Source organism: Scrofimicrobium canadense (assembly GCF_009696615.1).
In the GTDB taxonomy this organism is placed as follows: domain Bacteria; phylum Actinomycetota; class Actinomycetes; order Actinomycetales; family Actinomycetaceae; genus Scrofimicrobium; species Scrofimicrobium canadense.
On the sequence record NZ_VULO01000001.1, the window covers coordinates 1 to 226,662 of the forward strand.

Below are 226,662 nucleotides of genomic sequence, written 5' to 3' on the forward strand. Positions count from 1 at the left end.
CGGTGATCTGATTGGGGTGAACATCGAAGCGCTGCGCTAACTGTGCAGTCGTCTGCTCTTCCTTCAAGGCTTCCAGAGCCACTTTCGTTTTGAACTGGGCTGAGTGATTCCGACGCTTACGTTTAGGTGCCACAAGAACTGCTCTCCTTCAAGCTCTACAGAGCCATTATGCGGCAAGCACCCCACCTACAACACTGCCCAAAAAACAGGGTCCACTTCTGTCCACACTCCCAAACCTGCGTATGTCAGTGAAATGGCGGCTACCACAGCAATCACATGTCTATTTCGTTTCATGAGATTGATATTTCTCCTGCTATTTACCGCCACCGGCGTCATTACCGTTAGCGGAGTATTCAACGGGTACAAAGGCAACGAGAACGGTTCCGTTGCCACTTACATCCACTTGACCATCTTGGTCGGCAACAAAGGCTGAACTTCCAGTACGAAGAGTTAATTCCTCATGTCCCTCAAGGACTACTGTCCCCTCTATGCACAGGGCAATGCGGGGGCCTGACGCCACGAGTTTGTGCCGGGTTCCCGCCCTGACAGTGGCAACTTGAAGACCAAAATCTGGGACATTTGCAACTAGATAGTTGACCGTCGAATCGGAATCGATTTCCGGAGTGAGATAGTCGGTTAGTCGGGGAACAAAGTCAGTGATTGCTAGCACTGCTTGTTTGTCTATGTGTTTTTGAGTCAAAGCCGCCCGCAAAACATTGTCCGACGATGACATTACTTCCACAGCCATTCCCCGCAGATATGCGTGCAACGTTCCTGCTCCGGTAAAAACTACTTGTCCTGGGGCAAGGCGTTCGTAGTTGAGAATCAGTGGTGCGATAACACCGGGGTCTCCGGGATACTCTCTTGCCAACTGGGCTACTGCTCGCATCTCTGGCCGTGATCCGCGTTGACGATTCGCGCTTTGGTGCACTTCATCTACCCATGTTGATTCTCGACGCTGAGACAGCAGCCATTCAAAGGCCACCTTATGTGCGAGTCTGCCTCCGTGACGAAGCCGGTCCACTAGAGGCCCTAGCTCGTTCACTTCAAGAGATTCAATGAGTTTTGCGCTTTGTTCTGGTTCCCGCAGCCCACTCAGTAATTCGAAGTCCGTAAGTGGGTAGATAATTTCAGGTTTGTGACTGCGGTCCTTGTAGTTTCGAGTAGGGGAATTCAGGGGAATGCCTTCATTTTCTTCCGAAGTGAAACCGAGTAGAGCCTGAGTGCGGTCAGGATGGACCTGGAGGGATAGCCCACGGTCGGCCGCAAGGAGTTTCATTAGAAAGGGGAGCTGTGGGCCAAAATTCTGGTAGACGGCACATCCAAGTGTTTGCTTAGGGGCTCGTGTGATGAGGTCGTTGAGTGATTCTGCTCTGCCTGCGCTGATCGCAGTTGAAGGCAAGTCGGGATTCGCGCCGATCCATACTTCAGCGAGAGGATGTCCGTCTACGGGAAGATCCAAAAACTGCTGTATTTGCGTGGCCGATCCCCACGCATAGTCGCGGTGAGCGTTTTCAAGGAGATACATGAAGTCACCCTCTCTCTCTAGGTACAATCGCTTTGGTCACCTGCTCTAGGACTTGGTGGAGGACATCTGGTGACTGTGCCTCGACGTTTACCCGCAATAGCGATTCAGTGTTAGAAGGGCGTATATTCACCCACCATTGTGGTTCGGTGTCCCAATGAGAGATGGTGCAACCGTCGATGGTTTCTTCATCCAAGGTCTCCCCTCCCCACTTGTCTGCCAGGGCGTTCTTCACTTGGTCGATTGCTCGGGCACTCTTAGCAAGGTCAACCGAAATATTGACTTCTCCGCTACCGAAATAGGGGTCGTATTCGCTGCTGAGTTGAGAAAGGGTTTGCTGTGAAGAACCAAGTATCGCTATCACCCACAATGCCGCCAAGAGACCCGAGTCGGCGCCGAAAAAATCTCGGAAGTAAAAATGTCCGCTATGCTCGCCAGCAAAAACTGCCCGGTGTTCTTCCATTTCTTTCTTTATGAACGAGTGGCCTACGCGGGTTTTTACTGTCTTAATCCCCTGTGTAGCAAGGAAAATTGGTACGAAACGAGAAGTAATGACGTTGTGAAGTATGACTGCGTCAGGCTCTCGAACTGCAAGTCGACTGCCAATCAAGGCGATCAGGGCGGAGGGATTCACTCGCTCTCCCCGCTCATCAATGACGAAACATCTATCAGCATCCCCATCGAAAGCTAGCCCCAAATCTGCTCTTTCGGCTACGACGCGTTGTTGCAAGTCAGCGGTGTTGCTTGGTTCTAGGGGGTTAGCTTCATGAACAGGGAAGGATCCATCTAACTGAAAGTTCATGGCAACAAGTTCAATAGGTAAGCCGTCGAATACGGCGGGTACGGTGAGTCCCCCCATGCCGTTTCCCGCGTCAACCACGACTTTTAGTGGATTGATTCCGCCTAGATCTACTTGGTTGCGCAAATGATTTGCGTATCGATCTAGTACGTTTTCATGGCGCATGTCAGCAAGCAGAGAACCAGCATTGAAATGTGCGCGCACCAAGGAAATTGCTTGATCTCGGATCGCAAACAACCCTGTGTCGGCTCCGATCGGTTTTGCTCCAGGACGACAAAACTTGATCCCGTTATATTTCGCAGGATTATGGCTGGCAGTGAACATTGCCCCGTATGCGCCAAAGTATCCTGAAGCGAAGTAAAGTTCGTCTGTGGAGCAAAGACCGATGTCAATTACCGGTATGCCTCTTGCGCGAACTCCTTTTGCAAATGCTGAGGCAAGTTCTTCACCTGTATCGCGCATGTCGCGGCCAATCACAACAGCTTGTTCTTGCGAGGCGGTGTCAGCTGCGACTATTTCATCAACGAACGCGGCTCCAATAATTTCAGCAGTGTTGGGATTAATATCTTGTGGAACTACCCCGCGCACGTCGTATAGGTGAAAAGAACGTGCGATTTGGATTGCTGGAAAGGAGTTCAGAATGTCCCCGGTTGCCTCACTCATCTATACGCTCCAAAGTAGCAACGCCGATCTGTGAATCAGCCATTCCATAGAACACGTAATAGCGCCCATCAATCTTTTCGATAGCCGTTGGAAAAACAACGTTTCCTAGAGTGCCAGCCAGTTCTTCAGGAGTCTCTGGGGTAAGCAGCGGCTCAAGGGTCCTGCCCAGTTCTATCCAAGGCCGTTCTGCATCAAGTAGAATCGCGCCTGCTGTATAGCGAGCTCCGTATGCAAGTCCAAATCCTTTGGTTTCTGCACCAGTCACACCGTGGTGAATGAGTAGCCAACCTTCTGGGACGCGGATGGGGGCGGGCCCAGCACCGATTTTCGATTCTTCGTAGGGCATTTCGGGGGCGGCCAATAGACGCGAGTTTTCGATGTGAACGAGGTTCCTTAGGTCCTTGCGCACCGCTTCCGCGTCGACAAAACCGATCCAAATTGAGGGACGAGGGTCTTCAATCCCGGCAGGAAGGGGCGCACCCTCACCGGGACGCAACCAGTCCAGGTCCCACATTGGCCGGTGAAGAACAGCGTAGGACTCTTTTCCATCAGGGCTAGTGACGGCTTCGGGAAATACGACGATGTCCTTATTGGGGAACATGTTGAGGTCAGTACTTAGCTCGGGCTGGTACTCAAAATGAATCGGTCCGATTCTTTCCCATTCTTCGCCGTCGCGAGAAACAGCCATGGCAGGTTTTGGTCCCAATGGCCCGTAGGCAATGTAAGTCATGATGTAGACGTCAAGATCGTCGATTCGAGTGATTCGGGGGTCTTCGACGCCAGCATTGTTTGCACCGCGTTCCCAGGCTTCTTCGGGTTCAAGAACCACACCAAGCCTTGTGACGTCAACGGGAACTGAATCTGCTAGCTCAACTTTGCACCGTCCCACACGAGAAACGTTGCCCTCAGCAACTAACCTCGGATACAGAAAAAGCTCACCGGGTTCTTTTTGGATGGTTGCGGGGTTGAGTACTCCCTCGACTTCGAGAAGATTCCCTGGTTGGGGTTTCATTAGTACCCCAAGGCGCTCAAGTTTGTAGGGAATACGAGAGGTAACGGTATTCAATGCGTGGATTCCTAACTTACATTTGGTGGCTAATACTTTTAGCCTTTGATTGCGCTTCCTAGATTTGCCGAGGTGAAATGGCGTTGGAAGATAATGAATAGAATTACCGCGGGCAGGGCAAGAACACATGCGCCTGCCAGAACGGCGCCCATTGGATTTTCTTGGAACGTTGAATTTGCCTGCGAGAAATTTGCCAGTGTTACTGCAAGTGGTTGCAGCTCAGTATTCTTTGTGACTAGGAATGGCCAGAGGAATTCGTTCCACGGACCGATGAAGGTAACTAGCATCGCTGTGAGGATTGCCGGTCGAACTAGGGGAGCAGCAATGGAAACTAGGATGCGCACTTCACTGGCGCCGTCAACCCGCGCTGCATCAAAAATGTCTTTCGGGATCTGCAGGAAGTATTGACGAAAGATCAGTACTGCCACTGAGTTGATCGCAAATGGCAAAACCATTCCAAGGTAGCTGTCGGCCAGTCCGAAGTACCTGACGATCATCACGTACAGGGGAATCATCAAAAGTTGGAAAGGGATTGCCTGAACCAAGAGGACGAGTGCGAAAACTAGGCCTTGTCCTCGAAACTTGAGAACTGCAAGTGCGTAACCAACCAGGAGGCCAAAAACAACCGTGCATAGCATTACTGCCAGCGTGATTATGAGTGAGTTGGTCATTGAGCGACCAAGGTCAATCGTTTTGTTGACCCCAGCAAAGTTGTCAAGAGTCATATTTGACGCGTTGGGTAGCATTCCAACCAGTGAGGTGTCGCGTTTCTTTTGCAGCGCGCCCATCACCATCGTGTAGAAGGGAAAGAGCGCGGTTATCGAACCTAGAAGTAGTGCTAGGAAACGGATTGCTGCCCCGATTTTTCTTGGAGGTTTTGATGAATTAGTTTCTTTGCTTGTTGGCTGAGTAGGAATGGTCATCAGGACCTCTCAGTGATTCGACGAGAAATTACAGACAGAATCAACACCACGGTAACTAGGATCATCCCGATTGCGGCAGCAGTATCTGGGTGGCTTTGCTGTATGCCCTTTTGGTACATGAGTAACGCGGGCGTCATGGAAGCACCGTTGGGGCCGCCGCCGGTAAGCAAATAGGGTTCGGTGAAGATTTGTCCGGAGGTGATTATCGAAAGCAGAACCACTAGTGAAGTGACTGGGCGAACTGCTGGGAGTGTGACGGCCCTAAATACTTGCCATGAGCTAGCACCATCAACTTGGGCGGCTTCTTTTTGTTCGGCGGGCACGTTTTGCAGCGCTGCCAGGTAGAGAAGCACGTAGAAGCCGAGTTGTTTCCAGGTGACGTAGACGGCGATTAGGGGCATAATCAGGTTCTTGTTGGCTAGCCAGCTGGGATCTGGAGCCAAACTTCCCAACATGGAGTTGATAACCCCAGTGTCATTGAACATGAAGATCCAGACTGCCAGGGTCGCTACGGATGCTGTGACGTAGGGCAGATAGTAAGTGACTCTGAAGAAACCTTTCCAATGAACTACTGCGTTCAACCCGGTTGCAATTACCAATGAAAGAACAACCGTGAGAGGTATGTTAATTACGATGAAAGTTCCCAAGTTCGCGAATGCTTGGCGAACTGATGGGTCAGCGATGACTTCACGGAAGTTATCGAGGCCAACAAAAGGGGAATCAACTTTCATCCCAGGTGCTGTGAAGTAGAAATCGTGGAAGGCCATCCAACCCCCCACCCCGAAGGGGATAAGGAATATGACCGCAACGAAAAGGACGTAGGGAGCTGAGAGCACAATCCCGAGGGGATGCTCACCCAGAAATCTTTGCAGTGCTTGACGTATACGAACACTTAGGGGCTTCTTTTGCGTTGGTGGCGTCACCTTTGATGTAGGTGACGCCACCAACGGAAGTGAAGCCGATTTACGATCGGTTGTCACTTCCATCAGCCAAGGGCGTCGATTTTCTCGGCAGCTTCATTGAAAGTCGTGGAGATGTCACCGCTACCGGATTGGATCACTGAAGACCATGCGTCGCGGAAAATCTGCATCTTTTCTGCGAGTCCTTCAACTTCAGGAACGTCCACTGCCAGTGGAACCGCTTCAGCGAATGGGGTGTAGAAAGGGTTCTCGTCAAGGAAAGATGCAGCGAGTTCTGTTACGTTACTTCGATTTGGGAACTGACCGGTGATCTCAAGAAGAGAAAGATCATTTTCGTCATTTACTGAGTACTTTAGGAAGTCCCAAGCTGTTTGCAGATTTTCGCAAGAAGTGTACATACCGATGTTCTTTGAGTCTGCGAAAGTGTATGTTGCATCGGCGGCTTTTCCATCTTCGGTAGGAATGGTAGTGACGCCAAAGTTGACTTTTCCGTCGAACTGAGCTTTACCCCAGGGTCCTGCAACCCCCATTGCAGCGATTCCATCAGCAAATGGGCCAGCCCACATGTCACCGCTGTACGCCTCGGCAGAGGAGTATCCATCCGCATAGATCTGCTGCCAGAATTCTAGAGTCTGCATTCCTGCTTCGTCGGTGAAAGCTGCCTTCCCGTCGGAAATGAACTGGGTGCCACCTGAGTTAGCTAGGAAGAATGGGTAAAAATCGAAGTTTACGTTAGTGTAATCCGATGTAGACGGAGGATAAATGGCGTAGTCAGCCGCTCCGCTGTCTTTGATGGCTTTCGCTGCAGCGAGGAAATCAGCGTAGGTTTCTAGCTTTGGGTTTTCTGCATCGAGGCCGGCCTTGGTGAAGGCGTCCTTGTTGTAGTACAACATAAAGGGGTTGGTTTTCCAAGGAAGCTGATAGTAATCGCCATCTGCACTCTTGAAACCCTCCGCTGCGGAGCCGGAACGAGCCTGGATGAACTCGTTTCCGTCCTCAAAGGTGGTCGATAGGTTTACCAGTCCACCAGCTTTCTGAAAGTCAGGCACCGCGGAGGGTGCGGTGTTATAGACCAAACAAGGAGTGTTGCCTGCAGCAATCGAGGCACTGATTACATCTTCTGATGAGGAACCAGCTGGAATAGTCTGGGCCGTAACTTGCTCATCGGGGTGTTCAGCGTTCCACGCTTCGACAACCTTTTCTCCCCACTCAATTTCTTGCTCGTTGGTGGAGTACCAGATTTCGATTGGCCCCGATGTTAGTTCGGACGAAGATGTTGAACTTCCTTCACTAGTCGAGTCAGACCCACTTGCCGGGGTATTAGATCCACCGCAACCTGCTAATGCAGTTGCTGTTGCTCCAGCTACGAGCATTAACTTCATATAGTTACTGCGCTTCATCGCGTCAACTCCTATTCTTTGTGGCCCAAGGCCACGTTATTTGTGTCTTGCGACACGAGTATTTCGCTACGTTGTACCGCAACAACTGAATTAAACCGGTTTTGGTCACATTTGTCAACCTGATAGTTCTTGCCATCGATGGGAGTTTCTTTTGTCTAGTCCGTCAAGAAAGTGGATGACAGATGTCGCAGTTTCGTGAGAATCGAACTAAAAGACTAAACTAAATCAACTAAACCATATAGACTTCGGCTGTAATGACCGTGTTGGCAACGGGATGCCACTAATTCGAAGAGATAGTTGATGACTGATAGCTCAAAACCTTCTGGGCGACGAAATTCGAACAATGTGACAATTAACGACGTTGCCAGACATGCTGGAGTGTCGAAGACAGCCGTATCCTTCGTGTTTAACGGGCGGCCAGGAATCAGCGAGGAAGCTCAAAAAAGAACCCTAGACTCAGCAGAGAAACTCGGCTGGCGTCCCGACGCGAAAGCTAGAGCTTTATCGCTTCGCAAGTCACGGGCAATCGGGCTTGTCATTCGTAGAGAACCAGCGTTGTTGTCAACAGACCCATTCTTTCCGCAATTTGTAGCTGGAGCCGAGATCGGCATGAGTGCAAGTGGGTATGCCCTCGTGCTGCAAGTTGCTGACGACATTGAAACCGAGAATGAAGCCTATAGAACATTTGCTCGTGAGTCCCGTGTCGATGGCGTTTTTCTGACTGACCTGACTACCGACGATCAAAGACCAGCCATTCTTGAAGAACTAGGGGTCCCAGCAACACTGGTTTGCCCCCCCAAGTGCTATCTCTAAGGGTGCTCTTACTATTGAAATGAACGACGCGTCGGGGGTGCGGCGAGCTGTTCGTCACTTAGCCTCACTGGGTCACAGAAGAATTGGACACGTTTGCGGTACTCCAGAATATGTTCATACGGCTTCACGACTATCAGCTTGGGAAGATACCCTAGCAGAGCTTGGTTTAGAGCCAGGTCCCGTGATTGTCTCTGACTACACGGGTGTTGGGGGCGCAGGCCACCCACGAATTGCTTGACCTGCCTGAGGCTCCGACGGCGATCGTATACGGCAATGACCTAATGGCCATTGCTGGAATGGCTGCGGCTCGCGATCGCAGCCTACGTATCCCCCGAGACCTTTCTGTTGTTGGTTTTGATGACATCCCCATGGCCCCTTACACTGATCCGCCGTTGACAACGATCAGGCAGAATGCGGTCGAGTGGGGGCGTGCGGCCGCGGTAACGCTCATCGCAACCATAGAGGGAAGACCAGTTACTAAAGTTCCAATACCCCGGGTGGAGTTCTTAGTGCGTTCTTCCACCGGTCCAGTCACTTCGGGTAACTGATAACAGAGGAATGCGGAATATGAAAGGGACACTCTAGGTAAACGGGCTCTTGGGAGTTTGGTGGGGTGTGGTTGGTTTTTGAGGTGGGTCTTTGCTCTGAGACTTGCTGGCATAGAGTGTTCCTCACTGGTGAGTGCTTGGTTTTTACCGATTTGTGCGAAGGAAAACGGTAAAAAGCAGACACTCACAAAAGCACCCACGCACTTGAACGCTTTCTCGCACCGGGTGTGTGGCCAACTCTCACACAAACCTGGCATCCTATTCCCCCCCAGGGGGGGCTCCCAGTGCAACAGCATGGGCGAAGTAGTAGGTGCCGGGGCCGCATACAACCCTGTGAACAGTATTATGACCCCGTACGTGGGAAGGAGATAAGCGGAACCCCCGCCAAGTGGGTTGCACCTGCGGGGGCTGCTGCGCGCCTGAAGGGACTCGAACCCCCAACCTTCTGATCCGTAGTCAGATGCTCTATCCATTGAGCTACAGGCGCTTACCTTTCGGCGGGTTTTACTATACGCACGCATTGAGCCAACGCAAAATCGAGAGCCAAGATTGTCTTACAATGCACAACATGGCTAATCCAGTAGTTCCCGCCCGCGGTATGCGCGACATCCTTCCTTCCGAGAAGGAAAAACGTGATCAAATTCTCTCTACCATCGCCGATGTTTATCTGCGCGCTGGCTTTCTTCCCATTGAAACTCCAGCGGTTGAGCCACTTTCACGCTTGACCTCTGGGCAGGGAGGAGAAAATGAAAAGATGCTCTTCCAGATCATGAAACGCGGCTTACCTGCTGATGGGACTGTCGCAGTTCGTGACGCTGCTGATTTAGGTCTCCGCTATGACCTGACCGTTCCTCTTACGCGCTACTATGCGTCAAATATCGCGGATCTTCCTCGGGTATTTCGCGCATTTCAATCCGGCCCGGTATGGCGTGCGGAACGGCCCCAGAAGGGAAGATATCGCCAATTCATCCAATGTGACATAGATATCTTGGGTGATGAATCTATCACCGCTGAAGTCGATCTCGTCGTCACTACCCTTAGCGCACTTACCGCACTTGGATTGGGTGACCAAGTAAAGGTCCTAGTGAATGATCGACGTTTCCTCATCGGTATCTTGGCAGCCGCTGGAATCGGCGACGATAATGTTGACGCCGCTCTCATTGCTCTGGATAAGGCTGACAAGATTGGTCTGGGGGGAGTCCGGGCAGAACTGGTGGACAAAGGCATTGCCGATGCGCAGAGTGCTGATCGGCTTCTCGCGCTTGTGGCATCTCTTCAAGACGAACAGGTGTGTGAGACTGCTCTCAAAGATGGTCATGTGGTTGTGGGGGATCGCGAAGTCAGCTTGCAAGACCTCCCAGCGATAGTTGCCGCAGTGCGTGAGCTTATTCCGCAGGCTCGAATCGAATTTGATCCGACACTTGTGCGTGGAATGGGCTACTACACGGGGGCGATCTTTGAAGTGAAACACAAAGAGCGTGACTATTCGATTGCCGGTGGCGGCCGCTACGACAAGGTTGTCGGAAAATGGTTGGGACGCGACGTGCCAGCATGTGGGTTCTCCATAGGCTTCGAACGCATCGTTGACCTGGTAGCGGATACTGAAACTCAAGGTAAGAAGGTTGCCCTGCTGTACAAACCGGGCGGAAGCCCCGTTGATCTCTTGAGACTGCGCCAAGAACTGCTGGACCAGGGGGCGTCAGTGTCACTGGTTGTTCCACCTCGTCGACCTAATTCCCAGTTTTTTGATGGCCTTGCAGAGCAGGGTTACACCCACTCGCTCGATGCGCGAAGAGAAGCCTCGGCGGCGGACCTGCGTGAACTTAGTTTTTAACTGACGTAGGCTTCGAACTATGGATGAACTAATCCTCACCTTGTCGTGTCCCGATCAGCCGGGCATCGTCCATGCAGTGTCAGGGGCGATTGCCGCAGCTGGCGGGAATATTTTGGAATCGCAGCAGTACGGTGATCCTGTCTCGCACCGGTTCCATATGCGGGTACACGCTGCTGGTGTCAATGACCCTGAAGTGTTGCGTCAAAGCCTGACACGTGTCGCCGCAATCTTGGACCTTGACTGGAACCTAGAGTCTGCAGGTCACAAAGTGCGCACTCTCATCATGGCATCCAAAGAAGGTCACTGTCTTTCTGATTTGCTTTACCGCGCTCATGAGGGCACTTTGCCGATAGATGTTGTTGCCGTTGTAGCAAACCATGAGACTTTGCGTCCACTTGCCGATTTCTACAATGCTCCGTTCTACTGCATTCCCGTCACGCAACAGACGAAGGACAGCGCTGAAGAAGAACTTCTGGGGCTTATCGACGAAAAGGACGTTGAACTAGTTGTCTTAGCGCGCTACATGCAGATTCTTTCGGATAAGGTGTGCGAGGCGATGAAGGGGAGGATCATCAACATTCATCACTCGTTCCTCCCCTCATTCAAAGGAGCCAGACCTTATGCCCAGGCCCATGCGCGCGGTGTAAAGATTATCGGTGCCACCGCCCACTATGTCACTCCAGATCTTGACGAGGGACCCATCATCGAACAAGACACGATTCGAGTCACGCACGCTGACTCCGTTCCAGACTTTGTAGCGCAAGGACAAGACGTGGAACGTCGCGTCCTGTCACGCGCCGTCAGATGGCACGCTGAGCGCCGCGTGCTGCTCAATGGACATGCAACGGTGGTGTTTGATTAGTATGCGTTTTCTAGTTCGCCTTGTCGGCAATATGGTGGGTTTGTGGCTAGCGGCTGAGTGGATTCCTGGTGTCCAGGTCATTGAAGGGGAAGAAACCTGGCAAACTTGGGCTTATCTTGCGGTAATTGCTGCAATACTCACCGCGGTTGGATCCCTGGTGCGTCCCCTTATCAAGGTGATTGCTTTCCCCCTGTACATTCTCACCTTTGGGCTGTTTTCGCTGATTACCAACGTGATTGTTCTGCAGCTGGCTGCGTGGGCTTCTAGAACTGTGGGGGTCCCTATCTCTTTCGACTCGTGGGGCGCTACGTTCCTGGCGGCAACACTCGTGGCTATTATTTCTGCGATCATCGTAGGAATATTGGGACGGGCTACAAAGTAACTTTCCCTGTATTGAACAGGAAGAGGGTACTCACCTCCGTCTCATCAAGTTTCAATGCTTTGCTGCGCTGTTCTTGCCACGCGGCAGCTTCGTCCGACGACGATGTGACGCGCTGCGCAATGGAGGCATAGTTGTCCAATATGTGGGGCTCATGTTTTTCGGGAATGGACACATATGCAGTCAATCCATTTGGCAGTTGCCCAGCCAGTCCTGGAACTAAGTCGGCTGTATCTACCAGGTTCAGTGTTCCAGGATGAGGTTCCTCGATAGAGCCGGAGGGGGCACCAGCAGTGAGAACAGAACAAATCGTGTAGCGGTTCTGCACGTAGGGGTCTATTGCTACATGAGCAGCGACGGCGCCCCCTTGGGAGTGTCCGACTAGCTCTACCGGCTCGCCCGGAGCTATTCCAGCCAGCTCCATCGCACCGATAACCGCCGCCTGGGCTGGTGATTGAGAGTCGCCGACTTCCATCAAATTGCTAGCCATATCCTGACTGTTGTCGCTGAGAGGATTCCAATCTTTTGTGCCGGGAACCAGGACCGACCATGACTTTTCGCCTGCTGCATTTTCATGGCAAATGATTCTGACCTCCCCCTGGGGGTTTGGGTCCGCAAGGCCTTCTAGGGCCGCTTGCGCTGTGAAAGGCGTAGAAACTTGGCGTGGGTGGCCGGCTCGGGGGATAGCCGCTAGAGATACTCCAGAAAACTGAACAAACCGCCATGACCCATTACTGGGCCCATTTGTTAGTGCATTACTGAAACCGCGAACCCATACGCGTTGGTTTGCTGGCTCACCGTGCCGCCCCGCGGGATGGATGAGCCATGCTATCCCTGCCGCCACATAAGAAGGATTAGCCAGCCCAAGGTGATTGACCATCCGTGCTGACTGCGTAACTTCCTTCCCACTGGGCTTGAGTTTTCCTGTAGTAACAGCGGCAAGCCCAAGAATCCGAAAGATATTCGTATTGGGGAACACTAAACCAAGTAACGCGTTGGATACGGAACTCTCGGCTGCCTCGTACAACAATGCGGCTTGTTCTCGCCAAAAATACAGGTCTGCTGTTGCAGGGGTGACCAGTTGAACTGATGTAAAAGCTGTAGTCAGACAGGTGAGGGTTTCTTCCCACAGTAGCTGTGTGGTGGCCGACGAAGGGATGTTTGGCGGGGATGACAGCATTGCGTGGGCTGACGAAATCTCTTCGGTTACGGTTTCCCAACTGAGGTGGCTCAACCAGCAAATGGAGTTCGCCTCTCGCAATGCGCCGGTATCAACTTCTGTCCGGCTTCCCATTACCCATATGTCATTATTCATCGTCACCCCACCCTGCGGTGGATACATGGAGGAAAAGGGCTTCGGCAGCATCTAGTGCTGCGGAAAGAGCCACGATCGTGTCTTCCCCAGCGGCGCGTGCCTCTTGGCGTGCCTGTTCTTCGGCGATGGATGAGGGGCCGCTCCACCCCGTAGGTTTACTCGCGTCCAGTTGTGTCAGCGCAGTTTCTGCCGCTTCATGTGCTTGGTCGATTGCCTGTTTTACTGCTCCAGTAACTGATGTCATAGAGGCACAGTAATGGAATCGCTGGATCGGACATACTGAGTCCTGTGCAATCTGTGGAAAAGTGCCTCACTGTAGGCTGGGGATATGGAACCTGAGGCATTCACCAAGATCGAAAACTCCTCAACACCTGGGCATATAGCGTATGAAGTAGCAGGTTTGACATGGCTCACAGCAGCCCACGCCTGCCGTATTGTGAGGGTGCTACATGCTACGCCGATGTCTCTGACAGAAGAACGCCTAAATGAGGTTCGCCCCACCCTCGCGGCTGCCAGAGAGTTCGGCGCTAGCCTGGCGAGGCTGCACGCAGCTGGTGCAGGCGGATGGGGGTGTCCCCCAGAGGGCTATCACGGTTCTGGATGGATTGGGAAAGCCCCGCTCTCCCTACCTGATGAGACAGGCTCATGGGGCCGCTTCTATGCAGCCCACCGCATTGAACCCTATGTTGACTGGCATTGGCACAAAGCTCACGTATTACGTGACCTGTGTGAAGCCTTGCGCTCAGGAGTTTTGGATCATCCGCAGCCCACTTTGGTACGCAAATATGCGCGTATCCACGGAGACCTCTGGGCTGGAAACCTCATGTGGACTTCCGCGGGGGTGGTGCTCATCGATCCCGCCGCGCAAGGCGGACATGCTGAGGATGACATCGCCGCATTGGCGCTTTTTGGCACGCCTCACCTCGACCAGATAATCGCTGGATATCAGGAAGTTTCGAGTTTTTCCCCCGGTTGGCAAGACCGTATAGGGCTCCACCAGATGCACCTACTGGTAGTTCATGCGCACCTTTTCGGTGGCGGATATATAGGCCAAAGCGTGGAAGTGGCCGCGCAGATCCTGCGCCGTATCGGATAATCGAACCATGACACCAGCCTTTCCTTCTCAACTCATCGCCAACGAAGCACTTTCTCCTCTTGATGGGCGGTACCGCAGCCAAACCGCTCCGCTCACCGCCTATCTTTCTGAGGCAGCCCTCAACCGAGCGCGCCTCTTTGTAGAGGTGGAATGGCTGATTTACTCGATCGAACAGGGAATATACCCAGGTCTGCAACCTCTGGATTCACCGCATGCAACATATCTGCGTGAACTACCGCAGAACTTCTCTGAGCAGACCCGCCAGCGCCTCGCCCAGTTTGAAAAAGAAACACGCCACGACGTCAAGGCCGTTGAGTATCTGCTTCGAGAGCACCTTTCACAGGTGCGGCCGGACTTGCTAGAGCTAGTCCACGTCTTTTGTACCTCTGAAGACATCAACAACCTGTCATATGCGCTGTGTGTCAAAGCTGCGGTAGAAAAGGTGTGGCGTCCGGCAGCTGAGGGATTGGTGGGACGCCTAAAGACTATGGCCGCAGAATATGCACAGGTGCCTATGCTGTCGCGAACCCACGGCCAAACGGCTACCCCCACCACCTTGGGTAAAGAGATGGCAGTGTTTGCCCACAGGCTGGGACGTCAACTGGGTGCGCTGGATCGAATCGAGTATCTGGGGAAGTTTAATGGGGCTACCGGAACTTTTTCCGCCCATGTTGTGGCGCTACCTCACGTAGATTGGCCCCAGCTGTCCCGCGGTTTTGTTGAGCATCTTGGACTGACCTGGAACCCGCTTACCACTCAGATAGAATCCCACGACTGGATGGCAGAACTCTTTTCGGTCATCACGCATTTCAACCGCATCGCTCACAATCTGGCCACCGATGCGTGGACATACATTTCACTGGGGTATTTTCGGCAGATGCTCTCTGCGCAAGGCTCCACCGGGTCCTCCACAATGCCCCACAAAATTAATCCAATCCGCTTCGAAAATGCCGAAGCCAACTTGGAAATATCCAGTGCACTGCTGGACGCCTTGTGTGCAACATTAGTAACATCCCGGCTTCAACGTGACCTGACAGATTCAACCACCCAACGCAATATTGGTTCTGCTTTGGGGTATTCGTTATTAGCCCTGGACAATATCTGTGCCGGGCTTGACGGGGTGGCTGCAGACACCGAGGTGATCGCTGCTGATCTTGCGTCGCGATGGGAAGTCTTGTCCGAGGCGATACAACAGGTGCTTCGCGTCGAAACAGCCATAGGTCAGGCTAACGTTGATTCCCCCTATGAGAAACTTAAAGCGCTCACACGCGGAAAAGGATTCAGTGAAGAGTCATTACGTGAGTTTGTAGAATCTCTAGGGTTGCAGCCAGCGACCCAGGAGAGATTATTGCAGCTTCGCCCCGAAACCTACATTGGCGTTGCGCCTCGGCTGACTGAAGAATTCTTAGACTAGGGGCGCCAAGCGGGATCGGACGCGGGTGCACCGAAACGATCGTAAAGGTCCGCTGGTCGTCCGATCTCATCGTCGAACCCCAATGCTGTCATGTCAATAAGTACTCGATCAGCGCCATCGACGCCTCGTACAAGTATTCTTCCGCGCACTGCGGCGGGGACAATCTCGGGGTTATTCCAGATAGTTTCTACGGTGTTGTCGAGAAGGTCCTCAAGAAGCACGCCACTGTTATTCTGTTGCAAAGTGAGATGGTCATGAGGGTCTGAAAGGATGAGATCGACACTGACCAATGTCGGTTTTCCGAAAGCTTGACGAATGTCGACACTTGCATCAATTCCGTCTACTTGTTTGGCTAAGGCTGCCACGGATGGAGCTCGTAATGCCCGCAAAATATGAGCGCGAAAGCGGCCTTCCTGGCCAGGATATTCGGGAGTCCGTAGGTACTTACGTAACTTCTTCGTCAGTTTTGCACCCGCTCCTAATGCGGCAATGGTGAGTCGATTGTTGATCTGGGGAAGGCGACGGCTAGGGCCTTCTTCCCCTCCTTTATTGATCGGATGGGTCATGGCGGTTACCTGTCTTTGCCAGAATATCTGCGGGCGTGGGAATGTGCGGTAGCGTTTCTTCAACCTCGCCGCCAAAGGAGACGGGTTGCCAGTCGGGGCGTTCGATACTGAAGTACTGATCCCAGGTGCTTCGCTTCAGGGGAGTCAATAATTCTTGCCATGCATATCCGTGGAGAACACGCGTGGGTTCGCCCTCCTTTGGTAGAAATTGAGACAGCTGTGAGACAACGTCTCCAAGGCGCCCCCATGGTGCAACAAGACGGTGGCGTTCTGCTTGACGCAGTGTTTCCGTGTATGTTGATGATGAATGTGCGTAAAAGAGTGGGTTATGGCGGGGGCGAACCAGTCTGCGGCGGTAGACCACGCGGCCGTCAGCTTCCCGGCGGGGGGTTCCGTCAAGGGCTGGGATAATGTCTTGGTCGTTTTCCACAGCTAGGACGGCAACACCAGGGCGGACCTTGATGCGCCTCGCGGGAGAACCCAAAGTGATAACACCGTCAACAGTGAATCCCAGTTTCGTTGGGTCCATTGCGGCTAGTGCCACTGCAACCATGCCGCCCTGGGAATGCCCAACCAAGAGAACGCGTTCTTTGGAGCGTTCATCGCGCTCGATGCCGTCTGCGTGCATTGCCTTATTAATGAGGTGGAGCAGGCCGATGCGCATCGCTGAGGGAAGGTTGAGCTCTTCTCGGAAATTAGACTCTAGGTCTGCCACGTTGGGTTGCGAGGCCCAGTCGGGATGGTCAGTCCCGGGAATCGACACAATCCACCGGCGGTCCTTTCCTTCTCCAATACGGCTGATCTTGATGCTTTGCCCGTAGGCTTCGGCCCAGTACAGATCGTCAATGTCAGCGGCTGTGTCACCCAGCGATGTGGGCGCTTGGAATCTGCGGAGCCCTGGCCGCGGGTGGCCTTGAGGAAGCCCTAACTCACCGCGGGCAGAGTCCCACCACAAATGGGTGTGGACACGACCACCTCGGAAATATCCCAAAGCTGTACCGATCGCCAGCCCGGTGAGCATCAGTTGGTCGTATCCTTGCCGGGGAATGAGACGCATTGCCTGCCGAGCACGCCCATCCCGATCTGCACCTACCGCCATGCGCGTCCACAGGTAGATGCGTCCCGCGCGCGCGATTGATCGGCCAATTTTTGTCATTTCCCGCACGGTCAATGTGTCTAACCCTGGCTGATCAAAGAAACGACGCTGGGAGTCTTGCAGCACTTTTTCTGCGCGGCGTTGCGCCGATGCAATGAGTGCAGCACGCGCGTTACTTCGCCTGGGGATCGACTCGACGACAGCATTCCAGAGGGATGTCCCCACTCCCGCAGCCACTAGCGGTCCCACGCGTCGCCAAAAATAGGCAGACGAATATGCCTGGGGCACGCGTCGCAGTGGGTAATACCTGGCCATGCTGTTAAGCCTAGTCATCTTTCCCCCTTACGCATGACGGTGTGCTAATTCCCGTGGCAGTTAGATATTTGTCGCCGGGACACTGATTTATTTGGGGGGATAGAAAGACGCGGACTGTGCCTGAGAGATATCCACAGGTTCTAGAACCCCCTCTATCCCCAGATGAGGCACCGTACAAAAGTGGAACGAACGATGGTATGTAACTATCAGCTCATGATTGAGCCAGTGTATGGGATTTATGTGGGCCCATTTGAAGAAGCACCAGATGGGGGCCAGTGGGTAAAGATTCGTCGGGGAGTCTATCTGGACCAGGGATCTCTCCCCGACCTCCCATATTGGGAGATCAACCGGCACATAACTCGGGCAAGGATGGTCGGGGTAAGCCAAACTAGATTGGTTGATGAGTCGTTGCCAGTCTTTACCGGCGAATGTGCGCTGATTGCACAGGGGGTTAACACTTGGTTGGGGGCAGCTGATCTTACAGCTTGGCGGGCTGATGGAACATCCAAATATAGTGCCTGTCGCTTGCCTGAAATGGTGATAGATGACCATAAAGTGCCGCCTGTGACCTATTCCAGCCGTGACGGAAGAAGGGTGGGGCGTGAGAACGCCCAGTCGTTGCAGCTAGAGACGACCATGCCTACGGAAGCAATATTGGACCTTATTAGGGGAGGCCATCCTGTTCAGGTCTTTGCAGCAGCAGGCGACATCATGCGAAAGGTCAGCGGATACACCAATTCTCAACAGCAGCGTACGCGCCCATTGGCCGAGGCTTTTCGCGATGAGCTTATGGGTATGGTTGTCAACCTCCGGAAATTTAGAAAACGCGCAGTGGAATTGGTTAGTGCAATTGACCCCGGCGTTTATGGTCCGGGCGAGGCGTTCTTACGTTGGGTATTGTTATCTATCAGCGATCTGCAGCTAGTGCAGACACAGTTCCCGGTGCGAATACGCGGCCTTAGGTATTTTCTCGATGCCGCAATTCCTTCAAAGAAATGCTGTTTTGAGTTTGACGGTAGTTCGAAGTCGGGGACTCCAGAGTCTCAGGTGGAGTTCACCCGCCGCCAGCAAAACCTTACCAATGCTGGGTGGAAGATTTATCGTTTGACGTGGAGCTCTATCTATCAGTGGATGCGTACTGTACATGAGATTGCCGTGTTCTTGGCGGGAAATGGAGTTCCTGTCACTCGCCCACTTCGTCATACATGGGTTGCTCTACCCTCTGGGCTGTTGGTGCGCGAAAGGTGGTGATCTAGTCTGCAGACGCGTATCCCCCTGAATAAAACAGTGTCCCGGCGACAAATATCTAACTGCCACAGGAATTAGCACACTGTCATGCAACAAATGAGCGGTTGTCAATTATACCCCCAGGGGGTACAGTCGACCGTGAGGCAAGGAGAAGGTATGCGGGGCTATAGTCAAGACACCGACAAGTATCTCAACCGCTTGCGGCGCATAGAGGGACAAGTGCGCGGCGTGCAACGCATGGTCAGTGAAGATAAATACTGCATTGACGTTCTCACCCAAATTTCTGCAATCCAAAGTGCCCTTGATTCTGTGGCGCTTGGTCTGCTGGAAGACCACCTCGGTCACTGTGTCATGGCTGCTGGCAATGATCCTGAAGTACAAAAAGAAAAAATACATGAAGCCACAGCGGCAATTGCTCGCTTGGTGAAATCCTGAGAGGAAGCACAATGAATTACACCGGAAAAATTACTCTCGACGTCAATGGGCTCACCTGCGGTCATTGCGCTGCCAGCGTGCGTGAGGAACTGGAAGAAATTCCTGGCGTAGCTTCGGTAGAGGTGGATGTACACAAGGGAGCCACCTCGAAGGTGGCTGTTGATCTTGGCGGGGAAGTTACTGAGGCGGCAATTCGTGATGCGATCAGTGAGGCCGGATACGAACTGGTAGGAGTTAGCGCCACCTCATGACACAGACAAACGATTACTTCGACTCAGCACACGCGGTAGGGGAGGACGCCCGACTTCGGGCTATCTCGCTGCGCCGCAGATTCTTCATCACTCTACCGCTGGGAGCCATCATCATGCTCCTGTCGATGATTCCGGCACTGCAGTTTACCGGGTGGCAGTGGGTGGTGGCCGTGTTGGCTTTACCGGTGGTGACATGGGGTGCGTGGCCATTCCACAAAGCTGCATTCAAGGCGGCTAGACATGGTTCAACGACGATGGACACGTTGGTGAGTCTTGGAGTAATCGCTTCCTCGCTCTGGAGCTACTGGGCGCTTTTCTTCGGAGGAGCAGGCGACCTCGGCATGAAAATGTCTATGTCCCTCATCCCGCGCATGAATCACGGACATGCTGAGCTCTACTTCGAAGCTGCAACAATGATCGTGGTGTTCTTGCTGGGGGGTCGCTGGGCGGAATCTGCAAGTCGCTATCGGGCAGGTGACGCTTTGCGTGCGCTGCTCACTTTAGGGGCGAAAGAAGCCACACTGGTTACCCCTGAAGGTGACCAGGTCATTCCTGCATCCGATTTGCAGGAAGGGGATCTTTTCCGGGTGGCTCCTGGAGAAAAGATCGCCACGGACGGGGTGATCACTCAGGGCGAGTCGGCCCTCGATACGTCCCTTCTCACCGGAGAATCTTTGCCGGTTGACGTGGCTGTAGGCGATGCGGTCACCGGAGCAACGCTCAACACGTGGGGAACGCTGATTGTCGAAGCGACACGGGTGGGTGCCGACACCACACTGGCACAAATTGGCAGATTGGTAGAGCAGGCTCAGGCAACAAAAGCACCAGTCCAACGATTGGCTGATCGTGTGAGCGCGATCTTTGTTCCCGTCGTGATAGGGATTTCCCTCGTCACCTTGGCCGTGTGGTTGATATTGGGCTGGGATGCCCAGGCAGCCTTCACTGCAGCGGTAGCGGTATTGGTTGTAGCATGCCCGTGTGCTCTGGGTCTCGCGACACCGACTGCGCTGCTGGTTGGGTCAGGCCGCGCTTCACAGCTGGGGATCATCATCCAAAGCGCCGAGGTAATGGAGCACAGCCAGCAGGTCAACACCGCTGCGCTCGACAAGACTGGCACCATCACAACAGGGGTGCTTTCAGTCGAAGAGGTGATGGGTGATACTCAGACCCTTGAGGTAGCAGCGGCAGTTGAGCGACATTCAGAACATCCCCTTGCCAAAGCGGTTTTTGCGGCGGCTCCTGATGCGCCCGAAGCTAGTGCTTTTTCTAACCATGCGGGCAAAGGCGTCTCTGGGCTATTAGCTGGCGACCTCATCTTGGTTGGTGGGTCCCGGTGGCTGAGCCGTCACGGGGTATCGCTTCCCGCAGATTTGCAGGCGCGACAAGACCAAGCCGAAGCCTCAGGCGCGACAGTCGTGGCAGTTGTCAAAGTACCCGACTATCTGGACGAGGCAATGTCTGTGCCCTCCAGTATTGTTGAGGCCGCCCCCGGCTCAGTTCAGGTTCAGATGAAAGTGGGGGGGATGACGTGTGCTTCGTGCGTGAACCGGGTGGAGCGTAAGTTGAAGAAACTTCCTGGAGTCGATGCTCAGGTCAACTTGGCTACGGAGTCCGCCACGATCACACTTACTAGTGACCATGATGATGCTGAACTGGAAAAGACAGTTGAAGCTGCCGGCTACGAGCCCCACGTTGTGGGACGCACTGTAGTTGCTGAACGCGCAACAGTAACTTCAGCCGGGGGGCGCGCTCTTCCAGAGGCCTTCGACGATGCAGAAGTCTTAGGAGTCATCGTCTTGCGCGACACCATCAAGCCCACGTCAAAAGAGGCAATCGCGCAGCTGCGGACAATGGGCGTTGAGCCAGTATTGCTTTCCGGTGACAACTCTGCGGCAGCGCACCATATTGCTGACCAGGTTGGTATCACGACAGTTATTGCTGAGGTACTTCCTGATGAAAAACAGCAGGTGATAAAGGACCTGCAATCTGAGGATAAGCGTGTGGCGATGGTAGGTGATGGTGTCAATGATGCAGCTGCCCTGGCGCAAGCTCAGGTCGGGATAGCTATGGGTTCGGGCACCGATGCTGCTATTGCCGTGGCCGACATTACTCTGGTCAACTCGGAGCTCACGGGAGTCCCGCGCGCGTTGGGCTTAGCCAGGCGCATCTTTGGCGTCATTAAAGGCAACCTATTTTGGGCGTTCTTCTACAATGTGGCGGCTATCCCGCTGGCATTCTTAGGGCTGCTCAATCCGATGATTGCCGCCGCTGCAATGGCAATGTCCTCTGTTTTCGTTGTCATGAATTCTCTGCGTTTACGCAACGCCTGACCGAGAAGAACTGGAAGCCTTTGTCAGTGCGCTCCAGGCCGCTGGTGCTCAATAGGCGTTATTCAGCGTCGCTTGCGGGTTCCAAAGAGGGTCCTCGATATTTCTCTTCCTAATTGTGATCCTGCTGATCGCAACATGGAAGAGAAGAGATCGTCCACCCCGCCTCCGCCAGAAGAACGCTGTTTTGTCTGCGATTTCTGTAGTTTCTCTGCTTCTTTTCTCGCGGCTTCTGCTTCCTTTTCCAGTTGTGCCTGGCGCTCCGCTTCGGCCGCTGCCACTTGAGCTGCGCTTTGTCGTTCTTCCAAGGCCTCGAAAGCCGAATAATTGTCGACAGACGTCGCGTACTTCAAAGCTAAAGGTGATGATGCTAGTGCCGCAACCACATCAGCGGATGCTGCCCCCATGACTGATGCTGGCGCCCAGATTCTCGTAGGAGCAACGGGGGTGGGGCGGCCTTGAGGATCGAGTACGGTCACGATAGCTTCGCCAGTACCTAAGGTAGTGATGACCTCGGATAAGTCGAGCTCGCTCTTGGGGAATGTGGCGACGGTGGCCTTAAGTTTCTTTTGGTCATCGGGCGTTGCTGTACGCAAAACATGTTGAATGCGTGAACCGAGTTGAGCTAGAACATCGGAGGGAATGTCCTTGGGAGTTTGCGTGACAAAGACGACTCCGACACCCTTTGACCGAATAAGCCGAACCGTTTGCACAACCTGATTCAAGAACTCTTTGGAAGCTCCGTTGAATAGCAGGTGCGCCTCGTCAAAAAAGAACACCAACTTAGGTTTTTCAACATCCCCCACCTCGGGCAAATCTTCAAATAAATCTGCCAGCAACCACATGATCACAGTCGAGATAAGCGCAGGGCGCGAGAAGATATCTCCTACACCCAGCAGGCTGATCACTCCGCGGCCGCCTTCGGTGCGCAGCAACTCTCGAGTGTCAAATGCGGGTTCGCCAAAGAATTGTTCGCCGCCCTGTGATTCCAACGCGGATACTGCCCGCAAGATCACACCTGCAGTCGCCGAGGAAACACCTCCGATTCCCTTGAGGTGTTCTTTACCGTCATCCGAGGTGAGGAACTGGATTACAGCTCGCAAATCTTTAAGGTCGATGAGAGCAAGTCCCTGCTTGTCTGCCCAGCTGAAAACTAGTTGCAATGATTGCTCTTGAGTTGTGTTGAGGTCAAGTGCCCTAGCAAGCAGGATTGGACCAAAGTCGGTGACAGTAGTGCGGACTTGGGCGCCTGGAAACTGGGAAGCGTCCCCTAAGCGCAGTAGTTCCACCGGAAAGGCGGCGCCTTGCCATTCCTGGCCGTTAGCACGTGTGCGCTCAAGGAGCTTATCCGAGGCGGTATTAGCCTGAGCAAGTCCGGTTAGGTCGCCTTTTACGTCGCATAACACTACGGGCACATCGTTGGCGCTGAGCCCCTCAGCTAAAAGCTGCAGTGTTCTAGTTTTTCCGGATCCCGTAGCTCCTGCGACCAGCAGGTGCCGGTTGAACATCGAATAGGGCATCGGGATCTGGACTTCTGGACTGTCAATGAGGGCGCCGATAGTCAACCCTTCGAACTGGTAGCCCTGGCCAATAGTGCTTGAGAGAGCGGGCTCTGTGGCAGGTGAGACGGCACTATTGTCAGATTGCTTTCCGACTGTTCAGAACCGACATCTTGTGCCGGTTCATTTTTGGGGGAAGTGCCTGAGGAGGCTTCAACGGCAGCCAATCTGGCAGCGGCTGCCTGAGCCTGTGCTTTAGCGAGTTCGGCTTCAGCCAGCTTTGCCTTTGCTTCCGCTTCCGCCAGCTGGGCCCGAAGTTCTTCAATGCTGCTCATAGAAGTGACCCTAGATTGCAAAGCGGGGCTTTGCTCGCCGAATCAGGCTAGATTTTCAGAGGCCTAACAGCGACAGCATAATGGCAGTGGTGTTGTCGGAGGGGCAGCGTAGGGTAGAACCATGCTGAGTTTGAATCTCGATGCGATTGCTTCGTTGCGCACTGACCTTAGGGCCGCTGACTGGACTGTTGACCATGTGGAGGCTCTTATGGGGCCGATGGCGACGTCTGCGATGGGTAGAGAGCAATTCGTGCCAGCACATATTGCCTTGCAAGATCAAGAAAGTCCCGCTGCCTTACTGACGCGACTATTTTTACTGGCGGAAGAGCTCACGGATACTCAACTGGTGCTGGCATTTCCCACGTGCGATCCGGAAAAACTGGGGTTAGTGCGTGACGGGCGCGCACTAGTTGATGTGCGTCCCTACCATTGGCAAGGGAATAACTGGTGGATATGTTCCGATTTGGGGGAGAGCCAGACTAAGAAACCTCTCAAGCCGGAACATGTTTTGGGCATTGGCCAGGCTACGATTTCGCTTTTGCACATGACGGTTCGCAGCCATATGACGTCTGCGCTTGATCTGGGAACTGGTTGCGGGATTTTGGCATTATGTTTGTCTACCCATTGTGATCGGGTTGTTGCCACCGACCTCAGTGAGCGCGCATGTCATTTTGCACGATTCAATGCTGCACTCAACGGAGCTACGAATATCGATGTTCGTCAAGGTTCTCTTTTTGAACCCGTTGACGGGGAACGGTTCGATCTCATTACCTCGAATCCTCCCTTTGTGATTACTCCGCAATCAGTACGTGACACCAGGCACATGGACTATCGCGATGGCGGAATGGACAGGGATAACCTTATTGCGACCATCGTCCGTCAAGGCCCCAAGTACCTTGAGCCTCAAGGGATCTTGCAGATGCTAGCGAACTGGGAGATCCGCGGAGAAGACGATTGGCATATCAGGCCTCAAAGCTGGCTTTCCGATAGCGCGGATGCCTGGCTGGTGCAACGCGATCTTCTCGATCCTGCCCAGTATGTCGAGATGTGGCTACGAGATTCGGGGGAACAGGATACAGATGGGCTGTATCGGGCATGGCTCCAGGATTTCATTCATGCTGGTGTAGCCGGGATTGGCATGGGATTTATTGCCATGCGACGCCTTGAAGAGACACCTGCTGCTGCCCAGGCTATATCTGTCCATGATGAAGTCGAACAGGGGCATCTGCCCGATGGTGCTGCGATTGCGGCGGCACTGGAAAACCTTCAACTGCCATCTGATTGGAAAGAACGACGGATTAAGGTATCACCCGACGTCCGCGAGGTGCGCTACTTCATACCGGGCTATTCCGATCCATCCCAAATCCGCGTCACGCAAGGGGCTGGGATGGGAAGAGATATCCAGGTAAGCTCCCATATGGCTGCGCTTCTAGGCGTTGCGGACGGCGAACTTACCTGTGGGCAAATCATCCACGCGCTGGCTGCAATTACTGGTGATTCTGTCCCAAACATTGAAGAGCAGATTGCGACAGCCCTACCAGAGCTTGTACGGTTCCAGGTAGCGTCGTTGCTTGACCGAACCTAGCACATTCGGTATAAGGTCAGCTCTGGGGGTGCACCCGGTACATGCGAAGAAAGTAGAGATAGTGGCAGGAACGAAGCTGGTTATCGTCGAATCGCCGGCGAAGGCTCAAACCATCAAGAATTACCTTGGCGACGGTTTTGTGGTCGAAGCCTCTGTGGGGCACGTGCGTGATTTGCCGATTCCATCTGAGCTACCTGCCAGCATGAAGAAGGGGCCTTACGGGAAGTTTGCAGTCAATGTTGACGACGGATTCAAACCTTATTACCAGGTGAACCCCGACAAGAAGAAGAAGGTCACTGAGCTCAAGCGAGCACTCAAAGACGCAGACGAACTCTACCTGGCTACTGATGAGGACCGCGAAGGCGAGGCTATCGCATGGCATCTTTTGGAAGTTCTCAAGCCTAAAGTTCCTGTCAAACGCATGGTTTTCCACGAAATCACTAAAGAAGCGATTCAACGGGCCCTAGAGAACACTCGTGAAATAGACCAGAATCTGGTCGACGCTCAAGAGACTAGGCGGGTTCTGGATCGACTTTTTGGGTGGGAAGTTTCTCCTGTCTTGTGGAAGAAAGTAACTCGGGGGCTTTCAGCAGGCCGCGTTCAATCGGTTGCCACGCGACTAGTGGTTGACCGTGAACGCGAAAGAATGTCCCATGTTAGTGCCGCATACTGGTCAATAAAATGTGGGGCTACTGCAGGACAGAATGACTTCGAGGCGCGCGTCAGCGCTGTTGATGGTAAACCTGTGGCTACTGGATCGGACTTCGGGCCCGACGGCAAGCTGAAAAAGGACGCAGAAGTTCTCACGCAGACAAGTGCTCCCGAACTAGCCGCAGCTCTTGAGGGGATTGACGCGCTCGTTTCTTCTGTCACCCAAAAGCCCTACCGGCGCCGTCCGGCTGCACCTTTCACTACGTCGACGCTGCAACAAGAGGCTTCTCGTAAGCTCAAATGGAATGCGTCAACCACGATGCGAACGGCCCAGACTCTGTACGAATCTGGACATATCACCTACATGCGTACGGATTCCACGGCGTTGTCATCTCAGGCTCTCAAAGCAGCACGCGAACAGGTTTCCATGCAATTCGGTGCTGATGCATTGCCTGAAAAGCCACGTGTATATGGGAAGATGGCCAAGGGGGCGCAAGAGGCTCATGAGGCAATCCGACCTTCAGGTGAAAAATTTCAACATCCAAAGGCCCTTGAAGGTGTGTTAGCGCCGCAACAGCTAGCTCTTTATGAGCTCATTTGGAAGCGGACACTTGCCTCTCAGATGAATGATGCCGTTGGATATACCGCTACCGTCAAACTCCAGGCGAATGCTGCGGGACGTGAGGTCACAGCATCCACCTCGGGAACTGTGATTACCGATCCAGGGTTTAGGGCACTTTACCAGGAGAGCCGAGATGGAAAGCGCAAAGATGACGCGCAGGAACGAGAACTCCCCAACGTTGCTGAAGGGGACATTGTCCAGATAGCTTCGGCAGAAGCCGAAGGACACGAAACGCAGCCTCCAGGGCGCTACACAGAAGCGACATTGGTCAAAATGATGGAAGACCTGGGTATCGGGCGCCCGTCGACATATGCCTCAACTATCCAGACGATTTCTGATCGAGGCTACGTCACTCACCGTGGGCAGTACTTGGTGCCCACCTGGCTGGCGTTTTCTGTCACGCGTCTCTTAGTAGAAAATTTGTCGGATTTGGTGAACTACGATTTCACCGCCCAGATGGAAGAAGATCTGGACCGGATAGCACTTGGAGAAGAAGACGGATCCGCATGGCTTTCCGGCTTCTATTTTGGTGACAACGACTCTGAAGAAGCACACGCTGAAGCCGAAGAATTTGCCAAGCGTGGTCTACGTGACACAGTCGCCAACCTTGGAGATATTGATGCCCGTGAGGTGAACTCCATTCCGATTGCTGAAGGAGTCACCTTACGAATCGGACGTTACGGCCCATATTTGGAAACACCAGACGGCCAACGTGCCAATGTTCCGGCTGATATTGCCCCCGATGAGATGAACGTAAAAGTAGCTGAAGAACTATTGTCGGAGGCAGCCGCCGATGGGCGAGAGCTTGGCATAGATCCCCAATCAGGAAATGTCCTCATCGTCAAGACCGGTCGGTATGGCCCCTACGTGACCGAGCTGCTACCAGAGGATTCGAAAGATAAACCCCGAACCGCCTCACTTTTCAAAGACATGGATGTGAAAACCGTGAGCTTAGAAGAGGCCCTGTTGTTGCTTTCTCTTCCTCGTGAGGTTGGAACTGCTCCTGATGGCGAGGTGATTACCGCACAGAACGGTCCGTACGGGCCTTACTTGAAGAAGGGGAAAGACTCTCGCACCATCGGTTCTGAGCGTCAATTGCTAGAGATTACCTTGGAAGAGGCATTAGAGATTTATTCTCAGCCCAAGCAGCGAGGGCGTGGAACCGCCAAGCCGCCTCTTCGTGAGTTCGGTGAGGATCCGATTTCCGGGAAGAAAGTTGTTGTCAAGGACGGGCGTTTCGGTCCCTATATCACCGATGGGACAACGAATGTTACTGTGCCGCGTTCTGAATCTGTTGAGGCCCTCACCGAAGAAAGAGCTTTCACTCTTTTGGCAGATAAGCGTGCGAAGGGGCCAACCCCCAAGAAAGCGCCTGCACGCCGAAAGAGCACAGCTAAAGCGAAGAAGAAATGACCGCGGTTGACGCACTTAGTGCCGCTCTCAAGGACAGGCCTCGGGGGTTTTTCATCGCTTTTGAGGGAGGCGACGGATCGGGTAAATCCACTCAACTGGAACTTTTGCGCAGGCGCTTGGATGCACCGCTTGTATTTACTCGCGAACCGGGCGGCACCCCGCTTGGAAATCAAATCCGGAACTTAGTGATGCACGGTCCTGACAATATTGACGCTCGAACTGAGGCTCTACTGTATGCGGCTGACCGTGCATATCACGTGGCAACAACTATTCGACCTGCGCTCAGCAGTGGCAAGACGGTTATCACCGATCGCTATATCGACTCGTCAGTCGCATATCAAGGCCTTGGACGGGGCCTGGGAGTAGAAGCAATCAGAGACTTATCTTTATGGGCGGTTGATGGCTTAGAACCAGACCTTGTGGTTGTTTTTGACGTCCCCGTTGAGGTTGGTTTGCAACGAGCTGGAGCTGAGCCAGATCGGATAGAAAGAGCAGGAAAAGGTTTCCACGAGGAGGTTCGTGCCCAATATTTATCGGCGGCAGCTGCTAAGCCGCAGCAGTATCGTGTCATCGATTCAACTTTGCCTGTAGAAGAAGTATTCGCACTCACGATTGATGCTTTGCTAGAGTCCTGTTCATGAGTGTCTGGGACGTCCTTGTAGGACAAGAGGAAGCAACCCAGGTGCTGCGCAGCGCTGCGTCACATGGTGGGGAGTCCCACGCATGGCTCATCACCGGCCCTCCAGGTTCGGGACGTTCCGTGGCTGCACGGTGTTTCGCGGCTGCACTACAGTGCACCGGACCTGAGCCGGGATGCGGTGAATGCGAAGGCTGTCGGACCACCATGAGTGGGACGAACCTCGATGTCACGATTGTGGCAACGGATAAGGTCATCATCGACACCGAACAAGTAAAAGACATCCGCACTCAGGCTTACGCCTCGCCCATCATGGGTGGTTACCGTGTCATCATCATCGAAGACGCTGACCGAATTAACGACCAGACAGGGAACCGGCTACTCAAGGCCATTGAAGAGCCGCCAGAAAAGACTATATGGGTTTTATGTGCTCCGACCCCGCAAGACATGCTTGTCACCATACGGTCAAGATGTCGTGTATTAAATCTGGTGACTCCTGATGCGGGGGCGGTTGCCCAGCTCCTTCAAGCAACTGAAGGCGTACCCTACGACAAGGCTCTGGTAGCCGCGCAAATATCGCAGTCCCATATTGGTCTGGCTCGCGCCATGGTCAAGGACCCACATACCAGAGATTCCCGAGTTGAACTCATGCGATTGGCACTCAACCCTTCCAACACAGGCGAAGCCGTCATTGCCGCTGGGAAGCTTATGGCAGCCGCCAAAGATGTTGCAGAGAAGACTAGCGCGGACCTTGATCAAGAAGAAGTGAGTTCCTTGTTGTCGGCCTACGGTCTTACCGAAGATGAAGTGCTTCCACGTGACGTGGCCACGCAGTTACGCAATTTGCAGGCCGACCAAAAGCGTCGCAGTCGCAGGGCACTTACTGATGCGCTTGATCGGGTGTGTCTCGATCTCCTCAGTTTTTTCCGCGATGTCATGGTTCGCAGCGTTGGTGCTGATGTGCCTGTTGTCAATGCTGATATGGAAGAAGAACTGTCGGGGTGGCTAGGGCGAAACGCTGGAATAGCAGCAGACGCGGTTGACCTTGCACGAAGAAGACTCGGCAGCAATGCCGCACAGTTGCTTGTCATGGAGGCACTCCTTGTCAGCATTATGCGAACACCGAAGGGATAGTAATGAAGAGCAGACAATCTGCAGGCCTACTCTTAGCAGCGGGGTTCGTACTCACTGCATGCACTCCTTCGATTCCTGCCGCTGTTGAACAGTCCCGGCCTTCTGCTGTTGAACCGCTTACCGACCCCTTTGCGCAGACTATCTCTTGGGAGCCTTGCGAAGGACCCCAAGTGACAACATCGCCCTTGCCAGCACCTGAAGATCTTGAGAATTATCAGTGTGCAACCATTGCCGCACCGATGAACTGGAATGACCTCAACTCTGATCCGATTAATCTTGCGATTGCGCGCTACACTGGTGCGGGCGAGGACGCGCCACCACTATTCTTCAACCTGGGAGGTCCTGGCGGCGATGCCGTCAATTCTCTTTCGGTATTCGTAGAACAGATGCTGCCAGAAGAGATTTCGGAGCACTACCAAATTGTTGCAATGGATCCGCGAGGTGTCGGCGAATCGACTCCTATTCGTTGCCGTACGGATGAAGAACTTGATCAAGACCTCGCCGGTGATGACATTGACGATCCTGCAGATCTTCCCATAGATGAGCGCATGGCATTGTACCGACAAGAAATGGCCGATTTTGCTGCGCAATGCGAGGAACGAAACGGCGACATCGTGGGATTCGTTGACACTTTCTCTGCAGCACAAGACTTTGAAATGCTTCGTCAACTGATGGGGGCAGATTCCTTCGACTACGTGGGCTATTCATATGGCACAGCTCTGGGGGCAGTGTACGCCGACACTTTCCCCGACAAAGTGGGACGCATGGTTCTTGATGGTGCGCTGGATCCTGCAACCGATTCCAACACTTTGGTAGCTCTGCAGGCACGAGGAATGGAAGAGTCTCTTTATCACTGGATCGAGTGGTGTCACCAGCAGTCATCGTGCCCGCTAGATCCGGGTCTGGAACCCAGTAAGAAACAGATCAAAGAATTTCTGACTCAGCTTGATGAGGCTCCCCTCAAAACGAATGATCCAGAACGCCCACTTACAGCCAGCCTGGCCCGCACCGGGATCATTGGTTCCCTCTATTCCGCTGAGTCATACCCACTTTTGTTGCAGGGTATGCAAATGGCTTTGAACGGTAACGGCACTATTCTGCTTCTCCTTGCTGACTACTACAACGGACGAGAAGACGACGGGTCTTATAGCAATTCTCAGGATGCTTTTACTGTCATCAATGCCCTTGACATGGAACCCGTCGGAACTGTTGATGAATGGGGTGCCCAGGCAGAGCAGCTACGTGAAGAACTGCCCGTGCTAGGTGAAGATTTTGGCTTCTCTTCTGCCGGGTTAGAAGGATGGCCGATTCAGCCGCAACAGCGACGCACTCACGTAACAGCCCCAGGGTCAGCACCTATTGTTGTTGTTGGCACAACGCATGATCCAGCAACGCCTTATGTGATGGCAGAGTCTCTGGCTGAGAGCCTCGAAAATGCCGTCCTGATCACCGTGGATGATTGGAACCACGGTGCGTACACTCAGTCGGGTCAAGAATGTGTGCAAAAGGCGGTCAGTGCATACTTGCTTGAGGGAACAGTTCCCGCCCCCCTCACCTGCCCTGGCACATGACAGTGTGATAATTCCTGTGGCAGTTTGATATTTGTCACCGGGACAGTGTTTTATTCGGGTGGATAGAGCACGCTGGGTAAACTGAAGATCTAAATATAGATCTAAATCTGCTACATTTTTTCCATGCCAAATCCGCTGCGTGCTAATGACGCTATTTCTCCGTTACCCACCGTGACAGGGGGATTTTCTACCGTCTTAGCAGATCCGCCGTGGCAGTTCGCTAACCGTACCGGCAAAGTTGCGCCCGAGCATCGGCGTCTCGATCGATATTCGACGCTCCCCCTCGACCAGATCAAAGAACTGCCGGTTAGCGAGGTGACTGCTACGAATGCTCATCTCTATTTATGGGTTCCCAATGCTCTTTTACCCGATGGGCTCGATGTCATGCGTGAATGGGGATTTCGCTATGTCAGCAATCTAGTGTGGGCGAAACGCCGAAAAGATGGTGGTCCCGATGGCCGAGGAGTCGGATTCTACTTCCGTAACGTCACTGAACTGATTCTTTTCGGAGTCAAGGGGCGAATGCGAACTCTGCAACCTGGGAGATCACAGGTCAACATGATTGAGACACGCAAACGTGAACACTCTCGTAAACCTGACGAACAATATGACCTGATTGAGGCGTGCTCTCCAGGTCCGTTCCTTGAGCTCTTTGCACGTCACCAGCGCCCTGGTTGGACCGTATGGGGTGATGAATCTGATGGACATACGCGCGGACAGGTCCATAAGGGATATGCGGGAGGCGCTATTTTTCCTCCTCTCAAACCTAATGAAAGACTACCCACTGAAGTGCGTAGAGCCGTTGCCCAAGCGGTGGGCGATCTTTACTCCGAAAAAGCAAGCGTGCGTGCTGTAGCCGCCGAGACTGGATATTCCATCGCGAGGGTTAGGGCACTTCTCAACGAGGCTGGGGTACAACTTCGCAGCCAGGGCGGTCAGTCGGTCCCCAAATAGGCCTTCCCATTCCAGGTAGACTCTGACACTCCCATGACAAGTAAAGGGCATGTCCCCATAACGCCTCTGCGGATTCGGAGTTCTGCTTTCTCAAAATTCGTCGTTGTGGATGTGGCCATATCAATAGGGGGCTTGGTGACTTGTAGTTGAATGTCTCTCGCGTTGTTGTAGTCACCCCATAGGCGGTTAAGAAGCGATCGCAAAGACGCCTGATGCTTTGTGATAATCACTGCAGCCGTAATGGCTCCAGCCTCATGCCAGCTGCGGTAGGCCGTCATGTCTCTATCGAGATTTCCATCTATGGCGTTCCATTCGACGTCGAGCGCAACGCGGCCTTTGACATTGTCAACCAAGTAGCCCTCCTGGTACACCGGGTCAAAAGTAGTCTTAACCTGCCCTTTTCTATCCAGTAGAAAAGCATGCGTTTTTAGATCGAGACGTCTCTCTGCCCAGCCGCGTTCCTCGAAGGCAGAATCGATTTCTTTGGCCACATCACCGCGGTTGCCGCCAGCACGCATCCATGTTTGGGGATCAAGCTGGAACTGTTCTAGAACAGAAAGAATGTCAGCTCACTCCTCTCGGCAAGTGGTAGCCATGAGAGCGCAGGCTGAGCTGGTCTCCATAAATTCGAAGCGCTCCCGGATTTGTAGGGGAACAAATCTAGCGTCATCAAATGTGTGTGTATCGAACATAATTCAAGGATTACATAAATGAGTAGCGTTCAGTGACGATATGACTGGCTATTCCATGCCCAAGTGACTCTTCCATAAAGCAAGTGATCGCGAAGGGATAAGTCCCACATGCCCGAACAGACGCATAAATATGGGGAGGCGAACGGTGAGTGCTCCCTGATGGACGCCTTCGGTGGCTCGCAGCACTTGGCCGTCGGTGCCGTAGTTATACTCCCACGGATTGACCAGTTCTACCCAGTTGGCACCGACTGACGTCACCATGTACGCATGTGCTGCCCGGATACGAACACTAACGTCTCCTAATCCAGGGATTCTTGCAGGTGCTTCAGCATCGAAAGTCCGCTTGCGAATGTCGAATGCGTCAGTGAACTCTACAGGGTTGGACCCCACCGTCGACACAACGACAGGCAAGTCTGCAGATCGGGCTCGCCCTATGGCAGCCACATCGGTGTCTCTTAGCCCCAGGACCCGTCGTTTCTGCCACACCGCAACACCTGCAATTTCTCCCAAGGTGTCTCCAGAGAATCCCATGGTGGGTAGACGGCCCTGAAATTCCCATCGAAAGTGGGCGTACGCACTTTCGATCACCGCTGCAAGAGGTGTACGTGGTCCTCGTATTCTGCGAACTCCCGCCTCGAAAACACTGCGAACGCGAACCGGAATCCTGCGCAGTCCATCCCAAAACCATATGACTGCAAAATCGCGGTGTACTTCGACCATAGCCTCGATCTGCTTGCGTCCCACCTCGGTAGACATGAGTGCTTTGAGATCAGAAATGAGGTAACAATCATCCATGCTGCCTTGAGAAAATGCCCCCGGGTCTGGGGTAACTATCTGTCTTTTCAATGAGCGTAGGTCTGCGGAGGTGAGGGTTCGGCGCGCGTAGAGTTTCGGATTGTTGCGGTAGTTTAGTGCCTCGGTAAGGTTAGCTCCCCACCCGAGGAGACCTCCTTGTGGGAAAGTTGCGCGCACATCCATGTCCTTACCTTACTCGCAGTGCAACAGGTGCTGGATTTTTGCGCACTAAGCCAATGAATAACAGACATATAACACGCACCTGTGGGCGGGGGCCGACTGGTGCAATTGAGTGCAGGGCCAATGCACACCTAACGGCGGTCGTGCCAGGAAGAGGAAAGCGAAGAAGAGAACACGTAGAGTGGGGTTGCACTGTTGACATACTAGGAGGTTCAGTTGACTCGCACTCCCGCCAAGTTGATTCCTGAAGATTTTCCCGTGCTTCCAGGACTGGAAAAACTCGACGATCTTGAGGTTGTCCTTGACACCACTGATCAAGCACAAGCTATCGGATACCTGATTTTTGAAGACGCTCCGGTTCCAGAGGAGGCTGGCTTTTCAGCTGAACAACTCAAAGAACTTGGCTTCACACCGAAGACCGGTGAAGGACTTCTTCTTCCCAATCCTCATGGTGCGGATGTGATTGCACTAGGCGCAGGGAAGACACAAGACCTCGACGGCCCCGCGCTCCGTGATATTGCCGCGGCAGCAGTAAACGCAGCAAAGAACGCATCACGGGTTGGCATCGTCGGATCGATCAAAGTTCCCCATGCAGCGCGGTACCTGGTAGAAGGAGCTCTCTTAGCTCGGTACCGATACGAGGCGCTTAAATCCGAGCCGAAACACACCCATCTGGAAAAACTGCTACTTCAGGGCTGCGACTCTACTTCCGCTGACGTGGAGACAGGAAGAAACCTAGCACGCGCAACAGTCATTGCACGTGATCTCACCAACACGCCTCCCGGGTACCTCACCGCGCGCGACCTGGCGGAAGCAGCAGCGAATCTCGCTCAGCAGCATCAACTGGGCATCGAAATATTTGACAACGACGCCTTGATTGAGATGGGATGCGGCGGCCTCCTTGGAGTCAACCGGGGCTCCTACGAGCCTGCACGCCTCATCAAACTGCATTACAGCCCCAGTGACCCCGTGGCTCACATTGGGCTGGTGGGTAAAGGCATCACGTATGATTCGGGCGGGGTCAGCCTGAAGCCTTCAGACCAGTTCCACCAGGTCATGAAGATGGATATGGGCGGCGCCGCGGCAATCCTTGGCGCAATGAGCTCACTACCAGCCACTCAAGCGCAGGTTGAAGTGACTGCATGGCTGCTCTGCACAGACAATATGATTTCAGGGGACGCATACCGGCTGGGTGATGTTCTCACTGCAGCAGATGGTACTACTGTTGAGGTCAAGAACACTGATGCCGAAGGCCGCCTTGTGCTCATGGATGGCCTTTCTCTAGCGGCGCAGGAAGACCTCGACGCGATCATTGATGTTGCCACGCTCACCGGCGCGGCAATTGTGGCATTGGGACAGGACCTCGCCGCCACTTTCACCAACGATGACGCGCTTGCGGCTATCGTCACTGAGGCTTCTACGAACACGGGCGAGGAAACCTGGCGGCTTCCCCTTGAACAAAAATATCGGTCGCAACTGGATTCGCTTGTTGCGGACATATCGAATGTGGGGGGCACCCGCTTTGGTGGAGCGATCGTAGCGGCGCTTTTCCTGCAGCATTTTGTGGGGGATACTCCGTGGGTGCATGTCGATATTGCCGGCCCCATGAACCAAGAGAAACCAGAAGGCTGGCGCCCCGCCGGTGCTACCGGATTCGGGGCGCGCCTCCTTCTCGATGTTATTGAGAATTACGCGTCAGCAGATACTTCCAACTGAGCCCGGACGGTGGCCGTGGCCCGCACCAGGTTTTCCAGGGACGGAATTACTTCCTGGTAGGTGCGGGTCTTGAGGCCGCAGTCGGGATTGGACCAGAGCCGCTGGGCAGGCACTGCCTCAGCGGCCAATGCCAGTAGTTCAGTAATTTGTTCCTCGGTGGGGATCTGTGGCGAATGAATGTCATAGACGCCAGGTCCAATCCCACGATCGAAGCCGGTTGCCGCCAACTCTGGCAAAACTTCCATGTGTGAACGCGCTGCTTCGAGTGAGGTAACGTCGGCATTGAGGTCGTCAATGGCAGAAATGACATCGCCAAACTCTGAATAACACAGATGGGTATGAATTTGAGTATCTGGCCGCACCCCAGAGGTAGCCAGGCGGAACGAACCAATCGACCACTCGAGATATTCCTGCTGGTCCTCTAGGCGCAACGGCAGCAGCTCACGCAAAGCCGGCTCATCTACTTGGATGATTCCTATTCCAGCCGACTCCAAGTCGCCAACTTCCTCGCGCAAAGCCAGTCCTACCTGGTCTGCGACTTCACCCAGGGGCAGGTCTTCGCGTACGAAGGACCACGCCAGGATTGTCACCGGGCCGGTGAGCATACCTTTGACAGGTTTATCAGTAAGAGATTGCGCGAAAGTGGACCACGATACTGTGATAGGGGCAGAACGTGAGACATCGCCCCATAGTACAGAGGGCCTGGTGCAGCGGGAGCCATAGGATTGGACCCAGCCATGCTTGGTGGTAGTGAATCCCTCGAGATTTTCTGCGAAGTACTGGACCATATCATTGCGTTCGGGCTCGCCATGTACCAGAACATCGAGTCCCAGTTTTTCTTGCAACGCAATGACCGAGCGGATTTCGTCTTCCAAACGTGCGCGGTACTGATCCTCATTTAGCTCACCCTTGGCATGGAGTGCTCGGGCTTGCCGAATCTGCGGTGTCTGGGGGAAAGACCCAATTGTTGTGGTGGGGATAGCCGGAAGTGAAAAGCGTTGTGCTTGGGCATCAGCTCGCAGGGAGTACGGTGCGCGCTCTCGGTCGGCCTGAGTCACCGCGGCGGTAGCTTCCCGAATGGCCTTCACACTCACGCCGGGTGCCTCGTGGCGTCGTTTATGTGCCGCATCGGCGAGGGCAAGCTCAGCCGATACTGCATCGCGGCCCTCATCAAGTCCGCGGGCCAATGTGACAATTTCTGCAACCTTCTGATCGGCGAAAGCAGTCCACAGTGCTAGGTCTTCGCTTTCCCAGTTTTCACGTGAAGCGTCATAGGGAACATGCTGCAACGATGTGGACGAGGCAACGCTCACCTCGCCTGGAAGAGAAGCCAGCCTCGACAATGCGCCGGAAAGATCGGCGCGCCAAATATTGCGACCATTGACGATGCCGGCCACGAGAACCTTGTTGCCCCACGTTTGAGGCTGCGTTCCGTGGACAAGGTCGACATGAATAGCCTCCACATCGGTCTCACTTAGGGTCTCTATCGCCGAGACGGCCTCACCATAGGGTGTGGTGACCAGAATACTGGGCCGTTTGCCGCTGGTGAGGCGGCGGTATGCGTGCAGCAATACATTCTGAAGTTCTTCGGTTGTGATGCCTAGATTGTCGGAGGTGACGCCTGGCTCATCCAATTGCACCCAGGGAACACCGGCAGCGTAGAGCTGATGGAGTACCTCGGCGTATACATCGATGACATCATCAAGTCGGTCCAGAGGGTTGTAGCCGTCAATTCCTTTGGCGAGGAGAAGGTACGTTACCGGGCCAACAAGCGTCGGGCGAACCGTAATTCCCGCTTCTTTAGCTTCGCGATAGAGGTCCAGTGGAGCATTGTGAGTCAAAGAAATTGGGGTATGCGCATCGATCTCAGGTACTAGGTAGTGATAGTTCGTGTTGAACCATTTGGTCATTTCTAAGGCAGCCGCACCTTGGTGACCACGCGCAAGAGCAAAATACAGGTCCAACGGTTCGATGTCGAAATCGCGGAAACGCTCTGGAATCGCCCCAAGAAGGGCAGTCACGTCGAGAACCTGGTCGTAGTAGGAGAAGCTGGCAGGTATTGCCGCCTCGACAGTAGACAGTCCTAGATCGGATAGGCGTTCATAGGACTGCAGGCGCAGGCGCGCTGCTGCCGATTGGAGTTGGTCCCTTTCAGATTTTCCAGCCCAGTATGACTCGAGGGCACGTTTGAGCTCACGGTCGGGGCCGATCCGTGGATATCCGACAATTGTGGCTGAGGGAAAGGTTGACATGGTTTCTCCTAAATGGTTTCCGGCTTGATAAGGTTGGCGGCTGCTAAAACCTGCAGGGTGGGTTTAGCTTGGTTGAAAGTGTAAAGATGGACTCCGGGTGCCCCAGCAGCAAGAATTCGTTCTATCACCCGGCCGCTTTCGGCAATGCCGAGAGATGCAGGATCCGCTGCGTTTTCTAGAGCATCCATGAAGAGTGGGTCCGGCGCCACACCGGTGAGCTCGGCAACTCGGCGTAGACGCCGAGGATGGGTTGCTGGGAGTATGCCAGCCAAGATAGGGATGGTCACTCCGGCTTGGCGCGCTTCGTCCACGAAGTTCAGGTAGATGTCGGCATCGTAAAACAGCTGGGTGATGGCAAAGCTGGCACCCGCGGCCTGTTTGACGAGGAGGCGTTCTACTTCTTGGGTTGGTGTGGTTCCTGCTGCTGGGTTTCCTGCCGGAAACGTTGCAACGGAAACAATGAGTGGGGCAACTGCGGAACGCAAGGCGGCAGATGCGGATTCGGCACACCGCAGGGCTTCACGCGAACGCAAGAGAGCGATGAGCTCAATTGAGGATTTCAAAGCGTCTGGAGATGCCGCCCGGCCCTGGGGCTGGTCGCCTCGTAAAGCTAAGAATGAGCGAACTCCACTAGCAAGGTATGAATCGATAACCTCCGTGGTTTCCGTGCGCGAAGCGCCGACACATGTGAGGTGCGCTAGGGGGCGGATCGGAGCCTGCCGCACTAGGCGGGCCGTCACGGCATGTGCGGTGTCGCGATTATGCCCGCCAGCGCCATATGTGACAGAGACAAAGTCGGGGTGAACAGCAACTAAGTTGTCGACAGTCTCCCAGAAGGAGGGATCATCGCAAGAGGTGCGCGGAGGCATGAGTTCGAAAGAAATTGTGGGGGTTGACATGGGGGCTCCAAGTAAGAGGGGTGCCCTATTGGGCGTAGCTGGCTGAGGTCAGATTGAGCTACGCATTCGCATTCGCGCGCATACGACGCCCTGAGGCGCGGGGGATGCGGCATGCGATGTCATGGAGACAACCATGCCTGGTGCAGACCTACCTTGTCAGTGGTGTCTCATAAAATGGGACGGACGACTAGAGGGTGAGGGTTGCGAAGTAATCGTCGAGTGTTTCTGCGCGGCGAATTAACTGGGGTGTGCCGTCGGCGCGGATGAGAACTTCTGCGGCGCGGAGCTTGCCATTGTAGTTGTATCCCATGGATCGCCCGTGAGCCCCAGCGTCGTGGATGATGAGGATGTCGCCTGGAGAGACTTCCGGGAGCCTTCGGTCAATGGCAAATTTGTCATTGTTTTCGCATAGTGATCCCACGACATCGACGAGGGTGGTGCCATCTTCGTCTTCTCGCCCGGCTACGGTGATGTGGTGGTAGGCACCGTACATTGCCGGTCTCAGCAAGTCCGAGGCGCTGGCATCGACACCCACGTAGCGCTTGTAGCTGTCTTTAATGTGGCGCACGCGGGTGACTAATATGCCTGCTGGGCCAGCGATGTAGCGTCCCAATTCTGTAAAGAGCGCTGGCTCCAATCCAGCCGGAGAGAGGATGGCCGCATACACTTTCTGAACGCCCAAGCCAATAGCGTGAATGTCGAGTGGTTCTTCATCTTCGCGGTAGGGGATACCAACGCCTCCCCCGAAGTTCACGAACTCCAGTTCGATCCCAAGTCGATTCTTGATTTCTACTGCCAACGTAAATACTTCGCGCGCAAGTTCTGGATAGTAGGTGGGATTGAGGGAGTTTGAGCCTGCCATGCAATGGACACCGAAACGGCGCGCTCCACGCTGCTGGAGTGAGGCAAGGGCAGTGAAAATCTGCTCCCTAGTCATGCCAAACTTGGCTTCACGGGCGTGTCCCATGATGAGGTTTTGGGTCCCGATCTCGTGGTCAGGAGCGTAACGAACGCAGACAAGGTCAGGTATCCCGGCAGTCTCATCTAAAAAGTCCACTAAATTCAGCGCGTCGAGATTGATGATAGCCCCAAGTTTGCGTGCCAGGACAAATTCTTCAGCAGGGGTGTTGTTCGAGGTGAACATGAGGTCTTCGCCCGTCAGACCAATGCTATTGGCCATGATGAGTTCAGCTTCGGATGCACAGTCTGCTCCGCATCCTAACTGGCGAAGAACGTCCAGAACCGCAGGGTTGGGCAGTGCTTTCACAGCGAAGTATTCGCGAAAGCCCTTATTCCAACTGAAAGCCTCTTGGAGATCGCGAACTCGCTGGTGAAGAGTGCTCTCATCGTAGAGGTAGAAAGGTGTAGGAAACTGCGCCAGGGCAGCATCAAGCGCATCTGGACTACAAGGGGAGGCTTTCATGCCTCCTATTGTCCCCTATTGAGGTGAGTCAGTGCGATCAATAGTCTCAGTCCGGACTCCAAGGCCGCCTCGTCAAAGTCAAATGTTTGCGAGTGGAGCGCGTCAGGGCGTCCGGTTCCCACGAAAAAGAATACCCCAGGAGCTTCCCGCTGATAAAAGCTGAAATCTTCACCTGTCATGGGCGGCTCTTCAAGTACCGTAATGGGAATCCCCAACGAGGTTACCTGATCGAACAAGTCAGCGTCGTTGATGACGGCTGGGTATCCGGCCGTCAAAGAGATTTCGACTTCGCAGCCTGTTTCCTTCTCAACTTCTGCTGCTGTATCGGTGAGAAGCTGAATGAGTGCTTCGTGGTCATCGTCAGAAAAGGACCGGAGTGTGCCAGCAACGGTAGCGCTACCGGCAACGATATTGCCTACCGTTCCGGATTTGAGCAAACCGAAGCGCAGTAGTTGTAACGGGTCGTTGGGGACTCGATCGGCCAGGCGCGATACAAGAAGCGAACCGGCAAGAAGTGCATCGGCTCCCTCGTGTGCTTTGGCAATGTGAACTGATTTTCCGGTGATTTTTACGTGAACCTCGCAGCAGCGGGCCATGAGTGGTCCGGGTCGGCTGACAATCTGGCCAGCGGCGAAACCAGGCCACATGTGCAGGCCATATACCGATTGCACGTTGAACCGAGAGAAGATTCCCGATGCGCATATGGGTTCGGCACCGCCGGTGGTTTCTTCTGCTGGCTGGAAGATTACCAGTACGTTATGCGGCAGCGTATCGATGTGTTCGGACACGTAATCGCATAAGGCCAATGCCATTGCCATATGGCCGTCGTGGCCGCAAGCATGCATGCGGCCCTCATGCAAAGATCTTCCCACGCGTTCGGTGCTTTCGGTGGTGGGGAGGGCATCCATGTCGGCGCGAAACGCGACCGTGGATGCTGCCCCCGCGTCAAAGAATATGCAGACCGATGAAGGGGCTGGTTCAATGACGAGCCCCGGCAACGTGTGCAGATGATCTTTTACGTAGGCAAGAGTCTTGGGTAGGTCGAAACCGAGCTCAGGTATCTGATGCAGGTCGCGCCGATATTGGACAACAGGTGACGTCATAGGACTAGCTTACCCGTGGCATGTCATACTGAAGGGCGTGAGAATAATGCTGTGTGGATATGGCCAAATGGGGCGAATGCTGGCAGGACTGATCGAAGAATCAGATGACCTGGAACTGGCCAAAGTAATAGATGCTGATAATGTGGCAGATCTCGAGGGGGACGCCGACTATTCGGCGGATGTCATCATTGACTTTTCGTCCCCCGCGATTTTTGACGCCCTCGCAAAATACGTACGCCGAACCGGTACCGCCCTTGTTTCTGGAACGACCGGATATGAAGATCAGGGCGAAGCAATCAAAGCTTTAGGTGAGTATGCTCCTGTGATCTACACCGAAAACTATTCGGTGGGTATCAACGTGATGGCGCAGGCGGTAGCTCTCCTAGGAAAACTGTTGAGTCCCAGCTTCGACGTTGAAATATCTGAGACGCATCACCGCTACAAAAAAGATGCTCCCTCGGGAACTGCGCAGCTACTTCTCCGTGCGGTCGGCGGCGACGCCGATCTCACCTACGGTCGCAGCCCCAACGACGGGCCTCGACAGCCAGGTCAGGTTGGGATGCATTCGCTTCGTGGGGGCACAGTGCCAGGAGAACACACAGTGGCCTTCTTTGGTGAAGACGAGGTCGTGGAGATTACCCACCGCGCGTTTTCTCGTCGCATTTTTGCTCTGGGCGCCCTCACCGCCGCCCGTAGCCTGGTGGGCCACACGCCTGGCACCTATACTTTCGCACAACTACTAGAGGACAACTAAAGATCATGAGTATGAACGCCGAAGAAATCATTGCTTACATCTCTCAGGCAAAGAAAGTAACCCCGGTCAAGCTCTACGTGAAAACGTCTAAACCAATCGATTTTGGGAGTGCCAAGGTTTTTGGTGACGTCGTTTTTGGCGATTGGGCTGAACTAGCTCCGATACTGGAAGCCAATGCTGACGCGATCGACGACCTCGTAGTGGAAAATGATCGCCGCAATTCGGCCATCCCCCTGCTCGATATGAAACCTTTCGAGGCTCGCATTGAACCGGGCGCACTCATCCGTGAACAGGTAGAAATTGGGAAGAACGCCGTCATCATGATGGGCGCCATCATCAACATAGGGGCCGTGATTGGTGAGGGCACCATGATTGACATGGGAGCAATTTTGGGAGGCCGCGCCACCGTCGGCAAGAACTGTCACGTCGGTGCAGGTGCCGTATTAGCCGGTGTCATCGAGCCAGCTTCTGCCACCCCGGTCATCATTGAAGACGGGGTGATGATTGGTGCTAATGCTGTAGTGCTTGAGGGGTGCCGAGTCGGAGAGGGCTCCGTTGTGGCAGCTGGGGCCATCGTGGTCGAGGACGTTCCGGCGGGAGTCGTGGTGGCCGGAGCACCCGCGCGGGTCATCAAGAAAAAAGACGATAAAACGTCATCGAAGACAGGCCTTGTAGAAGAGTTGCGCACGCTCTAAGGTCTGGCACCATTGGTCTATGAGTGAAAAACATGAAGATCGAGCGGTTCGGCGTGTCGAGAAAAAAGTAGCGAAGAGCACTCGCCGCGCTGAAGACGCCACCCAAGAGTTAGCTGAGACCATGGTTCAGGCAGAGTCGAAAGTCGAAGTTGCATTCGCGCGGGCGGAAGAAAAACTAGAACGAGGCGAAGACGAAAAGAGGGTCAGCAAAGCCTTTACCCACGCGTACCAGGTTGAAGAGCGTGAAGAACGACGCGTAGAAAAGGCGACTCAGAAGGCCGCAGAGAAAATTACTCGATCTGCAGACAAAGCCTCTCAGGCCATTGAGAACTTAGGGCCGCGTGAGACCCAATAACTGAGGCAGACTGACCCCTTCAACCCCAGCCAACTGCAAGGCCTGGGTTCGGCACGAGTAGCCATCAGCCAAAAACATTGCATTTTCAGGCATCTCTCGCAAGGCCGGAAGCAATCCGTTTTCGGCCACGGCCACCGAAGTTTCGTAGTGTCCTTTTTCCATGCCAAAGTTTCCTGCAAGCCCGCAACAGCCAGAAAGCTGTTGAACATCCGCACCCAAACGGCGCAGTAGCGCAGCATCTGCGCCAAAACCCATCACCGAATGCTGATGGCAGTGCGGCTGGGCAATTATCGTGACACCGGACAGATCTGTTGCGGGCTTCCACTGGGGACCAGGGCCGAACTCAGGGTGGGTGAGGAGTTCTGCCAGCGTAAACACCTGAGATGCCACCGCATGTGAGCGAGGATCGTCGGGGAGAAGATCGACCAAATCATCACGTAAAACAGCTGTGCATGAGGGCTCAATGCCTACGATCGGAACACCTTCCTCAGCGGCCGGCCCCAGGACATCAAGAAGCCCACGTAAGCGTTTCTTAGCGCCGTCGAGCTGTCCTGTAGAGATCCATGTCAGCCCACAACACGCGGGGGATGACGGAATCCGAACTCGATATCCCGCCTCGACCAGAAGATCAACCATTGCTTTGGCTGAGGTGGGGTCCAAGTATTCGCTGAAAGAATCCGCCCAGACGATGACGTCTTGCCCTTGTTGAGTTGTGGAGGGCTTCTTCTTGAACCATCGACTAAAACGCTGAGTGGCAAAAGCCGTCATTGTGCGACGTGAATCGATCCCAGAAAGTGAAAAAACGGCCTTGCGAATAGGAGTTATGTTCATTGCAGCATTTCCAATAGCAGCTATTGGTGCAGCCATTGTTGCGAGCCGGGCCCAGCGGGGAAGCCACCCTAAAACATAGTGATTGGGAGGACGAAGCTTTCCCCGATATTTGCGGTAGGTCGCCTCGGACTTATAGCGGGCGATATCCACGCCAGCCGGACAATCATGACCACAAGCTTTACAGCTCAGACACAGATCCAAAGACTCAGCCAATGCTGGCGAGTCCCATCCACCCACCAGTGATCCGTTCGCTACCTCCTGCAACATTCGGGCGCGTGCCCGGGTCACATCCTTTTCGTCCTTAGAGGCCTGGTAGCTGGGGCACATGAAACCAGAATTCACGAAATTATTCGCGCGGCATTTACCGACACCCGTGCAGCGATGCACCGCCCGCGTCATGTCGCCGCCATCCTCTCGGAATGAAAAGCCTTGAGCTCCCAGGGTGCGGGCCGCTGGGCGCCGCAGGTCCTCAGTCAAAGGCTTCGGGTCGACGAGGACGCCTGGGTTCAGAAGATTCTTCGGATCGAAGAGTGCCTTGAAATTACCGAAAAGATCAAGGACTTCCTGGGAGTACATGCGAGGGAGTAGCGATGACCTGGCCCTCCCGTCGCCGTGCTCGCCGGAAAGAGAGCCGCCAAACTGTGACACCAGATCGGCCGCCTCTTCCATGAACGTACCGAAGGCGGGAATATCACCCGGGTTGTCCAGCGGCCAGTCGATGCGAATATGGATACAGCCATCACCAAAATGCCCATAAGGTAAACCGTAAACACCATGGGCATCCATGAGTACGTCAAATTCCCGCAAGTAGGTTCCCAAATGTTCGGGAGGAACGGCTGAATCTTCCCAACCAGGCCAGGCAGCTTTGCCCGATGGAGTACGCCCGGCCAGGCCCACACCATCGGCTCGGATTTGCCAAAGAGCTGCCGACTCGGACTTATCAGCAACAATGCGGGAATCCATACAAGCAGAAGTGCTGATGAGTTCGCGCGCCGCGTCAACCCCCTCTGTCTCACAGAAAAGCCAGCCAGCCCCACGCGGTAAATCGGGAACCGAACCGCGGTGACGACGCACCACCTCGACCAGGCGAGAATCCATCCCCTCTACTGCTAAAAGATTGAGACCCAAAAGGTTTGACACGTCGTCTGCAGCTGAGGGCATATCTGCGTAGCCTAGAACTACCAGAACAGGAGTTTGTGGCATGGGGCGTAGATTGACTGTCGCCTCGACCAAAGTCGCAACAGTGCCCTCAGTACCTACTAAAGCCTTGGCTAGGTGAGTGCCGTTTTCAGGGAGAAGATGTTCCAGTGAATAACCAGAAACCTGGCGTGTGAAACAACCCAAAACCGTCCGAATCAGCGCCAAATTCGACGAAACCAAGTGAGAAAGCCCGGGGACCACCGACAAGTCTGTTCCGGCAGTGAAACGTCTGCCAGTTCCATCAATGATCTCAAGAGAATCGACGTTATCCGCGGTTCTCCCAAAAGCAAGAGCATGAGGACCACACGCATTATTGCCGATCATCCCACCGATTGTCGCGCGATTCTTCGTTGAAGGATCCGGGCCAAACCACAGGCCGGTAGGCGAGGCTGCCTTCTGCAGGTCGGTCATGATGACGCCCGGCTGTACTCGCGCCAGGCCAGCTTCAGCATCAATATCGAGGATGCGATTCATGTGACGAGAAAAGTCAAGGACCAAGCCGGGGCCAATCGCATTTCCGGCAACAGAAGTTCCCGCGCCGCGTGAGGTAACAGGCACAGAAAGGTTGCGTGCCACCTCCAGGATTGCCGCAGTCTCATCGGCATCGTGGGGGAAAGCCACCGCGGCGGGCACAACTCGGTAATTTGAAGCGTCCGAAGAGTACTCGGCGCGCCTGCGTACGGCAGTGTCTATCTCAGTGATGGGGGCCAAATGTGCGACCAGCTCTTGAGTGATTTCTGCATCCACCCCTCTAGTGTGACACGGAAAAATGCGTCGCCTAGTGCATGTCCGCAACAGAAGGAGGATAATGGTGCAGGTAAAGATTAGTTAGGTTGAGAAGTTGTGAAAAAGCGTCTATTGACACGTCGTCCCGACCCCACCATGGGGGCCGCTCCAGAGGAATATCCGCGTCTCCTCGGAGCCGATGTTGACCTCCCCGAAGTTGAATATGACCCAGCCAGAGCTCTGCGCCAGTGGGAATCCTACGTTGAGGTATTTGCTAAGGCCGGTTGGGACATCGTCGAACTACCGGGCACGCCATCGGTTGTCACCTCGTGTTTTGTTGAAGACAGTGCGGTCACCTACCGAACTGTAGCTCTCATGACTCGAGGAGCCGTACGCCACAACGAAACCGATAGCGCAATCGTTCGGGAGCAACTCGAAGCCCTAGGTTATGCCATCGCCAATCCCCCACCAAAAGCCTACATTGGCGGGGGAGACGTACAGTATTTGATGGGAACCGTACACGTGGGACGGGGACAGGAAACCAATGCGCAGGGTGTGGCAGCCGTGCGGCGGCTCTTCACTGCTTTGGACTTACGCGTCGTTGCGGTTCCACTACGGGGTGCCCCATACCTGAGAAAAGCTGCGACGCTTTTGCCTGACGGTGCGACGATCGGAAATCCTGACCTCCTCTTGGATACGCGGGTATTCGATCGTTTTTTGCCTGCCCCAGAGCCTGCTGGCGCGTCGGTGGTTGCACTTTCTCCCGATGAAGTTGTGGTCTCGGCTTCGGCATCGGGGACAGCCGCCCTGCTGCAGAATTTAGGGTTTAAAGTTACTGCGGTTGACATATCTGAATTTGAGAAACTTGATGGCTGCATCACGTCACTGTCGATGCGTTTGCGGGATCGAGTATAGGAAGAAGGCAAGGAGAATCATGCTTGATGTTTATCCCCTATGTTTGGGAACCAATACCTTTGGGTGGACTTCTACTCCTAACGAGTCCTTTGCAGTGCTTGATGAGTATGTTGAAGCGGGAGGGAATTTTATTGATTCTGCTGATTCATATTCAGCGTGGGCATCAGGCAATTCCGGGGGAGAATCTGAGCTGATTATCGGGCAGTGGCTAGCAAAAGGTGCGGATCGTTCAAATATTGTGATTGCCACGAAGGTCGGAAAAGCTCCCGGCCGGACCGGGCTATCTGCTGGGACAATCAAAGGTGCGGCAGAAGACTCTCTGCGGAGGCTGGGCACTGATTATATTGATCTCTACTATGCGCATGCGGAGGACCTCGAAGTACCGGTGGAAGAATCAGTTGCCGCCTTTACTGAGTTGGTCGATGAAGGAAAAATTCGCTATGTCGGATTGTCGAACCACAGTCCTGAGCGGATCCGCCAGTGGATGGAAATAGCACCAGCTAAGGCAAAACCGGTTGCTCTGCAACCGCACTACAACCTGGTTTGCCGCCAGGATTTTGAGGAAAAACTGTTGCCTCTAGCCAAAGAATATGACCTCGCAGTTATGCCGTATTTTTCTCTCGCTGCAGGACTCCTCACAGGCAAGTATCAAGGAAAGGGCCTCGAAGGCGAGCGTGCCGGAATGGTTGGCGCGTATCAGGGAAATGGTGTCGCCAAGTCCGTTGACGCATTGATAGAAATCGCTCATTCGCACAATGTAGAGCCAGCTGCCATTGCTATTGCATGGCTGCTGGCACAGGACACCGTTACGGCCCCCATAGCATCCGCACGAGTCCCCAGTCAGCTGCCACCGTTATTGGAGGGAGTCACGATTGTTCTTTCTCCAGAGGAGAACACTCGTCTTGACGAGGTGTCGCGGGGCCTGTGAGCTCCCAGGAAGAGTAGAATAATCTTTCTATACATGCCGTCGTGATAGGTGAAATGTGAGGGAGGGATCATGGACGCTGTCTGGCACAACGTCGTCATTGTAGGTGGACACGGAAAGGTCGCCCAGCTACTCACCAAAGATTTGGTTGCACGCGGGGATCAGGTGACGTCGCTGATCCGTAACCAAACTCAGGTCGACTCGGTGGCAGCTCTTGGCGCTACTCCCTTAGTGTTCGATATTGAGACGATGGATGCGAGAGATTTGGCCCCATTTTTCAAAGGCGCCGATACCGTCGTCTTTGCTGCGGGCGCAGGTTATGGGTCAGGAGCGCTCCGTAAACGAACCGTAGACTACGGTGGATCTGTGTTGTCTCAGAGGGCTGCTCTCGATGCGGGGGTTCCTCGTTTTATCCAGATTTCTACCCTCAATGCGGAGCATCCGATTGACCCTGAGAGCGACCATGTGTGGAAAGAATACGTGCGCGCCAAACGGGACGCAGATCGGGCACTGCGTGAAACGGCGCTCGACTGGGTGATTGCCAGGCCAGGAATTCTCACCGATGATCCAGGTACGGGAAGTATTCGTGCTGCCCGACGCCTACCTGAGCTGGCAGTCGATTCTCTGTCAATTCCGCGGGCCGATGTGGCCGCTATTCTCGCGTACTGCGTTCATAACAGCCATCTATCCCGTCTCACATTCGACGCGGTGACGGGTTCAACCCCTATTGAAGAGGCGCTAGCGAACCTTTAGAGCCAGCCTGCTAGGTTGTCCCGGACAATGCGAGTGAGAGCTTCTACCCAGACATCACGGTCATTCCCCCAGGGGATGTAGTGGAACTCTTTTCCGCCTGCTTCAATAAAAGTCTCTCGGTTGAGGATATTAATTTCCTCGAGGGTCTCTAGACAATCGGAAACGAAACCAGGACAGACAACGTCGACTCGACGAGTTCCACGCACTCCCAAGGCCTTGACTGTGTCAATGGTGGCAGGCTTTAGCCAAGCGGCTGGACCAAATGTGGACTGGTATGTGTGGAGCATGTGACCATCAGCCAGTCCCAGCTGCTGCTGTATCAAAGCGGAGGTCAGTCGTGCTTCTTGCGGATACGGGTCTCCTGCATCGGCCATTGCCTGAGGAATACCGTGAAAACTCAAAATGAGTTTGTCGCCTGCGGCAAAATCAGGGCGTCCCTTTTCTGCCCACGTTGCTTCGATAGCTGCAACAACGGCAGCGATATATCCCGGATCTTTCGCAAATGCGCGCAGAATACGCAAGTCAAATTGGTTTCTTGCTTCCAGACCCCAGCGATACACTTCGTCGGCAACAGTGGCAGAGGTTGTCGCCGAATACTGTGGGTACAGGGGGACAACTAGCAACTGGCGATACCCTTCCGCCATGATTTGATCGAGGGCTTCGGGAATTGAGCGAGATCCGTAGCGCATGGCATAACGTACTTCGCTCTGCCCCGAAAGAGCTGCACCAACTCTTCTGGCCTGCTCGGCAGTAAAATGCAGCAGGGGAGATCCTGTCGGCCCCCATACGGAACGGTACTTTTTTGCTGAATCGGCGGGACGCACCCGCAGAATTCCTTCAAGAATGGGACGCCACACAGCGGGATGCATCTCCACTACTCGGCGATCAGACAGGAACTCTCTCAGATAAGGCCGCACCGCCTTTGCGGTGGGGGCATCGGGAGTCCCGAGATTGACTAGCAGTACACAGGGTCCTAATGTTCGCACCATTGAAGCATACCCGCCGGTACCATGAGTGTGTGAGTCTACAAGAGTATTTCTGGTTGTTTTTCCCCACCATATGTGTGGCACCGGTGACTGCAGTCATGGTGATACGAGACCCTAGGCGAATGCGCTGTGCGGTCTTCTTAGGTGCGACACTTGCGACCTTCGCAATATCGCTTTTCGCGTTGGCTGCAGGTAGCGTAAAAGACCAGGTTGCTACCTACTTTTTACTGGGATTCATAGCTTTGGGTGCATTGCTGGTGGTGGTGCTCGGTATTTTCTTAGTTGTTTCCGGAGTGATGCTCGTGCGACGTGAGGGAATGAGTCTTTCTCATTCGCTAAGCCTTGCACTGGGCGTCGCAGTCCTTGCCTATCCCGTCGCGATTGCCGTCACGGTTATTACTGAGCAGCAAAGGCTCCTCATGCTTTTAACACTATTGGTGTTTCCCCTCACCTATTTGGCTTTTGTCGTGGTGTCTTACGTGATTTACTCGGGACTATACGGTTTTATTGTGAAGCGGTTTTTCCGCAGTTACTCGACCATCGTGGTGTTGGGAGCAGGACTCATAGGGGGTGAACTCACACCGCTACTTCGTGCGCGAGTGGACCTGGGGATAGACCGTTACCAGAAAAAGCCCGGAGCGCTCTTGGTTTTCAGCGGTGGCCAGGGGCCTGATGAGACAACGTCAGAAGCATTTGCAATGGCAACGTACGCACATTCCCAAGGCGTCCCATCGGATTCAATCGCCGAGGAGAATAGCTCACGTACGACAAGTCAGAACATAGCTTACAGTTATGCTGCCTTGAAAGAGCGGCCAGGTAGGTGGGTGGCGGTCACCAGTGACTTCCACGCATTTCGGGCCGCAATGTACATGCGTCAGAAAGGTATGCCAGGGCAAGCAATTGGAGCGAAAACGCGTCGCTATTTTTGGTCATCTGCAATTTTGCGAGAGGTTGTTGCCGTTGTTCGAGAAAACCTCTGGCTGAACATCATCGTCCTGTTAGCTGCGTGTATACCGCTTATGGTGGCTTTGTGGGTGGTACTTGCAAAAGTCTGAAACTCTATAGATTCCTCTTGCGAAGAGTCTTTTGTAAGTCATCAAGTCCTTCACTCAGGGGGACTTGCGGATAGATCGATGTTCCAGTGACAAAGTCCTGCGGAAGCGCTACGTGAACTGAGGGCTTGATATTCGACGGAAGAGAAAAGGGCTCAATTCGAGATAGAAATGCATTGGTGGCTTCAACAGCGATGTGTTGTGGGGGATCGGCAGGAGAATCTGGTGGACGCTGGCCTTCTAATTCGCGGCGCAGGACAGGTACGATATCTTCCCCCAAATAATCAATTTGTCGTAGCACCATATCGACAGGGAGCCCTGCATGATCAATGAGAAACATCTGTCTCTGGTAGTTGCCGACGTATTCCCTGTAGCCGAGTATTTTGTCAATGACCTGCGATACAGAGCCGACAGCTAAAGGTGTGTCGTGAATGCATTGTTCCAGTGATTGGGCTGATCGGTATACTGCTGCGTTGTCAAAAAAGGGACGAAATTCTTCGAGTGCGGCTTGCGAACTGGTACCGACATAAACTTGCCCTCCTAATCCGACTATTGCTTCGGCAGGAGTGCCATGTCCATAATGAGAAAATCGTTCACGGAAAAGTTGAATGATATCTCGGGTGTGGTCAGCTGCTTGGAAAAGGTGACTGTGAAAGAAGCCGTCTCCATAAAAGGCGGCTTGCTCGGCAATTTGTGGTGATTGTACAGCTCCGTGCCAAATAAAAGGTGGCTGGTTATTCAGTGGCCGCGGAACTGCTGTGAAGTTTGCGAGGGGAGCCCGATGATGTCCTTCCCAATTGACATTTTCCGTGTCCCAAAGTTGACGTAATAGCGCATAGTTTTCCACGGCCAGAGAGATACTGTGCTCAATATTCTTTCCAAACCAGGGGTATACCTGTTCGGTATTGCCCCGACCAATCATTAAGTCCACTCGCCCACCTACTAAAAGCTGGAGGGTTGTGTATTCCTCAGCAATTCTTACGGGGTCGTTTGTTGTAATCAGAGCAGATGTAGTCGTGAGAAGGATCCGTGAGGTTTTCGCCCCAATATATGCCAGCGTGGTTGCAGGCGAAGAAGACACAAACGGAGGGTTGTGGTGTTCACCTAGTCCAAATATATCGAGCCCGGCCTGTTCAGCATGTCGTGCGATACGAATAATATCCTTCATTCGTTGCGCCTCAGAAATCTGCACGCCAGAAAGTGGATTAACAGTGATGTCAGAGACGGAGAATACTCCAAACTGCAAGATCGTTCCCTTCAGGCGCAAATTAATTTCTTGTCTCTATCTACCCGCGCTTTCCTCGAGATGTCAAGGGGTAAATGTGAACTTGGACGCATAATGAGAGTATTGTGCCCCTGCGCATTTGTGCAAATGTGTCGAAATAGGCCTCGTGGAGTTGGTAGAAGTATATAAAGCGCATATTCTCGTGTTTTACGAGCATTAGCTCTAAGCTGGTTGTGTTGGATTATAGAATTAGGGGAGTAAACAGATATGCGGCAAGCACGTTATGTTCTTATTGATGATATTGACAAGACTCCGGCTGCGGAAACGCTACATTTTTCAGTAGGAAAGCAGCAGTATGAGATTGATCTGAGTGATGAGCATTTAGCTGAGTTTCATAAAGATATGGAACGCTGGATTTCACATGCTCGTAAAGTGGCGAGGCGTGGTCGCGGAGGAGTCTCCGGCGTCGCAGGTGATGCAGCTGTGATTCGCGCATGGGCGCAAGAACAGGGTATTCCCATGAGTTCGCGTGGCAGAATTTCTGCTGCGCTACGTGATCGTTACTACCGTGAGAGTGGCCAGTCCAACTGATGGTTGCTCGTCCCAAAAGTGGGCAAAAAATGAGAGGATTAACCCTATGACATATACGCTTGTTTTGCTCCGCCATGGCGAGAGTCAATGGAATGCCAAGAACCTATTCACCGGTTGGGTAGACGTTCCTCTTTCAGAAAGAGGAGAGAAAGAAGCCGCTGCTGGGGGCGTTCTATTAAAAGAGGAAAACGTTCTTCCAGACCTTCTTTTCACCTCCCTATTGCGTCGCGCGATCACCACAGCGAATCTTGCACTTAATGAAGCGGATCGTCATTGGATTCCGGTTGAACGGAGCTGGCGTCTCAATGAGCGTCACTATGGCGCGTTGCAGGGGCTCGATAAGAAGGCCACTCGCGAAAAGTACGGTGAAGAGCAGTTCATGCAATGGCGTCGCTCGTACGACGTGCCGCCACCACCTATCGAAGCTGGATCAGAGTTCAGCCAAGATGGTGACCCCCGATATGCTGGCGACCCGGTTCCTAAGACCGAATGTTTAAAAGACGTTCTAGAACGGCTCATGCCGTACTGGGAAGGAACGATTGTTCCTGCTCTCCAAACTGGCAAGACAGTCATGATTGCGGCTCATGGCAATTCACTTCGGGCTATTGTCAAGCATCTCGATGGTATTTCGGATGATGATATCGCCGGCGTCAATATCCCGACCGGTATCCCACTGGTGTATGAACTTGACGAAGAAACCCTTAAGCCTATTACAAAGGGTGGGCGTTACCTTGATCCTGAAGCGCAGGCAAAAATTGATGCCGTTGCTAACCAGGGCAAGTAAAGACTAGGAGACTAATGGCTTTTAAAGTCGGTGAGACTGTTGTATATCCCCACCATGGAGCTGCTGAAATCGTAGAGATCAAGCAGCGTGAACTCGGTGGGGAAAAAGTGGAGTATCTTGTTCTCCACGTTGCCCAAAGTGACCTTGAAATTGAAGTCCCCTCAAAGAACGTGGATTTGGTTGGGGTCCGCGAGGTTGTTGACGACGCCGGGGTAGAACATGTTCTCGATGTGCTCCGGGCAGTAGATGTTGAGGAGCCCTCAAACTGGTCGCGCCGTTTTAAAGCCAACCAGGAGAAGATCGCGACTGGAAATATCGTCAGGGTATCTGAGGTTGTTCGGGATCTCTCACGCCGCGATGCAGATAAAGGACTTTCTGCGGGGGAAAAGCGCATGCTTACGAAAGCACGCCAGATCCTCGTGTCAGAACTCAAATTGGCTCGTGATGTGGATGAGGACGAAGCGACTGAAGAGCTAGATCAGGCTCTCGCTGACGGCATCGCCGCAGTGGAGGCGCAGGACTGACCTTGGCTGTTGCCATTGTGACGGCGGCCGGGGCGGGAACACGCCTCGGCGCCGACATTGCTAAGGCTCTGCTACCCATCGGGGGTCGCACTCTTGTTGAGTGGGCTCTCTACGGATTAGCCCAGTCCGGTTGTGTTTCGAGGGTCTGCGTGACCGCACCAAATGAGGCTCTGGAACAGTTCTCAGAAGTTCTAGAAAAAAGCAAGGTCTTTGCTGGTGAGGTGATTGTAGTTCCTGGCGGTGTCACCAGACAACAGTCCGTTTATGCGGGGTTGACTGCTCTCAAAGAATCGGGAATAGTGCTTGTTCACGATGCAGCTAGGCCCTTCGCGTCTCCTGGATTGATTCGCCGAGTAGCGCAGGCTGTGAATGATGAATGCCCGGCCGTTGTTCCAGGCCTTCCCGTATCGGACACGATCAAGGAAATCGGGGATGGATCGCCTGCTCCTGTTCTTAACACGTTGCCGCGTGCACGCCTTAGAGCAGTTCAAACTCCCCAGGGTTTCCTGGGAAGTGTCTTGATGGAGGCCCATGAGCGCTTCATTGATGAAGCTGCTGATGATGCGTCTGCTGCCACGGATGATGCAGTTTTAGTTGAGTGGATGGGGCTGCCTACTTTTGTGTGCGAGGGTGACCCATCAGCTTTTAAAATCACGACCGCCGATGATGTGCAACGTGCTGAGTCTTTTCTCTCCTCGTCAACTGCTGGTTATGTGTCTGTTATGGAAGGCTGATAGTCGCAAGAATCCAACACTTGAACACTGTGGCGTCTGTACGCGAACTTTCAGATTTTGAACTAGGCTAAATGCTGGTATTCGTCTCAAGAAAAGGCCTGGGGAATGACCAGCACAGTGCAGAAAAGTAAAGTAGCCGCTTGGGCTGCATGGGATTGGGGATCGGCTGCTTTTAACGCTGTCGCCACAACCTTCGTATTTTCCGTATATCTAACAAGCGACGGTCTCTTCACCGACGCAACTACTGCCAATTCGCATCTTTCGTGGGGAATGGCGCTGGCTGGAGTCGTCGTTGCAATTCTGGCTCCAGTATCGGGCCGTCGGGCTGACGATGCTGGTCGTGGCGTTAGGTCAGTAGGTATATTTTCGTTCCTTGTTTTCCTATGTCTTTTAGGAATGTTCTTTATCACCCCAGATTCATCGCTGGGCGGCACGACGATGTTACTTCTCGGTATCGCACTCCTGGGCTTGGGGAATATATTCTTTGAGTTTGCGTCGGTCAACTACAACGGAATGCTCAATTACGTCTCATCGCCCAAAAACCGCGGCACTATTTCTGGAATTGGCTGGGGTGCCGGATACTTGGGTGGTATTGTCCTCTTGCTAATCCTCTATTACGGGTTCATCAATCCTGAGGTTGGCCTGTTCGGTGTTACCAGTGAAAATGGCCTGGACGTACGTGTTTCCATGCTCATAGCAGCTCTTTGGTTCGGTGTCTTCTCACTGCCAGTACTTCTCAATCCGCCCGCTGGTTACGGCAAGAATAAAGACGGGAAATCAGCTCCTGTCTTAGAGACCTACCGCAGAGTATTCAGGTCGATTGCGGGGCTATGGCGCGACTCTCGGTCAGTGGTAACTTTCCTCCTTGCATCTGCGGTATTTCGTGATGGTCTGGCTGGCGTATTTACCTTCGGTGGAGTTATCGCGGCATCTGTCTTTGGTTTCAGTAATTCAGAGGTGATTCGCTTTGCAATTGCTGCCAACGTGGTCGCGGGAGTCTCCACGATCATCGTCGGAAAACTTGACGATGTTATGGGGCCAAAGAGCATTATCTCGATTTCGCTTCTCACAATGATTGCGGCAGCTTTAGGTGTTTTCTTTTTTTATGGCAACGGCAAGATTATCTTTTGGTCGTTGGGTTTGTTGCTCTGTGTCTTTGTGGGGCCAGCCCAATCAGCTTCACGGTCTATGCTGGCCCGAATGATCCCGCCGGGGCGTGAAGGAGAAATCTTTGGCCTGTACGCGACAACTGGAAGAGCGGTGTCATTCATGGCTCCTGCGTCTTATGCGGTGGCAATCATGGTGGGCGAGGCGATTTACGGGAAAGGAGTCCAGGCCACGGTCTGGGGTATCCTAGGAATCGCTCTGGTTCTTCTAGTCGGATTCCTCTTGCTTCTTCCAGTAAAAACATCTGACATGCGCGTTGACGGGCTAGATACATTCGATGATGACACTACTGTGCCGGGTGGTGCATTCCCCGGCTGATTGGGGATGGGAAAGTGCGTTGGGACGGAACGGTAGTTCTAGCGGACCGAGAGCACGAGGACTGGTCAGTTGTTTTTGATACCAAGATTACCTATGTTGGTCCAGCTTCCACTGCGCCAGAGTCACCAGGTGCTACGGGTGGCTACATTCTTCCGGGTCTAGTGGATGTGCACACGCATGGCGGCGGAGGTGAGTCTTTTCCTGATGCGGAGACTATAGAACAGGTTCGCATTGCTGCGGGTGAACATCTATCTCAAGGCACTACCACCATGCTCGCATCGACTGTTACGGCACCTATTCCGGTACTTGAGGAGCGCGCCCGTCTCCTCGCACAAGCCGCTGGCGAAGGAATCATCGCCGGCATCCACTTCGAAGGGCCGTTCTTGTCAGAGGCACGCTGCGGCGCCCAAGACCCACGGTACCTCATCCCCCCCAATCCACGTGCCATGCAAAGTCTTATGGACGCCGCGGGCAGGTGGGCAAAGTCGATGACTTTGGCTCCCGAATTCATCGACAGAGAGTCTTTGGATGTTCTGGTCGAGGCGGGAGCTATTCCCTCATGGGGCCACACGGATTCGAATGCTCTTGATGCGCGCAAAGCCATCGAAATGGGACAAGAAGTACTAGCTGCGCATAGACGAGCATCGGTGACACACTTGTTTAATGGCATGAAGCCCCTCCACCACAGAGACACTGGGCCGATCGGAGAGTTTTTGTCGGCAGCTGCCCGCGGTGCATTGGTCGTAGAAATGATTTGCGACGGCGTTCATGTTGATCCGCTACTCATTCGGTCCGTTGTGGAAACTGTCGGACGTGAGAACTGCGTGTTTGTCACCGACTCAATGGCTGCGGCTGGTTTGGGAGACGGCCTCTATTCGCTGGGGCCGCAAAAGGTTCGTGTGAGTGACGGCGTAGCGCGATTAGCCGAGGGGGACTCGATAGCCGGTGGGACCGCCCGCCTCATCGATTGTGTTCGTGTGGCAGTGCAGAAGGCTCATATTCCATTAGTTGACGCTGTGTGGATGGCATCGACACAGGGGGCCAACATGTTCGGCTGGGATGATCGTGGTCGCATTGAGAAGGGCTTGAGAGCCGATCTGGTCCGAGTGGACGCAAATTTGCGTCCACTCGACGTAGTGCGTGGTGGTACTCGGGTTTAGCCGTTGCGCTATTTTCCGTCAGGTGCTGGTTATGTGCCTGTTATTGCCGTCGATAACGCGCACATAACACGCACCTGACGGTGGAGAATGAGACACGCTATCAGAGGGCTCTCAATAAATGCTCTTTTCGCTACGAGTAGTGGTCTTTTACCGAAAGAACATAGACTGCGTCATCAATTACTGTATATATCAACCGGTTTGTAGTGTCGATTCTTCTTGACCATGCTCCCTGCAGTCCCCACTTTAGAGGCTCAGGTTTACCGATGCCTTCCATGGGATGATGCATGGTATCGGCAATAAGTTTGTTGATGCGTCGAAGGGTTTTTCTATCCTGCCCCTGCCAATAGAGATAGTCATCCCATGCGTCTTCGGTCCACAATAGTTTCACTGTTCACTGTGTCCGTCTGCGTCGATGAGGTCGCGTGCGGCTGCGTTTCCTTGCTGTGCCAGATCGAGGCCTCGCAGGACTTTACTGTGTAGGTAGGGATTTTGATAGATCCTAATTGTCTCCATCAGTGATTCGTAGTCTGCGGCGCTCATGACTACCACATTGTCGGCGGGGTCAGTGTTGGTGACAAGTAACATATCTGCGTCTTCGTTCACTTGGCGCATATGTGCTTTGAGGCTCTTACGGAAGTTGCTGTACGAGACTGCGGTAACCATTGCTAACTCCATCCAACGCTTGTACTAGATATTGTACATGCAGTACAGATGGTAGGAAAGTCCCATATCGATTTTATCCAGGAGTGTTTGTCTCTTTCGCCACCCCTTCCGCCAGGTGCTGGTTATGTGTCTGTTATTGCCGTCGATAACGCGCACATAACACGCACCTGGACGAGGGGTGAAAAGGACTAGTAGCAACGCCCACTAACTAACGCGTGAGAAGTGCAGTTGATAAACCGGCCAGGCCTTCCCCTCGCCCCAGGAAGCCTAAGTGGTCAGTGGTGGTGGCTGAGAAAGATACGGGTGCCCCCACGATCTCACTCAAAGTGGTCTCTGCTTCCAAGCGTCGCACAGCAATGCGAGGCTTTTGGCCGATCAATTGCACTGTTGCATTCGCCACGTTCCACCGGGCACCCCGCACCAGTCGGAGGGCTTCGTGAAGAAGGGTCTTACCGGAGGCTCCAGCCCACCGTGGATCATCGACGCCAAAGACCGAACCTAAGTCTCCTAATCCTGCTGCTGATAAAAGCGCATCGCACAATGCATGCGCGACGACATCGCCATCTGAGTGTCCCGCCAGTAGGGGTGAGTCCGACCACTCAAGGCAAGCTAGTTTGAGGGTCCCGATCTCTCCCGAGAACGCGTGAACGTCGACACCTTGCCCGATACGTATATCCATGCTTGCCATGGTATCGGGATACCATGGAGGAATGGAGTTACGCCTCTACGACACACTGACACAAAAGCAGAAGCCACTGGAACCCTTGCGGCCTGGACACGTGGGCATTTACCTGTGCGGTCCAACGGTGCAGGGTGACCCACACATTGGACATCTTCGTGCTGCTGTCTGTTTCGATGTGTTGATTCGGTGGCTCCAGCGCTGCACCATGCAGGTGACGTATATCCGCAATATCACCGATATTGATGACAAGATTCTCATCCGGTCAGCGGAGGAAGGAATTCCTTGGTGGCAGCTGGCGCAACATTTTGAACGCGCATTTGAGCGTTCGTATCAGCAGCTGGGATTGATTCCTCCCACGTATGAGCCACACGCGACTGCGCATATTCCAGAACAGATTGCTCTCACGGAACGCCTCATCAACCGGGGACATGCTTATGCAGACGGGCAAGGGAATGTGTACTTTGACGTGCACTCCGAGCCAACCTACGGGTCGTTGACGCACCAGGCCCTTGACGACATGCGGACCACCGAAGACGACAATGATCTCGATGCTGCGCGCGAACTGGGAAAGCGGGATCCCCGCGATTTTGCGTTGTGGAAAGCTGCTAAATCCGCGGAACCCGATAGTGCGGCATGGGATTCCCCCTGGGGTAGGGGACGTCCGGGGTGGCACCTGGAGTGCTCTGCCATGTCACGCAAATATCTAGGTGAGAGTTTTGATATTCATGGTGGTGGTATCGACTTGCGGTTCCCGCACCATGAAAATGAGGCGGCCCAGTCTCATGCGGCAGGCTGGGGTTTTGCGCAAATATGGGTTCATAATGCGTGGGTTACTCAAAAAGACGAAAAGATGTCCAAGTCACTGGGCAATACTCTTGCGTTAGACACTCTTTTGGAGGACTATCCGGCTGTTGTTGTGCGTTTTGCACTGTGCACTGTCCACTATCGTTCGATGATTGAATGGAGCGAAGAAACACTCCCGCGCGCTCAGGCTGCCTGGGAAAAGATTTCTGCCTATGTCGCGACATCGATCGATTATCTGGGAGAGGAGGGGAGCTCACAGCTTCCCACACATGACCTTCCCACGTCTTTCGTTGCTTCGCTGGACGATGACCTCAATGTGGCGGGGGCTCTTGCAGTGATCTATGAACGCATGAAAATAGGGAGAAAAGCGCTAATCGATCGCGACAGAGAAACAGTGTCGAGAGAGCTCTCAACGGTCCGGTCCATGCTGGACATTCTGGGATTGGACCCTGTTGCCTGGCAGGCACATGATGGCGACAGCAATAGTGCAATGACTGCCCTCGACAGCCTTGTGAGCTCTCTTATCGAGGCAAGAAACGTTGCACGCAGCGAAAAGAATTGGGCGCGCGCTGATGAGATACGCGATCAACTCAGCCAGGCTGGCGTAGTTATCGAAGATGGCGCGCAAGGATCGACATGGAGGCTTGCTTAATGGCGGGAGGAAATCAGGGCCGCAGGGGAGCTCAACGAAGGAAGCCAAGTGGGGCAGCTCCTAAAGGAAGCGGCGCTAAGCATCGTCGGACCCTATCTGGGCGAGGCGCAACTCCCAAAGCAGAAGAACGCACCTACCACGCGGCACACAGTAAAGCCAAGGCTGCTGAACGCAAACGCGCTAACGCTGAAGCTGCTGCGAAGGGACGCCTCAAGACTCGGGTGAAGGTACAGCCTGGCCGTGAGCTTATCGTGGGCCGGAATGCTGTGATTGAGGCAGCGCGTGCGGGTGTAGCTATCGAGAGGATCTTCCTTTCAGCAGATCCAGGAGATGGGCGCATGCGCGAGGTGGTCGATGCGCTGGCCCCTCTTGGCATTCCTTTTTTTGAAGTCACGCGTCGCGATCTGGATATAGCCTCCGATGGGGCCGCCCACCAAGGCGTGGGGGTGGAAATTGCTGAATATGAGTATGTCGACTTTGACGATTTGCTGGTAGACGCTCTTCAGGGCAATAGTTTGTTAGTCGCACTTGATCACATTACTGATCCACATAATGTGGGAGCAGTCTTGCGTTCATCTGCAGCTTTTGGTGTTGATGGTGTTTTCATGCCAGAAAGACGATCTGCTGGAATTGGCGCAACCGCGTGGAAAGTTTCTGCTGGCGCGGCTGCGCGCGTTCCTGCCTCTCGGGTGACAAACCTTGTCCAAGCCCTTGAGCGATGTAAAGCAGCGGGATTCTTTGTTGTGGGACTTGAAGGAGACGCTGAAGAGAATGTCCGTGAGTTCCCACTTGCGCCCGACCCCTTGGTGATAGTCACTGGGGCAGAGGGCAGTGGTCTATCGCGCCTCGTCAAAGAAACCTGCGACATGCTAGTTTCCATTCCCATTGAAGATGTGGAGTCTCTCAACGCGGCTGTTGCCACCGGTATTGTTCTTTACGAGGTTCATAGCCGTCGTGTCGACAACGCCCAATAGGCGGCCAAGCCTGACAACTGGATACATATCACACTAAACTTCCCCAGGGCAGTGATTCGCTGCCCGGAAATGAGGCGAGGAAGATGCCCGGCATTATCGTGGTAGGTACCCAATGGGGTGACGAAGGCAAGGGGAAGGCAACCGACCAGCTAGGGGGAGAAGTCGACGTTGTCGTCAAATTCAATGGTGGCAACAACGCTGGACATACGGTTGTGATCGGTGAGGAGTCGTATGCTCTACACCTCCTTCCGGCAGGTGTTTTGAACCCAGGTGCTGTCCCAGTGATTGGCAACGGTGTCGTGGTTGATCTAGACGCGTTGTTTGCCGAGATTGATGCCATGGAGGCACGTGGTGTGGACTGTTCACGTCTCCTCATCTCGGCCAATGCCCACGTAATTCCCAGTTATAACCGCGTCTTGGACCGTGCAACAGAAAAGAAACTGGGAGACGCTCAAATCGGTACAACTGGGCGGGGTATTGGACCGACCTACGCTGACAAGATGAACCGCATTGGCGTGCGAATCCAAGATGTTTTGGATGAGGATGCGTTGCGGCGCCGCGTACATGGTGCCCTTTATGAGAAGAATCAAGTCCTAGAAAACGTCTATGGCATCGACCCAATCGAACCTGAAGCGGTGACCCAAGAGTTGCTGGCCTACGCAGAGCGGTTGCGTCCCATGGTGGTCGACACCTCACTCTTTATCAATGATGCTCTCGATCGTGGAGAAATTGTTCTGTTCGAGGCGGGGCAGGCCGCCATGCTCGATATCGACCACGGAACGTATCCATTCGTTACCTCGTCGAACGCGACCGCTGGTGGTGCTCTCACCGGAGCTGGCGTGGGGCCAACAAAGATTGACCGAGTAGTCGGCGTGACGAAAGCCTATACGACGCGCGTAGGCGAAGGTCCCTTTCCAACAGAGCTCTTTGGTGAAGACGGAGAACATCTGCGTGAACTGGGTGGAGAATACGGAGTTACAACCGGGCGCCCTAGACGCGTGGGATGGTTTGATGCTCTGGTTGTCCGCTATGCCAGCCGAGTCAATGGCTTGACAGATATAGTGCTGACTAAGCTGGACGTCCTCTCTGACTATGAGCAAATCCCCGTATGCGTTGCCTATGAGGTCAATGGGGAGAGAATTACCGAGCTTCCGTGCGACCAGCAGGGGTTTGTCGATGCAACGCCTGTGTACGAGATGCTACCGGGTTGGTCTGAAGACATCACCGGAGCGAGGAAGTTTGAGGATCTTCCTAAGGCAGCCCAAGACTATGTTGAGTTTCTAGAGGATCAGGTTAAGTGCCGAATTTCCTCTATCGGAGTAGGGCAATCACGTGAGGCCACAATCATTCGCCATCAGCTAGTGTGACGCTCGCCATTGGCCTTGCATGGTAGGGGCGCCGGGCCAATGCGCCAGTCGGCGCTAAGGCCGCTCGAAGCGGCTCGATTTGGAGCCCGGGGCAATAGACCCGACGCCTGACCTAATTGTAACAGGTCAGGATGGGGATTGGCATGCGGAGAATATAGGATGCCAAGATGAACAGAGTCCAACAGAGCCTGTGGGTAGGCGCGATAGTCGTTATTTTTCTTGCTGTGCCAGCATATCTACTACGCGATGTGCTTTACCATGCAGTGGCATTCACCACTGCGACGCAAGAAACATGGTGGGCCGCAGTGATCTATCCGATTGGCAAATACGGGTATCTCCTGATAGCAGTACTGGGTGCAGTCACTCTAGCTGCAACGTGGCGGGCATATGGTTGGAAAGCAGAAACAGCTCTCATTGTGTCGCCATTCGTGGCGTGGGGGCTCAACTGGCTGTTTAAATCGTTGGTACGTGAGGAACGTCCCTGTGCGGTATACCAATTCCCATCAATGGTCCCGTGTCCCTCGACTCCTCCTGATTGGTCCTGGCCTAGTGGACACTCTGCAATCGCCGCTGCATTGGCGACTAGCGTCCTTCTTTTGCTCCCTCGGCTGTGGCCGCTTGCTGCGGCATTAGCCTTTTTGCAGGGATACGGACGTGTCGCACTTGGCGCCCACTATGTCCACGATGTGTTGTCGGGATGGGCTGTTGGGATTATCGGTACACTGCTAACCTTCTATCTTTTTAGCGTCTTCTTCGGTTTTTCCTGGTGGCGATATGGAGTGCGAAGCCCAGAAGGGCCACCAGAGCAGACCCCTCAGCGACCAAAGCGCCCACATCGACTAGAGGATTGATAGTTGCACTCCATAAGAGCTCAGGTAACGGGCCGTGTCCCATTACTTGAGGTCCGATAGTCCAGGCAATAAGAAGTAACGCACCTGTGCTCAACGCGCAAAATAGGCCAGCTAGACCCAAAGCAAGAAAGCGGCTAGGAGCCACCAATATTCCCAGAAGTAGAGCGATCGCAGTAACAACGCCTCCCCATGTGGCGAACCAGCCAAGTACTGTGCGAGCAGACCTCGCCTCGTCGATACCTGACACTGTGGCGAATGGGAGGGGTAGATCGATGTCGGGTATAAGGCTGGCTATGGGCAGTCCCTGGTCTACCAATGATGCCCGGAAAGTCTCAATGAGGGGGCCGGTTGCGATCGTGAGCACCGCAGTATCCTCACCGGGTGTGTCTACCGCAGAAATAAAGTCTGTGTGCACTTGGCGTAATAACGTTGGCCATGCTTGGTGAAACTCGGGCGAATCGAGGGCGGCAAGGGCTGTGTCACGTACACCATCGTGAAGAGCCTCATCCGCATTTTCTGGGGCAGCCTCAATAGCGGATGCCCATGAATCAGGAAGTCCCCATTGGCGAGCGGTCGACGCGATCGAGCTGGACAAAGATTCAGATGTGGAACCCAGAATACTGGTGGAAAGTGCTTCACTGGTCGTGTCAGCAATACCGCCTGCCACATAGTCATGAAAGACTGGCGAGGAAGCGACCGGTTCATAAAGGTCGATGAAGCCATCCTGGTCAACAAGACTGGTGGTGGTCCAATGTCCAAGGACTGTGAGTGGTGCGGCGAGCACTCCAATCGCAATCAGGATGGTTGCTAGAACTGATCTCAAGGTTGCCATGTTTCTCACTTTCGAAGCTGAGTCGATGGTACTACCCCTAGTTACTTCCGTGCCTGCGCTAATCTTCCATGTATGACTGAATCTCCGCGGACTTTCACCTACGGACAGATTGAATATACGATTGCGCCCGAAAATGTCAGGCAATCAGATGTTCAAGCACTCGTTGAGGAGCATCTTCAGGAGATGGTTGCTATGTCCGCCCCTGAGACTTCCTTTGCACTTAGTGCCGATCAACTTGCTGTCCCGCACATTACGCTTTTTGCTATTCGCCGGGGCGGAGAGCTGTTGGGATGCGGAGCGCTCAAAGAACTCGATGCGCAAACCGGTGAGCTTAAGACCATGCGCACTGTTGCACATGCGCGGGGCTTAGGAATCGGAGGATTAATGCTGGACCACCTCATTGGTGTGGCACGTCGCCGCGGATATACCCGCGTATATTTGGAGACGGGATCTGAAGACCATTTCGGCCCAGCACGAGCAATGTACGCGGGGCGAGGCTTCCGGCATTGTGGGCCATTTGGAGACTATAAGGTTGATCCTCATTCGGTCTTTATGGTTGTAGATCTTCCCCGCGCCTCAGCAGCGCCTCAATGAGAGCGTCCGGTGCCTCAGATGACTCTCTAGATTGGTCGAGGTTCTGGACTTCACGATGGATTCGTTCCATCGATGTGTCGAGAGTATCTGCCACATCCGCTGCGAGTTTGAGCGCATCAGTCAAGTGCCTAGGCACATCGTGGTCGTATTTGTAGTAGATCTTGTGCTCCAATGATGCCCAAAAATCCATAGCAATGGTACGCAGCTGAACTTCAACGGGAACTGAGTGGGTGCCGGTTGATAGATGCACAGGAACTTGGATGATGAGATGGAGGCTTTTGTAGCCATTGGGCTTGGGGCTTGAGACGTAATCTTTTTCTTCGACTAGCCGAAGATCCGGTTGGGAAAGCAAAAGATCTCTCACGGTATACAGGTCCGAAGGGAAACTACAGGTGAGTCTGACTCCTGCTATGTCGTAGAGAGAATTCATGAGGTTAGTTACGGTGAGCTCAATTCCTTTGCGCTGAGCCTTTCCCAGGATTGATTCAGCCGATTTTAGTCGAGACTTCACGTGTTCAATGGGGTTGTAGTCATGAAGCAACCGAAAATCCTCTTGTAGGACCTCTACACGCGATGTAATAGCGTCCATCGCAGCTTCATAGAGCAACATCATTTGCTTCAACTGGTACAACTGACGATGCATCGAGCTTGCATTGTCACCATTGGCCAAAGTTACTTCGTTATTCATCGTGGTGTTAAGTCTACTGTGTATTTCTGAGTAAGAACTGGGGATTCTCCCGCCCCCTGTCTCCCCCCTGTCGCATCACAGTGTGCTAATTCTCGTGGCAGTTTGATATTTGTCGCCGGGATGGGGGTTAATTCGGGGGGATACGCGGGGTGGATCACAGTTGTTGCTACAGGAGATATGCAAGTGGCGAAGAAGAGGCATTTCCCGGTAGACTAATCGGGCACTGGAGACGTCGCATAGTCCGGTCGAGTGCGCCTCCCTGCTAAGGAGGTAGGGATTCACGTCCCTCGCGGGTTCAAATCCCGCCGTCTCCGCCATTGTGTTATCTCGAGACATCGTTCCGGTGTCTCGAGAGATTTTCTTCTCACGTACGGGGCCATGATACTGTTCCTGGGGCTGTATGCGGCCCTGGGGACAGTATCATGACCCCGTACGTGGGAAAAAGAAACACCCCACCAAAACCCCAAGAGCCGGATAACCGCACGGATCCGGATATTCTTGGTAAGGCAGCGACTCTGCTGGCCCACCATACAATAATCTGTCAACCACAACTCAACCGCCCAGGTCTTGTGGCCCCAACAAGCCTAAGCAGCACGCTGACTTGGTGCGTTCATTCTCGATCGGGCGATTTTCATCGGGCGTGTGAATGTCCTCCATAACAGACGTATCGCACTTGACTAGTTGATCAGACAATCCCGCTGTCGGAACGATGTTTTGACACTTCACAAGAGAGCCGCGTGGGGGAATTGAACCCCCGACCTATTCATTACGAGTGAATCGCTCTGCCGACTGAGCTAACGCGGCCGAACCCGTTTTATTATCAGGTACGGCAGCTACTTTACCGGGCAAAACTGTAACAAGCCAAACTTGGAGGGCATAGTAGATGTAGGTCTTTGTCACACTGCAATCACTTCGACTTTTGCTGACTTTAGTAGCTTCAATTGGTCGCGGTTGAGGCCCTTATCGGTTATCAACGTGTTAATTGCAGGTGTCTTGCAGATGCGCGCAAATGAGCGCTTCCCTATTTTTTCTGATGTGCCGACGGCCAGTATGGTTTCTGAATGTTCAATCATGGTGCGTGTTACAGCAGCCTCGTCGGTATCAGAACAGGTTGCTCCAAAGGATGCATCCAAGCCAACGAAACCTAGGACCATGCAATCGAGCCACAGTGAGCTCATTGCTTCTGTTGCGATTGGCCCAGTGAGTTCATATGAGCGACTGCGAACTACACCCCCCAGACTTACTATGCGGATTTGTGGGCGAAGTACAAGTGCGCTAGCAATGTTGAGAGCGCTGGATACAACGGTGAGGCGCGGGGCGCTGCGTGATGTTCTTGAGGTATGTGCGTCCGTGAGTCGTCCGATTTCTTCAGCAAATTCGGTCGTCGTGCGACGGCGCTTGCGGTAGCTGTGGTGGTGTGGATTTTGGCTGCATTGCCTGTAATCATTACAGGTCTACTTGCTGATAGTTCGGGGTCGGAAGGCTTGCTTATCGGGGGCGGCGTGTGCGGAACCCTCGTTTTGGTGGCTGCTGGCCTGCTGATTTTTCTTCCAACGAACTGGGCGTCCTCGGTGCAAAGTGTCCTCAATCGTGAAGATATCGAGGAAGAACAGGCCTCATCGCCGGTCGGAAGTGCGATATTGGGAGCCTACTGGCCTTTTGTCACTGCCATCTACTTGGCGTGGAGCTTCATCACACGTGATTGGGGTATTACGTGGATTGTCTGGCCTGTGGCGGGAGTCCTCTTTGCCGCGGTCGCTGTCTTTATTAGCACCGCGTGGTCTGTGAAAAACTCCCGTGATGTGAGCGCATCATAGCGAAGCTGTCTTGATTGCTGATAGTCGAAACTAGATGTCTATAGTTCTGACTAGCTCGATGTGCGCGAGCAAGCTCAATGTGCTGGGGGCTCGTGCACATCGAGTTCGCCTATGCACAATGAGCCGCAGAGCCTCGCATTTCACATAAGCGAAGGCCCCGCACCAGCGAGAGTAGGTGCGGGGCCTTCATTTTCGTTTCAGCTAGTCTTTGTCTCCGCTAAAGACGTCTTTGATCTTGTCGCCTACGGCTTTGATACTAGCCTTGGCGTCTTCGACCTTGTCTTTGATGGCACCTTCGGTCTTGTCAACCTTGCCTTCGGCCTCCAAGTCCTTATCGCCTGTTACTTTCCCGGCAGCTTCTTTAGCAGTGCCTTTGACTCTATCTACGAATCCATCGTCACTCATGGAGAACTCCACTCTTTTGGTCCCCATTAGTGTGCCACGTCTCTCCCTTGTTCGCATCTGGAGGAAAAAATGAACGGCGCGTGTGTTCATAGGAAAAAGGTCCTACGCTTTAGTTGACGTTTAAATGAGTTGGCTCTGAAAGGATTGAAAGTGCCTGTAAAAGTTGGAGTACTAGTTGGGTCTCTGTCGAAGGAATCCATCAACCGACGTTTAGCAAAAGCGTTGAAAACGCTCGCGCCAGACAATATCGAACTGATAGATATCGACATTGCAGACCTGCCGCTCTATAACCGTGATGCGGATGCTGACTATCCACAGGTCGCACGCGACTTCAAAGCGCAGCTAAATGATGTTGACGCACTTTTGTACGTAACGCCGGAATACAATCGTTCGATTCCAAGCGTGCTTAAAAATGCTATCGATTGGGCTTCTCGCCCGTGGGGGCAGAACTCATTGGGCAAACCTTCTGCAACGATTGGTGCTTCGATGGGACCGTTGTCTACCGCAGTTGCCCAGCAGCACCTCAAACAGATTTTGGTGTTCTCGGATGCCCCACTAATGGGACAACCAGAAGGGTACATTCACTTCACGCCAGATCTAATTTCTGACGATGGTACGGTCAATAATCCGGAAACGCGCGAATTCTTGGCGAACTGGATCAATGCGTATGCCGAGTTTGTACATAAACAACGTGGCTGACACCAGATGAGGGGCTGGGGCGCTGCGGCGCCCCAGCCCCTTTCGCATAACGATTAAGATACCTGGCCCGACTATGCGGGCTCTCTTCTTTCCGCGTACGGGGTCATGATACTGTTCACGGGGCCGTATACCGCCCCGGCAGCTACCAGAACGCCCAGGCTGTTGCATGAGTTTCTAGGGCAAAGAGCTCGAGTCTGCGCGAATGCTTGTCAGTGTCTGCTTTCTACTGCATTTCCTCCCGCAAATCGGTAAGAATCAGACATTCATCAGCAAGGAAGACCTATGCCGGCAAACCCTCAACCACTCCCCACCAAACTCCCAGGAGTCCGTTATCTGTGAGCTGTTGATATGAAGGAGGAGTTCAACGACCGTGTTTGCCCTGACGTCGGCTTATTGAGTCTGAGAAGTGTCAATCCATATGGTGTGATTAGGGGTAAGATAGATTTTTCTCGTGTCTTCAGTACTATGGGGTGCACGAGGTGACGTGGGTGAATGCAGCAGAACCGTTCCGTCATAGTCCAACTCTCGAACAACTCTTCCTAGATTCATCGCCACCAGAATGTTGCCATTGCGATATGTGAGGGTGTCAGGGGCGCTTTCCTCCCACAGCAGAGTGCCACTACCGAGTCTTAGCTGTTTGCGTAGTTGCAACGCTCTCTTGTAGAAATTCAGTGCAGAAGCCTCATCAGTACGTTGTATCTGGACTGCATACTTCCCCCACCAGCTTGGTTGTGGCAACCATGTGTTGGGATTTGAGGAAAAACCAAAGCCTTTCGGGTCGGTCGTCCACGGGAGTGGCACGCGGCACCCATCGCGACCCACGGTTTGCCCGCCCGTTCGGAACCACGTGGGATCGGTACGGGCATCATCGGGGAGGTCTAGGACTTCGGGAAGGCCTAATTCTTCACCGTTGTAGAGATACATGGAACCGGGAAGTCCCAGAAGGAATGACGTCACGGCTAAGGCGCGCACCAATCCCAGATCAGAGTCAGGAAGCGGGTCATGGAGACCGATACCTTGAGAAACCTTGGCACCTGTGGGGTAACCATAGCGCGTAGCGTGACGCGGTCGATCATGATTAGACATCACCCAGGTGGTCACTGCTCCCACCGCGCTATTTGCCTCATAGGTGGTGGTGATATTCCTCCGCAGTTCGCGAGCATCCCACTGGGACTGCATCACCTGAAAGTTGAATGCTTGCTGCATTTCGTCAGGGCGCACGTAGAGAGCCAGCCTGGCCGGGTCTTCCACCCACGCCTCGGCCACCAGCATCCTATCTCCTGAGTATTCGTCAAGTACGCGTCGCCAAGACCGGTAAACCTCATGAACTCCATCTTGGTCGAAGAAAGGACCGGTTTCGGGTGCAGGAATTATTTCTCCCGGTGCCTCAGGCGCCGAATAGGCAAACCGATCGGGGCCCACTTGGTCATCAGGGAGGCCATCCTCCTTGATGAGTGCATGAGCTACGTCAACGCGGAATCCATCAACTCCCTTATCCATCCAGAACCGGAAGTAGTCCTCAAACATCGATCGCACATCGGGGTGATTCCAATTGAAATCAGGTTGAGATGAGTCGAAAAGGTGCAGGTACCACCAGTCTTTGTCGGCGGATGATCCCGTGAGTGAGTCCACTTGGGACCAGGCAGAACCTCCGAAAATAGAACCCCAATTGTTCGGTGCTCCTGTGTCACTGAATCTGAAAATATACCGGTCACGTTCGGGCGAGTCGGGGCCCGCTGCTAAAGCTTCCTGAAACCACTGATGCTGAGCTGAAGAGTGGTTAGGCACCACGTCGATGATGACTCGCAGTCCCAATTCGTGCGCGGTGTGGACCATCTCTTCAAAATCGCTCATCGTGCCGTATTCGGGCGCGATCGCACGATAATCGGCGACGTCATATCCACAATCGATCTGAGGAGACGGATAGAAAGGGGAAAGCCAGATGGCGTCGACGCCAAGGTCCTTTAGGTATTCCAGGCGAGAAGTGACTCCTGGCAGGTCGCCGATGCCGTCCCCATTGCTATCTGCGAAAGAGCGCGGATAAATCTGGTAGATAACAGCATCCGCCCACCATGGTGATGCAGGATTATTCTGTGTCACTATCTCCCCCCTTTTTGAGATGCGTCAATGTGGTAGAGGGTAGGTTCATAACCTCCCTAGCTACGGAGAACTCTACTATAAAACTTCCACATGGAAGTTTATTGTTGGTTACGATGGATTTATGGATGCCGCCGATACTCCCAAGCAGCCGACCCAGCCCCGTAGACGATACGCAAAGGGTGAAGCAACCAGGCAGGAGATTCTCGACCGCACCATTGAAGTCTTAGCGAAACGTGGTGCTCAGCGCACTAGTCTGCGGGCAATAGCTTCCGAAATTGGCATCACCCACGCCGCACTCACCTACTATTTCGGTTCCCTCGATCAACTTCTGATTGAAGTGTACCGACACTGGGACACCCGGGAGGATCCGCCGCCGTCGTTGACGCGCGCTCCGGTTGAAGGAATGCTGGATTCGGCGCGGGGCAACCGAGATGTTCCTGGATTGGTGCAGCTGTACACCTCTTTGTGTGCTGCTGCTTTGGATGATAATAGAGGCGTTGTTCAGGATTATATTGCCCAGCGGTTTGCGCGGATTCGTGAGGAGGTCGCCCACAGTGTGAGGCGATGTCAAACGGAGGGGAGTATCCGATCTGACATTGATCCGCATGCCGCTGCAGCGCTGATTATTGCAGCGTCAGATGGACTCCAGATCCAGTGGCTCCTTGACGGGGACGCCCCACAGACTGAGGCGCTGGCTTTGTTACAGAAAGTACTTTCTTAACCTTCCCCTCAGGTGCGTGTTATGTGTGCGTTATTGAAGGAGATAACAGACATATAACACGCAGCTGGCGGGCGTGCGAGCACGGGGGAGTTTCGTGCCCACCTGTAGTAGAGGAGAGAGGACGTGCACCGGACATGGGTTGTGCAATACCGTGGGTATGGGCCCGATGGCGCGTCGGGTCTCATCCGCAACCAGTGGAAGAGGTGGGTATGGTTACCTTCTATGTCTTCTTGGCCTGCGCAATCATTGGATCGATCATCCTCATCGCAGGGGTTCTCTCTGACTGACTTCTTGACCTCGATGGGGGAGGAGTCAGTGCCTTCGGCGTATTCTTGGCCGCCTTCGGAGCCATCGGTCTCATCAGTTCTCGCACTACGAGTAGCCCCTATTGGTACATCGGTATCTCTGCAGGACTGGCCATTGTCTTGACGATTCTTTTTGTTTTCCTCATGCGGCTTCTACGTAAGCAGGGGGGAAGGTGAAGTCAACGAAATCCCATCCTGGGATGAAGCGGTTGGCAAACAAGTATCCGTCATCCATTGAAAAGGTGACCGCGGTGAGATCCTGGTGACCCACGCGGGAACAACCCATAGACTCCCAGCAAAATCGGTGACTGTTTTGGAGTCGCCAAACATGGTGGTCATAACACAGATTTTGAGCGACCAGTCAGCAGTGGTCGCACCTATTGACGGGAGTATCTCGCAGTGAATATCGGACTCATTATTGGCATCATCGTTATTGGCATCATTGTCCTCTCGGTGATTGGTTTCATCGTTGGTAGGTTGAAAGTTGTTGATATTTCTGAGGCGCTGGTTGTATCAGGTTCCCGATCAAAAGGTGAGGTGAAAGTAGTTCCTCCCGGGGGGAGGGCATTTGTTCTGCCTTTAGTGCAGCGAGCCGTCTGGATCCCCTTGTCCCAGCAAACGCTTAACCTCATTGTTGATGGCGTGGATTCAAATTCGATTCCCATCCAGATCAGCGCTACGGCCAATATCAAAGTTGGTAGCTCCCCCGAGGATATCCGCGCAGCCGGTGAACGCTTTTCGGCGTACAAAGACATGGTGGGTGCTATTAAGGACAATGTTACGAATGTCCTCCTTGGCAGTTTGCGCGCTGTTATCTCATCGATGACGGCGCAGTCTCTGCTCATGGATCGAAGCGAATTGGTAACCAAGGTCCAAGAGATTGCGGCTCAGGAACTTCGCAATATGGGTATTGCCATCGATTCGTTGACTATCAATGAGATAACTGACTCGAATGACTACATTAAGTCGTTGGCAGTTCCAGAGACCGAGTCGGTCCTGAAGCGGGCTAGGATTGCTAAGGCAACCGCCAACCGCGAAGCCAATGATGTTGAGGTTGATGCAAAGATTAAGATTGCCGAACGGCAAAAAGAGCTTGATATTCGCGCGGCGCAGCTCAAGGGCGAAACGGACATCTCTCAGGAAGAGTCCAACGCTTCAGGGCCTTTAGCCAAAGCAGAGCAAGAGGAATATATTGCTACTGTCGAGGCGAAGGCTGCAGAAAAGCAGGCACTCTTGCGTGACCGGCAACTTGATATCGAGGTGCGTCGCCCAGCTGACGCTGAGCTATATCGCATACAGAAAGATGCCGAGGCAGAAAAGGCCATATTGGTTGCCAATGCTCAGGCCGAGGCGATGGAGAAGCGTGCAGAAGCATACAAGATGTACAACGAAGCTGCGGTTCTCCAGCTAGTCATCGATAAGCTACCTGAAGTGGCTCGAGAAATTGCTTCTCCGATGTCGAATATCGACGATCTGACCGTTGTCTCAACCGAAGGGGCCACATCTCTTACTCGGAATGTTGCCGGTGGTTTTTCCGAACTCAAAGCAGTTGTCGAGAGCTTTACCGGCATGTCTTTGGACTCACTGTTAGCTGGCAAGGCCACGACTGAAAGCGAGCCTAAGAAACCATCGGCACAGCCTCCGCCACCTGAAGTTGTGCAAGCGGATCCTGTCTCCAGTGAAGAAAGAGCTTAGGCAATCATGCGACACCTGGGCGTTGGCCCAGGTGTTTCCCTAATGAAAAGTAGTGTTTGAATGCGTAAAGCAAGGGACTCCAGGAGCGAGTGTCAATGTGCTGCGTACCAGGCAGGACGATACTTTCTTCGGCGTGGACCTGTGTTACCCGTGCTTCGACGATTGCGTAGTCACCCACCCCGTCGGTGATCTTCTCTACTACAGCTTCTAGCTGAAGGGGACATTCCTCAACGCGCGGCACTTTGACCGAGGTGGACTGCTGCGGGGTTAGTTCAGAGACACCAAATTTGTCCGACTCAAAACGATAGCGATCTTCTTTATGAGGCGGTACAGGAGATGCGCCTGTGAGATCGCCAAGAGATTCTACCGACTCCCACATATCGCCGTGCGGGTAGTTGATGGTGAGTTCTGGGCGAGCGCGCAGGTTACTCAGAGTTTGGCCGCCATTTTCGAGACCTATCACCACCATGTCTCCCAGTGCCCATGCGGACGAGGCGGGACTGAGATTCGCGGTTCCGTCGGCATTGAGGGTAGAAATGAGTACAACGGGAGTTCCAGTGTAGAGAGTGCTGGGACAGATGGTGATGTGAGAATCCATTGAGTCCGACCTTCCTGGGATCAAAGCCCCATCACAATATAGACCAAAATGCTAGTGTTAAACGGTGAGCAAATCCTCAGAAAATAACCGCCATGCAGCTCTGGCCTCGTCAGTGCGCAGAGAAATCATTGAAGAGCTGGCCCTGTCAGGAAGTCTCACTGCTCAAGAACTGGGCAAGCAACTTGATTTGCACGTCAATACCGTTCGATTTCATCTGCAGATGCTCGTCGATGCAGGTCTTGTGGAGACACAGTCGCAGGTGCTCCCCAGAAGAGGTAGGCCAAAGCACCTTTATTCGGTGGTTCCTGACCGAGAAGAGACTGCCATTGCAGAGATGGTCGAGGTGATGGCTGAGGTGATGGATTCCCCCCATCCGATTGATGATGAGGCGCTCGTCGAGGCTGGTCGCCGTTGGGGAGAGCGGTTAGAAGAATGCGGTGACGTTGTCCGCGTTCTGGATACTCTGGGTTTTGCTCCGGAAGAATCAGGATCAACAATTGCTCTTCGGCAGTGCCCGTTCAAAAAGGCTGGCCAACGCCACCCGCAGATTGTGTGTCAGATTCATCTGGGAATGGTGAGACAGATGATGTCGAAAGAGCGACCGGGTGCTCACGTGACATTGCTTCCGTTGGTCGAGCCCGATCTATGCCTTATTAAAGTGGGAAGCGAACAGTCTGTGGAGTGACCAAAGCGTCATACTTTTACCTCATGATTTTAGTAGAATAAAGTTGTGAAAAATCCGGATCGCATTCCGCCCATTCGTTTGGTGCTGCTTTTCGGGGCAATGCTTGCATTGCTATGTGGTCTCGATGCTGCGCTGGTGAGGTTGGGTTTGAATGCCCCTTACTATTCCGTAGAACTGGGGTCGATTCACGGATTGCTTATGGTGTACGGGTTTCTTGGTACAGCCATCAGCCTTGAACGAGCTGTTGCATTACAGTCGGATCGGCGTGGCGTGACGTGGTGGGCATACCTAGGCCCCGCAGCTTCCGCGCTTGCGGTTATCACTGTTCTAGTTCAATCCACAACGGGCACTTTGCTGGGTGGAAGACTTATTCCGGCTCTTCTGTGGGGGGCGGCAATGGCCTTCCTGTTGGCCATGTACCGTGTCATTTGGCATAAACAGTCGGCGCACGCGGTATTGATCCAAGTGCTTGGAGCTTTCGCAGGGTTGGGAGGAATCCTGCTGTGGGGTCGAGGCTACGAAATTGCTCAAATTGTTCCCTGGTGGACAATGTTTCTGGTACTCACAATCATTGGTGAGAGAGTTGAGCTGGCGAGAATCTCCTTTCTTCGCCAAGGAACAGAAAAGAGAGTCGTGGCTGAGGCCTCGATCCTCACAGTGCTACTTCCCATCACTTTGATGGTCCCTCAATGGGGGTACCCACTTTTTGGAATCACGTTGGTTGCTACCATTCTTGACGTATGTTGGCACGACGTAGCCAGGAATACCATCAGGGGAGTGGGACTCACCCGTTTCATGGCGGCATGTATGCTCTCAGGCTACGGTTGGGCGCTTCTTAGCGGTGGCATATGGCTGGTATGCGGGCCTGTCTTTTCTGGATACGGATACGACACAGTTGTCCATGCCTTGACGGTCGGCTTCGCGCTATCAATGGTCATGGCTCATGCGCCAGTGATAGTCCCGGCGATTGCACGTCGAACAGTTCCATACCACCAGGCAATGTGGGCCGTGTGGGCGCTTCTCCAAGCAGGTTTGATAGTGCGGACTATCTCGGGTGCACGCGAGGCCAACGACGGATGGCAACTCGGGGGAGCTCTCGACGTAGTAGCTGTTCTTGCTTTTGTGCTTATGACCGTGAGTCTCATTGCGATCTCAGGAAGGAAGCGCCATGAAGAAACCGCGCCGCAACCGTATTGATCGGCTCACAACCGCGTGGATGGTACTTGCGGCGGTAGTTGCTCTTATTGCAATCATTGGACGAGGGGTCATTCCACAAGCGTGGTGGGTGAGCATCCATGTGATCACCTTGGGTGTCCTCTCTAATGCGATTCTGCAATGGTCCTGGTATTTTTCGAGGTCGCTGCTGCGTCTTCCGGCAGATGACCGCCATTCCGGTCGGGACCAACTTATCCGCCAATTGCTTTTCAATGGTGTATTGGTGTTGTTGGTGGCATCAATGATGACAGCAAATCTCGTCGGAACTTTAGTGGGGGCTTCAGGCATCGGTTTGATACTGGCATGGCATGGACTTGCACTGGTTATTGCCTCCCGCGCACGATTGGCTTCGAGATTTGCGGTAGTTATTCGTTATTACGTTGCTGCAGCAGCATTTTTTGTCGTCGGTTGTATCTATGCCGGTTTGGTTGCTACAACTATGTATTCTGCTGCGATCCCAGATTGGTTTGTCAATGCTCGAAGTGCATTGACATTGTCTCACTCGTTGGTAAATGGGCTGGGTTGGATTGGATTGTCGATTGCAGGAACATTGGTGACCTTGTGGCCCACTGTTTTGCATACGCGCATCACCCCCGGCGCAGCTAGGCAAGCAACAACTGCGTTGCCGTTGCTGATAGTCGCACTGTTGGCGACAGTGATCGCAGCCACATTCTCACTCATGACAGTGGCGGGGATTTCGGTGGGAGCCTTTGTTGTGTGTCTCATGTGGGGAATCGGGATTCCGCTGTTTCACGAGGTGTCCACGCGCAGACCCCATGACTATGCGGGATGGGCGATGATAGCAGGCATCTGCTGGGCTTTCGTAGGCCTGGCGGTCTTGGCAGTACAATTGATTGCCTCCCCTGATCCGGACGCATTTCGCCTTGTAGCGTCTCGAATAATTGCGGTTATCGGTGTCGCCGGGATTCTCCAGATTTTAGTGGGGGCCCTGACCTACCTTATGCCTGTTGTTATCGGTGGAGGTCCGCAGGCAGTCCGAGTTGGGATAGCTCAACTCAATAAAGGTAGCCAGTTTCGCCTCGTCATAAAGAATGCTGCTTTGGTTTTCGCGGCTGTCTCACCCATACAACCGGAGATTTTCTGGCTTATTGTATTGGCCAGCAATATCGCCGACATTATTGCTTTCAGTGTTGCTGGCGTCTTTCAGGCGCGTCAAAAACGTGCAGTCCAACTGAGCTTTCCATCTACTGCGGGAGAAAATGCATGACCTCGTCACAAGAACGGCCATTAACATCTGCTGGGTCAGCTATTGTTGCACTCATTGTGGTTGTCGCAGTTGCCCTTGCAGTACTGATGGTATTTCCCCAGGTTAACGATGAAGCAGAACCGACAGCGCCCGGCAGTCCTGTTGTCGCATCGGGCGAGGCGACTCAAGTGACAGTGACTGTCGAGGGCATGTCATTTCAACCGGCAGTCATCGAAGTTCCTGTGGGCAATACTCTCGAGGTAACGCTGCATAATACAGGGGATCAACGCCACGACTTAAAATTTGTCAATGGTGTCACCACGGCACCCGTAGCTCCTGGGGCATCGCAAACAATCGACGTGGGCGTGATTGATGCCGATACGGAAGGTTGGTGCACCCTTCCAGGACACCGACAAATGGGAATGACTCTTGACGTAGTTGCGGTAGGGGCTGAAGAGACTGGCACTGAACAAGAACTGAAAACTGAGAATCATTCCGAGCATCATGCCAACATCCCTGGTGTCCCCACGATGGATCAGTTAATTGCGCAGGCAAAAGAAACAGATCCGTATCCGGCGCAGCTGGGCCCACTTCCCAGTGAAACGGACCACCACTATACCTTTACAGTGACCGAAGATGAGGACGAGCTTGCGCAAGGCGTGGTGCGACCTTTATGGACCTATAATGGCACCTCGCCCGGCCCAATCCTCCACGGCAAGATCGGGGATACCTTCACCATCACCTTAGAAAACGCGGGAACGATGGGTCATTCCGTAGATTTCCATGCAGGAGATATTGCCCCGGATCAGCCGATGCGTACCATTGAGCCTGGCGAGTCCCTAGAGTATGTCTTTACTGCCAAACGGTCGGGAATATGGATGTACCACTGTGGCACCATGCCGATGTCAGTCCATATTGCCAATGGGATGTTTGGTGCCGTCATCATAGAACCCGATAATTTAGAACCTGTTGATCGATCGTATGTTCTCATCCAGTCGGACATCTATCTTGACACAGATGAAAGCTCAGCCGCAGAAAAGGCTGCCGAGCTCAGTCCTGATCTGATGTCATTCAATGGGCGTCCCTTCCAATATGACGCGCATCCCCTCCAATCACGAGTGGGAGAACGAGTCCGTTTCTGGATACTCAATGACGGACCAAATGCGCCCTTAGCGTTTCATATCGTTGGAACTCAATTCGACACGGTATGGAGTGAAGGAGCATATTCGGTCTATCGGGGACAGTCGACGGATGGAATTACAAAGGGGGAAACTGGCGCGCAAGTGCTATCACTGATGGCGGCTGAGGGGGGATTTGTGGAAGTTCAACCACATGAAGCGGGCAACTATGCCATTGTCAATCATGTAATGAGTCTTGCCGAAAAAGGAGCTCACGGAATTTTGTCCGTATCGCAATGACCTGTCGGGAGCTTCCGTATGCTTAATGGATGACCTCAGCATTTGTCGATCAGATTTACGTGGTCACCTCCCAACTACTATCAGCGTCATGGCAGAATCCCTTTGGCCCTGACGTTGATGTGTGCATGGTAGGCGGAAAGATGTTTGTCCTCCTGGGCGGCCCCGTCGAACAAGTCACCCTTAAATGCGATCCAGATGAGGCAATGGCGCTGTGTGCTGCGCATCGTGAGATCACACCGGGATATCACATGAACAAGAAACACTGGATCACAGCCCGGCCTGGAGTCCCGGAGTCTCTCTTGGATGGGCTGATTGTAGACTCGTATTTTCTAGTAGGTAAGGGGATTCCTCAGAAGCGACGTCCTGCGTTGGGAATTGCTCATTGAAAATTATCAGGTATGCCGGCAGCGAGAATTTTTCATCACCACATCTTGGTGACGTTGGTCAAATGTAATTGCCGGGGGTCGAACTGTGGGAGTGGAGTTTCACTGTTATTGAACGAGACGCCCGGTAACGCAGCAAAATTCCCTCCTAACAATTCTGACAAGGTCCTATAGTCGCATATCAAAACACTGTTTGCATAATAACGGCAAGGATTTAGCGCCGCATAGTCGCTTGATGAGGAAACTATTCCTACCGTATGGTTATCTCAGTTCCTATGGAGGAACGCACATCTCTTCGGAGGGAAGTGTAGGGGGAAAGTCTGTTTATACGGCAGCGGAGTATTTCGGGGTGGTTAGTTTTGCCTAGTGGCGGTTCATTAGCTTGAATTCATTAAAGTCGGGGAAATGATACTCGCATAGTAATGGCCTGTGCACAACAAGTTTTTCGTGAGTGGCTTATTGCTTTAGGTGATGCCAAATAGTTGCAATCTTCCTCATAGAGGTTTTTGTTGCCATAATGTCTGACCGATCGGTCAATTTCTCAATAATTCATTGATTTCTAGCAGTTTTAGCGAAACGAGTTTGGAGGTGCATCGCGCGTGGTTCAACACGAGCGTAGTGCGCACAATCGAATGGTAACTGGCGCATGTATAGCCGCGTTTGCCGTTATACCAGGGGTAGCTTAGCGGTTACTCCGCTGCTTGTTGCCGAGGAATCGAATCAGTCAGCGACGATCAATACTGAAGCGGAACAAAGCGCAGCAGAAACTCCTGTGTTGCCGACGACGCAATTGAGGAAACGCTTGAGCCCGATTTAGAAGGACTGGACGATGGTCCTGATCAGTCTGTGGTCGATGATGATTCGCAGAGTGTTGATGCCGAAGCGGACACCCCTGAGTAAATAACAGCCGAAGCACATAGCCGTTCTACGGGCTACTGCACTGATCCCGTAGTCGAAGAATACTCCCCACCTGCATCGAAGGATCTGCGAGGGGGCGACTCGGTGCTAGGGGGCGAGACCCTTCGAGATACTTTCGAGATCCCCAAGTTTGAGCGACTCGATGGAGGCGCGGGTGCAGTATTTGCAATGGCCGATAACGGCACGTATTGGAATTGGGGTCAGGTCGGATCAGGCTGGGATGGTGTGCTCCTCGGCAACGGACAACTAACAATCGTGTACCGTAATTCACTCCAGCCTAGTAGGCCGAAGTTCACTTCGATTGCCTTCCAGCAGGGATATGCGATTGGGCTCGACGAAAACTGCCGTTTATGGGCCGTTGGTGCTAATGAATATGGTCAGCTAGGAACAGGCGATTTCGCGAGCCGCAATGATTGGACGTTGCTTCCTTCTGTTGCGGGTATGTCTTTCTCTTCTGTGAGCGTGAGTGGACATTTTCCAGGTGACACTAATGTCACGTTGGCGACTGATCACCAAGGAAGAGTCTGGAAATGGGGCCTTGGAAATCCCATACCGCAAAAGGTAAGTAGTGGCGTGTTGGGCGATTCGAATTGGAGATTTAGTGAAGTTGCTGTCCCGTATACAAACGCAGGCAATGGGATCGCGATGGCATTTCTTATTGGGAAATGCGGCTCTTCCAACACAGGCCGGCTCTTCTATTGGGATGTCTCAAATCGATACTCAAACCCGGGATCTACTGGCTTGAAGAAAGTAAAGCCCTAGAGGGATTCCAGCTATTGGCTCAAAGGGTGCCTTTCGAAGTAACCGATAATCCCGCAGAGGTGAAGGCAGTAGACGGACTAGATGCGTCCGCTTATGCCCTCGTCGCAATGGGAACACACCAAGATGGCACGCCAATGATCACAGTCAGTGATGTGCCTGTAATAGATCTTCCTGATACTTCAGGAACCCGCTTGATCGGAGTCACCGCACTCGGCGCAGCGCTGATTGTTCTAGGAGCCGGTTCAGCCCTCATGTATCGAGCGCGGAGGATGGCATGACCAGCTTCTCTGAGCGTTTCACGGTGCAAAAAGTGATGAAAATTGAAAGGAAACACACAGTGTCCGAAAAGAAGAATAGCCAGATTTTGCGGCGCATTGTCGCAACTCTGGGGGCGGCCGCGGTCGCAACTTTGGGTATGGTGACAGCAGCATCAGCCGCAAGTACGAGCATTATTGACGGCTCGAAGACCGGTAGCATCAACATCACCAAATGCAAGGGCGATACAGGTGCGACTCACGATGGTACGGAGATCCCCGCCGGTAGCCTACCTACCAATGAAAAAGTCGCTGGCGCGGAGTTCACCCTCTACCCAGTCAATGGTTATGATCTCACCACAGACGCGGGGTGGAATGCTACGGAGGCTTTGCTCTCCAATGTTGGCCCTAATCCGTCAAGGCAGCTCTTGAAGCAATCACGACGCTGGGTGCTCCAATCGTGGATGTAACCGATGCAAACGGTGAAGTTTCATTCACAGGGCTTCCCCTCGGACTCTATTACGGTGTTGAATCAAAGGCACCTGCAGGTCTGCAAACCGTAAAGCCCTTTTTGGTGACACTACCATTGTCCAACCCAGCTGGTGATGGCTGGATGTACAGATTTCTACCTGTACCCCAAGGATGCCGATGGCTCCACCAAGGTGCCAATGGACAATGATGGCCCCAAAGCTGGCGAAACACTCACATGGAAAATCAACGCGGTCATTCGCGACGACTTTTCTTACCTGAAAGTACGTGACGATCGTGACCAAGCACTTGAGTATGTCTCCACAGTCGTGACGGTCGGCGGGGTTACCATGACTACTCCTACCGAATACAACGTCACCACCTCGGATATTTCTGGGACGAATCCTGACAAGGGCACTCGTGTTGAGGTTGAATTCACACCAGCTGGTATCGCAGCACTTGCTAACAATGCGTCAGCAGGCACCGTCGAAATTCAGATCAGCACAAAGGTCGTTGAGGGCTTTGAGGGTGTCATCAACAACGCGGCGTACATCTTCAACAACGAAGGCTCGGAGGATTTCGACACTTCTACACCCACCACACACTCGAAGTACGGGACCATCCTCATCAACAAGGTGGCACGTGAAGGTGGAGCAGCTCTAAGTGGAGCCGAATTTGATGTCTACTCGACGACAAGCGCCACTTTCGATCAGGCGACTGCTACGAAGCTCAATGCCAGCAAGCTGGTTACCGATGCGAGTGGCCGTGCCGGGATCTCCGGTCTGCGTTGGTCAACGTTTGCTAACGGTGAGGAAGTTGTCAAAGGCAATCCCGGCTACATCCACTACTGGTTGGTTGAAACCAAAGCTCCCAGCGGCTTCCAGACACTAGCTGAACCTATCGAAGTTGAACTCGATGCGAATTCGGTGACCAAGGTTGTCGAAAACGTCAAAGTAGGTGCGGGCATTACCCTGCCATTCACAGGTGAAACCGGAACGGCTCTCTTTGCTGGAGCGGGAGTTCTCTTGCTTGCAGGTACGGCACTTATTGCGGTTCGCCGCAATCGTGCGAACAATGGGGCAAACGTCTAGTTCAAGTCTCTATTGAATAAACCCCCAGTATCCGGTGGTGCACAGGTTGCTAAAGATCGCGCGCACCACCGGATACGCCACATGATGAGGTCAGAGTTCACGTGAAAAACAAAGCCGGCACGTCAAGGACATTCATTGTGCTTTGCGTTTTTGTCGGCACCCTGATTCTCGTTTTTCCGTCAGCTGCCAATCGGTTTTTTTGGTGGGGTACCACGAAGAGTACAACGACTACTCCGCACAGGTAGGCCGGTATTCAGAAGAAGAAATCGATGCGATCATTGAGCGGGCGCGGGAATATAACCGGCACCATTCCTAATGGTCCGTTGCGCGACCCGTATCTTCTCAACGCCGCAGGCGAAGTCGAGAACCTCAATGACAGTCTTGCGGAATACCGTCAACAATTGAATATTGGCGATGACCATCCGATGGCAATCATCCATGTGCCATCAGTGGGGATTCACCTGCCGGTTCGACATGGGACATCCGATGCAATACTGGAGAAATCCGCAGGGCATTTGCATGGTTCAGGACTTCCTGTCGGCGGCACGTCAACGCATTCAGTCATTACTGCTCATTTAGGCCGTATCGAGTCGAAACTCTTTTCTGACCTTCACGAGGTAAAGGTTAATGACACTTTCTACGTGGAAGTTCTGGGTAGAGAATTTCATTACCGGGTTGAGGAAATAGTAAAGATTGAGCCTGATTCTGGAGATAAACTGCGGCAAGTTCCAGGGCAAGACTACGTGACGCTAGTTACCTGTACTCCTATCGGTGTGAATTCACATCGTCTCTTAGTGCGAGGCGTTCGAATCGAGGCTCCCGACGAGGGTGACAAGGACAATAACTTAATCCGTTCCACCGGCTTCTCGTGGGAGTTTCCGTGGTGGGCAGTGGCTCTCATTGCCACTCTTTCGATCACGGGGGCTTACCTGTACCGGTCTGACAAAAGAAAAGGCCTAGTAGTGGCAAAAAGCTATGCCAATGTCGGGCGGCGAGCAGCAAGACAACACGTTCGAGCGCCTGGCGCATCTCATCAAAGACAAAGTAGGTAAGGAAGGTATTACTTGTGACTAGGAATTTCTCCGGGAGGGCAATCCGGAATGTTGCCGCGCTCCTGTCGGTCGCCTTGGTGGCCTGTTTGTTGGTATTTACACCGAGAGCAGCCAATGCTGCATCACCAGTGATTGATCCTAACGCAACCGGTTCTCTGTCAATTTACAAATTTGACGGTGTTCGCGGTGCGAAACACAATGGGGAAAAACTCGACAAACTTCCCAGCAACAAGCCGCTTGCGGATGCCGAATTCACTATGTACCCCATTGAGGGACTAAATCTGGCAAAGAATGCCGATTGGGAAAAGGCTGAGAGCCTTATTGACTCGCTCCCGTATGGCGCCAACCTATCCACGGTTACCTCAGCGGTGAACGCGGAAGGACTGTCGATAGGTGCTCCGCGCAGTGGAACAACGCAGCTGAATGCTGCAGGGACCCAAGCAACCCTCGTATTCGATGATCTGCCATTGGGACTGGATTACGTTGCTGAAACGAAAGCTCCGTCTGGATATCGAGCGGTTGCACCATTCCTAGTGTCAGTATCTATGTCTAACTCTGACGGTACTTCTTGGAACTATGATGTGCATGTTTATCCTAAAAACGCGCCTGGTTAATGGGTGCGTGATTAGGTGATGGTGCGTGATTGTTGTGTCCCGCACCATCAGTCTATTAATTGAAGATTTCAGATACGATCTGGATAATCAGCCACACGTTCAAGATCGTAAGGACTACTGCCGATAGCCATCCAAGCACTGTGGCCCACCGTGGATTGGCGAATTCTTTCCCCATCATCTTTCTTGACGAGGTGAACCACACTAGCGGAATCATACAAAACGGAAGGGCCAAGCACAGGAACACTTGGGAGTATATGAGGAGTTGATCAAGTGCGTGCTCATCGCCTCCGAAGATGATGGTGGCTGCTAGGACCGGGATCACTGCGATAATTCGTGTGGCAAGTCTGCGAAGCCAAGGAGGGATGCGCAGACGCAAAAACCCTTCCATCACGATCTGTCCTGAAAGAGTCCCAGTAATCGTCGAGTTCTGTCCCGAAGCAAGAAGAGCTACCGCAAAGAGTGTCGAAAGTACGGGACTTGCGATAGGACCGCTGACTGCCGGGTTCTGGAGCGCCTCGTACAAAGATGTGAAAGTTCCCAGTTCGACGTCTTTTCCAAAGAATAAAGCGGCCCCTAACAGCAACAACAGGCAGTTCACTACGAATGCGGCGCTGAGCTGAATATTTGAATCCCAGGTCGCGAAGCGCAGAGCTCGGCGTATTTCACGGGAGTCGCTTCTGTCAACCTGTCGTGACTGAACGATAGAAGAGTGGAGATACAGATTGTGGGGCATGACCGTAGCTCCGACAATGCCCAGGGCCATGGTGAGTTGCCCAGCGTGGAGTATTTCGCTCGAAGGAATAAATCCTTGGAACATGGTGGGGACATCAGGTCCCGCAAGGATCACCTCGTAGAGGAATACTCCAACGATAGTAAGAATAAGCGTTGTCACAATAGCTTCAATTTTGCGAAAGCCAAATCGCATAAGAATGAGCAACAACATGACATCTGCAACGGTAAGAAGAACTCCGGCAGCCAATGGAATCCCAAAAAGAAGATGGAGTGCGATGGCTGCACCGATCACCTCGGCAATATCTGTGGACATGATGGCTAATTCGGCGATGATCCATAGAATGATGCCGGTAGTTGGTGATGTATGACGCCGCGTTGCTTGCGCAAGGTCGAGGCCTTTGACTACCCCAAGCTTTGCCGACATGTATTGCAAAAGCATTGCCACTAGCGATGAAATGAGGATGACAGAAAGTAATAGGTAGCCATAGTCTGCGCCACCGCCAATGGAGGTAATCCAGTTTCCAGGATCCATGTAACCGACCGCGACAAGGGCTCCAGGGCCGGAAAACCGTAAGAGTCCCTTCCAGAATCCGGCGGATGCTGGGGGTGAGGGAATCGTTGCATTGATTTCCTCAAGGGAAGGTTGCTCTGTGCGTCGGGCTTTCACGTCCCGAACCTCCTAAAACTGACCATGTCCTTAGTATAGAGTCAGGGCACCCGAACTATTGTAAATGTCGAAGATGTGAGAAAACACTGCGATATCAGTTTCATTTCGGCGTGCACGAATGTGAGAATTCTGTCACGATAGAGATGCTACTGCTGAAATCAAATGAACGGGGAGGAAATAGTGGCAACCGAAGAACACGAATTCAAACATGATGAGCGTGTCGTAGAACATGCAGCAAAGAGAGCTGAACACATTGCTGATCATGACGCGAGAGTGGATGCTCGTGAAGAGCGCGCTGAGGACCGTACGGTCGAGCATTTGGCTGACGAAGTTGGCCGCGCTGAAGGGCGTATTGATAAAGCCTATGAAAAGGCTGACGAGAAATATGCCAAGGGTGATTCTGAAGGACGCGTAGAGCGCGCCTACGAACACGCTGAGCGCGTCGAAGAACGTGAAGAGAAGCGGGAAGAGCGAGAGATTAATAGAGCTGAAGCCCGTCTTGAGCGTGAAGAGGGTCGCGCGGAGCGTGCTGACGAGCGCGCAGATGAAAAGTTGGAAAAGTTGGCTGAGCGTACAGAGAAGCGCCTCGATTAGACTCTCCATCCTGCCCGCCAGGTGCTGGTTATGTGCGTGTTATGAGTAATGAAAACAGGCACATAACCAGCACCTGACGGCGTGGGAAGTCAGACCTCTAGAATCTGGAAGTGGAAAACTGTTTCCTTACCCGGCTCTAGTTCAATGACATCTTCTTTTGAGTTGAAGGCATCTGGGGGACAGGTCATCGGCTCTACGGCAACTCCAATGCGCCCGGTATTGTCACCTGAATAAATCTGAACCCACGGCTCGTTGGACGTCATTCGCACTGTCTGATCAGTCTGAGGATCATGGAGATCGACGAACCACTTTCCATCAGGAAGGTCGGTGAACGCATGATCAATTTGCTGGCCGGCTATCGTACGTGCCACGCGGTAATCGAGACCGGCATGGTCGACAGCGATTTTCTGCACTGGCGCAAGATTCTCATCTACCTCAAGAACCTTGCCAGCTGGAACGGATAGCTCACACTCATCAATTGGGCGATTATTGCAGGTGAGATAGGGGTGTGATGAGGCGCCGTAAGGAGCAGTTTCTGCCCCTACATTACGCGCGCGAATAGTGGTCTCTAGCCCGAAACGAGCGTCAAGTGTGTATGTCACGGATGCGTTGAGAGTAAAAGGATATGCGGGTGAAGCAGCGATGGTTGTCGAAAAGGTAACCGAGTCAGCACTCTGGTCCGCGATCTCCCAGTCAATCCAACAGGCCAAACCGTGAAGGGCCGCTCCGGTTGAATGCTCGTTGATGGGGGCTTCATAATCGTGGCCGCCATACGAGTATTTTCCTTGCGTAATGCGATTAGGCCAAGGAATAAGCGTCTTACCCAGAAATGCTGAACTCGGTTTCTCACCACTGTCAGATAACACTAAGTCACGGCCTTGAAAAGAAAGTGATCCAATAGCGGCACCAACAGAATAAAGCGTGGCTTTATACTCTCCCACTAATAATTCGACCGAAGTACCTGCAGCGCTGCCCATTGTTGCTCCCTCTATAAATGAACTCGATATGTACGCAAACAATTGTCCCACATTCACTGCGAAAGACACGTGGGAATATCTCGCGCAACCTCCATGGAGGAGATTCCATGAATTCTCTGGCGCACTGTACTGTTGTGGGGGAGGAAAAATGTCGTTGAATTTCACCGCCATTGATTTTGAGACTGCTAACGGGACTCGAGGATCAGTCTGTGCTGTTGGCGCAGTTAAAGTAAAGGATGGGGCGGTCGTGGATACCTTCACGTCGCTGGTGAACCCTCCTGACAGCGGCGGTTTTAGCTCCTTCAATATTTCCATCCATGGTATTCGGCCAGAACACGTGATTGATGCCCCACGATGGCCCGTTCTCTGGCCAGACCTACTCGATTTCGTCGGTCCCGATGCGCTTGTCGCCCACAATGCTGCCTTTGATCGTTCAGTATGGAAAGCAGCCTGTGCTCTGACCGGGCTGCATGACCCAGAGCCACCCTTCTATTGCACGGTAAAACTAGCTCGTAGACTTCTTGCTCTTCCGTCGCACAAACTACCACTGGTTGCTAAAGCCTTAGACTTGCCAGACTTCTCCCACCACGACGCGACTGCCGATGCTCAAGCATGCGCCCTCATCGGCATCGAACTATCTCGACGTAGCGGAATTCATTCAGTGCAAGAATTTGGAAATCCCGTAGGAATGACACCACGGTCACGCACCGCCTCGAAAAGATAGAATGAACGAGGTTTTGGCAATGTCATTAGATCGAGGCAACAACTCAAGGAGCAAACAATGGCCCAACAACCTTTACAGGTGGCAGTCTTAGGTGCAGGGACAGTTGGATCGCAAGTTATTCGTTTGCTTTCAGAGCAGTCTGCGGAGTTCGCAGCCAGGGCAGGCGCGCCCCTCGAAGTTGCCTCTGTAGTGGTCCGGAACCTCGATGCCCCCCGTGATACTCCCATTGCACGCGAGCTTCTCACGACCGACGCAACCTCGGCGATCAACAGTGCCGACTTGGTTGTTGAGCTCATCGGCGGGATTGAACCTGCCCGAACTTTCGTGCTCGATGCTTTGCGACAAGGCACATCGGTGGTAACCGGGAATAAAGCTCTTCTGGCCGCCCATGGACCTGAGTTGTACGAGGCGGCGGCTGCAAGTGGTGCTGATCTCTACTATGAGGCAGCCGTCGCGGGTGCAATACCAGTCGTTTATGGTTTGCGGGAATCCCTGGCAGGCGATCAGATCAGCCAAGTTCTAGGAATCGTCAACGGAACAACTAACTTCATTCTTGACGCAATGACCTCTCAAGGGTTGTCTTATGGTGATGCGCTAGCGATCGCCCAGGAACGCGGATATGCGGAGGCTGACCCTACAGCAGATGTCGAAGGGCTCGATGCTGCCGCTAAATGCGCAATATTAGCCTCGCTTGCTTTCCACACACGGGTGGGCATTGATGATGTTGCAGTAGAAGGTATTACTGCGATTACCGCTGAAGATATCGACGAGGCGTCCCGCAGCGGACAGGTTGTCAAGCTTCTTGCTATCGCGGAGAGAGGAGACAACGGCATTTCCGTGCGCGTGCATCCGGCTCTGGTGCCCCAAGATCACCCATTGGCCAGTGTCGACGGAGCCTTCAACGCGGTTGTGGTGGAAGGAGAGGCAGCCGGACGCCTCATGTTTTACGGTCAGGGCGCAGGGGGAGCGCCAACTGCCTCCGCTGTACTATCGGATGTGGTTGCTGCCGCCTCGCACAAAGTGCACGGAGGAAATGCTCCCCGTGAGTCAACCTATGCAAAACTACCGGTTCTTCCCGCTTCTGATGCCGTCACGAGTTTCCAACTGCGGTTACGAGTCGAAGATCGAGTCGGTGTTCTAGCAGAAGTTGCATCCCTTATTGCGGCTAGCGGAGTATCTATTCAAGCAGTCGCCCAATCGCAACCAGGACCAGATGGAACATGCGTTCTTACCCTCACGACGCACCCTGCAACGGAAGGATCACAGCAGGCTGTCATAAGTGCGTTGCGTGATTCTGATGCCGTGCGGGAAGTTCTTAGTGCAATACGTCGTGTCGTTGCCTAAACCCCTTCTTAGGTCCTTCTACCAGCGGGATACTCTCCAGGTGGCACGCAGCCTTATTGGCTGCGTGCTCCACTACGGTGCACTCAGTGGTGTTATTACTGAGACCGAAGGTTACCTGGGACCAAATGACGATGCTGCACATAGTGCTAAGGGGCGGACACCTCGAACAGAAGTGCTCTTCGGGCCAGCCGGGTACTCATATGTCTATCTCATCTACGGAATGTGGAACTGCCTCAACGTCGTGACCGAAGGCGAAGGTGAAGCAGTGCTGATCCGGGCTGTTGAGCCGCTCAGCGGAGTGGACCTCATGCGTGAGCGCCGGGGACGACACCCGCTTGCGGATGGGCCCGGGAAACTATGCCAGGCTTTTGGGATTACTCGGACAGACTCTGGGCGCGATATCACCTGCGGTGACCTGTATATTAGCGAGCGAATTGAAGACATGCCGATAGAGGCGACACCTCGCATTGGAATCGACTATGCAACCCGTTGCAAAGATGAACTTTGGCGGTTTGTGGGACAGCCCACTCGCAAGTGATTTGTTGAAGTAAGGCCGCGGGCTCAGACTAGAACCATGTCAACGCCTCACAACCTCGGTGACAGTTTGAGTAGCCGCCAAAAACTCACCTACATTCTGGTACTTGGAGCACTCACGGCATTAGGTCCATTCACTATTGATATGTACCTGCCTGCGTTGCCAGCAATACAGCAGCAATTTGCGGTATCCGAGGCCGATGTTCAACTTACTTTGACTGGGACCATGATTGGTTTTGCAATCGGCCAACTATTGGTGGGTCCGCTATCAGACAAGATCGGCCGAAAAGTACCCCTAGTTGTTTCAGCTTTTCTCCACATCGGTGCGTCCGTTGGCGCAGCCCTAGCTCCCTCAATCGTCCTGCTAGGTATTTTCCGAGTGGCAATGGGTTTTGGTGCGGCGGCTTCAGGCGTTGTGGCCCAGGCGATGGTGCGTGACCTTTTCGGCGGTAGACCGCTAGTTAAAATGCTCAGCCGGATGGCGTTAGTCAACGGCCTGGCTCCAGTGATTGCTCCAGTTTTAGGCTCTCAGCTGCTGGCTTTCATGGACTGGCACGGCATCTTCTGGGCACTTGCTGGCTATGGAGCTTTCGTCAGTATTGCGGTAAGCATTTTTATCGTTGAGACTCTTCCAAGAGAAAAGCGTCAAGAAACCCGTAAACCCCTGTTGCAGCGCTATAGGTCGCTCTTCACAGATCGTGTTTATGTGGGAGCACTTATTATGGCGGGACTGAACTTCACAGGTCTTTTCGCGTATCTCTCGACGTCTCCATTCCTTTTCCAAGATGTCTATCACATGAGTGCTCAAGGGTATGGTCTACTTTTCGCAGTGAACTCCGTTGGCGTGATTATTGGCGTACAAACAGCATCACGACTGATGCACCTAGGCTTGGTTCAGCCACAGTGGATCCTTGCTGGTACTACTGCTGCCCAAATCACTTTTTCGATATTGATCATCATCTTTGACGTGGCTGGCTTTGGATTCTGGGGTGTTGCTATCCCTCTCTGGTTCTACATTGCCAGTTGCGGTTTCACATTCCCGTCGGTGCAGATCCTCGCCCTGGCACAACACGGTGAAGAAGCTGGAACTGCAGCGTCATTGGTGGGCGCCGTGAACTTTGGTGTTGCAGGACTACTTTCACCGATCATCGGGCTGTTTGGGATTACAAATGCCGTTCCTATGGGAGGGATGATACTTCTGGCAGCTACCGGCTCCTGCATTGTCCTGTGGACAATCGTGCGACCGCCGAAAGTCGACGTCCTGGCTTAGCACTTAAAAGCTAATGGGTGAAGAGCGGAATGCTCTTCACCCATTACAGTTTCCCAAGCCTAGACGGTTTAAGGGAAATGAAAGTGATTCAGTGTGGGCGCACCAACTGTGTGTTGATGCGCCCACTTGGAATCATGCGTTAGCGATGCGCTCACGCAGTTTGTCTAGCTGGGCGCTGACGCGCTCAGGGAGGTGATCACCGAACTGCTTGAAGTACTCTTCAGACTTGTCGGCTTCTTCAGCCCACGCCTTGGGGTCAATGTCGTACAGCTGATCCCACTCTTCCTTGCCGAAGTCCTCAAGTCCTTCAATGTTGAAGTCCTCGAACTTGGGGTAACGACCGGTGATGCCATCAATAGCTTCGACCTCACCTGCGCGGCGACGCACGATCCAGTCCAGTACGCGGCTGTTATCGCCGTATCCTGGCCACAAGAACTTGCCGTCGGGGCTCTTGCGGAACCAGTTGACCTGGTAGACAACCGGGAACTTGTCTCCCAGCTTGTCACCCATTTCCAGCCAGTGGCCCCAGTAATCAGCCATGTTGTAGCCGCAGAAGGGAAGCATGGCGAAGGGGTCATGACGCAGAGCGCCGACGGAACCTTCAGCTGCAGCAGTCTGCTCGGAAGCAACTGTTGCGCCAATGAATACCCCATGGTCACGGTCATATGCCTCTGCAACGAGAGGAACGTTCGAAGCGCGACGTCCACCGAAGAGGATCGCATCAACGGGCACGCCCTGAGGAGCTTCCCAATCTGGACAGATAATGGGGCACTGCCACGCGGGCTCAGTGAAGCGGCTGTTCGGGTGAGCAGCTAGTTCACCGGACTCAGGAGTCCAGTCATTACCGCGCCAGTCAATCAGGTGGGCTGGTGGCTCTTTGGTCATGCCCTCCCACCAGACATCACCATCGTCGGTCAACGCGACGTTGGTGAAGATGGTGTTGGCGCGGAGAGTTTCCATTGCCATGGGGTTGGTATCGTATGAGGTGCCGGGTGCAACACCGAAGAAACCAGCCTCTGGGTTGATGGCGTAGAGACGGCCATCAGGTCCCGGACGCATCCATGCAATATCGTCGCCAACAGTTTCGACGACGTAGCCGTCGATTGTGGGTTGAAGCATTGCAAGGTTGGTCTTTCCGCAAGCTGATGGGAAGGCCGCAGTCACGTGGTACTGCTTGCCTGTCTTCTCAGAGGTCAGACGCAGAATCAGCATGTGCTCTGCCATCCAGCCATCGCGACGAGCCATGGTCGAGGCGATGCGAAGCGCGAAGCACTTCTTGCCTAGTAGGGCGTTGCCGCCATATCCGGAGCCGTACGACCAGATTTCGTTGGTCTCGGGGAAGTGTGTGATGTACTTCTCTTCGTTGCATGGCCATACGGTATCTTCTTCGCCCTCTTCGAGAGGAGCGCCAACCGAGTGAACTGCAGGTACCCAAGGCTTGCCTTCGGCAATAAGGTCCATGGCAGCTTTGCCCATGCGGGTCATGATGCGCATATTGGTCACAACGTATGGGGAGTCAGAAATCTCAATGCCTAGTTGTGAGATCGGACCGCCGACGGGGCCCATCGAGAAGGGAATAACGTACATGGTACGTCCCTTCATGGAACCATCGAACTTTTCGTGAAGAATCTTCTTCATTTCGGCAGGATCGGCCCAGTTGTTGGTTGGGCCCGCGTCCTCTGGGTTTTCGCAGCAGATGTAGGTACGCGACTCTACGCGTGCCACATCTGAGGGAAGAGAACGTGCCAAGAAGCTATTAGGACGCTTCTCTTCGTTCAGACGAGTGAACATTCCCGACTCGACCATTTCTGAAGTCAAGCGGTCCCACTCGGCATCAGATCCGTCGGTGAACTCAACCCGTTCAGGCTTGGTGAGTGCGGCGATTTCCGAAACCCACGTAATGACATCTTCGGGAGTATTGGACGGCGCGGCCGCGCGCACGTCTTTTTCAGTCACGGACATTAGTTGCTTGCCTCCTGAGGTCTTGATAAAACCAGCTCTTCTATCATCCCCTATTTGTGTGGCAATTGCACAGGAGCTTGGTCCCTGGTACGCCCGTTTTCTTCTTCTGGGGTAATTGCTTTACGCTGTAGTTGCTCGGATACCTAGCCTCGGAGTGAACCGTGGGATTTAATAGTTCGAAGGGCCCTTCCTTCTTTGACTTGCTGACTTCGCAAGCGGATCAGTTAGTGATTGGTGTTGATCTTTTGCGCACGCTCTTTAGTGCACCAGAAGATGAACGCAAAGCACTGCGTAAACGCCTTCACGAAATCGAAAACACTGGAGATGAGCTAAATCACCAGCTCATCAACAAACTGAATCAGTCATTTATTACGCCGTTTGACCGCGAAGATCTTTCCGATCTCGCATCGGCGCTTGACGACTGCATGGACCTGTTTGATGAGGCAGGGGATCTTCTGGTCCTCTACCAAGTCGACAACATTCCAGAACCGGTTGATGGACTGCTCAGTCGTCAGATTGATGTTCTCACCAAATGTGCGAAGCTTACCGCCGAGAATATGCCGAAACTGAAGAGACCGCAGGATCTGCGTGACTACTGGGTTGAGATCAATAGGCTAGAGAATGACGGTGACAAGGCATACCGCAAGACACTGAAACATCTCTTTGACACTGGGCTTGACCCGGTCACCATCATCAAGCTCAAAGATATTGTGGAAGTGCTCGAAAAATGCACCGACGCATTTGAAGATTTAGCCAATACTGTCGAGAGCATTGCAGTAAAGGAAAGCTAGGCCGTGGACTTCAATGTCTTCCTCGTCGTAGTTGTCATTGCTATTGCATTGCTTTTCGATTACACGAATGGCTTTCACGACGCGGCCAACGCGATCGCAACGTCTGTTTCTACGCGAGCTTTGACGCCTCGTATTGCTCTCCTCATGGCCGCGGTTATGAACGTCATTGGTGCACTTTTAGGCACTGAAGTGGCGAAGACAATTGGTGAAGGCATTATCAACATTGAGCAGTACTCAATGGCTGATGACGTCAGCGTTCAAAGAGTCGGGCTAATAATTGTCCTTTCCGCGCTGGTGGGCGCGGTCACCTGGAACTACATCACCTGGTGGTTCGGTATGCCTTCTTCGTCCTCTCACGCCTTGATCGGCGGATTGGTTGGAGCTGGTCTGGCATCAGCTACTCAGGTTCAGTGGTGGGGCATCATGCAACACGTCATCATCCCCATGTTTCTCTCCCCGGTGATTGGTTTCGCACTGGCCTTTCTCATCATGAAACTCATTATGATGGCAATGGTAAATATGCCATATCACCGCACGATGAAACGTTTTCGTTACGCCCAGACCGTTTCTGCCGCAGCTATGGCATTGGGCCATGGTCTCCAAGATGCACAAAAAACCATGGGTGTTATCGTTATGGCTCTTTTGGCTGGCGGATATGGGGAAACCCACAATATTTTTGACCCGGTTACCGGCGACATGACCATTCCACTGTGGGTGAAACTTGCTGCGGCCGGGGCTATTTCTCTTGGTACCTACTCTGGTGGCTGGCGCATTATGAAGACCCTAGGTCGCAAGATCATTGATTTGGATCCGGCCCGGGGCTTTGTCGCAGAATCCGTTTCTGCAGGAGTGCTCTATATTGCTGCCTTTGGCATGCACGCCCCTATTTCGACAACCCAAACCATCACTGCGGCAATCCTGGGTGCAGGAGCTACGAAACGTTGGTCAGCCGTGCGCTGGAACGTGGCGGGAAATATCGTCATTGCATGGTTCCTAACTTTGCCGATGGCTGCAGGCGTTGCCTCTCTCATTTTCTTCATATTCCACGCGATTATCCCCGTCTAGAGGGCTCTCCTCCGCCAGGTGCTGGATTTTTGCGACCCGACCCCGGCCATAACAGACACATAACACGCAGCTGACAGTCATCGAAGCTAGAGAAAACGAACACCTTTATCTAAAGTACGTTTTGTATCTTCAGCAAGACAGGTTCTGACCTGCTGAATCACACTTGAAATGTGCTGAAAATCGCGATTGACTACGACAATCACGGTAAACCCCGCGGCCTCGAGGCGCCGACGTCGTTGCTCATCTTTTCGGCCCTGGTCGGGCGTGGAATAGTGGTAGATGCCGTGATATTCGACTACGAGCAATGCATCCCGAAATAGCAGATCGGGGCGTACTACCATACCGCCAGGAAGGGCGATGCGGGGGTTACATTCGGGTCTGGGAAGACCTGCCTTGATGAGGTGCCAGCGCAATACTGACTCTTGGGGAGACTCTGCTCCGCCATCAGCGAGGGGCACCACAAGTTTACGAAGGCGCGCTCCTTTGGTGTTGGGATGAGCATCATTCCACTGCTGCATCTCTTCACGGCTGGCCCAAGAACGCAACAGTACATCGCTCACCGCAAGAAATTCGTGTTCTTTGAGCATCGCAGAAATGTCGTGCCACGTTCGCAGGGGCGACGTGACACGTACTCCCCGGAATACCTGCACCTCACCAGCCTTGAACTCTCGTCGGGCGCAGACAAATCCTTTGCGCTGTACTTGTGGTCGATCATGGGGAACCGCAACCGTAATCCTATCGAGCATTTTGCCATCGAGGGATCTAATACGTGAGGGGAGTGGTAGCTCATATAGCGCTGCCGCGGTTGTTCCGGCTATACAAACCCACGGAGGTTGGGTCTTGAGGAATGCTCGCAATACTTCGAGTGGATCCGCTGTCGTGGTTGCTCTGATACCAGATGTGGGAAGCACCGGATCAGCGGCGCGCAACCTACTGGACGACACGCCATGCGCGTTAGCTTCCGCCACTGTGAAAGCATCTCGAAGCTCGTTTGGGAGGGGCCTTCTAGACATGCGCCCAATACTGCCGGACTGATGTAAACACGCCAATGGGCGCATATGGAACCTGTGGAAAACGACCCACAAGCTGTTTGTGGAAAAGGCTCTCTGTGTATCACCTCGTCAGGTGCTGGATTTTTGCGACCTCTTGAAATACATAACAGACACATAACACGCAGCTGAGGGGTTGGGAGCGCAGGTGACGAGTTGGGGGGGGCGGTTATGCGCCACCCCGAAGTGCCGTGACTGGCTCTAAGGACGCTGCTTTGAGCGCATCGGTGAGTTTTGATGTGGGACATTCCTCTGGTGAACTGGCACCGCCACTTTGTGAGTCCCCGCACCGCATGCTGAGAGGCCCAATGCCGTCGCGGCCAGCAGGCACATCATTGTCTGTTTCCTCATCATTTGTTCCCGTCGTTGGACTGTCAGCAAAATCCGCGTTGGTGACTACGCGTGGGGATCCCAAACGTGTTCACCATGCATTCTCAATCTCTCGATATTTCTGATAGTAGTCACGACTTCTTCGACTTTTGTGCACTTCCATGGGGCACTTGACTTCTAGCGAGCGACCTGTTTGATGCGGGAACCCATATGTAACCACTATAAATTCTCACGGTCAGGTTTGAGTCAGCCAGCGTTTAACTGCGTCCCGAGGCATCTAATGTAGGGCAAGTTTTGTAAAAGTACCGTGCTTTTCAATGTCCAGGACGCGCGGGCTGTCCGCATGTGCAATATGAGCTACGTACATTTCTGCCGTACTTAAATGTGCGGGAGTACAAGCAGGCAGATTCTTCGCTGCAGATGCTTCAATAAGGGGCTCTAGCAAAGCAGCAAGGCCAGGCCTGTGCAAACAAATGGCCGTACTGGCTGCAGGATCGGCCAAGATTTTCCTGACAAGTTCTGAAGCTTGCGCACTATCCACCTCTATAGACTCCTCAGTGAGCGCCTCATCAAAAGTGAGCGGAGCATGCGAAAGATCGGTGTAGGGCGCGACTGTCTGCCGACACCTCTCCCACGGGCTGGACACGACCTGCTCGATTCCAAAAGCTGACAGCGAACTGACCACATCGAGTGCCTGGGAAACACCAAGACGGGTAAGCCTCCGGTCCTTCTCCGTGCCTTCCCACGAACTGCGCCCGACAGCCTTGCCGTGACGCAAAAGGGCCACCGTCGAGGTTCGCAATTCACCGCGCGCCGCGCGGGCAACTACTTCGTTGAGGAGGCGTCGGTCGCCACGCCTCGTCAACATCTGTCTAGCCTTAGCGGGCTTGGCCCACTGGACAACATCGATTTCCCGTTTCGACGCGGGCACCACCGGTGGGCGAGCCGCAAAAGCAGCAGAATTATGATCCAAAAGTTCGCCCACCCAATAGCGAACCTCTTTAGTATGACCCGAACCTAAACGGTATCGCTGAGACGTGAGTGGGGCTTTCAATGCAACTGCCACTCCAGCTTCTTCTTCGACCTCGCGAACTGCCGCCTGCGCCATCGGCTCATTAAGCTCAGCTTTCCCCTTAGGCCAAGCCCAATCCTTATATCGGGGACGGTGCACCATAAGAACCTGGAAATCACTGGGTTCCATAGGGGCGCCAACGGGCAGATCGGCTGCATCTCCAATGGGGCGCCATACGAGTGCGCCAGCTGCGCGAACCAGGCGCTGAGGAAAAGCATTCGGTCGAGGAGTCACGATCTTAGCCTAGTCGTATTCACCGACCCACGACACGCGCGGAAGCGTCCTGCATCAGTACTGTCTGCAGATCGATCAACGGATTGCCCGACTTATCAACAGTATGTCGTTTCCACGAGCCGCCCTTGCGTAGATGCCACGATGATACTCGGGGAGATACTCCACTCTTGATGAGTGACACAAGGAAATCAACTTGCTCCGGATCTGTAATGCGTACTAGAGCTTCGACGCGACGGTCAAGGTTGCGATGCATGAGATCGGCTGAACCAATCCATGTTTCCACGCCATCTCCAGGAATACCAAAAGCATAAATGCGAGAATGCTCCAAATACCGTCCCAAAATCGAGCGAACCCGTATATTTTCACTAAGTCCTTTAACTCCAGCGCGAAGTGCACAGATACCACGGACCACGATGTCGACAGGTACACCCGCCTGAGAGGCGCGATAGAGCGCATCAATAGTCGCCTCGTCCACAATCGAATTGACCTTAATGCCAATCCAGGCATCCAACCCGGCGCGCTTGCGGGCCACTTGATTTTCAATGCGCTCAATTAGCCCGGTGCGAATTGATGTAGGTGCCACCAAAAGACGCTTGAAAGTGGAACGGGGGGCGTATCCCGACAGCTGATTGAACAGCTGCGCCACGTCGCGGGTGACTTCCTCATTGGAAGTCAGTAGACCTAGGTCCTCGTATCCGCGCGCGGTACGCGGATGGTAATTTCCAGTTCCGATGTGGGCGTAGTGGCGTAGGCGATGGGTTTCTTCGCGCACAACGAGGGAAAGTTTGCAGTGAGTTTTTAGCCCCAACACTCCATAGACGACGTGGACTCCGGCGCGTTCGAGCTTCCGCGCCCACGAGATATTCGCCTCCTCGTCAAAACGAGCTTTGATCTCAACAATGGCAACGACCTGTTTTCCGGAAGTTGCTGCCTCAATCAGGGACGACACGATGGGGGAGTCACCTGATGTTCTATAGAGAGTCTGTTTAATTGCGACCACGTGGGGGTCGCGAGCAGCCTGTGAAATGAACTGCTGAACTGACGTTGCAAACGAATCGTAGGGATGATGGAGAAGTACATCGTGATTGCGCATCGACGCAAAAATATCGCCCGGCTTGGAAGACTCCACCTCGGAAAGACCGGCGGCGGTAACCGGCACAAAAGGTGGATACTTCAAATGGGGAAGGTCTAGGTCATGGAGCTCATTGAAGGCTGTGTAATCCAATGGTGCTGGAAGCTGATACACATCCTGCGGTGTGATCTCAAGACGCTCGATGAGAAACTTGAGGACAAACGGAGTGATGGTATCGGCCACCTCCAAGCGAACAACTGCGCCAAAGCGTCGACGTAGAAGTTCCTCTTCCATGGCAGTGAGGAGGTTTTCAGCGTCGTCTTCCTCGACTTCAAGATCTTCATTGCGGGTAATGCGGAACGTGTGCGCCTCTTGGATCGCCACCCCGGGGAACAGCTCACCAAGATGGGCCTTGATGAGTGATTCGATGGTAATGAACTGGGTTCCGCCATCACGGCGAACAAAAGGTTCCGTAGCTTTTGAGGGTTCAGGAGACTCAACACTGATCATGCGCGGCAGGGTCTCAGGGACTTTGATGCGTGCGAAGTGCTGTTTACCGGTTGCTGGGTTGGTGACAACCACTGCGAGATTGAGAGAAAGCCCTGAAATATAAGGAAACGGGTGACTTGGATCAACTGCTAACGGGGTGAGGACCGGGAAGACTCGGGAGCGAAAATAGTCGGTGAGATGGCCCTGTTGCACCTCGTTCAGATCGTCCCACCCGCACAGGTGGATTCCAGCATCGCCAAGTTGAGGTAGCAGGTCATCAAGGAAATCTGCCGCTTGGCGTGTGGTGAGTTCTCTAGTGCGAGACGCGATGAGCTCCAATAACTCTCGAGGAGCGAGTCCAGATGCAGAGGACTTGGCTATTCCCGCTGCAATGCGCCGCTTGAGGCCAGCTACCCTCACCATGAAAAACTCGTCCAGGTTCGAGCTGAAAATAGCGGAGAACCACAGTCTCTCTAAAAGTGGCAGAGACGGATCCTCGGATTGCTCAAGGACTCTTTCGTTGAAAGCCAGCCAAGAAAGCTCACGATCGGCGAAGCGCCCCTGCGGCAACGGCAGGTCTTCCCCCATAGGTGCCGAGGCGTCCAATGGGCGGCCAAGCACGGGGGGCATTTCGAAGCCGATGTCTTCGGCATCTTGCGATTCATCTCCGGCCAAAGCAGCAAGCTGTGCTTCGGCAGTTAGAAACATTTCCTCTCCGAGAGCTGTTTCTAATACCGGTGTGTCTTCTGATTCCGGGGAGGTGGGGGTATCAGGTGTCATCTCGACCTTGTCTCGTGAAGGTTGTGATTGTCAGTCGAGGGTGCCCGTGACGGCAAGGGAGGCACTCTGTTCTAACTCTGAAGCAGTTTCTAACAGAGCTTGCGGTCTGCGCGTAACTGGATGCGCTAGTTGGTGACGATCCTCCAAAATCCACTCAGGTCCGTAGGTGATGCCTGTTGCCATCACTCGCATTGCCGTTGCTGCAGACGTAAGGACTGGTGCCAAGTCATCTTCAGTTGCATATCCGGCCAACACGCCGCCGACCGCTCTCATCGTCTGGTCTAGAGGTTCAGGGACAGGTCGGTCTTGTTTTTGGAGAACTTCAATACCTTCTGCAAACCGGGCTGCAACGATGTCGGGATTGATCTGGTTCCACTGCCACAATAGATAAAGACGCCAGAGGGCTCCTGGAAGAGTGAATGCTGGCGACTTGTCCCACAGTGCTGCAACAATGTCGACTCCTTGAGCGCGAACTGTCTCTCGCAGTCTAGCAACGTGTTCTTCGTCGAAATCTTCACCAGGTACCCCCAAAAGTGCCCAGGCTGATGTGTGCGCTACCTCGGCGTCGCCAGCAGGATCAGCATCCCCGACTATCTCTTCAGCCTCTTCGGGATCCAACATGGCGGGCCTTCGAAACCGACGTTCACTCATGGGTTTTCCTTTTCTCTCAGTATATTTAGGGTACCGCGCATGGGACGTGGCAACCATAGGGGAGAGAAACTGTCGCGGGAAGTAACGTGACTGAGAATGCAGTGCGGTTGTCCGCATCGTGGAAAATACGCTGAAACGCGGGGAAGATTTGTGACCGCCGTTACAAAAATGTGCTCGTTTTGTTACGGAATGGAAAAGCTAAGGTTGCTAAATGATAACGGCGTTCCGCCTTGTCATGGACACCCTCTAGTGTTAGTGACATGAAAAAGAAACTTATTGCATGTGGAACTGCTGCTCTTCTGACCGTCTCACTGGTTGCTTGCTCGTCTGACAAGAAGGCCGATGAGGGAACCCAGTCGGAGACCACTCAGTCTGAGACCACGCAGTCCTAAGCGAAACCGCGTTAGAGAAGCCCCCTGTCTACTGATAGGGGGCTTCTTGCTATGTCGATAGTGGTCGGAGGATTGAACTGTTAGGTGGAATGGCGGTCGGTTCTTTGGAGCTTGGGCTTTACTGGTCTTTTGCGTTTCGCGTATGGGCGGTGCCGATGTGCACCGGCAAGCTCGATGTGCACAATGAACTCCATGATCCCTGTGGGAGCCCTGTGAGTGAACAACTAGACACTCGCATCACCGCATCCGCGGCGATGTGGTGCCTGCCGGGACCGCATACCACCCAGTGCACAGTTTCATGACCCCGTACGTGGGAATAAAAAAGAAACCGGAAAGCCTACCCCGCCAAAAACTCAAAGTCGGAATCACAGCCCGACTCTGCATCACTAAGTGAACGTGGGCTAGACCATAGCGAGGTGCGTCACCTGAAGGCTCTGGAGTTTCCATCAGAGGCTATTGATCCTCTAAGATGTTTTTGGGCCTATAGCTCAGCTGGTAGAGCAACGGACTTTTAATCCGTGGGTCGCGGGTTCGAGCCCCGCTGGGCCTACAGACAATGCCTCGGCGAAAGCCGGGGCATTTTTGTCGCCAGGACAGTCTCAGTGTCTCCAAATAATGAATATCTTTTGTTGCTACCTGATTTAGTTGCGAATGCCTAACGCCAGCTTATCCTTGGCCGTAGTGAAGAATTTGAGATTATTGAGGGGATAACTGAGATCATTGAACTTACATAAAGGGGGGGCCGGCATGAATGATCGGCGCGTAAGGTTTTATAGGATATTGGCGTCAGTGGTGTGCGTTCTGAGTGTCATGCTGATAGCGGTTCCATTTTTGATCTTGTTTGCATTGGGCAGTGCGGACATCAGTGCTGATCCTCCGGTGACATATGGGTTTATTGTGATTTTCGGGCCGATATGGAGCCGGTTTGGCTGGCTGATTTCGTTGGTGTTGTTAGGTGTAGCGGCCACGATGTTTGTGAAGGACGTGGCACACGGTAGGTTGAGAGTACTTTTTGGGTGGGCTTTTTTGTTGTCAGGTGTAGCGGTCGTATCGGCATTTTTGCCGTCTTTGCTGTTTCACTGACTGGGCGGTGTTTCATCGGGTCGTGGCAGTGATTGCAAGCTTCCGCGCTCTTAGCGCCGGTAGGTTTGTTCATTGTTGGTTTCTGGACGGTATCACGCAAACCCGCCTGGCTACTCGATTGTTTTGTGGGTATTAGTGGAAACGTTTGATGACTCATCGTTGGCTTCTAATTCACATAGAAGCATCATGTCTGAGCGTGTCAAAGTGCTGGAGTAGATAAAGGCCGCGTTGATGAGGTTTTGGATTCTGTGGGATTGCGAGATGCTGCTGGCCGAAAGGCCAAGGCTTACTCACTCGGCATGAAACAGCGCCTGAGCCTCGCAGCCGCCTTTCTGGGCCAGCCCCGAATTTTGATTCTGGATGAACCCACCAACGGGTTAGACCCAGAGGGCATACATTGGCTGCGCACGTCCCTGCGCGATTTCGCAAGTGCCGGGGGGAACAATCATCATGGCATCCCATATCCTCGGTGAGGTCGAGCAAACATGCGATGACATCATCGTCATAAATCACGGAAAACTCATAGCCACTGGAACAGTCGAAGAGTTCACACACGCCGGAACTCTTGAAGACTTCTATCTCAACGCCACAGGGCCGAGCCACAAGGAGCATCACCATGCGGCATGAAATCACCAAAGTTCGTACACTGCGCTTGGGTAGGGTGCTGCTAGCGATTACGGTTGTTGGCAGTACGACAGTCCTGGCCCTGTCCTCTCTCATTCCGGCGCTCACCAACTGGCTTATCGAACTGCAACGCGCCAACCCAGGACTTCACCTCACAGATGCCGACAGTGGCCGCTTCGACGGACTACTTGATCTTCTAAACCTCGCCGATCCCGCCTACCAGCTCTCCCTGGTCGACATCGTCAACGGTGGGCCACTCGGCGGCAGCGGCGCACCGTCCTTCGCGATTCTCTGCGCACTACTGATTGGAGCTTTCATTGCGACATCTGACTTTCAGCATGCGGGTATTGTGCCGTCCGCGCTGATCAGACCCAAAAGATTGCGGCTTGTGGAAGATAAAGCCAAAGCGACACTCGCAATCATGATTAGCATTAACGCATTCCTTATCGCAATCTCCGTGATCGTCCTCTATGCTTCCATCGCGCTGACACCCGGAGCGTCCCTCCACATATCTTTTGTCGAAATGCTCCCTGTATGGGGTCGCTGAATCATCACACTCAACGCGCTAGGACTAATAGGACTGGGACTTGCGTTGCTATTGCGCAGCCAAATCCTCACGCTCATTGTCATTTTTGCACTCTCCATGATCGAGCCGATCGCCACGGCAGTCCTGCGAATAGTCAATGGAGAATTCCCAATCTACGCGGCGGCGCTACCCATCACAGCCAGCACACTGGCACCCCGAGGAACCACCATCGGAGCCGTCATGAAACTAGGTGGCTCCACAATCCCACTAGTCGCCCTCACCGCGGTCCTCGCCTGGGCTGGAATCGCACTCACAGCAGGAACCTGGCGCACGACCACGCGCGACCTCAATGGCAATATTGCTTCAACTCATGAATACTCGTGAAAGCAAACAATAAGGAGAATATATCTGGTGGTGCGGTGTGATTCTTAGCCGAATATGCAGCCGATTGATTCTTGTTGCTTGGTATTTCGGAGTTCTGCCTTGGTAGTGATGCTAAAACATCGGCACCACGCTCTCGCAAGTGTCGCAGCTACGTCTCATTGTCTGGAGTATTCTGAATAGAGAGTTACCAGTGCTGACGACGGGAGAATTACTAAGACATGGATCTAAGGACGGATTTTCTACACCAGATACCTGTTGCCCCTCTCGTTCCTGAGCGGCCAATCAATGTATTTGAGATCCTCAGAGAAGGACATTTAGAGACCAGAGTCGATATGGTTTTGAAATTTCTGATGGACCCAGAAGAGGTCCATGGTATGGGAACTCTTGTACTTGATGCGTTTCTTGAACTGATAGATGGAGCGCCATTCATTGATGCCAATGGCACAAGAACGGAGCATTTTGACGCAACCACAGCCATGGGGGCAAGTGGATGGAAACTTGGTACGCAAGTTCAGTACATAGATCTCTACGTTACGAACGAAGAGCTAAACCTCGCCGTCATTGTTGAGAACAAGATTGGCCATGTGTTCAATAACCCGATTGACAACTATGTCCGTCGCGCCTTGTCAGAAGAGTACGAGGATATCGTTCTGGTCGTGCTTGCTCCGGAATACCGGCAGCACGAGGACCCCAAGCTGAATAATTGGGTCTCGAAATCGATAACATATGCGGAATTGGTTGGAAAGATCCGCGCCGCAGAGGGCTTGACACAGATGGCAATGGCTCCGGTTGACATAAACCAGCGACGGAGCTTGGAACTTCTGCAGCAGTTTATGGAGGTACGCACGAAAGGGACAGAGATGAGAAACCTCAGCGATGATGACAGGCTTGTTACTGAGTGGAGGGCTTTCAACAGAGATAATGAAGCAGAGATCGAAGCGTTCTTTCAACGTCAACAGCAAGCAGAGGCGATCATCAAACGCCGACTGACAGATTTGGTTGATCCGATCGCGGAAGAACTGAGAATACGAGGGAAGACAGTAGAAGTACCCTCACGACCCGGCAGGACGGGAGACGACTTTTGGCTCTATTTTGAGCTTCCCGAAGAAGGGTGGGTTGTAGAGCTCAAGTCTTCACTTAATTTCGCGAATCCCATGGCTTACGTTTACGTGCACCCGATCGGAAAGACGACTGAGAAGACAGAAACACTGACTAGTTCCTTGTTTGCCGACGATGAAACTGTCTCTATTTCGTTTGTTTCTCAAGCATTAGCGATGCTGCACTCTGAGTGATGAGTCTAGGGTATCTAGGCGATGCTAATTGGGTAGTACATGGAGGTATCTGCTGTAACAAGTTCGAGGGCTGGTAGTGAATGCTTTGGAGGTGAATCCAGAAAGATGGTGATACTTGTGAATCTGTAGATATATAGTCTCAAAACCGCTACTCGCGATGGGTGAAGTTGGACGTTTCATTGATTGCATTTCAGAGCTAAAGAGGAAAGTTCGTGATTGCGAATATACAACTGCCGGTAGGTGCAGCCGCTGGCTCGCACGATCGCCCTTAAAAGTTACAAAAGTCTTCTTTCTGCCGCGGTGCTGTCTTTCTTGAATCTAGGTCGCTTATCTTTTCTACTTAGGTAACGCATTGCCGTGGTTTTCAAATTAGTCGTGGTTGCGTTGCTGGCCATGTCACTCCAGATTTTAATGTGATCAAGTCCGGTCCGCAGACGGTGTGGTGTGCATGGGTGTAGGTAGTGTGGCTACGGTCTACTTCCGCATAGGAGGGGTCCGTGCCGTATGCAGAGGTTGTTTAAACTTGGTGTTGCCGTTTGACGACTTTTAGGTTGTCGCCAAACGGCAACAAATGTATTGTTGTCGAATGGATACAGTTGTGGCCGTTGTTAGAGCAGAAGATTTAGGTCCGGCTCTTCGGGAAGAGCGGCTTCGCTTAGGACTCACTCAGACTGAGGTGGCAGAAGCTGCTGCGGTGGGGCGCCCCTGGCTCAATCAGTTTGAAGGCGGTCGTAAACCTGGAGCTCCCTTGGACATGGTTATGCGGGTAGCCAATGCCTTGTCTGTCACTGTGTCGCTGGAGAGGGAGCCTTCACAAGAGGTAGCTGTAGCGTTACCTGTGGTTGACCTTGATGAGCTTCTAGCGGGATACCGCCTATGAGCTTTCGGCAGGAAGAAAATCTACTGATCGCAGTCATGGGCGGGCGGGTGCTAGGTGAGATCGAACGGACAAGCGTACAGAGGTTTCGCTTGCTTTATGCGCCTGGTCTAGAACCTGACCAGACGCCACTCTCATTGTCGATGCCAATCAGTATGCGTAGGCACAGAGAAAAAACAGTCCGTCCTTGGTTGGAAGGACTCTTGCCCGACAATCCTCAGACGCTGGCTAGCTGGAGACGGCAACTAAAAGTCCCCGACGAAAGTGCCTTTTCGCTGCTCAAGTACGTCGGCGAAGACGTTGCCGGAGCCGTTCAGTTTGTCCGTCCGGGCGAGGTTGATATGTTTCTGTCTCGACCTGCAACGAAAAATCCTTTGACAGAACGGGAGATTGCTCAAATGCTGCAGCAGTCGCTCCAGCGAACTCTTACTTTTCCAACACCATCTCGGTACGGGAAGTTCTCTTTGACAGGGGCGCAAGCGAAGATTGCTCTCCATTTCTCGGACGGAGAATGGAGTGATCCTGCTGGAAGTCTGCCCTCGACGCATATTCTCAAGCCGCGCATTCCTCAGTTTGAAGATCAGGATTTGGTCGAGCACGCAACGATGCTGATTGCGAAGCGAGCGGGGCTTCTTGTTGCCAACACTCAAGTGCAGGAGTTCGCTGGTAAGCGCGCGCTCGTTGTGCGGCGGTACGATCGGGTGGGTCATGGTTCAGAAGTTCTTCGGGTGCACCAAGAAGATATGTGTCAAGCGATGGCACTGTCGCCTCGAAAAAAATACGAGGAGCAAGGCGGCCCGAGCGCTGCGGCCGTTTCCTCACTGATTAGTAGATACTCTACTGGGCCAAAGGAAGAAGATAACCGACGATTCGTGCAGGCACTGATTTTCAACTGGCTCGTCGAGGGAACCGACGCGCATGCCAGGAACTATTCTTTCTTGCTCAGTGGTCCCCATGTCCGCCTGGCCCCACTATACGACATCAATAGTTTTCTTCCCTTCGCTACCGCGCCTTCTTCGCTGTCGATGAGTGTTAATGGAAAATATCAAGCTGATCAGATTACACGTCAGGATTGGCTGGCTGATGCGAACGTACTTGGAGTTGATCCGGCCTGGCTATCTCAGGAGATTGATCGGTTGGCAGGAACTCTTCCCGAGGTTAGCGCGCAGGTAGTCGACGATGTGCTAACTCAGTGGGGGCATTCCTCGATGGTAACAACTTTGAAGGGACGGATTGCCTCTAGCGTTAGGAACAAGGTGCAATTTTAGAGATTTTCGATGCGGCTGATGGTCGTAACTAGTTTGTCTCATGCGGGGGAGAATGGCGCAGTGTTCGATCCAGTCAACACTCTTGATAAAACTGGTATGGGAGGGGGTAGATATTTTACTGCTGCGCGTACGTGGAAATCGTCTATAGGAAACAGTAGATTGACTTCTGCAGCTACCGAGAACGTGGTTGCCGATGCTCTCAGCGAGAAACGTGCTTGAAAGTGTGGAACCTGGATGAAACTGAATTAGATATGCTAGATGTGGTTGTGTAGTCCCTGGTGGACAAGTATTCCCCGCGCTATGCGGGGATGAGCCCCTGCCCAATGATCGGCATGAGTGTGCTCATGAGTATTCCCCGCGCTATGCGGGGATGAGCCGGACAAAGGCGAAATAACACCAGCCCAATCAGAGTATTCCCCGCGCTAGGCGGGGATGAGCCGTACCTCGGGCTGTGGGGGCACTATCTCACCCGGTATTCCTCGCGCTAGGCGGAGATGAGCCCGCGCGAAAATCCTTCACCGTCCCACCAGCCTCGTATTCCCCGCGCTAGGCAGTTAGTACCGTCTTCACTGTTTTCGGCTAGCAGCTCGACCACGGCAGTTGCAGGGGAAGCAAATTCATTAATAATCTGTTCTGGATTTGCGGTGACTGCAGCGCGCCAAAGCCATGGGACCTTCTTTCTTGAGCATGACGATGCTCTCACGATTTCATCGGAGGTCTTTGCAAGTGTCTCCAGGGCGACACAAGACCGAAAGTACGCTTTTGAGACTAGCTCGGAGTCAGACCATAAGTAGAGCGAGATTCCGAGATTGGACACTACCGGACATCTGGTGATGTTACCTTGTCTGATGCTGACGAAAAATCTGCCACCAGTGGGGAAAAATTTGCCGGGGCAGTTATTGACGAGATTGAGAATCCCACGAGACGAAAGTTGCGAATTCGTTTCGCGTACCAATCCACCAGCTTGAGCTTTCTTGTCATTTCTCTACGTGCTTGTGGGCAAGTACAGCAAAGATGGTAGACCTCGGATCATATGGCGATCCGGTGACGTCATTGAACAGTCCGCTCACAGCCAAGCCAGCTTCGGACAGCTCCTGTGTCACTTGCTCCCAAGAGAGGCACTGGGGCCAGTTGTAGTACTCGCGGGCGTCTGATCTTGTGATGATGGTGTATTTTTCCAGAACGAGGCGAAGGTCTGGATAAGTCCAAGTTTCCAGGCGTCCGTGGTAGGGCGCGGCACTCCAGAAGCCCCCCATAAGATTCTTCGTCTCAACTATTGCGTCAGAGAAGTCGCTAAATCTCGGTGACGCAGTCACGTCAAAGAGAAAATGACCGCCGTTCTTAAGAGACGCGGTGATGCGGCCCAGCAGGTTTGCTCGTTGTCCAGGACTCAACGCGCAGTAATCTTCATAGATCAAAATTGCTGCGTCAAAATCCTGGTCCAAATCGAAGTCAAGGTAACTTCCCTAGACAAAGGTTGCCGGAAGACCTTCCCGCACTGCTACTGCTCTTGCATGATCAAGGGAGCGAGCGGATACGTCGATTCCCGTCATCGATATGCCTTTCCGGGCCAGTCGGCACGCATAGAGTCCTGGACCACACCCTAAATCGAGTACATGATCGCCCGAACAAAGTCGAAGCAAAGAGATGATCCATTCGGCGGACTGGTCAATAAAACTATGTGATCGTGATGCCAATGAAGAATCCGGATCGAGATGGTTGGCTAACATGTGGGCTGAGATATGAGGGTCGTTCCACATGGCGGGCGTGGTAAATGTGCAAAAAGGTTTTGGGCGGTGCGGCGTTGTCATGATTCTCCTGAACCTAGCGCAATAGTTGGCCGTATCACTGCGGCTGGGATGTAAAAGCTCATTCAGGACAATATGGAGTATGGGATATCACGAGTGTTTTGCCCCTTGTGTCGCTTCTACTTCGAAGGCGTGGGTGCTCGCATTGTAGGAGCACCATGTGTTTCTTCGGTCCCTGATGCTGGCAATGGTGAATCTCAAGATCCCGTGTCAGAATGTTATTGTGGCAAGTTCCCAACCAGCTATGGTGCCCTCAGATCTTCCGGTCGACCTGGTGCTGCAACGCGCCACGGGACAGCGCTTTGAAGAAGCCAAAGAACTTTCAGACTTGCTGCAAAGTATCAGCGGGAAAGAACCTGTCGTATGGGCTGGCAAGATCCTTGGATTTGGAGAATACACGTACCGCTACCCCAGCGGGCATTCGGGTATTTCACCGCTTTTAGCTTTTGCTCCTGGACCAAAACACCACACCTTGTACCTAGTGAGTGATTTTGCGACAAAGTGGCCAGAAATCCTTGAAAAGTTGGGTCCACATCGTGCAAGTAAAGCGTGCCTGTACATCACTCGCCTCAGCAAATGTGATCGCGACGCGCTACGGGAGTTACTGAATGCATCGCTTGCGGAGACATTGGGCGAATCAAGCAGCTGAGTGTGGAAAGACGAGTGTGTCGAAGCGATTCTGCCGTACTTATGGAGAACGAAGTATTTTTTCCATTGCTTTGCCGCGAGCGACCTCGTCAACCAGTTTGTCCATGTAGCGAATCTCTTTCATAAGTGGGTCTTCGATATCTTCGATCCTCACCCCACAGATGACACCGGTGACAAGTTCACGATTCGGGTTAAGCGCGGGAGCCGAAGTGAAAAATTCTTCCAAGGTGGTCTCGCCAGCTGCGATTTGCTCCAGCTGCGCCGCATCGTATCCCGTAAGCCAAGAGATAACCTGGTCGACCTGCTGCTTTGCTCGGCCTTTACTCTCGACCTTGGCAATGTATAGGGGATAGACGCGCCCAAACGGCATTTCGGAAATACGACGATCTGTCATGAGGAGGCCTCCTTCGATGGTGCCAGAATAGAGGCTCTTCTGTAAGTCTTTTGGTGGCTGGTCTGGGACTGGCTGGCAGGATTGGTGTTGTCTGTTCGGTGGGTATGGCTCGCGGCTCTTCTGGCTCATTTACGTTGATGATGGTATGGGTGGTTGGTTTGGGGTGTGACTCAGATCCTGGAGTTGGCCGAAGGGACCCGCCCGAGTGGGTGGAGCTATCTCGAGGGGACCAATGCGATGCAATCGTGTCCCGCCCACTTTCGGGGGGATCTAGAAAAGACCAAATCCTCGATTTCTCAACGAAAAATCGAGGATTCATGGTCGGGGTGATAAGATTTGAACTTGCGACCTCGTCATTTCGTGGCGACTCTTTGTCTATCTTCACTGAGCTTCGCCCAACCGTCCTGGGTGTTGGAATATCAACAAATATGCCAATCGCATTGTTCACCCAGCTTCGCTCAGCTTTGGGCATCTGGCCGTGTCATCATGGCCCGGCTGGCTCGGTCAGTACCGTACAGACTGACTCACTTGGAGTCTTGATCCAGGACTAGTTCTGGCAGCGCCTGCACCAACTCCTGGGTCCGCACCGAGACCGTCACGAGCGACCTAATCAGATCAACCAGGTAACGTGGATTTCCGACTTCCCGGAAATAGTCATTGGGATCGTTAAGGATTCCGGACTTCGGGTCCCGCTTCACCTGATAGCGGTCGATCATCCACTCCAGCGGACTGCGACCCCCGATCTGGTAGTCATTGATCCCATCGGGGATACCGCTGAAAGTCAGGTGAGGGTTGTACACCAACTTGGTGAAGTCCTTCTCTTTCCCTTTCTTTCCCCAGGCCAGTTTTGTCACCCGGCAGCGTTCCCACTCGTCCGTTGGTGCGCCAAGAGACCAGTTCTCTTCAATCGGATATGGCTCGACCGACTCATAGTTCACGTGCAGGTCCGCCAGCTCGCGCCCAATGCTGGAAAACTCCCAGAACCCTGGAACCATCGGAATCCGCGGCAGCATTTTCTTCAAGTCTGCCTCGAACCGCTCTCTATAGTCAGGGTGGTGCAGCAGGGCATAGACGTAGAAGAAGATGTCCTCTTTGCTGATCCTCTCCCCGCGAGGCGACCGGCTATCACCGTAGTGCTCCCGGTACGCCGCCAACGTGGCGTCGGTAATGTTGTCCTGGCGCTCGTAGCCATCTATCCATTGCGGTACCTGGTTGCCGATAGGACAGTCGAAATCAAACACCAGGTTCGTAGTGTCCACATCTGGGTCCGTACTGGCCGATTCAAACAGAGACGGCTCACCGCCTTCATCAACCGGCATCTTGGTCCAGGTGTACAAGGGAAAGCACTGAGCGTCCCCATTGAAGTGAAGGTCAGGAATGACCGACGAAAGCAGCGGCATAAAGGGCTTGCCGCCGGATGGTGACAAAGTGGTGAGTAGGTTTGGGTGTCTTGGCGTGGGGAAGAGCTGGGGGAGTTGGTAGATCATGTCGTTCATATCTCGGCTGAAATAAACCGATTCCTTAGTGAAGGGCCGGTACATGCTCAGCCGAATCGCCTCCGGAACGAAATCATGTGTTCTCGACTGGTCAAGGTTCTTCAAAAGAGCGCGGTTCCACGACACTTTAGTAGGGTCCGTAGAAACCGTCTTGCTGGTTTCGCCCCCTTCCACCGAGTGGTTATAGTTGTCGATCATCCGACTCATATTGTCAGCGACTGCGTCGGCGGAGAAGTTGTAGCACCAAGAATCACGGTTGGTCTTAAGTCCGCCTGAGTAGAGCTTGAACAGACCAGGAGTGTTTGACTGCCCTTTGGTGGCTTTGTCACCGATGGGCTGGAAGGTGATGAACCGTTCGTCGCGCTGGCTGATCCAATCACCGTGCTCGTTTGGCTGGACAGATCGGAATTGTGTTTCGGTGATTGAACCATTGGACGCGATTTCATCCAACTTCTCTTGCCTAGTTAGGTAGTCGTCTACTTCTGCGTAGTGGATTCGTGCCTGCCCCTCGTGACCCATCTTCTTCACAAGGACTGCAATGGTAATGCCGGTCCGAGAGCCCGCGTCAAACACGCCACCCCCTTCGCGTCTTCTCTTCTCACCCTGGGAACGAGCATTCCCTTTCAAGTTATAGATGTAGATGTCACTGAACTCATCTTGCAGAGTCAGTCTGACTCCATCAGCGGTGTTTCCGTCGAGGAAAGAATTATTGGAAACGAAGGCAACGATTCCCTTGTCACCAATGCGGTCGCTGGCCCAGCGCAGGGCTCGGTAGTAGGAGTCGTAGAGAGAATTCTTGTTGGTGCCGCTGGAATGGGCGGCGTATGTTTGCTCGATGCGGCTGTCAAGCCGGGGATACTTGAGATTCTGATTGTTGTCGTTCGCTGACTGTTGCCCGGCGCTGTAAGGCGGGTTCATGACGATGACTTTGATCTTGGACTGGCGCTGGCGCTTGAGGCGTTCAACGTTCTCTGCGAAGTCGAAGCCGTCGCCTTCCAGCTTTTCGTCGCCTTCATGGAGCTGGAAGGTATCCGTGAGGGTGATGCCTTCAAACTCGGTGTACTCGTCGGGGTAGCCTTGGTCGATGCGGACTTGGCGGTAGGTATTCTCAATATTGATGCTGGCGATGTAATACGAGAGCAGGACGATCTCGTTTCCGAAGATTTCGTGCTTGTACTTGTGCTCAAGTTGGTCAGGTTTGATGATGTCGGAAGAGAGCAACCGTGAGATGAAGGTGCCTGTCCCCAAGAAAGGCTCCAGCAGGTTAATGCCGGGGTCGCCCAAGGTCTTTCCGAAGTGTTCCTTGAGAGCATCGTTGGCACTGTGAAGGATATAGTCCACCACCGGGACCGGCGTAAAGACGATGCCGAGGCGATCGGCCATGTCTGGAAAGGCCTTGGAAAAGAAATTGTCGTACAGGGTACGCATAATCTCTTGCTTTCCTGCAATGTTATCGATGCCCTTGATCCGTTCAACCATCTTGGAATAGAAGTCTTCCAGTGGCTGGCGTTCCCGAACGAACACCTTGTTGTCACCGATGGCATCAAGAATGGCCTGCATTGCTCTTGATACCGGGTTTTGCTTGGCGAACTCTTGGTCGTCAAACATCGCATCGAACAGCGGCTTGGTGATGAGGTGCTGGGCTAGCATTTCTACTGCTTGAGCCCAGTCAATCGATGGGTTGAGGATTTGTTGCAGGGAATCAACGAACTTTTTGAAGGTGTCCTGTAGCGTCTCGTCTTCTAGCAGGTTGTCGATCAGGTGAATGTAGCGACTAGCAATGTCGGCAATATCCTTGGACCAATCGTCCCAGTACATGCGGTCCCCGACCTTCTTGACTATCTTTGAATAGACGGCATCCTTCCAATCAAAGGGTGAGAAGAGGAACTGGCCTTGGATTTCTCTGGGCTTAGTGTCGCTATTGTCGGTTGGTTCGTCGTCTCCCTCGTCTGTCGGACCGTCTTTGAGGTGATCTTTTTTCTCTTTCGGTTTCGTCTTGGTGAAGTCGACGATGTCTACCAAGATTGAGGTTGGGTCCCCAGTGTTGTAACCGATGGAGTTAATAGTGGCATCAATGCGTTCATCATGAGCGCGCAAGGCTTGCAGCACTTGCCAGATAACCTTGTAGCGTTCGTTGTCCGCAAGCGCTTCTTCCGGGGTCATTCCCATCGGGATCGCTATTGGCAGTATGACGTAGCCAAACTCTTTGTCAGGTGCTTTACGCATCACTCGGCCAACGGCCTGGATGACATCCACCTGGGACCTGCGGGGATTAAGGAAAATGACGGCATCTAGACTAGGAACATCGACGCCTTCTGTCAGACATTTTGCATTGGTGAGAATGCGGCACGTGGGGGTGACATCGCTGTCCTGGTTGATGTCTTCCTTAAGCCAGTCAAGAGATTCACCACGGACGATGGCATTCATGGTGCCGTCGACATGTCGGGCTTCGACCCCAAGGTTGTCAGTGGTGTCATCATTCGTCAGATCTTGCAGGTGATCGGCAACTAGGGTGGGGAAATCATCCGCGACCCACTTACTAGTCTTGATGTCTTTGGTGAACGCCACCGCCCGGCGCATCGGGGTGAGGTCCTCACCGTAGGAAACATCTAAGGTGCCGCTCTTACGCTTAGCGAGTGCATTCCACACCCCAGCTAGTTTCGCGACCTCGGGAAGGTTCAGTTCCCCACCCTCTGCGGTTTGAGCCTGATAGAAGTCAGAGACCTGGTCCTCGGGCACGGCTAACACTACGACTTTGTAGTCAGAGAGCAGACCGGCAGTAACCGCTTGGCCAAAGCCAAGGCGATGGAAAACCGGGCCGAAGAGTTCAGGATCATCCATTGAAGCGAGGACTGCATCCTTTTCCTTGGCGGCGTTCTTTACCTCCGGCTTGAATAGGCGCGGGGTCGCCGTCATGTAGAGTCGCTTGTCGGCGCGAATCAAAGCGTTGTCATGAATCTTGACGAAAGCGGACTCGTTTTCTCCGGAGAGGGTGACCCCGGTCGTTCGATGCGCCTCGTCGCAAATGATCAGGTCAAAGTCACGCCAGTCAGCTCCACCTAAGACTTGCGCCTCGGCAACCACATCGATGGACTGGTACGTCGCGAAGACGACCTGCAATCCATCTTCATCCTCATGGGCACGCAATGACGCAGCCAACTTCTTTGGATCCGTAGTTGGCGGAGTCTTCAAGTCAGTAACGGAAATGTCGGCAATGTCGTCCTGGTTAGCGCGACGACGGTTCACCTTAATATCCGAACAGACACTCCAGGCATGGAAAGGCATTGCGCATTCGGTGGCCCACTCACCCAAGGTCTGGGACATCAAAGACAAGGACGGGACCATGAACAGGACACGGGCGCGACCGTCGTTGTCTTCGGCCAGCTTCTCGGCAATCTTCAGAGAGGTGAAGGTCTTACCGGTGCCGCAGGCCATTACCAGGGTTCCGCGCTCGGACCTCTCGAATCCTTCGAAGACATCGCGAATGGCGTCGACCTGGTGATCACGCAGAACCTTGCGTTTCAGGTGTTTCGCACCAGCTTCGGGAACCTTCAGCTGGTAGGTAGTCCAGTCAATATCGGAGTTACGAAGATCAGTCAGACCAATGTTGATGACGGGCAGCTGCTGCCCTTCAATGGCGCTCTTGGCATTAGATGACCATTCCCTTCCCGTCGTTTCGACAAGGATACGCCCCGTAAAGGGGGCCTTTCCCGACTCGGAAAGGAATGAATCGATGTCTCTTTTTTGGATTCGCTTGTTAGGCCCATAGAACTTGCACTGGATAGCAACAGCGTCCTTGGCCTCGGGGTCTTTACTTCGCAAGATCCCCACCAGGTCGATGCCAGTATCAGGTCGACCGCCATTGCCAGGCCAATCCTTCCAGAGGTAGACCTCTTCGAACTCATTCTTCATCTGCGCATCGTTGAGCAGATACTGACGGACTAGCTGCTCGAAAAGGTTGCCCTTCATCCGTTCTGAATCCGAAAGCGTCCGATACTGCGTCAGCAAGTCATCGAAAGCACGTGCCGAAGCCGCCTGGCCACGTTCGGAATCGACAGCATGAGCGGGAACTAGTAGGTCATCTGTAGCAGGTAACGCTTCATTGATACCTTCAGGTGCGGCAGTCGTCATGATTCCATCTTGGCCCAACACACCCGTACTTCGCAGGATGCGACGTCATCATGGTCATCGATGCTATGGGCAGGCCATTGTGCCTACCTGTTTTCGCGAGCCCTCTTGAACGAAAAACCCTATGCGAACAACCCAAGGTCCACAACCTCTACGCCCGTGCTTTCGCGGCATAAACCGTTCGTTCCTCTCTATTTATTCCACGACACAGGCGTAGAGCTCAAGCACGCTTGCAGCGCGTGTGGACCGTGGTGGTTCGCACCTGGCTTGTCGTGCAAACGGAACAACGAACCCAGGAGAACAAAATGACCACCGCAGCCCAAGGTCATACGCAGAAGCAGAGCATTTAGCGGAGGGGGGCGGGCAAGCATTGCCAGGTTTGACGACCATGCTTTGGTGCAGCTTCCCATGAAAAGTCATCATGGCACCAAGGCATTTTCGCTGACTAGGAAAGATGAAATCCCCGAGATTCCGTCGAAATCTCAGGGATTCAAATCGTCGGGGTGACAAGATTTGAACTTGCGACCTCTTCGTCCCGAACGAAGCGCGCTACCAAGCTGCGCCACACCCCGGAGCAACCTGCATCAGTATAGTGCGCTGGGCCGGTCAGGTCCAAAACCTGGGGCTAATCAGGATCCGCATCCGGGGCGTTATGGCATGTGCCGGGGCCGCATACCACCCCGTGTACAGTTTTATGACCCCGTACGTGGGGGAGGGAGAAAGGAAGGGCTCAGATGAGCAGGTCTGCAGCGGCCCGCCAGGCTTCTATCAGGCGCGCGTTTGGCTCGTCCACATTCTCCACCCACGCGATGGCTGCCGGGTGGCTCTTGCCCGATACCACATGGCGCGCCACGAGGCGCCCTTGGCGCACTTCAGCCGATACTTGGCAGTGCCAAATCTGGTCGAGGATGGTGCGTAGCTGAACCCACGGCTCGTCCGGGCACAACAAATAGTTGCCTTCGGTGATGACTACCTGACTGTGCGGATGAACTGGAATGGCTCCCGCGATGGGCTGTTCCAGCGAGCGTTCAAAGTTGGGGGCATAGACGGTGAATCCGTCTGGATTTTTTATACGCTCAAGGAGGTTTACGTATCCTGACGCGTCAAAGGTGTCAATCGCTCCTTTGCGGGCAACGCGACCCAACCGCTCAAGTTCTGCGTCGGCCAAGTGGAATCCGTCCATTGGCACGTAGGCAACTGCCAAGCCTTGGGTGCGCAGCTCAGAAGCTAACGCGCGGGCCAAAGTGGTTTTCCCAGCGCCAGGAGACCCTGCAATTCCCACCATGTAGGGAGATTTTGAAGGGCCGCGGGCATCGAGCGCATCGAAAATGCGGTCAGCTAGCTGGAAGAGGCGTCCATCACGCTGGACTGGGGTCATGCGGCTGGCACCAGTTTCAAGAGGGACACTTCTGGCCTACATGAGAAGCGAATCTGCGCAAAGGGTGAGGTACCTAGGCCCGCTGAAACGTGCAGCCTGCTGTTGTTCCACGGGGTTAGGCCTCGACCTGCTGATAGTGGAATGTCGCAGTTGACCACCACAGGTCCAACAAAAGGAACGCGTACCTGTCCACCGTGAGTGTGTCCCGCAAGGATGACGTCCGTATTGAGAGCACTGAAGCGGTCGAGGACTCGCCGATAGGGCGCGTGGGTGAGACCGATGCGCAGGGCGTCGGGGTTCTTCCATTCGGAATTCACGTCAGGGAAGCGGTCTCGATTAATGTGTGGATCGTCCACACCGGCTAATGCCAATGGTATGCCCGCGATTTCCGTAACGTCGCAGCGATTAGAAAGGTCTTTCCAGCCCGCGCGCGTGAAGGCCTGCGCTACTTCAAACCAGGGCAGATCCGGAGTCGTTCGCTCCCCGTGTTGGGTTGCGGACACATGGCGATTGCGTTTGAGGTAGTCGAGGGGGCTTTTACTGAGCGGCGAGTAGTAGTCATTCGAGCCAAAAACAAATGCGCCGGGAAGTGCCAATAGGGGTTCTAGCGCGGAGAGTAGAAGGTGTGATGCTCCGGGTGCTCCGAGGTTGTCGCCGGTGGAGATCACAATGTCGATGGTGTTCTCTTCGGCGACTTTGGCAAGGAATGGTTTGATGAAGTCTTGCCCTGGAAACATGTGGAGGTCGGAAATATGGAGAACATTTAGGGCGTGAAAGCCCGGGCGTGGCGTAAGGTAAATTGTTTCTTTACGCAGTACGGGACGTTTCGATTCCCAATGGGCATAGCTGAGCCCGGCTGTCGCTAGAGCTGTGAGAGAGGCCGCTGTCAGGGCGCTCCCGCGCATAAAACCGATGAAACCAGAGGGCAGCAGTGAGTTTTTAGACCCCAACTCTTCAAGCGGTGAAGGAGTCATTGCTGGTCGTTCCCCGTCGAAGCATTGTTATTTTGGGGTTGTTGTTGGTTCCCTGTCTGAGTGTTGTTATTTGTATTCGGGCGAGGCGTCGATTGGGGAACATTTCCGACAAAGACACTGGGGATTGAGAGGTGCTCAGCGTCCGCGAGTGCGTCGCGCATGAACTGCGCCCACATCGGTCCTACGAAACTCTCACCGTACAGGGCTTCGAAATATTCGCCATTAATCCAAATATCTTCACCGTGCTTGGTGCCTTCTTGGGAGAATCCCACCCAGGCAGCAGTTGCCAGTTGGGGAGTGAAACCTACCGTCCATGTGTTTGAGTTGAAGTCGGTGGTGCCGGTTTTCGCGGCGAACTCTCTGTCAAGATAGAACCCTGCATAGCCTGAATTTGTCTGATAGTTGGCACCAGTGGTCTTCAATACCGTCGCAACCTGTTTGGCCACGGTCGCATCGAGTACCTGCTGGCAGTTGGGTTCGTAAGTCTTGATGACTTTTCCGTCACGGTCAGCAACCTCGACAAGGCCAATAGGCGAGCAGCGAACTCCCTCGTTGGCAATAGTCCCATATGCGCTGGCCATGAGGAGTGGCGAGACATTGTCTGCACCCCCGCCAATGAGGTTTGCGGGTGTATCTGGTGAGAACGGCTGCCCGTCGGCAGTAACCACTCCTAGGTCGGCGGCCCCAGTGAAGATCTTGCAGTAGTCGACCTTTGTGGCCATGTCAACGAAGGCTTGGTTGACTGAAAGGTTCGTTGCATTCTGCGCCGTGCGGGGACCGTCTTTACCCGCGAGATCTTCGACGTACCAAGGACCTACCGGATACGGAGTGCCATCACAAGAGAACTCGCCAAAGTTGAAATTGCGGTTGGTGCGTCCGACCGACTCGTAAACGCTGTGTCCTTCTTTGAACCATTGGACCAAGATGAAGGGTTTGAAAGCCGACCCGGGTGGGAATCCGGTGCTGCCCCCCGTATAGGTGTTGAAAGAGACCTCGGTGGAGTCAAAAGTGGTGTTTTGGGCCATCGCTTCGATGTAACCGTTTTTGGGGTTGATTGCTGTGATGGCAGAGTTGAGGCCATCTTCTTGGCCCACGGGAACGCGCCCTGTTGCCGCATTCCATGCGGCCTGTTGCATGGCGGGGTTAATGGAGGTGCGTAGTACAAGACCACCGGTTTGTAAGAGATTTTCACGTTCTGCGCGGGTTTCACCAAAGGCCTCATCGGATAGGAATTCTTCGACGACGTAGTCGCAGAAATATGCCATGCTGCCTGCCCCACGACACCCGTTGACGCGTTCTTCGGGTTTGAGCATGTCAGCTACGGGGATGGCAACGGCCTCGTCGTACTCTTCCTGAGTAATATCCCCGTCTTTCTTCATTTCACCTAAGACGATGTTGCGGCGTTCCTCCGCGGCCTCTGGAAATCTCAGTGGGTCGTACTCGACAGGGGATTGAACGATTCCGGCAAGGAGAGCAGCCTGCGAAATGGACAGTTCTGACGCTGGAATGGAGAAGTATGCGCGGGAAGCAGCACCGACGCCGTAAACGTTAGGGCCGAAAGGCGCGATATTGAGGTATCCAGTAAGTATTTCGTCTTTGGTTAGTTTCTTCTCTAGGGCAATCGCGTACTTAACTTCGCGTATTTTCCGTTCTACAGAGGCTTGGCGTTGCTCTTCGACCAGTTCGTCATTGCCTTCTTTTTGTCCCTGCTCAACCAGCATGTTCTTGATGTATTGCTGAGTAATGGTTGAGCCACCCTGCAAGCCGTCATCCTCATCAGAGACGACGTTATGAAGCAGCGACCCCAGCATGCGCCTTGGATCAATGCCGTGGTGAGTCATGAAGGTTTTGTCTTCAATCGCAATGATCGCCTTGCGAATATTGTCGGAAATCTGGTCAGAGTTGAGGATCTGGCGTCGCTGAGAAAAGAAATAGGCCATGTGTCCGCCAGCAGCATCCACCATGCGCGATTCCTCAGCGGGCTGAGAAACTTCAATATCCTCAGGGATCTCATCAAAAGTTGCCGGAACCGCCTTGGCGGTGGCGCCGATAGCGCCGACAACGGGCACAAAGAACCCGGATGCGAGGATGCCGCAAAGAATCGCTACTGTAATGAATCCCATCACCGCCCCACCAAATTTGAGGGGTGTGACGCGGTGCCCGGAGTTTCTTCTGGGCGTGGGTGCAGAACTAGCCATAGGCATAGCCTACTCAGTAGACTTACTCAAGTGTAGATGTAGGGCCTAGATTGAGGCCTGTTCCTCACAGTGATGTGGGGAAGATCTCGAAGGTGAGGAGCAATGAGTCGATTTTCGGGCAGTGACCACAGTTGGGTTGATCAAGCGCTATGTGCTTCCTCTGATCCTGACGCACTGTTTGTTCAGGGCTCTGAGCAACGTGAAGTTCGGGTGCGTTGCTTGGAATGTCCGGTGCGATTGGAATGTCTGGCAGAAGCACTACAAAGCCACATGCGTTTTGGAGTGTGGGGAGGCCTCACGGAAAGAGAAAGGCGTGCACTGCTGCGGCGCTACGCGTCGGTCGAGGATTGGGGCGAATGGTTAGAAGTGTCCGACGAACCCCTAGCAGTGGAGCTGCGCAGCGTGCGACCGATGCGTGTCTTGTCGCTCACCCGCGTAGGATAAGGCCATGACAAAGTGGGAATACGTAACTGTGCCATTACTCATTCACGCCACCAAGGCCATATTGGATCAGTGGGGTGAGGATGGCTGGGAGCTGGTCCAGGTTGTTCCCGGACCAGCAGGCTCAGACAATCTTGTTGCTTATCTGAAGAGGCCTAAAGCCTAGCGGGCTCGGCGTGCCAAGCGATCGACATCCAGCAAAGTAACGGCGCGACCTTCAAGGCGAATCCATCCACGCGAGACAAAATCTGCCAACGACTTGTTGACTGTTTCGCGTGAGGCGCCAACTAATTGCGCCAGTTCTTCCTGGGTGAGGTCGTGAGGCACGTGAACACCAGAATCTGTTGAGGTGCCGAAACGGTCAGACAGATCCAGCAGTGCTTTAGCGACGCGTCCGGGCACATCGGAGAACACGAGGTCTGATAGTGACTCATTTGTGCGGCGCAAACGCTGGGCCAAAGCCCGCAACATATGCTTCGCCAAATCGGGATTCACGTCGAGGATCTCCATGAGAGAATCATGCTCTAAAGAGAGCATCGACACTGGAGAGACTGCAGTTGCGGTTGTTGACCGTGGGCCCGGATCGAATAGGGTGAGTTCACCAATAATCTCTCCCGGTCCTAGTATGGCTAGGAGGGATTCGCGTCCATCAATAGAGGTGTGACCAAGTTTGATCTTGCCTTCAGTGATGATGTACAGGCGGTCACCGGGGTCACCTTCTTCGAAAAGCACCTCGCCGCGTCGAAGCGCGGTGCTTCCGGTTTTGGCGGCCAACTGCGCGTACTGATCCTCGCTCAGTCCGGCGAATAGGGGTACTCGGCTAATAATCTGATCGTCAAAACTCATAGTTCTTAATCCACTTCTTAGAGGCGGTGTTGCTGCCTTTCAGCCTACCCTTATGTGAAAGGAGCCACCACATTGTACGGGAGGAAGTCGCAGTGAAAATAGAGGATCGCCGCGAGATCGCAGTAGAAGAAGCCAATCTTCTGAGACAAGCCTACCTTGATGCGCGCTGTGGATTGGATTTTAACAACGCCTTTGAGCTGCTTGTTGCCACGGTTTTATCAGCGCAGACAACTGACAAGCGAGTCAATATGGTGACACCGACGCTTTTTTCTAAAGCACCTGGACCAGAAGAACTGGCGCGCTTGTCACTGACACATCTTGAGGAGATTGTTCGCCCACTTGGCATGTTTCGCAGGCGTGCGACTGCCCTTAACGGACTAGCCAAAGGGTTGCTAGAGAATTTTGGGGGCGAGGTGCCGGGTACCCGCGAGGAACTCATGACTCTTCCCGGTGTAGGGAGAAAGACGGCTAACGTGGTCCTCGGAAACTGGTTCGGGAAAGAAGAAATCACCGTCGACACTCATGTGGGGCGAGTGACGAGGCGCCTGGGATGGCAAGATGCCGATAACCCCCTTGCTGCCGAAAAGCAGTTAAGAGAGTTACTCCCCGACGCCCCTTGGACGCAATTGTGTCATGAACTCATATTCCATGGCAGACAGGTGTGTCACTCACGAAAACCGGCCTGCCACGAATGTGTCGTCGCCCACCTTTGTCCATCAGCCTTGGTTTAGCGCTGCGAGGCTTTTCGAGCCCAGCGCGCGTGGAGGCCTTCAGGGTTGGTGTGGGAGACCTCGATCCGCAGGTTCTCTTCGGACCTTCCTTTGCGGCGTACGCGGTACACCACCCAGCTTAGTGTGAGCAAAGTCACGCCGATAATGGTGAGAATTCCTGTTGCGCCTGTGAAGGCTAGATGGAAACTAACATTTTGGCCAAAAGCACCTAGCCCATTCAACGAGGGGTCAAGAGCCGACTCCAAAAACTGGCGGGTGTATCCGGGAACCACTAGGAAGGGGAGTCCAGCCACTGTAAAGAGGACACCAGAGAGCAACAATCCCAGAGAAGACTGTGCGGCAACAACGCCGAGTAGGACAATGAGAGCGAGCCCTCCCACAAACTCAGCGATACCAGCTAAGTTGACAATTCCCGTCTGCCACGGGTTCGCCTCGGCCACGAAGAAACGAGCGCCCGCGTCACTGAGCAAATACCACACGACAGGCGTAAGTAGTAGGAAAGCTATAGCAGAAAGCCACCTTCCACCAGCGCGGCCGGGGACCGTAGGCAAAACGGTTGCACCAGCAAAAAGAGTCTCGTCATCAGGCAACGGTACGGGCGCTGGCGGCTCAGGGCGCACCGGCATCGGTTGAGTCGGCTCTACCAAAGATCGACGCAACACACCGGTGTCTTCCACAGGAGCTGGAACCATCGTCTCGTCCACCTCAGAAAATACTGCTTCTCCCCGGTTTTCCAAGACATCACGAGGAGTCTCTACCCCCACGTCTGCCCGATCGGGTTGAGCTGATATCGAAACCCGATCGGTAAACACTTCGGTTGAGGACTCAAAAGAAACTGCATCCTCATCACCGTTCGGGGAAGTCCCAGAGGTGAGGTCGTTTTCCTCGGGGATGACGCTGGGGTCAACGTCGCCCACCGATGTGACGTCCTCAAGGAAATGTTCTTCCGACAGTTCAACATCTTCACCGGTCAACACCGGTTCGGCGATTTTATCGCGTTGCTTTTCGTTCTCATCAGGCGACATGGCTACCTCCTACAATCAGAGACAACATAACGTGAAATAGTGACAAAGTGGTGGAAGACGACTCGGAGATTGCACAATAGGCTTGCACTATGACTGTCAGTGTCCATGAAGCCTGCGCGTCTCTCAGGTTTGCCGAAGGCCTTCGCCGCCGCAGCGCACAGGCCCGCGCCGAAGCCGCCGTCCAAGAAGCTGTGTCGCTGTCTTCACTGCTGGGCGTGCGTGTAGCCGCGTCTGAGATTAGGGAAGCCACCGTGCGAGGCGACTTTGATGAAGATCCCAGGCTTGCCGCGGCTTTAGGGGTGTGGCGGGCAGCCTGGTCGCTAGAGGAAAGCCTAGATCCTCTCAACCCGAAAGGACCGCGACGCCGAACCGCCACACCACCCTGGCCAGCCACCATAGCCCAGTGGCATCGAGATATCTGTTCATTTCTTGTGGCCCGATCGCATATGTCGTCTCAAGAGGTCGCCAAACCACTCTCTCTAGAGGCGATCCGAGTGATTCAAGAGCCCAATAAGGACGCTCTCACCCACGCGGCTAAAGTGTGGCGTACTTTCGTGGTTGCTCCTCCGTTCACATATGGTTCCGCGGTTGTTGGGGCGCTTGCGGCAAAACGAATATTGGCGCTGAGTGGGGTCGAGCCCACGGGGGTGGCGGTTATCGGCTCGTATGCCGCCCAGGATCCTTCCCGATTCTTCAGTCTTGATGACAGAGAAGAAGAATGGCAACAATTCACGGAAACCAGCGTGATTGAAGGGTGTCAGAGAGGTATCGAAGTTAGCCGCTGGGTTCAGGCTGAGAGATTGCCGTCCTAGACTGTCGGTTTGTCCACAGGCAGCGCGGGGGTAGTTGTCCACAGAATAGAAAATCTCGATTTCACAGCTAACTTCTGCCGCCGTGAAATGAGGTATGCGCAATGCCATATGGGTACAAGATGGACCAGGTGACCAAGTTGCATTAGTGTGCCAGATTGCGGAGATAGCAGCCGCCACTGTTGTCAAAGATGCTGATGGCCCACCACCTGGGACCGTGCTCGCTATCATCTTTGATGAGCAGGACGTGTCGGTGCCAGCTATCCGTCTCGGAGATGGTGGAGACATGCGGCTTCCCCAAGACGCGTCACTTTTAGCGCAAGCGATGATCAGTGCAGCGCAGGATTTCTTAGCGCCAGAGGGGATAAGAGTCCTTGTTGCTGGGTGGCATGGCGGAGCTGGAACTAGCCTTAGTTCAAAGAATCTGGCAGCTGCTGGCAGGGCATGTCTTATCGAAGCATCGCGTTCGCCTCAAGGGGATGAAGGCGTCCCAATTGTGTGGGCGCGCGTCAATGCCAAGGATCCTCCCATTGTTGGTCAGTATCGGGCGCCTCGAAATAGGCCAATAGTAGCCAGTGGACCCGGTGATTGTGTAGGCCATGAAGACTCACGTGTTCTCGCGGTGAGTCGCGCGGCTCGCGGGCACGCAGTAGTTGATTGCGGTGTGTGGACGCCGGGAGTAGAAGAACTGGCACATGCGTTGGACGAGGTGAGAATCGTGTTGGTCGGGCATGCGCGTCAGTACGCGCGGTTGTTTGGAATCCTTGATGTTGCTGCATTCCAGCCCCGTGTCATACTCACTGACCGGCCAGGTAGGCCTGAAATGATGTGGGCGGCAGAGCGGTCGGGGGCAATCCTCCGTGCACCTCGCCGGTGGAAGCGTCTGTGGAAAGAGTTGCTTCATGACTGACTTTTCTGCATTGTCACGAAGGGTAGCATTCGGTCAAAATCCAGCTCAAGCCGTGTTGAGTGACGATGATGGTTCTTTGGGGATTGATCAGAAGGTGTACCGTTGGCGGCAGCTACAGGCCGCCTCGTATGGGATGACCCCAGAGCTTTTTGACCTCACACAACTACCCGGAGTTACCGACGTCGTGATCAACGGGCTCGAGGTGTGGTTAGACCGGGGAAACGGGATGGAACGAAGTGAATGGGCACCTGCAAATATCCGAGAATGTGAAGAACTTGCCCGGAAGATAGCGGCCGCTGGGGGCAAACGCCTCGATGAAGCAAGTCCCTTAGTGGATGCGATTGTGGGAACGAATATGCGCTTCCATGCAGTGCTGCCGCCCTTGGCTCAGAATGGCCCTGCGATTTCATTGCGCATCCTTCGCTCGTCGCGTTTTTCTCTGGAAGATTTGGAGACGCATTCTACTGTGAGTCCGGACATAGGTTCTTTGCTGAGATACCTGGTCGATAGAGGTGGAAATATGCTCATTTCGGGGGCTACGGGGGCGGGAAAAACCACCTTGCTTGATGCGTTACTCTCGTTAGTTCCAGAAGATGAACGCATTATATGCATTGAGGAAGTCTCGGAACTCGCGCCCACGCACCCGCACGTCATTCATCTTCAAGAACGCCGTCCGAACGTTGAAGGAATGGGAGCCGTGAGTCTCAGTGACCTGGTTCGCGCTGCGCTACGTATGCGCCCTAATTGGATCGTGCTAGGTGAGTGTCGTGGGGTGGAGGTGGTCGATGTTCTTTCCGCATTGAACACGGGGCACAAAGGATTTGCGACCATCCATGCCAATAATGTTCATGATGTACCAGCGCGCCTTGCGGCTTTGGGGGCCAAGGCTGGACTTGGCAGCGAAGCCTTGGGCTTGCAGACCGCAGCGGCCTTCGATGTTGTTCTCCACATGCGGCGAAGTGGCGCTCAGCGTGAGCTCGCAGAAGTGGGTGTATTAAGTACTCATGGTGGTCAGTGTGAACCGGCACTTGTACGAAGAGGGATGGAGATGGTTTCAGATGTCGGGTATGACCGTTTGTGTGAAGTGACGGGGTGGAATCCGTGAACGCCCAGGCGGCGCTTCACATACTGGTTGTGGTGGTATTGTCGCTCACACTGTTGGCAATGGCGGAACGCCTGCACAGTTACCGCGCGGCCAAAGTACGCATGGGTGTTCCACAGACGCGCTTTCGCCGGAGAAAACGCGCCGTGGGGGATAGTGATGAACTAGCAATGATGGCAATGGAAGTTGTCACTCGGTTGCGTGCTGGAAGTACCGTGCCTCAGGCGTGGGGTAAGACGTGGAGCCGTCACCGTGATGGTGAGACGGTTTCTCTTGATGTTTCAGGGGTGCCAGAAATCCAGTGTGAGTGCCCACGGCAACGAAGCAAGAAACGCATGTGGCAACGAGCATGGGATGCAATAGCCGCGGCGTGTAAGTTTTCGTTCTTGTCAGGAGCGCCTTTAGCTGATGTTCTTGAAGTGATTGCTGAGGGTATTAGTCAAGACGTGAAAGCAAGAGAAGCACAAAATCGGGCCTTCACGGGTCCCATGCTTTCGGCGAGGGTTCTCGCGGCATTACCCGTCATTGCTGTTATTGGGGGTGAGGCGTTAGGGGCTGGTTCGCTGCAATGGTTTGTCATGCACCCGCTGGGACGGTTGTGCTGTGTATGCGGTGTTGTCATGCTTGCGAGCGGGGTCGCTGTCGGATGGCATCTTGTCGGCAAAGCTAGGCGCGCCGCCCAAGAGCGCTTAGAAGGGACCTTGCTGTGTGACCTAGCTGGGGCAGGACTCAAAACGGGGGCAAGCCTACCGTTGGTGCTTTCCCATATGGCAGCAGCTGCAGAAATGGCAACCCTAGAGGTGACAGCCAAGCAACTCCTGATGGGATCGCCGTGGGACTTTGCTTGGGAAGCCGATGAACGAACCCGTCTTCTCCAAGGAAGCCTGCAGCCGGCATGGGAAGACGGCGTAAGTCCGGTACCTCTTTTGACCTTAGCTTCTCAGCAAGCCCGCGACCGATCAGTGGCACGCGTCGAAGAAGAAGCCGCAGCACTATCGGTCAAACTAGTGATTCCACTGGGTGCCTTGCTGCTTCCCTCATTTGTTCTCTTAGGAATAGCACCTATCGTATTTTCCTTATTCAAAGGGCAGGTGATGCTCTGAGTGCAGCTAGCTCTTTGAGAAAGCAGTGGCCCAGACTGCGGCGCGATCTAGTTCTCCATCATGCAGGTGGTCATCTCCAGTGACCCAAAAAGTCTCTGTCGCGGAGGCATGAATCCCCTTTTTGGCCAGCAACTTGTTGGCTTTCTTAGCGGCTCTGCCAAAGAGGGGGCCCACGCCTTTAACACATGTATCGAAAGCCGCCACGCGAGTGCCCTGAGGAATCGATGCTGAATCAATCCACTCCCGCAGTCCAGTTCTACTGGGGTGAAAACCTGACTGACGTGATTCCTTAGCTCCAGAAGTAGTGCGTTGCCGTGCGGACTCTCGGCTATCGGCAGTGGACAGCGTAAACGCGTGAGTCGGTGCCCCCACAATGAGTGTGGTGACGCGAGGGTCAATGATATGTGGTGCGTCATCAACTCGCATCACTGTGGCATCGGGAATTGACGACGCAATAGCCTCAGCGATTCTCCAGGTATTGCCACAATGCGATTCGACGACGATGAGTGTATCCATAGATTGCTCCAATATGAAGGCGGATGGTAGTAGATGTGGGAGGCTGACCTATCGGGGGCTTCTTCCTGCTTTCGCGGTGATCAGTATGGTGACTAGGCGGCGCAACTCGCGAAGCTCCTCGTTGCTGAGGGGAGAGAACGCCTCGTGAAACAATGTTTTTCTAGCTTCAACCATTTCGGGTTTATCGAAATCATTCACTTTCTCAGTCAGGTGTAGGCGTAGTGCGCGCTTGTCATCCGGATCGTGTGAGACTTCGAGGTATCCGCGACGTTGCAGTTGATCAGCCAATTGTTTGATGTTCTGCCGCGACGTGCCGTAGACGTGTGCGGCCTCAGACAGTGTTGGTGGCTCTTCAAAACCGCGCATGAGAACCACTAGTAGTAGCCACTGCCTTCCCGTAATGCCTGCTGGTTCCAGAATCTCATCAGCTAGCTTGCCCAGGTGCTGGTTGAGTACGAAAAGCTCGCCAAAAAGAAAAGCGGTGGGGTCTACCAAATCCATAATAGGTAATATATTGCGCAATGCGTGTTTGTTGCAACTCCGGCGTCTGGTCTGTGGCACCAAGAAAGATTGAGTCTGTGCAGCGGCCTGGGTGATGTGGTGTGTGCCGGAGCAGTATACGGCCCCGGTTACGGTTTTATGACCCCGTACGTGGGAAAGGGAGTGGGGCACCTTCTTTGAATGCCCCAAGATTTATGCGCTCGCGCAGCATGATTCTTCATCCCCAGACGCCAAGTAGGGGTTTTCCCCAGAAACGAAAATGTCTGTTTGGCAACTGAGTTTCCTTGGGAGAGAGTGGAAGTGGGCTGGCTCAGACCATCACAACCAAGGAGAGGACATAGTGAGAAAACTACAGAAAGCTGCGCTGTGCGGGCAGCTATGGTTCACCCATACACCGAGCGGGGAGGACTCCGAAGAAGGCTCAACCACTGTCGAATACGCGATTAGTGCAATAGCTGCTGCTAGATGTAAATAGCATACTTGGGCTACAGTCAAGGTATAGCATTTGAAGAGGGCATCCGGGTTGGTATTTACGCTAGACAGTCTGTCGACGAAGAGCAGGGGATTAGCCAGCAGATTGATGACTGTCGGGCTGAGGCTATTCGACGTGGGTGGGTTGTAGTGGACGCGTACACAGACAATGATACGAGTGCTACAAAGCAGCGTGACATCGGCACTGCTTGGGCATCGATGCTCGCTGCCTTTGATCGCGGCGAGATCAATACGGTTCTGACCACGAGGGTTGACCGGCTTACTCGTAAGCTGGTCGATGTCTTGGAGCTGACACCCTAGGCGTGAAGTCCGAGTTGCGACGGTCCAGGGTGGAATAGATACGGCCACTGATGACTTTACATTCAAGATGCTTGTCTTGATGGCTGAGCACGAAATCCAGGAGAAGAGTTCTCGCACTAAGCGTTATGCGCAGGAACGGCATCAGAAAGGGCATCCCAAGCCTGGCAGCACGCCTCATGGTTATCGATGGGTTATTGCTCAGAATCGAGGCGAGGATGACAGTCGATTCGTCGTAGACGTGGACGAGGCAAGTGATGTCCAGTTTATTTTTGATGAGTTCTTGTCCGGTACGACTCTGTATCAGATAGCAGCAGCCCTGAACCGAGAGGGGAGGCGTACGCGTTCTGGGGGGGAAGTGGTATGCAAGCTCGATGCGGCGACTGCTTATGAATCCTCACTACGCTGCGTTGTTACCACCGTTGTCGGGTGGAAAGGGTGAACGTCGCCTAGAGGACATTGATCTGGAAGATTGTAGAAAGGGTGCCTGGAAACCGATAGTCGAGGAAGAGAAACTGCGAGCAGCGCGAGCCGTTCTGCTGGAGAGGCAACCCACGCATTCCGGTACGGCACGGAAATGGCTTCTTGGGGGTCTCGCTACCTGTTCGGTGTGCGAGGCGCGTGTCCGGTAAGCGCGCGGGGAAACGCACCCAACAGCGCGGGTCGATGGTTCAGGGACGGCTGTGTCTAGTCGTTATCACGCATATCGCTGCCCAAACGGACACTTCATGCGTTCGGGAGACCTTATTGACGAGTTTGTCGAGAAGGTCTGCTTAACGCGTCTCGCGCGCCCCGACGCCAGGCGGTTGTTCGAGACGAAAAGTGACGGTCCAAGCTTGAGCGTCCTGTTTGGACTCCGCAAGGATTTGGTTCGCCGTGAGAAGGAACTGGCCATGGCCATGGCGGAAGGCATGGATTGGGCGGCCGCAAAGCCAGCGATGGAAAAAATCAAAGCCGAGCGCACACAGACGGAACAGCGTATAGCTGAGGCCGTCCGCGAATCACCGCTTCCTCCAACTATCGGTGATGATAGCGTCCGCAAGTGGTGGGAAGAGACGGTACTGGAAAATAGGATCGCTGTGGCCCTGGTAGCTATTCCAGTGTGGCAGTTTCCAACGCGAGAATATCGGCTGTGTTCTTTGGTGATCACTTGTCTCCCCTTGCGTTTTCTGAGGACGGCCCTTGACATAACTGAACTACTCCTGTTGTTGACGGGAATCTGCTGTTCCGCAAGGCGCTTCCTCGGTAATTTGTGGACACCGCGCGTGTCGTGGCACTGTGTTGGTCACTCAATCGTAAGGATGGAAAACAGTGTTACGAAAAGATTGTGGGTGATTTGAACACGATGTGTTCAAGTTCGTTTCAAGTGCGCCGCAGTAGATATGCCGGAGAATACGGCCAAAACAGAAGACGTTTCAACTAGGATCGAACCGGTTGAGAAAGTCGGCGGCGGCGTGGCCGTCTCTGAAGGTTAGCTCGGTGCATTGGGTGAAGGGGAAGGGGGTGTTACCGTAAAAGGTCGTTCGCACGTACACGCGTCTGGAAGTTGCCATGTCGGCTTTGGGGTGCTCGTCGTTGGAGCTTTCTGAGCATTGCTCCATATCTAACTCTCTGATTTCCAGGTGGAGGAACGGTTCCCATAAGTTGACTGCTCACAGCGATGCCGCGTTGGAACTTGCGTCGGCGTTGGTGAAGCTGGATAAACGTGGTGAGCTGGATCCACTTCTGGAGCCTTACCGGTTAGATGGAACTGGGCATGAAGAGGCAATGTGGCTATATCTGGTCGACTCGGCCATCCCTTCTCTGCCTTCCGAGGGGTCCGACACAGTTGGCGGCCAAGGCGATGAGTTCCTCAGTCAACAATATGTGCTTCTGGGGCGCCGCGGATTCCAAAAAGGTGCTTTACTCATGTTGGATTATGTTGACCGATTGCCAGATTCACAAGAAGTCATTGTTTGTGCTCTTCATTCGACCGAGCTTTGGCACAATGATTTGAGTTTCGCGCTCCGCTTCCTGAGAAAGCTCAAGCGCGCGGTGGCCCGTGGCGTTCGTTTCACTGTGGTTGAGACCCACGCCGACAGCATGCAGGGCAGTCCCCACTTTTCTGCGTTTTGGCTGGCACAAAACCTGAAAGGGGTATTTCGCGGGCGGGTATTCCACGGAGATGCGCCAGAGTATTTCGTCGGAACCATTCCTGGGTACTGGAGTGGCAGGGTAGAGCCGGACCCAGATGCCAAGGACGGCTTGGTCTCCACGTTCAGCACAGATCCCAGGAACGTGAACAGAGATACAAACCTCTGCCGCCAATACCTCAGTCAATGCGCCCCGCCCAGCCAATACGGATTCCTTCGTGCCCCTGAGGGGAACTCGGAGTATCCGCAGCGATGGTCTGCTAGTTTGGATGCTAGTTTCGCCGCGTGCGCCTACTCATCAATTTCTCGCTTGCCGTTGTTTGGCGTCATGACCGCCGACGAGTTCAGTCAGGTTAGCGGTATCAACAGTGGAGTGCCTATTCCCAGGTTCCTTTTCAGTTCTGAGGCCAAGATTCCGACAAACGCCCGCCGACTGATTCTGTGCTCGGACGCTGTGCACGAGGCACTAACGACCTCGGCAACCCTCAGCCCCCCGTTGTCGTCATTGCTTTGCAAAGAGACGTGGATTCCCCGGTGGATGATCCGTGATTTGGTACGGCGGGTCCTGATTGGGCTTTCCGATTCTGCCGATTTCCAGGTGGCTCTGGTTCCCAAACGCGCCTTTTCGCGCATGCAGATCGAGTTCATTACGTGGCGGGGGTGCGGCGCAGTGGGATGGCTTCAAGATCACAGCGAAAGCCTGTTCGACACCGAGCCCACCGTTGTTGTCAGTTTCGACCAGGCCTGTGACTACTTGTGGGAAAAGCTCTCTGCCTCCTGGAAAGATCAAGCGAAGGTGAGATCTACTCTGGCGGGCTGGTTGAATGCTGAGCACCCTCGTCAATCTGAACTGGAAGGTGCTGCAGCAGGTGACTGGTCTCCGGGCCACCTCATGTGATTGGCCCCCCCACCGTTAAAAGCTCATGTACGGTGCGGCTGAGCGTCCGTTTGCTTTGATCTTTGGCATGGCCGGCGATTAGGTTTGAACAAGGCCCAACACGCTGCGTAAAAGCGCTAGATGAAACCGGGTGTCAGCGCTTTGCTTGAAGTCTGGACCTCAGAAGGAAACCTGCTCCGGTCGCCAACAGCGCCGTCGCGATAAGCGACAGGGTAGCGGTTCCGCTGGCTCCGGTCTTAGCCAATTTCTGAGGAGCTTGGGTGGGTGCGGTGGGTTCTGTTGGTTCTGTTGGTGGCTTAGTCGGCTCGGTTGGTGGGTCAACCAGGCCGGCACAGGGCACGATGTCTGGGATTGTCAGTATCCAAGTGAGTTTCGTACCGGGAGCTACTTCATATCCCTCATCGACGGTTGCAGTGACGGTCACCTGGTTTCCGTTGCGGGAAGCAATTGCGTAAGTGAGACCTTTCACCTGGGGAAGAATCACTCCAGCCTCTTCGTCGCACGGCGCGTCGGATTGAAGGGTCGGCGCCAGCGCCTCAACGGGTGTCAAGGGGGGAGCTGGACAATCGATTGTGTAGCCTATGGTCGCCGTCGCGTCGGTGTAGAATATTCCACCCTCTACGCTTAAAACAGTTGTCACAAACGTAAATGCAAGGGAGGTACCTGGATCCTCGTTAACCTTGGCAATACCGGCCGCAGTGAGGGTCACAGTTACCGTGTCAATCGGCCCATCAGGGCCACTGTTGCTTGAGGTCGTGACCTCGTACTCGCTCGGATCAAGCGGTGCGCCACCTAACGTGACAGAGTTTTCCTTAATCTCCACGTACTTCAATTGAATGGGGTTCTCAATTATCCCGCTCAGTGCGTAGGACGTGATTGCAGAGCATTCTGGCAAATTGCCGCCAACGCTGTCCTGAACTGCCCAATTGACTGGCGCGCCGACGCCCATCCCTCCCTGGGGCACAGCTTCAATGTGAGCTCGATACGTGTCGACCTTGCTTTCGACCGCGTTGGCCACGCCCGGTAGCGCCAGCAGACCGATACCGACCAGTAGTGTTGCCACAATTCCCGATGCTGCTTTACGCACTGTCGAGTGACTTCCCCGTTTGAACACAACCCCTCCACAATCGCCGTTTACCTATAAACATCCGATGACGCTCAGACTTGTTGTGCGCGTAAACGGGCCTCTACCGGAATATTACTGCTTTTGCGCTCCGGCCGCAATGCTCGGAGATTCAGCCAAACGTGCCCTGAGTACTTGTGGGGGGCCCAGAAGACTAAAGGCTGTGCGTCGAAGGCGAGCGGGTACCGATTGATGGAGCTGTCTTCAAGACGTTACTCGACAATTCGGTCGCAGGCACGTACGCCGACTATGACAAGGCAGTCGCTACCGGCGCGATCCAGTTCTCGACCCTTCTATGGCTAGCACGCAAAGGCGAGATCCCATATCCATTGTTCTTTGCTCCACTTCCTTTAGTAGAGGCCCAAGTAGCTTTGAAAACAAAAAACTGCTTGTGGGCATCAGCAAAGATACATTCCAAATCGGCATTAGAGATGAGGTGCGCCTCCGTGATGTCGATTTGATCGTGAGAGATTTGATGCGTAAGCAGAAGCTTGTCGTGAAAAGCGATCGTTCACTCACAAAAAATAAGATTATCGGGATGCTAGGCAAGTCGGGGACAGCACCCGAAGAAGACGCTGCGCGCGTTATGTCTGCTCTTGGAGTTGCCCACACAGATCTTCAAGCGTGTCGAGACAACGACACCGCCTTAGCGTTGCTAATAGAACATCTGGAGGAAAACCAGATTCTTGTCTCTCAGAGTGTCCATAATCGTATGCCGCAGCGGCTGACAGGTGCTGTGTCTTTTAGCGGTATGACTATCCGGGACGCCAAGGTGCCATACATTTTTCTGGCGGGGGGCAATCATGGCGACAAGCAAGAACCCACTGGACGAACGATCTTCACACTTGCGCTCATGACCGTGCTCATAGCCCGAAAGGTATTCAGGACGGTTACGTGGAATAGCCAGAGTATATCTACGGAAGTGAAGTACGAGTATGACGTAGCTGGAGCGATGCTCATGCCGTTGACCTGTATGGAAGAGTTCGACCTGTCCACACTAGACGGCGTGAAAACTGGGGCTAATGAATGCAAGGTAACACCAAGTGCCATAACAGTCAGGGCGGCAAGACTGGGACTAATCACCGCCGAGGCCGCCAGAGATTATCTGCGAGAACTTCGCGAGGAATTCGACAAAGCTCCCAAACGGCGCACAGGTGGAAACATTCACCCATGGAATGCAGTGCGCAAGTACGCGGGTCGCGAGCTATCCCGCAGGATGCTCCGGGTTATGGAGAACGGGGGCATTTCTCCGAAGGAGTTCTGTCGAACGATATGCAACAACCAAATCAATCCGAATCAGCTCGGAGAGTTGAGGCAGGTGATAATGTGAGCTGCAACGAAACGCGGTTTCTGGTGGATACTAACGCGCTAAGCAAGATCGGTCGTCATCGCAGGACAACCGAGTTCTTTCTGAATCGAGCTGCGCTCCCCTCAGAAGTGCTCCACGAAGCGAGTAAATCGCCTGATATTGAGACACTCCAGACACTGGAATTTGAAACGACCCCCGCTGTCCTTCGTGCACTTCGCGAAGTCATGGACGCGGTCGCGGTCGAAGACAGCACTCTATTGGACCTATACAGAAACCAGGGGGGTGCTGATCCGCTCATGATCGCTTGCGCCCTGGTAGGTAGGAATGAAACCAGACAACGTCTGTTCGGAGAAGAATGGCTGATAGTCACGGAGGACAAAGCTGTATGCACCTTGGCAGGTAGGTTCGGAATAAACGTTGTCACTCCTGGGGAGTTTGCCCGGCAGATTGACGAGGCTGCGTTGTAAGGCCACCAAAGAGTAACGGTTTGCTGGAGAGAACTGTAGGAGCCGCAGTGAGGACATCGGCGGCTGACAGTCGGGAGCCGATGGTCGTGCTCGTATCAGAAGAATTAATAATGACGGACTACGAAAAGGCACTGCGACCGGCCTACTAGTCAATCGCCATCAGCATTGGCGCACGCGACAAGAGCCCGAGTCTTTCCAACGGTGAGATCGTAGATGCTAGTGCGTGCATGGAAGGCGATGTTCTGAAGGTTCCTACTGCGCGCGAGTCGAGGACTAGACCTTGAGGCTCCGTAGAGAGCTCAGAGGTGGCCAATGAGACACCGCGTGGGATTGCCGCGTGGAGTGTAGGTTCCGTCAGTAATGCTCGGAAAAGGAGCTACAAGAGTGCTCCAAGTACGAAGAAGATGGATCAGAACAAGTTTCATCTTCTGACGTCCAATTCATGGCTCCAGAGCTAGAATGGAGCGCTTATCAAGTATGTCATTTATCTCAAGTAGTCGCAATTGCGCCGATGGCATATTCGACGGTGGTTGAGCCCTCCTCAATATCGGTGCTTTCACCCGGGCCCAGATCATTAGCTCAAATCTGGGATGCAACACTGGCGCCAAGCAGACGGTCTGAGAATAATCGTTTCACTGGTCTTTCCTATCTGGTTGGTATCAGGCAGGCCACCTTGGCCCGCTCCCTCAACTGTTGCCGTCAAAGGAACGGGTGCCAAGTGCGAATCCTGCCACCTGTGGAAAACCACCCCGTTTTTGCCTGGGGATAACTATCCCCAAGGCGGGTGGTTGCCCACTACATCAAAAAGACCCCGGGAAAACTCAGGAAAAGCGCCGCTTGTTGATTGAGCGTGCCGTCAAAAGCAAACCAGTTACTAATAGACCACCCGCAAGGATTAGTATCCCCGCATCGATGCCAGTCCGGGAAAGATCATTGGCCTCTGGAACCGTTGGGACGTCAGGATCAGTCCCGGTGGGACCAGTGGGACCGGTAGGTCCACTTGGGCCCGGTTCACCTTCGGTGACCCACTGCGCGTAAAGATCGACGTCCCCGTCAACGACCATTGTTGACCCCGGCTGCCAGTACTGTCCCGACCCGTCAGAAGCCGTGTTCCACCCAACGAACCTGTGCCCAGCCCAGGTTATGCCTGTTTCCGCCGGTGAGAGCACCTGGTAGGACGAGCCACTGCTTGAAGAGCTAGTGAATGCGCCGCTTCCCCCGTTAGCGTGATATTTGATAGACACGCCAAGGGTTGGACCGACATAGTTGATGTCCAAGTTGTTGAGAGGATTAGAGTAGCTTCCTGAAGGGCCGCTACTAGTAGAGGCATAGCCAATATTGAGATAGTCGGCGGCAATCTCAGGGGGCAGGTACCCCTGCGAGGCCTGATTATCCGCAAAGACCGTTTGATCAGAGGTGGTGAGGTTCTGGTAGTCCGCCGGGGTGAGGTCCTCATAGGTATCGAAGTCCGCGGTGTATATACCCCCTCCATCCTTTCCGGCTTCATTGTCAGTGATTTGTGCACCACCGATTGTTTCCAAGGTAGCAGTTTGGCTGACATAAATGCCGCCGCCGTCGTTTCGGGCTGAGTTACCGGTGACCGCAGATTCCAGGCGCATCCGGTCAGAAGAGGAGAGATAGATTCCGCCCCCTTTCCCTGCCAATTCGTCATCGTCTTGGTCAGACTCGACTGAAGCCGAATTGTCGGCAATGTTGGTTCCACTCACGTCAAGGATGTTGGGGCTGTCAACGTTGGGCAACCCCCGCGTTGCTATTCCGCCCCCATGTCCGGCAACGTTAGCCGCGCCTAGTCCGCCGATGAGACCGCCCTTCAAGGCGGCGTCGATGCCCCCGATGAGGGCAAGGCCCCCACCTTCCTTTTGCGCGAAGTTAGCCCCAATAGTTCCCGAGTTCATTACCAAGTCAGCAAGCCTGGCATCGTCATCCGAATAGACTGCCACGCCGCCGCCGTATTGAGAGCGGTTTTCAGAAATGAGCGGACCGGAATCAGAGCCTAGAGTGCCGATCGTGGCGGTAATCCGGTAGGTAAACGAACCCCGCAGCCAGATTCCCCCGCCCAACACCTCCGCAGAGTTACCGCTGATCTCACCGCCGGTGACTGCAAGATCGACGCCGTGGTCTTCGAAATAGGAGCCAACAGCCGCAATCCCGCCACCACCGTAAGAAGCGGTATTGCCGCGGATCACTCCGCCATCCATGGTGACGTGCCCAACATACTGTGCCGCCACACCGGCGCCGTATTCAGCAGTGTTCCCTTCAATCTGTCCCCCGTGAATGAAGACGTTAGCAGCGGTCTTAGGATCGCCCTGAACCTGGGAAGTGATCGCAGCGTAGATGCCCCCACCCCACTTCTCAGCAACATTGTCCGCAATGACCCCGCCATTCATGGTGAGTGTTGAAGATGCATAAACGTAGACACCGCCCCCAGTTCCGGTTCCACCTGAGGCTGTCACGGTGTTGGCGCGGATTTCACCACCGTCGAAGTCGAAGGTTGAGCCCTTGGCAGCGTAAACTCCGCCCCCGTGCCACGCGTCATTGCCGGAAATAACTCCACCGCTCATCTCCAGATCCGATTCCAGCAGGTAGACCCCGCCGCCAATTCCGAAATAGGTACTACGAGCGGTGTTGTCACGGATTTCTCCACCGGTGATCGACACGGTTGAGTGCAGTCGGGCTGAGATTGCCCCACCGATTGCTTCCCTACAGTTCCGTATCGAGGTGCCCGGCCCAACCGTAAGCACCCCACTGATGACGTCAATACCACCAGCGGTATCGACGCCGTCGAGGGTAATATTCTCTAACGTTAGTTCCCCAGTGACGCTCAAATGGCGCGCACTGGGACTGAATATAGTGAAATCAGACCCCTCCTCTGAAGTGAGGGTCACCCTTTTTCCGCTCGGTATTACGGGGACCGCATCGTCAGCGTTGAAATCAGCGGTGAGAGTAAGAGTGTAATCAGACCCGGGGTCATCATTGACCGCGTCTAGAGCCTGGGTCAAAGTATCGAAAGTTCCGACTAAATCTCCGCTCACCCGGAAGGTTCCCGTCCCGTTTCGGTTATCTAGGTCGTTGGGCTCGTCACCATCGACTAGCCCTCTCTCTACTAGCGAGGGGGAAATCTCTGCCTCCATCTGTGCCACCTCGGCGGGAAGATGAACGGGAAGAGTCAGATCATCAAGATCATCTGTCGGTTCTGGCAGCCAGTCAGTGCGACTGCCATTAGTTTCCGTGGCTTCTTGGGGAGGTTCCGCTGACCACGCTGTCGTTGAGATGCCGCATCCCGTGACGGCAAGAACCGACACAGTGAGCGCGGCTTTTGCCCGCAATTTACTTGCCATAATTGTTATCTTCTTTCCAAACGTGTGTCTACCCCGGTTTTTGCTATGCTTCCATGATACCCGTAATAGTGCTCAGACTGTAGCTACTATTCCGTCATCGATCTGTTATTAGAGGCGCAGGCGGTAGGCGCGATCTGGAGGACTATCACCGGTGTATCACCGGTGATACATTAAGGATGTGGATAGAGTGAGTATGCGGGAATTGCGAAATAATGGAGCGGCGATTCTTGGCCGCGTGAATCGTGGCGAGTCGTTGACTATCACTCGCGACGGCGCGCCTGTGGCAGAGCTTAGTCCGCTGCGACAAGTTAGTCCCTCTGTTGCGGAACTAATTGCCCGGCGTAAGAATCTTCCACGGGTAGATATTCAGCAAATGCGATGTGATATCGACAAGGTTATGGACCCAAGTCTGTGAATGCCCCTGAAGGGATACTCGATACCTCCACAGTGATTTTATTGGGACGGGTTGCGGATCCCGACCTACTGCCTGACAACTGTTTGGTGAGTGCGATTACACTGGCGGAACTATCAGTTGGCCCCCTAGTTGCACTTTCGGATGGTGAAAGGGTGGCACGGCAACTGCACCTGCAACAGGCTGAATCGGACTTTTCTCCAGTTCCATTTGATGATCAGTGCGCCAGAGCTTTTGGGCGTGTAGCGGCATCGCTTCGAAGGTCAGGGCGTAAGCCAGTTGCGCGTGCCTATGACGCTTTGATTGCTGCGACTGCAATTGCTCATGCCATTCCACTGTTTACCTGTAACCCCGGCGACTTTGAGGGAATCGAAGGTTTAGACCTCCGAGTGGTCCCTTTCATCTAAGTCGACCCTAGTGGTGGCCGTCCGTTTCTTCAGTGTCTAGTGACCGATATTTCGGGAGCGCCGGACGTGAGTGCTCCGGTGGTTGGCCCACCTCGCTAATTGTGTGACCGCTGCAGGGCCGTGAGGTGACAGTGGCGGACTGTATGCGGTCTAAGCGAAACAAACGTATTGCCTTTCGCAGCTGACACCAACAAATCAAGTACCAAAAGCCTGCTGTTGAGCCGAAAAGTATCGGCTCGACAGTGCGTTCGGAGTGTGTGTCGTTACCGGAAATATAGGTTATCCGTACAACCTTCTGGTCTGCCATTGTCTCCTCAAGCGCCGACATGGTTGCTCTTCGTGACACTGGAGGTGTGTTGACCCAGATTCGATTGGCACGCTCAAAAGCCTGTTTGCGTGTGCGAGGGTCGACGGCGTCAAGGATCTTACCGATCGCCGTTGATGCCATGTCAGAATACGGCGCGTCCGGAGACGCTGCGACTGCTGCCAGGAGTGCGGCAACCTGCTTGGCGCTGAAACTGACTGGAGGCAACGTGTCTACGGTAGCGAGTCCGTATCCGCCTCCCGGCCCCAGGCGGGACCAGAGGGGAGCGCCGCTCGATTCGAGAGAATCTAAGTCCCTTTTGATTGTGCGAGTGGATACTCCGAACTCGATGGCCATATGTTCGGCGGAGCCACGTACACCGCTACGGCGCAGCATTTCCACAATGGTGTGGAGACGTTCGGCTCGTTTCACGTGATCAAGACCACCGAAATGGTGCCAAGAATAGTGACATAGGGTTGTCCGGCGGCTCTTCTAGTCTGAACTAATGACAAATATAAAGAACAGAGCCGATGTGATTCTCATTTCGGGACATTGGTTAGGGGCTGACGCCTGGCAAGCAGTGGCCGAAGAACTAGAGAATTTGGGGCATCGTGTCATGGCGCTGACTTTGCCCGGGCTTGAGCCAAATGACCCGCGAAGACTCTACTAGCGTTTTGGAAATACCCCTGCCTGACTTTGAGGTTTTGGCACAACAGGCCAGTCTTGAAGGTCTGCAGCCACGCCATCTAGTACGTTTCAGAGACTCGGCTGTGTCTCAGCCTACGAGTGTCTTACGGGATGTAGTTGACTTGTCATGAGCGCGAAGAAATCTGGTGCCAACGACATTGGTGTGTTGTTCGTTGCCAGCTGAGGAAGTACTCAAATTGGCCGCAGCGGGACATCCAATGTTTGTAGAGTTGACCGACGTGGATAGCCTTGATGCAATAGATCTGCCGACGGGGCATTGGCCGATGTGGAGTCGCCCATACGAGCTCGCCCAGATTATCAATGAGGCAGCCTACAATACTGCTGACTAATCGAGTTACTTTGTTGTCGGGGCATGGGAAGTCTTCGTCCACACGCAATTCTTCGCGGGTTATCCAGAGGTTTCCCAGGTGGGATTATGTCTATTTCTCTTCATTGGCGAAAGTAGAAAAGAGGCTGATGGTCGGCCTCAACTAATGGAGGAGGAAATAATGCATGACGCAGTACTTAAGACGACTATTGATGCTCAGCTGTGGATGGAAGGTGCTTTGGTATCGCCAGAAGCGGAGGAGGGGTCAACTACGGTGGAGTACGCCATCGGTGCAATAGCAACTGCTGGCTTTGCGGGTCTACTTATTGCGGTATTGAAGTCAGGGGGTGTCAAGAGCTTACTGACGAATATCATTCAGTCGGCGCTTTCGCTATGAAAAAAGCGGAGCCAAAGAGCGAGTCAGGCATGGTGACCGTCGAACTTGCTATGGCTATGGTCGGCATTGTCCTGGTGCTAGGAATGGTGCTGTGCGCAGTTGCGGCGGTACGTACCCAGGCGAGTCTTTGCCAGGCTGCAAGAGAGGGAGCTCGTTCGCTTTCCATTGGTGCCGATGCCGATGCTGCTGCGCGAAATGCGTTCGGCGGGGACCTCTCGGTGTTTGCGTCAAAAAGTGAGCAATGGGCGCGGGTGAGAGTCGAATCTGCGGCTTTAGAACTAGGAGGCCTTCACATAGGTTCTTTGCAGTGCAAAGCAGTAACTCTTGCCGAGGTGTCTCAGTGAAATCGCAGGAAGGATCCGCCACGGTTGCTGCAATGGGAACCGTGGCGGCGCTGCTCCTCATAGGTATGCTGTCGATCGGAGCAACCGGTGCTCTAGTGGCGAAGACAAAAGCGCAAAATGCGGCCGATCTTTCTGCGCTTGCGGCAGCCAATGCTTCGCCGTCTGCGCTGATGATAGGCGATCCCAGTGCCTGTGAAATTGCTTCGCTTGCTGCAGTTCATAATGATGCTGAACCGCCGTCGTGTTGGGTAGAGTTCGGTGATATTTGGGTGAAGGTCAGATATCCATTTTCCTTTTTAGGAATGTCGTTCTCTGTTGAGGCGAGGGCGCGCGCGGGACCCGAGTGATTATTGTCCGGGACTGCGATCCAAGAGGAACTCAAGCAATGTGAGGGCTCCAACCTTCGAGAGCGGGTGATTGCGGTTTCCGCATTTCGGTGACTGAATGCACGAGGGACAGCCGTCTTCACATGAGCACTGGGCAATCGCCTGGTAGGTCATTGCCATCCAGGTGTGGGCGTGATCGAAACCGTATTCGCTATAGCCAGCGCCCCCGGAAAATGCATCATGAACGAATACTGTGGGCAGCAGCGTTTCGGTGTGTTGAGCTGTCGAAAGACCGCCAAGGTCCATGCGGTCACATGTGGCTAGTAGTGGCAACATGCCGATCGCTGCGTGTTCGGCAGCGTGGAGTGCCCCCGGAAGAATATCTCCTGTAAGTCCGGCGGTAGCGAGCGCTCCGGGATTGAGTGTGTACCAGGTCGAGACAGTCGGCAAAAAGCGCTCCGGCATGTGGAGCTCATGGTTAGAAATGAACTCAAGGCCTGGAAGGCGAAGTAGATCATAGTCAGTGACGCGGGTCGTCACTTGGGTATCTCCCAGCGACCAGGTTACTAATCCGTCGGGGGATGTCCACGACTGTTTTTCTTCAAGGATCGTCACTGAAGTGTGCGTTCCAGGTCCCGTGCGCAGAGGCGTGGATACTCGTTCTACCGTGGCGATGCGCGCGGAAGCATCGGCAGACACGGTCGAAAGCTCCAATACATGATAGGTGCGGCCTTGGTGGACGTAGATGGCATCGGGGTGAAGTTCGGCGTCAGCGCGATCCGCGGAGACGGTTCCGATGACCGAACCAGAATCGACTTCGATCACCTGCACGTCCCGTCCCGAACCGCGCAGATCGGTGAGGTCGCTGGGTCGCTGTTCCAAGGTGATATTCCAATACCATGTGTCCCCACGTTTTCGCAGATAGCCCTGTGTGGTGAGGAGGTCAAGAAGATCAGAATCATGCAACCCAAAAAGTGGAAGGTCACGCACTGTGAGGGGTAGTTCTGATGCGGCAGCGCATAGATGTGGCGCTAGGACCCATGGGTTCGTAGGGTCCAGGATATTGGCTTCCACATCGGCAATAATTTCATCTGGATGCGCTACTAAATACGTATCAAGGGGATTATCCGATGCAATCAGAACGCTGACTCCCTCTTCGCCAGCTCGTCCGGCTCGCCCCACCTGTTGCCACAATGAGGCCCTGGACCCTGGCCATCCGGCTGTAATGGTGGCATCGAGACCGGAGATATCAATACCTAGTTCAAGAGCATTGGTTGTGGCAACTGCTCGTAGTTCTCCTTCGGAAAGTCGTCGTTCTAACTCGCGTCTTTCCTCAGGTAGGTAGCCGCCGCGGTAGGCGGCGACCGGTTCCCTTCCGCGCAGACTTGTCCGATCGTGAACCTGTGCCGCCACAGTTTCCGCACCCCTGCGGGACCGAACGAAGGTGAGAACGCGGGCCCCGCGTTCGACAAAGTCAGTCGTGAGAAGTGCTGCTTCTGTCGTTGCCGATATGCGCAGGTCTCCCGTGGTGTACGTGGGTAGGCCTTCTTCGTTGGCCGATTCATTCATGTTTTCTGTGTCCGCTCGCAATGATGGCTGCCACAGCGCCAGATATCTCTTACCGCTGGGGGAGCCGTCCTCAGTGACGGTGACAGGTTCACCTTTCCCTGACATCACGGCCCCCACCTCCTGCGGATTTTTAATGGTTGCCGAAAGCATGATGAATTGTGGTGATGCGCCAAGTGATCGGGCCAGCCGAAGCAACCGCTTCATCACCTGCGACACGTGAGAACCCGTGATTCCTCTCCAATAGTGCAGCTCATCGACAATGATGTACTTCAAAGATGCTAAGAATCGGCTCCACTTTTGGTGCCCGGGGAGCATAACGTGGTGAAGATAGTCGGGATTGCTGAGAACAATATCGGCTTTGCCTCGCGCCCAGTTTTTCACTTCCCGGGGTGTATCCCCGTCAGCGGATGCAACGTGCACTGCGTGGGGAAGAACCTTTCCAAGACGGTTGATGTGTTTGAGTTGGTCAGCGGTAAGCGCTTTGGTAGGAGCAAGGTAGAGCGCCGTGGGCCTTTTTCCCACATCTGACAATCTCTCAATAGAGATTTTACCGGCAAGGTCAGAGAGAATTGGCGCCCAAGCGACCAGTGATTTACCGGACCCGGTACCCGTCGCAACCACAACGTCACGTCCATCGTGCAATGCCTCCAACGATAAATACTGATGGGACCACAATGACTGGACGCCGAGGGAGGAATAGGCCTCACGGACATCCTCGGCAATCCATGACGGCCAAGGCGCTGTGTCGGCTTCACGTCCAGGTATTTCGGTGATATTGACGAGGCGTCCGTCGCGCGGTCCTGAACGTCGCAAGTAATCGAGCAACGCGGACGTCGTGCTATCAGTCATTCCGGAAGTATAGGACTCTCATGTCCTATCCCAAGAAGGGGACCAGCGGCATCCTGAATATAAAACACAGCATCGGGTCCAGTTTGGAAGGCCACTCGGAGAGCGTCGGAGAGCTGTTGATCTGTGAGGCCATCTTGGCAATCCACAATGTAATCGATGACAACCTCAACGTTGCCATCGGGAGCCTGAACCAAATAGATAGAAGGGAAGTATCTCTCACGATTCCATGCGTCGGCAACGGCAAATAATGTCTCCTCATGAGCGGCAAAGCTAATACCAGGCCGCCACGTTGTACGTAAAGAAAAGAACCTTAGTCGCGGATCAACTGTGATTCTAAAAGGTACCCCATCTGTGTTGACCTGAGGCATGTCAGTGTCGGAGTTTTCGATTAGGTAACCAAGAGCATCCAGTGTCCTCATGAGCCGGTCTTCTTCGACGGGGTAAGCAACATTTGGGTCCGTGGGTAATGCATAGAGATGGGGCTTCATACCGCGGCCTTCCACGTGACCAGGTGGGGCAGCCGTCGCTCTACGACGGTAAGAAAAGCGTTGAGTGACTCAAGGGATCGTTCAACAAAACCGAAAAATTGAGCTTCACTGAGACCTCGGCTGATAAGGGTATTGCATTCAGCGCCCACTGTGTAACGGCCATGTGGAGGAACAGGAACCATATACGCCTTAGGAAAAGCACACGTAGAATTGCAGGTACGAACGGATTGGCGTAGAGACTGGAAATCTTCGTCACACAAGGCGATACCGCGCCATTGGGTACTGATTTGTAGCACGTGGGGGTTCTCCACACTGCAAAAGTAGAAAGCATTGTCTGCCTCGACACACAACGTGAGATCCGTCTTGCTGACGTAATTGCGACCTCGGGTGCGCAGAAGTGCCCCAAGTCGGTGAATGTCAATAGGAGCTAGGGAATTCTCTTGATGCATCGAGGCACCTCCTTTCGCAATTGTGTTCGCCCCTAGACTATGGGCTGTCAGTGGAGTATGCACGGTGGGTTGAGACCGCGAAATCGAAGACGTGAGATTATAGGACTCGTGTTAGAAGCCTTACCTCATCGCAGGGCGCGAACTGCGCGAGTTGCAGCAGTGCTCGTGTCCGTCGCACTTCTGCTGGTTTTGACGTGGGGTGCTCTCTATACAGTTGCTGGACAAAACCTCGACAATCTAGGAATGGAAGCGCTCAAAGAACGTGCCGCACTTATTCCTGAGGGTCTTGACTTTCTCACCAATTTGGTGTCGCTTCCCGCACTTATCGTCGTTGCTGCAGGTGTGGCAGGAGTCGCACTATGGAGGCGCCGACCGGCGTTAGGAATTCGGGCTGTCATCATCGTGGCGGCATCGAACCTTATGGTGCAGATTGTCAAAGCTGCGTTGTCTCGTCCTGAACTCAACGTCAGTTGGTCACTGCAAAATTCCTACCCTTCTGGGCATACCGCATTTGCCGCAGGAGTATCTGCCGCCCTTGTTGTGGTTGCGCCCAAGGCATTTCGTTCGGCTGCGGCACTGTTTGGCACCGTGTGGACAGGCTTGATGTCTCTTGTTGTTGTTGCTCAAGGGTGGCATCGCCCAGCAGATACCATCGCATCCATTCTTATCGTTGCTGCGTGGACTTTCGCGTTGGCTCCGGTCGAAGAGGATAGGCGCCGCGCTAATCGAGCAACACACCTGGGACTTATTTCCGCGTGGGTGTTCTTTCTCTCAGCCTTCGCTGTGACATTACTGGCGGTATTGTCTGTCCGAGGGATCCTTCCATATTCTCAGTCCTATCCCGACCTGGTGTCGCTAGTGGGCGCCCCAACAATTTCGGGAAGACTGTTTGCTGTCTCGGCAATGTTCCTCCCATGGGGGGTGCAAGCGCTTGTGATGGTTGGTGTCGACCGCCTCGCCCGCCCCGGGAAGCTAGGACAATAGTCCCGTTAAATTACGTGGATGTAATTCTTCGAACACTACATCTAGTTTGCATCGGCGATTCGCACCACAACATGTAGGGGGTGTGGTGAACAATGGAAAATCGGTGGCAATCCACCGACAGGACCCAGATAGTTGAAGGAGAACCATGTCTCGTTATGACGTTGACGCTATCGGCACTATTGATGAGTACCTCGAAAAATCAGACTGGCGCGTCAACGCCAATGCCAATCAGGGCTATTCGCTAGGGGGGTTGATCCTCAACTCTGCCGGAAAAATGATTGCCAACTATTGGCTTGAAAAGATCTATTCTCCGCGTGCAGGGGCAGCGCACCGCAATGGTGACATTCACATTCATGATCTCGACATGTTTTCAGGTTACTGTGCTGGATGGTCACTCAAACGTCTGCTTCAGGAAGGTTTTAACGGGGTGACGGGATCGATTGCCTCGGAACCACCACGGCACTTTTCTTCTGCCTGTGGGCAAATAGTAAATTTCCTAGGCACCCTCCAGAACGAGTGGGCAGGAGCCCAAGCGTTTTCGTCGTTCGACACATACATGGCTCCCTTCATTCGGGCCGACGGGATGGAATACGACGAGGTACTCCAATGCATGCAAGAACTGATTTTCAACCTCAACGTTCCTTCACGCTGGGGTTCGCAGTGCCCCTTCACAAACCTCACGTTTGATTGGGTATGCCCCGATGATTTGCGCGAAGAACACCCGATGATTGGTGAGAACATGTGTGACTTCACCTATGGGGAACTGCAAGAAGAAATGGACATGGTTAACCGTGCATTTATTGAGGTGATGATGGGAGGTGACTCTAACGGTCGCGTATTTACCTTCCCTATTCCCACCTACAACATCACTCCGGACTTCGATTGGGACACAGAAAACGTTGATCGTCTCTTCGAAATGACAGCCAAATATGGGCTGCCGTATTTCCAAAACTTCATCAACTCTGACCTCGACCCGCACATGATTCGGTCAATGTGCTGCCGCCTTCAACTCGATTTGCGTGAGCTACTCAAACGAGGGAATGGTCTCTTCGGCTCCGCTGAACTAACTGGCTCTGTTGGTGTTGTCACTATCAATATGGCACGTCTGGGATACCGCTTCAAGGGTGATATGTCCGCGCTCATGGCCGAGTTGGACTCGCTCATTGATATCTCAGCAGCTTCGCTGGAACGTAAACGAGAAACCATCCAACACCACATCGACACCGGGCTATTCCCCTTCACAAAGCGGTACCTGGGAACCCTGGACAACCACTTCTCTACCATCGGTGTCAACGGTATGAATGAAATGGTCCGCAACTTCACCAACGACCAGTATGACCTCACCGATGAGTTCGGCTTCGACATGTGTGTAGCGGTTTTGGACCATATGCGCGACCGCATGGTCGAACTGCAAGAGAGCACCGGACACCTCTACAACTTGGAGGCCACACCAGCAGAAGGCACCACGTATCGTTTCGCCAAGGAAGACGCCAAGAGATTCCCCGATATTCTCCAGGCCGGAACAGAAGACCAGCCGTATTACACCAATTCTTCGCAACTGCCTGTCGGATACACCGACGATCCCTTCCAAGCATTGGAAGACCAAGAAGTCTTGCAGGGCAAATACACTGGGGGGACGGTACTTCACCTCTACATGGGCGAACGCATCAGCGACGGGGACGCTTGCAAAGAAATGGTGAAGCGTAGTCTCACGGCCTTCAAGGTTCCATATATCACTATCACCCCAACGTTCTCAGTATGCCCTGTTCACGGATACCTGGTGGGAGAGCATTTCACCTGCGCTGATTGTGAGGCCGCAGGGCGTGAGCAGGAATGTGAAGTATGGACGCGGGTCATGGGATACTTCCGCCCCGTCCAATCATTCAATATCGGCAAGAAGGGGGAATACGCGGAACGACAGATGTTCACTGAAGAAGCAGCATCAGAACACGGCGACCTTGTATCTGCCTTCGCGCAGCAAGACTAATGCCTGACTCACTTCAGATTGCCGGGCTGCAGCGACTTTCGACAGTCGACTGGCCCGGCAAACTTGCGGCAGTAGCATTTTTGCAGGGGTGTCCCTGGGCATGCACCTACTGCCACAACACGGCAATCATTGACTGCGCAATGCCCGGTATGGTCAGTTGGGACGATGTTCGCACATTTCTTAGCCGCCGTCGGGGCCTTCTGGATGGAATGGTATTTTCGGGCGGCGAAGCAACGCGCCAACCTGCACTACTGCCAGCGGTGCGGCAGACCCGCGAACTTGGCTTTGCGGTAGGGCTTCACACGGCAGGAGCGTTCCCTAATCGCTTGCGGGAACTGCTGGACCAAGAGCTAGTTGACTGGGTTGGGTTAGACATCAAAGCCACACCTGTTGACTATCAGAGCCTCACCGGCTCTCCAGTTGCAGCGGAAAAAGCCGAAAAAGCACTAGAAATACTCCTTAGTCATGACGTTGACTACGAGGTGCGTATGACATTGTGGAAGGGTGGGATTGACTATGCGGTCGCTGTGGCGCAATGGTGCCTTGATCGAGGAGTGAAACAGTTTGCGCTCCAGCGCCTTGTGGAATCTCCTAGCGCATCCCTATGGAAGGGGCCTACGCCTCAGTGGGAAAAAGACGAAGCATTAGTGCGACTCGGCGCACTCGGATTCGACCACGTTGCTGTGCGCTAGAACTAAGATAGGTCTATGAACCCCTTTCTGTTAGTTTCTACCCGGCCCGATGAAGAGGCACTGGACAGTGAATATCAGGCGTATTTACGTGCGACTGGCCTGGATTCGGAGCAGCTTGACTTAGCTGAGTTTGATCTCATTGGCTTGCCCCCGATTGACCTTTCGCGATACCGGGGAGTCTTTGTCGCAGGCTCCCCTTACGGTAATGCGACAGTCGATGGAAAAGTCTCACACACGCAACGTTGGGTGGGGGAAGAACTGAGGGTCCTCTTCCAACAGATTCTTGACACAGATATTCCCTGTCTGGCTACTGGCACGGCAATGACTATTCTTGGACAGACCATCGGGGCAACCGTAGGGGAGGACCACGCCGAGTTGGCCTCTATCGCAGAGATCACTCTGACTTCGGAGGGTAGACAAGACCCACTCCTCGAAGGAATGCCAGAAGACTTTTTTGCGTACGTGAGTCACACCGAGTCATGTGAAGAACTGCCAGAGGGTGCACACCGACTAGCATGGTCACTGCACTGTCCAATCCAAATGTTTCGTCACGGAAAATACGTGTACGCAACCCAGTTCAATCCGGAACTCGACGCTGAGGCAATCCAGCGGCAACTAGAAGCCTATGCTGATGCTGGTGACTTTGGTATTGGTGATGCCGACATGCTCGTAGGAACTGGACGCCATACTGAAGGCAACCACCTGGCAGGTCGTATTCTGCGTCAATTTGTAAAGTACTTTGGCTCATAGTTTTTCACGCCCGACGGTTCCTCTTCCTGAGGTTCCAGTTGAGATAGGCATGGTGTTAGAAGACCCGGCATCTGGATTCGTTGGAGCGGTGACAAATCACGAAAAATCCGGTGGCATGTGGGTAGTAGAGCTGGAAGACCGGCGGGGGAAACGACGTGCCTTTCCTCTAGGTCCAGGTTTTTGGCTTGAAGGCAAACCCATCACATTGGTTCCTGCCCGAGGTCCGGCAGCGAAAGTATCGCGCACGAACTCTGGCTCCCGTGCAGTCACTGGAGCGCGAGCCCAAGTGGCTAAACCCAGTCGAATCTGGGTTGAAGGAAAACACGATGCTGAGCTTGTGCAACATGTCTGGGGTGCGGATCTGGCACTTGAAGGCATTGCAGTCGAGATGCTTGATGGTGCGGATCATCTTGAGGATGTGCTGACTGTTTTCGGCCCCAGCGCTCATGCTAAAGCAGGAGTTCTCTTGGATCATATGGTTCCAGGTTCGAAGGAGACTCGTATCGCGCAAGCAGCGATGTCGCAGTGGCCTGACCATGTTTTGGTGTTGGGACACCCCTATGTGGACGTGTGGCAAGCGGTGAAACCTGCTCGGTTCGGAATCTCACAGTGGCCGCATGTTCCCCGTGGTACTGACATTAAAACAGGCACAATCGAGGCTCTTGGCTGGGGATGCACAACGGGTGAGGCATGGTCGCATATTCTCTCCCGAGTGCGAGACTTCCGTGACCTCGAACCTGCTCTGTTAGGTCGTGTAGAAGAACTCATCGACTTTGTTACTTCCCCCTCGTCTATCACAGTGTCCTAATACCTATGCCAGTGTGATATTTCCCGCCGGGACAGCGTTTTATTCGAGGGGATAGCTAAAGAAGTGTTTGAGAGCCAGTTGCATCCACTCTCGCTCACGGCATAATCTGGGATTCCGAGCGTACAAACAACGATCGGAATCCCATGAGCACTTCGCAGGCAATCAAGCTGCGCTGGAAAGTACACGGCAACGGCAAGTCAATTCCTCCGGGCGAGGTTGTCATGCCAGGTGAGAGGCTCACGTGGCCTCGAACTGTGGGGATTGGTGCACAGCATGTTGTTGCCATGTTTGGTGCAACATTCCTGGTGCCACTTCTTACTGGTTTCCCACCTAATACAACGCTGTTCTTTACCGCTATTGGAACAGTCCTTTTCTTCTTTATCACTGCCGGACGTCTGCCCTCATACTTAGGTTCATCATTTGCGCTGATTGCACCTATCACTGCGGTTTCCCAGTCCATGGGCGCATCCTATGCTCTAGGCGGCATCATTGCGGTCGGTGCAACACTAGCTATTGTGGGCATCATCGTTCACTTTGCAGGAGTGGAATGGATCGATCGGGCAATGCCGCCAACTGTGACGGGGGCAATCGTTGCTCTTATTGGTTTCAACCTGGCCCCAGCGGCTTGGGATTGGTTTAAAGAAGCACCCCGTACTGGTCTCATCACTATATGCTCGATCCTTCTGATCACTGTGCTGTTCAAGGGGATCATAGGACGGCTAGCTATCCTCTTCGGTGTGCTTATTGGCTATATTGCGGCGGTACTGGGGAACGAAGTAGATTTTCAGGCCGTGAGCGACGCTGCTTGGTTCGGACTACCGGAATTTCACGCGGCGGCATTCGACGCCTCGACATTGGGACTATTCCTTCCAGTCGTTTTCGTACTCATCGCCGAAAATGTTGGACACGTAAAGTCAGTATCGGCAATGACCGGAGAGAACCTTGACGACCTGACGGGACGCGCTCTCTTCGCAGATGGAATATCGACAATGTTGGCGGGTTCCGGTGGGGGATCAGGAACCACGACATATGCTGAAAATATCGGGGTAATGGCTGCGACCAGAGTCTACTCATCGGCCGCCTATCTAGTGGCAGCAGGTATGGCATTCGTTTTGTCATTACTTCCAAAATTTGGAGCGATTATCGCCACCATCCCTGCCGGCGTACTCGGCGGAGCTGCCACTATTCTCTACGGCATGATTGGCATGCTCGGAGTGCGTATCTGGGTGCAAAACCGGGTCGACTTCTCAGACCCAGTCAATCTCAACACGGCTGCGATCTCGTTGATCGTAGCTATCGGCGGATTTGTCTGGCAGCCAGCGGGAATGGAATTTGCTGGGATCGCCCTAGGTACAGCCGCAGCCCTGATTGTCTACCATGTGATGCGTGGAATTTCGAAACTCCGTGGCACAAACCTTGAGGCCGCCTCGCCAGCATCAGCGCCAGCTGGATCAGAGCTAGAAAATGATCCGTATGCACGCCGTCGCAGACACAATGTGGATGATGGCCTGGACGGCGTTCTTCCAGAAGAAAATATCTAATCCCCATTGTTGAGTGCGTGATTTTGACCAATTTCAACGACGAAAACTAGCAAAAATCACGCACTCGGCAAGAATTCAGAGGGGGAGCAGCGCGAGCCCTAGCCCCGCCAGAATCCCGTAGGCCAACGCATAGAGGCCCGTATTGCGCAGAGCACCAAGCAGGTTTTTTCCTTTGCTGCCGCGCATCACCTGCACCAGGCCAGGTGTGGCACATGCAGCCATAGGCAGAGCCATCCACCAGGCTGTGGCGATCGCTGCGCAGGCAACAGACACCACCATCGTGATGGCATACAACCACCGCGATGCCTTGTCACCTATGCGAACGCATAGAGTCTTTTTTCCCACTTCTGAGTCGGTAGGAATATCGCGGATATTGTTCACCAGCAGTAAAGCCACACTGGCAAGGCCAATGCCGCTGGCCGCTACCCATAACCACCATGGCGCTGAGTAGCTCTGTACCCAGGCAGTACCTACAGTCGCAACAAGTCCAAAGAAGATGAAAACCATGAGCTCAGATAGGCCAACACCTGCATAGCCGTAGGGGCGTTTTCCTCCGGTATAGAACCATGCTGCGGCAACAGCTAATAACCCAACCGCGAGCATCCACCATGTCTGAGCCCAAACAACCAGCCAAAGACCAAGAACCCCTGCGGCCGCGAAACAGGACAGAGCCAGGCCAAGGACGGTGGACCGGGAAACGACTCCTGATGCAGTGAGGCGTTGGGGGCCAACGCGATGAGCATCAGTGCCCCGGATGCCGTCGGAATAGTCATTGGCAAAGTTGACACCAACTTGCAGGAATAGCGCCACACCGAATGCCAACGCTGATTTTCCCCACGACAGGTCCCCCAATGCTGCCGCACCGCCCATCCCCACGAATACAGGAGCTACTGCCGCGGGAAGTGTGCGTAAGCGCGCACCTTCTAACCAATCTCTAATCCGCATGTGACTATTCAACGTCGCCAAGCACGTCCAGCGCGAATCTGCTCGTCAACGGCATGACGGAGGGCCGCTTTATCGATCTTTCCGTTAGAGAGAAGAGGCATTTGTGGTAGGTGAACCACTATTCGTGGCCGCATGTGTCCTTCAAGAGTTAAGACTATTTCCTCCCCGCCATGATGTCCCACCACAACAGCGCATACTGCCTCTCCCCACTCTGGATCGGGGACACCCATCACTTCAACTTCAAGATCAGGGAATTTCTGCAGAATCACTGACTTGACCAGCGATGGAACGATGTTGATTCCGCCCGAGATGATGATGTCATCAGCACGCCCCAAAACAGTCAATCGACCTTGGTCAAGAGTTCCAATGTCTCCCGTTTCTAGCCAACGGGTGTTGCCATCTTCGATAAAGGGACTCTGTGAACCCAAGTAGCCTTCCATGAGCATCGGTCCCGCAAGGAGAATTTTCCCGTCATCAATACGGACCTGGGTGCCGGAAAGCGGTACGCCATCATAGACGCAACCACCACAAGTTTCTGTCATCCCGTAGGTGCGAATGAAGGGAATATTATCGGGTAGTCCAGGCGAAGGAGCACCTCCTACCAAGACGGCTTTCATTGAGCGCAGAATATCGGGATCTCGACGTACTTGTGTGGGAACAACTGCAGTGTAAGAACTCCCAGCAGGCGTCAGCGAAGGAGGGATGCCCGCGATTGCTGATCTCACCAATACTTGGAAGCCAGCGATCTTATTGATGGGTAAGCGCAGCCACCATTGTCCCGGCTCTTGCAAGTAATCCCAGGTTGCTTCAGCCGAACTGCGCAGTGCTTTCCATGACAGTCCTACAAGCTCAGGTCTTCCTTGTGTTGACCCTGAGGTTTCAATGATGACATCGGGGAGGCGAATATGCTCTGGAAGTCGCGCATGGGTGAGAATGAGTGGGGCGGGGTGTTTTGCTTGCAGCCTCTCCTCAATCTCTCGGTAGAGACTCATAGTTGCGGCTGGCGTGGGGGCAATAAGATCTGTCACCTCTCTACTAAAGCAGGCCCACGTCATCAACGCCACAAAGTACCACGAACACTCCACCGGTAGGATTACATACGATATGGCAAATTTCTGGAGTTCTAAGCGCAATAAGGTGCTCGTGGTCGTTTTAGGGGCACTTCTACTGGTTGCGGCATCTCTTTTCGGAATCTATCTGTCGAATGTTTCGCGGGTGCTTCCAGGAACCAGTGTTGGCACTCTAGACGTTTCTGGTATGAACCGCGAACAATTGGAATCGGCGCTTCAGCAAGCGTCCGAAAAGACCCTCACGGTGACAGTTGGCGATGCGAACGTTGAAGCTACCCCACAAGAAACCGGCGTCAGTATCGACATTCAGGGTACGGCTGACGAAGTCTTTTCTCCCAACACCTCAATATTCCAACTATTGGGAGGAATGTTTGGATCACGGGTGGTAGATCCCATCGTTGATGTTGACGAGGTGACTGTCGACTCTTTCGCTAGTACTTTGCCCATTGCTGATGCAGACATTGCAGCCGATGCCAGTATCTCTTTTGATGGAAACCGCTTCGTAGTGTCGGGGTCGAAGGCTGGTCGAGCAATCGATGCGGATTCTTTAAAAACGGCTTTGGCAGAATCTGCAAGAAACCTATGGGATAGCCCCGTCAAAGCAATGACCGCGGACCAGCAACCCCGCGTAACCACTGATATTGCAGAAACGGCGGCAGCAACCGCAAATAATTGGATCGTTCCTGAAGTGATAATCGACGATGGTGAGGGAACCAGCGGAAGCCCTGACGCGGCAACCAAGGCAACATGGGTGACCTTTGATAAGGAAACTCTAACCCCGTCCCTTGATCGTGAAGCGATAAAGAAATGGGTGGACGAATTTGGTGACCAAACCGACATCGACCCGGTACCTGGCTACAGGAATGTGGACGAAAATGGTCAGGTCGTAGCGACAGTGCACGGACCTGAGTCTGGTTGGGTGGTCTCGAATGCCGATGCGATTACTGACGCGATCACGCAGGGATTGTCGAATGGGAATCCGGTATACGCCACATTTGACTATGTGGAGCAGGAAGGAAAGTGGGAGGATCGCCCAGCTGATCCTGCCACGAAAGATCTGGCCTACCGCGCAGCCGCCGACGAAAAATGGATTGACCTCAATTTAACGACCAACACGGTAACAGCCTATGAGGGCGCTAAAGTCGTGGGAGGTCCCTTCTATATGGTTCCAGGCGCCCCAGAGACTCCAACCATCACTGGTGAGTTCAACATTTACCTCAAGTACGACGTGCAGACAATGCGTGGGGAGAATGCTGACGGAACGCCCTACGTCACAGAAGATGTGCCATGGGTGAGTTACTTCTCAGGTGGCTACGGATTCCACGGCGCTCCGTGGCGTTCCTCTTTTGGGTGGAGCGGACCTGGGGGCTCGCACGGGTGCATTAATATGCCTGTGGATGAGGCGAAGTTTATCTATGACTGGGCCGATATGGGAACAAAGGTCATCAGTCGCTACTGAGTGAGCACCTCTGGAAGCGTTCTAATAGTAGTAGGGGAATCGCGACCAGTCAGGGCTGCGATGCTCCAAGAATGCGTCCCGACCCTCGACCGCCTCGTCAGTCATATATGCCAATCGGGTGGCCTCTCCAGCAAATATCTGCTGACCGGCTAACCCGTCGTCAGCAAGGTTGAATGCATACTTAAGCATGCGTATTGCTTGGGGAGATTTGGTTGCGATCGTTTGGCAATAGGAGATGGCGGTTTCTTCGAGTTGGTGATGGGGGACAGCTTCGTTGATTGCACCCCACGCCTCAGCCTGCTCGGCTGTATAAGGGCGAGCGAGGAAAAATATCTCTCTGGCCCGGCGGTCACCCACCTGTCTAGCCAGCATTGCAGAACCATAGCCGGCGTCGAAGGACCCCACGTTAGCGTCAGTTTGCATGAAACGTGCATGTTCTCGGGAGGCGATGGCTAGGTCGCATACGACTCCCAGCGAATGCCCTCCACCCGCCGCCCAACCATTAATCGCGGCTATGACGGGCTTGGGCATAGTTCGGATAAGGCGCTGGACTTCCAAGATGTGCAAACGCCCGTTTTGTCCGGGGTCATTGCTGTACTGATAGCCGGCCTTCCCCCGTACGCGTTGGTCGCCCCCGGAACTGAAGGCATAGCCACCATCTTTGGGGCTGGGACCATTGCCAGTAAGGATAACTGCGGCTACTTGCCAGTTTTGGCGGGCATCATCGAGCGCTGACAACAGCTCGTCAACGGTCTGTGGCCTAAACGCGTTGCGAACGTCAGGCCTGTTGAAGGCTATGCGAACCCACGGCAAAAGAGTACCTCTTGGTGCCCCATCCGCATCGCCTCGTGAAATACCACGGTGATAGGTGATGTCCGTAAAAGAAAATCCTTCGACGGGCGTCCATCGAGCGGGATCGAAAACATCTGAAATCTCAGTCACGAAAGCAAGTGTAGCCGGACCGGTATCCTATTCCCATGACGGACATTTCCAGCTTTGTGAGCCCCGGTGCTCATTTCTTGAAAGAAACCGACCTTACCCCCAGTCAGTGGCATCAGTTAATTGAGCTTGCGGCATTGCTGAAAGCGGCGAAGAAGAACGGCGAAGAAGAACAATATCTCCGGGGCCGTAACATCGCTTTGATTTTTGCTAAAACCTCTACTCGGACGCGATGTGCATTCGAGGTCGCTGCTGCAGACCAGGGGGCTCACACGACGTATCTAGATCCTTCGGGATCACAGATGGGACATAAAGAGTCAGTTGCTGATACTGCGAAGGTATTAGGACGGTTCTTCGATGGAATCGAATACCGAGGTGATTCGCAGGCCGATGTGGAGATACTCGCATCTGATTCTGGCGTACCGGTATGGAACGGTCTGACAGATGAATGGCATCCAACCCAGATGCTCGCCGACTCGCTCACGATGCTAGAGCATTCGGCAGGAAGAGACTTCTCCGATATCGCCTACGCTTATGTTGGTGATGCTCGTTTCAACATGGGACGCTCGCTGTTGATCAACGGAGCAATGCTTGGCTCCGATGTGCGCATAGTTGCCCCCACGCCTCTGTTACCACCTGATGAAGTCATCCAAGAAGCTAAAGCTATCGCTGCTAAAACCGGCGCGCGAATCACTGTGACAGATGAGATTGACGCGGTAGCGGGTGTTGATTTTGTTCACACAGATATCTGGGTGTCTATGGGAGAGCCCAAGGACGTCTGGGCTGAACGCATCGCACTTCTCATGCCTTATCGCGTAGATCAGAACTTGATGGACCGCGCAGGCAAAAGGAGTCTATTCATGCATTGTCTTCCCTCATTTCATGATCTCAACACCACGGTCGGTAAGGAAATCTTCGAACAATTTGGCCTTGACGGAGTAGAGGTCACTGATGAAGTGTTCTCTAGTCCTCGCTCAGTGGTTTTCGATCAGGCAGAAAACCGACTCCATACCATAAAAGCCGTGATGGTACGTTCGCTAGGTCGCCAGTGAACGATGTGCCTCAAATTGCAGACAACAGCGGTCTTAAAGGTTTAGACTGATCCAGAAATGAAATCATTGACATCAAAGCGACACTTAGCGCGCGCCCGAATTCTACTCGTGGTATATCTGTTGGCGCTAGTAATCGTCGCAGTTCCCCTCGCTAAAGCGTGGGCCGACACTATCAGAAGTGATGTCTTAGTTATCGTTGAACCTAATAGCGCTGACGCTGCAGGAGTGGGATTAGCCAGAGAAGCATTGGGGCGAGTTGACTCACGGGCGCTTGAAGTTTTACCAGGCGAAGACTCTGTTGATGTAGTTCGGAATGCTTATCAAGCTCTCAGAGCTGCGGTAGATGACGGACAAGGCGAAACGTCATATTTCGTTCTCAAAGGAGTATCTCCATCTTTAGCTTATGCCTTCAAGAAAGGTGAGCTTACGCAGTCGGCTCTTTTTTCAGCTGCCAAAGAGGTAACCACGCTCGACGCTCAGTCCGCCGAAGAATCTCGCTTACAACGGGTTACCGTTGCTCGCTCGATATCGGACTATAAGGCACTGACCGTGTTGGTTGAAGAACTCAATGTGGCTATTGCCGATCTGTCTGATGAACAACGTGCCGGTATTCGGGGAGACCTACGGCCTTATATTCCAGACTTCAATGAAGACGCGTTGAACTCGTTGGTAGCATCGGGCGGAGACCTAGGCGCAGAAGCTCAGCTAGAATTGGACCGCAGAGCCGCGGCAAATATGCCAGATTTCAGCGGCTATTCCAATGGGCAACTACCCGATGACGTCCTATGTGAAATTCCTTGGGCGACCAATGACCGCATTGCTTGTGTAGCTCTACCGTATCTTCAGCGTCTCAGCGATGCCTACAAGGCCGAGTTTGGTGAGGATATTCCAATTCTCGATGGATACCGTCCCTATTCTGAGCAAGTTACTGTCTACAACAGGGACGCCAATTGGGCAGCAGCGCCAGGCACTTCTAATCACGGTTGGGGTTTAGCAGTCGACTTGGGCTGGGACATTTTCCGCGAATGGGATGCTCCAGAAGTTCAGTGGATGCTTGAAAATGGCTATAAGTATGGTTGGCGGCTTCCCTCAGCACTGAACCGTGAGAGCGATCGCCCAGAACCATGGCACTACGAGTTTGGAACCAGCTATTCTGACAGTGATAGCGCCGACTTCACCGGGCCGACACCGGATGTCATCTTCAAAGTGAAACTTCCTAAGGCAACGCGCTGACCGCGTCTTGACCGGTAAGTCACTATACTGGCGCCGTGTCTGTCAATCTTGCTCCCATTTCACCTACTGCTTGGTCCACTCGCAGTCGACGCTGGCTCGACGCCCAAGGAATCACTGAGTCGTGGGTATTCTCCATCCCAATGTCTTTTGAGTTTCGGGGTGTGCGCGAGCGTAGCGGACTTCTTATACGAGGTGAAGCTGGATGGGGAGAATTTGCTCCCTTTTTCGATTACGATCCAGAGGAATCCTCCACATGGTTGCGCAGCGCTATTGCGTCAGCTGTCGCTACATCGCCGTCACCTGTGCGAACGCACGTCCCAGTGAACGCGATTATTCCAGTAGTTACCCCCGAAGTCGCTTCACGCCTCGCGAAGGAAACACAGTCTTTCACGGCGAAACTCAAGGTTGCTGACCCCAGGGCTGACCTTTTAGCTGACTGTCAGCGAGTAAAGGCCGTAGCTGAAGTGCTCCGAGAGAGTTTTGGTGACCGTGCCCGCGTTCGGATCGATGCCAATGGCGCTTGGGGAGCAGATGAAGCTTGTTTTGCTATTGAGAAGCTGACAAGTGCGGCCGGGGGCCTCGAATATGTCGAACAGCCTTGCGTATCCGTTGCAGATATGGCTTATGTTCGCGCGCGAGTAGACACCCTTATAGCTGCTGATGAGTCGATACGCCGGGCAGATGACCCCCTTCGAGTGGCGGAACTAGAGGCCGCTGACATTGCTGTAGTAAAAGTCGCACCTCTTGGTGGAGTACATGCGGGAATGACCCTCGCACGCTCCTTGGGGCTACCGATTGTTATTTCTTCTGCGGTCGATACCAGTGTGGGGCTGGCGGCAGGGGTGCATCTGGCAGCGGCACTACCGGAGCTTCCGTATGCTTGTGGCTTTGGTACGGGAAGACTACTTAAGGGCGACGTGACACCTACGTTGACTGTGCAGATGGGGAGGATCGCAGTTGACGATGCAGATAGAGTTATTCGTGACTTAAGCCTTTCACCTACAGGAAATCCTCCTATGAACACGTGGATTAATCGGACAGAAGAGGTAATTGAGTGCCTAGCGAATCAGTGACTCGAGCTCGCGAAGCAATCGCAACTCTGATTGCCATGGGGATCACAGATTATGTGTACTGTCCCGGTTCCCGTGATGCTCCACTGGCCTATGCCCTTGCTGAAGCCGAGAAACGCAGTCTCGTGCGCGTCTATCCTTTTGCCGATGAACGCAGCGGCGCGTTCTTTGCCGTGGGTTTGTCGCGAGCGGGCATCGTTCCTGCGGTGATAACTACGTCCGGTACGGCCGCAGCTGAGCTGCATCCAGCGCTTGAAGAAGCAAAAGACCAAGAGCTCCCGTTAGTGGCAGTGACAGCAGATCGTCCTTTCGAACTTATTGGGGTGGGAGCTTCTCAAACGACCACTCAACACGGTTTGTATGGGCCAACACCAGTAGCTGAAGTTTCAGTGCCGGCAGGAGCTGCAGTGAAAGAGGCGATTATTCGTCTGGTGCGTGCGGCAAAGAGGGGGCCGGTTCATCTCAATATCGCTTTCGCAGATCCACTCATTCCTCAAGGGGACGAAATATGGCCAGAAGTCCGGGTGCCGCTTTTTGATGAGGGAGAGACCACTTTTCCACGGTGGAATGATGTCGTCGACGGGAATCTGGATACCGTGGTGGTTGCTGGTGATGGGGCTGATAGTGAGGTCGTTTCTCATGCCCGCATCGCTGGGATTCCCATTGTCGCTGAACCAACCGCCCCGGGCAATGGCGGACACGCCCCCGTCGTTTTGCAGCTACTAATCGACAGAGTCCAGCAAGTGATTGTAACGGGGAAACCTACGCTGTCCAGAGGCGTACAAAGTCTTTTGGCGCAGGTGCCGCGAAAAGTAGTCGTGTCTTCTCTTCGCATTTGGCCTGATCCCGCTGGGCATGCACAGGCGGTGGTGCCGGGTTTGAGAGGAACAGCGCCTTCTGCACGTGCCCAGTGGAGCGCTGTATGGGAGACGATCGCTAGTGAAGCGGAAGTTGCAGCCGCAGCACTCGATGGAGATATGACGTTACTTGGCGTGGCGAGACAAATCTGGAGGTCACAACCTGAGGTTCCATTGTGGCTGGGAGCCTCCAACGCAGTGCGGGCCTTTGATATAGCGGGGTGGGGAGAGCGAAACAACGTTCACTCCAACCGAGGTCTGGCAGGTATAGATGGAACCATATCTACAGCGATAGGTTTTGGTGCAGCGCGTCAACAACCGATACGTGCGGTAATGGGTGACTTGACTTTTGCCTACGATATGAATGCGTTGGGCGCTCGTCCTCTACCTGAGCAAGACATCCAAGTTATCGTGTTGGACGACGGGGGCGGGTCAATATTCGCGTCGCTTGAACATGGGAAACCTCAGTTTACGGAACTCTATGAGCGATATTTTGCTGTCAAACAAAGTGTGGACCCTGTAGGAGTTGCATTGGCGTGTGGGTGGGGTGCACAGCGAGTGGAGACACACAATGATTTGCAGGACATTCTTGAAGCTCCCGTCAGGGGAAGAAACCTTGTCCATGTGCCGGTTCCACGGGAATCTTCACTCATCACCGACCTTTCACATCGCACCCAGATAGCTCTCAGGAAATCTTCAGAAAACTGCCGCACAATAGTCCCATAGATTTGACCAGGAGTGTATGCATGAGCTCGCAATATCCCTATTCTGGGTACCAGCCGCCTCGACGCGTGGGGAACCGGTCTTCGTCGCGCCCGCAGCCGGTACCACCCCCCAGAGTTACCTACCCCCAAAGTTCTTCCATGGTTACTGCAGGTGTGCAAGGCGGAGGTCAGCCTCCCGCGACGCCGCCCAACCCGCCAGTAGCTGAAAGAACGCCAGAACCACCCCCAGTACCAAGCCGTACAACCCAAGGCTCTGGTGGCTCGAAGGGCCCCGGTTGGGGTGCTTTGATAGCCGCGATGGTGGGTACGGCAGCGATCTCGGTGGGCCTAACGATGGGATTGTCCTTGGGGCCATCGGCAACAGAAGGGAACGCGCAACCTGTTGCCTCGCAGTCAGAAGACCGCACACCAGTTTTCACAGGGGAGATTCCAGACTGGGAAGCGGTAGCTGCTGCGGTGGAACCAGCAACAGTCACTATTTCAGTATCTTCGGGGGAAGCTGGTGGGACAGGTTCAGGAGCAATCATTGACCCCTCGGGTGTCGTCGTTACGAACAACCACGTTGTTGCTACGGTCGCAAATGGCGGAGAGATTTCAGTGACTTTATCGGATGGGCGCGTCTATCCAGCTGAACTTGTAGGAACTGACCCCACTACGGACTTAGCTGTGATCCGGATGCTTGGGGAACCGCAGGACCTGGTCGCAGTAAACCTTGCCTCTTCAGAGAGTCTTAAGGTGGGGGAACCCGTCATGGCTATAGGTGCGCCTTTAGGGCTATCTGGAACCGTTACTACGGGAGTGATTTCAGCCCTTGATCGGCCCGTTGCGGTCTCCGGTGATGGCGAGGGATCCGAACCAGTGATCACCAATGCAATCCAGGTGGATGCAGCGATCAATCAAGGCAACTCTGGTGGGCCTCTATTCGACCCAACAGGGGCTGTCATCGGTATCAACTCTTCGATCGCCTCGCTCAGCAATTCTGCAGAAACAGCTGGTTCCATTGGGCTGGGGTTTGCTATACCCGTAGACCTAGTAAAGTCGGTAACGCAACAGATTCTTGAAACTGGGACGGTAAAGCATGCTCTGTTAGGTGTGACTATCGGCTCGGGAATCGCGGAAGTCGAAGGTACCAGTCAAGTCGGGGCGGTAGTTGGTGAGGTGAATCCGGGCAGTGCTGCTGAAGAAGCTGGGCTTCGTCCCGGGGACGTGATCGTTGGCCTCGACGGGCATCCTGTTGTCTCGGGACCTTCACTCACCGGGTACGTGCGCAGGTATGTTGCAGGCGATCAAGTCACTCTCGATGTCGTCCGTGACGGTGTAAAACAGCAGGTTCCCGTTATTCTCCAGGAAAAATAGGGGGTTAATCCTCAAGCTGTAGTGCTTCCAGCACCGGCCGCATTTTTGCCCGGGTCTCTGCCAGCTCGACTGCCGGCACAGAGTCGGGCATAATGCCGCCTCCCGCAAATACACGAATGCTCTTGCGATCATCAGTGAGTTGACCGCATCTCAGCGCTATACCAAATTCGCCGTCGCCAGTCCCGTCGACCCAACCAACCGGGCCGGAATACCTGCCGCGCTGAGTTCCCTCTATCGTTTCCAGAATGTTGTATGCGAGGGTTGTCGGTGTCCCACATACTGCAGCAGTGGGGTGAAGGGCGTGGATAACATCAAGCACACTGGCATTTGGAATCGAGGCGGTCACGTCGGTCGCCAAGTGTGTGACATTCGGTAGGTCCAGTATCGTCGGTTCCTGTGGAACCTCCAGCGAGTCGGAGAGGGGCGACAACGCGCGTGCCACTGACTCGACAGCAAAGTGATGCTCGCTGCGGTCTTTGAGAGAGCCTAAGAGTTCAGCGCCGTTGCCCGGTTCGCTGGTTCCTGCCAGCACTCGAGATGTCACGGTGTCTCCCCGTTTAGCTGCCAGCATCTCTGGTGTAGCTCCTACCAAACCCGCTACTGAATACACCCATGTGGTGGGGTATAGGTCGTGGAGGCGCTGAGCTAAGAATCGCTCGTCAATGGGGGTTGCCGAGGAAATCACCATGTCTCGTGTAAGCACAACCTTGGCTGCGGCACCCGACTTGAGGAGGGCGATTAAACGCCGCACTGCATCTTCCCATTGGCTCTGTGTCATTCGACCCGGCGCCGTCCACAATCCTGCGGGTGCGGTCACAGGCTCCCTCGATACATTGACCTCGTGCTGAGGTGAGGGTGGCTCCTCGTCGACAGCACATGTGAGTATGCGAGTTCCTTGGTTGTCACGAACAATAGCAACGCGGGGGACAACCAAGTAGCTGGTCGAATGGGATCCGAATGCGAAAGATGCCAACGCAATGGGCACCCCTCCAACCGCAGAATCGGCAATTTCCTTCCAAGCAGATGATGCCTCGCGGATCGCGTGCCGACCTGAGAATTCCAAGCGGAGTGCTTCACCCCAGCCCACTATCTGTCTTTTGTCGCCTACCCAGCACAGTAGGTTCCCAGGCCTGGGCGCCAGATTCAGCAGGTTTTCTGGGGCATCGTGGAATTCTTCTGCGCGGATTTGCAACTGCACGGCACTCTCCTTTTGACGTAATGTAATCATCCTAATGGCGAGCTTGCCATAATAGGACTATGACAAACAGTGAAGCCCGTGCAGACCTATCGAAAAACCCTGGCGATGTTGCCGCAATGTTTGACCAGGTAGCACCACGTTATGACGTGATGAACGATGTATTATCGGCAGGGCAAGTTTACATTTGGCGTCGCGCAACGGTGAACGCAATAGCCCCCGAGAGAGGGCAAGACATTCTCGATCTTGCGGCAGGAACGGGCACTTCGTCGCATGCTATTGCTCAGTCAGGAGCATACGTTATTGCCTGCGATCTGTCGGAGGGGATGATCGAGGTCGGTCGGCAGCGATTTCCCACACTGAATTTCGTTCAGGGTGATGCAACAGACTTACCGTTTGCTGATGACCAGTTCGATGCAGTCACTATCAGTTTCGGGATACGCAATGTGCAGGACACTCGGCGGGCTTTACGTGAAATGCTTCGAGTGACGAAACCTGGCGGTCGACTGGTTGTGTGCGAGTTTTCGACTCCTGAAAACCCAGCGTTTCGGTCTCTCTACCGTTTCTATTTGGGGCAGGTTCTTCCGCGCATCGCCAAGATTGCCTCCAGCGATGGTAGTGCCTACGAGTACTTGATGGAATCAATCATTGATTGGCCACATCAGCTTGATTTTGGCCACACTATCGAGGAAGCGGGATGGAAAAATGTGGAATACCGCAGTCTCTCTGGAGGGATAGTTGCGCTGCATCGCGCATTCAAACAGTAGTAGCTAAGCATCTGTTCCCGCATCCTGGGCGTTACGGTAACTGACGGAGCGGCATGCGGCCCGGCGTACAGTTTTATGGCCCCGTACGTGGCTGGGATAGGATGGGCGGGTGTCCACAACCAAAGCTATTTCGCATATTGACGCGGACGTCATCATTGTCGGAGGAGGACCCGGAGGGGCCTCAGCGGCCTACCACATGGCTCAAGCTGGCATTGACGTGGCAGTCCTTGACCGAGCCTCGTTTCCCAGAGATAAAGTATGCGGTGATGGCCTCACCCCTGCAGCTGTAGCCGAACTGGTACATATGGGGATCGATTTTTCCTCATGGGCTCACAACCAAGGTCTCCATGTCATTGGTGGCGGACATAGTCTGTATTTTGATTGGCCCGATCAGATGACCCGACCCAACTTCGGGTTGGCTCGGCCCCGTATGCAGCTTGATGCAACACTGATTGAAAAAGCGCAGCGCGCTGGCGCCCGACTTTATGAAAACCATAATGTGTTCGAAGCCGTACAGGATTCACTGGGCAGAGTCGTTGGTGTGAAAGCTCGAGTCGGACGTGGTGCAGGTGCCAGAGAAGTCTCAGCTAGCGCGCGGCTGGTTGTTGACGCGGGTGGCGTGGCGGGGCGACTGTCCACCAGTCTAGGGATAGAAAAGAAAATAAACCGTCCCCTGGGAGTTGCGGCTCGCACGTATTTTAAGAGTCCACGGGCTGACTATGGGTGGATGGAATCGCATCTCGAACTCTGGAGTGGAAAGCCAGGAGAATCTGAGCTCCTACCGGGCTACGGGTGGATTTTCCCGCTAGGCGACGGCTTGGTCAATGTGGGACTTGGTTCGGTGTCCTCAACAGCGAATGCCACCCAGATCCCGTATAAGCAAGTCTTCGGTCAGTGGGTTGCCAATCTTCCTGAGGAATGGGGTTTTACTCCTGAGAATCAGGTGGGACCGCTGCGGTCCGCAGCTCTTCCCATGGCGTTCAACCGTAAGCCCCACTATTCTTGCGGATTTGCTGTAGTAGGGGATGCAGGTGGCATGGTTTCACCTTTCAATGGTGAAGGTATCGCCCCCGCAATGAAAGCTGGCAGAATACTGGCTCAAGCCGCCGCGGAAGCGCTCATTCGGACTAGCCGCGTGAGCTTCGATCGAGCGATGTTGGTCTATCCTCATGAATTAGTTAACGAGTATGGAGGTTATTACTCGCTAGGTAGGGTGTTCGTGAAACTCATAGAAAACCCTCAGATCATGCGGATTTGCACAAACTACGGTTTGCCACGGCGTAGGCTAATGAAGTTGGTCAATAAACTACTCTCGGATGGCTATGAGAGAAAGGGCGGTGACGCGGATGATCGTCTCATCGCAACATTGGCCACGTTGGTACGCAAGGTATAAGGATCGGGAGAGAAGATGACTAACCCGTATGTCCCGCTGCTCATCATGGCCGCGGTGGCGTTCTTGGTCTCTCTTGGCGGACTAGGCGCTTCGGCGATCCTTGGCCCCAGACAGAAGAACAGGGTCAAGGCACAAAACTATGAGTGCGGTATTGACCCCAGCCCCGTGCATCTTGAGGACGGGCGCTTCCCTGTGAAGTACTACCTAGTGGCGATGACCTTCATCGTCTTTGATGTAGAGGTCGTCTTTCTCTACCCCTGGGCTGTATCTTTTGGACTTTTGGGACCATTTGGATTGATCACGGCACTGGTTTTTATCGCTTTGATCACGGTTCCGCTGATCTACGAACTCCGTCGTGAAGGGTTGGAGTGGACATAAATGGGTATTGAAGAAAAGCTCCCTTCGGGAGTAGCGCTCACCAGTATCGAAAAGGTGCTGGGACTGGCGCGCAAATACAGCCAATGGCCCGTCACAATGGGGCTTGCCTGCTGCGCTATTGAGATGATGGCAGGTGGAACTCCTCGTTTTGACATGTCACGTTTTGGACTGGAAGTGTTCCGCGCCAGCCCGCGACATTCAGACTTGATGATCGTATCTGGACGCGTGTCACAAAAAATGGCTCCCATCGTCCGCAATGTGTATGACTCTATGCCAGAACCCAAATGGGTAATCTCTATGGGGGCTTGTGCCTCCTCGGGCGGTATGTTCAACAACTACGCTATTGTCCAGGGAGTCGACCACATTGTCCCTGTTGATGTGTATCTTCCTGGATGCCCCCCGCGTCCAGAAGCCTTGATCCACGCTGTTCTTACTCTGCGTGAACAAATCGGAAAAGAACCTCTCGGTGTCCATCGTGAAGAAATCGCACGGGCAGCTGAGAAGGCCGCATTAGAAGCCACTCCGATCCACAGTATGAAGGGACTGCTGGCGTGAGCGAAGAAATCGAGAATATCGATCCGCAGGATGAAACATCATTACAGCGACCTCCTTCCGTATTCGAGCAGCCCGAAGTTATCTCGGTACGTCACGGGTCATTCGGTGTGATCGATGATGGTGATACCACAGGATTTGGTGGCCTGGTTGAAACCTTCAGTCTTCCGGGTGCATCACCTCGCCCATATGGTGGGTGGTTCGATGAGGCTGTCGACGTCATCGAAGAACTACTCACGACTGACGGCATCGCTAGAGATGAGGCGATCGAAAAAATCGTCGTCAACGGCGACGAACTTATCATCACAGTTCCACGGGAGCACCTGCGTACGATTGCACGCTACTTGCGTGATGACCAAGACCTTCGTTTTGAAATGTGTCTAGGGATTTCGGCCGTGAACTATCCGGGCGATGCAGGACGAGAATTTCATGGCCTCTACCCGTTCCGTTCCTTCACTCATAAACGCGTGATATTTGTAGAAACTACCTGCCCAGATGAGGATTGTTGGCTTCCCAGTATCGTTGATATCTATCCGGGTAATGATTGGTCTGAACGCGAAGCATGGGATCTGATGGGTATTGTCTTCCGCGGCCACCCGTCCCTCACACGCATTGAGTTGCCCTCTGATTGGGTGGGGCACCCGCAACGCAAGGACTACCCACTGGGCGGCATTCCCATCGAATACCGTGGTGCAACTGTGCCACCGGTCGATACCAGGAGGTCATACAACTGATGGCGGATTTTAAGGCCACAGCTGGTGGCGAACAGATCAATGTTGACGACTATGCAGATATTCTCGCTCAAGGTGGGGACTGGGAAGATGTCCTTGACGAGATTCGTAAGATCACTAGTGAACGCATAGTTCTCAATATGGGCCCCGTTCACCCTTCGACTCACGGGGTTATTCGTCTGATTCTTGAACTTGATGGGGAAACCGTACGCGATACTCGCGTCGATATCGGCTATCTCCACACGGGCATAGAGAAAAACATGGAGTTCCGCACGTGGACTCAGGGCGTGACCTTCTGTACCCGCATGGACTACGTAGCCCCATTTTTCCAGGAAGTGTCCTATTGTTTGGCGGTCGAAAAACTTCTAGGTATCACCGACCAGATTCCAGAACGCGCAACACTTATCCGTGTGCTCCTCATGGAACTCAACCGAATCGCCAGTCACATTGTTGCGATTGGGACAGGTGGCAACGAACTTGGTGCCACGACTTTGATGACGATTGCTTTCAGAGGCCGTGAAGAAATACTGAGGATCTTTGAGAGGATCACCGGTCTGCGCATGAACCACGCGTTTGTGCGCCCTGGTGGTGTTCCTATGGATCTGCCGGAAGGTACAGTGGACTATATTCGTCCGCTGCTTGACAAGGTACGGCGAGACATCGGTGAGCTCTTCGACATCGTCGCTGAGAATCCAATCTTCCACAAGCGTTTCAAGGGCGTCGGTCATTTGTCCATGTCAGCCATGATGGCACTTGGCGTCACTGGCCCATCTCTAAGAGCCGGTGGTTTAGCGACTGACCTGCGTAAAGACGCGCCCTATTGCGGGTACGAAGACTTTGACTTTGATGTTCCCACTCGAGACTCTTCTGATGCCTTCAACCGGGCAATGGTTCGTTTCGAAGAGTGCTATCAGTCGATTCGCATCGTTGACCAGGTACTCAAACGTCTTGAGGACACTGAGGGCGCACCGGTGATGGTTGCCGATAAGCATATTGCTTGGCCCGCGCAACTATCTGTTGGCACTGACGGCCAGGGTAACAGTCCCGCACATATCCAAGAGATTATGGGCGAATCGATGGAGTCACTCATCCACCATTTCAAGCTGGTGACCGAGGGATTCCGCGTTCCGGCCGGACAGACATACCAAGAAGTAGAACACGCCAAAGGAATCTTGGGCACGCACTTGGTTTCAGCTGGTGGTACCCGCCCATTCCGCGCTCACTTCCGCGACCCATCCTTCAATAACTTACAGGCTATGGCAGTCGCAACCGAAGGCGGACAATTGGCTGATGTCGTCGTTACATTGGCGTCTCTCGACCCCGTTGCTGGAGGTGTGGACCGATGAGTTATTCACATGAAGTAGAACAGCAGCTGCGAAAAGATGCGGCTGAGGTAATAGCGAGGTATCCAGAGGGTCATGCGCGTTCGGCGTTGCTTCCCCTGCTGCATCTGGTGCAGTCGGTAGATGGTTACGTGAGTCCTGATGGTATTGCCCTCATCGCAGAAATCCTTGATCTCTCTCAGGCACAGATTTCAGCAGTGGCGACGTTCTACACGCAGTTCAAGAAGCACCCGAATGGTGAATACAACGTGGGCGTATGCACAAATGCACTATGTGGGATTTTGGGCGGAGACCAGATTTACGAGGCACTTTCAAATCACCTCGGAATTCACCACGACGAAACCACCGAAGACGGGAAAATTACTCTTGAAAAACTAGAGTGCAATGCGGCATGTGACTATGCGCCGGTCATCATGGTCAATTGGGAGTTCTTCGACAACCAAAATCCAGATTCGGCTGTGGAACTAGTGGAATCTCTAGAAAACGGCAAGCCCGTAGCGCCCACGCGTGGTCCGGATTCTCTGCGCACGTTCAAAGAAGTGAGTCGTACTTTGGCAGGCTTCAGGGATGGGTTGGCGAATCAAGGTCCATCGGCTGGCCCCCAGAGTCTCCGTGGCCTCGACGTGGCGAGGAATCACGATTGGAAAGCTCCAGAGTTTGTAGCTGAAGAGGCAGGCAAATGATCGACGTCTTTACCGCTCCCAGTCCACTCACCCCGGCTTTGACCGAGCGGTGGGGGAGTGAAGAGTCTTGGACTCTCAAAGCGGCCCTCGAGGCGGGGGCGTACACGGGCTTACGCAAAGCTGAATCCATGCAGCCATCTGAGATTACCGAGTTTGTGAAGTCCTCAGGTATTCGTGGTCGAGGAGGCGCGGGATTCCCCACTGGCATGAAGTGGTCCTTCCTTCCCCCCGACGATGGTCAACCGCGGTATTTGGTAGTCAATGCGGATGAGTCAGAGCCTGGAACATGCAAGGACATTCCTCTCATCATGGCCGATCCTCATCTGCTGATCGAAGGCATTGCGATTGCCAGTAAGGCAATCAACTGCAAGCATGCATTCGTCTACCTGCGTGGCGAAGTTGTGCACGTCTACCGGCGTCTCCTCGAGGCTGTTGCCGAGGCGACAGAATCTGGCCTGCTGGGAGACCTGAGAATCACCGCGCATGCTGGTGCGGGCGCCTATATTTGTGGTGAAGAAACGGCGCTTTTGGATTCGTTGGAAGGGCGTCGCGGACACCCACGGTTGAAGCCTCCGTTCCCTGCGGTAGCAGGCCTCTATCAACGTCCTACAGTTGTCAACAATGTCGAGACTATTGCCGATGTTGCTCTGGTATTTCGTCATCATGACGGCTGGTACCCGACTATGGGCACTGAAAAGTCTAAAGGCTGCGGTCTCTTTTCCGTGTCCGGGCATGTCAAAAACCCGGGACAATTTGAGGCACCCTTTGGCGTCACGATGCGCGAACTTCTTGAATATGCTGGTGGAGTCAGAGACGGTCACCGGTTGAAGTTCTTCACTCCCGGAGGTTCGTCAACACCTCTTTTCACCGAAGAAGACCTTGATGTTCCCCTCGATTATGAAGCCGTTGCAGCTGCGGGTTCGATGCTGGGAACGCGCGCGCTGATGGTATTCGATGAAACGACGTCAGTTGTGCGCACGATCCTCAAATGGACAGAGTTTTATCAGCATGAGTCTTGCGGCAAATGTACGCCGTGCCGTGAAGGAACGTATTGGCTCAAACAAGTAATGCTCCGTCTTGAGGCAGGCAAGGGGCGGCAGGGCGATATTGATCTACTTGATGAAATCGCCAACAATATCTTCGGACGCAGCTTCTGTGCTCTAGGCGACGCAGCCGCTACTCCCATCAAGTCAGCGATCAAACACTTCCGCGATGAATTTGAAGCTGGACTTACTACTCCTGCATGGGAGCTATTCCCTTATGAGAAATCAACCAACTTTGCGAAGGGAGACGCCAAGTGAGTGATCAAATTGAGTTGATCATTGATGACGTTCCCGTCACCGTTGACCCGGGCACCCTCATTATTCGCGCCGCGGAAAAGAGCGGGGTGAGAATCCCTCGTTTCTGTGATCATCCCTTACTGAAGCCAGTCGCGGCATGTCGCCAGTGTCTGGTGGAAGTGGGAACTCCTGATCGTGAGGGAAACCTGCGGATGATGCCCAAGCCTCAACCGGCGTGTGCTATTCCCGTGAGTCCCGGCATGGTGGTGAAGACTCAAGACACCTCGGAAGTAGCCAAGAAAGCTCAAGAGGGTGTGATGGAGTTTTTGCTCATCAATCACCCGCTTGATTGTCCGATTTGCGATAAGGGCGGCGAGTGCCCTTTGCAAAATCAGGCGATGACTGAAGGCAGGCCCAAAGCGCGTTTTGCCGATGCGAAGCGTACATATCCCAAGCCCATGCGCCTTACCTCGCAAATCATGCTTGACAGGGATCGCTGTATCCTCTGCCAACGTTGCGTGAGGTTCGGCAAAGAAATTCCTGGGGACGTCTTTATCGACTTGCAGGGCCGCGGCGGCGGGACTGCACCGACTGACGATCATGTCTTCGTTGGTGAACAGATCGGCACATTTGATGCAGAAGTCCTTGGCTTCTACGTCCCAGATGTCGATGGACCTGAGCGTACGGATATTTCAGGCCCCTATGGGCGTGAAGGCATCATCTCTTCGGTCTATTCGGGACCGCAAAAGAAGTCGGATAAAGACCTTTCGGGACGCACCTTTGCCAGCTACTTCTCTGGCAACGTGATTCAGATTTGCCCCGTCGGTGCACTCACCGCGTCGTCCTATCGTTTCCGCGCCCGTCCTTTCGATCTGGTTTCCACGCCTTCTATTTCCGAGGCGGATGCTTCGGGTTCGGCTATTCGCGTCGATATTCGCCGCGGTGAGGTTGTACGCCGTTTGGCTGGCAATGAACCAGAGGTCAATGAGGAATGGATTACCGACAAAGATCGTTTCGCATTCCACTGGGCTGAACGCGATCGCATGGCCACACCGCTGGTGCGCGAAAACGGGCAATTGGTGCCCACCTCGTGGTCTGATGCTCTCGACCGGGTGGCACGTTCACTCAAGAATGCGGAAGGACCAGTCGGTCTTCTTCCTGGTGGCCGCCTCACTTTTGAAGATGCCTGGGCCTGGTCGAAGTTTGCCCGCCTAGCTCTTGGCACCAACAACATTGATGCGCGTTGGCGTGAGCAGTCTGATGAAGAAGCTCAGTTCCTAGCTGCTCGGGTAGCTGGAGAGGGACTTTCCGTCACATACGCAGATGTTGAGACCGCCTCACATGTAGTCCTCATCACACTTGAACCGGAAGATGAATGTGGATCGCTATTCCTACGTTTGCGTAAGAGCGTTGGAAAGCAGAAGATCACGGTAGTTGCGCCATTTGCTTCTAGAGGTTCTGAGAAACTCGACGCGGAGCTCATCCAGGTGTCCCCTGGGCAGGAGCCTGCCGTTGTCGACGCAATGAAGGATTTGGGCGACGGAGCGATCATTCTTGTGGGTGAACGCGCTGCTCGAACGCCTGGGTTACTGAGCGCAGTCGCGCGACTTGCTGATCGGGAAGATGCTCGCCTCCAGTGGGTGCCTCGTCGTTCGGGCGAAAGAGCAGCCGTTGAGGCTGGATTACTTCCTAACCTTCTCCCATTTGGGCGTCCAGTTGGTGACGAAGCAGCGCGTGCAGAGGTTGGTTGGGCTCCCCAGCTGGCTGAGGTTGGCCTCAGTGCTCGCGATATCCTCACGCATGCGAAGACTTTGGTCGTGGGCGGACTCGATCTACGTGACTGGCCTGATCCTGCCTCGGCAAAAGAGGCTTTGAAAGCCGCTGATTTTGTCGTATCTTTGCAGGTACGGCGGTCAGACGCAGAAGAATATGCCGATGTCATTTTGCCGGTTGCACCTCCAGTCGAAAAGAATGGCACATTTATTAACTGGGAAGGTCGACTCCGTCCCTTCGGTCAGGCATACGCTGCGCGTTCTCTCACTGATCGTGATGTTCTTACCAAGCTCGCCCTGGAAATGGGAGTTGACTTGGGAACAGAGACTCTTACAGATGTGTACAGCGAAGCAAACCCGTTGATGGAATGGAATGGCGAGCGCGTCGCCGATCCATCCGTCCAGCCACAACACGATGAGAGCTCGGAACTACGCGTGGTATTCCATAAGCCTTCGGTCGATCTTGGAATCTTGCAAGACGGCGCTGACGATCTACGCAGTTCCGCGAGGGTACCGGTAGCCCTTGTATCACCGGCGACACTGGAAAGAATCGGCGCGGCAGAAGATGACGATGTCACTGTCAAGGGCCCTCGCGGATCGGTCGTTGTGCCGATCGAATCTGCGGATATGCCTGACGACGTGCTTTGGCTACCTGAATGTTCCTTCGGGAATGGGGTTCATGCGGACCTCGCCGAATACGGAGATATCGTGGAGGTGTCACTGTGATCCTCGCAGCAACTGGAGTACAAGCCGACTTCACCCAAGAAACGTGGTGGATAACGCTGATCAAGGCGTTGTTCATCATCGTCTATCTCATTGCTTCGGTCATTATGGCTCTATGGGTGGAGCGTCGAGGCTTAGCACGCATGCAGACCAGGCCAGGTCCGAACGTGGCGGGTCCTCTAGGCCTGTTCCAGGCTTTTGCTGATGCTGGCAAGCTCCTCTTTAAAGAGGATATTTGGACAAGCCGCGCAGACAAGTTCATGTATCTCCTCGGCCCAACGGTGATGGCTTTTACCGCTTTCTCGGTCTTGGCAGTCATCCCCATGGGACCAAATGTCAGCCTGTTTGGACACTCTTCGCCATTGCAGTTAGCAGATACCCCGGTTGCAGCTCTCTATATCTTGGCAATGACCTCGCTTGGGCTTTACGGAATCGTGCTAGGGGGCTGGTCGGCCAGATCAACCCTTCCACTTTACGGAGCCGTGCGGTCCTCAGCTCAGGTAATTTCCTATGAACTTTCTATGGGGCTCGCACTTGTTTCGGTATTCCTTATGACCGGTTCGATGTCAACATCGGAGATTGTTTCGACGCAGACCACGCTGTGGTGGTGTCTACCTCTCTTTCCGGCTTTCGTAATTTACTTGATCTCTATGGTTGGTGAAGTCAACCGTCTTCCCTTCGACCTGCCTGAAGCTGAAGGCGAATTGGTCGCGGGACATATGACAGAGTATTCATCAATGAAATTCGGTTGGTACTACTTGGCCGAATACATCAACATGTTGAATGTATCTGCTGTAGCGACGACGATGTTTTTCGGGGGCTGGCATGCTCCATGGCCAGAGGGTCTTATTCCTTTCATGGAAGGCGGCTGGTGGGGAATCTTGTGGTTCACACTGAAGGTGTGGTTCTTCATGTTCCTCATGATCTGGACGCGCGCGACGCTCATGAGATTCCGCTATGACCAGTTCATGAGTCTTGGATGGAAGATACTGATTCCAATCTCCCTGGGCTGGTTGGTTATCGTCGCAGTACAGCAAGGCCTCATGGCTTGGAGCGGTATCAGTCTCCCTGTCATCGTCGCCATCATCGCTGGAGTTGCGATAGTCGCGATCTTCCTTATCTCCTGGCTGGGAGATTCTAAGCCAGTTACTACAGAAGAAGCTGAGGCAGATGAGGTTTTCGATGCCTTTGCAGGAGGTTATCCCGCACCCCCTGTCGGTGACCAGCAGCTACCTCCGTCGCCGCGAGCGGGACGAGCGACAGTAGCGGTTGCAGTAGGGACAGCAGAAGTGTTAGAAGCGTCTGATTCTCAGACACTCCAGTCTAAGGAGCACAGCGATGAGTGACGAAGCGCGGTACGCGCCGGATCAAAAAGGAGCCATCGGTTCGATATTTGCTCCTGTCGCCGGCTACGGGGTGACAATTAGTTCTTTTTTCCGGCCCACAGTCACCGAGCAGTATCCTCGGGAACCTGCCCGGGTCATGCCTCGGTTCCATGGAAGACATCAGCTCAACATATATCCTGATGGCCTCGAAAAATGTATCGGTTGTGAACTGTGTGCATGGGCGTGCCCTGCTGATGCCATATTGGTCGAAGCAGCGAGCAACACACCCGACCATCAAATGAGCCCTGGCGAACGCTACGGCCGCGTTTACCAGATCAACTATTTGCGCTGTATATTCTGCGGGTTTTGTATTGAGGCATGCCCGACGCGTGCCTTGACGATGACAAATGACTTTGAATTGTCCGATTACACCCGGTTGGACGAAATCTATGACAAGGATCGTCTTCTTGCACCTCTTCCTGAGGGCGCTGTCGCTGCGCCTCATCCAATGGTTGAAGGCATGAACGATGGTGACTATTACCGGGGTGAAGTCACCGGACCAACTCAAGCACAGATCGATTGGGTGCGTGAGCATCGTCCTGAGGATCCGAGCCTCAAGACGGCTAAGGCTACTACCGACGAGGGAGATGCCAAGTGAATCCTATTCCTGAGGCCGCTATGTGGCCACAGATGAGCGGCATCGGAGAGGCACTCCTCTTCTGGTGCGTTGCCACCATCATGGTGGTCGCTGCTTTGGGTGTTCTGTTCCTCAAAAGGGCGGCGTACGCAGCGCTATGCATGGTAGTGGTAATGCTTGGTGTCGCGGTGTTGTATTTTGCATTGCAGGCCCCATTCAATGGGGTTGTTCAGGTCGTTGTCTACACCGGCGCGATCATGATGCTATTCCTCTTCGTCATCATGATGATCGGTCTTTCAGCGCGTGATGGCTTCGAAGAACAACGCCCCGGCTACATCATCACCGCTGTCATACTTGGCATCGCATTGGCTGGACTAGGTATCGCAATTGTCCTCCATTCGACAGTCACTGGTCCTGGAACAATCGACGTTGATCCTTATTCCAATGGGCCTGTTACCGGATTGGCAACAGAGCTATTCGCCAACCATTGGCTCACCATTGAACTGGCAGCAATGCTATTGGTGACTTCGGCTGTTGGCGCAGTCTTGATGACGAACTCAGATCGTTTGCGTCCAAAGTTCACTCAGCGTGCTGCTGCTGAAGCTCGCATGAAAGAGTACGCAACCAAAGGCGCTCACCCGGGACAGATACCTGCCCCTGGTGTATACGCGACGTCCAACGCGGTTGACAATCCCGCAATATCGGGTGACACCGGCACAATCGTCGAAGAGTCGATTCCTCGTGTATTGCGAGTACGTGGGCTAGGCAAACCGATGGGTGCGCTAGAACCAGAAGTGACCAAGTCCTTGCAATTGGCAAAGGCTGGTCGTGACCAAGACACGCTGTGGGCTGAGAAGACAATTGTTCCTCAGTCAAGAGCTTGGGGGATGCCCGGCGACAAAGCCCCCCAAGGTCTCAAACAGGTTGTCAAGAACCAAGGAGGCGACCAATGAGCCTGATGTGGTACATCGTCTTGGCATTCATACTCTTTGCTATTGGAGGCGTCACCGTTGTGGTGCGCAAGTCAACCATCATTCAGCTCATGGGAGTAGAAATGATGTTGAATTCGGCAAATCTTGTCTTTATCGCGTTTTCTCGGATTCACGGAACGATGAGCGGACAAGTTATGGCTTTCTTTGTGATGGTCGTTGCTGCGGCCGAGGTCGTGATTGGGTTAGCGCTCATCGTGGCAATCTTCAAATCTCGCGCAAATACCGATGTTGACGACATCGTCACGCTGAAGCACTGAGAGGAGTGACAGTGATAAGTTTTCTTCCCGCTGCTTCTGAGAGTGCGGTGCAATACGCAGACGTGGCATCTCCACAGGGGGCAGCCAATATCGCCTGGCTGATGTTTGTCGTTCCCGCAGTTGTTGCGGGTATCCTGCTTATTCTTGGTAAACGCACTGATAGGTGGGGGCACTGGCTGGCAGTAGCAGCCTCGTGGTTCAGTTTCATTTTAGGTGCGGTCATCCTCATTCAAATGCTGGCATTGCCAGCTGGCGAGAGACGGATGAACATTAATCTTTTTGAATGGATTCCGGCTGGCGAATTCCGTGTCAACTTCGGAATGCTGGTCGATCCACTTTCCATGACATTCGTGATGCTGGTGACCTTCGTCGGCTCACTTATCTTGGTCTACTCCGTTGGCTACATGGAACACGACCCGGCAAGGCGACGTTTCTTTGCGTATCTCGCGCTCTTCATTGCTTCCATGTTGATCTTGGTCTTGGGTAATTCCTATGCCACGCTCTTCCTGGGATGGGAAGGCGTAGGTCTCTGTTCCTATTTACTCATTGGGTTCTGGAACCAGATTCCTGAGAATGCGACAGCGGCCAAGAAGGCTTTCATCATGAACCGTGTCGGAGACATGGGTTTACTGGCTGCCATGATGGCGATGGTGGCCTCGTTCAATTCAGTTGATTTCACTGCGGTAAATGAAGGCATTGCCTCGGCCGGAAGCACCACGGCAACAGTAATCGGCTTGTTCCTCCTCTTGGCTGCTTGCGGTAAATCAGCCCAGTACCCGTTGCAGGCATGGCTTGGTGACGCTATGGCAGGCCCAACACCGGTTTCTGCGCTCATCCACGCGGCAACAATGGTGACCGCCGGTGTGTATCTAGTCGTTCGATCTGGAATGGTGTTCCTCGCCGCTCCCGTCGCAATGACAGCGGTAGCCGTGGTAGGACTGATAACCCTGCTGATGGGGGCAATCATCGGTTGCGCTAAAGATGACATTAAAAAGGCACTTGCAGCCTCGACCATGTCGCAAGTCGGATACATGATGCTCGGTGCGGGGCTAGGACCAATCGGATGGGCTTTTGCGATTTTCCACCTCCTCACCCACGGTTTCTTCAAATCTCTCATGTTCCTGGGTGCCGGATCGGTCATGCACGCCCTAGGAGAGCAGACAAATATGCGCCGCTATGGAGCTCTTCGCAAAGTCATGGGAATTACATGGATCACCTTTATGGCCGGATGGTTGGCCATTTTGGGTGTTGCGCCCTTCTCTGGATATTGGTCTAAAGACAGAATTATTGAAGCCGCTTTCGCAGTGGGCAATTTTGCGGGAATGGACGCGCCGTGGCTCGGTTGGGTCTATGGTTTGATCGCGATGTTTGCTGCTGGGCTTACCGCCTTCTACATGTCAAGGCTGTTCTTCATGACATTCAATGGCAAGGCACGGTGGGCCACTGCCAATGGTGAGCCCGCTCAGCCGCATGAATCGAAGCCAATAATGACGGTCCCGCTGATTATCCTCGCGGTATTCGCAGTGGCTTTGGGTGGCATACTTTCATTCGGGGATATCTTCATCACCTGGCTTGCTCCGTCGGTGGGAGAGACTCACCACGCAACGCCAGTGATACCCGTAATCGTCATTCAAATTCTGACCATTGCCCTTGTTGTGGCTGCAGCTATTCTTGCGTGGTTCAAATATGCGCGTGACGAAGTTCCCGTTTATCAACCGGCTGGAAATGCTCTTACCCAGGCTGCACGGGCTGACTTCTACCAAGACAAGTTCAATGAGGCAGTATTCATGACTCCCAGCATTGATGTGATGAAGGGTGTCACAGCCGTCGACAGTAAGGGGATCGACGGAGCTGTGAATGGTGTTTCGTGGCTCATGCGTAAGGTCGGAAGTATCCTGTCACGCACCGAGTCTGGTTACGCGCGCGCCTACGCGGGCTACATATTGGGCGGAGTCGTCATCGTCCTGGCAATCGCCCTAGGCATCAGGCTCTAAGGGCGGGAGGAAGTAAATGGTACCTATGTGGACTGATATTCCGTGGCTCACCATCATGGTGGCAATCCCAGCGTTAACTGCTTTACTATTGGCGGTTTTTCCTGCACTGCGCGCACATGGCCGTACAGTTGCCGTGATCGTCGCTGTGGTTGAGCTAGTTCTTGCTATCGTGGTGGCTTTCAATTTCGATTGGGCAGCAGCTGGTAGCTTCCAATTTGTCCAAGCGTGGGAGTGGATCCCTGGGCTCGGAATCTCCTGGGCTCTTGGCGTTAATGCTTTGGGATTAGTGATGATCCTTTTGGCAGCCGTGTTGGTTCCGCTCGTCCTGATCGCTACGCCACAGGGCGATGCGCGTCGCGAAGGCGGATACGCGGCATGGATCCTTTTGCTGTACGCCTTCATCGTTCTCATTTTCAGCGCCTACGATGTCGTGTTGTTCTATATTGCGTTTGAGGCAATGCTGATACCTCTTTACTTCATGATCGCAGGCTATGGTCTAGGCTCACGTTCTCGCGAAGCTGGTATGAAACTGCTGATCTACTCGCTTCTAGGCGGCTTGGTCATGCTGGGCGGTCTTGTTACCATCCTGGGTAACTTTGCTGGTACTGAGAATCTGTTCCGCTACGACACCCTGTCCCAAGTTCTTCCTGGTGCGTCAACGGGAATCCAAATGGCCGTATTCATCACCTTCTTTATTGCTTTCGCAATAAAGGCCCCGATGGTGCCAGTCCATACATGGCTTCCTGACGCGGCTGCTGAAGCACGTCCGGGCACATCAGTCCTCCTAGTTGGGATACTGGACAAAATTGGTACCTTCGGAATGATCATTTTGTGCCTGAACTTCGTTCCAGGGGCAGCCTCCCAGGCACGTTGGACCATCGTGATTCTTGCAGTAGTTTCAATCCTTTGGGGCGGATTCGCCGCGAACGGCCAGAAAGACTTGCTGCGTCTCGTTTCCTTCACATCTGTGTCCCACTTCGGTTTTATGGTGCTCGGTATCTTCATCGGTACTGATATTGCGATGACCGGCGCGATGTTCTATATGGTCGCGCATGGGCTATCGATCGCAGGGCTCTTCCTCATTTCTGGATTCTTGATTGAGCGAGGTGATACCCAGGAAATCGCTGGTTATGGCGGTTGGCAACGGGTTACTCCGGTTTTGGCCGGAACTTGGCTTGTTGCTGGCTTGGCGTCAATTGCATTGCCAGGTCTTTCCGGTTTCGTACCTGAATACCTAGTTTTGATGGGAACTTGGAAAGCTTCAATTCCAGTCGCCCTCTTCGCTGTACTTGGCGTTGTTTTGGCGGCCATGTACATACTTCTTCCTTACCAGCGGATATTTACCGGACCAAAACCAGATATTGATGTTCCAGACCTCACAATCTCACAAAAGACGGTGGTCACTCCTTTGATAGCAGGCATGCTGATATTAGGTATCTGGTCCGCTCCACTGGTGGGAGCGTTACAAGGTGTTACCGAAGCGACGCCATCTGCGCTCTCAGACATAAGCGCCTCGACAAATGAGGGAGGAAACTGAGCATGGAGAGTTTTGTAGCTCCTTCAGTTAACTGGTGGATACTCCTACCGGTCATAGTAGTCTTTGGTGGAGCCGTTATCGGCGTCCTCGTCGAAGCCTTTGTTCCAGTACGGGCAAGAAGAACCACTAACTTCTACTGGTCGGGCCTGGTTGTCTTGGTCGCATTTGTCATTGCGGTCATGCAGTGGTTTGAGTTTTCTGGCGGCGAAGTTTTTACGGGCGAATATGTTGCAGACACTTTGACTTTGTCGCTACAGACAATTCTTTTAGGTGTCTCTTTTATGGCTCTCCTGGTATTCGGTGACCGCTCCGAAATGATGGATGGTGCATTTGCCGCACAACCTGCAGACAGACCGGGTGCCGGTGAAGAAGCTCTTTCCCTTGCCAAGAGATACCAACGCTCAGAGTACTTCCCGCTTTTGCTCTTCGCATTGGGCGGCATGATGATGTTCCCTGCCAGCAACTCTTTGCTGACCATGTTCGTGGCATTAGAAGTTATGTCGCTGCCGTTGTACATCCTTGCGGCGACGGCTCGTAGAGGCAGACTTGCCAGCCAGGAAGCCGGGATGAAGTATTTCCTGTTGGGAGCGTTCGCTTCGGGTTTCTTCCTCATGGGGTCAGCCCTTCTTTACGGATTTTCCGGAGGCAGCCTTCAGCTAGAGGAAATAGCGGGGGCCATCGCTGGTGATTCGTCAATGACTTGGCTTTTAACTGCTGGTGTGTTCCTCGTGATGGTTGGCTTGCTTTTCAAGGTCGCCGTCGTGCCGTTCCACGCGTGGGCGCCGGATGTGTACACTGGTGCACCGACTCCAGTGACGGGCTTTATGGCTGCTGGCGTAAAGATTGCCGCATTTGGAGCAATGCTGCGTTTCTACCAGGTGATTGCAGGAAGGCTCGAATGGGATTTGGGCCTGCTCTTCGCGCTATTGGCCGCCTTCACAATCATTTTGGGTACTGTCGTCGGCCTCGTCCAAAAGGACGTTAAACGTCTGCTGGCGTATTCGTCAATTGCCCATGCAGGGTTCCTCATGATCGGTGTGCTCTCTTTGGTCAATGGCTCTGCAGGCAATGTGGCTTTCTACCTTCTTGCTTACGGTGTCGCCACTATTGGGGCATTTGGGGTAATTACGCTTGTAAGACGCAGTGATAATGCGGGCACTGTTGCGGGCGAAGCTACAGGCTTTGCCGCGTACAGGGGCCTCGTGCACCGGTCACCTTTCCTTGCAGCATCCATGTTGATCTTCTTGCTCTCATTTGCGGGTATTCCTCTTACTTCGGGTTTTGTGGGTAAGTTTGTCGTATTTGCTGATGGGATCGCAGGAGGCCTTGGTTGGCTTGTTGCGATAGCACTGGGTGCTTCGGTAGCCACTGCAGCTTTCTATTTTGCGGTGGTTGCAAGGATTTTCTTCCAGAAACCCGAGCCCGGTGTTGCGGTCGTGCAATCTGAAGGATACACGTCAGTGGCAATTGGATTGGCTGCTATCCTCACTGTTCTTTTGGGGATATGGCCGGCTCCGATTCTCGAAATTTTCAATCAGGTCGTAATCTTGATACCGTGATAATTGATCTTTCCGTCCCGCAAGTCCAGGACCGTGTAGAAACTGATCTCGAGAAGGTAGAGAATCTTCTCCATGTCTGCTCATCTGGACATCGGGGTGTAATTGATCAACTAACGGGACATTTGATCGCTGCCGGAGGGAAAAGGCTCCGTCCTGTACTGACATCAGTATGTGCGGGGCTGGGACCTTCCCCTGACGCTGAGGCTGTGGTGAAGGCTGCGACGGTAGTTGAACTGAGTCATTTGGCGTCGCTGTATCACGATGATGTTATGGATTCGGCTCCGACGAGGCGAGGTGCACCATCTGCTCAACATTTGTGGGGTAATAACCGTGCGATTTTGGCAGGGGACGTCCTCTTCGCTGAGGCCTCCAGCCTCGTTGCTGATTTGGGTCCGGACTCAGCTCGACACCATGCGAAAGCCTTTGAGCGGATGTGTGTTGGACAGCTCAATGAATCTTTCGGTCCTGAGGACGGTGACGATCCGGTCGATTTCTACATCCAGGTGCTAGCCGATAAAACTGGTGCTTTGGTCGCAGAAGCTGCCTACTTCGGTGCCATCCATGCTGGAAGTGATGAGCGGACGGCGCGGGTCGTACAGGATTTTGGAGAGAAAATCGGTGTTGCGTTCCAGATCGCTGATGATGTCATTGACTTGGGGCCTTCGGCTGAAGCTACGGGAAAGACTCCTGGAACAGATTTGCGAGAGGGTGTCCGTACGCTTCCAGTGTTGCTTCTAGAGCGGCAGGAACGCGCCGGAACCCTGGACTCTGAAGGAGCCGCACTCCTGGCGCGGTTACATTCTGATTTGACGTCTGATGCAGCACTTGACGCGGTTGTGTCTGAGCTGAGAGAACATTCAGTAGTTGAAGAAACTCGGGGCCTTGCACAGCACTGGTCAGATGAGGCAGTGAGGGCCCTTGATCCATTGCCAGAGAGCCCGGTGAAAGAAGCATTGGTGGCATTTGCGCATCTGATGGTCAATCGGAACGCATAGCCGATAGCATTTTTCGCGAGCGATTCTGTAGTTTAAATGAGCGAAGTCCCGCGCCTTGGGGGAGTGACGCGGGACTCCAGCTTGCTACCGCATGTTAGGGTCGGTAGCGCAGGTGGGCACGAGCACGCTGTTGACTGGCAGCAACCCGGCGATGCCGGCTCCGGCCCAAGCTTGGGGGTAATGGTACGTGGATGCTTCGTAGCTTCATCGCGCGGCACGAGCGCAGTGATGAGCTGCCCCCATTTGGCATCGAAATCCCCTCCGAAGTCTCCCCAGTGGCCCACCCGAAGGACCACAAAAGACACGATAGTGCTTTTGAAGCGCCTTTGTAAAACAATGTTCGGAAACGGTTACCGTTATGTTACCCCAAGGATGCACTGACCGCTTGCTTTACGTGCGGTAAGAAAAGACGTTAACCAGCTAGGTTGACAGTCAATCGATTATGGATCGAGGTGCTCGCTTGGGTTGTGTGTGTTCTTTATCACATTGCAGCAAACTGGCTTCGAGAACGGTGGATGGCATCCCTGCCGAGTGCCTTTTAGCTAGGTGGAAGGTAGGATGTCGAAGGTAATGTCCAGGGTAAAGAGTGATGAATTGTGAAGATAGCGGTAGTTGGAGCCGGACCAGCCGGCATTTATGCCTCAGATATATTGGCTAAATCGGGGGAAGACGTAGAAATCGATCTCTTCGAACGTCTGCCAGCTCCCTATGGTTTGGTTCGCTACGGTGTAGCACCTGACCATCCGCGCATTAAACAAATTATCTCAGCCCTCTACAAGATCCTGCAACGTGGCGACATCCGCCTCTTAGGTAATGTTGAGGTGGGACGGGACGTTTCTGTTGAAGAACTGCAGGAGCGTTACGACGCTGTAATCATTGCGACGGGCGCAGACAGAGATGCTCCGCTCCCCATACCGGGAGCTGATATGGCTTATGGCGCTGCCGACTTCGTGTCCTGGTATGACGGACATCCTGACTATCCTCGCCATTGGCCTCTTGAAGCGCGGGAAGTAGCAGTCATCGGTGTCGGCAATGTTGCTCTTGATGTGGCCAGAGTGTTGTCGAAGCATCCAGAAGACATTATTACAACCGAAATTCCCGAAAATGTTGCGGAATCCTTGGCGAAGAATCCGGTAACTGATGTCCATGTATTCGGACGTCGGGGTCCTGCCCAAGTGAAATTTACGCCACTTGAACTCCGAGAATTGGGCAAGGTCCCCGGAGTTGATGTCATTGTCTACGAAGATGATTTCGATTTCGATGAGGGATCTCAAGAAGCATTGAGAGCCTCAAAGCAACAGCAGCAGGTGGTCAAGGCGCTCACGCAATATGCGTCTGCAGATCCCAGTGAGCACAATGCCCCCCGACGTATTCACATCCACATGTTCGAGGCGCCAACTGAGATCGTGGGAGAAAACGGCTCTGTTACCGCTTTGAAGACAGAACGCACTGAATTGGTTGGAGACGGGTCGGTGCGGGGCACCGGCGTAATCCGACAGTGGCCAGTACAGGCTGTATATCGGGCTGTTGGGTATTATTCTTCTCCGATCGAAGGCGTTCCCTTTGATGAGAAGCGAGGAGTAGTTCCTAACGACGGAGGAAGGGTTCAGCCGGGATTGTATGCCACAGGATGGATCAAGCGTGGCCCTGTGGGACTCATCGGGTCCACGAAGTCTGACGCCCAAGAGACCATTGCTAACCTTATTGCTGACGCATCCCAGTTTTCTCACTCGGTTGATTCTGACATTGTTGAGCTTCTTGAAGAGCGTGCAGTTCCCTTTACAACATGGCAAGGCTGGGAGTTGCTCGACGCATACGAGCAGAAGCTTGGCGGGGACTATCCCCTGCCAGAGGGCGGCGTCCGCGAGCGAATTAAAGTTGTATCTAGGGATGCAATGACCAAGATTTCGCGTGGGGAAGAGCCCGGAGAAGACCTCATCGGTGTACCGGGTGAGCTCGGGGTCCCCAGCGCCGTTGAGAGGTTCGATGACTATTCCGGCCCGCGTGGATAATAACGTGTCAAAAGGTGTGGGTGTCGCATCGTTGCGCACCCACACTTTCTTTGTTGCAGAAAGGTAACGGCTCCTCAAAAAGAGGTGTTATCGGTTGCCTCTGCTGAAAGTGAGCGATAACATTACTGCGTGCCTGGGGCACTCAAGGTGGAGTACGGGCTAGATAGTTCGCGGCACCAACTCCAGTTTTTTTACATAGGAGGGTCAAATGCAGAAACGTTTTTCTGCGGTAAAACGTAAGGCTATAGGATTCGCGGGGGTATTGGCGGCTGGCGCAATGGCGCTCACGGCGTGTGGCGGATCAGGCGCAGGCGGAGGTGCGAATGACACTGCGACATCAGGTGCAGCAACCAGTGGCGATGCGACTTCTGACACGGGGAAAGAACTGTACGTCGGCGTTTCGATGCCCACACAGACTTCTGAGCGATGGATAGCCGATGGAAACGCGGTTAAGGAAGGACTTGAAGCTGAAGGACACACCGTCGACCTGCAATTTGCGAACGACGATATTCCGACACAAACTCAGCAAATCGACCAAATGATCACCAACGGCGTCGATGTCCTTGTCATCGCGTCTATCGATGGCACTGCACTATCGAGCCAGTTGGACGCAGCCGCAGCCAAAGGCATTCCGGTAATCTCATATGACCGGCTAATCCGTGACAATGAAAATGTTGACTTCTATGTATCCTTCGACAACTATAAAGTCGGCGTTGCGCAGGCTACCTCGTTGCTTTACGGTCTAGGTCTTACTGACATCAAAGGTGAACCGGTTGCCGATGCACCGAAGGGCCCAATTGACATCGAGATATTCGCGGGTTCTCCTGATGACAACAACGCAAAATTCTTCTTCGATGGTGCGATGGATACACTTAAGCCATATCTTGACGATGGAACGCTTGTCATCAAGTCAGGTCAAACTGAATTTGATCAAGTAGCCATTTTGAGGTGGTCTCAAGAAGGCGCTCAAAAGCGAATGGAAGACCTCATTACGTCAACTTATGCAGGCGGTAAAGACCTCAAGGGTGTTCTCTCTCCATTTGACGGCATTTCTCGCGGTATTATCACGGCCCTCACCAACGCCGGATACGGTCCTACGCTTACTGATGGTCTACCAGTTGTGACGGGCCAGGATGCAGAGATTGCATCAGTGAAGCTCATCAATGACGGTATACAGTGGTCAACAATTTTCAAAGACACGCGACTTCTTGCGAACCAAGCGGTACTTTCGGTGCTGGCAATGGCCGCGGATAAGACTCCAGAGGCAAATAACACAGAGGACTATGACAATGGAAAGAAAGTAGTTCCTTCGTATCTCTTAGAGGTAAGCACCATCTATAAGGACAATATCGAATCGGAACTGATCGAATCGGGCTACTTCACTGCCGAACAGGTTGAGAAGGGCGCTTAACCGTCCAGTCTGGGGTGTTCAAACCGACCAGGGTGGTGGATACCCCAGACATACAATCGGAATTGGTGAAGAAATGACCGACTATATCTTAGAAATGCAGGATATCTGCAAGAGCTTTTCCGGTGTTGAGGTTCTCAAAGATGTCAATTTTAGTGTCCGTAGAGGTGAAATTCACGCACTATGTGGTGAAAATGGAGCTGGTAAGTCGACTCTGATGAAGGTGCTCTCGGGCGTATATCCCTATGGGACGTACTCGGGAACCATCATTCTTAACGGTAAACCCGCTCATTTCAGTTCTGTCAAGGACTCCGAGGCTGCAGGAATAGGGATTATCCATCAAGAGCTTGCATTGGTGCCTTATTTGTCGATAGCCGAAAACCTGTATCTGGGTACGAAGAAGCCGGGGCGATTTGGAAGTATTCGTTGGAATGAGCTCAATAACAGCGCGGAGAAGATGCTTGCTCGCGTTGGTCTCACAGAGCCTGTCACCACTCCCGTCGGGCAACTGGGTGTGGGTAAACAGCAGATGGTGGAGATCGGGAAAGTTCTTGCCAAAGAAGTAAGTCTGCTGATCTTGGACGAACCAACAGCAGCGCTGAATGACAATGACTCTGAGTCGCTGCTTAATCTTGTCCGTCAACTGCGAGACTCTGGGGTCTCTATCGTCATTATTTCTCATAAGCTCAATGAAATTGAGTCAGTTGCCGACCGTACTACGGTCCTACGTGACGGACGGTCTGTAAAAACAGTTGATATGCATGATCCCAATGTCAATCAGGACACCATTATCAACTTGATGGTTGGCAGAGAGTTGAGTCAACGGTATCCTCAACGCGATTCCAATATTGGTGATGAAATGCTTCGAGTCGAGGACTGGACTGTATATCATCCAACGCAACCTGGACGCGTCGTAGTCAAAGATGCCAGTTTCAATGTTCGGCATGGAGAAGTTGTTGGCATAGCGGGTTTGATGGGGGCAGGACGCACGGAAATGGCGATGAGTATTTTCGGACGTTCCTATGGGCGCGACATATCGGGGAAGATCTATAAGGAAGGCAAGGAGATATCTATTCCTTCGGTTAAGGATGCGATTAAGAATCGGATTGCCTATGCGACTGAGGACCGAAAAGTCTATGGTCTCAACCTCATTGATGACATTCGGCACAACATCGGAATAGCGGGAATCGATAAACACAGCCCGGCTGGATTCGTCAATGATAACGAAGAACTGGCTGTAGCCGAGCGGTACCGAGATTCAATGAACATTCGCGCCAGCTCGGTCATGCAACTTTCGGGCTCGTTATCAGGAGGAAACCAACAAAAGGTAGTTCTCTCCAAATGGCTCTACACCGATGCTGACGTGCTGATTCTAGATGAGCCGACGCGCGGCATTGACGTGGGCGCCAAGTATGAGATCTACACGCTTATCAACCGTATGGTTTCTGAAGGGAAAGCTGTCATTGTCATATCGTCGGAGCTCGAAGAGCTCTTGGGTATTTGTGACCGGATCTACACGCTGGCCTACGGACGAATAACCGGCGAACTTTCAATTGATGAAGCAACACAAGAAAACCTCATGAAACGCATGACTATTGAACCGGCAAGGGAGACAGAATGAGCAGCGCCGAAGTGCAGGGGAAGCGCCCTGCATCTGTAAAGAAACCGTTGAGAGGATTGCCGTTGGGGGGAAATCTCCGGCAGTCGGGAATATTCTTAGCGTTTGCGCTGATTGTTGTCGTATTTGCAGTTCTCAAACCAGTTTTCCTTAGTCCTGAGAATCTGACGAATATCGTACTTCAGTACTCGTATATTCTTGTCTTGGCTATTGGAATGCTTTTTGTCATCGTTTTGGGACAAATCGACTTATCAGTAGGTGCGCTTTTAGCATTGGCAAGTGCCGTCTCGGCAGTCCTCGTTATAAAAGAAGGAATGCCTTGGTGGGTAGGACTGCTTGCTGCATTAGCTACCGGTTTGATCGCAGGAGTCTGGCAGGGATTTTGGGTAGCATACGTGGGAATTCCCGGATTCATCGTGACTTTGGCTGGAATGCTCATATTCAGGGGACTCACGTACATTGTGCTCAACAATGTATCCCTGTCAGGATTTCCTCAGACCTACCAAAATATTGGTAACGGATTCCTTAACGGACTCCTCGGCGGAAACGGGATAGATGTTTTTACCCTTGTCATTTTTGCGGTGGGGGTTGTTGGCTTTGGATACTTCCAATGGCGTGGGCGCCAAGATCGAATCCGGTACGGGCAAAAAGTAGAGGCACTGTGGGTATTTGTCCTCAAGTGGGTACTACTGGCAGTCCTGGTCATGGCATTCGCCTATCAGATTGCTCGAGACCGCGGGTTGCCGATTGTCTTGATCATCATGGCAATCCTCATCCTTATCTACGGTTTGGTCAGCCAAAAGACAGTGTTTGGGCGTGATATTTATGCGATCGGTGGAAATAAAACGGCAGCAGCACTGTCAGGAATCAGTGTGCGAAGTGTGTCGTTCTGGACTTACGTCAACATGGGATTCCTTTCAGCCGTGGCTGCGGTGCTTTTCTCAGCTCGTATGAATGGGGCTCAGCCGGCTGCAGGCAACATGTTCGAGCTCGATGCCATCGCTGCATGTTTCGTTGGCGGGGCTTCCACCACCGGTGGGATAGGACGTATCTCTGGTGCTTTGGTCGGTGGTTTAGTCATGGCTGTCATGTCGAACGGCATGCAGCTAATGGGCGCCACGACAGCAACACAGCAGATTGTCAAAGGTCTTGTCCTGTTACTTGCAGTCGCATTCGATGTTTTCAACAAACGTCGGTCAGGTGTGGCTAGCTAAAAGATTTTCTTCTCCAACACACAAATGTGCTGTCTGTCTCCAGTATTCGAAGGCTGGAGACAGACAGCACTCTTTGTTGTGGGGACGCGCTCTACTGCATAAGGAACGTTATGATCGTGCGTAGCTTCCTCGCTCCCTCGTTAATGAATTCCAATCAATAGTTGCTGTTGTAGCTAACAAAATAGAGAAATACCGCTACTGTGCTTTGAGCTTAGTATGCTGCCTGCGATAACCAACCCGAATAGAATCAGATTATGGGTCGGATAGGAAATACGTTCAAGACATTCTTTCTTTTTGTCGTCTTGTGGGCAGTCGTCCTAGGGTTGGGATACCTAGTGGCTTCAGGTACGGGCAACTTATGGTGGATCGCAATCTTTTGTGGTGTGGGTCTGGTGACTACTTTCTGGACGTACTGGAACTCTGCAACCATCGCCCTGCGACAAATGCGGGCTATTCAGGTCTCACAGGAGCAGGCTCCGGGCCTATACGCGATCGTTGAGGAACTTAGCGAACGTATGCAGATGCCAATGCCAACCATCTGGATTGCTCCAACTGCTACCCCCAATGCTTTCGCAACTGGTCGTAATCCATCAAATGCGGCGGTGTGCTGCACAGAGGGGATACTCAGATTGCTGTCAGAAAGGGAGCTGCGGGCTGTTCTAGGACATGAACTCATGCATGTGTATAACCGCGATATTCTTTCTGCATCGGTAGCCGCAGCGTTAGGTGGTATGGTTTCGTCACTGGCACAGTTAGCCTATTTGTCGGGTGCTCGTAACCGTAACGGAAATGCACTAGTGGGACTTGTCGCTATGATTGCGGCCCCTATCGCCGCTGCACTTATCCAAATGGGGATCTCACGGTCCAGGGAGTATTCAGCTGATGCCGACGGCGCGCTACTCACAGGTGACCCCGCAGGTCTGGCATCAGCCTTGCGAAGGATCGAAAGCGGTGTAGCGGCTGCGCCGATGCAGGCCACTCCAGAAAATGAGAATGCCTCGGCGCTGATGATCGCTAACCCGTTTCGCGGGGGCGGCATGACTAGTCTGTTTTCAACGCACCCACCCATGGACGATCGCATTGCCCGCTTGGAGCAACAGGCTGCCGATATGGGGCTACCTTTCCCATAAGGTTCCTCGCGGCACTGTTGGTTCTAGCCTTGGCTCGGTTTCTAGGAGAAAAAGCGAATAGTTATTGGAAATTGATAGGGCTGGCCAGCCATAGCGCGATCTTTTGCTTGGACAGCTGCCACTATCGAAATGACGAAATAGGCGATAGAGATTCCACCCAGCGCTATCCACATCAAAATCGAGAAGATCACTGCGATAGACCCACCATTATCGATAGTAACTGAACCGATAATCACCATGAGGAATGCAAGAATGTATCCGCCGACACTGACTAGTAAACGGGTAAGTTGGAAATTCATATTGCCCACAAAGACTGCGCGCGTGATGGGGCTAACTTGATCCCTGCGAAGGAAGAATACCAACGCGGGAATCCAGCCAAAGAAAATGGAAAGTACAAGGTTGAGGCTGATGTCACTGGCCTCATAGGGGGGTATGGCAGGACTGTATCCTGAAGCTGCATAAGCTGGTTGAGGGGAATAGGGCGGGTAGGTGTGACCGTCTTGACTGTATTGCGGTGACGGTGGGGTATATCCGTAGGGGCCATTTGGCGGAGGTGGAGGAAACGACTGTTGGGAAGGGTATTCCTGATCGGGCATTTCTTATTTCCTTGATCGATGCGAATTTGCGCCGAGGGCATTCGCTGTCGGCGTTAGATTTTGAGATTGGCTAATGAGCTTAGCGATAGTTGACGAACTGCAGTGCGACATCGAAATCCGCGCCTTTGAGTAAAGAGATGACGTCTTGAAGCGCATCCCGAGATTTTCCTGATACGCGTACCTCATCCCCTTGGATTTGGGTTTTCACCCCTTTGGGGCCTTCATCGCGGATAAGTTTCGTGATCTTTTTCGCAATATCCGACGCGAGACCTTCTTTGAGGGGGACGACTAACCTGTAGATCTTCCCAGAAGGCTGGGGTTCACGTCCCTTGAGGTCCATCGCTTTAAGGGATACGCCACGCCTAACGAACTTCGATTGCACTACATCAAGCACAGCAAGAGTACGTTCCGCAGTATTTGCTTCTAGAACAAGAGTGTCACCTTGTTGGGCTATAGATGCCTCCACACCTCTAAAGTCATAGCGCTGCGCAACCTCTTTAGCGGCCTGATTGACGGCATTATCGACTTCCTGCCGGTCTAAACGCGAGACAATATCGAATGAAGAGTCAGCCATAGCTCCTCCTAAATAAGTGTGAGTCTTTTCGCAACTGCCCCAGTCTAGCCCAGATAATTGGAAGCGAGGGGCTTTCCTCTGATATTCTTCTTCGGCACCGGTAATCCCGGTGTGCTTGGCGGATTGCCCGAGTGGCCAAAGGGATCCGGCTGTAAACCGGCTGCGTAATGCTACGGGGGTTCAAATCCCTCATCCGCCACTGGCTTGGACCTTTACACGCTTGTCCTGTAAGGTTTGGGTCATGCCCCGATAGCTCAGTCGGCAGAGCGTCTCCATGGTAAGGAGAAGGTCAAGGGTTCAATTCCCTTTCGGGGCTCTGGTCCTCCCGGTGGATGCTGGGATCGCCTTGGCGGGGTAGCTCAGCTGGTTAGAGCGCACGACTCATAATCGTGAGGTCGGGGGTTCGAGTCCCCCCCTCGCTACCGGTGGGATCAGATGACAAGAACGTGAGGTAAGACTGTGGCAAGTAAGTCGGCAGATGTCCGTCCCAAGATCACTTTGGCGTGCTCAGAGTGCAAAGAACGTAACTACATCACCAAGAAGAACCGCCGCAATACGCCGGATCGCTTGGAGCTAAAGAAGTATTGCCCAAGGTGCCGTACCAGCACATCTCATCGCGAGACACGCTGAGACAATAAGATGAGTCCCTCCACTTGGTGGGGGGACTTTTCATCTATCTGGGATTGAATTGTTATGAGGTTATCTGACGTGACCACCCTGAGGATAGGGGGGCCTGTTGACACGTTCATTGAAGGATCGCTCGAAGACATTCTGCCAAAGATAGAGGGCGACCTGCTGGTCCTTGGGGGAGGATCAAATATTCTGGCCGCAGATGAAGGCTTTTCGGGTACTGTGGTTCGTGACAGTTCACGAGAAGTTGCAGAACTTGGCGGAAGCCAGTTTCGAGTAGACGCGGGCGTAGTCTGGGACGACTTTGTCGCCTATTCGGTGGATCGCGATTTGAGCGGCTTAGAATCGCTCTCAGGCATTCCAGGAAGCGTGGGGGCCGCTCCGGTACAGAATATTGGCGCGTATGGCGCAGACGTGGCAGCTACGGTCGTTGCTGTTCGAGCATGGGACCGAGATATCAATGAGGCGGTGCGTCTTTCACGCGCCGACCTTAAGATGGCTTATCGTGACTCCATTTTGAAACGTTCTGCACGTTCGCAAAAATGGGGGCCTACAGGACGCTGGGTGATTCTTTCAGTTGATTTTGAGTTGGTGCATAGCGCTTACGGCTTTGTGCGATACGCAGAATTGGCAAAAAAACTTGACGTACCTGTTGGTGGACAGGCGAAGATATCCGATATTCGTGACGCTGTGCTTGGATTACGCCGTTCTAAGGGGATGGTGCTTGACCAGACGGACCATGACACTTGGTCAGCTGGCTCCTTCTTTACTAATCCGGTAGTGACGCGTGCCCCGGATGGAGCGCCAGCTTTTCAGACTGACGGGGGAATAAAAGTTTCAGCTGCGTGGTTGATAGAACAAGCAGGATTCCCCAAGGGATTTTCCATGGGCGGACAGGTAGCACTGTCTTCTCGACACTCGTTAGCCATTACTAATCGAGGTGGGGGTACTGCACATGAAGTTCTTGAAATGGCCCGTAGGATTCGTTCCAGGGTTAAGGAGCTCTATTCCATCGAGCTCCAACCTGAACCGATCTTTGTCGGTTGCCAGCTCTGAATTCTGGTGTGATGCTGTTGCTGGACCATACGATTGTCGCCCCAGGCATATTCTTGCGAGCAGGGAAGATGATCCCTCAGCGTGAATCCTAGGGGTCTTTTCACGCATTGTAGGTTTAGTCAGACACGGTAGGCTCATACTAAGATCGGCTGTTGACTTAGATAATGAGGTACCTTCTCAACCGGGAGCGTGAGTTTCCTTTCCGGGAGGGGGCCCGCACGTAATTGCGTGAGACCCCCCAGGGCAAGGCTATGGGGTTAGCGGCAGGTACTACATAGAGTTTTGCCGGATGCGGCGCAGAACCACACCAATGCCACCAACTGCTAAGAGAACAACTACGACAATAGTAAACGGTGTAATTAGACTACCGGTATGGGCTAAAACGCCACCGGGTTTTTGCTCTTGAGAGGGAGACCATGAACCATTATTGTCTCCGCCGATCGTAGTTCCTCCAGATTCTCCCGGTGGAGTCCCTGGGTTAACGTTCTCTTCTTCATCTTTAGTCTTCGCAGTGATCTCCAGAGCAATACTTCCACTTACCTTGCCTACTTTGACCATAACCGTGTGGTTTCCGACTTTTGTGTCTGCGGGAATGGTTACTTCTTCCTCTACAGTGCCACTGTCGGTGGTGTGGATTGTTGCCACAGTCTTTGGGGTCGAGTGGAGTTCAATAACACCGTCAGCACTTGAAGGAAGTTTCTCTGCTCGTACGGTTACTTTTTCTCCTGCTTTAGTTGTGTCTGACGATAGTGTCACTCGGGCACAACTTGTTGGTAACTCGACTGATGCCCCTTCCTCTACAGGAAAAGACTCACATATTCCGGGGAGACTGGTTGCTTCCCCGCTGAGTGTTACATGTCCGTCAGCAAGATCGATGCTGAGCGGTTTACCGAGATAAGTGAGATTGTGCACGCCTCCCTTACTATCTGGAAAATGTACGAATGTCGGGGTTCCCCGATCTGAACGATAGCCGTTGAGAATCCAAATATTGTCGATTACCTGTGCCATTCCGAAGGTAGTGGGCGCTTCTCCTCGCGAAATTGGTTCGGCGCCGTTCGGACCTTCCTGGTAGACCTCGCTGAAAGCATGGGTTCGTACCACATCCCTAAGAACAGCTTCCAGATAGGTTTGAGCAACTGAAGTATGACCACTTTCAATCAGACCATAGGCAATAAACTGGGCATCAGGAGCCTTCAGCGCATCCGATGCGGTTCCAGCAAACTGCCTGTTAGGGTCGTACTCTTCGTTAAATCTCTCCATCAAAGCGTCTACCTGGTCCGTGGAAAGGTCAGGTACCAAAAGACCCGTGTTGACATAGTTGACAATACCTTTGCGTTGCTCATAGGTAGCATCAGGTCGAGAGGTCCACAGGTATTGCACTGCCCGCCCATCAGGCATGAAGAACCATTCTTTATACTGACTAATCAGCGTTTTTTGTAAAGCTACATAGTTAGCTTGATCGTCAGTCTTACCCAGTACCTCAGCAATGTTAGCGGCATAGTCAAGATCAACGATTAGAGACACAACGAATTCTGCATCACGTTCGTCAGCAGCATTAACGCCTCCACCGGGGTAATGCGAGTGGATATTCCATGCGAGGTGTTCACTTGACCACTTCATATGAGATTTTATTGCTGGGTAAATCTCAGCCAAGGTTTCCTGGTTGCCGGTCGTGGAATAGAGCATCCACGCGGTTTGGGCTTTGCGACTGGGGAGAGATTCTCCGTTAAGTGCCCCATCGGCCTCGACATCCGCCATCATGCCGATCAGCGAATCCCAGGCGATATCCTCCTCGGTGTAGGCAAGATACTGAATGCCCAGTAGTGAGTCCCAGCTTGCTGAGGCCCGGTTGCGGGAAGACCCACCGTTGTATGTTGCGGCCTTTCCCGTGGCGACTTGATAGTGACTGATGCCGCTTTCAGGCTGTGGTGGAACAACGGTTTGCTTGATGTTGACGAAAGCGCGATAGTACAGCTGCCGTGTTTGCTCGGGAGTGACGCCCTCATCGCTGACAGTACGGAGGTCAAAACTTCCCACACTTGGAACGCGCGCTAGGTAATCATTCCACTCCGCTGTGCGGTCCTCGAGTGCTTGTCGAACGACGCTTACGTCAGCCCCACCTTGAGCACTTTGTGCTGCCGCTGTGATGTGGTCCGAGGACTGCCCGGGGGCATAACCCAAGCCAATCGCACTATCAGTATTTGAAGGAAGGACCGCTAACCATGTGCCTGTTGTCGGAGTCGGTATCGCACTTCCACCGGTTCCGCCCAACGCCTTGCCGGGATCGTCGTAGAAAAGCAGAGTCGCCGTTTGCGGAAAGGCGATTGCTTGAGTGTAGCCGTCTTTTTGGTTAACTAGTACCTTTGCGTCAGCATCCCAGCTAACAATCCTAGCCACGTCACCGTAAAGGGTTGGGGAGCCTTCTTTCAGCTGTTGGGCTTCTACAAGGCGAGAAATTGTATTGTCATCGACAAAGAGATCCCGTGTGGTGTAGCTCCCGGCTTCAGTGAACGTTGCTGTCCAGTCCAATGATTGAGGGTTCCATGTGCTGTTGAAGTTAGTTGTCGGAGTTTCAATCCAGTTGTTGGCGTGGTGGAAAGAAAGAAGAGTAAAGGTCGCAGAGGTAGGAACTGGTGTCTTTGTTGAAAAGAGCTTGATGTCAAATGTTTGCTCACCAGTTAACCCGGTAAGGGAAGCCAAGTTATAGCTGAAGAAACCTGATTCGGGGGTGTCGTTTTGTATGGTTGCAAAATCTTTGCTCGTCTCAGGATCAGAGAGTTTCATTGCCCATTGTGATCCGGCACTGAGATTATCGACGGCAATCGTCAATACTGGACTGGCCGAAAGATCGACGGTGAAAGTGCGAGCAACTGCACCGAACCCCCGACCAGAAGTACTAGTGAGAGTCGCACCTAAACCGGTTGGGGATGCTGCGAGTACAGCGCCGTTATTCGATGAAACGTTGGTCTTCCAAGCGCTCAGATCACTGAAATTGTCGGAGAAATCGGGGCGTGCATGAATCGAGAGAGCTCGAACAGTGGTTTCTCCTGAAGCTGTTGAAAAGAGCTTTACTGCAGCATTTCCGCTGGCGATGTCGTAACGTGAAAGATCATAGGCAAAAGTTCCAGTCGCAGAGGTATCATCTTGGATCAGGACATCGCCGCCGCCTTCTGGACGGACCTTTAGTGCCCATTTCCCCGTTGTGTTCGCAACCGAAACAAGCAGGATGGGTTTGGAACTATTATCCATAACTACGTTCCTTGAAACGCTACCCCATTCGGTCCCCTCTGGCAGAACGATATGACCACCATCTTCAGCGACAGTCAGCTTCGCGCCATTTCCAGTACCTGGAGACGTTTCCCATAGATCAGCTGAGTCCTCAGTGAAGAGATCGCTTAACAAGGGACTTTCGTCGCCCTCATCATAAACGGATGGTCCGTGAACAGGTGCTTCACTGCGTGTTAGCCCATTTCGAATGACACCGTCGGCACGTTTCTTTTCTTGGTTGATGTAGTAGAAGGTATCGAGTGAATTGTCTGCTTTGATTCTTGTGTCATCAGTTTGGGAGTGACTGGGGTTGAGTGCTATGCGTGAGTTTGGCTCAGAAAGCCAACGTTGTTGTTGTGGGCTAGAATCGGCCAGTTCTTCTACGGTGATGGGCTCACTGTCGTCTGCTAAAGCGATGCTGACCGGCGCTACCAATGTTGCCGCTGTCAGGGAAAATGAAGCAAGTATTATCGCATAGAGCCGTCGTTTGGATCTCTTCATCAGTCGTCCTTGTCTGAGTATTATTGGGGGGTAACCGTAACTAAAACGGTATGGTTGATTCGCTCATACTTTAAGTCGGTTTTAAAACCGTGTCAAGTATCGGCGGCCGACGCTCTGCTAGTGAAGACGGTGACTCTTACAGGCCGATTATAGTAATGAAGGCCCATTTTATGGATGAAATATGAGCGTCAAGAAGCTCTCATGATGGAGACATTGTGGGGAATGAATCGCACTATCGTTCTCGAAAACCGCTCCCAAATCGGTCTAGAGATTCCTTCTAGATATCGCATGTCATGCTTTGGGGCTATCCTCAGTCATCTATCGTGGTTGGGTGCCGTCACCGCAGGAGGCAGATGGGGCGCGGGACCTGTACTGGAGCGCACTATGAACTCCACTGGAGGCATTTCAAACTCAGGAAATGGACGGTTTTCCACTAAGGCAATAAGTGTCAATGCAGCGCAACGTCCCCATTCAATAGCGTTTTGCCGAACTGTCGTTAGACGAGGAGTCACATAGGGAGCAAGTGGGATGTCATCGAAGCCGATAACCGATAGATCATTAGGAACACTCAGTCCGCGATCACCAGCAGCAAACATTCCCGCAATGGCCATCAGATCATTTCCGTAGACAATTGCTGTTGGCGCATTCGGAAGATCCAGGAGCTCGTGGGTGGCTCGAGCACCACCTTCTCCCGTAAAATCTGCGGAAATGTACGGGCCTTGGGGGAGACCTAACTCCTCCAAAGTTTCAATCCAAGCGTCTCGGCGTGATCGTGTGTGAACGTACTTGTCGTTGCCCGAAACGTGTCCGATTACTTTATGTCCTAGAGCGGCTAGATGTTGCACTGCTCGCTTTACTCCCGCGGCGTCGTTCATCTCCACAGCAGCGACGTTCTCTGTCTCATGGGAAGGAGGCCCGACTACCACTATAGGTATGCGAAGGGTGGTGAGTAGTCGTGGGCGAAAATCTTCGGTCTCTAGATCGGTGAGGAATACGCCATCTACCTTAGCTTCGCGGACAAGCTGTTGATATGCGAGGCGTTCCGCCTCCGTATCGGATACGACTTGCAGCATAAGCGAATAGTTGTGTTCGGCCAGCCCCATTTGCACTCCGGAAACAAAGCCAGCAAAAAACGGGTCAGTGCTCAGTAAAGACGGATCTCTCTTGACCACTAGTCCTAAGACATGTGTTTGACTGAGTGACAAAGCACGGGCCCTTGCATCAGGGCGCCATCCCAGCTCTTCGGCGGCTTGCATAATACGTTTTTGAGACTCTGCACTTACACCAGACCTACCATTGAAAACGAACGAGACCGCGGTTTTAGAGAGCCCTGCCTTCCGAGCGACGTCTTCAATCGTCGCTCGTTTCGTTTTCTTTACCGGCTTGTTGACACCCACATGCAGCCTTTCGCTGAATAACAACACTTACGCTTAGTTTAGATCATTTTAGTTGGAGAGAACGCCCGTATGGAAAAATGACACTCACCGGCATTCAAATAGTGATGGCGAGAACGATTGTTCTGCGAGGCCTAGGTGGAGTTTGCCCTGCTGTTGTATCTAATAAACTGACAGGGATTACCAAAACCGGTTTAATAGCCAGTGGTTGCCGGACAACTGTAACGGGGCTCTCGATTATTGGAGCCATGCTAATAGGAGACAGACTTCGGTCTGGGATTGAAGGAGAAACGCGATGACGCGTAAGAGCCGCATAGCGATGTTCATACTCGCATCAGGCGCAGCCGCGATGGCTCTCGCCGGGTGCGGTGGAAATGAAAATGGTGAGTCGGGATTGTCGTCTGAACGAGATAAACCCGCAGCTGAGGGCCTAAGCAGTGGTCCTATCGAAATCTGGTACTCGACAAATGAACAAGAAATTGAGTGGGGAGAAAAGGTTGTAGAAACCTGGAACGCTGCCAATCCCGACCAACAAGTGACAGCCCAAGCTATCCCTGCAGGAAGCTCTTCTGAAGATGTTATCTCAGCATCAATCTCGGCAGGCAATACCCCATGCCTGATCTACAACACGGCACCAGCTGCCGTTCCTGCTTTCCAGGCTCAAGGGGGTCTGGTAAATCTTTCTACCGCTTTCCCCGACGGTAATGAATTTATCGAAGGGCGGTCTGGAAATGCCGCTGAGGGTTTTCGCTCCTCCGATGGAGATTTTTACCAAATGCCCTGGAAAACGAATCCTTTCATGTTGTACTACAACAAAGAGGTGCTGTCTAAAGCTGGATTGGATGCCGAGAACCCCAAGCTGGCCTCGTATGAGGACTTAGCTGCAGCGGCCAAAGCTATTAAAGACACAAGCGCAACCGGTTACGCACTTTATCCGCCCTCGACCGCTGACTACACGAATGTCAACTTCGATTTTTACCCATTCTTCCTTGCCAATTCGGACGGTACTCAGTTCATAAAGGACGGTAAGGTTACTTTTACTGACGAGGCAGGTCTAGAGACACTAGAATTCTGGCAAAGTCTTTATGCCGATGGGTACTCGTCCCCAGAAGCATTCAGCGGTGATATGTGGGCAGGACCTTTCGCAGACAGTATTGCTGCTTTCGGTGTTGCCGGTCCCTGGGGTAAAGCTCAGTTCGACGGTAAAGTCGACTTTGGTGTGACCTCTATTCCTACGAAGGACGGCAAAACTGCTGATGAAACTTATACCTTCGCCGATTAAAAAAATATCGGAATGTATACGGCCTGTGAAAACTTACAGACTGCTTGGGATTTCCTGAAGTTCTCAGTAGACGACGGTAACGATCTGGCTTTGCTGGAGACCACCGGACAATTTCCAACCCGCACAGATGTCACCGAATTGGCTGCAGACTTCTTGAGTGAGAATCCATTCTACGAACCCTTTGCGGCTGCAGTACCGTTGGCCGTTGATGTTCCTACCGTCGATAACCTTGCTGAGAAGATGCAAATCTTCCGTGATGCTTGGACCAGTGTGATTCAGTCGGGAAAGGGTGACATTAAGGCTACCTTTGATGAAGCTGCCCAAAAGATTGATGCGCTGGGCTGATCTCTATGACCGTTCTTACGGAAAAGGGGGTTGACGAATTTCGCCGTTCGTCAACCCCTCCGAATAAGAGAAAAATACATCTACTGAAACGTCTTTTTGGAGAGCATCCCCTGGGAATACTCCTTTCAGCACCGTATTTTGTCTTTGTGGTCGTCATTTTTCTTGTTCCTTTTGTTGTGGGAATTTGGATGTCGTTCCACGACTTTATTTTTCGCGCGCCGGGAGCCGAAGGTGAAAATCCGTTTGTGGGATTCGACAATTTCAGAGTGGCATTGTCTGACCCAGCTGTTCATCAGGCTTTCAAGAATCTAGCAATTTTCATTGTCATCAACGTGCCACTGACTGTGGTGTTCGCGATGGGGTTGGCACTTGCACTGGATGCGGCAGTCCATTGGAAAGGGTTTTTCCGGGTTTCCTACTATCTTCCGTACGTGACGGCTTCAGTTGCGACTTTGGCGGTTTGGTTTTTCATGTTTAATTCTGGAGGAGTCATCAACTCCATCCTGGGATCGTTGGCACCAGACCCGTCTTTCCTCGCAAATCCATTGCTTATCATGCCGTTGATCGCTGTCTATGTGACCTGGAAATCTCTCGGATTCTATGTCTTGCTTTACTTAGCTGCTCTGCAAAATGTTCCTGTCGAGCAAAAGGAGGCTGCCCAAATGGATGGTGCAGGGCGCTGGCAAGTCTTTAAGGCTGTTACCCTTCCAGCAGTTCAGCCAGTCACTTCACTCGTTGTATTACTTTCCATCATAACGTCGGGTCAAATCTTTACCGAGCCCTTCCTGTTGACGGGTGGAGGGCCAGGAGGCGCGTCAATGACGCCAGCCCTGTTGATGTATCAAAAGGCTTGCAACAAGGACATCCCGATATGGCTGCTGCCATTGGCATGTTACTTGTAACTGTGGTGCTGATTCTCTCGGTTATTTCGCGAAAGGTCACAGAACGACAATGAAAGCACCTGAAAAAAATAAGAGGCGAGTGGGTGTTGGCACAGCCCTCAGATTCACATTTCTCTTGGTAGGTGCACTGGCGGCACTCTTTCCTTTTTACACGATGATAATGGGTGCTCTGCAGAAACGACGCGATACCTCGCTTGTAGGCTTATTGCCTCACCTCGACAATCTCACTCTCGATAACTTTTTCGGAGTAAACCAATCCATAGATTTACCCAGGTCTCTTCTCAACTCGCTGATCATTACCGTGATCGTGATGGTATGCACAGTGGTGTTTGGGCTACTGGTTGGATATGCCCTTGCAGTACTTCGTTTCCGAGGGAGAGGATTAGTTTTTGCGATGCTGCTGTTAGTGCAAGCGATTCCTTTCCAGCTCCTGATGATTCCGCTCTACGTAATGATTGTGCGGTTTTTTGGTCTAGCTGATTCGTATGTGGGGATGGTCGCGCCCTTTGCTATCAACTCAGTGGCAGTACTAATCTTCCGGCAATATTTCTTGCAGATCCCTAAAGATATTTTTGATGCTGCGCGTATTGACGGTGCTAGCGAAGTCCGTATTCTATGGTCGGTTGCGGTGCCGTTGGTTCGCCCGGCAATTTTGACGGCTGTGCTAGTGACATTTATTGGCCCATGGAATGAGTTCCTCTGGCCGTTCCTCATTACTAAGGATGTCTCGCTGCAGCCGTTGGCTGTTACGCTGGCGAATTTTTCGCAAGCAAATTCAACGTTTCAGCAAAACCCCATGGGTGCCATACTGGCTGGAGCATGTGTCCTTGCGATTCCGGCTGTCGTCCTCTTTATCCTTTTCCAACGGCATTTTACTTCAGCAAATATCGGCTCAGCCATCAAGGGTTGACGCCCAAGACAGAAAGAAATTCATTGAACACCACATCAGTCGCAGTTCCCTACTCGTTGAAACGCCTGGGTACTGTCATGGCTCCTCGTCCCGGTGACCCTCTAGAAACTGAGGGAGTGCTAAATCCCGCCGCGTTAGTGGGCGAGGATGGGGAACTATATCTATACCCACGTATGGTTGCCGCGGGAAATGTCTCTCGTGTAGGGAGGTGTCGCGTAACAATTGATGAAGATGGGGCCGCTCATGTCGAGAGACTCGGGGTAGTGATGGAACCCCGCGAGGGGTGGGAACGCGGAAAAAACAATGCTGGAGTTGAAGATCCGCGTATTACGCGCCTAGAAGAGGCTGGGCTGTGGGTGATGACATACATCGCCTTTGGGCCTCTGGGGCCACGCCCAGCTCTTGCTATTTCTTACGATGGTGAGAGCTGGGACCGCTTGGGGCCTCTCCAATTCCAGTATCAACCAGAGTTGAGTCTCGATCCGAATCTTTTCGCTAATAAAGACATAGTCTTTTTCCTAGAAACAGTGATTGCTCCGGACGGCCGTCGAGCCTATCCTGTCCTTCACCGTCCAATGTGGGATTTAGACTGGTTGCGCGAAGGCGAAGGACAACATCTTCCTGCAAATGTGGATGACCCGAGGCCTTCGATCTGGATTGGTTTTGTTGATGCGGAAGCGGCAAAAAACGATGTAGCTGCGCTTACCAGAATCTATGATTCTAGAGTACTTGCCTTCCCTGAAATGCCTTATGAAGCTAACAAAATAGGTGCAGGTCCCGCACCTATTCGTGTACCAGAGGGATGGCTATTGATACATCATGGTGTGACTGGAGTTGAAGCTAAAGGATTTGAACTAGCTCATGGTGCCTGCTACGCCGCTGGAGCTATGTTGCTGGATGACGAAGAACCTTGGAAAGTCATCGGCCGCACATCAGAACCCATCTTGGTGCCAGAAACTGAGGAAGAGCTTTCAGGGACATTAGGAAATGTGGTGTTTCCAACTGCGATTACCAATATTGACGGCCGTAACTACGTATTTTATGGAATGGCTGACTCAAAGATTGGAATGGCGTTATTAGAGAGGGACAACATTGAGTGAACAAGACTATGTATTTCCCGCCTTGCAGATCGCGCGCAGTACCAAAGCCTACGGCATTCGTGGAAGCATACCTGAAGATCTTGGTCCTGAGGCTGTCCGCTATCTTGGAAGAGCTTTTGCGGAAGCTTTGAGTGCAGCTCGGCCACGGGTTGTAGTTGGACGGGACATGCGCGAGTCGGGAGTGGCTCTATCTGAGGCTTTTATTTATGGGATCAGGCAAAGTGAAGCTGAAGTGATTGACATCGGGCTTTGTTCGACCGATGAGTTGTATTTTGCATCCGTGGTATTAGACGCGTGGGGTGTAATGTTTACTGCCAGTCACAATCCAGCCAATTACAATGGAATGAAATTGTGTCGCCCGGGGGCGACGCCTATTAGCGTGGAATCAGGCCTAGGACAGTTGCGTGATGAAGCGATTGCACTTTTCCAGCAACGAGTGCCGGAACTTGAAATTGGTGGCAGCATTGAACGCCGGGATATGTTGTCCGCTTACGGTCAGGCACTTCGTGACAGAGTAGATCTTTCTGGGATACGTCGACTGAAAGTCGTTGTTGATGCGGGTAACGGCATAGCTGGTCTGACCGTTCCTGGCGTACTAGGGAGTGCTGCTGGATTGCCCGCATTGCCACTGGAGATCATCGAAATAAACGGCGAACTTGATGGTACCTTTCCGGCACATGAGGCCAACCCGATTGATCCGAAAAATACTGAAGAGCTACAGCACCGCGTTGTTGCCGAAGGTGCGGACTTGGGACTGGCGTTCGATGGAGACGCAGATCGTTGTTTCGTTATTGATAAACAGGGTCACCGGGTCAGTCCTTCTGCATTAACGACGCTGATTGGTCTGCGTGAGGCCGAGAAATCTGGTGAGGACTATCCACTGGTCCTTCATAACGTCATTACCTCGCGTAGTGTTGCGGAGATTCTTACAGAATTCGGTATTTCGACCCATCGGACGCGGGTTGGACATTTCTTTTATAAAAAAAGAAATGTCCAAGAAAAATGCAGTGTTTGGTGGAGAACATAGTGGGCATTTCTATTTTCGCAGCTTCTATGGTGCAGATACTGGAATGCTAGCCGCGATGCATGTTATTGCGGCGGTAGGGGAGAGCTCATCCCCGCTATCTGAGATAGTTTCCAGTTATGATCCCTATTTCTCCTCGGGTGAGGTCAACGTCACCGTCAAAGATATTGATCTTGTGCTTGAGAAAGCAATTGAGGGATTGAGCGAGTTTTGGGGCACGTCTAATCTTACTGTCGATCGCCTTGACGGTGTGACAATCGACTATTGGGGACAATCGCCGCGTTGGTGGGTTAACTTGCGACCTTCGAATACAGAGCCTGTGTTACGTATCAATATCGAGGCGGAAAATGCCGATATTGTTGATGAAATCGCAGCATTTTTATATGTGATAGTGAAGGGTTAAGACTGTGTATCGATTAGAGAGTCCTCGACGCTGCTATGACTGGGGATCGACCACTCTTCTTCAACAATTCCTCGGGGAGACGATAGACGGCAATCCTTTAGCTGAGGTGTGGATGGGGGCGCATCCTGATGATGCTTCAGTAGCAGTTACCGGAGGTCGACGGATTACGCTATCTCAACTCATCAAAGAATGGCCGCAACAGATGCTAGGGGACAGTGTTCTCAGTAAGTGGGGTCCCCAGTTACCCTTTTTAGCGAAGTTTTTGGCCGCAGCTGAAAAGCTCTCGATTCAAGTTCACCCTACTGTTGAACAGGCAATTGCGGGCTATCTTGCAGAAAAGGAGGCGGGAGTTCCTCATGATGCGCCAGAGCGAACCTACAAAGATCGCTCACATAAACCAGAGATAGTGTATCCGCTCACTTCCTTTGAACTATTGAGTGGCTTACGTGAGCCTGAGCAGTCGGCAAAACTGATTGAATCTCTGTATGTTCCAGAACTCGCTCCCTTAGTGGCGGTGCTTCGCGGTTCTGCACCGCAGTACGCACATCGGGAGGCATTTCGATTTGTTATGGAGCAACGTGATGCGGACGCATCGTGGGTAGAAGCTGTAACAGAAGCTGCGGGAAAACAACGCGGCGCGCGTCCCGAGATGCGTGTCGTGGCTGAATTGGGAGAACAGTTCTCAGGTGACCCTGGGGTTATTGCTCCGCTTCTGATGAACTATGAGCGGTTAGCTCCAGGCCAAGTCGTGTATACAGCGCCTGGCACCTTACATGCATACCTTCGTGGGTTGGCGGTTGAAGTCATGGCTTCTTCTGATAATGTTTTGCGTGCCGCACTGACCTCAAAACATGTTGATAGTAGCGGGGTACTTGCCGTTAGCGATTTTACCCCGGGACTGACTGTCTTCCCTGCGCCGACAGTGCTGTCTCCAGAGGTGCTTGAATATCGTCTTCCTGATACGCAAGACTTCGCTGTCCAAGTTGTGACCTGTCGAGGCGGCACGAGGGTGGAAGCAATATCGACAGGCCCTCGGATTGCTATATGTATCGAGGGGGAAATTACGGCCGAAGCAGACGACCACATCAATATGGAACCCGGCGACGCTATCTTCATCGCAGATGCCGAAGGTGCGTTTTCTTTCAGCGGCAATGGCACCGGGATCGTTGCCTATGTGCCCCTCAGTTAAGACGACTTTCGTGATGGGATGCAGTTGGCGATGCTTTGGGTAAGTCGAATTCTAGCGCGCGCTGAAAGTCAAGCAGTCAGCGGTGCTGGTACCTGTTCCTATCTTGATAGTGGGTGCACCACAGGTGAGAAGTTCATTGTGAGTACAGTCAGCGCGCTGGCATGCACCGACACTTGCCATCATCGTGGGGAGGCCGCCTTTGACCGACAGTGGGATGAAGGTACCGCACGCGGCTTCATTGCCAAAGGCTTCGACGGTGATTGCACCGGCGCGACACCCATCATTGTTATATGAGCAAGCACTAACGGTGCAGTCTGAGATTATTGGAAGATTTTTTAAAGCCATAGTTTTCTCCTTCTGGTTCCATTTCATAATACGTTGTGACCTGCATAGATGTGGTTAGGTTAGGCTTGTCTGTCTGGGGTGTGAGGTCACATGTTTACTGGTCGGACATGAATTCAGTGTGGCGAACTGGCAGAGAATCCCATAACGCCGTTTCCTTGATTTACGTACCGTACTCATTACACAAAATGTGACACTTGCGACGAAATAGAAAGACTGCTGGAGGCGCAGAAATATCTCCGCGGATTCTTGAGGGAAGCATGAGAGAATATACGTATGCCGAATTCTCTGCAGATCACGACTGCTAACGTTGACCCGGCGCTACTCGATCTGCCCTGGGAAGTCCCGTTAGAGGAATGGCCAGAAGATATATTGGCTGCTCTTCCACGTGGTATTTCACGGCACATCGTGCGGTTTGTCAACCTTTCTGGACGCGTCATTGCGGTAAAGGAAATTGGTGAAACAGTTGCACATCACGAATATGAACTGTTGAGAGACCTTTCGCGACTATCCGCGCCCTCGGTGCAACCCACAGCTGTGATCACGGGGCGTACTGATAAGAATGGAGAAGAGCTCAACGGGGTGCTGGTAACGGAACACTTGACATTTTCCTTGCCATATCGAGCTCTATTTCGCCAGAACATGAGTCCTGAGACAGCAACGCGATTGATTGATGCGCTTGCGGTACTTCTAGTCCGCCTGCACCTTTTGGGGTTCTATTGGGGCGATGTCTCTTTGTCCAATACACTCTTTCGGCGCGACGCCGGGGCCTTTTCTGCATATTTGGTTGATGCTGAGACCGGAGAGCTTCATGCGAAGCTTACTGATGGACAGAGGGCATACGATGTCGATTTAGCTCGTGTGAATATCATTGGTGAATTGATGGATTTACAGGCTGGCGGCTACATGGGAGAAGACGCTGACGTTATCGAAATCGGCAACCGCATTGTGGAGCGTTACAACCTTCTGTGGGATGAGCTGACAGCCCCTCAGCTTATCGAGGGAGGCAAAAAGTGGAAGGTTGCAGAACGTATCGAGAGGCTCAATGCTCTCGGTTTTTCTGTGGGGGAGCTGACCATGAACGCAGAGGGCACTGACCTGTTGATACAACCTAAGGTGGTGGATGCGGGGCATTATCATCGGCAGATTATGCGGCTCACTGGAATGGACGTGGGAGAGGCGCAGGCTCGGAGAATGCTTGACGATTTAGAAACCTATCGTACCCTCAAGGGACTCAAAGACCAGCCGATCGAGGTTACTGCGCATCAGTGGATGCAAAATGTATTCCAACCGGCTATTGATGCGATTCCTCCTGAACTCATGAAGAAACTCGAGCCGGCCCAAGTGTTCCATGAGATCTTGGATCATCGATGGTTTTTGGCGAAGGAACGACAGGCGGATGTACCTCGTAAAGAAGCAGTTCAGTCGTATATCGATAACGTTCTGAAGGAAAAACAGGATGAGGCCGTATTCCTAGACCTGGATCCATTAGACGATCTCTCGGAAGAATAGGAGAAGTTTCAGGATGGAGATTATTGCTCATAGGGGAGTCTCGTCGTTAGCCCCAGAAAACACCATGGCGGCATTCGTAAAGTGTCTCGATTTGGGTGTGCAGTGGTTTGAATTTGATGTGCAGCTACTGGGAGATGCTTCTCTCGTTGTAATGCATGATGACACTGCGGACCGGACAACAAACGGTACGGGACAACTGCAGGATATGAGTTTTGACGAGGCGAGGCGTCTCGATGCTGGGCTATGGTTTGGGCCCGAATATCGCTTTGAGAGGATTCCTGAGCTCACCACCGTCGTGGACCTGCTCAATACAACTGCGCTGTGTGCAAATCTTGAGGTTAAATACACTCAGAATCCCCAGTTACGAGACTCACTAGTCGAAGCGGTATCGAGGATCGCTTCAGGAGTTAAGGATCAGAGCAAACTGCTAATCTCCAGTTTTGATCCGACAGTTCTCAGTCGCATGCAGGACTTCGCAACGGCCTTCTTAGTGGAAGCTCGTACGGTGCGAGCAGATTTTCATGGAGTAGTGCAACGCGCGCTTGATTTAGGGTGTGTAGCCATTCATCCCGAAGAGGATTCGGTTGGACCTGCCCAGGTCCAGGCGTGGCACGATGCAGGGCTAAAAGTGAATGTATGGACTGTCAATGACAAAGCGAGGGCGCAAGAGTTCTATGATATGGGGGTTGATGGTCTCATCACTGATCGTCCCCAGGACTTTCTGTCGCTAGACACCAATTGATCGGAGTTGCCCCTTGAGCAATGAGATGCTCATTGGCTCGTGAGAATGGGCGCGAGCCAAAGAAACCTCGATGAGCTGACAGCGGTGAAGGGTGTGGTGACGAAATAATCGGCGTTTCACCGAGAAGTGGTGCAGCAGTGCCTGCGTCTTTACCCCATAAGATGGCAACCAGTGGCCGATTCCTGGCTGTCAAGGCTTCAATGGCGCATTCTGTTACGCGTTCCCAGCCGCGTCCTCGGTGAGACGCGGGGGCTCCGGGACGCACAGTAAGGACCCTGTTGAGTAAGCACACTCCCTGCTGTGCCCACTTAGTGAGATCCCCCGATGTGTGGGGAGGGCAACCAATATCTGCAGCGAGCTCCTGATAGATATTCCTCAAAGAAGCAGGGATCTCTACGCCTGGTCGAACTGAAAAGGAAAGCCCCATCGCGTGTCCGGGAGTGGGATAAGGATCTTGCCCAACGATGAGCACTTTTACCTCATCAAATGGGTACGTAAATGCTTTGAGTATGTCGTTTCCTGGTGGAAGAAAGGTTCTTTCAGCTCGCAGCATATCGCCAAGAGCTCGAATATCCGCTTCCACAGGAAGAAGGGCTTTAGCCCATCCGGAATCAATGATCTGGTCTAAAGGAGTACGCGCCACACTGGGATTCTACGTGGAAACCTGCTTGAGTGACGGTATTGTGATCACGTGAGCTCTCAGTATCCAACGGATGAATTTGATAATCCGCCGTCAGACGGTCCTGTCGGCGTGCACCGTAAGCCTGCCTCTCCCTGGCGACCAGTGATTCCTTTCTTGGTGATCCTGTTAGTTGTCCCATTGTTGGCGTGGGGGTTTTCGGAGTTCCTCATGTGGGGGTCTAAGGACAAACCGGCAGTATCTGCGCCTCAAAGTCAGCAGTCGGCTGCACCAACGCCTTCACAACCGGAGCAACAGCAGTCTTCAACGACTCCTGTACCAGACCCTTTGCCAACAGAGCCAGAACAGCAAACTTCACCGGAGCAGCCAACACCAAGTGATGGTGATGTTAATCCTGCTGCCACGATTGAGGTTCTCAATGTTGCTGGAGTCGATGGCTGGGCTGGGCAAGTAGTTTCACAGTTGGCAGAAAATGGTTTCAATCAATCCACTGCTGGCAACCTGGATTGGTCCCCCACTGAGGGCAACTCGATTCGTTACCAAAGCGCTGAAGATGAACCAACCGCCAAGAAAATTGGCGAAATACTGGGGATTTCCGATATTGCCTTGGATCCCGAGTCTTCGAACACTCACGCGGTAACAGTCTTCCTAGTCGTTCCTTAACGATAGAAGTTTTATTCTCTTCTCCTCTTGCACTCTCGGGCAGAGAGTGCCAAACTTGTTCTTAGCACTCTCCCCTAGGGAGTGACAAAGACCGGGCAACAGGTGAGGGTTTTTGCTGGGTGGGTAAGGAACATTCAGTGAGAATCCGTCCGTCGCGGGCACTTGGAGCCATACTCAGAAATGGGATTTGTAGATGAGCAAGATTATTTCGTATGACGAAGAAGCGCGTCGTGGGATGGAAGAGGGCCTCAACAAGTTGGCCGACACCGTCAAGGTGACTCTTGGGCCCCGTGGTCGCAATGTCGTTTTAGATAAGAAGTGGGGCGCCCCCACGATTACCAAGGACGGCGTCTCTGTCGCTAAGGAAATCGAGCTAGACGATCCGATCGAGCGCATTGGTGCAGAGCTGGTGAAAGAGGTTGCCAAGCGCACTGACGACGTAGCTGGTGACGGTACCACAACCGCCACGGTACTGGCTCAGGCACTGGTTAAGGAGGGGCTGCGTAACGTCGCTGCAGGCTCAAACCCCATTGCCATTAAGCGCGGTATTGACAAAGCTGTAGATGCAATTGTTGATGGTTTACATAAGATCGCTGTGCCTGTGGAGACCACAGACCAGATTGCTTCGACTGCATCGATTTCAGCGAACGACCCAGAAATCGGCAAGCTCATTGCGAAAGCATTTGAAGCTGTAGGGTCTGAGGGCGTCGTCACAGTTGAAGAGACAAACTCGTTCGACACCACTTTGGAAACCACCGAAGGTATGCGTTTCGACAAGGGCTACCTTTCTGCATACTTTGTGACAGATGCTGAACGCCAGGAAGCAGTTCTTGAAGATCCTTACATCCTCTTGGTGGAATCGAAGATTTCTTCGATCAAGGACCTGCTGCCTCTGCTAGAAAAGGTCATGCAAGCTGGCAAGCCCATGCTTGTGGTGGCAGAAGATGTTGAGGGTGAAGCGTTGGCAACGCTGGTTGTCAATAAGATTCGTGGAATCTTCAAATCTGTTGCGGTCAAGGCTCCAGGATTTGGGGATCGCCGCAAGGCGATGTTGCAGGACATGGCAATCCTTACCGGCGCTCAGGTCATTTCAGAAACTGTTGGACTGACCCTTGAGAACGCTGACATGGATGTTCTGGGCCGTGCCCGCAAGGTGGTTGTTACTAAAGATGAAACCACTATTGTCGACGGCGCTGGTGACAAGGAAGCCTTGGACGCTCGTGTCAAGCAAATTCGAACCGAGATCGAGAATACCGATTCGGATTACGACCGTGAGAAGCTGCAGGAACGCCTCGCTAAACTTGCTGGTGGCGTAGCTATCATCAAGTCTGGTGCAGCGACTGAAGTTGAGCTCAAAGAGCGCAAGCACCGTATCGAAGATGCAATTCGCAACGCGCGCGCCGCATCTGAGGAAGGTATCGTTGCTGGTGGGGGCGTAGCCCTACTTCAGGTAGCTAAGAATGCTCTCGACTCACTCGATGCTTCCGGTGACGAAGCAATTGGCGTGAATATCGTCAAGGTTGCAATTGAATCACCTATCAAGCAGATTGCTCACAACGCTGGAATCAACGGTGGCGTTGTAGTCGATCGCGTTGCGAACCTTCCTGAGGGCCACGGCTTCAACGCGGCTACGGGTGAGTACGGCGACCTGTTAGCTGAAGGGATTGCTGATCCTGTGAAAGTAACGCGTTCCGCACTGCAGAACGCAGCATCGATTGCCGGGATGTTCTTGACAACAGAAGCTGTTGTTGCGGATAAGCCAGAGCCACCGGCTCCAGCTGGTCCCGGAGCTGACGACATGGGTGGAATGTACTAAACCCGCCGGAGTAACAGCTGAGGGGTGCCGTCACCGTTTGACGCGTAATGCGAAGAACGGTGACGGCATTCTTGGTTTTAACCAAATAGGGATGTAGCACTCTGTTCAGCTTCTGCATACGTATGAGAGGCTTGCTGGAGATGAGCGCTGATGAGACTGAGGGACTCATCGACCTGTGCCTGAGTAACTCTCCACTGCTCAAGGACTGACTGGAAAGACTGCGCAGCCGCTCCACTCCACGATGCCTCTAGCCCTTGTAGAAATGACATCATCTGGGCGACTTCGGCACGAATACTTGCAGCAGAACGATCTGCCGTTGTGGCAGCCAATGCTACCTGCTGGGAATCTACATGGAATACGGACATTGTTCCTCACATCTGTTTTCCCCTGGAAAAAACAGGCTATAAGGAAAAGAATGAGAGACGAAACCACCATTAATTGTTCTGTGGAGAAGTACCCTTTGAGCGCTTGTGGGCAAAGAGATCTGCGATGTCCTCTAAGGACGAGGTATCGTCAAGAGCTCTCTCGGTGGTGAGCTCTGGGGGAGTAACTGGCTTGTGAGACTCGCCGGCGTCCTGCGCAATCCTGATTTTCTTTTGGGTCGAACGTCGAATGACGATTGGGCCTTTAGCGACCGTATCGGAGGTTTCCGTTCGAAAGTCTCCGTCTTTACACGAGGTCTCGATCCGTGCCAGTTCACCCTCGAGATTCTCCCGCAAGGCGCTTTCCCATTTGGCGGCGAAAGGGGTGCGAAGGATACGAGGCCGAGAGAGGACCCGCTGGAGGAAAAGACTCCGCCTGCGTTGGAAAGCTACATCGGTGACCTCACTGAACTGCTGACGAAGAGCGGTGAGGAACTTCCGATATGCCTGTGGGGAGAGCGCCTGGGCGGCGAGGTAGGCATCAGCAACGAGTTGCGCCTCCAAGTCATTACCCGGAACACATGCGTCTTCACTGTGTTGTCCAAGATCGCGAATACGCTGAGAGGTAGAAGCATCCAAACCAGTCGAGCTGTCCGGGTAGGTGCCACGGTAGGCCGCTCCCAACCTCAACACGGCGGGTTCTGGGCTGGGGCCGTCAATCTCGTCGAGGCGTTCTAAAACTAAGCAGAGGTAACGTGGATTGAGTGCGGCGCCGTCCCAGAGTGCGATGATTCGCTGCGCTTCGTCTCGCAGCGCAGCATCAGGCGCAGTTGCTCCCGCACTTCTCAGCGATCTCACTAGTGCGCCTTCAAGCCACGCCGGCGCTTCTACCTTGCCCTCCACGGTAGCTATCGTAGCCCCTTATATGAGGGGGAGTTGCAGTCGGACGGTCAGGCCTCCTTTGCGCGTGTCGGAAAGTTTCACAGTTCCGTTGTGCGCTTCGACAATTCCGGCCACAATGGACAAGCCGAGTCCAGAGCCACCAAGACTGCGAGCACGCGAACGATCAGTCCGATAAAAGCGCTCGAAAACAAGGTCTTGTTCTGCAGCATCGATGCCAGGGCCATGGTCACGGAAGACGAGGACAGCCCATCCGTTTTCTTCACCTACAAGGATCTCTACAGGAGATGATGCAGGAGTATAGCGAGCTATGTTCCCCAGTAGATTCACTGCCACTTGCGTGAGTTGGTCTCGGTCTGCTTGGACGAAGACCTGCTGAGGTGGCTTGCGTGAGCCAAGCCCTTGTACCTTGACCGGGCGGGTGGGATCGAGAGCTTCCAGGTCTGACGCCGCTTCTTTTGCGAGGCGCACTAAATCCACCTCGGTGAGAGTCAGCGGGCGTTTTTCGTCTAGACGCGCCAAAACCAAAAGGTCTTCGACGAGGTTTCCCATGCGGGTTGATTCTGATTCGATGCGCTCCATCACGTCTCCAATCCGCTCCGGTGGGACACCTCCCATGCGATAGAGCTCTCCATAACCGCGAATTGCGGCAAGGGGGGTACGCAGTTCATGGGATGCATCGGAGACAAACCTTCGAACCTTTTGCTCTGATTCATCTCTAGCCGTGAACGAGCGTTCAATCTGAGCAAGCATTCCGTTAAGAGATTCGGCCAGAGAGCCTACCTCCGTGCCCGGTTCGGCAGGAGGAATACGTTTAGAAAGGTCACCAGCGGCAATTTTTTCAGCAACCGACTCTATTTGGCGTAGTGGACGCAGAGAACGACTAACCAGATAGTAGCCTAATAGTCCTCCGGCAAAGACGATGACGGTGCTGGTGAAAAGAAACCAGATAGAAGCATTGAGGACTGTCGCATTTGTTCCGACCAGCGGTAACCCTACAATTACGGCCCCTACAATTTCTTCAGTATTGTCCACTACGGGGACGGCGACCACCCGCCAGGTTGCACCGGGTTTGCTCGATAGCACGGTGACAGGTGCGGTAGTGCCAGATGAAGTTAGCGGCAAATTCTCATGAGAAAGTCCCTCTACCAGTGGCTTTCCAGCTCGTCGCTCGGTTTCAGGAGAAATAATAAAATACGACTGTTTATCGAAGATATCGCTACGCACATAATAGTCAGTGGGATAGCGAAAAGTTCGATCCAGCGCCTCGCCAGCAAGAGCTTCATTTGTAAGCCGCCCCGCTGAGGAGACTAATTGTTCATCAACTTGTTGCAGTAGCTGCCGTTGCAGAGCAGAAAGCAGCACGGTGCCAGTCGTTGCTAAAGCAACTGTGAGGATAAAAACGATGAGTAGCACCATGCGGCGTGCGAGGGGTGCAGTATTCCACGCAGCGCGCAGCCCTTGCACTGGGGCCATGGACTCAGCTCTCATCTCGCATGATGTAGCCAACGCCTCGCTTAGTATGTATGAGGTTTGGCAAATTGTTCACAGCAAGTTTTTTCCTTAGATATGAGATGTATGACTCGACGATTGCCGCTTCCCCGTCCCAGTCGTACTCCCACACATGATCAAGGATCTGCATCTTTGAAACAACGCGACCAGCATTGAGCATGAGGTATCGCAGCAATTTGAACTCGGTGGGAGAGAGGTCAATGTCTTCTCCTGCTCGGCGCACTTCATGTGCATCCTCATCCAGCTCAATATCTCCCACTCTTAGGATGGCGTCATCGCCCGCTTCTCCTTTGGTTCGCCGTAGCACTGCGCGAATGCGTGCGACCACTTCTTCAAGGCCAAAGGGTTTTGTGACATAGTCGTCGCCTCCAACCGTGAGCCCTTGGATTTTGTCACGCATGTCATCGCGCGCGGTGAGAAACAGGACTGGTATCCGCAATCCAGAGTCACGCATTCTCCGGGTGACGGTGAAGCCATCCATGTCGGGCAGCATCACGTCGAGTACTACCAGATCTGGCTTGAAATCCCGAGCTTGGTGGTAGGCAGACGCGCCGTCTGCGGCAACTTCGACCTCGAAACCTGCGAAACGCAGCGAGGACGCTAGGAGATCTCTGATATTTGGCTCATCATCGACGACAAGGAGTCGTGCTTCTACATCGTTGGTCACCATGTGAGCAGTATCGCAGAATTATCTGAGAGTTACCTGAGAAAAATCTGGGGGTGTAGTCGGCTGCCACAGGCTTGATCTTTGGCGTGAGATAATGGTGTTTATGCTTGACCCAACCAGACCAGAAGGTGTGAAACTTGAGAGTGTATCGTCAAAACTGGTGAATGCACGAATGGTCGTAACCTCCATAACTTTGGGTGTACCTGCGTTAGCAGGGATCGTCCTCGTATTCACAGTTTCGCCCTGGTTCTGGTTTCTAGCAGGAAGCGTCCTGCTCATTTTTGCATGGTTGCTCTGGTTGATCCCTCGGCAAGTTCGCAACATCGGCTATGCGACAGAAGACTCGGACTTTGTGGTGAGAAGAGGCGCACTCTTTCGTCGTCTCAATGTGATCCCCTACGGCCGAATCCAATTTGTTGATGTATCCGAGGGGCCACTTCTTCGTGCATTCGGACTGGCCACTTTGCAGTTACATACTGCTTCTGCGGGCACCGATGCTACAGTCCCTGGGCTCACTGTCGAACAGGCAAATGTGCTACGTAAACGCCTAGTCGAGCGCGGAGCGGGACAGCTTTCGGGACTATGAGCGAAGAACCTCAGCTAGTTGACGCGGGCGTACCTCCCCAGGCATGGCGTGCAGTAAATCCACTTTCTCCAATTCTCAACGTCGGGGCTGCTCTCGTAGTAATTTTGGCGGCTGTGCTGTGGCATAACGTTGATACCTGGCGCCAGGCAATCGAAGAGGGCTGGATTGACCGCATTGGGCTCCACACACTTTTCCTCATTATTGCCGCAGCAATCTTTGCTATTGCGATCATCGGGGGACTCTATTCGTGGCTTGCTTGGCGCAAGATGCGGTTTGCTGTGACCAACGAGGCGGTGTGGTACCGAGCGGGTATTCTCTTTCGTCACCAGCGCCACGCGCGCTTAGAACGAATCCAATCGGTGGATGTTGCGCAACCTTTCATTCCAAGGCTCTTAGGCCTCGGAAAGATCACAGTAGGTGTAGCAGGCAGTGGCGATCTATCTTTTGGATACCTGCGTCTCGTAGAACTCCAAGAGCTGCGTGCTGAAATTATGGCTCTTGCGGCAGGGGTAGAAGCTAAGGAAGAAGCGCCAGAGCAGATCCTCTACCGGGTCTCCACCCCGCGCCTCGTCCAAGGAATGCTCACAAAGATTGGCACGATCATTTCATTGGCAATACTTGTCGCGATCACAGCGGGAGCTATCGTCGCGATATTCGTCCTCCATGTTCAGACTCTATGGGCATTAGTTACATTACTGCCAGCCGCTTTGGCCTTTGGTACCCCTGTTTTTTCCGAGCTGTCCGGCATGTATGGTTTTACGGCAGCAGTGTCTCCCGACGGGATTCGGGTCCGCCGCGGCCTATTCAACACGCGCTCACAGACGGTCCCACCACGGAGAATTCACGCCGTTCGGATTGCCCAACCTTTTTTCTGGCGTCCTTTTGGGTGGTACTCGGTGAGAATCACCCAGGCTGCCTCGGGTGAACAAGCCGAAGATGTGCTCTTGCCTGTGGGAACACGTGAAGAAGCTCTATTGGCATTATGGCTTGTTATTCCAGATGTAGGTGTGGATAATCCCGTTGAGCTGCTATCCGACGCTTTGGAAGGAAAAGGACCTTCTACCTGGTTCACCCGCAACACTCCACAATCACGGTGGCTTGACCCTCTGGTGTGGCGCAGACGCGGGGTTGCATGTACCCGTACGGCTCTGATCGTGCGAAATGGCAGAATAACACGGTCAGCCACTTTCGTCCCTTATGCCCGAATACAGTCCTTGACCATCAAGAGCGGTCCTGTGCAGCGACAGCTGAGCCTGGCAACTCTCAGTGCCCATTTGGTTCCTGGAATTATCTTTGCCAATGTTAAGAACCTACCTGACCATGTGGCCGCAGGATTACTGCCATCGATTACTGCCGAGTCGCGTGTTTCCCGTGAATCTGAACCACCAGAACGGTGGATGATGCGTGCTCAAGAGGCGATCAACAATGCCTAGCTTGCCCCCTATACGCATAGGCGTGATTGGAATGGGCCGGGTAGGTCCCGTAGTTGCCGCAGCATTGAGGAGTGGAGGCCACGATGTTGTTGCGGTGTCTGCACGCACAGAGGCTTCTGCAGAACGGGCTTCGTTGCTGCTCCCTGGCGTTCCGCAACTCAGTCAGCAAGAGGTGGTCGACTCCGCCGAAGTGGTCTTCTTGGCCGTACCAGATCGCGTAGTTGAGCCACTGGCAGATTCTTTGAACTGGCGTCCCGGACAGATCGCCATTCACCTATCTGGTGCGCTTGGGCTCGATGTCCTTGAATCGGCTGCATTGTCGGGAGCAATTGTCGCCTCAATTCACCCGGCGATGACTTTCCAGGGACTCAGCCTGGACGCGACACGTCTTACCAATGCGCCAATGGCAGTGACGGCGCCTCCTTTAGCGCTTCCACTTGTGGAGGTACTGGCGGCAGAGATAGGCGGCCAGCCCTTCGTTCTTGATGACTCCCTCAAGCCCCGATACCACGCGGCGCTCACCCACGCCGCAAACCATCTGGTGACAGTTGTTTCACAGGCACGGGACCTTCTTTCTGATGTTGGTGTTGACGACCCGGGTTCCGTTTTGAAACCGTTGACAGAAGCTGCCCTCCATGGGGCATTAGAGTCGGGTATGGCTGCTCTCACTGGACCCGTGGAACGAGGGGATAACGACACAGTTGCACGCCACATGGTGGCCCTCAATGGTACTCGTGTGGCAGATACCTATCGATGGCTCAGTCGGACAACAAAGGAAGAACTCGACACGTGGAGAGCAGATGAGACAACCACTTCTGATCACTGATCCGAAAGACTTACCAAAGGGAGACGTAGCTTTAGTACCGACTATGGGCGCGCTCCATGAAGGGCACCTATCACTGGTGCGTGAGGCACGGCGCCATGCCTCACATGTTGTGGTCTCTATCTTTGTCAACCCCACACAGTTTGCGCCCGGTGAGGACTACGAGCAGTATCCACGTACCCTGGAAGCAGATGTTGAAAAGCTGAGCCAAGTGGGTGCTGATGTGGTGTTTGCGCCCAGTGCGCGGACTATGTATCCGTCGAAAACTCAGGTGACAATTGATCCAGGGCCACTGGCAGAAATTCTTGAAGGGGCCAGTAGACCCACACATTTTGCTGGTGTCTGCCAAATTGTAGCCAAACTTTTTAACATGGTGCGGCCCACAGTGGCAGTTTTTGGACAGAAAGACGCCCAACAATTGGCAATAATCCGACATATGGTTACGGACCTCAGCTATCCAATTGAGATTATTTGTGCCCCCATCGTTCGCGAAGAAAATGGATTAGCGCTTTCTAGTCGCAACACCTATCTCAACCAAGACGAGCGTGCACAAGCAGTGATGCTGTCTCGGGCACTCTTTGAGGGAGCTAAAAGCGACACTCCTGCGCAACAGGTGGCGATTACCTCGCAAATCTTGCAGGAAGCTGGAATCGAACCAGAGTATGTCGAGGTCGTCACTACTGATGGTTTCGATGTCCTCAGTGAAGAATCGAAGCCAGTAATGCAGGATGTCACATTGCTAGTCGCGGCCCGTATCGGTTCTACTAGACTGATCGACAACGTGACTATCAGGAGGCAGTGATGGATTATCCAACCTATCGCACCATGGCGGTAGGAAAGATACATCGGGCAACGGTTACGGATGCGGACATTAATTATGTCGGTTCCATCACTGTTGATGCAGACTTGCTCCGTGAGGCAGACATTTATCCGGGACAAGAAGTGCAAGTTGTAGATGTCACTAACGGGGCGCGACTGACCACATACACGATAGAAGGACCAGCCGGGTCTGGGGAAATTAAACTCAACGGCGCTGCAGCTCATCTGGTACATCCAGGTGACCTCGTTATCATCATGGCCTACGCCGCGATGCCCGAAGAAAAAGCGCGGGTCTATACACCAAAGGTCGTCCACGTCGATGCCAATAACCGGCCAATAAGTCTGGGCATAGCCCTGGATGAATCATCGTAAGAGTAGGTGTCGCATCCAGACGATAGGATAGAGGCATGACTGACTCTATTGATCCTGCACTAGATGACGCCCCCGAACAGCTCCGTGTACGTGCGGAAAAGCGCCGTCGTCTCCTCGAATCAGGTATTGATCCCTATCCGGTGCAACTTCCCATCACCTCCACTATTGAGGAAGTTCGCGATAAATATGGGAATCTGGAAGCTGGCGAAGAAACGCAGGACATTGTCGGTGTAGCTGGGCGAGTGGTGCTCGCCAGAAACGCGGGGAAGCTATGCTTTGCCACGTTACAAGATGGAGCAGGTCGACGTCTCCAGGTGATGCTCTCTGCTCGTGAAGTCGGGGAAGAATCGCTTACTCGCTACAAGGCAGACGTAGACCTGGGCGACCATCTCTTTGTTTCTGGCAGAGTCATATCCTCGAAACGGGGAGAGCTTTCGATCATGGCTAACACCTGGGCGCTGGCTTCCAAGGCCTTGCGCCCCATGCCAAAGACTTACGTCGCTGAAGACGGGACCGAGATCGGTTTAGCTGAGGACACTCGTGTACGTAGGCGCTACCTCGACATGATCGTGAGACCAGCTGCGCGGGAAATGGTGCGTGTTCGCGCGGCAGTCGTTCGATCTCTTCGTGAGTACTTTCATGAGGCAGACTTTGTAGAGATTGAGACTCCCATGCTGCAGGTCCTTCATGGGGGTGCTGCGGCAAGGCCCTTCTCTACGCATATGAATGCCTACGATACTGAACTTTTTCTCCGCATCGCTCCAGAGTTGTTTCTCAAGAGAGCCGTCGTTGGTGGGGTAGAGCGAGTATTCGAGATCAACAGGAACTTCAGGAATGAGGGTGCAGACTCTTCACACTCGCCTGAGTTCACTATGCTCGAAGCCTACGAGGCCTACGGTACCTATGACACCATGGCTCAGCGAACACGCGAGATGATTCAAAAGGCAGCCCGCGACGTATTTGGAACCGAAATCGTGACTCTCTCTGACGGAACTGAATACGACTTGTCGGGGGAATGGACATCAATTTCGCTGTATTCTGCTATATCAGAGGCTGTTGGTAAAGAAGTCACTGCCCAGACTCCTCGGGAAGAACTCGTCGCATTGCTTGATGAAGAAGTTCCAGATCATTACGGTCCCGGCAAAGTCGCTGAAGTCCTCTTTGAGAAAACAGTGGGCGACAAACTCTACGCCCCCACTTTTGTGAGGGACTTTCCAGAGGACTCCTCACCTCTTACCCGCGCGCATCGCAGCCAACCTGGCGTCGTTGAAAAGTGGGATCTCTATGTGAGAGGCTTTGAATTGGCGACAGCCTATTCCGAGCTGGTGGATCCTGTGGTGCAGAGAACTCGTTTTGAAGAACAGGCTCTTGTTGCCGCAGCAGGAGATGCCGAAGCGATGGTCCTTGATGAGGACTTCCTTGAGGCTATGGAGTATGGAATGCCGCCAGCAGGTGGCATGGGAATGGGACTTGATCGCCTCCTCATGGCTCTCACCGGCGAGGGCATCAGGGAGACAATTACATTCCCCTTAGTGAAACGATTGGACTCATGAATCTAGATATTGAAGGTCGCGTCGCGTTTGTCTGCGCGTCAACTACCGGCTTAGGCCTAGCTTCAGCTAAGGCACTTGCGGCCGAGGGCGTCGCTATAGCTGTTACTGGCAGGCGCGGTGATGTCGCTGAGGAACAGGCTGCAAGCATCGCTTCGGAATTTGGCGTTGCCTCTTTAGGGATTGGTGTGGATCTCCTGGATGCGCAATCACGGCAAGAGGCTCTTGAAACGGCAGAAAAGACTTTGGGACCCATCGACATTCTTGTCCTCAATGGTCCGGGCCCTCGCCCAGGAGGAGCGCTGAGCGTTGGCGTTGGTGAGGCCACAGAAGCTGCGCTTAGCCTGATTGAGCCACACGTAGATTTGGTCTCGCGGGTTCTTCCCGGCATGCGCTCGCGCGGGTGGGGAAGGATCGTGGCTGTTGGTGCTTACAGCATGGACTCCGCCTCTACGTGGCTGGCATTGTCTGCCATCGGTCGGGCTGGTCTGGCTCGCTACTTGCAGGCGTTGGCCAAAGAAGTTGCCGCAGAGGGAGTAACCGTAAATATTGTGCAACCCGGCATTATTGCCACAGCCCGCATTGACGCTTTGGACGCTGCAGAGGCTGCTACAAGTGGGGGAACTCCAGCGCAGGCACGAGCAAGACGCGAGGCGTCAATGCCGATGGGACGGTTGGGAAAGCCGGAAGAATTTGCATCAGCAGTAGCTTTCTTTGCGTCAGAACCCGCCCGCTACATCACGGGACAATCTTTGATGGTTGATGGAGGGTTGTACGCGGCGGATTAGCGGTTGAGTTCCCGGATGAGTGAGGCCGCGGCATCCAACGATTTGACAGGCTGACAGCCCGCGCCAATCCAAGCGCGGACTTGTGAGGGCTCTGCTGCGGCGAGGCGTGCACCTCGAAAGAGCAGCACCGGCACGGGTTTACGTGATTCTGAAAGGTCTCGCAGCAATCGGAAATATGCGTTGCGTAGAGGGCTTCGCGCTACGCATATAGCGGCTGCCAACAGTTGACGTTGGCGTAGCGGTTCGATGAGGGAAGACGCAAAAATTCCCTCGGCAATAAATAACTTATTATCACCCAAACTCAGGGGGGCTGTTCCGGTGCGCCGATTGCTGGGGATGTCATAGATGGGGATTTCGGCGGTGCCCTCAGTGCAGAGTTCACTGAGGGTTTCCAGCGCTCCTTGTCGATCCCACGAATTGACATCGTCCCAATCGATCAGGTCTCCGCGCATCGGCATGCCGGGTGCATCATCATTGCGGTAGAAGCTATCGAGCGCCACAGACGGTAGTCCTGTGCGTTTAGACAAGGATGTTTTTCCCGATCCCGATGGTCCAGTGAGAAGAATGACGCGTGCGCGAGGCCGATATGAGCCTTCTGGTAGTTCAAAGAGCTCAGATTGTACGCCAGACATGGTTATCAGTGTCTCACATATGGGATGAAGGATTTTTCATGATCGGGGGGTGTTCCCAGCTCATCGACTTCGACCATTGGAGATGCTTAAGACGCGTGTAGCGAGAGAAGAATCGACAACCAGATCGGTTACTACTCCCGCACGCAGTGCGCCGAGAAGGGGACCTGCCTTAGAGTCTCCTGCTACCGCGCAGATGCGCCTTGGAATTCGCCTTAGCTGTGAGGGGGGAGGCCCGGATGCGCGAGCATTGAGGGCCATGTCGGTGGAACCATCTTGACGCATAAGGACTGTGCACACATCGCCAACCACTCCGTCTTGCCGTGCCGCGTCGATTTCAGATTCGTCGAGGAAACCTGCCGAGTATACGTGACTTGGTAGACGCCCTGACATGGCTCCAACCCCAAACAGTGCGATGTCGCAGGATTCGATTGTCTCCAAGACTCTGCGGACTGAGCGTTCTCGCCACATCGCGTTCTTCGTTTCGGGGTAGTCGAAGAATGCTGGTACTGGAAAGTGGACCATTTTGGCTCCGAATGCCGTTGCTGCCTGGGAAATAATGGCATCGGCGTAGGGCATCCCTGATTCAGATGCATTGGCCGCGCCATTGAGTTGCACTACTGTGGTGCCGCGTAGTTTCCGTCCAGGAAGATTGGGAGTGATTGCCGAAGTGGTATTGCCCCACGCGATTCCAAGAGTCATTCCTGGTTCCATGAGTGAACTCAGATGATTTGCGCAGACCTGGGCAACGTCTCCCAGTCGGCTGATATCAGGGGCAGCGGACCGCACCGGCACAACCCAAGCGTTAACTCCGAACTCTCTTCGCAGTTGACCTCCCAAGCTGGACCGTGAGACGGGGGGAGCTTCGACAGAAATATGGACTAGGCCAGATTCGCGTGCAAATGAAAGAAGTCGGGACACTGTCGACCGGGAGACTCCCATCTGTCCGGCAATAGCTTCCATCGTCAGACCTTGTAGGTAATGCATGGACGCGGCTTGGTGCGCTAGTTCTTCACGATCGCTCATGTTCTATAGTCTCTCATGCACAATCGTGCAATAGAAGAGCGAATGCGTGCAGAACGGGAATAATAGGAAGAGGGTGGCTCCACGGAGAGAGCAACCAGTAAGGAGCGGACAAAGTGGCAACTCCAGTTCTTTCGAAGGAAACACGAGCGTCAGACATAGAAACGATGTCAAGTGGCGATATGCTTGACGTTCTTGTCGTAGGTGGGGGCGTAACAGGCGCAGGAATCGCGCTCGATGCAGCGACACGCGGTCTCAAAGTTGGCATAGTAGAAGCGCAAGATTGGTCCTCAGGCACCTCCTCGCGATCCTCTAAGCTGGTGCATGGAGGACTTCGCTACCTCTACCAACTCAATTTTGCTCTCGTAGCTGAGTCGTTGCGCGAACGAGGGTTGCTGCTTACGCAGAACGCACCCCACCTCGTCAAAGCGCAGCCCTTGCTGTGGCCGTTGAAGATTCCTGTCATTGAGAGAACCTATTCCGCAGTTGGGGTGGGGATGTATGACGCAATTGCGCAAATAGCGCATAGAGGATCAGTGCCGACGCAACGCCACCATACGAAAAAGACTTCTCTAAAACTATCGCCTGCGCTAAAGCCCGATGCGCTCAACGGATCTATCGTCTATTACGATGCCAGAGTCGATGACTCCCGTTTAGTTATTACGTTGGTCAGGACTGCTGTGCGCTACGGTGCTCTAGCAGCAAATAGAGTCCAACTTGTGGGCATCGAAAAGGACGCTACCGGTCACGTATGCGGTGCTGAACTTGAGGATCTTGAGAGCGGGAAGCGCTTTCATGTGAAGACCCGCTCGATCATCAATGCCACTGGCGTGTGGACAGAAAAAACACAATCGTTGGGAGGATCGACGGGTGGACTGAAGGTACTGGCCTCCAAGGGTATTCACCTGGTCGTTCCTAAGAACCGTATTAAGTCAAAAGTTGGCTTGTTCCTGCGCACCGAAAAGTCGGTGTTATTTATCATCCCGTGGAAACGCTATTGGATTATTGGCACCACAGACACGAAGTATCACGAAGACTTGCGGAACCCAGTCGCCGACAAAGAAGATATTCAGTATCTTCTTGATCACGCAAATTCAGTTCTGCGCGATCCTCTCACGACTGACGATATTTTGGGGACTTTTGCTGGACTGCGCCCGCTCTTGCAACCCGGAACTCTTGATGGCGATGAAGCGAAGTCAACCAAAGTGTCTCGTGAACACACAGTGACTGAAGCAGTGCCCGGTCTCACGGTTATTGCTGGTGGCAAGCTCACCTCATACCGCCAAATGGCTGAAGATGCCGTCGACTTCACTCTGGGTGAGCGCCGGGCGAAAGAGCGTCCCTGCGTGACTGCAGAAACACCTCTGCAAGGAGCCGACGGCTACCATGCCTTGTGGAACTCGCGTGAAAAGATTGCTGCGCAGTCCGGCTTGACAGTCGATCAAGTTGAAGATCTTCTAGATCGCTATGGTTCGGATATTTTTGCGGTACTAGATTCCATCAAAGAACGCCCCGATTTGGCTCAGCCTCTACAAGGCGCTCCTGAGTATTTACGTGCTGATGTGGCATTTGGCGTGTCGCATGAAGGGGCACTTCATTTAGAGGATATTTTGTTGCACAGAGTACGTCTGGTATACGAACACCGTGATGCGGGACTCTCGGCAGTCTCTGAGATTGCGGATCTTATGGCAGAAATACTCAAGTGGAATAAGAAGACGAAAGATAAAGAAATCAAGCAGTACGAGGATGTTGTGCGGGCAGTACGTGAGGCTGCCACAATCGAAGATGAGTCGGAAGCCCAGGCGGTGCGTGAGGCCGTCGAACCAATCCGTCCATTTCTGAATGTATGAGGTACCCGGGTACCAAGGTGGTCCCGGACAAATGCGTCTAACAGCGCGGAAGGAGAACGAACACAGTGCTTGAATGGGAAATATTTGCCAGCGAATTCGTTGGCACAGCAATACTGATACTTCTAGGTGCCGGTGTCGTCGCCAACAACCTTTTGCCAAAGGACAAAGGCAAAGGTGGCGGTTGGCTCATGATTAACTTCGGGTGGGGACTTGCAGTCTTTGCCGGTGTGTACGCTGCGTGGAAGTCGGGCGGTCACCTCAACCCTGCGGTCACCATCGCTAAGGTTGTCCAGTCCTGGTACGACCCTGCGGTCACATTCAATGGGCAAAGCGGTGAATTTGCCGCTCCAATTACATTTAGCTTCTTTATTATTTATATTGCAGCGCAGTTCCTGGGCGCATTTGTGGGAGCTATCTTGGCATATTTGGCGTATAAGAAACAGTTCGATCAGGATGCGGATCCAGCTTTGAAACTTGGGGTCTTCTCGACCGGTCCAGAAGTACGGTCTTACGGATGGAACCTTGTCACTGAGGCAATGGGAACATTTGTCCTCATCGCGTTTATTCTGGTAGCTGGCGGCACGCCGACGATGGTTGGCCCCCTGGCAGTAGCACTTATCATCGTCGGTATCGGTGCATCCCTTGGTGGTCCCACCGGCTATGCCATCAACCCAGCACGTGACTTGGGACCGCGTATTGCTCACGCGATCCTCCCCATCAAAGGTAAAGGCGGTTCAGACTGGGGATACTCTTGGGTTCCTGTTCTTGGTCCCATCATCGGCGCAGTCTTGGCAGTGGTTGTCATCTACGCATTTGGTCTTTCCACGCTCGATATCACCGCGTGGGGCATTGGCGCATAAATAACCGAACATTGAAAGGAATACTATGAGTGACGAGAAATTCGTCCTTGCGATTGATCAGGGAACAACGTCGTCCCGAGCGATCGTGTTCAACCACTCCGGAGAGATTGTCTCGGTGGGGCAACAAGAATTCGAGCAAATCTTTCCCAATCCCGGGTGGGTAGAGCATAACCCCGTGGAGATTTGGGATACCGTTCGGGCAGTCGTTGCCGATGCTCTACAAAAGGCACAGATTAACCGCCACAACCTAGCAGCAGTAGGTATCACCAACCAGCGTGAAACCGCGGTTGTCTGGGACAAGAACACGGGAGAACCCGTCTACAACGCGATTGTCTGGCAGGATACTCGCACCTCAGAGATTATTCGTGAACTGGGGGGTGAGGCCGGCCTCGAGAAGTACCGCGATAAAGTAGGTTTGCCTTTAGCAACGTATTTCTCTGGTCCGAAAGTTAAATGGATTCTGGATAATGTTCCTGGCGCTCGGGAACGGGCCGAAAAGGGTGATCTCCTCTTCGGTAATACCGATGCATGGGTGTTGTGGAACATGACCGGCGGAGTTAACGGAGGCGTTCACGCAACCGACGTTACTAACGCCTCACGCACCATGCTCATGGATCTTCGTACGCTCCAATGGGATCCAGAGATTTGTGAAGACATGGGGATCCCCATGTCGATGCTTCCTGAGATCAAGTCGTCGTCCGAGATTTACGGTTACGGACGGCCCAACGGTCTACTCATCGACACACCCATCGCGGGGATCCTGGGTGATCAACAGGCAGCCACCTTCGGTCAAGCATGTTTTGAAAAAGGCATGGCTAAGAATACCTATGGAACCGGCTGCTTCATGATCATGAACACCGGCGAAGAACTGGTGTTCTCGAAGAATGGTCTGCTCACAACAGTGTGCTACAAGATTGGCGACAAGGCGCCCGTCTATGCATTAGAAGGCTCTATTGCGGTAGCGGGCTCTTTAGTTCAGTGGCTTCGTGACAATCTGAAGATGATCAACGAGTCCCATGAGATTCAAGAACTCGCCAATACTGTTGAGGACAATGGAGGCGTGTACTTCGTGCCCGCGTTCTCAGGACTCTTTGCTCCCTACTGGCGTGACGATGCTCGTGGTGCGATTGTGGGCTTGACGCGCTATAACACCCGCGGACACTTGGCGCGTGCAGTCATTGAATCAACAGCTTTCCAAACCAAGGAAGTACTTGAAGCAATGGATGCTGACTCTGGTGACAAGCTGCTAGAGCTGCGCGTTGATGGCGGTATGATTCGCGACAATACGTTGATGCAGTTCCAGGCCGATATCATCGGTGTGGACGTTGTTGCCCCACAAGTTGCTGAGACCACAGCTCTAGGTGCCGCGTATGCAGCTGGCATCGCAGTTGGATACTGGGAGGGCGAAGCTGATGTCATTGCCAACTGGAAGGAAGGCAAGCGGTGGACTCCAGATATGGACCAAGCTGAAGTCGATCGCACTTATCGTCTGTGGAAGAAAGCAGTCACTCGTACCTTTGACTGGGTTGATGAGGACGTGCGCTAGAAGCACCTGATGAGATGGGCCCCGGAGTTTTCTCCGGGGCTCTTTTCTTACCCACAATTCCTTGTCCTCAGCTGCGTGTTATGTGCGTGTTATGAGAGAGTGGGGGTCGCAAAAATCCAGCAGCTGATGAGAGGGGCGGGTTATCGGAGAGGGGGTAATCGACGGAGGCCTGGGAGCAAGGGAAGTACGGTCATGGGAAGATAGGGAGGTGCCAGCTATGAAAATTGTCGTCGTTATTCCTTGTCGAAATGACGCCGGGTTCCTGCAACGATGCCTCACGGCCTTGGACCTGCAGACTCGCGGCCCTGACCAAGTCATCGTTGTAGATAATGCCAGCATCGATGACACCAGCGCTGTTGCGCGAGCACACGGTGCCACACTCGTATGTCAAAATCGTCGAGGTATTTGGCCCGCAGCATCCGCAGGCTACGATAAAGCATTTGCGGAGGATGCTGACATTATTGCGCGACTAGACGCTGATTCTGTACCGCCGGAAAACTGGTTGGCCCGTATTGAAAGAGCCTTTCGTGTGATCCCTTCCCTTGAGGGGATCACGGGCCCTGGTCGGTTCTATGGGACGGACCCTATTCGAAAATGGATTGGCGAACACCTCTACTTAGGTGCCATCGAAGGAATAGTCCACCCCTGGCTGGGGCACCCAATGTTTTTTGGTTCCAATATGGCTATGCGTGCAGAACTGTGGAAGCAACATAGGAATTCCGTGCTCTCACACCGTTCCGACATTCACGATGATCTCGATCTTTCCTTGCAGCTACGACCCGGAAACCGGATTATTTTCGATAGGTCCTTAGTCGTAGATGTGTCCGGTCGCCCGCTCGACTCCTTCAAAGACGTCACCGTAAGAGTGGGGAAAGCCTTTGTCACCTTCTATGCTACATGGCCGCAGGCCAACCCATTTTTAAGACGTCGTGAAGCGACTGGTCCGAGCCAGTCGAACCTGTGAATGGGCTCGGCGTGGATGTCATGGGCAGGCCTGTGAACCGCTAGGCTGAGGACATGGAACTTATTCATGTGCACCATCCTCTTGTCGATCACAAGCTGACGGTACTGCGCGACAAGGCAACGGCGCCGTCGGTGTTTCGTCACCTGGTCGCAGAGTTAGTAGCACTTTTGGCGTACGAGGCGACACGCCAAGTTGCTATAGAGGAAATTGAGATTGAAACCCCCGTATCGAAAG

At 53.4% G+C, this 226,662-nt stretch carries 226 protein-coding genes, 8 tRNA genes and 1 pseudogene (1 of these 235 only partly in view); 159 read left to right on the forward strand and 76 right to left on the reverse strand.

The genetic code is table 11. The features are described 5' to 3' along the window. The 7 genes from FYJ24_RS00005 to FYJ24_RS00035 form a co-directional block, all read right to left on the reverse strand. Positions 1-133 (reverse strand): transposase (locus tag FYJ24_RS00005; RefSeq protein ID WP_318656430.1); only part of this gene is annotated, 133 nt, incomplete at its 3' end. 180 nt (positions 134-313) lie between these two features. Then, on the reverse strand, positions 314-1,528 hold the full coding sequence (manA, locus tag FYJ24_RS00010; protein WP_154542477.1) for a mannose-6-phosphate isomerase, class I: 1,215 nt from the start codon (positions 1,526-1,528) through the stop codon (positions 314-316). Between the two features lie 4 nt (positions 1,529-1,532). Continuing rightward, positions 1,533-2,987: a phosphohexomutase domain-containing protein gene (locus tag FYJ24_RS00015; protein WP_154542478.1), complete on the reverse strand. Its 1,455-nt coding sequence runs from the start codon at positions 2,985-2,987 to the stop codon at positions 1,533-1,535. After that, positions 2,980-3,999, reverse strand: a complete 1,020-nt coding sequence (locus FYJ24_RS00020) for a glycoside hydrolase family 130 protein (RefSeq protein ID WP_154542479.1) — start codon at positions 3,997-3,999, stop codon at positions 2,980-2,982. The genes FYJ24_RS00015 and FYJ24_RS00020 overlap by 8 nt, the downstream gene beginning before the upstream one ends. A 92-nt stretch (positions 4,000-4,091) precedes the next feature. Next, positions 4,092-4,976 carry a carbohydrate ABC transporter permease gene (locus FYJ24_RS00025; protein WP_154542480.1) on the reverse strand — a complete coding sequence of 295 codons (885 nt, stop codon included), beginning with the start codon at positions 4,974-4,976 and terminating at the stop codon, positions 4,092-4,094. After that, positions 4,976-5,962: a carbohydrate ABC transporter permease gene (locus FYJ24_RS00030; protein WP_154542481.1), complete on the reverse strand. Its 987-nt coding sequence runs from the start codon at positions 5,960-5,962 to the stop codon at positions 4,976-4,978. The genes FYJ24_RS00025 and FYJ24_RS00030 overlap by 1 nt, the downstream gene beginning before the upstream one ends. Next, positions 5,962-7,296 carry an ABC transporter substrate-binding protein gene (locus FYJ24_RS00035; RefSeq protein ID WP_206192387.1) on the reverse strand — a complete coding sequence of 445 codons (1,335 nt, stop codon included), beginning with the start codon at positions 7,294-7,296 and terminating at the stop codon, positions 5,962-5,964. The genes FYJ24_RS00030 and FYJ24_RS00035 overlap by 1 nt, the downstream gene beginning before the upstream one ends. A gap of 300 nt (positions 7,297-7,596) precedes the next feature. On the opposite strand from FYJ24_RS00035, the gene FYJ24_RS00040 reads away from it, so the two are divergent. Genes FYJ24_RS00040 through FYJ24_RS00050 form a run of 3 tightly spaced genes read left to right on the forward strand, consistent with a single transcriptional unit; the run spans position 7,597 to position 8,657 of the window. Further along, positions 7,597-8,109: a LacI family DNA-binding transcriptional regulator gene (locus FYJ24_RS00040; protein WP_154542482.1), complete on the forward strand. Its 513-nt coding sequence runs from the start codon at positions 7,597-7,599 to the stop codon at positions 8,107-8,109. 19 nt (positions 8,110-8,128) lie between these two features. Further along, the gene (locus FYJ24_RS13480) at positions 8,129-8,347 is read left to right on the forward strand and encodes a substrate-binding domain-containing protein (RefSeq protein WP_154542483.1); all 219 of its coding nucleotides are present in this window, start codon (positions 8,129-8,131) and stop codon (positions 8,345-8,347) included. Beyond that, entirely contained in the window at positions 8,295-8,657 is a 363-nt protein-coding gene (locus FYJ24_RS00050; RefSeq protein ID WP_154542484.1) for a substrate-binding domain-containing protein, read from the forward strand. Before FYJ24_RS13480 ends, FYJ24_RS00050 begins: the two co-directional genes overlap by 53 nt. Positions 8,658-9,071: 414 nt before the next feature. Here FYJ24_RS00050 and FYJ24_RS00055 read toward each other — a convergent pair. After that, positions 9,072-9,144: transfer RNA gene (locus tag FYJ24_RS00055), tRNA-Arg, on the reverse strand. Between the two features lie 81 nt (positions 9,145-9,225). Here FYJ24_RS00055 and FYJ24_RS00060 point away from each other — a divergent pair. The 3 genes from FYJ24_RS00060 to FYJ24_RS00070 are packed head-to-tail and all read left to right on the forward strand — an operon-like array spanning position 9,226 to position 11,735. Further along, on the forward strand, positions 9,226-10,491 hold the full coding sequence (locus FYJ24_RS00060) for a histidine--tRNA ligase (protein WP_206192388.1): 1,266 nt from the start codon (positions 9,226-9,228) through the stop codon (positions 10,489-10,491). 19 nt (positions 10,492-10,510) lie between these two features. After that, a complete protein-coding gene (purU, locus tag FYJ24_RS00065; protein WP_154542486.1) occupies positions 10,511-11,353 on the forward strand; it encodes a formyltetrahydrofolate deformylase in 843 nt (280 codons plus the stop codon). A 1-nt stretch (position 11,354) separates the two neighbouring features. Continuing rightward, entirely contained in the window at positions 11,355-11,735 is a 381-nt protein-coding gene (locus tag FYJ24_RS00070; RefSeq protein ID WP_206192389.1) for a phage holin family protein, read from the forward strand. On the opposite strand, the gene FYJ24_RS00075 is transcribed toward FYJ24_RS00070, so the two are convergent. Beyond that, complete coding sequence (locus tag FYJ24_RS00075) at positions 11,725-13,047, reverse strand: alpha/beta hydrolase family protein (RefSeq protein ID WP_154542488.1); 1,323 nt, start codon at positions 13,045-13,047, stop codon at positions 11,725-11,727. The genes FYJ24_RS00070 and FYJ24_RS00075 overlap by 11 nt on opposite strands. Beyond that, entirely contained in the window at positions 13,040-13,291 is a 252-nt protein-coding gene (locus FYJ24_RS00080) for a hypothetical protein (RefSeq protein ID WP_154542489.1), read from the reverse strand. Before FYJ24_RS00080 ends, FYJ24_RS00075 begins: the two co-directional genes overlap by 8 nt. Positions 13,292-13,375: 84 nt before the next feature. Here FYJ24_RS00080 and FYJ24_RS00085 point away from each other — a divergent pair, with 84 nt between their 5' ends. Next, a complete protein-coding gene (locus tag FYJ24_RS00085) occupies positions 13,376-14,143 on the forward strand; it encodes a fructosamine kinase family protein (RefSeq protein ID WP_154542490.1) in 768 nt (255 codons plus the stop codon). A gap of 7 nt (positions 14,144-14,150) precedes the next feature. Continuing rightward, positions 14,151-15,557 (forward strand): adenylosuccinate lyase, encoded by a 1,407-nt coding sequence (gene purB, locus FYJ24_RS00090; protein WP_154542491.1) that lies wholly within the window; start codon positions 14,151-14,153, stop codon positions 15,555-15,557. Here the strand turns inward: purB and FYJ24_RS00095 are convergent. Together FYJ24_RS00095 and FYJ24_RS00100 are read right to left on the reverse strand one after the other, a co-directional pair. Continuing rightward, on the reverse strand, positions 15,554-16,123 hold the full coding sequence (locus FYJ24_RS00095) for a hypothetical protein (protein ID WP_154542492.1): 570 nt from the start codon (positions 16,121-16,123) through the stop codon (positions 15,554-15,556). The genes purB and FYJ24_RS00095 overlap by 4 nt on opposite strands. Next, the gene (locus FYJ24_RS00100; RefSeq protein ID WP_154542493.1) at positions 16,104-17,552 is read right to left on the reverse strand and encodes an alpha/beta fold hydrolase; all 1,449 of its coding nucleotides are present in this window, start codon (positions 17,550-17,552) and stop codon (positions 16,104-16,106) included. The genes FYJ24_RS00095 and FYJ24_RS00100 overlap by 20 nt, the downstream gene beginning before the upstream one ends. Before the next feature lie 162 nt (positions 17,553-17,714). On the opposite strand from FYJ24_RS00100, the gene FYJ24_RS00105 reads away from it, so the two are divergent. The 4 genes from FYJ24_RS00105 to FYJ24_RS00120 all read left to right on the forward strand — a co-directional run bounded on the left by FYJ24_RS00105 (position 17,715) and on the right by FYJ24_RS00120 (position 21,798). After that, positions 17,715-18,785: a hypothetical protein gene (locus tag FYJ24_RS00105; protein ID WP_154542494.1), complete on the forward strand. Its 1,071-nt coding sequence runs from the start codon at positions 17,715-17,717 to the stop codon at positions 18,783-18,785. A gap of 153 nt (positions 18,786-18,938) precedes the next feature. Then, on the forward strand, positions 18,939-19,217 hold the full coding sequence (locus FYJ24_RS00110) for a metal-sensitive transcriptional regulator (RefSeq protein WP_154542495.1): 279 nt from the start codon (positions 18,939-18,941) through the stop codon (positions 19,215-19,217). A gap of 11 nt (positions 19,218-19,228) precedes the next feature. Continuing rightward, entirely contained in the window at positions 19,229-19,468 is a 240-nt protein-coding gene (locus tag FYJ24_RS00115) for a heavy-metal-associated domain-containing protein (RefSeq protein WP_154542496.1), read from the forward strand. Further along, positions 19,465-21,798, forward strand: a complete 2,334-nt coding sequence (locus FYJ24_RS00120; protein ID WP_154542497.1) for a heavy metal translocating P-type ATPase — start codon at positions 19,465-19,467, stop codon at positions 21,796-21,798. The genes FYJ24_RS00115 and FYJ24_RS00120 overlap by 4 nt, the downstream gene beginning before the upstream one ends. Positions 21,799-21,860: 62 nt before the next feature. Here the strand turns inward: FYJ24_RS00120 and FYJ24_RS00125 are convergent, their stop codons facing one another. Then, positions 21,861-23,360 (reverse strand): helicase HerA-like domain-containing protein, encoded by a 1,500-nt coding sequence (locus FYJ24_RS00125; RefSeq protein ID WP_318656392.1) that lies wholly within the window; start codon positions 23,358-23,360, stop codon positions 21,861-21,863. Next, complete coding sequence (locus FYJ24_RS13260; RefSeq protein ID WP_318656393.1) at positions 23,357-23,629, reverse strand: hypothetical protein; 273 nt, start codon at positions 23,627-23,629, stop codon at positions 23,357-23,359. The genes FYJ24_RS00125 and FYJ24_RS13260 overlap by 4 nt, the downstream gene beginning before the upstream one ends. A gap of 121 nt (positions 23,630-23,750) precedes the next feature. On the opposite strand from FYJ24_RS13260, the gene FYJ24_RS00130 reads away from it, so the two are divergent. The 6 genes from FYJ24_RS00130 to FYJ24_RS00155 all read left to right on the forward strand — a co-directional run bounded on the left by FYJ24_RS00130 (position 23,751) and on the right by FYJ24_RS00155 (position 32,196). Continuing rightward, positions 23,751-25,214 carry a DUF7059 domain-containing protein gene (locus FYJ24_RS00130; protein WP_154542498.1) on the forward strand — a complete coding sequence of 488 codons (1,464 nt, stop codon included), beginning with the start codon at positions 23,751-23,753 and terminating at the stop codon, positions 25,212-25,214. Positions 25,215-25,275: 61 nt separating this feature from the next. Beyond that, positions 25,276-27,900 carry a type I DNA topoisomerase gene (gene topA, locus FYJ24_RS00135; protein WP_318656431.1) on the forward strand — a complete coding sequence of 875 codons (2,625 nt, stop codon included), beginning with the start codon at positions 25,276-25,278 and terminating at the stop codon, positions 27,898-27,900. Further along, entirely contained in the window at positions 27,897-28,541 is a 645-nt protein-coding gene (gene tmk, locus FYJ24_RS00140; RefSeq protein WP_154542499.1) for a dTMP kinase, read from the forward strand. The genes topA and tmk overlap by 4 nt, the downstream gene beginning before the upstream one ends. After that, positions 28,538-29,671: a DNA polymerase III subunit delta' gene (locus tag FYJ24_RS00145; RefSeq protein ID WP_154542500.1), complete on the forward strand. Its 1,134-nt coding sequence runs from the start codon at positions 28,538-28,540 to the stop codon at positions 29,669-29,671. Before tmk ends, FYJ24_RS00145 begins: the two co-directional genes overlap by 4 nt. Positions 29,672-29,673: 2 nt before the next feature. Further along, positions 29,674-31,242 carry an alpha/beta hydrolase gene (locus tag FYJ24_RS00150; protein ID WP_154542501.1) on the forward strand — a complete coding sequence of 523 codons (1,569 nt, stop codon included), beginning with the start codon at positions 29,674-29,676 and terminating at the stop codon, positions 31,240-31,242. 123 nt (positions 31,243-31,365) lie between these two features. Beyond that, positions 31,366-32,196 (forward strand): MT-A70 family methyltransferase, encoded by an 831-nt coding sequence (locus tag FYJ24_RS00155; RefSeq protein WP_154542502.1) that lies wholly within the window; start codon positions 31,366-31,368, stop codon positions 32,194-32,196. On the opposite strand, the gene FYJ24_RS00160 is transcribed toward FYJ24_RS00155, so the two are convergent. Together FYJ24_RS00160 and FYJ24_RS00165 are read right to left on the reverse strand one after the other, a co-directional pair. After that, positions 32,178-32,759, reverse strand: a complete 582-nt coding sequence (locus FYJ24_RS00160) for a BglII/BstYI family type II restriction endonuclease (RefSeq protein WP_318656432.1) — start codon at positions 32,757-32,759, stop codon at positions 32,178-32,180. The two genes, FYJ24_RS00155 and FYJ24_RS00160, sit on opposite strands and share 19 nt — an antisense overlap. A gap of 177 nt (positions 32,760-32,936) precedes the next feature. Next, positions 32,937-33,866: a hypothetical protein gene (locus tag FYJ24_RS00165; protein WP_154542503.1), complete on the reverse strand. Its 930-nt coding sequence runs from the start codon at positions 33,864-33,866 to the stop codon at positions 32,937-32,939. Between the two features lie 213 nt (positions 33,867-34,079). Between FYJ24_RS00165 and FYJ24_RS00170 the strand changes: the two genes are divergently transcribed. After that, entirely contained in the window at positions 34,080-35,579 is a 1,500-nt protein-coding gene (locus FYJ24_RS00170; RefSeq protein WP_154542504.1) for a leucyl aminopeptidase, read from the forward strand. On the opposite strand, the gene metE is transcribed toward FYJ24_RS00170, so the two are convergent. From metE to FYJ24_RS00190, 4 genes are all read right to left on the reverse strand, one after another. Beyond that, positions 35,552-37,831: a 5-methyltetrahydropteroyltriglutamate--homocysteine S-methyltransferase gene (metE, locus tag FYJ24_RS00175; protein ID WP_154542505.1), complete on the reverse strand. Its 2,280-nt coding sequence runs from the start codon at positions 37,829-37,831 to the stop codon at positions 35,552-35,554. The two genes, FYJ24_RS00170 and metE, sit on opposite strands and share 28 nt — an antisense overlap. An 8-nt stretch (positions 37,832-37,839) precedes the next feature. After that, on the reverse strand, positions 37,840-38,730 hold the full coding sequence (locus tag FYJ24_RS00180) for a methylenetetrahydrofolate reductase (RefSeq protein ID WP_154542506.1): 891 nt from the start codon (positions 38,728-38,730) through the stop codon (positions 37,840-37,842). Positions 38,731-38,917: 187 nt separating this feature from the next. Then, the gene (lysA, locus tag FYJ24_RS00185) at positions 38,918-40,153 is read right to left on the reverse strand and encodes a diaminopimelate decarboxylase (RefSeq protein ID WP_154542507.1); all 1,236 of its coding nucleotides are present in this window, start codon (positions 40,151-40,153) and stop codon (positions 38,918-38,920) included. A gap of 5 nt (positions 40,154-40,158) precedes the next feature. Then, positions 40,159-41,256, reverse strand: a complete 1,098-nt coding sequence (locus FYJ24_RS00190) for an amidohydrolase (protein WP_154542508.1) — start codon at positions 41,254-41,256, stop codon at positions 40,159-40,161. A gap of 46 nt (positions 41,257-41,302) precedes the next feature. On the opposite strand from FYJ24_RS00190, the gene dapB reads away from it, so the two are divergent. The 3 genes from dapB to FYJ24_RS00205 are packed head-to-tail and all read left to right on the forward strand — an operon-like array spanning position 41,303 to position 43,060. After that, on the forward strand, positions 41,303-42,010 hold the full coding sequence (dapB, locus tag FYJ24_RS00195; protein ID WP_154542888.1) for a 4-hydroxy-tetrahydrodipicolinate reductase: 708 nt from the start codon (positions 41,303-41,305) through the stop codon (positions 42,008-42,010). A 5-nt stretch (positions 42,011-42,015) separates the two neighbouring features. Continuing rightward, positions 42,016-42,705 (forward strand): 2,3,4,5-tetrahydropyridine-2,6-dicarboxylate N-acetyltransferase, encoded by a 690-nt coding sequence (dapD, locus tag FYJ24_RS00200; RefSeq protein ID WP_206192391.1) that lies wholly within the window; start codon positions 42,016-42,018, stop codon positions 42,703-42,705. A 19-nt stretch (positions 42,706-42,724) separates the two neighbouring features. Next, positions 42,725-43,060, forward strand: coding sequence for a hypothetical protein (locus FYJ24_RS00205; protein WP_154542509.1), 336 nt, complete (start codon positions 42,725-42,727; stop codon positions 43,058-43,060). On the opposite strand, the gene FYJ24_RS00210 is transcribed toward FYJ24_RS00205, so the two are convergent. Continuing rightward, positions 43,037-45,838, reverse strand: a complete 2,802-nt coding sequence (locus FYJ24_RS00210; protein WP_318656394.1) for an FAD-binding and (Fe-S)-binding domain-containing protein — start codon at positions 45,836-45,838, stop codon at positions 43,037-43,039. The two genes, FYJ24_RS00205 and FYJ24_RS00210, sit on opposite strands and share 24 nt — an antisense overlap. Positions 45,839-45,934: 96 nt before the next feature. Between FYJ24_RS00210 and FYJ24_RS00215 the strand changes: the two genes are divergently transcribed. From FYJ24_RS00215 to FYJ24_RS00225, 3 genes are all read left to right on the forward strand, one after another. Then, positions 45,935-46,732 carry a N(G),N(G)-dimethylarginine dimethylaminohydrolase gene (locus tag FYJ24_RS00215; protein ID WP_154542511.1) on the forward strand — a complete coding sequence of 266 codons (798 nt, stop codon included), beginning with the start codon at positions 45,935-45,937 and terminating at the stop codon, positions 46,730-46,732. A gap of 19 nt (positions 46,733-46,751) precedes the next feature. After that, positions 46,752-47,660 (forward strand): aldo/keto reductase, encoded by a 909-nt coding sequence (locus FYJ24_RS00220; protein WP_154542512.1) that lies wholly within the window; start codon positions 46,752-46,754, stop codon positions 47,658-47,660. Positions 47,661-47,729: 69 nt separating this feature from the next. Continuing rightward, on the forward strand, positions 47,730-48,410 hold the full coding sequence (locus FYJ24_RS00225) for an NAD(P)H-binding protein (RefSeq protein ID WP_154542513.1): 681 nt from the start codon (positions 47,730-47,732) through the stop codon (positions 48,408-48,410). Here the strand turns inward: FYJ24_RS00225 and hemH are convergent. After that, the gene (gene hemH / locus FYJ24_RS00230; RefSeq protein WP_154542514.1) at positions 48,407-49,399 is read right to left on the reverse strand and encodes a ferrochelatase; all 993 of its coding nucleotides are present in this window, start codon (positions 49,397-49,399) and stop codon (positions 48,407-48,409) included. The two genes, FYJ24_RS00225 and hemH, sit on opposite strands and share 4 nt — an antisense overlap. Positions 49,400-49,428: 29 nt before the next feature. Between hemH and FYJ24_RS13265 the strand changes: the two genes are divergently transcribed. Then, entirely contained in the window at positions 49,429-50,451 is a 1,023-nt protein-coding gene (locus FYJ24_RS13265) for a YdcF family protein (RefSeq protein WP_206192392.1), read from the forward strand. A 4-nt stretch (positions 50,452-50,455) separates the two neighbouring features. Here the strand turns inward: FYJ24_RS13265 and FYJ24_RS00240 are convergent, their stop codons facing one another. Further along, positions 50,456-51,694, reverse strand: a complete 1,239-nt coding sequence (locus tag FYJ24_RS00240) for a CE1758 family FMN-dependent luciferase-like monooxygenase (RefSeq protein WP_154542516.1) — start codon at positions 51,692-51,694, stop codon at positions 50,456-50,458. A 246-nt stretch (positions 51,695-51,940) separates the two neighbouring features. Between FYJ24_RS00240 and FYJ24_RS00245 the strand changes: the two genes are divergently transcribed. The 6 genes from FYJ24_RS00245 to FYJ24_RS00270 all read left to right on the forward strand — a co-directional run bounded on the left by FYJ24_RS00245 (position 51,941) and on the right by FYJ24_RS00270 (position 56,951). Then, positions 51,941-52,264, forward strand: a complete 324-nt coding sequence (locus tag FYJ24_RS00245; RefSeq protein ID WP_154542517.1) for a histone-like nucleoid-structuring protein Lsr2 — start codon at positions 51,941-51,943, stop codon at positions 52,262-52,264. Between the two features lie 46 nt (positions 52,265-52,310). Then, positions 52,311-53,048 (forward strand): phosphoglyceromutase, encoded by a 738-nt coding sequence (locus tag FYJ24_RS00250; RefSeq protein ID WP_154542518.1) that lies wholly within the window; start codon positions 52,311-52,313, stop codon positions 53,046-53,048. 14 nt (positions 53,049-53,062) lie between these two features. Next, positions 53,063-53,572, forward strand: a complete 510-nt coding sequence (locus tag FYJ24_RS00255) for a CarD family transcriptional regulator (RefSeq protein WP_154542519.1) — start codon at positions 53,063-53,065, stop codon at positions 53,570-53,572. Positions 53,573-53,574: 2 nt separating this feature from the next. Then, positions 53,575-54,306 (forward strand): 2-C-methyl-D-erythritol 4-phosphate cytidylyltransferase, encoded by a 732-nt coding sequence (ispD, locus tag FYJ24_RS00260; protein ID WP_225871882.1) that lies wholly within the window; start codon positions 53,575-53,577, stop codon positions 54,304-54,306. A 105-nt stretch (positions 54,307-54,411) separates the two neighbouring features. After that, positions 54,412-55,791 carry an MFS transporter gene (locus FYJ24_RS00265; RefSeq protein ID WP_154542521.1) on the forward strand — a complete coding sequence of 460 codons (1,380 nt, stop codon included), beginning with the start codon at positions 54,412-54,414 and terminating at the stop codon, positions 55,789-55,791. 14 nt (positions 55,792-55,805) lie between these two features. Next, positions 55,806-56,951 carry an N-acetylglucosamine-6-phosphate deacetylase gene (locus tag FYJ24_RS00270; RefSeq protein WP_318656395.1) on the forward strand — a complete coding sequence of 382 codons (1,146 nt, stop codon included), beginning with the start codon at positions 55,806-55,808 and terminating at the stop codon, positions 56,949-56,951. 130 nt (positions 56,952-57,081) lie between these two features. Here the strand turns inward: FYJ24_RS00270 and FYJ24_RS00275 are convergent, their stop codons facing one another. The 3 genes from FYJ24_RS00275 to ispF all read right to left on the reverse strand — a co-directional run bounded on the left by FYJ24_RS00275 (position 57,082) and on the right by ispF (position 58,293). After that, positions 57,082-57,339, reverse strand: coding sequence for a Txe/YoeB family addiction module toxin (locus FYJ24_RS00275; protein WP_318656396.1), 258 nt, complete (start codon positions 57,337-57,339; stop codon positions 57,082-57,084). Continuing rightward, positions 57,336-57,626: a type II toxin-antitoxin system Phd/YefM family antitoxin gene (locus FYJ24_RS00280; protein WP_206192393.1), complete on the reverse strand. Its 291-nt coding sequence runs from the start codon at positions 57,624-57,626 to the stop codon at positions 57,336-57,338. Before FYJ24_RS00280 ends, FYJ24_RS00275 begins: the two co-directional genes overlap by 4 nt. A 196-nt stretch (positions 57,627-57,822) precedes the next feature. After that, positions 57,823-58,293, reverse strand: a complete 471-nt coding sequence (gene ispF, locus FYJ24_RS00285) for a 2-C-methyl-D-erythritol 2,4-cyclodiphosphate synthase (RefSeq protein ID WP_154542524.1) — start codon at positions 58,291-58,293, stop codon at positions 57,823-57,825. A gap of 31 nt (positions 58,294-58,324) precedes the next feature. Between ispF and cysS the strand changes: the two genes are divergently transcribed. The 4 genes from cysS (at position 58,325) to FYJ24_RS00305 (ending at position 62,944) form a co-directional block, all read left to right on the forward strand. Beyond that, the gene (cysS, locus tag FYJ24_RS00290; RefSeq protein WP_154542525.1) at positions 58,325-59,752 is read left to right on the forward strand and encodes a cysteine--tRNA ligase; all 1,428 of its coding nucleotides are present in this window, start codon (positions 58,325-58,327) and stop codon (positions 59,750-59,752) included. Further along, positions 59,752-60,726 carry a 23S rRNA (guanosine(2251)-2'-O)-methyltransferase RlmB gene (gene rlmB, locus FYJ24_RS00295; RefSeq protein WP_154542526.1) on the forward strand — a complete coding sequence of 325 codons (975 nt, stop codon included), beginning with the start codon at positions 59,752-59,754 and terminating at the stop codon, positions 60,724-60,726. The genes cysS and rlmB overlap by 1 nt, the downstream gene beginning before the upstream one ends. Positions 60,727-60,809: 83 nt before the next feature. After that, complete coding sequence (locus FYJ24_RS00300; RefSeq protein ID WP_154542527.1) at positions 60,810-62,093, forward strand: adenylosuccinate synthase; 1,284 nt, start codon at positions 60,810-60,812, stop codon at positions 62,091-62,093. 167 nt (positions 62,094-62,260) lie between these two features. Next, positions 62,261-62,944: a phosphatase PAP2 family protein gene (locus FYJ24_RS00305; RefSeq protein ID WP_154542528.1), complete on the forward strand. Its 684-nt coding sequence runs from the start codon at positions 62,261-62,263 to the stop codon at positions 62,942-62,944. On the opposite strand, the gene FYJ24_RS00310 is transcribed toward FYJ24_RS00305, so the two are convergent. After that, positions 62,835-63,776 carry a hypothetical protein gene (locus FYJ24_RS00310; RefSeq protein WP_154542529.1) on the reverse strand — a complete coding sequence of 314 codons (942 nt, stop codon included), beginning with the start codon at positions 63,774-63,776 and terminating at the stop codon, positions 62,835-62,837. The genes FYJ24_RS00305 and FYJ24_RS00310 overlap by 110 nt on opposite strands. 72 nt (positions 63,777-63,848) lie before the next feature. On the opposite strand from FYJ24_RS00310, the gene FYJ24_RS00315 reads away from it, so the two are divergent. Then, positions 63,849-64,370 carry a GNAT family N-acetyltransferase gene (locus FYJ24_RS00315; protein ID WP_154542530.1) on the forward strand — a complete coding sequence of 174 codons (522 nt, stop codon included), beginning with the start codon at positions 63,849-63,851 and terminating at the stop codon, positions 64,368-64,370. Here the strand turns inward: FYJ24_RS00315 and FYJ24_RS00320 are convergent. Further along, positions 64,327-65,058 carry a GTP pyrophosphokinase gene (locus FYJ24_RS00320; protein ID WP_154542531.1) on the reverse strand — a complete coding sequence of 244 codons (732 nt, stop codon included), beginning with the start codon at positions 65,056-65,058 and terminating at the stop codon, positions 64,327-64,329. The genes FYJ24_RS00315 and FYJ24_RS00320 overlap by 44 nt on opposite strands. 225 nt (positions 65,059-65,283) lie before the next feature. Between FYJ24_RS00320 and FYJ24_RS00325 the strand changes: the two genes are divergently transcribed. After that, positions 65,284-65,375 (forward strand) — tRNA-Ser (locus FYJ24_RS00325). A 414-nt stretch (positions 65,376-65,789) separates the two neighbouring features. Here the strand turns inward: FYJ24_RS00325 and FYJ24_RS00330 are convergent. Further along, a tRNA-Thr gene (locus FYJ24_RS00330) sits at positions 65,790-65,862 on the reverse strand. Positions 65,863-65,954: 92 nt separating this feature from the next. Continuing rightward, positions 65,955-66,422: a DeoR/GlpR family DNA-binding transcription regulator gene (locus FYJ24_RS00335; protein WP_318656435.1), complete on the reverse strand. Its 468-nt coding sequence runs from the start codon at positions 66,420-66,422 to the stop codon at positions 65,955-65,957. Between FYJ24_RS00335 and FYJ24_RS00340 the strand changes: the two genes are divergently transcribed. Then, positions 66,399-66,875 (forward strand): hypothetical protein, encoded by a 477-nt coding sequence (locus tag FYJ24_RS00340; RefSeq protein WP_154542533.1) that lies wholly within the window; start codon positions 66,399-66,401, stop codon positions 66,873-66,875. The two genes, FYJ24_RS00335 and FYJ24_RS00340, sit on opposite strands and share 24 nt — an antisense overlap. A 201-nt stretch (positions 66,876-67,076) precedes the next feature. Here FYJ24_RS00340 and FYJ24_RS00345 read toward each other — a convergent pair whose 3' ends face one another. After that, positions 67,077-67,280, reverse strand: coding sequence for a CsbD family protein (locus FYJ24_RS00345; protein ID WP_154542534.1), 204 nt, complete (start codon positions 67,278-67,280; stop codon positions 67,077-67,079). Positions 67,281-67,430: 150 nt separating this feature from the next. On the opposite strand from FYJ24_RS00345, the gene FYJ24_RS00350 reads away from it, so the two are divergent. Next, positions 67,431-67,979: an NADPH-dependent FMN reductase gene (locus FYJ24_RS00350; RefSeq protein ID WP_206192395.1), complete on the forward strand. Its 549-nt coding sequence runs from the start codon at positions 67,431-67,433 to the stop codon at positions 67,977-67,979. A 390-nt stretch (positions 67,980-68,369) separates the two neighbouring features. Here the strand turns inward: FYJ24_RS00350 and FYJ24_RS00355 are convergent, their stop codons facing one another. Beyond that, positions 68,370-70,079, reverse strand: a complete 1,710-nt coding sequence (locus FYJ24_RS00355; RefSeq protein ID WP_318656397.1) for a glycoside hydrolase family 13 protein — start codon at positions 70,077-70,079, stop codon at positions 68,370-68,372. Between the two features lie 121 nt (positions 70,080-70,200). Between FYJ24_RS00355 and FYJ24_RS00360 the strand changes: the two genes are divergently transcribed. The 3 genes from FYJ24_RS00360 to FYJ24_RS00370 all read left to right on the forward strand — a co-directional run bounded on the left by FYJ24_RS00360 (position 70,201) and on the right by FYJ24_RS00370 (position 72,800). After that, the gene (locus FYJ24_RS00360) at positions 70,201-70,800 is read left to right on the forward strand and encodes a TetR/AcrR family transcriptional regulator (RefSeq protein WP_154542536.1); all 600 of its coding nucleotides are present in this window, start codon (positions 70,201-70,203) and stop codon (positions 70,798-70,800) included. Between the two features lie 134 nt (positions 70,801-70,934). After that, entirely contained in the window at positions 70,935-71,087 is a 153-nt protein-coding gene (locus FYJ24_RS00365) for a hypothetical protein (protein WP_154542537.1), read from the forward strand. Positions 71,088-71,504: 417 nt separating this feature from the next. Then, positions 71,505-72,800, forward strand: a complete 1,296-nt coding sequence (locus FYJ24_RS00370) for a flotillin family protein (RefSeq protein WP_154542539.1) — start codon at positions 71,505-71,507, stop codon at positions 72,798-72,800. Between the two features lie 4 nt (positions 72,801-72,804). Here FYJ24_RS00370 and FYJ24_RS00375 read toward each other — a convergent pair whose 3' ends face one another. Continuing rightward, positions 72,805-73,398, reverse strand: a complete 594-nt coding sequence (locus tag FYJ24_RS00375; protein WP_154542540.1) for a flavin reductase family protein — start codon at positions 73,396-73,398, stop codon at positions 72,805-72,807. A 64-nt stretch (positions 73,399-73,462) separates the two neighbouring features. Between FYJ24_RS00375 and FYJ24_RS00380 the strand changes: the two genes are divergently transcribed. The 12 genes from FYJ24_RS00380 (at position 73,463) to FYJ24_RS00430 (ending at position 83,465) form a co-directional block, all read left to right on the forward strand. Next, positions 73,463-74,083, forward strand: a complete 621-nt coding sequence (locus tag FYJ24_RS00380) for a helix-turn-helix transcriptional regulator (protein ID WP_154542542.1) — start codon at positions 73,463-73,465, stop codon at positions 74,081-74,083. A 45-nt stretch (positions 74,084-74,128) separates the two neighbouring features. Continuing rightward, positions 74,129-75,280, forward strand: a complete 1,152-nt coding sequence (locus tag FYJ24_RS00385) for a hypothetical protein (protein WP_318656398.1) — start codon at positions 74,129-74,131, stop codon at positions 75,278-75,280. Next, positions 75,252-76,526, forward strand: coding sequence for a hypothetical protein (locus tag FYJ24_RS00390; RefSeq protein ID WP_154542543.1), 1,275 nt, complete (start codon positions 75,252-75,254; stop codon positions 76,524-76,526). Before FYJ24_RS00385 ends, FYJ24_RS00390 begins: the two co-directional genes overlap by 29 nt. After that, positions 76,523-77,923 (forward strand): multicopper oxidase domain-containing protein, encoded by a 1,401-nt coding sequence (locus FYJ24_RS00395; RefSeq protein ID WP_154542545.1) that lies wholly within the window; start codon positions 76,523-76,525, stop codon positions 77,921-77,923. The genes FYJ24_RS00390 and FYJ24_RS00395 overlap by 4 nt, the downstream gene beginning before the upstream one ends. Positions 77,924-77,952: 29 nt before the next feature. Then, on the forward strand, positions 77,953-78,309 hold the full coding sequence (locus tag FYJ24_RS00400) for an MmcQ/YjbR family DNA-binding protein (protein WP_154542546.1): 357 nt from the start codon (positions 77,953-77,955) through the stop codon (positions 78,307-78,309). A gap of 999 nt (positions 78,310-79,308) precedes the next feature. Next, positions 79,309-79,986: an RCC1 domain-containing protein gene (locus tag FYJ24_RS00405; RefSeq protein WP_154542548.1), complete on the forward strand. Its 678-nt coding sequence runs from the start codon at positions 79,309-79,311 to the stop codon at positions 79,984-79,986. 26 nt (positions 79,987-80,012) lie between these two features. Further along, positions 80,013-80,264: a hypothetical protein gene (locus FYJ24_RS00410; RefSeq protein WP_154542550.1), complete on the forward strand. Its 252-nt coding sequence runs from the start codon at positions 80,013-80,015 to the stop codon at positions 80,262-80,264. Then, positions 80,261-80,710 carry a hypothetical protein gene (locus tag FYJ24_RS00415; protein WP_154542551.1) on the forward strand — a complete coding sequence of 150 codons (450 nt, stop codon included), beginning with the start codon at positions 80,261-80,263 and terminating at the stop codon, positions 80,708-80,710. The genes FYJ24_RS00410 and FYJ24_RS00415 overlap by 4 nt, the downstream gene beginning before the upstream one ends. Beyond that, on the forward strand, positions 80,701-80,919 hold the full coding sequence (locus FYJ24_RS13485; RefSeq protein WP_206192396.1) for a SpaA isopeptide-forming pilin-related protein: 219 nt from the start codon (positions 80,701-80,703) through the stop codon (positions 80,917-80,919). Before FYJ24_RS00415 ends, FYJ24_RS13485 begins: the two co-directional genes overlap by 10 nt. After that, positions 80,846-81,799 carry a SpaH/EbpB family LPXTG-anchored major pilin gene (locus FYJ24_RS00420; protein WP_154542553.1) on the forward strand — a complete coding sequence of 318 codons (954 nt, stop codon included), beginning with the start codon at positions 80,846-80,848 and terminating at the stop codon, positions 81,797-81,799. The genes FYJ24_RS13485 and FYJ24_RS00420 overlap by 74 nt, the downstream gene beginning before the upstream one ends. A 269-nt stretch (positions 81,800-82,068) precedes the next feature. Then, on the forward strand, positions 82,069-82,851 hold the full coding sequence (locus FYJ24_RS00425) for a class C sortase (RefSeq protein ID WP_154542555.1): 783 nt from the start codon (positions 82,069-82,071) through the stop codon (positions 82,849-82,851). Positions 82,852-82,865: 14 nt separating this feature from the next. Further along, the gene (locus FYJ24_RS00430) at positions 82,866-83,465 is read left to right on the forward strand and encodes a SpaH/EbpB family LPXTG-anchored major pilin (protein ID WP_154542557.1); all 600 of its coding nucleotides are present in this window, start codon (positions 82,866-82,868) and stop codon (positions 83,463-83,465) included. 55 nt (positions 83,466-83,520) lie between these two features. Here the strand turns inward: FYJ24_RS00430 and FYJ24_RS00435 are convergent, their stop codons facing one another. Next, on the reverse strand, positions 83,521-84,864 hold the full coding sequence (locus FYJ24_RS00435; protein ID WP_318656399.1) for an Nramp family divalent metal transporter: 1,344 nt from the start codon (positions 84,862-84,864) through the stop codon (positions 83,521-83,523). Positions 84,865-85,044: 180 nt separating this feature from the next. Between FYJ24_RS00435 and FYJ24_RS00440 the strand changes: the two genes are divergently transcribed. Beyond that, positions 85,045-85,458 carry a hypothetical protein gene (locus tag FYJ24_RS00440; protein ID WP_154542559.1) on the forward strand — a complete coding sequence of 138 codons (414 nt, stop codon included), beginning with the start codon at positions 85,045-85,047 and terminating at the stop codon, positions 85,456-85,458. Positions 85,459-85,547: 89 nt separating this feature from the next. On the opposite strand, the gene FYJ24_RS00445 is transcribed toward FYJ24_RS00440, so the two are convergent. Beyond that, positions 85,548-86,435 (reverse strand): aldose-1-epimerase, encoded by an 888-nt coding sequence (locus FYJ24_RS00445; protein WP_206192397.1) that lies wholly within the window; start codon positions 86,433-86,435, stop codon positions 85,548-85,550. Between the two features lie 148 nt (positions 86,436-86,583). Here FYJ24_RS00445 and FYJ24_RS00450 point away from each other — a divergent pair, with 148 nt between their 5' ends. From FYJ24_RS00450 to FYJ24_RS00465, 4 genes are read left to right on the forward strand one after another with little or no spacing between them, the layout of a single operon-like run. After that, positions 86,584-87,159 (forward strand): 3'-5' exonuclease, encoded by a 576-nt coding sequence (locus tag FYJ24_RS00450; RefSeq protein WP_206192398.1) that lies wholly within the window; start codon positions 86,584-86,586, stop codon positions 87,157-87,159. Between the two features lie 57 nt (positions 87,160-87,216). Then, the gene (locus FYJ24_RS00455; RefSeq protein ID WP_154542563.1) at positions 87,217-88,503 is read left to right on the forward strand and encodes a homoserine dehydrogenase; all 1,287 of its coding nucleotides are present in this window, start codon (positions 87,217-87,219) and stop codon (positions 88,501-88,503) included. After that, complete coding sequence (locus FYJ24_RS00460) at positions 88,457-89,041, forward strand: DNA-3-methyladenine glycosylase (RefSeq protein ID WP_154542898.1); 585 nt, start codon at positions 88,457-88,459, stop codon at positions 89,039-89,041. Before FYJ24_RS00455 ends, FYJ24_RS00460 begins: the two co-directional genes overlap by 47 nt. A gap of 36 nt (positions 89,042-89,077) precedes the next feature. Continuing rightward, complete coding sequence (locus tag FYJ24_RS00465) at positions 89,078-90,307, forward strand: multidrug effflux MFS transporter (RefSeq protein ID WP_154542565.1); 1,230 nt, start codon at positions 89,078-89,080, stop codon at positions 90,305-90,307. Positions 90,308-90,439: 132 nt separating this feature from the next. Here FYJ24_RS00465 and FYJ24_RS00470 read toward each other — a convergent pair whose 3' ends face one another. Further along, positions 90,440-92,269: a phosphoenolpyruvate carboxykinase (GTP) gene (locus FYJ24_RS00470; RefSeq protein WP_154542567.1), complete on the reverse strand. Its 1,830-nt coding sequence runs from the start codon at positions 92,267-92,269 to the stop codon at positions 90,440-90,442. Positions 92,270-92,430: 161 nt separating this feature from the next. Between FYJ24_RS00470 and FYJ24_RS00475 the strand changes: the two genes are divergently transcribed. Next, a complete protein-coding gene (locus FYJ24_RS00475; RefSeq protein WP_318656400.1) occupies positions 92,431-93,060 on the forward strand; it encodes a DUF47 domain-containing protein in 630 nt (209 codons plus the stop codon). Between the two features lie 3 nt (positions 93,061-93,063). Further along, positions 93,064-94,125 carry an inorganic phosphate transporter gene (locus tag FYJ24_RS00480; RefSeq protein ID WP_318656401.1) on the forward strand — a complete coding sequence of 354 codons (1,062 nt, stop codon included), beginning with the start codon at positions 93,064-93,066 and terminating at the stop codon, positions 94,123-94,125. Between the two features lie 86 nt (positions 94,126-94,211). Here FYJ24_RS00480 and FYJ24_RS00485 read toward each other — a convergent pair whose 3' ends face one another. The 5 genes from FYJ24_RS00485 to FYJ24_RS00505 form a co-directional block, all read right to left on the reverse strand. Further along, positions 94,212-95,138, reverse strand: coding sequence for an endonuclease domain-containing protein (locus FYJ24_RS00485; RefSeq protein ID WP_206192400.1), 927 nt, complete (start codon positions 95,136-95,138; stop codon positions 94,212-94,214). Between the two features lie 205 nt (positions 95,139-95,343). After that, entirely contained in the window at positions 95,344-95,589 is a 246-nt protein-coding gene (locus FYJ24_RS00490; RefSeq protein WP_154542570.1) for a hypothetical protein, read from the reverse strand. Between the two features lie 192 nt (positions 95,590-95,781). Then, positions 95,782-96,810: an NUDIX hydrolase gene (locus FYJ24_RS00495; RefSeq protein WP_318656402.1), complete on the reverse strand. Its 1,029-nt coding sequence runs from the start codon at positions 96,808-96,810 to the stop codon at positions 95,782-95,784. Between the two features lie 19 nt (positions 96,811-96,829). Next, entirely contained in the window at positions 96,830-99,151 is a 2,322-nt protein-coding gene (locus FYJ24_RS00500; RefSeq protein ID WP_154542572.1) for an RNA degradosome polyphosphate kinase, read from the reverse strand. A 30-nt stretch (positions 99,152-99,181) separates the two neighbouring features. Continuing rightward, on the reverse strand, positions 99,182-99,802 hold the full coding sequence (locus FYJ24_RS00505) for a hypothetical protein (protein WP_154542574.1): 621 nt from the start codon (positions 99,800-99,802) through the stop codon (positions 99,182-99,184). A 260-nt stretch (positions 99,803-100,062) separates the two neighbouring features. Between FYJ24_RS00505 and FYJ24_RS13105 the strand changes: the two genes are divergently transcribed. From FYJ24_RS13105 to FYJ24_RS00555, 11 genes and pseudogenes are all read left to right on the forward strand, one after another. Then, positions 100,063-100,194, forward strand: a complete 132-nt coding sequence (locus FYJ24_RS13105; RefSeq protein WP_263970204.1) for a hypothetical protein — start codon at positions 100,063-100,065, stop codon at positions 100,192-100,194. A gap of 477 nt (positions 100,195-100,671) precedes the next feature. After that, positions 100,672-100,744: transfer RNA gene (locus tag FYJ24_RS00510), tRNA-Lys, on the forward strand. Between the two features lie 197 nt (positions 100,745-100,941). Then, positions 100,942-101,277, forward strand: coding sequence for a hypothetical protein (locus tag FYJ24_RS00515; RefSeq protein ID WP_154542576.1), 336 nt, complete (start codon positions 100,942-100,944; stop codon positions 101,275-101,277). 230 nt (positions 101,278-101,507) lie between these two features. Next, positions 101,508-101,750 (forward strand): annotated as a pseudogene (locus FYJ24_RS13490) (ATP-binding cassette domain-containing protein); the annotation flags it as partial. Then, positions 101,728-101,904, forward strand: a complete 177-nt coding sequence (locus tag FYJ24_RS00525; RefSeq protein WP_154542579.1) for a hypothetical protein — start codon at positions 101,728-101,730, stop codon at positions 101,902-101,904. The pseudogene FYJ24_RS13490 and the gene FYJ24_RS00525, both read left to right, overlap by 23 nt. Then, positions 101,894-102,448, forward strand: a complete 555-nt coding sequence (locus FYJ24_RS00530; RefSeq protein WP_154542581.1) for a hypothetical protein — start codon at positions 101,894-101,896, stop codon at positions 102,446-102,448. The genes FYJ24_RS00525 and FYJ24_RS00530 overlap by 11 nt, the downstream gene beginning before the upstream one ends. A 45-nt stretch (positions 102,449-102,493) precedes the next feature. Beyond that, on the forward strand, positions 102,494-102,811 hold the full coding sequence (locus FYJ24_RS00535) for a hypothetical protein (protein WP_154542583.1): 318 nt from the start codon (positions 102,494-102,496) through the stop codon (positions 102,809-102,811). A 218-nt stretch (positions 102,812-103,029) separates the two neighbouring features. After that, a complete protein-coding gene (locus FYJ24_RS00540; protein ID WP_154542585.1) occupies positions 103,030-104,103 on the forward strand; it encodes a PD-(D/E)XK nuclease family protein in 1,074 nt (357 codons plus the stop codon). 586 nt (positions 104,104-104,689) lie between these two features. Continuing rightward, positions 104,690-104,983 (forward strand): helix-turn-helix domain-containing protein, encoded by a 294-nt coding sequence (locus tag FYJ24_RS00545; RefSeq protein WP_206192402.1) that lies wholly within the window; start codon positions 104,690-104,692, stop codon positions 104,981-104,983. Next, on the forward strand, positions 104,980-106,248 hold the full coding sequence (locus tag FYJ24_RS00550; RefSeq protein ID WP_154542589.1) for a type II toxin-antitoxin system HipA family toxin: 1,269 nt from the start codon (positions 104,980-104,982) through the stop codon (positions 106,246-106,248). The genes FYJ24_RS00545 and FYJ24_RS00550 overlap by 4 nt, the downstream gene beginning before the upstream one ends. Before the next feature lie 9 nt (positions 106,249-106,257). Then, positions 106,258-106,467 carry a hypothetical protein gene (locus FYJ24_RS00555; protein ID WP_154542591.1) on the forward strand — a complete coding sequence of 70 codons (210 nt, stop codon included), beginning with the start codon at positions 106,258-106,260 and terminating at the stop codon, positions 106,465-106,467. Positions 106,468-106,732: 265 nt separating this feature from the next. Here FYJ24_RS00555 and FYJ24_RS00560 read toward each other — a convergent pair whose 3' ends face one another. From FYJ24_RS00560 to FYJ24_RS12555, 3 genes are all read right to left on the reverse strand, one after another. Then, a complete protein-coding gene (locus tag FYJ24_RS00560; RefSeq protein WP_154542593.1) occupies positions 106,733-106,951 on the reverse strand; it encodes a hypothetical protein in 219 nt (72 codons plus the stop codon). 274 nt (positions 106,952-107,225) lie between these two features. Then, positions 107,226-107,693, reverse strand: coding sequence for a hypothetical protein (locus FYJ24_RS12550; RefSeq protein WP_206192403.1), 468 nt, complete (start codon positions 107,691-107,693; stop codon positions 107,226-107,228). A gap of 21 nt (positions 107,694-107,714) precedes the next feature. After that, the gene (locus tag FYJ24_RS12555) at positions 107,715-108,059 is read right to left on the reverse strand and encodes an SAM-dependent methyltransferase (RefSeq protein WP_206192404.1); all 345 of its coding nucleotides are present in this window, start codon (positions 108,057-108,059) and stop codon (positions 107,715-107,717) included. A 220-nt stretch (positions 108,060-108,279) separates the two neighbouring features. On the opposite strand from FYJ24_RS12555, the gene FYJ24_RS00570 reads away from it, so the two are divergent. Then, positions 108,280-108,705 carry a DUF1801 domain-containing protein gene (locus FYJ24_RS00570; RefSeq protein WP_206192405.1) on the forward strand — a complete coding sequence of 142 codons (426 nt, stop codon included), beginning with the start codon at positions 108,280-108,282 and terminating at the stop codon, positions 108,703-108,705. A 39-nt stretch (positions 108,706-108,744) separates the two neighbouring features. Here the strand turns inward: FYJ24_RS00570 and FYJ24_RS00575 are convergent, their stop codons facing one another. After that, positions 108,745-109,098 carry a DUF2200 domain-containing protein gene (locus tag FYJ24_RS00575; RefSeq protein WP_154542595.1) on the reverse strand — a complete coding sequence of 118 codons (354 nt, stop codon included), beginning with the start codon at positions 109,096-109,098 and terminating at the stop codon, positions 108,745-108,747. A gap of 317 nt (positions 109,099-109,415) precedes the next feature. Between FYJ24_RS00575 and FYJ24_RS00580 the strand changes: the two genes are divergently transcribed. Beyond that, positions 109,416-109,649, forward strand: coding sequence for a hypothetical protein (locus FYJ24_RS00580; RefSeq protein WP_154542596.1), 234 nt, complete (start codon positions 109,416-109,418; stop codon positions 109,647-109,649). Here FYJ24_RS00580 and FYJ24_RS00585 read toward each other — a convergent pair. The 5 genes from FYJ24_RS00585 to FYJ24_RS00605 all read right to left on the reverse strand — a co-directional run bounded on the left by FYJ24_RS00585 (position 109,623) and on the right by FYJ24_RS00605 (position 119,272). Next, positions 109,623-114,725, reverse strand: a complete 5,103-nt coding sequence (locus tag FYJ24_RS00585) for a DEAD/DEAH box helicase (RefSeq protein ID WP_154542598.1) — start codon at positions 114,723-114,725, stop codon at positions 109,623-109,625. The genes FYJ24_RS00580 and FYJ24_RS00585 overlap by 27 nt on opposite strands. Positions 114,726-115,220: 495 nt before the next feature. Then, positions 115,221-115,294: transfer RNA gene (locus tag FYJ24_RS00590), tRNA-Pro, on the reverse strand. Between the two features lie 158 nt (positions 115,295-115,452). Then, the gene (locus FYJ24_RS00595) at positions 115,453-116,100 is read right to left on the reverse strand and encodes a nucleoside/nucleotide kinase family protein (RefSeq protein ID WP_154542600.1); all 648 of its coding nucleotides are present in this window, start codon (positions 116,098-116,100) and stop codon (positions 115,453-115,455) included. Continuing rightward, positions 116,097-117,074 (reverse strand): metallophosphoesterase, encoded by a 978-nt coding sequence (locus tag FYJ24_RS00600; RefSeq protein WP_225871884.1) that lies wholly within the window; start codon positions 117,072-117,074, stop codon positions 116,097-116,099. Before FYJ24_RS00600 ends, FYJ24_RS00595 begins: the two co-directional genes overlap by 4 nt. Then, the gene (locus FYJ24_RS00605) at positions 117,071-119,272 is read right to left on the reverse strand and encodes a transglycosylase domain-containing protein (RefSeq protein ID WP_206192406.1); all 2,202 of its coding nucleotides are present in this window, start codon (positions 119,270-119,272) and stop codon (positions 117,071-117,073) included. The genes FYJ24_RS00600 and FYJ24_RS00605 overlap by 4 nt, the downstream gene beginning before the upstream one ends. Before the next feature lie 102 nt (positions 119,273-119,374). Between FYJ24_RS00605 and FYJ24_RS00610 the strand changes: the two genes are divergently transcribed. Continuing rightward, the gene (locus tag FYJ24_RS00610) at positions 119,375-119,716 is read left to right on the forward strand and encodes a WhiB family transcriptional regulator (protein WP_154542604.1); all 342 of its coding nucleotides are present in this window, start codon (positions 119,375-119,377) and stop codon (positions 119,714-119,716) included. Positions 119,717-119,720: 4 nt separating this feature from the next. Continuing rightward, complete coding sequence (locus tag FYJ24_RS00615; RefSeq protein ID WP_154542606.1) at positions 119,721-119,879, forward strand: DUF4177 domain-containing protein; 159 nt, start codon at positions 119,721-119,723, stop codon at positions 119,877-119,879. Here the strand turns inward: FYJ24_RS00615 and FYJ24_RS00620 are convergent. Further along, positions 119,876-120,559, reverse strand: coding sequence for a Crp/Fnr family transcriptional regulator (locus FYJ24_RS00620; RefSeq protein WP_154542607.1), 684 nt, complete (start codon positions 120,557-120,559; stop codon positions 119,876-119,878). The two genes, FYJ24_RS00615 and FYJ24_RS00620, sit on opposite strands and share 4 nt — an antisense overlap. A gap of 92 nt (positions 120,560-120,651) precedes the next feature. Here FYJ24_RS00620 and nth point away from each other — a divergent pair, with 92 nt between their 5' ends. Beyond that, positions 120,652-121,290, forward strand: coding sequence for an endonuclease III (gene nth, locus FYJ24_RS00625; protein ID WP_318656403.1), 639 nt, complete (start codon positions 120,652-120,654; stop codon positions 121,288-121,290). Here nth and FYJ24_RS00630 read toward each other — a convergent pair. Continuing rightward, positions 121,287-122,315 (reverse strand): hypothetical protein, encoded by a 1,029-nt coding sequence (locus tag FYJ24_RS00630; RefSeq protein WP_154542609.1) that lies wholly within the window; start codon positions 122,313-122,315, stop codon positions 121,287-121,289. The two genes, nth and FYJ24_RS00630, sit on opposite strands and share 4 nt — an antisense overlap. A gap of 89 nt (positions 122,316-122,404) precedes the next feature. On the opposite strand from FYJ24_RS00630, the gene FYJ24_RS00635 reads away from it, so the two are divergent. The 4 genes from FYJ24_RS00635 (at position 122,405) to FYJ24_RS00650 (ending at position 126,239) form a co-directional block, all read left to right on the forward strand. Next, the gene (locus FYJ24_RS00635; RefSeq protein WP_154542611.1) at positions 122,405-123,127 is read left to right on the forward strand and encodes a hypothetical protein; all 723 of its coding nucleotides are present in this window, start codon (positions 122,405-122,407) and stop codon (positions 123,125-123,127) included. A gap of 94 nt (positions 123,128-123,221) precedes the next feature. Continuing rightward, positions 123,222-124,034, forward strand: a complete 813-nt coding sequence (locus tag FYJ24_RS00640; protein ID WP_154542613.1) for a hypothetical protein — start codon at positions 123,222-123,224, stop codon at positions 124,032-124,034. Next, positions 124,027-125,139, forward strand: coding sequence for a TadA family conjugal transfer-associated ATPase (locus tag FYJ24_RS00645; protein ID WP_154542614.1), 1,113 nt, complete (start codon positions 124,027-124,029; stop codon positions 125,137-125,139). Before FYJ24_RS00640 ends, FYJ24_RS00645 begins: the two co-directional genes overlap by 8 nt. Further along, entirely contained in the window at positions 125,136-126,239 is a 1,104-nt protein-coding gene (locus FYJ24_RS00650) for a hypothetical protein (RefSeq protein ID WP_154542616.1), read from the forward strand. The genes FYJ24_RS00645 and FYJ24_RS00650 overlap by 4 nt, the downstream gene beginning before the upstream one ends. Positions 126,240-126,245: 6 nt before the next feature. Here the strand turns inward: FYJ24_RS00650 and FYJ24_RS00655 are convergent, their stop codons facing one another. Both FYJ24_RS00655 and FYJ24_RS00660 read right to left on the reverse strand, forming a co-directional pair. Then, positions 126,246-126,755, reverse strand: coding sequence for an NADPH-dependent FMN reductase family protein (locus FYJ24_RS00655; protein ID WP_154542618.1), 510 nt, complete (start codon positions 126,753-126,755; stop codon positions 126,246-126,248). Between the two features lie 48 nt (positions 126,756-126,803). Beyond that, the gene (locus FYJ24_RS00660) at positions 126,804-127,256 is read right to left on the reverse strand and encodes a MarR family winged helix-turn-helix transcriptional regulator (protein ID WP_154542619.1); all 453 of its coding nucleotides are present in this window, start codon (positions 127,254-127,256) and stop codon (positions 126,804-126,806) included. Positions 127,257-127,596: 340 nt separating this feature from the next. On the opposite strand from FYJ24_RS00660, the gene FYJ24_RS12755 reads away from it, so the two are divergent. The 5 genes from FYJ24_RS12755 to FYJ24_RS00680 all read left to right on the forward strand — a co-directional run bounded on the left by FYJ24_RS12755 (position 127,597) and on the right by FYJ24_RS00680 (position 131,075). Continuing rightward, complete coding sequence (locus FYJ24_RS12755) at positions 127,597-127,731, forward strand: DUF4244 domain-containing protein (RefSeq protein WP_225871885.1); 135 nt, start codon at positions 127,597-127,599, stop codon at positions 127,729-127,731. A 5-nt stretch (positions 127,732-127,736) separates the two neighbouring features. Continuing rightward, the gene (locus FYJ24_RS00665) at positions 127,737-128,048 is read left to right on the forward strand and encodes a recombinase family protein (RefSeq protein ID WP_154542621.1); all 312 of its coding nucleotides are present in this window, start codon (positions 127,737-127,739) and stop codon (positions 128,046-128,048) included. A gap of 79 nt (positions 128,049-128,127) precedes the next feature. After that, the gene (locus FYJ24_RS00670) at positions 128,128-128,487 is read left to right on the forward strand and encodes a serine integrase family protein (protein ID WP_154542623.1); all 360 of its coding nucleotides are present in this window, start codon (positions 128,128-128,130) and stop codon (positions 128,485-128,487) included. Between the two features lie 394 nt (positions 128,488-128,881). Further along, positions 128,882-129,385 (forward strand): hypothetical protein, encoded by a 504-nt coding sequence (locus FYJ24_RS00675; protein ID WP_154542625.1) that lies wholly within the window; start codon positions 128,882-128,884, stop codon positions 129,383-129,385. Positions 129,386-129,689: 304 nt separating this feature from the next. After that, positions 129,690-131,075: a hypothetical protein gene (locus FYJ24_RS00680; protein ID WP_154542627.1), complete on the forward strand. Its 1,386-nt coding sequence runs from the start codon at positions 129,690-129,692 to the stop codon at positions 131,073-131,075. Positions 131,076-131,208: 133 nt separating this feature from the next. Here FYJ24_RS00680 and FYJ24_RS00685 read toward each other — a convergent pair whose 3' ends face one another. Then, a complete protein-coding gene (locus FYJ24_RS00685; protein WP_154542629.1) occupies positions 131,209-132,189 on the reverse strand; it encodes an LPXTG cell wall anchor domain-containing protein in 981 nt (326 codons plus the stop codon). Positions 132,190-132,673: 484 nt separating this feature from the next. Between FYJ24_RS00685 and FYJ24_RS00690 the strand changes: the two genes are divergently transcribed. Together FYJ24_RS00690 and FYJ24_RS00695 are read left to right on the forward strand one after the other, a co-directional pair. Next, complete coding sequence (locus tag FYJ24_RS00690; RefSeq protein WP_206192407.1) at positions 132,674-133,528, forward strand: hypothetical protein; 855 nt, start codon at positions 132,674-132,676, stop codon at positions 133,526-133,528. After that, positions 133,525-133,974 (forward strand): hypothetical protein, encoded by a 450-nt coding sequence (locus FYJ24_RS00695; RefSeq protein WP_154542633.1) that lies wholly within the window; start codon positions 133,525-133,527, stop codon positions 133,972-133,974. The genes FYJ24_RS00690 and FYJ24_RS00695 overlap by 4 nt, the downstream gene beginning before the upstream one ends. Positions 133,975-134,795: 821 nt before the next feature. Here the strand turns inward: FYJ24_RS00695 and FYJ24_RS00700 are convergent. After that, positions 134,796-137,333, reverse strand: coding sequence for an InlB B-repeat-containing protein (locus tag FYJ24_RS00700; protein ID WP_154542635.1), 2,538 nt, complete (start codon positions 137,331-137,333; stop codon positions 134,796-134,798). Between the two features lie 178 nt (positions 137,334-137,511). On the opposite strand from FYJ24_RS00700, the gene FYJ24_RS00705 reads away from it, so the two are divergent. Both FYJ24_RS00705 and FYJ24_RS00710 read left to right on the forward strand, forming a co-directional pair. Beyond that, positions 137,512-137,748, forward strand: coding sequence for a type II toxin-antitoxin system Phd/YefM family antitoxin (locus tag FYJ24_RS00705; RefSeq protein ID WP_206192408.1), 237 nt, complete (start codon positions 137,512-137,514; stop codon positions 137,746-137,748). Continuing rightward, positions 137,745-138,152, forward strand: a complete 408-nt coding sequence (locus tag FYJ24_RS00710; RefSeq protein ID WP_206192409.1) for a type II toxin-antitoxin system VapC family toxin — start codon at positions 137,745-137,747, stop codon at positions 138,150-138,152. The genes FYJ24_RS00705 and FYJ24_RS00710 overlap by 4 nt, the downstream gene beginning before the upstream one ends. A gap of 7 nt (positions 138,153-138,159) precedes the next feature. On the opposite strand, the gene FYJ24_RS13270 is transcribed toward FYJ24_RS00710, so the two are convergent. Next, the gene (locus FYJ24_RS13270; protein ID WP_206192410.1) at positions 138,160-138,888 is read right to left on the reverse strand and encodes a helix-turn-helix transcriptional regulator; all 729 of its coding nucleotides are present in this window, start codon (positions 138,886-138,888) and stop codon (positions 138,160-138,162) included. Positions 138,889-138,961: 73 nt separating this feature from the next. Here FYJ24_RS13270 and FYJ24_RS12760 point away from each other — a divergent pair, with 73 nt between their 5' ends. The 5 genes from FYJ24_RS12760 (at position 138,962) to FYJ24_RS00735 (ending at position 140,559) form a co-directional block, all read left to right on the forward strand. After that, positions 138,962-139,126: a hypothetical protein gene (locus FYJ24_RS12760; protein WP_225871886.1), complete on the forward strand. Its 165-nt coding sequence runs from the start codon at positions 138,962-138,964 to the stop codon at positions 139,124-139,126. 163 nt (positions 139,127-139,289) lie between these two features. After that, positions 139,290-139,493: a hypothetical protein gene (locus FYJ24_RS12765; protein WP_225871887.1), complete on the forward strand. Its 204-nt coding sequence runs from the start codon at positions 139,290-139,292 to the stop codon at positions 139,491-139,493. A gap of 204 nt (positions 139,494-139,697) precedes the next feature. Continuing rightward, the gene (locus FYJ24_RS00725; RefSeq protein ID WP_225871902.1) at positions 139,698-139,868 is read left to right on the forward strand and encodes a DUF4244 domain-containing protein; all 171 of its coding nucleotides are present in this window, start codon (positions 139,698-139,700) and stop codon (positions 139,866-139,868) included. After that, positions 139,865-140,212 (forward strand): pilus assembly protein TadE, encoded by a 348-nt coding sequence (locus FYJ24_RS00730; protein ID WP_154542637.1) that lies wholly within the window; start codon positions 139,865-139,867, stop codon positions 140,210-140,212. Before FYJ24_RS00725 ends, FYJ24_RS00730 begins: the two co-directional genes overlap by 4 nt. Next, the gene (locus FYJ24_RS00735; RefSeq protein WP_206192411.1) at positions 140,209-140,559 is read left to right on the forward strand and encodes an Rv3654c family TadE-like protein; all 351 of its coding nucleotides are present in this window, start codon (positions 140,209-140,211) and stop codon (positions 140,557-140,559) included. The genes FYJ24_RS00730 and FYJ24_RS00735 overlap by 4 nt, the downstream gene beginning before the upstream one ends. Here FYJ24_RS00735 and FYJ24_RS00740 read toward each other — a convergent pair whose 3' ends face one another. Genes FYJ24_RS00740 through FYJ24_RS00750 form a run of 3 tightly spaced genes read right to left on the reverse strand, consistent with a single transcriptional unit; the run spans position 140,560 to position 143,893 of the window. Further along, the gene (locus FYJ24_RS00740; RefSeq protein ID WP_154542641.1) at positions 140,560-142,956 is read right to left on the reverse strand and encodes a DEAD/DEAH box helicase; all 2,397 of its coding nucleotides are present in this window, start codon (positions 142,954-142,956) and stop codon (positions 140,560-140,562) included. Beyond that, positions 142,953-143,444, reverse strand: a complete 492-nt coding sequence (locus FYJ24_RS00745; RefSeq protein ID WP_154542643.1) for a YbjN domain-containing protein — start codon at positions 143,442-143,444, stop codon at positions 142,953-142,955. Before FYJ24_RS00745 ends, FYJ24_RS00740 begins: the two co-directional genes overlap by 4 nt. Beyond that, positions 143,441-143,893, reverse strand: a complete 453-nt coding sequence (locus tag FYJ24_RS00750) for a histidine kinase (RefSeq protein WP_154542645.1) — start codon at positions 143,891-143,893, stop codon at positions 143,441-143,443. The genes FYJ24_RS00745 and FYJ24_RS00750 overlap by 4 nt, the downstream gene beginning before the upstream one ends. Before the next feature lie 108 nt (positions 143,894-144,001). Here FYJ24_RS00750 and FYJ24_RS13275 point away from each other — a divergent pair, with 108 nt between their 5' ends. The 6 genes from FYJ24_RS13275 (at position 144,002) to FYJ24_RS00780 (ending at position 150,655) form a co-directional block, all read left to right on the forward strand. Further along, complete coding sequence (locus FYJ24_RS13275; protein ID WP_206192412.1) at positions 144,002-144,877, forward strand: phosphatase PAP2 family protein; 876 nt, start codon at positions 144,002-144,004, stop codon at positions 144,875-144,877. 145 nt (positions 144,878-145,022) lie between these two features. After that, entirely contained in the window at positions 145,023-146,864 is a 1,842-nt protein-coding gene (locus tag FYJ24_RS00760) for a ribonucleoside triphosphate reductase (RefSeq protein ID WP_154542649.1), read from the forward strand. Next, on the forward strand, positions 146,864-147,556 hold the full coding sequence (locus FYJ24_RS00765) for an anaerobic ribonucleoside-triphosphate reductase activating protein (protein ID WP_154542651.1): 693 nt from the start codon (positions 146,864-146,866) through the stop codon (positions 147,554-147,556). The genes FYJ24_RS00760 and FYJ24_RS00765 overlap by 1 nt, the downstream gene beginning before the upstream one ends. A 15-nt stretch (positions 147,557-147,571) precedes the next feature. Next, a complete protein-coding gene (locus FYJ24_RS00770; RefSeq protein ID WP_154542653.1) occupies positions 147,572-148,306 on the forward strand; it encodes a glutamine amidotransferase-related protein in 735 nt (244 codons plus the stop codon). After that, entirely contained in the window at positions 148,296-149,114 is an 819-nt protein-coding gene (locus FYJ24_RS00775; RefSeq protein WP_225871888.1) for a DUF3097 domain-containing protein, read from the forward strand. Before FYJ24_RS00770 ends, FYJ24_RS00775 begins: the two co-directional genes overlap by 11 nt. Before the next feature lie 143 nt (positions 149,115-149,257). Beyond that, on the forward strand, positions 149,258-150,655 hold the full coding sequence (locus tag FYJ24_RS00780; protein ID WP_154542655.1) for a uracil-xanthine permease family protein: 1,398 nt from the start codon (positions 149,258-149,260) through the stop codon (positions 150,653-150,655). Positions 150,656-150,730: 75 nt separating this feature from the next. Here the strand turns inward: FYJ24_RS00780 and FYJ24_RS00785 are convergent, their stop codons facing one another. Beyond that, positions 150,731-151,600 carry a 1,4-dihydroxy-2-naphthoate polyprenyltransferase gene (locus tag FYJ24_RS00785; protein ID WP_154542657.1) on the reverse strand — a complete coding sequence of 290 codons (870 nt, stop codon included), beginning with the start codon at positions 151,598-151,600 and terminating at the stop codon, positions 150,731-150,733. A gap of 8 nt (positions 151,601-151,608) precedes the next feature. Then, positions 151,609-152,628: an AMP-binding protein gene (locus tag FYJ24_RS13280; RefSeq protein ID WP_206192413.1), complete on the reverse strand. Its 1,020-nt coding sequence runs from the start codon at positions 152,626-152,628 to the stop codon at positions 151,609-151,611. Positions 152,629-152,704: 76 nt separating this feature from the next. Between FYJ24_RS13280 and FYJ24_RS00795 the strand changes: the two genes are divergently transcribed. After that, complete coding sequence (locus FYJ24_RS00795) at positions 152,705-154,129, forward strand: L,D-transpeptidase (protein ID WP_154542661.1); 1,425 nt, start codon at positions 152,705-152,707, stop codon at positions 154,127-154,129. 21 nt (positions 154,130-154,150) lie between these two features. On the opposite strand, the gene FYJ24_RS00800 is transcribed toward FYJ24_RS00795, so the two are convergent. Then, on the reverse strand, positions 154,151-155,071 hold the full coding sequence (locus FYJ24_RS00800; RefSeq protein ID WP_318656405.1) for a 1,4-dihydroxy-2-naphthoyl-CoA synthase: 921 nt from the start codon (positions 155,069-155,071) through the stop codon (positions 154,151-154,153). Between the two features lie 35 nt (positions 155,072-155,106). On the opposite strand from FYJ24_RS00800, the gene argF reads away from it, so the two are divergent. Genes argF through FYJ24_RS00825 form a run of 5 tightly spaced genes read left to right on the forward strand, consistent with a single transcriptional unit; the run spans position 155,107 to position 161,361 of the window. Then, positions 155,107-156,120, forward strand: a complete 1,014-nt coding sequence (argF, locus tag FYJ24_RS00805; protein ID WP_154542663.1) for an ornithine carbamoyltransferase — start codon at positions 155,107-155,109, stop codon at positions 156,118-156,120. A 57-nt stretch (positions 156,121-156,177) separates the two neighbouring features. Continuing rightward, a complete protein-coding gene (locus tag FYJ24_RS00810) occupies positions 156,178-157,353 on the forward strand; it encodes a M15 family metallopeptidase (RefSeq protein WP_154542664.1) in 1,176 nt (391 codons plus the stop codon). Positions 157,354-157,388: 35 nt separating this feature from the next. Further along, a complete protein-coding gene (locus FYJ24_RS00815) occupies positions 157,389-158,426 on the forward strand; it encodes an o-succinylbenzoate synthase (RefSeq protein ID WP_154542666.1) in 1,038 nt (345 codons plus the stop codon). Next, positions 158,408-160,006, forward strand: a complete 1,599-nt coding sequence (menD, locus tag FYJ24_RS00820) for a 2-succinyl-5-enolpyruvyl-6-hydroxy-3-cyclohexene-1-carboxylic-acid synthase (RefSeq protein ID WP_154542668.1) — start codon at positions 158,408-158,410, stop codon at positions 160,004-160,006. The genes FYJ24_RS00815 and menD overlap by 19 nt, the downstream gene beginning before the upstream one ends. Positions 160,007-160,026: 20 nt before the next feature. Then, entirely contained in the window at positions 160,027-161,361 is a 1,335-nt protein-coding gene (locus FYJ24_RS00825) for a S1C family serine protease (RefSeq protein WP_225871889.1), read from the forward strand. 4 nt (positions 161,362-161,365) lie between these two features. Here FYJ24_RS00825 and FYJ24_RS00830 read toward each other — a convergent pair whose 3' ends face one another. Beyond that, complete coding sequence (locus FYJ24_RS00830) at positions 161,366-162,559, reverse strand: isochorismate synthase (RefSeq protein WP_318656406.1); 1,194 nt, start codon at positions 162,557-162,559, stop codon at positions 161,366-161,368. 59 nt (positions 162,560-162,618) lie between these two features. Between FYJ24_RS00830 and FYJ24_RS00835 the strand changes: the two genes are divergently transcribed. The 22 genes from FYJ24_RS00835 (at position 162,619) to FYJ24_RS00940 (ending at position 188,856) form a co-directional block, all read left to right on the forward strand. Further along, a complete protein-coding gene (locus FYJ24_RS00835; RefSeq protein WP_154542674.1) occupies positions 162,619-163,323 on the forward strand; it encodes a demethylmenaquinone methyltransferase in 705 nt (234 codons plus the stop codon). Between the two features lie 109 nt (positions 163,324-163,432). After that, complete coding sequence (locus FYJ24_RS00840; protein ID WP_318656407.1) at positions 163,433-164,716, forward strand: geranylgeranyl reductase family protein; 1,284 nt, start codon at positions 163,433-163,435, stop codon at positions 164,714-164,716. Between the two features lie 15 nt (positions 164,717-164,731). Beyond that, positions 164,732-165,094 carry an NADH-quinone oxidoreductase subunit A gene (ndhC, locus tag FYJ24_RS00845; RefSeq protein ID WP_154542676.1) on the forward strand — a complete coding sequence of 121 codons (363 nt, stop codon included), beginning with the start codon at positions 164,732-164,734 and terminating at the stop codon, positions 165,092-165,094. Beyond that, positions 165,095-165,649, forward strand: a complete 555-nt coding sequence (locus FYJ24_RS00850) for an NADH-quinone oxidoreductase subunit B (RefSeq protein ID WP_154542677.1) — start codon at positions 165,095-165,097, stop codon at positions 165,647-165,649. Next, complete coding sequence (locus tag FYJ24_RS00855) at positions 165,646-166,380, forward strand: NADH-quinone oxidoreductase subunit C (protein ID WP_404814682.1); 735 nt, start codon at positions 165,646-165,648, stop codon at positions 166,378-166,380. The genes FYJ24_RS00850 and FYJ24_RS00855 overlap by 4 nt, the downstream gene beginning before the upstream one ends. Next, a complete protein-coding gene (locus FYJ24_RS00860; RefSeq protein WP_154542679.1) occupies positions 166,380-167,723 on the forward strand; it encodes an NADH-quinone oxidoreductase subunit D in 1,344 nt (447 codons plus the stop codon). The genes FYJ24_RS00855 and FYJ24_RS00860 overlap by 1 nt, the downstream gene beginning before the upstream one ends. Then, positions 167,720-168,403, forward strand: coding sequence for an NADH-quinone oxidoreductase subunit NuoE (gene nuoE, locus FYJ24_RS00865; protein WP_154542681.1), 684 nt, complete (start codon positions 167,720-167,722; stop codon positions 168,401-168,403). Before FYJ24_RS00860 ends, nuoE begins: the two co-directional genes overlap by 4 nt. Next, complete coding sequence (nuoF, locus tag FYJ24_RS00870) at positions 168,400-169,704, forward strand: NADH-quinone oxidoreductase subunit NuoF (protein WP_154542683.1); 1,305 nt, start codon at positions 168,400-168,402, stop codon at positions 169,702-169,704. Before nuoE ends, nuoF begins: the two co-directional genes overlap by 4 nt. Continuing rightward, positions 169,701-172,181, forward strand: a complete 2,481-nt coding sequence (locus tag FYJ24_RS00875; RefSeq protein WP_318656408.1) for an NADH-quinone oxidoreductase subunit G — start codon at positions 169,701-169,703, stop codon at positions 172,179-172,181. Before nuoF ends, FYJ24_RS00875 begins: the two co-directional genes overlap by 4 nt. Further along, the gene (nuoH, locus tag FYJ24_RS00880; protein ID WP_318656409.1) at positions 172,178-173,524 is read left to right on the forward strand and encodes an NADH-quinone oxidoreductase subunit NuoH; all 1,347 of its coding nucleotides are present in this window, start codon (positions 172,178-172,180) and stop codon (positions 173,522-173,524) included. The genes FYJ24_RS00875 and nuoH overlap by 4 nt, the downstream gene beginning before the upstream one ends. Then, positions 173,517-174,161 (forward strand): NADH-quinone oxidoreductase subunit NuoI, encoded by a 645-nt coding sequence (gene nuoI / locus FYJ24_RS00885; protein WP_154542687.1) that lies wholly within the window; start codon positions 173,517-173,519, stop codon positions 174,159-174,161. Before nuoH ends, nuoI begins: the two co-directional genes overlap by 8 nt. 20 nt (positions 174,162-174,181) lie before the next feature. Next, complete coding sequence (locus FYJ24_RS00890) at positions 174,182-175,093, forward strand: NADH-quinone oxidoreductase subunit J (protein ID WP_154542919.1); 912 nt, start codon at positions 174,182-174,184, stop codon at positions 175,091-175,093. Next, positions 175,090-175,389: an NADH-quinone oxidoreductase subunit NuoK gene (gene nuoK, locus FYJ24_RS00895; RefSeq protein ID WP_154542689.1), complete on the forward strand. Its 300-nt coding sequence runs from the start codon at positions 175,090-175,092 to the stop codon at positions 175,387-175,389. Before FYJ24_RS00890 ends, nuoK begins: the two co-directional genes overlap by 4 nt. Before the next feature lie 5 nt (positions 175,390-175,394). Then, complete coding sequence (nuoL, locus tag FYJ24_RS00900) at positions 175,395-177,383, forward strand: NADH-quinone oxidoreductase subunit L (protein ID WP_404814683.1); 1,989 nt, start codon at positions 175,395-175,397, stop codon at positions 177,381-177,383. A 16-nt stretch (positions 177,384-177,399) separates the two neighbouring features. After that, positions 177,400-178,920 (forward strand): complex I subunit 4 family protein, encoded by a 1,521-nt coding sequence (locus FYJ24_RS00905; protein ID WP_154542691.1) that lies wholly within the window; start codon positions 177,400-177,402, stop codon positions 178,918-178,920. Between the two features lie 2 nt (positions 178,921-178,922). Then, positions 178,923-180,479, forward strand: a complete 1,557-nt coding sequence (nuoN, locus tag FYJ24_RS00910; RefSeq protein WP_154542693.1) for an NADH-quinone oxidoreductase subunit NuoN — start codon at positions 178,923-178,925, stop codon at positions 180,477-180,479. Continuing rightward, a complete protein-coding gene (locus FYJ24_RS00915) occupies positions 180,425-181,474 on the forward strand; it encodes a polyprenyl synthetase family protein (RefSeq protein WP_154542695.1) in 1,050 nt (349 codons plus the stop codon). The genes nuoN and FYJ24_RS00915 overlap by 55 nt, the downstream gene beginning before the upstream one ends. A 596-nt stretch (positions 181,475-182,070) precedes the next feature. Then, entirely contained in the window at positions 182,071-183,486 is a 1,416-nt protein-coding gene (locus FYJ24_RS00920) for an FAD-dependent oxidoreductase (RefSeq protein ID WP_318656410.1), read from the forward strand. 208 nt (positions 183,487-183,694) lie between these two features. Next, a complete protein-coding gene (gene chvE, locus FYJ24_RS00925; RefSeq protein ID WP_154542697.1) occupies positions 183,695-184,897 on the forward strand; it encodes a multiple monosaccharide ABC transporter substrate-binding protein in 1,203 nt (400 codons plus the stop codon). 73 nt (positions 184,898-184,970) lie between these two features. Next, a complete protein-coding gene (locus FYJ24_RS00930) occupies positions 184,971-186,515 on the forward strand; it encodes a sugar ABC transporter ATP-binding protein (protein WP_154542699.1) in 1,545 nt (514 codons plus the stop codon). Then, positions 186,512-187,726, forward strand: coding sequence for a multiple monosaccharide ABC transporter permease (gene mmsB, locus FYJ24_RS00935; protein ID WP_154542701.1), 1,215 nt, complete (start codon positions 186,512-186,514; stop codon positions 187,724-187,726). The genes FYJ24_RS00930 and mmsB overlap by 4 nt, the downstream gene beginning before the upstream one ends. Before the next feature lie 254 nt (positions 187,727-187,980). Further along, positions 187,981-188,856 (forward strand): M48 family metalloprotease, encoded by an 876-nt coding sequence (locus tag FYJ24_RS00940; protein WP_154542703.1) that lies wholly within the window; start codon positions 187,981-187,983, stop codon positions 188,854-188,856. A gap of 41 nt (positions 188,857-188,897) precedes the next feature. On the opposite strand, the gene FYJ24_RS00945 is transcribed toward FYJ24_RS00940, so the two are convergent. Together FYJ24_RS00945 and FYJ24_RS00950 are read right to left on the reverse strand one after the other, a co-directional pair. Further along, positions 188,898-189,452 carry a DUF4870 domain-containing protein gene (locus FYJ24_RS00945; RefSeq protein ID WP_154542705.1) on the reverse strand — a complete coding sequence of 185 codons (555 nt, stop codon included), beginning with the start codon at positions 189,450-189,452 and terminating at the stop codon, positions 188,898-188,900. A 79-nt stretch (positions 189,453-189,531) separates the two neighbouring features. After that, complete coding sequence (locus tag FYJ24_RS00950) at positions 189,532-190,026, reverse strand: YajQ family cyclic di-GMP-binding protein (protein ID WP_154542707.1); 495 nt, start codon at positions 190,024-190,026, stop codon at positions 189,532-189,534. Positions 190,027-190,143: 117 nt separating this feature from the next. On the opposite strand from FYJ24_RS00950, the gene FYJ24_RS00955 reads away from it, so the two are divergent. The 5 genes from FYJ24_RS00955 (at position 190,144) to FYJ24_RS00975 (ending at position 191,712) form a co-directional block, all read left to right on the forward strand. Continuing rightward, positions 190,144-190,225, forward strand: a tRNA-Tyr gene (locus FYJ24_RS00955). A gap of 44 nt (positions 190,226-190,269) precedes the next feature. Next, a tRNA-Thr gene (locus tag FYJ24_RS00960) sits at positions 190,270-190,342 on the forward strand. Positions 190,343-190,374: 32 nt separating this feature from the next. Then, positions 190,375-190,448: transfer RNA gene (locus tag FYJ24_RS00965), tRNA-Met, on the forward strand. Between the two features lie 37 nt (positions 190,449-190,485). Then, positions 190,486-190,656 (forward strand): 50S ribosomal protein L33, encoded by a 171-nt coding sequence (gene rpmG, locus FYJ24_RS00970; protein ID WP_318656411.1) that lies wholly within the window; start codon positions 190,486-190,488, stop codon positions 190,654-190,656. A gap of 78 nt (positions 190,657-190,734) precedes the next feature. Next, positions 190,735-191,712 (forward strand): UDP-N-acetylmuramate dehydrogenase, encoded by a 978-nt coding sequence (locus FYJ24_RS00975; RefSeq protein WP_318656412.1) that lies wholly within the window; start codon positions 190,735-190,737, stop codon positions 191,710-191,712. A 270-nt stretch (positions 191,713-191,982) separates the two neighbouring features. Here FYJ24_RS00975 and FYJ24_RS00980 read toward each other — a convergent pair whose 3' ends face one another. Together FYJ24_RS00980 and FYJ24_RS00985 are read right to left on the reverse strand one after the other, a co-directional pair. Beyond that, positions 191,983-195,480, reverse strand: a complete 3,498-nt coding sequence (locus FYJ24_RS00980; RefSeq protein WP_154542711.1) for an alpha-L-rhamnosidase-related protein — start codon at positions 195,478-195,480, stop codon at positions 191,983-191,985. Positions 195,481-195,794: 314 nt separating this feature from the next. Further along, positions 195,795-196,877, reverse strand: a complete 1,083-nt coding sequence (locus FYJ24_RS00985) for a LacI family DNA-binding transcriptional regulator (RefSeq protein ID WP_206192414.1) — start codon at positions 196,875-196,877, stop codon at positions 195,795-195,797. A gap of 292 nt (positions 196,878-197,169) precedes the next feature. On the opposite strand from FYJ24_RS00985, the gene FYJ24_RS00990 reads away from it, so the two are divergent. The 8 genes from FYJ24_RS00990 to manA (FYJ24_RS01020) are packed head-to-tail and all read left to right on the forward strand — an operon-like array spanning position 197,170 to position 204,029. After that, positions 197,170-198,156: an ABC transporter substrate-binding protein gene (locus FYJ24_RS00990; RefSeq protein WP_154542715.1), complete on the forward strand. Its 987-nt coding sequence runs from the start codon at positions 197,170-197,172 to the stop codon at positions 198,154-198,156. Between the two features lie 12 nt (positions 198,157-198,168). Next, on the forward strand, positions 198,169-198,501 hold the full coding sequence (locus tag FYJ24_RS00995) for a type 2 periplasmic-binding domain-containing protein (RefSeq protein WP_154542717.1): 333 nt from the start codon (positions 198,169-198,171) through the stop codon (positions 198,499-198,501). Between the two features lie 5 nt (positions 198,502-198,506). Continuing rightward, positions 198,507-199,403 carry a carbohydrate ABC transporter permease gene (locus FYJ24_RS01000; RefSeq protein WP_206192415.1) on the forward strand — a complete coding sequence of 299 codons (897 nt, stop codon included), beginning with the start codon at positions 198,507-198,509 and terminating at the stop codon, positions 199,401-199,403. A 49-nt stretch (positions 199,404-199,452) separates the two neighbouring features. Further along, positions 199,453-200,313 carry a carbohydrate ABC transporter permease gene (locus tag FYJ24_RS01005; protein ID WP_154542719.1) on the forward strand — a complete coding sequence of 287 codons (861 nt, stop codon included), beginning with the start codon at positions 199,453-199,455 and terminating at the stop codon, positions 200,311-200,313. A 23-nt stretch (positions 200,314-200,336) separates the two neighbouring features. Continuing rightward, positions 200,337-201,413 (forward strand): glycoside hydrolase family 130 protein, encoded by a 1,077-nt coding sequence (locus FYJ24_RS01010; RefSeq protein WP_206192416.1) that lies wholly within the window; start codon positions 200,337-200,339, stop codon positions 201,411-201,413. After that, positions 201,406-202,440, forward strand: coding sequence for a phosphohexomutase domain-containing protein (locus tag FYJ24_RS01015; protein ID WP_225871890.1), 1,035 nt, complete (start codon positions 201,406-201,408; stop codon positions 202,438-202,440). Before FYJ24_RS01010 ends, FYJ24_RS01015 begins: the two co-directional genes overlap by 8 nt. Then, positions 202,403-202,840 (forward strand): phosphohexomutase domain-containing protein, encoded by a 438-nt coding sequence (locus FYJ24_RS12775; RefSeq protein WP_263970205.1) that lies wholly within the window; start codon positions 202,403-202,405, stop codon positions 202,838-202,840. The genes FYJ24_RS01015 and FYJ24_RS12775 overlap by 38 nt, the downstream gene beginning before the upstream one ends. 4 nt (positions 202,841-202,844) lie before the next feature. Then, positions 202,845-204,029 (forward strand): mannose-6-phosphate isomerase, class I, encoded by a 1,185-nt coding sequence (gene manA / locus FYJ24_RS01020; protein ID WP_154542721.1) that lies wholly within the window; start codon positions 202,845-202,847, stop codon positions 204,027-204,029. Positions 204,030-204,080: 51 nt separating this feature from the next. Here the strand turns inward: manA (FYJ24_RS01020) and FYJ24_RS01025 are convergent, their stop codons facing one another. After that, positions 204,081-204,374: a DUF1540 domain-containing protein gene (locus tag FYJ24_RS01025; protein ID WP_154542723.1), complete on the reverse strand. Its 294-nt coding sequence runs from the start codon at positions 204,372-204,374 to the stop codon at positions 204,081-204,083. 273 nt (positions 204,375-204,647) lie between these two features. Here FYJ24_RS01025 and FYJ24_RS01030 point away from each other — a divergent pair, with 273 nt between their 5' ends. Both FYJ24_RS01030 and FYJ24_RS01035 read left to right on the forward strand, forming a co-directional pair. Beyond that, entirely contained in the window at positions 204,648-205,883 is a 1,236-nt protein-coding gene (locus FYJ24_RS01030; RefSeq protein WP_154542725.1) for a DUF4032 domain-containing protein, read from the forward strand. Between the two features lie 13 nt (positions 205,884-205,896). After that, positions 205,897-206,625, forward strand: a complete 729-nt coding sequence (locus tag FYJ24_RS01035; RefSeq protein WP_154542727.1) for a glycerophosphodiester phosphodiesterase family protein — start codon at positions 205,897-205,899, stop codon at positions 206,623-206,625. Here the strand turns inward: FYJ24_RS01035 and FYJ24_RS01040 are convergent. Continuing rightward, the gene (locus FYJ24_RS01040; protein WP_318656413.1) at positions 206,582-207,268 is read right to left on the reverse strand and encodes a uracil-DNA glycosylase; all 687 of its coding nucleotides are present in this window, start codon (positions 207,266-207,268) and stop codon (positions 206,582-206,584) included. The genes FYJ24_RS01035 and FYJ24_RS01040 overlap by 44 nt on opposite strands. 48 nt (positions 207,269-207,316) lie before the next feature. On the opposite strand from FYJ24_RS01040, the gene FYJ24_RS01045 reads away from it, so the two are divergent. Together FYJ24_RS01045 and groL are read left to right on the forward strand one after the other, a co-directional pair. Beyond that, the gene (locus FYJ24_RS01045) at positions 207,317-207,928 is read left to right on the forward strand and encodes a LytR C-terminal domain-containing protein (protein WP_154542729.1); all 612 of its coding nucleotides are present in this window, start codon (positions 207,317-207,319) and stop codon (positions 207,926-207,928) included. 193 nt (positions 207,929-208,121) lie between these two features. Further along, positions 208,122-209,744, forward strand: coding sequence for a chaperonin GroEL (groL, locus tag FYJ24_RS01050; RefSeq protein ID WP_154542731.1), 1,623 nt, complete (start codon positions 208,122-208,124; stop codon positions 209,742-209,744). Positions 209,745-209,821: 77 nt separating this feature from the next. Here groL and FYJ24_RS01055 read toward each other — a convergent pair whose 3' ends face one another. The 4 genes from FYJ24_RS01055 to FYJ24_RS01070 all read right to left on the reverse strand — a co-directional run bounded on the left by FYJ24_RS01055 (position 209,822) and on the right by FYJ24_RS01070 (position 213,188). Next, complete coding sequence (locus FYJ24_RS01055) at positions 209,822-210,109, reverse strand: WXG100 family type VII secretion target (RefSeq protein ID WP_154542733.1); 288 nt, start codon at positions 210,107-210,109, stop codon at positions 209,822-209,824. A 69-nt stretch (positions 210,110-210,178) separates the two neighbouring features. Continuing rightward, positions 210,179-210,964, reverse strand: a complete 786-nt coding sequence (locus tag FYJ24_RS01060) for a hypothetical protein (protein ID WP_154542735.1) — start codon at positions 210,962-210,964, stop codon at positions 210,179-210,181. A 63-nt stretch (positions 210,965-211,027) separates the two neighbouring features. Next, a complete protein-coding gene (locus FYJ24_RS01065) occupies positions 211,028-212,482 on the reverse strand; it encodes a sensor histidine kinase (protein WP_154542737.1) in 1,455 nt (484 codons plus the stop codon). Positions 212,483-212,486: 4 nt separating this feature from the next. Continuing rightward, positions 212,487-213,188 carry a response regulator transcription factor gene (locus tag FYJ24_RS01070; RefSeq protein ID WP_154542738.1) on the reverse strand — a complete coding sequence of 234 codons (702 nt, stop codon included), beginning with the start codon at positions 213,186-213,188 and terminating at the stop codon, positions 212,487-212,489. A gap of 127 nt (positions 213,189-213,315) precedes the next feature. Between FYJ24_RS01070 and FYJ24_RS01075 the strand changes: the two genes are divergently transcribed. Genes FYJ24_RS01075 through FYJ24_RS01105 form a run of 7 tightly spaced genes read left to right on the forward strand, consistent with a single transcriptional unit; the run spans position 213,316 to position 219,556 of the window. Next, the gene (locus tag FYJ24_RS01075) at positions 213,316-213,771 is read left to right on the forward strand and encodes a PH domain-containing protein (RefSeq protein WP_206192417.1); all 456 of its coding nucleotides are present in this window, start codon (positions 213,316-213,318) and stop codon (positions 213,769-213,771) included. Beyond that, complete coding sequence (locus FYJ24_RS01080; protein WP_154542742.1) at positions 213,768-215,204, forward strand: PH domain-containing protein; 1,437 nt, start codon at positions 213,768-213,770, stop codon at positions 215,202-215,204. The genes FYJ24_RS01075 and FYJ24_RS01080 overlap by 4 nt, the downstream gene beginning before the upstream one ends. Further along, positions 215,197-216,030, forward strand: coding sequence for a Rossmann-like and DUF2520 domain-containing protein (locus FYJ24_RS01085; RefSeq protein WP_154542744.1), 834 nt, complete (start codon positions 215,197-215,199; stop codon positions 216,028-216,030). The genes FYJ24_RS01080 and FYJ24_RS01085 overlap by 8 nt, the downstream gene beginning before the upstream one ends. Further along, positions 216,005-216,829, forward strand: coding sequence for a pantoate--beta-alanine ligase (gene panC / locus FYJ24_RS01090; RefSeq protein WP_154542746.1), 825 nt, complete (start codon positions 216,005-216,007; stop codon positions 216,827-216,829). Before FYJ24_RS01085 ends, panC begins: the two co-directional genes overlap by 26 nt. Further along, on the forward strand, positions 216,829-217,218 hold the full coding sequence (panD, locus tag FYJ24_RS01095) for an aspartate 1-decarboxylase (protein ID WP_154542748.1): 390 nt from the start codon (positions 216,829-216,831) through the stop codon (positions 217,216-217,218). The genes panC and panD overlap by 1 nt, the downstream gene beginning before the upstream one ends. A gap of 35 nt (positions 217,219-217,253) precedes the next feature. Next, entirely contained in the window at positions 217,254-218,771 is a 1,518-nt protein-coding gene (gene lysS / locus FYJ24_RS01100; protein WP_154542750.1) for a lysine--tRNA ligase, read from the forward strand. Next, entirely contained in the window at positions 218,768-219,556 is a 789-nt protein-coding gene (locus tag FYJ24_RS01105; protein ID WP_154542752.1) for an SDR family oxidoreductase, read from the forward strand. Before lysS ends, FYJ24_RS01105 begins: the two co-directional genes overlap by 4 nt. Here the strand turns inward: FYJ24_RS01105 and FYJ24_RS01110 are convergent. Continuing rightward, positions 219,553-220,188: a uridine kinase family protein gene (locus FYJ24_RS01110; protein WP_154542754.1), complete on the reverse strand. Its 636-nt coding sequence runs from the start codon at positions 220,186-220,188 to the stop codon at positions 219,553-219,555. The genes FYJ24_RS01105 and FYJ24_RS01110 overlap by 4 nt on opposite strands. Positions 220,189-220,248: 60 nt before the next feature. Next, positions 220,249-221,211, reverse strand: coding sequence for a sugar-binding transcriptional regulator (locus tag FYJ24_RS01115; RefSeq protein WP_206192418.1), 963 nt, complete (start codon positions 221,209-221,211; stop codon positions 220,249-220,251). Positions 221,212-221,390: 179 nt separating this feature from the next. On the opposite strand from FYJ24_RS01115, the gene FYJ24_RS01120 reads away from it, so the two are divergent. From FYJ24_RS01120 to upp, 5 genes are all read left to right on the forward strand, one after another. After that, entirely contained in the window at positions 221,391-223,058 is a 1,668-nt protein-coding gene (locus FYJ24_RS01120) for a glycerol-3-phosphate dehydrogenase/oxidase (protein WP_404814684.1), read from the forward strand. Between the two features lie 65 nt (positions 223,059-223,123). Continuing rightward, positions 223,124-223,918: an MIP/aquaporin family protein gene (locus FYJ24_RS01125; RefSeq protein WP_318656414.1), complete on the forward strand. Its 795-nt coding sequence runs from the start codon at positions 223,124-223,126 to the stop codon at positions 223,916-223,918. 25 nt (positions 223,919-223,943) lie between these two features. Next, positions 223,944-225,464: a glycerol kinase GlpK gene (gene glpK / locus FYJ24_RS01130; protein ID WP_154542758.1), complete on the forward strand. Its 1,521-nt coding sequence runs from the start codon at positions 223,944-223,946 to the stop codon at positions 225,462-225,464. A gap of 217 nt (positions 225,465-225,681) precedes the next feature. Further along, positions 225,682-226,428: a glycosyltransferase family A protein gene (locus FYJ24_RS01135; protein WP_154542760.1), complete on the forward strand. Its 747-nt coding sequence runs from the start codon at positions 225,682-225,684 to the stop codon at positions 226,426-226,428. 53 nt (positions 226,429-226,481) lie between these two features. Beyond that, positions 226,482-226,662 carry the start of a uracil phosphoribosyltransferase gene (gene upp / locus FYJ24_RS01140; protein ID WP_154542762.1) on the forward strand. Its footprint extends 458 nt past the window's final position, so only the first 181 of its 639 coding nucleotides appear in the window; its start codon is at positions 226,482-226,484; the stop codon falls past the right edge of the window.

What these genes read in the sequence shown, in the direction of transcription:
- manA (WP_154542477.1), bottom strand. Translation starts at nt 1,528, where the DNA reads ATGTATCTCCTTGAAAACGCTCACCGCGACTATGCGTGGGGATCGGCC.
- FYJ24_RS00015 (WP_154542478.1), bottom strand. Translation starts at nt 2,987, where the DNA reads ATGAGTGAGGCAACCGGGGACATTCTGAACTCCTTTCCAGCAATCCAA.
- FYJ24_RS00020 (WP_154542479.1), bottom strand. Translation starts at nt 3,999, where the DNA reads ATGAAACCCCAACCAGGGAATCTTCTCGAAGTCGAGGGAGTACTCAAC.
- FYJ24_RS00025 (WP_154542480.1), bottom strand. Translation starts at nt 4,976, where the DNA reads ATGACCATTCCTACTCAGCCAACAAGCAAAGAAACTAATTCATCAAAA.
- FYJ24_RS00030 (WP_154542481.1), bottom strand. Translation starts at nt 5,962, where the DNA reads ATGGAAGTGACAACCGATCGTAAATCGGCTTCACTTCCGTTGGTGGCG.
- FYJ24_RS00035 (WP_206192387.1), bottom strand. Translation starts at nt 7,296, where the DNA reads ATGAAGCGCAGTAACTATATGAAGTTAATGCTCGTAGCTGGAGCAACA.
- FYJ24_RS00040 (WP_154542482.1), top strand. Translation starts at nt 7,597, where the DNA reads ATGACTGATAGCTCAAAACCTTCTGGGCGACGAAATTCGAACAATGTG.
- FYJ24_RS13480 (WP_154542483.1), top strand. Translation starts at nt 8,129, where the DNA reads ATGAACGACGCGTCGGGGGTGCGGCGAGCTGTTCGTCACTTAGCCTCA.
- FYJ24_RS00060 (WP_206192388.1), top strand. Translation starts at nt 9,226, where the DNA reads ATGGCTAATCCAGTAGTTCCCGCCCGCGGTATGCGCGACATCCTTCCT.
- purU (WP_154542486.1), top strand. Translation starts at nt 10,511, where the DNA reads ATGGATGAACTAATCCTCACCTTGTCGTGTCCCGATCAGCCGGGCATC.
- FYJ24_RS00070 (WP_206192389.1), top strand. Translation starts at nt 11,355, where the DNA reads ATGCGTTTTCTAGTTCGCCTTGTCGGCAATATGGTGGGTTTGTGGCTA.
- FYJ24_RS00075 (WP_154542488.1), bottom strand. Translation starts at nt 13,047, where the DNA reads ATGAATAATGACATATGGGTAATGGGAAGCCGGACAGAAGTTGATACC.
- FYJ24_RS00080 (WP_154542489.1), bottom strand. Translation starts at nt 13,291, where the DNA reads ATGACATCAGTTACTGGAGCAGTAAAACAGGCAATCGACCAAGCACAT.
- FYJ24_RS00085 (WP_154542490.1), top strand. Translation starts at nt 13,376, where the DNA reads ATGGAACCTGAGGCATTCACCAAGATCGAAAACTCCTCAACACCTGGG.
- purB (WP_154542491.1), top strand. Translation starts at nt 14,151, where the DNA reads ATGACACCAGCCTTTCCTTCTCAACTCATCGCCAACGAAGCACTTTCT.
- FYJ24_RS00095 (WP_154542492.1), bottom strand. Translation starts at nt 16,123, where the DNA reads ATGACCCATCCGATCAATAAAGGAGGGGAAGAAGGCCCTAGCCGTCGC.
- FYJ24_RS00100 (WP_154542493.1), bottom strand. Translation starts at nt 17,552, where the DNA reads ATGACTAGGCTTAACAGCATGGCCAGGTATTACCCACTGCGACGCGTG.
- FYJ24_RS00110 (WP_154542495.1), top strand. Translation starts at nt 18,939, where the DNA reads ATGCGGGGCTATAGTCAAGACACCGACAAGTATCTCAACCGCTTGCGG.
- FYJ24_RS00115 (WP_154542496.1), top strand. Translation starts at nt 19,229, where the DNA reads ATGAATTACACCGGAAAAATTACTCTCGACGTCAATGGGCTCACCTGC.
- FYJ24_RS00120 (WP_154542497.1), top strand. Translation starts at nt 19,465, where the DNA reads ATGACACAGACAAACGATTACTTCGACTCAGCACACGCGGTAGGGGAG.
- FYJ24_RS13260 (WP_318656393.1), bottom strand. Translation starts at nt 23,629, where the DNA reads ATGAGCAGCATTGAAGAACTTCGGGCCCAGCTGGCGGAAGCGGAAGCA.
- FYJ24_RS00130 (WP_154542498.1), top strand. Translation starts at nt 23,751, where the DNA reads ATGCTGAGTTTGAATCTCGATGCGATTGCTTCGTTGCGCACTGACCTT.
- tmk (WP_154542499.1), top strand. Translation starts at nt 27,897, where the DNA reads ATGACCGCGGTTGACGCACTTAGTGCCGCTCTCAAGGACAGGCCTCGG.
- FYJ24_RS00145 (WP_154542500.1), top strand. Translation starts at nt 28,538, where the DNA reads ATGAGTGTCTGGGACGTCCTTGTAGGACAAGAGGAAGCAACCCAGGTG.
- FYJ24_RS00150 (WP_154542501.1), top strand. Translation starts at nt 29,674, where the DNA reads ATGAAGAGCAGACAATCTGCAGGCCTACTCTTAGCAGCGGGGTTCGTA.
- FYJ24_RS00155 (WP_154542502.1), top strand. Translation starts at nt 31,366, where the DNA reads ATGCCAAATCCGCTGCGTGCTAATGACGCTATTTCTCCGTTACCCACC.
- FYJ24_RS00165 (WP_154542503.1), bottom strand. Translation starts at nt 33,866, where the DNA reads ATGGATGTGCGCGCAACTTTCCCACAAGGAGGTCTCCTCGGGTGGGGA.
- metE (WP_154542505.1), bottom strand. Translation starts at nt 37,831, where the DNA reads ATGTCAACCTTTCCCTCAGCCACAATTGTCGGATATCCACGGATCGGC.
- FYJ24_RS00180 (WP_154542506.1), bottom strand. Translation starts at nt 38,730, where the DNA reads ATGTCAACCCCCACAATTTCTTTCGAACTCATGCCTCCGCGCACCTCT.
- lysA (WP_154542507.1), bottom strand. Translation starts at nt 40,153, where the DNA reads ATGAAAGCCTCCCCTTGTAGTCCAGATGCGCTTGATGCTGCCCTGGCG.
- FYJ24_RS00190 (WP_154542508.1), bottom strand. Translation starts at nt 41,256, where the DNA reads ATGACGTCACCTGTTGTCCAATATCGGCGCGACCTGCATCAGATACCT.
- dapB (WP_154542888.1), top strand. Translation starts at nt 41,303, where the DNA reads ATGCTGTGTGGATATGGCCAAATGGGGCGAATGCTGGCAGGACTGATC.
- dapD (WP_206192391.1), top strand. Translation starts at nt 42,016, where the DNA reads ATGAGTATGAACGCCGAAGAAATCATTGCTTACATCTCTCAGGCAAAG.
- FYJ24_RS00205 (WP_154542509.1), top strand. Translation starts at nt 42,725, where the DNA reads ATGAGTGAAAAACATGAAGATCGAGCGGTTCGGCGTGTCGAGAAAAAA.
- FYJ24_RS00220 (WP_154542512.1), top strand. Translation starts at nt 46,752, where the DNA reads ATGCTTGATGTTTATCCCCTATGTTTGGGAACCAATACCTTTGGGTGG.
- FYJ24_RS00225 (WP_154542513.1), top strand. Translation starts at nt 47,730, where the DNA reads ATGGACGCTGTCTGGCACAACGTCGTCATTGTAGGTGGACACGGAAAG.
- hemH (WP_154542514.1), bottom strand. Translation starts at nt 49,399, where the DNA reads ATGGTGCGAACATTAGGACCCTGTGTACTGCTAGTCAATCTCGGGACT.
- FYJ24_RS00245 (WP_154542517.1), top strand. Translation starts at nt 51,941, where the DNA reads ATGCGGCAAGCACGTTATGTTCTTATTGATGATATTGACAAGACTCCG.
- FYJ24_RS00250 (WP_154542518.1), top strand. Translation starts at nt 52,311, where the DNA reads ATGACATATACGCTTGTTTTGCTCCGCCATGGCGAGAGTCAATGGAAT.
- FYJ24_RS00255 (WP_154542519.1), top strand. Translation starts at nt 53,063, where the DNA reads ATGGCTTTTAAAGTCGGTGAGACTGTTGTATATCCCCACCATGGAGCT.
- FYJ24_RS00265 (WP_154542521.1), top strand. Translation starts at nt 54,412, where the DNA reads ATGACCAGCACAGTGCAGAAAAGTAAAGTAGCCGCTTGGGCTGCATGG.
- FYJ24_RS00280 (WP_206192393.1), bottom strand. Translation starts at nt 57,626, where the DNA reads ATGGAGTTAGCAATGGTTACCGCAGTCTCGTACAGCAACTTCCGTAAG.
- ispF (WP_154542524.1), bottom strand. Translation starts at nt 58,293, where the DNA reads ATGGATATACGTATCGGGCAAGGTGTCGACGTTCACGCGTTCTCGGGA.
- cysS (WP_154542525.1), top strand. Translation starts at nt 58,325, where the DNA reads ATGGAGTTACGCCTCTACGACACACTGACACAAAAGCAGAAGCCACTG.
- rlmB (WP_154542526.1), top strand. Translation starts at nt 59,752, where the DNA reads ATGGCGGGAGGAAATCAGGGCCGCAGGGGAGCTCAACGAAGGAAGCCA.
- FYJ24_RS00300 (WP_154542527.1), top strand. Translation starts at nt 60,810, where the DNA reads ATGCCCGGCATTATCGTGGTAGGTACCCAATGGGGTGACGAAGGCAAG.
- FYJ24_RS00305 (WP_154542528.1), top strand. Translation starts at nt 62,261, where the DNA reads ATGAACAGAGTCCAACAGAGCCTGTGGGTAGGCGCGATAGTCGTTATT.
- FYJ24_RS00310 (WP_154542529.1), bottom strand. Translation starts at nt 63,776, where the DNA reads ATGGCAACCTTGAGATCAGTTCTAGCAACCATCCTGATTGCGATTGGA.
- FYJ24_RS00315 (WP_154542530.1), top strand. Translation starts at nt 63,849, where the DNA reads ATGACTGAATCTCCGCGGACTTTCACCTACGGACAGATTGAATATACG.
- FYJ24_RS00320 (WP_154542531.1), bottom strand. Translation starts at nt 65,058, where the DNA reads ATGAATAACGAAGTAACTTTGGCCAATGGTGACAATGCAAGCTCGATG.
- FYJ24_RS00340 (WP_154542533.1), top strand. Translation starts at nt 66,399, where the DNA reads ATGTGCGTCCGTGAGTCGTCCGATTTCTTCAGCAAATTCGGTCGTCGT.
- FYJ24_RS00345 (WP_154542534.1), bottom strand. Translation starts at nt 67,280, where the DNA reads ATGAGTGACGATGGATTCGTAGATAGAGTCAAAGGCACTGCTAAAGAA.
- FYJ24_RS00360 (WP_154542536.1), top strand. Translation starts at nt 70,201, where the DNA reads ATGGATGCCGCCGATACTCCCAAGCAGCCGACCCAGCCCCGTAGACGA.
- FYJ24_RS00365 (WP_154542537.1), top strand. Translation starts at nt 70,935, where the DNA reads ATGGGTTGTGCAATACCGTGGGTATGGGCCCGATGGCGCGTCGGGTCT.
- FYJ24_RS00375 (WP_154542540.1), bottom strand. Translation starts at nt 73,398, where the DNA reads ATGGATTCTCACATCACCATCTGTCCCAGCACTCTCTACACTGGAACT.
- FYJ24_RS00390 (WP_154542543.1), top strand. Translation starts at nt 75,252, where the DNA reads ATGAAGAAACCGCGCCGCAACCGTATTGATCGGCTCACAACCGCGTGG.
- FYJ24_RS00395 (WP_154542545.1), top strand. Translation starts at nt 76,523, where the DNA reads ATGACCTCGTCACAAGAACGGCCATTAACATCTGCTGGGTCAGCTATT.
- FYJ24_RS00400 (WP_154542546.1), top strand. Translation starts at nt 77,953, where the DNA reads ATGACCTCAGCATTTGTCGATCAGATTTACGTGGTCACCTCCCAACTA.
- FYJ24_RS00415 (WP_154542551.1), top strand. Translation starts at nt 80,261, where the DNA reads ATGACCAGCTTCTCTGAGCGTTTCACGGTGCAAAAAGTGATGAAAATT.
- FYJ24_RS00420 (WP_154542553.1), top strand. Translation starts at nt 80,846, where the DNA reads ATGGCTGGATGTACAGATTTCTACCTGTACCCCAAGGATGCCGATGGC.
- FYJ24_RS00425 (WP_154542555.1), top strand. Translation starts at nt 82,069, where the DNA reads ATGCGATCATTGAGCGGGCGCGGGAATATAACCGGCACCATTCCTAAT.
- FYJ24_RS00445 (WP_206192397.1), bottom strand. Translation starts at nt 86,435, where the DNA reads ATGGGCAGCGCTGCAGGTACTTCGGTCGAATTATTAGTGGGAGAGTAT.
- FYJ24_RS00450 (WP_206192398.1), top strand. Translation starts at nt 86,584, where the DNA reads ATGTCGTTGAATTTCACCGCCATTGATTTTGAGACTGCTAACGGGACT.
- FYJ24_RS00455 (WP_154542563.1), top strand. Translation starts at nt 87,217, where the DNA reads ATGGCCCAACAACCTTTACAGGTGGCAGTCTTAGGTGCAGGGACAGTT.
- FYJ24_RS00460 (WP_154542898.1), top strand. Translation starts at nt 88,457, where the DNA reads ATGCCGTGCGGGAAGTTCTTAGTGCAATACGTCGTGTCGTTGCCTAAA.
- FYJ24_RS00465 (WP_154542565.1), top strand. Translation starts at nt 89,078, where the DNA reads ATGTCAACGCCTCACAACCTCGGTGACAGTTTGAGTAGCCGCCAAAAA.
- FYJ24_RS00470 (WP_154542567.1), bottom strand. Translation starts at nt 92,269, where the DNA reads ATGTCCGTGACTGAAAAAGACGTGCGCGCGGCCGCGCCGTCCAATACT.
- FYJ24_RS00485 (WP_206192400.1), bottom strand. Translation starts at nt 95,138, where the DNA reads ATGTCTAGAAGGCCCCTCCCAAACGAGCTTCGAGATGCTTTCACAGTG.
- FYJ24_RS00500 (WP_154542572.1), bottom strand. Translation starts at nt 99,151, where the DNA reads ATGACACCTGATACCCCCACCTCCCCGGAATCAGAAGACACACCGGTA.
- FYJ24_RS00505 (WP_154542574.1), bottom strand. Translation starts at nt 99,802, where the DNA reads ATGAGTGAACGTCGGTTTCGAAGGCCCGCCATGTTGGATCCCGAAGAG.
- FYJ24_RS13105 (WP_263970204.1), top strand. Translation starts at nt 100,063, where the DNA reads ATGAAAAAGAAACTTATTGCATGTGGAACTGCTGCTCTTCTGACCGTC.
- FYJ24_RS00515 (WP_154542576.1), top strand. Translation starts at nt 100,942, where the DNA reads ATGAATGATCGGCGCGTAAGGTTTTATAGGATATTGGCGTCAGTGGTG.
- FYJ24_RS00525 (WP_154542579.1), top strand. Translation starts at nt 101,728, where the DNA reads ATGGCATCCCATATCCTCGGTGAGGTCGAGCAAACATGCGATGACATC.
- FYJ24_RS00530 (WP_154542581.1), top strand. Translation starts at nt 101,894, where the DNA reads ATGCGGCATGAAATCACCAAAGTTCGTACACTGCGCTTGGGTAGGGTG.
- FYJ24_RS00540 (WP_154542585.1), top strand. Translation starts at nt 103,030, where the DNA reads ATGGATCTAAGGACGGATTTTCTACACCAGATACCTGTTGCCCCTCTC.
- FYJ24_RS00545 (WP_206192402.1), top strand. Translation starts at nt 104,690, where the DNA reads ATGGATACAGTTGTGGCCGTTGTTAGAGCAGAAGATTTAGGTCCGGCT.
- FYJ24_RS00550 (WP_154542589.1), top strand. Translation starts at nt 104,980, where the DNA reads ATGAGCTTTCGGCAGGAAGAAAATCTACTGATCGCAGTCATGGGCGGG.
- FYJ24_RS00555 (WP_154542591.1), top strand. Translation starts at nt 106,258, where the DNA reads ATGCGGCTGATGGTCGTAACTAGTTTGTCTCATGCGGGGGAGAATGGC.
- FYJ24_RS12555 (WP_206192404.1), bottom strand. Translation starts at nt 108,059, where the DNA reads ATGACAACGCCGCACCGCCCAAAACCTTTTTGCACATTTACCACGCCC.
- FYJ24_RS00575 (WP_154542595.1), bottom strand. Translation starts at nt 109,098, where the DNA reads ATGACAGATCGTCGTATTTCCGAAATGCCGTTTGGGCGCGTCTATCCC.
- FYJ24_RS00580 (WP_154542596.1), top strand. Translation starts at nt 109,416, where the DNA reads ATGGTCGGGGTGATAAGATTTGAACTTGCGACCTCGTCATTTCGTGGC.
- FYJ24_RS00585 (WP_154542598.1), bottom strand. Translation starts at nt 114,725, where the DNA reads ATGACGACTGCCGCACCTGAAGGTATCAATGAAGCGTTACCTGCTACA.
- FYJ24_RS00595 (WP_154542600.1), bottom strand. Translation starts at nt 116,100, where the DNA reads ATGACCCCAGTCCAGCGTGATGGACGCCTCTTCCAGCTAGCTGACCGC.
- FYJ24_RS00600 (WP_225871884.1), bottom strand. Translation starts at nt 117,074, where the DNA reads ATGACTCCTTCACCGCTTGAAGAGTTGGGGTCTAAAAACTCACTGCTG.
- FYJ24_RS00605 (WP_206192406.1), bottom strand. Translation starts at nt 119,272, where the DNA reads ATGGCTAGTTCTGCACCCACGCCCAGAAGAAACTCCGGGCACCGCGTC.
- FYJ24_RS00610 (WP_154542604.1), top strand. Translation starts at nt 119,375, where the DNA reads ATGAGTCGATTTTCGGGCAGTGACCACAGTTGGGTTGATCAAGCGCTA.
- FYJ24_RS00615 (WP_154542606.1), top strand. Translation starts at nt 119,721, where the DNA reads ATGACAAAGTGGGAATACGTAACTGTGCCATTACTCATTCACGCCACC.
- FYJ24_RS00620 (WP_154542607.1), bottom strand. Translation starts at nt 120,559, where the DNA reads ATGAGTTTTGACGATCAGATTATTAGCCGAGTACCCCTATTCGCCGGA.
- FYJ24_RS00630 (WP_154542609.1), bottom strand. Translation starts at nt 122,315, where the DNA reads ATGTCGCCTGATGAGAACGAAAAGCAACGCGATAAAATCGCCGAACCG.
- FYJ24_RS00635 (WP_154542611.1), top strand. Translation starts at nt 122,405, where the DNA reads ATGACTGTCAGTGTCCATGAAGCCTGCGCGTCTCTCAGGTTTGCCGAA.
- FYJ24_RS00640 (WP_154542613.1), top strand. Translation starts at nt 123,222, where the DNA reads ATGCGCAATGCCATATGGGTACAAGATGGACCAGGTGACCAAGTTGCA.
- FYJ24_RS00645 (WP_154542614.1), top strand. Translation starts at nt 124,027, where the DNA reads ATGACTGACTTTTCTGCATTGTCACGAAGGGTAGCATTCGGTCAAAAT.
- FYJ24_RS00655 (WP_154542618.1), bottom strand. Translation starts at nt 126,755, where the DNA reads ATGGATACACTCATCGTCGTCGAATCGCATTGTGGCAATACCTGGAGA.
- FYJ24_RS00660 (WP_154542619.1), bottom strand. Translation starts at nt 127,256, where the DNA reads ATGGATTTGGTAGACCCCACCGCTTTTCTTTTTGGCGAGCTTTTCGTA.
- FYJ24_RS00670 (WP_154542623.1), top strand. Translation starts at nt 128,128, where the DNA reads ATGGCTGAGCACGAAATCCAGGAGAAGAGTTCTCGCACTAAGCGTTAT.
- FYJ24_RS00690 (WP_206192407.1), top strand. Translation starts at nt 132,674, where the DNA reads ATGCGTAAGCAGAAGCTTGTCGTGAAAAGCGATCGTTCACTCACAAAA.
- FYJ24_RS00700 (WP_154542635.1), bottom strand. Translation starts at nt 137,333, where the DNA reads ATGGCAAGTAAATTGCGGGCAAAAGCCGCGCTCACTGTGTCGGTTCTT.
- FYJ24_RS12760 (WP_225871886.1), top strand. Translation starts at nt 138,962, where the DNA reads ATGACAAATATAAAGAACAGAGCCGATGTGATTCTCATTTCGGGACAT.
- FYJ24_RS00725 (WP_225871902.1), top strand. Translation starts at nt 139,698, where the DNA reads ATGGAAGGTGCTTTGGTATCGCCAGAAGCGGAGGAGGGGTCAACTACG.
- FYJ24_RS00730 (WP_154542637.1), top strand. Translation starts at nt 139,865, where the DNA reads ATGAAAAAAGCGGAGCCAAAGAGCGAGTCAGGCATGGTGACCGTCGAA.
- FYJ24_RS00740 (WP_154542641.1), bottom strand. Translation starts at nt 142,956, where the DNA reads ATGACTGATAGCACGACGTCCGCGTTGCTCGATTACTTGCGACGTTCA.
- FYJ24_RS00745 (WP_154542643.1), bottom strand. Translation starts at nt 143,444, where the DNA reads ATGAAGCCCCATCTCTATGCATTACCCACGGACCCAAATGTTGCTTAC.
- FYJ24_RS00750 (WP_154542645.1), bottom strand. Translation starts at nt 143,893, where the DNA reads ATGCATCAAGAGAATTCCCTAGCTCCTATTGACATTCACCGACTTGGG.
- FYJ24_RS00760 (WP_154542649.1), top strand. Translation starts at nt 145,023, where the DNA reads ATGTCTCGTTATGACGTTGACGCTATCGGCACTATTGATGAGTACCTC.
- FYJ24_RS00765 (WP_154542651.1), top strand. Translation starts at nt 146,864, where the DNA reads ATGCCTGACTCACTTCAGATTGCCGGGCTGCAGCGACTTTCGACAGTC.
- FYJ24_RS00770 (WP_154542653.1), top strand. Translation starts at nt 147,572, where the DNA reads ATGAACCCCTTTCTGTTAGTTTCTACCCGGCCCGATGAAGAGGCACTG.
- FYJ24_RS00780 (WP_154542655.1), top strand. Translation starts at nt 149,258, where the DNA reads ATGAGCACTTCGCAGGCAATCAAGCTGCGCTGGAAAGTACACGGCAAC.
- FYJ24_RS00785 (WP_154542657.1), bottom strand. Translation starts at nt 151,600, where the DNA reads ATGCGGATTAGAGATTGGTTAGAAGGTGCGCGCTTACGCACACTTCCC.
- FYJ24_RS00795 (WP_154542661.1), top strand. Translation starts at nt 152,705, where the DNA reads ATGGCAAATTTCTGGAGTTCTAAGCGCAATAAGGTGCTCGTGGTCGTT.
- argF (WP_154542663.1), top strand. Translation starts at nt 155,107, where the DNA reads ATGACGGACATTTCCAGCTTTGTGAGCCCCGGTGCTCATTTCTTGAAA.
- FYJ24_RS00810 (WP_154542664.1), top strand. Translation starts at nt 156,178, where the DNA reads ATGAAATCATTGACATCAAAGCGACACTTAGCGCGCGCCCGAATTCTA.
- FYJ24_RS00825 (WP_225871889.1), top strand. Translation starts at nt 160,027, where the DNA reads ATGAGCTCGCAATATCCCTATTCTGGGTACCAGCCGCCTCGACGCGTG.
- FYJ24_RS00835 (WP_154542674.1), top strand. Translation starts at nt 162,619, where the DNA reads ATGACAAACAGTGAAGCCCGTGCAGACCTATCGAAAAACCCTGGCGAT.
- ndhC (WP_154542676.1), top strand. Translation starts at nt 164,732, where the DNA reads ATGACTAACCCGTATGTCCCGCTGCTCATCATGGCCGCGGTGGCGTTC.
- FYJ24_RS00850 (WP_154542677.1), top strand. Translation starts at nt 165,095, where the DNA reads ATGGGTATTGAAGAAAAGCTCCCTTCGGGAGTAGCGCTCACCAGTATC.
- FYJ24_RS00860 (WP_154542679.1), top strand. Translation starts at nt 166,380, where the DNA reads ATGGCGGATTTTAAGGCCACAGCTGGTGGCGAACAGATCAATGTTGAC.
- nuoE (WP_154542681.1), top strand. Translation starts at nt 167,720, where the DNA reads ATGAGTTATTCACATGAAGTAGAACAGCAGCTGCGAAAAGATGCGGCT.
- nuoF (WP_154542683.1), top strand. Translation starts at nt 168,400, where the DNA reads ATGATCGACGTCTTTACCGCTCCCAGTCCACTCACCCCGGCTTTGACC.
- nuoI (WP_154542687.1), top strand. Translation starts at nt 173,517, where the DNA reads ATGAGTGACGAAGCGCGGTACGCGCCGGATCAAAAAGGAGCCATCGGT.
- FYJ24_RS00890 (WP_154542919.1), top strand. Translation starts at nt 174,182, where the DNA reads ATGTGGCCACAGATGAGCGGCATCGGAGAGGCACTCCTCTTCTGGTGC.
- nuoK (WP_154542689.1), top strand. Translation starts at nt 175,090, where the DNA reads ATGAGCCTGATGTGGTACATCGTCTTGGCATTCATACTCTTTGCTATT.
- FYJ24_RS00905 (WP_154542691.1), top strand. Translation starts at nt 177,400, where the DNA reads ATGGTACCTATGTGGACTGATATTCCGTGGCTCACCATCATGGTGGCA.
- nuoN (WP_154542693.1), top strand. Translation starts at nt 178,923, where the DNA reads ATGGAGAGTTTTGTAGCTCCTTCAGTTAACTGGTGGATACTCCTACCG.
- FYJ24_RS00915 (WP_154542695.1), top strand. Translation starts at nt 180,425, where the DNA reads ATGGCCGGCTCCGATTCTCGAAATTTTCAATCAGGTCGTAATCTTGAT.
- chvE (WP_154542697.1), top strand. Translation starts at nt 183,695, where the DNA reads ATGCAGAAACGTTTTTCTGCGGTAAAACGTAAGGCTATAGGATTCGCG.
- FYJ24_RS00930 (WP_154542699.1), top strand. Translation starts at nt 184,971, where the DNA reads ATGACCGACTATATCTTAGAAATGCAGGATATCTGCAAGAGCTTTTCC.
- mmsB (WP_154542701.1), top strand. Translation starts at nt 186,512, where the DNA reads ATGAGCAGCGCCGAAGTGCAGGGGAAGCGCCCTGCATCTGTAAAGAAA.
- FYJ24_RS00940 (WP_154542703.1), top strand. Translation starts at nt 187,981, where the DNA reads ATGGGTCGGATAGGAAATACGTTCAAGACATTCTTTCTTTTTGTCGTC.
- FYJ24_RS00945 (WP_154542705.1), bottom strand. Translation starts at nt 189,452, where the DNA reads ATGCCCGATCAGGAATACCCTTCCCAACAGTCGTTTCCTCCACCTCCG.
- FYJ24_RS00950 (WP_154542707.1), bottom strand. Translation starts at nt 190,026, where the DNA reads ATGGCTGACTCTTCATTCGATATTGTCTCGCGTTTAGACCGGCAGGAA.
- FYJ24_RS00980 (WP_154542711.1), bottom strand. Translation starts at nt 195,480, where the DNA reads ATGAAGAGATCCAAACGACGGCTCTATGCGATAATACTTGCTTCATTT.
- FYJ24_RS00990 (WP_154542715.1), top strand. Translation starts at nt 197,170, where the DNA reads ATGACGCGTAAGAGCCGCATAGCGATGTTCATACTCGCATCAGGCGCA.
- FYJ24_RS00995 (WP_154542717.1), top strand. Translation starts at nt 198,169, where the DNA reads ATGTATACGGCCTGTGAAAACTTACAGACTGCTTGGGATTTCCTGAAG.
- FYJ24_RS01000 (WP_206192415.1), top strand. Translation starts at nt 198,507, where the DNA reads ATGACCGTTCTTACGGAAAAGGGGGTTGACGAATTTCGCCGTTCGTCA.
- FYJ24_RS01005 (WP_154542719.1), top strand. Translation starts at nt 199,453, where the DNA reads ATGAAAGCACCTGAAAAAAATAAGAGGCGAGTGGGTGTTGGCACAGCC.
- FYJ24_RS12775 (WP_263970205.1), top strand. Translation starts at nt 202,403, where the DNA reads ATGTCCAAGAAAAATGCAGTGTTTGGTGGAGAACATAGTGGGCATTTC.
- FYJ24_RS01025 (WP_154542723.1), bottom strand. Translation starts at nt 204,374, where the DNA reads ATGGCTTTAAAAAATCTTCCAATAATCTCAGACTGCACCGTTAGTGCT.
- FYJ24_RS01030 (WP_154542725.1), top strand. Translation starts at nt 204,648, where the DNA reads ATGCCGAATTCTCTGCAGATCACGACTGCTAACGTTGACCCGGCGCTA.
- FYJ24_RS01035 (WP_154542727.1), top strand. Translation starts at nt 205,897, where the DNA reads ATGGAGATTATTGCTCATAGGGGAGTCTCGTCGTTAGCCCCAGAAAAC.
- groL (WP_154542731.1), top strand. Translation starts at nt 208,122, where the DNA reads ATGAGCAAGATTATTTCGTATGACGAAGAAGCGCGTCGTGGGATGGAA.
- FYJ24_RS01055 (WP_154542733.1), bottom strand. Translation starts at nt 210,109, where the DNA reads ATGTCCGTATTCCATGTAGATTCCCAGCAGGTAGCATTGGCTGCCACA.
- FYJ24_RS01065 (WP_154542737.1), bottom strand. Translation starts at nt 212,482, where the DNA reads ATGGCCCCAGTGCAAGGGCTGCGCGCTGCGTGGAATACTGCACCCCTC.
- FYJ24_RS01070 (WP_154542738.1), bottom strand. Translation starts at nt 213,188, where the DNA reads ATGGTGACCAACGATGTAGAAGCACGACTCCTTGTCGTCGATGATGAG.
- FYJ24_RS01080 (WP_154542742.1), top strand. Translation starts at nt 213,768, where the DNA reads ATGAGCGAAGAACCTCAGCTAGTTGACGCGGGCGTACCTCCCCAGGCA.
- FYJ24_RS01085 (WP_154542744.1), top strand. Translation starts at nt 215,197, where the DNA reads ATGCCTAGCTTGCCCCCTATACGCATAGGCGTGATTGGAATGGGCCGG.
- panC (WP_154542746.1), top strand. Translation starts at nt 216,005, where the DNA reads ATGAGACAACCACTTCTGATCACTGATCCGAAAGACTTACCAAAGGGA.
- panD (WP_154542748.1), top strand. Translation starts at nt 216,829, where the DNA reads ATGGATTATCCAACCTATCGCACCATGGCGGTAGGAAAGATACATCGG.
- lysS (WP_154542750.1), top strand. Translation starts at nt 217,254, where the DNA reads ATGACTGACTCTATTGATCCTGCACTAGATGACGCCCCCGAACAGCTC.
- FYJ24_RS01105 (WP_154542752.1), top strand. Translation starts at nt 218,768, where the DNA reads ATGAATCTAGATATTGAAGGTCGCGTCGCGTTTGTCTGCGCGTCAACT.
- FYJ24_RS01110 (WP_154542754.1), bottom strand. Translation starts at nt 220,188, where the DNA reads ATGTCTGGCGTACAATCTGAGCTCTTTGAACTACCAGAAGGCTCATAT.
- FYJ24_RS01115 (WP_206192418.1), bottom strand. Translation starts at nt 221,211, where the DNA reads ATGAGCGATCGTGAAGAACTAGCGCACCAAGCCGCGTCCATGCATTAC.
- FYJ24_RS01120 (WP_404814684.1), top strand. Translation starts at nt 221,391, where the DNA reads ATGCTTGACGTTCTTGTCGTAGGTGGGGGCGTAACAGGCGCAGGAATC.
- glpK (WP_154542758.1), top strand. Translation starts at nt 223,944, where the DNA reads ATGAGTGACGAGAAATTCGTCCTTGCGATTGATCAGGGAACAACGTCG.
- FYJ24_RS01135 (WP_154542760.1), top strand. Translation starts at nt 225,682, where the DNA reads ATGAAAATTGTCGTCGTTATTCCTTGTCGAAATGACGCCGGGTTCCTG.